The organism is Pseudomonas fluorescens group sp. PF-69, from assembly GCF_054481235.1.
Genome location: NZ_JBTMNC010000001.1, coordinates 5,325,079 through 5,555,764, shown reverse-complemented (window position 1 = coordinate 5,555,764; position 230,686 = coordinate 5,325,079). Strand labels below are relative to the sequence as shown.

The following is a 230,686-nucleotide window of genomic DNA, read 5'->3' as shown; positions in this document are numbered from 1 at the left end:
TTTCAGGGTCAGAACGTCGACCTCACCGACACCCAGTCCTATGGCAGCCTGGTCGCCGCCAGCCTCGGCGCGGAGTGGGACGGGGTCGGCCAGACCCTGTTCGTGCAGCCGCTGGAACAGGCCTGGCAACGGGTCCTGCAACCCTCGGCCGCCGGCCTCAACAGCCAGTGGCAACGGGCGATCGTCGACGAATGGCGCGGCGCCTTCGCCGGCCGCTTCCCCTTCGCCGCGACCCCCAGCGACGCGTCGCTGCCGATGCTGGGGCAAATGATTCGGGCCGACTCCGGGCGCATCGAACAGTTCCTGCAGCAGCAACTGGGCGGGGTGCTGCGCAAGGAAGGCCAGCGTTGGGTGGCCGATACGCGCCATAGCCAGGGCCTGCATTTCAACCCGCAATTCCTCAGCGCGATCAACCAGCTCAGCCACCTGGCCGACGTGCTGTTCACCGACGGCGGCATGGGCCTGAGTTTCGAACTGCGGGCCAAACCGGTGCGCGACCTGGTGCAGACCACCTTCATCCTCAATGGCGACAAACATCACTACTTCAACCAGAAAGAGCGCTGGCAGCGCTTCAGCTGGCCCGGTTTCACCAGCCACCCGGGCACCAGCCTGACCTGGACCAGCGTCGTTGCCGGCGAACGTCTGTTCGGCGACTACCAGGGCACCTGGGGCCTGATCCGCCTGCTGGAACAGGCGCGGATCACGCCCTTGAACGACAGCGACAGCCACTACCAGGTGCAACTCAAGGCCCCGGACGGCATCGACCTGACCTGGCACCTGCGCACCGAGCTGGGCGCGGGGCCGATGGCGCTGCTCAAGCTGAGGGGCTTTGAATTGCCGACGCAGGTGTTTGTGGTTGAGGGCACCAAGGCCCGGCGCAAGTGACAGACAGGTCTGTGGCGAGGGGCTTGTCGGATCGCTACAGGAAGCTCACTGCCACAGGAACTCCGCTGTCACGAGGGTTTCAGCCCCGGTACTGCCCCGGGGTCACCGCCAGATGCTGTTTAAACGCCCGTTGAAAGTGCGCCTGGTCGGCAAATCCCGCTTCCAGTGCAACGTCGGCGATCAGCTTGCCGTGGCGCAATTGATCCCGGGCGAACTGGATGCGCCGGTTGACCAGGAAGGCGTGGGGCGTCATGCCGTAATGCTGTTTGAACGCACGGATCAGGTAGGAAGGTGACAGCTGCGCCGCTTCGCAAATGTCTTCGAGCTTGAGCATCTGCGTGCAGTGATCGCGGATGAAGTCGGCGGCGCGTTCCAGTTTGAAGTTCGGTTCGCGCAGCGGTTGATCGGTCGGGTTGAGGCGCAGTTGCACTTCGCTGAAAAACTCCACGGCCGTGCTCTGCTTGCGCAGCACGTCCTGCTGCGGATCGACCAACACTTCATACAAGGCCTTCAGCCCATCGAACAGGCTGGCGTCGGACGTGTGGGTGACTGCAAACCGTCTGAACGCCAGATCGTTGCTGAACCCGAGTTGGTGCTGCAGGTCGGTGAGCCACGCGGTATCGACGTACAGCATCAGGTACGACCAGGGCTGGTCGTCGATCGGATTGCAGGCGTGGACATCGCCGGGGTTCATCAATACCACGGTGCCGGTGCTGACCTCGAACTGCGATTGCTCGTGGACGTAAGTACTGCGCCCGGCGGTGATTGCGCCGATGGAGAAGTGTTCGTGGGCATGCCGGGTGTAACAGACCTCGCGCCCGTCGGCGATGGAGCGCGCTTCGATGAAGGGCAGGGTGTCATCGCGCCAGAAGCGCGGGGCCTTGTCGGTGGCCTTGGGCGTGGAGAGCTTCATGGTCAGTCCTTGGCAGTTCAGCGTCGGAGTGTATTAGCTCTCGCCGTCAAAGGCTCGTTGCAGCTCGGCAATATCGAGTTTTTTCATGTGCATCATCGCCAGCATGGCACGCTGGGATTTTGCCGTGTCGGGGTCTTTGATCATCTCCATCATCGCCACTGGCACGATTTGCCAGGACACGCCGAACCTGTCCTTGAGCCAGCCGCATTGCTGCGCCTCGACCGGCCCGCCCGCAGACAGGCGGCCCCAGAAATGGTCGACTTCTTCCTGGGTCTGGCAATTGACCTGGAACGAGATCGCTTCGTTGAACGTGAAGTTCGGGCCTCCGTTAAGGCCGGTAAACGTCTGCCCGTCGAGCTCGAAGCTGACGGTCATCACCGACCCGACTTCCCGGCCGTGGAATTCCTGGCCGGCCTTGCCGTAATGGGTGATGGCGGTGATTTTGGCGTGATCGAAGATCGCACAGTAGAACCTGGCGGCCTCTTCGGCCTGGCCGTCGAACCACAGGCACGGGGTGATTTTTGGCACGTGTAGCATGGCGGGTCTCCCTGGCTGGTTTTTGCAGGCTGGACTATCAGCGTAGCCAGACTGCGGTCGGCCGGGCGTGCCGTAGATCGACAAGTGCTCGCTGCTGTTTTGCCGGGTGTAGTCTGTATGACTCCATGTCGAGTCATACGGACTATTCCTTGTGGTAGTCGAAAAGACTCAATGCCTCGCAGGTGGCTGATTTATAGGGGTTAAATATCTGGCGCGGGACTTGATACGACTCTCGTACCACTGAACGCCTTCAGGAGTACGGAAAATGTTCGACTTCTTCAGCCATCCTCAGAATGTTCTGCATCTTTCCAGCCGCGTGCTCGGCACCGGCCTGGCCATGCTGCTTGCCGGGATCTATGGCGCTTATCTCTATGCCGGTCATTTGCCGATCGTCGCGCTGGTAGCGATGCATGCCATGACCATCGTCGGCCCCACCCTGTTGAAAGTCGGCTACGTCATGCGCTTGCTGGCTCAGCATCGGTTGAGCAAGCCCATGGCCGGGGTGCTGGCCTGATGCGCACCTTCGGCGCTGCACCCGTTTTCAGCCTCGGTTTTCGCCCGTTCTTTCTCGCAGGCGCTGCATTTGCCGCGCTGGCGGTGGCCATCTGGGCTTTGTGGCTGTACGGCCGATGGCCCGGTGCTGAACCGGTGGGCGGCATGCTCGCCTGGCATCGACACGAGATGCCGTTCGGGTTTGCCGTGGCGATCATTGCCGGTTTTCTGCTGACAGCGGTGCCGAACTGGACAGGTCGGCGGGGACTCAATGGCTGGCCGCTGATCGGGCTGGTGCTGGTTTGGCTGCTGGCGCGACTGGCGTGGCTGATGCCGATTCCTCCTGCGTTGTTGCTGGTGCTTCAACTGCCTTTTCTACCGCTGCTGGCGTGGGTGCTGGGGCGGGATCTGCTGGCGGCAGGCAAACGCGACAATTACCCGATCTTGCTGATGATCAGCTTGCTGGCCGGGTGTCAGGTGATGACGTTGTGGGGGCTCCAGACCCATGACGATGGCTTGCAACGGCGCGGTGTGTTGGCGGCCTTGTGGCTGGTGGCGGCGTTGATGAGTGTGATCGGTGGGCGAGTGATCCCGTTTTTCATTCAGCGCGGGTTGAATCGTCCGCCAGCGCCTGCGGCCAGTCCGTTGCCGACCAGGGTGCTGCTGGTCAGTGGGTTGCTGGTCGCCGTGAGCTTTGCCTTCGGCTTGAACGACGCGCCGAGGCCCTGGTTGTCGTTGTTGTTTGTGCTGATCGGGGCGTTGCATCTGCTGCGGCTGTGGCGCTGGCATGACCGTGGAATGTGGCGGGTGCCTCTGCTGTGGTCGCTGTACCTGTCCTATGGGTGGCTGCTTGTGGCGGTCGTGGCGATGGCGTTGTGGCACGCCGGCCTGATGCCGCAACAGAGCCTGGCCACCCATGCGCTGGCGGTTGGCGCAATCGGCGGGCTGATTCTGGCGATGATTGCCCGGGTCAGCCTCGGCCATACCGGGCGGCCGTTGTTGCCTTCCAAAGCGATAGTGGCGGGTTTTTCCCTGATGCTGCTGGCCGGTTTGTCGCGGGTGCTGCTGGTGCCGTTTTCCGGGGTGGGGCTGGGGTTGGCGGCATTGCTGTGGTGTTCGGCATTCGGACTGTTCCTGCTGCGTTATACCGGGGTGTTGCTCAAGCCTCGGGTCTAGCGCCGATGTCGCTAGAACTGTGGGGGCGAGCCGGCTCGCTCCCGCAACAGTCCTTGAACTCGCGGGGATCAGTCGATTGAGACGGTTTAATTGACCGACTGTCGATAGGGTTCGGCCTGCCGGCCAAATTGCGCTTAGCTGTAAGGGATAACCCAAGGCGCGCGAAAATTCGCTGTACTCCTGCAACGCATCACCTTTCCCAAGACGCGCGCTCTTCAGAACACCTTGAGTCTGAGGACCTTCGCAATGCTGACCCTGAACATCAATGGCAAGGACCAGGAACTGGATGTCCCCGCGGACATGCCGCTGCTCTGGGTCCTGCGCGACGTTGCGCACCTGACCGGGACCAAATTCGGTTGTGGCATGGCCCAGTGCGGCGCCTGCACCGTGCACATCGACGGCGCGCCGCTGCGCTCGTGCATCACGCCCGCGACGGCCGTCGCCCATGGGCAGAAAATCCTCACCATTGAGGGCCTGTCCACCGACGGTTCGCACCCGGTGCAACAAGCCTGGGCCGAACTCGATGTGGTGCAGTGCGGTTACTGTCAGTCCGGGCAGATCATGTCGGCGGCGGCGCTGCTGGCGAAGATCCCGAAACCGACCGACAGCGACATCGATCAGGCGCTGTCCGGCAACATCTGTCGCTGCGGCACCTATCCACGAATTCGCGCTGCGGTGAAACGCGCCGCCGAGTTGGGTTGAGGTGGCTATGGACAGCATTACTGCGTTATCCCGTCGCGGTTTCCTCAAGGGCGCCACGGCGCTGGGCGGCGGCCTGGTGGTGGCGTTTGTCATCCCCGGCGCCCATCGGTTTGCCCAGGGCGCGGACAACCAGGGCAATGTGTTCGCGCCGAATGCGTTCCTGCGCATCGGCAATGACAACAGCGTCACTGTGTTGCTCGGCCATTCGGAGATGGGCCAGGGCATCTGGACCGGCCTGACCATGCTGATCGCCGAAGAGTTGGATGCCGACTGGTCGAAAATCCGCGTCGAACATTCCCCGGCCTCAGCCAGGGATTATGGGCTGGCCGGGTTTGGCGGGATGCAAATCACCGGCGGTTCGACTTCGACCTGGATGGAGTTCGACCGCTACCGCCAGGCCGGTGCGGCAGCGCGATTGATGTTGATCGAGGCTGCGGCCAAGCGTTTCAACGTGGCGCCGTCGCAGATCAGCACAGAATCGGGGGTGGTCATTGCCGGTGACCAGCGTGTCAGCTACGGCGAACTGGCCGACGATGCGGGCAAGCTGCCGATGCCGGATCCGGCGTCGATCAAGCTCAAGGACGCCAAGGACTGGAAGTTCATCGGCAAGCCCACCAAGCGCCTGGACACCCCGGAAAAAATCACCGGGCGCGCGAAGTTCGGCATGGACGTGCAATTCGACGGCTTGATGACCGCGATGGTCGCCCGGTCGCCGGTGTTCGGCGGCAGCGTCAAATCCTTCGAAGGCGCCGGCGCGCTGGCGATTCCGGGGGTGCACAAAGTGGTGCAGGTGCCGAGTGGCGTGGCGGTGATTGCCGAGCATTATTGGGCGGCCAAGCTGGGGCGTGACGCGCTGACGGTCGAGTGGGACCTGGGGCCGAATACAGGCCTCGACAGTCAAAAACTGCTGGAGAGTTTCCGCAAACTCGCCGCCACGCCGGGCCTTCCGGCCAGTCAGGCCGGCGATACCCAGGCGGCGCTGACCAAGGCGAGCAAGACCCTCGATGTCGAGTACAGCGTGCCGTATCTGGCCCATGCACCCATGGAGCCGCTGAACTGCACGGTGAAGATCACCCGGGACAAGTGCGAAATCTGGACCGGTACCCAGTTCCAGACCCTCGATCAGATGATCGCCGGGAAAATCACCGGGCTCAAACCGGAGCAAGTGGAAATCCATACCGAGTTCCTGGGCGGCGGTTTTGGCCGGCGCGCCAACCCGACGTCGGACTTTGTCGCTGAAGCGGTGCAGGTGGCCAAGGCAGCGGGCGGGCCGGTGAAAACCGTGTGGGCGCGGGAAGATGACATCCGTGGCGGCTATTACCGCTCGGCGTTCCTGCATCAGGCGCGGATTGGCCTGGGTGCCGACGGGCTGCCGCTGGCGTGGAAGCATGTGATGGTCGGGCAGTCGATCATGGCCGGCACCTCCCTCGAAGCGGCGATGGTCAAGAACGGCATCGACAAGACCTCGGTCGAAGGCGTGGCGGACAGTCCCTACCTCGAAGGGCTGGCCAACCATCAAGTCGAGCTGCATTCACCGCAAACCGGCATCAAGGTGCTGTGGTTGCGTTCGGTGGGGCACAGTCACACGGCGTTTGTCATGGAGTCGTTGATCGACGAGTTGGCGACGGCGGCGGGCAAGGACCCGGTGGAGTATCGCCGAACCTTGCTCAAGGACCATCCGCGGCACCTCGGCGTGTTGAACCTGGCGGTGGAGAAAGCCAACTGGAAGGCGCCGTTGCCCCAGGGCCATGCCCTGGGCGTGGCGGTGCACGAGTCTTTCGGCAGTTACGTGGCGCAGGTTGCCGAGGTGTCCCAGGACAACCTGGCGATCCGCGTGCATCGGGTGGTGTGCGCGGTGGACTGCGGGATTGCGGTCAACCCGCAGAGCATCGCGGCGCAGATGGAATCATGCATCACCTTTGGTCTGGGCTTTACCTTGCACAGCAAGCTGACCCTCAAGGACGGGCAAGTGGTGCAGTCCAATTACCACGACTATCAGGTGCTGCGGCTCAACGAGATGCCGGTGGTGGAGGTGCATATCCTGCCCAGCAGCGATAAACCCGGCGGTATCGGCGAGGCGGGCGTGCCGCCCACGGCGCCGGCCGTGGCCAACGCGGTATTCGCCTTGACCGGCCAGCGCCTGCGCGAATTGCCACTGCAACTGTCGGGGGTGTGAGATGAAACGCCATCACTGGTTGCTGGGTTCGCTATTGCTGATTTGCCTGTTTATCTATGCAACCGAGCTGTTCGCCGATGACCGCGAAGCCTTGAAAGCCTTCGAAACCGTGCAGAAGGTTTTCCAGAGTCCGCGTTGCCAGAACTGCCACATTCCCGGCGATTCGCCGCTGCAGTTCGACGCCGGAAAACCCCATGGGATGAATGTGGTGCGTGGCCTGGATGGCAAGGGTGCCGCCGGGTTGCCCTGCGCAACCTGCCACGCCGAGGCCAATCCACCGCCCAGCTACGGCCCCAAGGCACCGCCGGGGGCGCCCCACTGGAGCCTGCCCCCGGCGGCGCAAAAAATGGCCTGGATTGGCCTGCCGCCCGACAAGTTGTGCGCCATGATCAAGGACCGTTCAAGCAACGGCGATCGTGATTTCGCGGCGCTGATCAAGCATGTCAGCGAGGACAAACTGGTGCTGTGGGGGTGGAATCCCGGGGGCAATCGCGAGCCGGTGCCGGTGCCCCACGCTATTTTCGTCGATCAATTCAAGGTTTGGGCGGACGCGGGAGGGCCCTGTCCGCTGGGGAGCTGACCAACGGTGCGTCAACCGGGAGTCAAACCGGTTCTGGGCGACTCTAACGTACAGAGTCGCCACAGGAGCAACTTATGCTGATCCCAGGCAAGACTTACCCGTCAAGCGTCTGCGCAGACCCCATGCGCACGCCATTGCAGGAGCGCGAACTGCTGCGCGACCTGGCCCGACAGGCTGAGCAGGAACTGATCGGCGTGCAGATGGCGAGCATGGATGAGTTGACGCTGCTGTCCAATCGGCACGGTTTCATCGCATTGGCCCAACTGGGGCTGAACGTCTGCCAGCAACTGGGCCGGCCGGCGACGTTGCTGTTTTTCAACCTCGACGACTTCAAGCGCATCAACTACCTGTTCGGTCGCGCCGAGGGCGACGATGCGCTGAAAACCTTTGCCGACGTGCTACGCATAGGTTTCAGGGAAAGCGACGTGATCGGTCGACTGGACGGTGCCACCTTCGTCGCCTTGCTGGCGGGGTCCAGCGCGGTGGACATCAAGGCGATCAAGGCGCGACTCGAAGAAATGCTCGACGAGCGCAATGCCACGGTGCATCGCGGTTATGACATTCGCTTCAGCATCGGGCAGATCGAGTACGACACGGTGCTGCATGGCTCGATTGAAGAGCTTTTGGTTGAGGTGGAAGCGGTGTTGGGCCGCTAGTGCGGTGTTGGGGCGGCAACCCCCATCGCGAGCAGGCTCGCTCCCACATTGATTTTTTGAGCTGCATAAGTCCACTGTGGGAGCGGGCCTGCCCGCGATGGGGCCCTGACAGACGATCTACATCGTCATTTGGCAAACAACTGCCCGATATCCTTGAACGCCTTGAACTCCAGCGCATTGCCGCAGGGATCAAACAGAAACATGGTCGCCTGCTCACCCACCAACCCCTGGAAACGAATCCCCGGTTCTATCACGAAGCGCGTCCCCAGCGACTTCAGCCGTTCGGCCAGCGCCTCCCACTCCGTCATTCCCAGCACCACGCCAAAATGCGGCACCGGCACGTCATGGCCGTCCACGGCGTTGGTGTGGGCGGCTTCCTGGGTTGCGTTTTTCGGTGCCAGGTGAATCACCAACTGGTGGCCGAAAAAGTTGAAATCGACCCAATGTTCGCTGGAGCGACCTTCTTCAAGACCGAACACGCTGCCATAGAAGTGTCGCGCGGCCGGCAGGTCATAGACGGGAATGGCGAGGTGAAAAGGGGAGAGCTGCATCGGGAGGGCCTCAATCTGCTGAATTCAGGCTGAGTGTAGCCCTGTGCTTTTCGATTGAAAGACGATAGTTTTTGCGCCGAGCTCAAATTATTTCGATCAATCGGGGGCCCTATGCTGCGGGAACTGAAAACCTTTATCGCGGTGACCCGCTACGGCACGTTTGCGGCAGCGGGCATGCACATCGGCCTGACACAGTCGGCGGTCAGTGCGCAGATGCGCAACCTGGAACAGGCCCTCGGCATTCGCCTGTTCGATCGCACCGGACGTCAGGCGTTGCTCAATGCGGCGGGGCAGCGTGCGTTGCCCATGGCCCGCGAGATCCTGGACACCTTCAGCCGCATGGCAGTCAGCGACGATGTGAGCGAATACCGTGGCGAGCTGAAAATCGGCGCGGTGGCCACGGCCCAGACCGGATTGCTGCCCCAGGCGTTGCTGCGTTTGCGTCAGCAGGCACCGCTGCTGGAGCCAAAACTGGTGCCGGGGGTGTCGCTCAATCTGTTGAGCCAGGTGGACACCGGCGAAGTCGATCTGGCGATCCTGATCAAGCCGCCGTTCGACCTGCCCAAGGAACTGTCGGCGCAAGTGATTCGGCGCGAGCCGTTTGTATTGATCGTCCCGGCGGAGCTCGAAGGCGACGAGCCGTTGCAACTGCTCGCCGAGCATCCCCATGTACGCTACGACCGCAACTCGTTCGGCGGACGCCTGGTGACCCGGTTTCTGCGTGAACAGCAAATTGATGTGCAAGTGGCGCTGGAGCTGGATGAACTGGAAGCCATCGTCAAGATGGTCGAATGCGGTTTGGGGGTTTCGTTGCTGCCCGAAGCCGGGTTGTGGCTCGAGCATGGGGCGAGGGTGAGGGTGATCCGCCTGGGCGAGTTGACGTTTTATCGCGAGATTGTGCTGTTGCAGCGCTATAGCCAGCGGACTCAGCCGATTCAGCAGTTGTTTGCAGACTGCCTCATGCACACACCCCTGTAGGAGCGAGCCTGCTCGCGATGGACTTCAGACCACCCCGTTTCATCCTGACAAAACGCATCATCGTTAACGACCATCGCGAGCAGGCTCGCTCCTACAAAGGGCGTGCCGTCCTGACATCGCAGGCACAAAAAAACCCGCCTGAAGCGGCGGGTTTTTTATCGGCTAACCGAAGATCACTCTTCGATGTTGCCCATGGCCGTGGTGTTGAAGCCACCGTCCACGTACATGATTTCACCGCTGATGCCGGACGCCAGGTCCGAGCACAGGAAGGCGCCGGCGTTGCCGACTTCTTCGATGGTGACGTTGCGACGCAGCGGGGTTTGCGCTTCGTTGGCGGCCAGCATCTTGCGGAAGTTCTTGATGCCGGAAGCGGCGAGGGTACGGATCGGGCCAGCCGATACGCAGTTGACGCGGGTGCCGTCCGGGCCCAGGGAGCCGGCCAGGTAACGTACGCCGGCTTCCAGGGAAGCCTTGGCCATGCCCATCACGTTGTAGTTAGGCATGGTGCGCTCGGCACCCAGGTACGACAGGGTCAGCAGGCTGCCGTTGCGGCCTTTCATCATTTCGCGACCGGCCTTGGCCAGGGCCACGAAGCTGTAGGCGCTGATGTCGTGAGCGATGCGGAAACCTTCACGGGTGGTGGCTTCGGTGAAGTCGCCGTCCAGTTGGTCGCCCGGGGCGAAGCCGACGGAGTGCACGATGCAGTCCAGGCCGTCCCACTTCTTGCTCAGTTCTTCGAAGACCTTGGCGATCTCCGCATCGCTGGCCACATCGCACGGGAAGCACAGCTCAGGGCTCGAACCCCAGCCTTGTGCGAACTCTTCGACACGACCTTTCAGTTTGTCGTTCTGATAAGTGAAGGCAAGCTCAGCGCCCTCGCGATGCATGGCGGCAGCGATGCCGGATGCGATGGACAGCTTGCTGGCGACACCGACGATCAGTACGCGCTTACCGGCGAGAAAACCCATGTGTTGCTCCTCTCTTTCAGGTTATTGCGCAGTGGCTGGAGCCAGGAAAGCGGCTTCGAGCAACTGCTGTGTATACGGATGTTGGGGGGCGGCAAAAATGCTTTGCGCGTCTCCCTGTTCGACCACTTGGCCATGCTTGACCACCATCAGCTGGTGGCTCAGCGCTTTGACGACAGCCAGGTCATGGCTGATAAACAGATACGTCAGGTTGTACTTGCTTTGCAGTGAACGCAAAAGCTCCACCACTTGGCGTTGCACGGTGCGGTCGAGGGCCGAAGTCGGCTCGTCCAGCAGAATCAACGCCGGTTTTAGCACTAATGCCCGGGCTATGGCGATTCTCTGCCGTTGCCCACCGGAAAATTCGTGGGGGTAGCGGTGCCGGGTTTCCGGGTCCAGTCCTACCTCCTTGAGTGCCGCAATGATCGCTTGTTCCTGTTCCGCCTCGGTGCCCATCTTGTGGATCCGCAGGCCTTCGCCGACGATCTGGCTTACGCACATCCGCGGGCTCAGGCTGCCGAAGGGGTCCTGGAACACCACCTGCATTTCCCGGCGCAACGGTCGAACCTGTTGTTGCGTCAGGCAGTCTAGCTGCTTGCCTTCAAAACGGATGGTGCCTTTGCTGCCGATCAACCGCAGGATCGCCAGACCCAATGTCGACTTGCCGGAACCGCTTTCTCCCACGATCCCCAGGGTCTGACCCTGAGGCAGGCTGAAATTGATGCCGTCCACTGCCTTGACGTAATCCACCGTCTTTTTCAGCAGGCCTTTCTTGATCGGGAACCAGACTTTCAGGTCCTCGACCGTCAGCAACGGCGGGCCAACCACATTGGTTGCCGGCGTGCCGCTGGGCTCTGCGGCCAGCAGGATCCGGGTGTACGGATGCTGCGGCGCGCGGAACAATTCTTCGCACGATGCCTGTTCGACGATGCAACCGCGCTGCATGACACATACGCGATGCGCAATTCTTTTCACCAGGTTCAAATCGTGGCTGATCAGCAGTAACGCCATGCCCAGGCGGGCCTGCAGTTCCTTGAGCAATTCGAGGATTTTCAGCTGAACGGTCACGTCCAGCGCGGTGGTCGGCTCGTCGGCGATCAGCAGTTCCGGCTCGTTGGCCAGGGCCATGGCGATCATCACTCGCTGGCGCTGACCGCCGGACAACTCATGGGGCAGGGCCTTGAGGCGCTTGTGCGGCTCGGGGATGCCGACCATCTCCAGCAACTCCAGGGTGCGCCTGGTCGCGACTTTTCCAACCAGCCCCTTGTGGATGCTCAATACCTCGTTGATCTGCTTCTCGATTGAGTGCAGCGGGTTGAGCGAGGTCATCGGCTCCTGAAAGATCATTGCGATCCGGTTGCCGCGGATGTGGCGGATGGTTTTCTCTTTCAGGCTCAGCAGGTCTTGCCCGGAATAGGCGATGGTGCCCGACGGATGCCGCGCGAGCGGGTAGGGCAGAAGGCGCAGGATCGAGTGGGCGGTCACCGATTTGCCGGAGCCGCTTTCGCCCACCAGGGCCAGGGTTTCACCGCGCTTGATGTCGAAACTGACCCCTTCGACCACACGCTGGCAGTGGTCGCCGACGACAAACTCGACGGCGAGGTCGCGCACTTCGATCAGATTGTCCTGATTCATTTCACTTCCTCGGGTCGAAGGCGTCGCGAGCGGACTCGCCGATAAACACCAGCAAACTCAACATCAACGCCAACACCGCAAACGCGCTCATGCCGAGCCACGGTGCTTGCAGGTTGGATTTGCCCTGGGCCACCAGTTCCCCCAGGGAAGGACTGCCCGCCGGCAGGCCGAAGCCGAGGAAATCCAGGGCGGTGAGGGTGCCGATGGCGCCGGTCAGGATGAACGGCATGAAGGTCATGGTCGAGACCATGGCGTTGGGCAGGATGTGGCGGAACATGATCGCTCCATTCTGCATGCCCAGCGCCCGGGCCGCGCGTACGTATTCCAGGTTGCGCCCACGCAGGAATTCGGCGCGCACCACATCGACCAGGCTCATCCAGGAAAACAACAGCATGATGCCCAGCAGCCACCAGAAGTTCGGCTGGACGAAACTGGCCAGGATGATCAGCAGATAGAGCACCGGCAACCCGGACCAGATTTCGAGGAACCGCTGGCCGGCCAGATCGACCCAGCCACCGTAGAAACCCTGCAGGGCACCGGCGATGACGCCGATCAGCGAACTGAACAAGGTCAGCGTCAGGGCAAACAACACCGAAATGCGGAAGCCGTAGATCACCCGGGCCAACACATCGCGGCCCTGGTCGTCGGTGCCCAGGAGGTTATCGGTCGAGGGGGGCGCCGGTGCCGGGACTTTCAGGTCGTAATTGATGCTCTGGTAGCTGTAGGGAATCGGCGCCCACAGCACCCAGGCGTCCTTGGCCTTGAGCAGTTCGCGGATGTACGGGCTCTTGTAGTTGGCTTCCAGCGGGAATTCGCCGCCGAAGGTGGTTTCCGGGTAGCGCTTGAGCGCCGGGAAGTACCAGTTGTTGTCGTAATGCACCACCAGCGGTTTGTCGTTGGCAATCAGTTCGGCACCGAGGCTGGCGCCGAACAGGATCAGAAACAGCCACAGCGACCACCAGCCACGCTTGTTGGCCTTGAACAGTTCGAAGCGTCGGCGATTGAGAGGGGACAGGTTCATCTCAATGCTCCCGGCTTTCGAAGTCGATGCGCGGATCGACAAAGGTGTAGGTGAGGTCGCCGATCAGTTTCACTACCAGCCCCAGCAGGGTGAAGATGAACAGGGTGCCGAAAACCACCGGGTAATCGCGGTTGATCGCCGCTTCAAAACTCATCAGGCCGAGGCCGTCGAGGGAGAAGATCACTTCGACCAGCAGCGAACCGGTGAAGAAGATGCCGATGAACGCCGACGGGAACCCGGCGATCACCAGCAGCATGGCGTTGCGGAACACATGGCCGTAGAGCACGCGATGGCGGGTCAGGCCCTTGGCCTTGGCGGTGACCACGTACTGCTTGTTGATTTCGTCGAGGAAGCTGTTTTTGGTCAGCAGGGTCATGGTCGCGAAGTTGCCGATCACCAGCGCGGTCACCGGCAGCGCAAGGTGCCAGAAGTAGTCGAGCACCTTGCCGCCCATGCTCAGCTCATCGAAGTTGTTCGACGTCAGCCCGCGTAACGGGAACCAGTCGAGATAGCTGCCACCGGCAAACACCACGATCAGCAGGATGGCGAACAGGAACGCCGGGATCGCGTAGCCGACGATGATCGCCGAACTGGTCCAGACGTCGAAGTGACTGCCGTGCCGCGTGGCTTTGGCGATCCCCAGCGGGATCGACACCAGGTACATGATCAGGGTGCTCCACAGCCCGAGGGAGATCGACACGGGCATCTTTTCCTTGATCAGGTCGATGACCTTGGCGTCGCGGAAGAAACTGTCGCCGAAATCCAGGGACGCATAGTTCTTCACCATGATCCACAGGCGTTCCGGCGCCGACTTGTCGAAGCCGTACATGTGCTCGATTTCCTTGACCAGCGCCGGGTCCAGGCCTTGGGCGCCGCGATAGGCAGAGCCGGCCACCGAGACTTCGGCACCGCCACCGGCGATGCGACTGGTGGCGCCTTCGAAACCTTCGAGCTTGGCGATCATCTGCTCCACCGGCCCGCCGGGGGCGGCCTGGATGATCACGAAGTTGATCAGCAAAATGCCGAACAAGGTCGGAATGATCAGCAGCAGTCGCCGAAAAATATACGCCAGCATCTGATTACTCCGTGCCCGCAGGGTCGGCTTGCAATTTGGTTTCGATCTCTATGGCCGGTTTGGCATCGGGCTTGACCCACCAGGTGGCGGTGCCGATGTCATATTTAGGCGAGACCTTGGGATGGCCGATGTGGTTCCAGTAGGCCACGCGCCAGGTTTTGATGTGCCAGTTGGGAACCACGTAATAGCCCCATTGCAACACCCGGTCCAGTGCGCGGGCATGGGCCACCAGGCTTTTGCGCGAATCGGCGTTGATCAATTGTTCCACCAGTTGGTCCACCACCGGGTCCTTGAGGCCCATGGAGTTGCGGCTGCCCGGTTTGTCGGCGGCAGCGGTCATCCAGAACTCGCGCTGTTCGTTGCCCGGCGAGTTGGACTGCGGGAAGCTGCCGACGATCATGTCGAAGTCTCGCGAGCGCACGCGGTTGATGTACTGCGAGACGTCGACCCGGCGGATCACCAGGTCGATGCCCAGGTCGCTCAGGTTGCGCTTGAACGGCAACAGCACCCGCTCGAATTCGGTCTGGGCCAGCAGGAACTCGATCGTCACCGGTTTACCGCTGGCGTCGACCATTTTGTCGTCGACGATGCGCCAGCCGGCCTCTTGCAGCAGTTGATAGGCCTTGCGCTGCTGGGCGCGGATCATGCCGCTGCCATCGGTGACCGGGTTCTGGAAGGCTTCGCTGAATACCTGTTCGGGAATCTTGCCGCGGAACGGCTCGAGGATCGCCAGTTGATCGGCGTCCGGCAGGCCGGTGGCGGCCATTTCCGAATTTTCGAAGTAGCTGCGGGTTCGCGCGTAGGCGCCGTTGAACAATTGCTTGTTGGTCCATTCGAAATCCAGCAGCAGTGTCAGGGCCTGACGCACGCGTACATCCTGGAACATCGGGCGACGCAGGTTGAACACGAAGCCTTGCATGCCGGTGGGGTTGCCGTTGGGGATCTGCTCCTTGATCAAGCGGCCCTCGGTGACCGCCGGGATGTTGTAGGCGTTGGCCCAGTTCTTGGCGGTCATCTCCAGCCAGTAATCGAACTGCCCGGCCTTGAGCGCCTCCAGCGCGACGGTGTTGTCGCGATAGTAATCGGTGGTCATCACGTCGAAATTGTAGAAACCACGGTTGGCCGGAAGATCCTTGCCCCAGTAGTCCTTGACCCGCTCATAGCGCACCGAACGCCCGGCCTTCACTTCGCTGACCCGATAGGGGCCGCTGCCCAGGGGGATTTCCAGGTTGCCCTTGTTGAAATCGCGGGTGGCCCACCAATGCTTGGGCAGTACCGGCAACTGGCCGAGGATCAGCGGCAGTTCGCGGTTGTTGCCGTGCTTGAACTTGAACAGTACCGTGAGCGGATCCTCGGCGACGACGTCGTCAACATCGCTGTAGTAGCCCCGGTACATCGGGGCGCCATCCTTGATCAGGGTCTGGAAGCTGAACACTACGTCTTCGGCGCGTATCGGATGACCATCGTGGAATCGCGCTTGCGGGCGCAGGTAGAAACGCACCCAGGTATTGTCCGGGGCTTTCTCGATCTTGCCGGCGACCAGGCCATATTCGGTGAACGGTTCATCCAGGCCCTGTTTGGCCAGGGTGTCGTAGATCAGATTGATGTCGTCGGCGGCCACCCCCTTGCTGATGAACGGGTTGAGGCTGTCGAAGCCGCCAAACCCGGCCTGGCGGAATTTTCCGCCCTTGGGGGCATCCGGGTTGACGTAATCGAAGTGTTTGAAATCGGCCGGGTATTTCGGCGGCTCGTTGTACAGGGTCAGGGCATGCTGCGGGGCGGCACAGGCCAGCCCGGCGAACAACAGGGCGCTGGCCTGCAGGAGCAGGGCGCTTACAGGTTTCATTGATCTTTCTCCGAAGATTTCAGCCACCACGCGCTCAGGCCCAGGGTGTAGGGCGGCGTGGTGACGAAAGCCAACCGGTTGCGGTAGGCCAGACGGTGATAATTGAGGTACCAGTTGGGAATGATGTAGTGCTGCCAGAGCAGTACCCGATCCAGGGCCCTGCCGGCGGCCACTTGCTCATCGCGACTCTTCGCTGCGAGCAGTTGTTCGAGCAGGTGGTCGACCACCGGGTTGGCGATGCCGGCGTAATTCTTGCTGCCCTTGACCCCGACCTGGCTGGAATGAAAGTACTGCCATTGCTCCAGGCCCGGGCTTAGGGTCTGGTTGAGCGTCATCAGGATCATGTCGAAATCGAACTGGTCGAGGCGCTGCTTGTACTGCGCACGATCGACCGTGCGCAGCCGGGCGTCGACGCCGATGCTGGCGAGGTTCTCGACGTAAGGCTGGAGGATGCGCTCCAGGTTCGGATTGACCAGCAGGATCTCCAGGCGCAAGGGTTGCCCGGCGGCGTTTTGCAGGCGCTGGCCGTTGAGCTTCCAGCCGGCTTCGGCGAGCAGCCCCAGGGCTTTGCGCAGGGTTTCCCGGGGGATGCCGGCGCCCTGGGTCTGCGGCAGGCTGAAGGGCTCGGTGAAGAGCCTCGCCGGCAACTGCTCGCGCCAGGGCTTGAGCATCAGCCATTCATGTCCGACCGGCAGGCCGGTGGCGGAGAACTCGCTGTTGGGGTAGTAACTCATGGCGCGCATGTAGGCGCCGCTGAACAGCGTGCGGTTGGTCCACTCGAAGTCGAACATCAGCCCCAGCGCTTCACGGACCTTCACGTCGGAGAACGTCGGCCGGCGGCTGTTCATGAACAGGCCCTGGCTCTGGGTCGGGATCTGGTGCGGGATCTGCGCCTTGATCACGTCACCGCGGCGTATCGCCGGGAAGTTGTAGCCGGTGTCCCAGTTCTTCGCCTGGTGCTCGATGTAAATGTCGAACTCGCCGGCCTTGAACGCTTCGAACGCGACATCGCTGTCCCGGTAGAACTCGACCTCCATGCGGTCGAAATTGTATTTGCCGCGATTGACCGCCAGATCCTTGCCCCAGTAGTCCTTGACCCGCTCGAAAACGATCTGTCGTCCCGGTGTCACCGAGGTGATGCGGTACGGTCCGCTGCCCAGTGGTGGTTCGAAGGTGGTGGCCTTGAAGTCGCGACCCTTCCAGTAGTGTTGCGGCAGTACCGGCAACTCGCCCAGGCGCAGGATCAGCAGCGGATTGCCGGCGCGTTTGAAGACGAACCGTATGCGCCGTGGATTGAGAATGTCGACCCTCAACACTTCCTGGAGGCTGGTGCGGTACAGCGGATGGCCTTCCTTGAGCAGCAAACGGTAGGAAAACGCGACGTCATGGGCGGTGATGGGGGTGCCATCGTGGAAACGCGCTTCGGGGCGCAGGTTGAACACCACCCAGCTGCGGTCCTCGTTGTACTCCACCGACTGGGCAATCAGGCCATAACTGGAGGCGGGTTCGTCGCCGGACGGTGCGTACTGACCTGTGCCGACCATCAGCGGCTCATTGAGTTCGTTGATGCCGTATTGCAGGAAATTCGGCGTGGTCACCGGGCTGGTGCCCTTGAAGGTGTAAGGGTTGAGCGTATCGAAGGTGCCAAACGCCATCACCCGCAACGTACCGCCCTTGGGCGCTTGCGGGTTGACCCAGTCGAAGTGGGTAAATCTGGCCGGGTACTTGAGCGTGCCGAACTGCGCATAACCATGGCTTTCGCTGATCGTCGCGCTTGCGGTGGAGCTCAAGGCCAGGCAGATCAGGAGCGAGAGGAGGGGATGCTTCAAATAGGGAATCCGATCCGGGCGGCTTGGGCTTTGTGGCCCGTACAGTAACAGCTTGTATGAACAGGAAAAAGACAGGGGTTTAAAGCCGACCTGATCCGTTGCAGGGGCCGGGCTTGCTGGCGATGGTTTGGGAGATTACGCGTAAAACTGGAAGCGTGACGGCGCCCTCTGGTTTTTCGCGAGCAGGGTCGCTCCTGCAGGGTGAAAAAATCGCGGGCCAAAAAAAGCCCCTGAATTCAGGGGCTCGTTTTTTAATGCGGGTTGGCGACGGTCAGCATCTGACCCGGTTTCAACGCCTGGCCGACGCGCGGGTTCCAGCGCTTGAGGTGTTGCATTTCAACGTTGAAGCGCTTGGCCACGATGTACAGCGAGTCGCCTTGCTGAACCTTGTATTGGGATTGTGGCTTTTTGGTCTCGCCCTTGGTCCTGGCATTGGCCGCGACCACGGTGTTGATGCGTCCGGAACCGCGTTTGCTGGTGTCCTGAAGAACCAGGGTCTGGCCCGGTTTGAGGTTCTTGCCACTCAGCTTGTTCCAGCGCTGCAGGTCCTTGATGTCGACGTTGTTGGCCTTGGCGATGGTGCCCAGGTTATCGCCACGCTTGACCCGGTAGTTGCGTTTGGCACTCGCCACCTGGATGTCGTCGGCGCCTTCGAAGACCGGTTTGCGTGATTTCTTGCTGATCAACTCTTCAGGACGCATGGTCTGCAGGCTGGTGGTCAGCAGCTGCGCCTTGGAGGTCGGCACCAACAGATGCTGGGGGCCGTCGAGGGTGGTGCGCTGCTTGAACGCCGGATTGAGCTGGAACAGTTCGTCTTCGTCGATGTTGGCGACTTCGGCGACCTTGGACAGGTCCATGCGCTGGTTGATTGCGACGACTTTGAAATAGGGTTCGTTGGCGATCGGGTTGAGGTTCACGCCATAGGCCTCTGGCGCCAGAACCACTTGCGAGAGGGCCAGCAGTTTCGGTACATACGCCTGGGTCTCGGCAGGCAGCGGCAGGTTCCAGTAGTCGGTAGGCAGGCCGAGCCTTTCATTGCGCTCGATGGCCCGGCTGACCGTGCCTTCACCCGCGTTGTACGCGGCAAGGGCCAGCAGCCAGTCACCGTTGAACATGTCGTGCAGGCGAGTCAGGTAATCCATCGCCGCGGTGGTCGAGGCAGTGATGTCGCGACGGCCATCATAGAAGCGGGTTTGACGCAGGTTGTAGTAACGCCCGGTGGACGGGATGAATTGCCAAAGGCCCACCGCGTCGGCCCGGGAGTAGGCCATCGGGTTGTAGGCGCTTTCGATCACCGGCAACAGCGCCAGCTCCAGCGGCATGTTGCGCTCTTCAAGACGTTCGATGATGTAGTGAATGTAGAGGCTGCCGCGTTCGCCGGCATTTTCGAGAAAAGACGGGTTGCTGGCGAACCACAGGCGTTGCTGCTCGATGCGCGGGTTGACGCCCAGGCCATCCTGCAACTGGAAGCCCAGGCGCATGCGCTCCCAGACGTCCTGCGGAACCTGCGGGCTCGGCTTTTCGCTGAGCCAGACGGGCTTCTGCTTGGCGCGCGCGGCAATATTCGGAGTGTGTGCCGCATCGGTTTGCGGCGCATGGCTGGAACAGCCCGCCAAGGTCGCGGACACAGCCACCGCTATGGCTTGAGCCAGGCGGGTCAATGCGTCCGAATTGATGGCTTTGCGAATAGATGACGACATTGGCTGGAAGTAAGTTCCGGGCAAAAATGTCGGGGGATTCTAGAAAGCGCACCTCCAACGGTCAACCACTCATGGTTTTTGCACCATCGTACAGGCGGCTCAGAACGTGTCTTTCCAGCTTCTTAGCGCAGCAAAAACCATATCGGGCGCAGAGTTATCGGTGCCGGTCCGTTCGTCCACTTTTTCTTTAACGGATGTTACGGCGGTACGCAAAAACGGGTTTGTACGTTTTTCCAGGGCCACCGTGGAAGGCAGTGTGATGACCCCGGTTTCCCGTTGGCGGGTAACGGTGGCGAGGCGTTCCAGCGTATCGGGATTGCCGGGCTCGACCGCCGCGGCGAAACGCAGGTTGCTCAGCGTATATTCGTGAGTGCAGTACACCAGCGTATTTTCGGGAAGGGCCGCGAGGCGCGACAGCGAGGTGTACATTTGCAGGGGCGTCCCCTCGAACAGGCGTCCGCAACCGGCCGCGAACAGGGTATCTCCGCAAAACAGCAGGCCGCGATGATAATAGGCAATGTGCCCCAGGGTATGGCCGGGCACGGCGATGACGTCGAAGTCATGGCCCAGTACATGGATGCGGTCGTTATCCTTGAGGGCCACGTCCCGCGCCGGAATGTTTTCACTGGCCGGGCCGTAGACGGTGGCATCCGTCGCTTTTTTCAGCTGTTCGACGCCGCCGACATGGTCATGATGGTGATGAGTGATCAGAATATCGCTCAACACCCATTGCGGATTGGCTGCAAGCCAGGCCTGCACGGGGGCGGCATCGCCGGGGTCGACCACCGCGCAACGCCGGGTGTCGGGATCTTGTAACAACCAGATGTAGTTGTCGGTAAAGGCGGGCAGGGCAGTGATCTGTATCATCGTCGGATTCGCCAATTGGAAAGCATTGGCGCATCTTAGAGCTTCCTGGCGCGTTGGAGAATGCAATGACGGATAAAGCGTTCGCTCAGGCTGATCCTGACTGGCTGGCGTTGATCAGCGCGGCCCGTGACTGGCTGTCCGGCCCCCTCGGGCAGTTTTTGCTGGATGAAGAACGGCGCATGCTCGAAGAAGAGCTGGGTCGCTTTTTCGGCGGTTATCTGGTGCATTACGGCCCATCCGCCCAGACACCACCGTCGGCACCGCAGGTGCAGCGCAACGTCCGCCTGGGCGCACCGTTGCCAGGGGTCGAGATTGTCTGCGAAGAGCAGGCGTGGCCGTTGAGCGAGCATGCCGCCGACGTGGTGGTCATGCAGCATGGCCTGGACTTCTGCCTGTCGCCCCACGGACTGCTGCGCGAAGCGGCGAGCAGCGTGCGGCCCGGCGGACACCTGTTGATCATCGGGATCAATCCCTGGAGCAGTTGGGGCCTGCGTCATGTGTTCGCTCATGATGCGTTGCGCAAGGCCCGCTGCATTTCCCCGTCGCGGGTCGCCGACTGGCTGAATCTGCTGGGCTTCGCGCTGGAGAAACGCCGCTTCGGGTGCTATCGTCCGCCGCTCGCGTCACCCGCCTGGCAGACCCGTCTGGCCGGCTGGGAGCGCATGGCCGGTCGCTGGCAGTTGTCTGGCGGCGGCTTCTATTTATTGGTGGCGCGCAAGATAGTGGTCGGCCTGCGACCCTTGCGTCAGGAGCGCCGCGAACCGATGGGCAAGTTGATTCCATTGCCCATGGCCAAGGTCAACCGTCGTCATATTGAACCGTAATTCACCTTGTATTTCCTGGCCGGGGTTGCCCCCGGTCTCGGGCATTGTCGATCAGCGATCGGCGAGCCACCGCATTTTCTGGATAGATTGGCATGAGCGATAGCGTAGAACTCTTCACTGACGGCGCCTGTAAAGGCAACCCTGGCCCTGGCGGCTGGGGCGCATTACTGGTGTGCAAGGGTGTTGAAAAGGAACTCTGGGGCGGCGAAACCAACACCACCAACAACCGCATGGAGCTGATGGGCGCGATCCGTGGCCTCGAAGAACTCAAGCGTCCCTGCGACGTGCTGCTGGTGACCGACTCGCAGTACGTGATGAAGGGCATCAACGAGTGGATGGCCAACTGGAAAAAGCGCGGCTGGAAAACCGCTGCGAAAGAACCGGTCAAGAACGCTGACCTATGGAAGATGCTCGACGAGCAGGTCAACCGTCACAATGTCACCTGGAAATGGGTGCGCGGGCACATCGGCCACCATGGCAACGAGCGGGCCGACCAACTGGCCAACCGTGGCGTGGATGAAGTGCGCGGGTTCAAGCAGGCCTGATTTCCGGGGCGTCGCCATCGCGAGCCGGCTCGCGATGGGGGGCGACACGGTGTACCTGAAAGACCTTGGCGAGCGTGTTAACATCGCCGCTTTTGCACGATTGACCGATTGAGAGCTGAGCATCAGATGGCCACCAGATCCGTTGTACTCGATACCGAAACCACCGGCATGCCGGTGACCGACGGCCACCGGATTATCGAAATCGGTTGTGTCGAGTTGATCGGTCGTCGCCTGACCGGTCGGCATTTCCACGTCTACCTGCAACCGGATCGTGAAAGTGATGAAGGCGCCATCGGCGTCCACGGCATCACCAACGAGTTTCTGGTGGGCAAGCCGCGTTTCGCCGAAGTGGCCGAAGAATTCTTCGAATTCATCAAGGGCGCGCAGCTGATCATCCATAACGCGGCGTTCGACGTTGGCTTCATCAACAACGAATTCGCCCTGATGGGCCAGCACGACCGTGCGGACATCACGCAGCACTGCTCGATCCTCGACACCCTGCTCATGGCCCGGGAGCGTCACCCGGGGCAGCGCAACAGCCTCGATGCCTTGTGCAAACGCTACGGCGTCGACAACTCCGGCCGTGAACTGCACGGCGCCTTGCTCGACTCCGAGATTCTCGCCGACGTTTACCTGACCATGACCGGCGGCCAGACCAGCCTGTCGCTGGCCGGCAATGCGTCCGATGGCAACGGCTCCGGCGAAGGCGCGGACAACTCCGCCACGGAAATCCGCCGTCTGCCCGCCGACCGCCAGCCGACCCGTATCATTCGCGCCAGCGAAGACGATCTGGCCCGGCATGTGGCACGCATGGAAGCCATCGCCAAGTCGGCAGGTGCGCCGGCGCTGTGGGTGCAGTTGGCCGAGGCGGAAGCTCAGGCCTAGGTCGTTTCTTTATGCCGGTGACCCGTTTTGGGGCGTCGTGCTCGCTACATCCGCTGCAACCCTCTACCCTGAGGTTATTGGCAGGCTCTGGCCTGCCGCCTCAGGACACTGAGTCCCATGTATAAAGATTTGAAATTCCCGGTATTGATTGTCCACCGCGACATCAAGGCCGACACCGTTGCCGGTGACCGTGTGCGGGGCATTGCCCGGGAGCTGGAGCAGGAAGGCTTCAGCATTGTCTCGGCCGTGGACTACACCGAAGGGCGTTTGGTGGCTTCGACTCATCACGGTCTCTCGTGCATGTTGATCGCCGCCGAAGACGCCAGCGCTCGCTCGCATTTGTTACAGAATATGGCCGAGTTGATCGGGCTGGCGCGGGTGCGCGCGCCGGACCTGCCGATCTTCGCCCTGGGCGAGCAAGTCACCCTGGAGAACGCCCCCGCCGACGCCATGGCCGAGCTCAATCAATTGCGCGGGATTCTTTATCTGTTCGAAGACACCGTGCCCTTTCTCGCTCGCCAGGTGGCGCGGGCGGCGCGCAAATACCTCGATGGCTTGCTGCCGCCATTTTTCAAGGCGCTGGTGCAGCACACGGCAGACTCCAACTATTCCTGGCACACGCCTGGGCATGGTGGTGGCGTGGCCTACCACAAGAGTCCCGTGGGGCAGGCGTTTCACCAGTTTTTCGGGGAAAACACCCTGCGTTCGGATTTGTCGGTGTCGGTGCCGGAGCTGGGGTCGCTGCTGGATCACACCGGGCCGCTGGCAGAAGCAGAAGCCCGGGCGGCGCGCAACTTCGGCGCCGATCACACTTTTTTCGTCATCAACGGGACGTCGACCGCGAACAAGATCGTCTGGCACTCGATGGTCGCGCGCGATGACCTGGTGCTGGTCGATCGCAACTGTCACAAGTCGGTACTGCATTCGATCATCATGACGGGCGCGATCCCGCTGTACCTGTGCCCGGAGCGCAATGAGCTGGGGATCATCGGGCCGATTCCGTTGAGTGAATTCAGTCGCGAATCGATCCAGGCGAAGATCGATGCCAGCCCATTGACCAAGGGGCGGGCGCCCAAGGTCAAACTCGCGGTGGTCACCAATTCGACCTATGACGGCCTGTGCTACAACGCCGAGCTGATCAAGCAGCAATTGGGCACCAGCGTCGAGGTGCTGCATTTCGATGAGGCCTGGTACGCCTATGCGGCGTTCCACGAGTTTTTCGCCGGACGTTACGGCATGGGCACTTCACGCAGTGAAAACGGCCCGCTGGTGTTCACCACCCATTCCACCCACAAGCTGCTGGCAGCGTTCAGCCAGGCATCGATGATTCATGTGCAGGACGGTGGCGCGCGGCAGCTCGATCGCGATCGCTTCAACGAAGCGTTCATGATGCACATCTCGACGTCGCCGCAATACGGCATCATCGCTTCGCTGGACGTCGCTTCGGCCATGATGGAAGGGCCTGCCGGGCGTTCGCTGTTGCAGGAAATGTTCGACGAGGCCCTGAGTTTTCGCCGGGCGCTGGCCAATCTGCGCCAGCACATCGCCGCCGATGACTGGTGGTTTTCCATCTGGCAACCGCCTTCGGTGGAAGGCATCGAGCGCGTTGTCACGCAAGACTGGCTGCTGCAACCGGAGGACGACTGGCACGGCTTTGGCGGCGTGACCGACGATTACGTGCTGCTCGATCCGATCAAGGTCACCCTGGTGATGCCGGGTTTGACCGCAGGCGGCGCCCTCAGCGAGCGCGGGATTCCGGCGGCGGTGGTCAGCAAGTTCCTTTGGGAGCGCGGGCTGGTGGTGGAAAAGACCGGGCTCTATTCGTTCCTGGTGCTGTTTTCCATGGGCATCACCAAGGGCAAGTGGAGCACGCTGCTCACCGAGTTGCTGGAATTCAAGCGCAGCTACGACGCCAACGTCAGTCTGGCCCATTGCCTGCCGTGCGTGGCACAGGAGAATGTTGCGCGTTATCAGGGCATGGGCCTGCGCGATCTGTGCGACCAATTGCACGCCTGTTATCGCAGCAATGCCACGGCCCGGCATCTCAAGCGCATGTACACCGTACTGCCGGAAATCGCCATGAAGCCGGCTGACGCCTATGATCAATTGGTGCGTGGCGAAGTTGAAGCGGTGTCGATCGATGCTCTGGAGGGGCGTATCGCTGCCGTGATGTTGGTGCCATACCCGCCGGGGATTCCGTTGATCATGCCCGGCGAGCGTTTTACCGAGTCGACCCGCTCGATCATCGACTACCTGAAGTTTGCTCGCACGTTCGACAGCAGCTTTCCCGGGTTTGTCGCCGATGTGCACGGCTTGCAACACGAAGATGAGGGCAATGGACGGCACTACACCGTCGATTGCATCAAGGAATGAGGACCTTTCCCAGTATGCAACCGGTCATAAATCCGATTTACCCGGGGCTGTCGGTGCGCGTTGCCGACGAAGCTTTTGCCGCCTATATCTGGGGCAGTGATTTCAGTTTTGAAGTCGCCGCCTATGGCACCCCCGAAATAGGTCAGCCAGTGGAGCAATGGGCGATCACGCCGATCACGCCCTATCGCAAGTGCTATGGCATTGACCCCGAGGAGTTCAGCAGTTATCGCGACGCCGTCGACAGTGCGATTTTCATGGCGTATCTGGATGACGAGCCGGTCGGCCATATAGTGGTCAGCACTAACTGGAATGGCTTTGCCCATATCGACGAACTGGCGGTGCATGCGCCCGCCCGACGCCATGGTGTGGCCAAGGCACTGCTGGATGTGGCGCAGTTCTGGAGTCGCAAGAAGAAGCTGCCAGGCATCATGCTGGAAACCCAGAACAACAATCTGGGGGCCTGTCGTCTCTATGAGCGCTGCGGTTATGTGATCGGCGGCATCGATCACCTGCGCTATCGGGGCATCGATCCCAACACCGCCGAGGTGGCGCTGTTCTGGTATCGATTGTTCGATAATCCGCTGGAAAATCCGGTCAGTTCGCGAGCATCGCCGCGGCTTGTTCCGTGATGATCGCCAACAGGGTCTGAATGGCGGGCGAGGGCTCGCCGTTTTTAAGGCTCAAGGCGTAGAGACTGACCGGGACCGCGGGCGCCAGGGGGCAGACATCGAGTCCGGCCGATTTGGCGCCGAGGGCAGTGAAGGGGTCGACGATGGCCAGGCCTTCACCAGCCTCGACCATGCTGCGCATCATCTGGTGAGTCTGTACCCGTGTGTGGATCACCGGAGCCGGACGCAGTGCATGCAGTTTGTTTTCCAGCGCCGGGCTGAGCGGGTCATGCCCTTCCAGCCCGACCATTGCCTGGCCCGCCAGATCCTGCAGGGAAATGTACTTCTGCCTGGGTTGCAGCCAGCCGTGGGGGGCGAGCAGTTGCAGCTTGCCCTGGGCAATCACCTGGCATTCAATCTCGGCGCGATCGGGATCATGCAGGCTCAAGCCCAGATCGCTTTCGCGCAGCAGCAGGCTTCGGACGATGTCGCGGGTCGGTTGGCTGAGCAGAGTGCAGGGCGCGTCAGGCAGGCGTCGGCGCAAAGCCGCAATGCTTTGGGGCAGCAATTGCTGGGCCAGGGGAGGCGTACAAATGATACGTAAGGGCGGAGCCTGGTATTGCCTGAGGCTGTTGGCCAGGCGTTGGACCGGTTCAAGCGCATCGTAGACGCGGGCCATTTCGACTTGAAGCTCGCGGGCCTCCCGCGTGGCCTGCAAGCGCCCGCGTACGCTGGAGAACAGCATGAAGCCCAGCTGATCCTCGGCGTCGCGCAATATGCGCTCGACTTCGGTCACCGGCAACTGCAGCCATTCGGCGGCGGTGCCCAGGTGACCGGTCTGCAAGAGCGCCTGGATCACTTCGATATGGCGTAAGCGCATGCGTGAAGTCCATGTTCAGCAGGGTGAGGAAGTCAGTGACTGAATCCTAACCCAAGTCTGCGCCTATGACTTCTGCTCATAACGTCGAGTTATGAAGCGGTGCTGGTTACCGGTTCGCGGGTAATGGTGACGCCCGACTGCACCAATAGAAATTCATTTTCATCCAGCTTGTTCACGCGATCGCCAATAGCCAGTTTGTACGTGGTGACAGGCGCCGCGCTTGCCAGGCCGTCTGCCGGCGGGGTGGATTCCTGGAACTCATGTACGGAATAAATGCGGCCTTCCGCGTCTCTTGCATGGAACTGACCGACGAGTACTGCTGCCATCTGCTTAGAACCTCTGGAGATAAATCACTCAATGTGCGGTGGAGTAGACCGTCACTGAGCACGGTAAGTTTTCCTGCGTGTAAAAAATAATCAGAGCGCAGATATACCTGTGTTCACTGGTTGAATCGTCATCTGATCAACTATAACTTCAGGTTCCTCCCACGGATAAGCGAGAGTCTTCCATGAGCAATGTCCATACCGTCGCCGTAGTCGTCGGCAGCCTGCGAAAAGAATCGATCAACCGCAAGGTCGCCCTCGCACTGGTGGACCTGGCGCCGGCCAATCTCAAGCTGAACATTGTCGAAATCGGTGACTTGCCGCTCTACAACGAAGACATCGATGGTGCTACACCGCCGGCAGCCTACAGTAGTTTCCGACAACAAGTGAGTTCATCCGACGCAGTGCTGTTCGTCACGCCGGAATACAACCGTTCGGTGCCGGCACCGATGAAGAATGCAATCGATGTCGGTTCGCGTCCCTATGGCAAGAGTGCCTGGAGCGGCAAACCGGGGGCGGTGATCAGTGTTTCGCCGGGCGCGATCGGCGGATTCGGCGCCAACCATCACTTGCGTCAGTCCATGGTGTTTCTCAACGTGCCGTTGATGCAGCAGCCGGAAGCCTACCTGGGCGGTGCCGGTTCGGCGTTCGACGAGGCGGGCAAATTGTCGGAGTCGGTCAAGCCTTTCCTGCAGAGCTTCATCAATGCCTATGGTCAATGGGTGGAGCAGCACAAGAAAGTCTGAGGTCGTTCGCGTCCCGAGGGAGTTTGCCTGTGACAGAGGGGGCAGGCTTCCCTCAACAGGCATGTTCCCTGTCACCCAGGCACAACAGCATTGAGTCTATCGTCGCCGTTGCCACGCACGGCGGCTCTACTTCAGAATCCCTGCCGGTCCGCCCCCTCGCTCAAGGCTGTTTCGCATGCTCGCCGCTTCATTGATTTTTCTCCTGACCATTACCCTCGTGATCTGGCAGCCCAAAGGCCTTGGTGTCGGCTGGAGCGCGGTGCTGGGTGCCGTGCTGGCGCTGATTTTCGGCGTGGTGCACCTGAGTGACATTCCGCTGGTGTGGCAGATCATCTGGAACGCCACTGGTACCTTTGTCGCGCTGATCATCATCAGCCTGTTGCTGGACGAAGCCGGGCTGTTTGCCTGGGCGGCGTTGCATGTGGCCCGCTGGGGACGGGGCAATGGACGAAAGTTGTTTGCCTATATGGTGCTGCTCGGCGCACTGGTTTCGGCGCTGTTCGCCAATGACGGCGCGGCGCTGATACTGACGCCTATCGTGATTTCCATGTTGCTGGCGTTGCGCTTCTCGCCCACGGCGACCCTGGCGTTTGTCATGGGCGCTGGTTTCATTGCCGACACCGCCAGCCTGCCATTGGTGGTGTCGAACCTGGTGAACATCGTTTCCGCGGACTTCTTCAAGATTGGTTTCAACCGCTATGCGGCGGTGATGATTCCGGTCAACCTGGTCAGCGTCGCCGCGACCCTGGCGGTGCTGATGTGGTTTTTCCGGCGCGACATTCCCCGGGCTTACGACCCCGAACAACTGGAGCACCCGGCGTCCGCCATCCACGACAAGGCAACGTTCTACGCCGGTTGGGCGGTGCTGGTGATTCTGTTGCTCGGTTGTTTTGCGCTGGAACCGCTGGGCATTCCGATCAGTGCGATCTCGGCGGTGTGCGCGGCCTTGCTGCTGGCCATCGCTGCCCGTGGGCACAAGATCTCCACGCGCAAGGTCATGAAGGAAGCCCCGTGGCACATCGTGATTTTTTCGCTGGGCATGTATTTGGTGGTCTATGGCCTGCGTAACGCCGGGCTGACCGGGTATCTGGCGGGCTGGCTGGACATTTTCGCCGGATACGGCGTCTGGGGCGCGGCGCTGGGCACGGGTGTGCTGACGGCGTTGTTGTCATCGATCATGAATAACCTGCCGACGGTGTTGATTGGCCTGCTGTCCATTGATGCGAGCCAGGCGACGGGGGTGGTGAAGGAGGCAATGATCTACGCCAACGTCATTGGCAGCGACCTGGGCCCGAAAATCACCCCGATTGGCAGTCTGGCGACACTTTTGTGGTTGCATGTGCTGGAGCGCAAGAACATCCGGATTGGCTGGGGGTATTACTTCAAGGTCGGGATCGTGTTGACAGTGCCGGTATTGCTGGTGACCTTGGCAGCGCTGGCGGTGCGGTTGTCCGTTTAAATCGCGTCGCCGACATCGCCAGCAGGCTCGCTCCCACGGCGGAATGCGTTTCAAGGTGGGAGCAAGCTTGCTCGCGAAAGGGTCACTGCATTCGCCATAAAATCCGGATCAACCCTGTCCCGGCACATTCGGCCAAAGATCCGCCACCAGAAACAATCGTTCGGCTTCCTCCCAGTCGCCCTGGGCGTTTTCCACCAGTCGTACCAGCAACTGCGCCGGGGCCAGCGGCTCCAGATCGCTCAGCCACGCGTCCAGCTGCTCGACGCTCCATGTCTGCTCGGCCGGGTAGTGCGCCGGTGCCAGCCACGCATGGCGGGGCAGGGGTTGCCAGCGGCCAGGCGGACTCTGGGCCGCGAACTCGGCCCAATCCTTTTGGTGCAGCCAGCGACCACGCAAGTGCTGCGGATGCGCCCCTCGGGGTGGCGCCGCTTGCCCCGGCCAGGGATAGAGCAAGTAACCACCCAGCCATAAATGCGCGCTGAACTCGCGGATATCCAGCGCCGCCAGCACTTCGCGGCTTTCCGGGCGCGCGGAAATCGGCAGTTGATGCTGGCACAGGTGCGCCAGTTTGCGGTCCAGCCGATCATGGCAGCCAGGTCCGAGCCATTGCGCGGCATCGTGGCCGTCGCCGTTTTGCGGCCCCAGGTACAGCTTGATCGCCAGCTCCAGGTGATGCACGCCGTCGCGATCACGCAGCAGCATGTCCAGCTCGCCGAGGGTGTGGCCTTCGCGACGGATCGGCATGTTGGCGGCAATCAACTCGATGCCGGGCGCGTGCTGCACGGCAAATTGCCAGAGCCGCTCGTAGTACAGGCCCAGGCGCCGGGTGCGGGCCTGGGCCAGCCAATGCAGCAAGCCATAACTGTCCCGATCCAGTTGTTGCAGCCAGTGTTGCAGGCGTTCCGGCGCCTGTACCCAGTCACTGCCGGCCAGCGGATGGCGCTGCGGCCACGGGGTGTCGCTGAGCATCGGCGGCGCCAGGATGACCCAAGCCAGGTCGCGCACTTCGGGATGGCGCAACTGATGGGGCAACTGCAATAAATCTGGAAATAGGATCATCTTGCGAGCATAGCCCGAAACCGGAAGCCACCTTGAGGCTGAAAGGATTTTGTCTATCCGCGGCTTTCGCCCATAATCGTGCTTTTCGCCGTCGCTGCCCTTCCTTAGGAGCCCCATGGAGCAATTTCGCAATATCGGCATCATCGGTCGCCTGGGCAGTTCTCAGGTGCTGGATACCGTCCGCCGACTGAAACGGTTTCTGCTCGATCGTCACCTGCACGTGATTCTCGAAGACACCATCGCCGAAGTCCTGCCGGGCCATGGCCTGCAGACCTCGTCGCGCAAGATGCTCGGCGAAGTCTGTGACATGGTGATTGTGGTGGGTGGGGATGGCAGCCTGCTGGGCGCGGCCCGTGCGCTGGCCAGGCACAATATTCCGGTACTGGGCATCAACCGGGGCAGCCTGGGTTTCCTGACGGACATTCGCCCCGACGAGCTGGAAATCAAGGTTGCCGAAGTGCTCGACGGCCACTATCTGGTGGAAAACCGCTTTTTGTTACAAGCCGAAGTCCGGCGCCACGCCGAGGCCATCGGTCAGGGCGACGCGCTCAATGACGTGGTGCTGCACCCCGGCAAATCCACACGGATGATCGAATTCGAGCTGTACATCGATGGCCAGTTCGTCTGCAGCCAGAAGGCCGACGGCCTGATCGTCGCCACGCCGACGGGGTCGACGGCCTATGCGCTTTCCGCGGGTGGCCCGATCATGCATCCCAAGCTCGACGCTATTGTGATTGTGCCGATGTACCCCCATACCCTGTCAGGCAGGCCAATCGTGGTCGATGGCAACAGTGAGCTGAAAATCGTCGTGTCCAAGGATATGCAGATTTACCCGCAAGTCTCGTGCGACGGGCAGAACCACTTTACCTGTGCGCCCGGCGACACCATCACCGTCAGCAAGAAAGCCCAGAAGCTGCGGCTGATTCACCCGCTCGACCACAACTATTATGAAGTCTGCCGAACCAAACTCGGCTGGGGCAGCAAGTTGGGGGGTGGAGGCGACTGATGCTCGATCCCGCGCGTAGCTACGACCTGATCGGTGACGTGCATGGTTGCACTCTGACCCTGGAGCACTTGCTCGACCGACTGGGTTACCACAAACAAGCCGGCGTCTGGCGCCACGCTTCGCGCATGGCGGTGTTCGTCGGTGACATCATCGACCGCGGCCCGCGGATTCGCGAGGCGCTGCACATCGTTCACGACATGGTCGAGGCCGGCCAGGCGCTGTGCATCATGGGCAACCACGAGTTCAACGCGTTGGGCTGGTGCACGCCGGCACTCCCTGGCAGCGGCAAGCAGTTCGTGCGCGAACACACCCCGCGCCATGCCCGGTTGCTCCAGGAAACCCTGACCCAGTTCGAGCATCATCCGGTGGACTGGCATGACTTTCAGCAATGGTTCTATGAACTGCCGTTGTTCGTCGATGCCGGGCGTTTCCGGGTGGTGCATGCCTGTTGGGACGCGAGCTTGATCGAACCGTTGCGGGCGCTGTTCCCCAATGGTTGCGTCGATGAACACTTCCTTCAGGCGTCGGCCATGCCGGGCAGCTTCGCCTGCACCGTGTTCGACCGCTTGCTGCGCGGCACCGACATGCGCTTGCCCCATGGTCTGACCATGACCAGCGGCGATGGCCTGACACGCTCGTTCTTCCGTACCAAGTTCTGGGAAGACGATCCGCAAACCTACGGAGACATCGTGTTCCAGCCTGACGCCTTGCCCGACCCGGTGGCTCGCACGCCACTGACGTCAACCGAGAAAAACAACTTGCTGCGCTATGGCATCGACGAACCGTTGCTGTTCGTCGGTCATTACTGGCGCAGCGGCAAACCGGCACCGATTCGTCCGAACCTCGCGTGCCTGGATTACAGCGCCGTGCTCTACGGCAAACTCGTCGCCTATCGCCTGGACCAGGAAACTCGCCTCGATCCGCATAAATTCGTCTGGGTCGACGTCGAGCGCCCGGAGGTACTGCAATGACGAATGTCGCTGTATTGCGACTGCCGCTGGCGGTGGATTTGAGCGGGTTCGTCAAGTTGCTGCAACGCATGCAGGTACCGCATCGGGTCAGTGAGGAGGCGGGCGAGCAGGTGTTGTGGGTGCCGGCGAACATCAGTGAAGACGTCCGGGTGTTGTACGAACGCTATCCGGCGGGTGACCCCGATGAGCAGCTGGCCATCCCGGTGGCCCGAACGGTTCGCCGGCCGAGCTTCGCCTCGCAGCTTCGGCATGCCAAAGGCACGGCGCTGATACTGCTGCTCAGCCTGCTCGTCGGTGCCGTGACCTTGCTGGGCGATAACCTCGTCACCATGCGCTGGCTGACCTTCCTCGATTATCACGTCGTCGGTGAGTACATCCACTTCGTGCCGTTGGCCGACAGCCTGGCGGCGGGGCAGTGGTGGCGATTGGTGACGCCGATGCTGATCCATTTCGGCATCCTGCACCTGGCCATGAATGGCATGTGGTACTGGGAGCTGGGGCGGCGCATCGAATCGCGCCAGGGCACTGTCAACTTGATCGGTCTGACCTTGCTGTTCAGCCTCGTGTCCAATTTTTCCCAGTTCGTATTCGGCGGCCCGACCCTGTTTGGCGGGTTGTCCGGGGTGCTGTACGGCCTGCTCGGGCATTGCTGGATTTTCCAGATATTGTCGCCGAACGCCGCCTATCGCCTGCCCCGCGGGGTACTGGTGATGATGCTGGTGTGGCTGCTGCTGTGCCTGTCCGGGCTGGTCTCGATGATCGGCTTCGGTGAAATCGCCAACGCGGCCCACGTCGGCGGGTTGCTCGTCGGATGCCTGACCGGTTTGTTGGGTGGTTTGTACAACCGCCGTAAACTGGCCGCCTGAAACAGTTATGTATATAGAGAGCGCGGAGACCCAATGTCCTCTTTTAACGAAATGATCAAAAACATCACCCCGGACATCTACCAGAGCCTGAAACTGGCGGTGGAAATCGGTAAATGGTCTGACGGTGGCAAGCTCACCGCCGAGCAGCGCGAGCTGTCGCTGCAAGCGATGATCGCCTGGGAAATCAAGAACCTGCCTGAAGAAGAACGTACCGGCTACATGGGGCCGCAGGAGTGCAGCTCCAAATCGATTCAAGTGCCCAATATCCTGTTCAAGTCGGATGCCATCCATTGATCGAGATTGGCCGCGGTGCAATCAGTAAAATGTCGGCGCGCCTGGACGGGCCGAACGTGCAGTACGCATTTCGTCTGGGCGACGTCGAGGTACCGGTCAACCCCTTGATCGGCACCACGGTTCGCCTGGAATACCTGGGGGCGATCCACTGCACCCATTGCGGACGCAAGACCAAAACCAGTTTCAGCCAGGGCTACTGCTACCCCTGCATGACCAAACTGGCCCAGTGCGACGTGTGCATCATGAGCCCGGAACGCTGCCATTACGACGCCGGCACTTGCCGCGAGCCGCAGTGGGGCGAGCAGTTCTGCATGACCGATCACATCGTGTACCTGTCGAACTCTTCCGGAGTGAAAGTCGGGATCACCCGTGCCACCCAACTGCCGACCCGCTGGATCGACCAGGGCGCCAGCCAGGCCTTGCCGATCATGCGCGTGTCGACCCGCCAGCAATCGGGCTTTGTCGAGGACCTGTTCCGCAGTCAGGTGGCGGACAAGACCAACTGGCGCGCGCTGCTCAAGGGTGATGCGGTGCCGGTGAACCTGGCAGAAGTTCGCGACCAGTTGTTCGACAGCTGCGCCGAAGGCCTGCAAGGCTTGCAGCAACGGTTCGGCCTGCAGGCGATTCAGACTGTCGCCGATGTCGAACCGCTCGAAATCCGCTACCCGGTCGAGCAGTACCCGGCCAAGATCGTCAGCTTCAACCTGGACAAGCAGCCCATTGCCGAAGGCACGCTGATGGGGATCAAGGGCCAGTACCTGATCTTCGACACCGGCGTGATCAACATTCGTAAATACACGGCTTATCAGCTCGCCGTGCATCAGTAAGGACTCCAGCATGCGCACCGAACAACCGAAGATGATCTACCTCAAGGACTATCAGGCTCCCGAGTACCTGATCGACGAAACGCACCTGACCTTCGAGTTGTTCGAGGACCACAGCCTGGTCCATGCGCAACTGGTGATGCGCCGTAACCCCGAGCGTGGTCCGGGCCTGCCGCCGCTGGTGCTGGACGGTCAACAACTGGAACTGCTGTCGGTGACGCTGGCCGATCGCGAGCTGGGCATCGCCGATTACCAGTTGACCGAGAATCACCTGACCCTGCACCCGACCAGCACCACCTTCACGGTCGATACCAGCGTCAGGATCCACCCGGAAACCAACACCGCGCTGGAAGGCCTGTACAAGTCCGGCACGATGTTCTGCACCCAGTGCGAGGCCGAAGGCTTCCGCAAGATCACCTATTACCTCGACCGTCCGGACGTGATGAGCACGTTCACCACCACCGTGGTCGCCGAGCAGCACAGCTATCCGGTGCTGCTGTCCAACGGCAACCCGATTGCCTCGGGGCCCGGCGAAGATGGCCGGCACTGGGCGACCTGGGAGGACCCGTTCAAGAAACCGGCATACCTGTTCGCGCTGGTGGCCGGTGATCTGTGGTGTGTCGAAGACACCTTCACCACCATGACCGAGCGCAACGTCGCGCTGCGCATTTACGTCGAGCCGGAAAACATCGACAAATGCCAGCACGCCATGAACAGCCTGAAGAAATCCATGCGTTGGGATGAAGAGGTCTACGGTCGCGAATACGATCTGGACATCTTCATGATCGTCGCCGTGAACGACTTCAACATGGGCGCCATGGAGAACAAGGGCCTCAACATCTTCAACTCCAGCGCCGTGCTGGCCCGGGCCGAAACCGCCACCGACGCCGCGCACCAGCGGGTCGAGGCGATCGTTGCCCACGAATACTTCCACAACTGGTCGGGCAACCGCGTGACCTGCCGCGACTGGTTCCAGTTGTCGCTCAAGGAAGGGTTCACGGTTTTCCGCGATTCGCATTTCTCCGCCGACATGAACTCGGCCACGGTCAAGCGCATCCAGGACGTGGCGTACCTGCGCACGCACCAGTTCGCCGAAGACGCCGGCCCCATGGCCCACGCGGTGCGCCCGGACAGCTTCATCGAGATTTCCAACTTCTACACCCTGACCGTGTACGAAAAGGGTTCGGAAGTGGTCGGGATGATCCACACCTTGCTCGGCGCCGAAGGTTTCCGTAAAGGCAGCGACCTGTACTTCGAACGCCACGACGGTCAGGCCGTGACTTGCGACGACTTCATCAAGGCCATGGAAGATGCCAACGGCGTCGACCTGACCCAGTTCAAACGCTGGTACAGCCAAGCGGGCACCCCACGTCTGGCGGTGAGCGAGTCCTTCGACGCAACGGCCAGGACCTACAGCCTGACCTTCCGCCAGAGCTGCCCGGAAACCCCGGACAAGGTCGAGAAACTGCCGTTTGTGATCCCGGTCGAGCTGGGCCTGCTGGACAGCCAGGGCAACGAAATAGCCTTGCGCCTTCAGGGCGAAGCCAGCGCCCAGGGTACTACCCGGGTTCTTTCCGTGACAGAAGCCGAGCAGACCTTCACCTTCGTCGACATCGCGGAACAACCGCTGCCGTCGCTGCTGCGTGGCTTCTCGGCGCCGGTGAAACTGAGCTTCCCGTACAACCGCGACCAGTTGATGTTCCTGATGCAGCACGACAGCGACGGGTTCAATCGTTGGGATGCCGGCCAGCAACTGTCGGTGCAAGTGCTGCAGGAACTGATTGCCCAGCAGCAGAAGGGTGAAGCGCTGGTACTGGATCAGCGTCTGGTTTCGGCCTTGCGCACCGTGCTGTCCGACGAGTCGCTGGATCAAGCGATGGTCGCGGAAATGCTCTCGCTGCCAAGCGAAGCCTATCTGACCGAAATCAGCGAAGTGGCCGACGTCGAGGCCATTCACATCGCCCGCGAGTTTGCCCGCAAGCAACTGGCCGAAGCGTTGTTCGAAGGCCTGTGGACGCGCTATCAGGCTAACCGCGAGCTGTCGAAGCAAACCCCGTATGTGGCCGAGGCCGAGCATTTCGCCCGCCGTGCGCTGCAGAACATTGCGCTGTCGTACCTGATGCTCAGCGGCAAGCCTGAAGTCCTGGCGGCGACACTGGAGCAGTTCGACACCTGCGATAACATGACCGAGCGTCTGACCGCACTCGCGGTGCTGGTCAACTCGCCGTTCGAAGAGCAGAAGGCCAAGGCACTGGCCAGTTTCGCCGAGCACTTCAAGGACAACCCGCTGGTCATGGATCAGTGGTTCAGTGTCCAGGCCGGCAGTGTGTTGCCGGGCGGCCTGGCGCGGGTCAAGGCGTTGATGCAGCATCCGGCGTTCAACATCAAGAACCCGAACAAGGTGCGGGCACTGGTGGGCGCATTCGCCGGGCAAAACCTGATCAACTTCCATGCGGCCGACGGTTCCGGGTATCGCTTCCTGGCAGACCTGGTGATCGAGTTGAACGGCTTCAACCCGCAGATCGCGTCTCGCCAACTGGCACCGTTGACCCGCTGGCGCAAATACGACAGCGCCCGCCAGGCCTTGATGAAAGGCGAACTGGAGCGCATTCGTGCTTCGGGTCAGCTGTCCAGCGACGTGTTCGAAGTGGTCAGCAAAAGCCTGGCGTGATGCCTTGATTGCCGGCAAGTTCGCTTCCACAGGGTTCAGTCTGATCCTTGTGGGAGCCAGCCTGCTGGCGATGGTCGTCAACGATAACGCGTGTAACCTGGATAAACGCGGCGCACTTGAGTCCATCGTCGGAACGCCGCCCGGAGCCGGCTCGCGATGATGTCAGCCCAGACATCATCATCCTTCCTGATACCCCCTCATTCACCCGTACCCGTTAGCCCGGCAGTTAACAAAACATAACGTGCCGTCGATTGTCAGCCCTTCAAAAACACCGATAGGATAAGCCAGCTTCCGAAGGGGCTCTGGATTGCGGGTTTCGGGACTATGCTCCGAAATAGCCAATCACAACGAGCACCCTGTCGGCGCCCTGAAAGGTTGAATGACCAAACAATAATAATGGGGGATGGTCTATGAGTGAGCCTGTCATGGGTGTGGGTATTTGCCGCCCGCCGGCATTACGCAAATTCGCGTTGCTGGCCACAGCGCTCTCGCTGTTTGGCTGTGCCGTGGCGTCGGCACCCGTGCTGGCCGCAGACGCGCCGGCATCCGACGTTGTTTATTCCGTTGAATCGGCCAAGGCCAGCAAAAGCCTGATACTCGATGTCGTGCACGCCGGCCCGCGCCTGGTGGCGGTCGGGGATCGCGGGCACATCCTGTATTCCGACGACAAAGGCACGACCTGGGTTCAGGCCAAGGTGCCCACCCGGCAACTGCTGACGTCGGTGTTTTTTGTCGATGACAAGCACGGTTGGGCCGTCGGTCATGACGCGCAGATCCTCGCCAGCGAGGACGGTGGCGTCACCTGGACCAAGCAATTCGAAGATCTCAAACGCGAATCGCCGCTGCTCGATGTCTGGTTCAAGGACGTCAACAGTGGCTTTGCCGTGGGCGCCTACGGGGCGTTGATGGAAACCACCGACGGCGGCAAGCACTGGGAAGACGCCAGCGATCGCCTGGACAACGAAGATCAGTACCACCTCAACGCCATCACGGCGGTCAAGGATGCCGGGCTGTTCATCGTCGGCGAGCAGGGCAGCATGTTCCGCTCCGCCGATTGGGGCCAGACCTGGGAAAAACTCGAAGGCCCGTACCAAGGCTCGCTGTTCGGAGTGCTCGGCACCGCACAGGCCAATACGCTGCTGGCTTACGGGCTGCGCGGCAATCTCTATCGCTCCACCGATTTCGGCAGCACCTGGCAGCAAATCGAACTCAAGGCTGAACGCGGTGACCTGGAGTTCGGTCTGTCCGGCGGGACACTGCTCGATGACGGATCGATCGTGATCGTCGGCAACGGTGGTTCGGTGATCAGCAGCAGCGACAACGGCGAGACTTTCAGCGTATTCAATCGTCGGGATCGCATTTCCCTCTCGTCGGTCACTGCCGCCGGGAATGGCAATCTGATTCTGACCGGACAGGGCGGCGTTCACGCCACTTCGCCAAACGGCGCCGAGCTGGGCAAATGAGCCGGGTTAATAATAAGAAGGCGGGGCTATGACTTCCTTGAGCACTCATCATCAGGACAAGGCGACGTTTCTTGAGCGCCTGATTTTCAACAACCGCCCGGCAGTGATCACGATCTGCCTGCTGGTCAGCATCTTCCTGTTCTGGCAGGCGACGCTGATCCGCCCATCCACCAGCTTCGAGAAAATGATCCCGCTCGAGCATCCGTTCATTCAAAAGATGATGGAGCACCGCAACGATCTGGCGAACCTGGGCAACACCGTGCGGATTTCCGTGGAAGCCACCGACGGTGACATCTTCTCCAAGGAATACATGGAGACCCTGCGTCAGATCAACGACGAGGTGTTCTACATCTCCGGCGTCGACCGTTCCGGCCTCAAGTCGCTGTGGAGCCCGAGCGTACGCTGGACCGAAGTGACCGAGGAGGGCTTCGCCGGTGGTGAAGTGATTCCGCAGAGTTACAACGGCTCCCAAGCCAGTCTCGACTTGCTGCGCAACAACGTGCTCAAGTCCGGACAGGTCGGGCGCCTGGTGTCCAACGACTTCAAGTCGAGCATCGTCGACATCCCGCTGCTGGAGGCCTACCCGGACCCGCAGGACCAGGGCAAGTTGCTGGCGCTGGACTACCGCAAGTTTTCCCACGAACTCGAAGACAAGATCCGTAACAAGTTCGAGGCGCAGAACCCCCACATCAAGATCCACATCGTCGGCTTCGCCAAGAAAGTGGGTGACCTGATCGATGGCCTGGTGATGGTGGTGATGTTCTTCGGCATCGCCTTCGTCATCACGCTGATCCTGCTGTACTGGTTCACCAACTGCATGCGCAGTACGGTGGCCGTGTTGAGTACGACGCTGGTGGCGGTGGTCTGGCAGCTCGGGTTGATGCACTTCTTCGGCTTCGGGCTTGATCCCTACTCGATGCTGGTGCCGTTCCTGATCTTCGCCATTGGTATTTCCCATGGCGTACAGAAGATCAACGGCATTGCCCTGCAATCCAGCGATGCGGACAACGCCCTGACTGCTGCGCGCCGCACCTTCCGCCAACTGTTCCTGCCGGGGATGATCGCGATCCTCGCGGATGCGGTGGGGTTCATCACGTTGCTGATCATCGACATTGGCGTGATCCGCGAGCTGGCCATTGGCGCGTCGATCGGCGTGGCGGTGATCGTGTTCACCAACCTGATCCTGCTGCCGGTGGCGATCTCCTACGTCGGCATCAGCAAGCGCGCTGTGGAACGCAGCAAGAAGGATGCTCACCGCGAACACCCGTTCTGGCGTCTGCTGGCCAATTTTGCCAGCGCCAAAGTCGCGCCGGTGTCCGTCCTGCTGGCACTGGTCGCCTTCGGTGGCGGCCTCTGGTACAGCCAGAACCTGAAAATCGGTGACCTCGACCAGGGTGCGCCGGAGCTGCGTCCGGACTCGCGTTACAACAAGGATAACAACTTCATCATCAGCAACTACTCCACCAGCTCCGATGTGTTGGTGGTGATGGTCAAGACCAAGGCGGAAGGCTGCTCGCGCTACGAAGCCATGGCACCGATCGACGAACTGATGTGGAAGATGCAGAACACCGAGGGCGTGCAGTCGGCGATTTCCCTGGTGACTGTGTCCAAGCAGATGATCAAGGGCATGAACGAGGGCAACCTGAAGTGGGAAACCCTGTCGCGCAACCCTGACGTGCTGAACAACTCCATTGCCCGGGCCGATGGTCTGTACAACAACAGTTGCTCCCTGGCGCCGGTGCTGGTGTTCCTCAACGATCACAAGGCCGAGACCCTGAATCGCGCCGTGCATGCAGTGCAGGAATTTGCCAAGGCAAACAACAAGGATGGCCTGGAATTCATTCTCGCCGCCGGTAACGCCGGTATCGAGGCGGCCACCAACGAGGTGATCAAGGAATCCGAGCTGACCATCCTGATCCTGGTCTACATCTGCGTGGCGACCATGTGCATGATCACCTTCCGTTCCTGGGCGGCGACCTTGTGCATCGTGCTGCCGCTGGTGCTGACATCGGTGCTCGGTAACGCCCTGATGGCCTTCATGGGCATCGGCGTGAAAGTCGCGACCCTGCCGGTCGTGGCGCTCGGGGTGGGGATTGGCGTGGACTACGGCATCTACATCTACAGCCGCCTGGAAAGCTTCCTGCGTGCCGGCCTGCCGCTGCAAGAGGCGTACTACCAGACACTGAAGTCCACCGGTAAGGCCGTACTGTTCACCGGCCTGTGCCTGGCCATTGGCGTGTGCACCTGGATCTTCTCGGCCATCAAGTTCCAGGCCGACATGGGTCTGATGCTGACCTTCATGCTGCTCTGGAACATGTTCGGCGCACTCTGGCTGCTGCCAGCGCTGGCACGCTTCCTGATCAAGCCGGAAAAACTGGCGGGGCAGAAGGGCAATTCGTTGTTCGCTCACTGACCCACGTTGAAATGAAAAAGCCGCAACCCTGGTTGCGGCTTTTTCATTTCTCAAATTCCACCTCAAATCCTGTGGGAGCCGGCTTGCCGGCGAAGCGGTTCAACTGTCGGCATGGATGCAGCTGATCCACCGCCATCGCCGCGATGCGGCGACCCGACAAGCCAGCTCCCACGGGGTCGGTGGATGCATGCGAAATCCATGAGCGGCCAAAAAACTGTGGGAGCGAGCCTGCTCGCGATGGCGGTGAGCCAGGCATCATTGATATTGAAAGTGACGACGCCTTCGCTGCGATGCGGCGACCCGACAAGCCAGCGCCTACAGAGGGCTGTGGTCGTCAGTGCCAAGCACCACATTCAACGCGTTACGCGCATCGTCGAGTTGTACCAGGGTCGCATGTCGTGCACCCAGCGCATCGCGATTTTCGATAGCGGTCAAAATCGCCTTGTGCCGTGGCAGCGCCAGTTCATGCAGGTTGGGCCGCTGGTTCGAGTGCTTCAGCGCTTCGGCAATGGCCACGGAGAGCATGTTGCACAGGTTGGCCAGCAAGTCGTTGTGGGTTGCGTCGGCGATGCGGCTGTGGAAGTCCAGGTCCGGTTGCAACAGCGCTTCCGGCGTCGGCGCGGCTTCCATGCGTTGGTAGGCCTCACCGATGGACGCGATGTCGGCCTCCGTGGCGAATTGCGCGGCCAGTGCGGCGGCGGCCGGTTCGATGATGCTGCGCACGCTGGTCAGCAGATCGAAGAACTGGTTCTGCGGACTGCTTTGCATTAGCCAGTGCAGCACATCCGGATCAAGCATGTGCCAGTCTTTGCGCGGTTTGACCACGGTGCCGACCCGTGGACGGGAATACACCAGGCCTTTGGCGACCAGCACCCGAGTGGCTTCGCGCAAGACCGGCCGGCTGACGGCATATTCCTCGCACAACAGGGCTTCGGCGGGCAGTTTGTCATCGGGCTTGAAGCGTCCGGAGACGATCTGCATGCCCAGTTCCTGGACGATGCGCGAATGCATGCTTTTGCGGTCGGAGGGTTTGCGGTAGTCCATGGGGAACGGCGCGGTCCTGTGCGATGGAGGTGCCGGGCATGATAACAGGCGCGGCGGGTGACGGTCGCTAGAGTGGCGTATAGCGACTGTAGGAGCGAGCCTGCTCGCGATGGACGTGAACGATCACGCGTGCTGTCTGAAAGCACGCGTCGCTTTCAAGTCCATCGCGAGCCTGCTCGCTCCTACAGGGATGGCGGGGTTAGTGGGAGTGACGTGGCACTTCAGCCCCACGGCAGCCGACCAGGAAATCGAAGTCGCAACCCTGATCCGCCTGCAAGACATGGTCGATGTACAGCTGGCGATAACCACCCACCAACAATTGCTGAGGCGGTTGCAGGTCCGCCATGCGTGCGGCCAGTTCAGCGTCCGGGATGTCCAGGTGCAGGCGGCCGCTGGCGCAATCGAGTTCGATCCAGTCGCCTTCCTTCACTGCTGCCAAGGGGCCGCCCGCAGCCGCTTCCGGCGCTACGTGCAGGACAACGGTGCCATACGCGGTGCCGCTCATGCGTGCATCGGAAATACGCACCATATCGGTCACGCCCTGGGCCAGCAGCTTGGCCGGCAGGCCCATGTTGCCGACCTCGGCCATGCCCGGATAACCCTTGGGTCCGCAGTTTTTCATGACCAGGATCGAATTGGCGTCGACGTCCAGCTCCGGGTCGTTGATCCGCGCCTTGTACATGTCGAAGTTCTCGAACACCACCGCACGTCCGCGATGTTGCATCAATTGCGGTGTGGCCGCAGAAGGCTTGAGGACCGCGCCGAGGGGCGCCAGGTTGCCGCGCAACACGCAGATGCCGCCATCGGCGCGAATCGGGTTGTCGAGGGTGCGGATCACTTCATCTTCACCGTAGATCGGCGCGTCCTTGGTGTTCTCGCCGATGGACTTGCCGTTGACGGTCAAGGCGTTTGGGTTCGGGATCAGATTGGCCTCGCCGAGACGGCGCAGCACCGCCGGCAAACCACCGGCGTAGTAGAACTCTTCCATCAGGAAGCGCCCGGAGGGCTGCAGGTCGACGATGGTCGGCATGCCGCGCCCGATGCGGGTCCAGTCGTCGAGATCCAGTTCCACGCCGATGCGGCCGGCAATGGCTTTGAGGTGAATCACGGCGTTGGTCGAACCGCCAATGGCGGCGTTGACGCGAATGGCGTTTTCGAAGGCTTCCCTGGTCAGGATCTTCGACAGCTTCAGGTCTTCGCGGACCATTTCCACAGCGCGCATGCCGGACATGTGCGCCAGGACATAACGCCGCGCATCGACCGCTGGAATCGCCGCGTTGTGGGGCAGGGAAGTGCCGAGGGCTTCCGCCATGCAGGCCATGGTCGAGGCGGTGCCCATGGTGTTGCAGGTGCCGGCCGAGCGGGACATGCCGCCCTCGGCCGCCAGGAAGTCGTCGATGGTGATGGTACCGGCCTTGACCTGTTCGCTGAGCTGCCAGACCACGGTGCCCGAGCCAATGTCCTTGCCCTTGTGCTTGCCGTTGAGCATCGGCCCGCCGGTGACGACGATGGCCGGCACGTCGCAACTGGCCGCGCCCATCAACAGCGCCGGGGTGGTTTTGTCGCAGCCGGTCAGCAGCACCACGCCGTCAATCGGGTTGCCGCGTATGGCTTCTTCCACGTCCATGCTCGCCAGGTTGCGGGTGAGCATGGCGGTGGGGCGCAGGTTCGATTCGCCGTTGGAGAACACCGGGAATTCCACGGGAAAGCCACCGGCCTCGATCACTCCGCGTTTGACGTGCTCGGCAATCTGGCGGAAATGCGCGTTACACGGAGTCAGTTCCGACCAGGTGTTGCAGATGCCGATGATCGGCTTGCCATGGAACTGGTGGTCGGCGATGCCCTGATTCTTCATCCAGCTGCGGTACATGAAGCCGTTCTTGTCGGCCGTGCCAAACCATTGGGCGGAGCGCAGGGTGGGTTTCTTATCAGACATGATCGATTCTCTTATCGTATGACTATATTGTTCAAGCTTGCGGCTAACATAAGCTCAAATTGGCCTGTTTGGAAGTGTTGTTGAGTAAATAGTATTACTATATAGTCGATTTCAACGGAGGGATGACCCTGACGGTTTTCCGTGAGAGGCGTCTCCCGAGGTTCTATAAAAACAACAATCGGAGACCGATCTCATGAGCCAGGAACTGCGGCTTATTCGCCGCATCACGCTGAAACTGATTCCCTTCCTGATCCTGCTGTACCTGATCGCCTATGTGGATCGCTCCGCTGTGGGCTTCGCCAAATTGCACATGGGCGCCGACATCGGCCTGGGCGATGCGGCTTACGGAATGGGCGCCGGGCTGTTCTTCATTGGTTACTTCCTGCTGGAAATCCCCAGCAACCTGATGCTCGACCGCTTCGGTGCGCGGCGCTGGTTCGCGCGGATCATGATCACCTGGGGCGCCATCACCATTGGCATGGCCTTCGTCCAGGGGCCGAACAGCTTCTATGTGATGCGTTTCCTGCTCGGTGCGGCCGAAGCCGGGTTCTTCCCGGGCGTTCTCTACTACATCACCCAGTGGTTCCCGGTTCGCCATCGCGGTAAGATCCTCGGGCTGTTCATCCTGTCCCAACCCATCGCGATGATGATCACCGGCCCGGTGTCCGGCGGTTTGCTCGGCATGGACGGCGTGCTCGGACTGCATGGCTGGCAATGGCTGTTCATCGTCATTGGCACCCCGGCGATCCTGCTGACCTGGCCGGTGTTGCGTTACCTGCCCGATGGCCCGCAACAGGTGAAATGGATGGACCCGTCTGAAAAGGACTGGCTGGCCGGCGAGCTGAAAAAAGACCTGGAACAGTACGGCCAGACCCGCCATGGCAACCCGTTGCACGCCCTCAAGGACAAGCGCGTGTTGCTGCTGGCGCTGTTCTACCTGCCGGTGACGCTGAGCATTTATGGCCTGGGCCTGTGGCTGCCGACGCTGATCAAGCAGTTTGGCGGCAGTGACCTGGTGACCGGTTTCGTGTCCTCGGTGCCCTACATTTTCGGGATCATCGGCTTGCTGATCATCCCGCGCAGTTCCGACCGTCTGAACGATCGCTACGGCCACCTCGCGGTGCTTTACGTATTGGGTGCCATCGGCTTGTTCTTCAGCGCCTGGCTGTCGGTGCCGGTGCTGCAACTGGCGGCGCTTTGCCTGGTGGCATTTGCGCTGTTTTCCTGCACGGCGATTTTCTGGACCTTGCCCGGCCGCTTCTTCGCAGGCGCCAGTGCAGCAGCGGGAATTGCCCTGATCAACTCGGTGGGCAACCTCGGCGGCTACATCGGCCCGTTCGTGATCGGGGCGCTCAAGGAATACACCGGCAACCTGGCCTCGGGTTTGTACTTCCTGTCCGGCGTCATGCTGTTCGGCCTGGTGCTGACCGGCGTGGTCTACCGCCTGCTGGAACGCAAGCATGTACTGCCGGCCGACGAATTTGCCGCCAGTGCGCGTGGGGCAACCCGCACCTGACCCATAACTGCAAATCACCACTATCCCTGTGGGAGCGGGCTTGCCCGCGATAGCAATCTATCTGGCACATGAATGTTGAATGTGCTGCCGTCATCGCGGGCAAGCCCGCTCCCACAGGGAGTCAGGTGTGCCCACGTTCTGTGTTTACAGGAGAAATGTCATGCGTTTGGTTCAATTCGAATTGGGAAACGGCGAGCGCCGGGTAGGCGTCGTCGAGCAAGGTCTGGTGCGCGAGGTACAGGATGCGCGCACGGTTCGTGACCTGGCACTGGCGGCGATCGAAGCCGGGGTCAACCTTGAGCAGCAAGTTCAAAGCCTCGGGCTGGGGATCAGCCATGACTACGCTGAACTGCTGGCACAATTGCGTATCCTGCCGCCGCTGGATCATCCGGACCCCGCGCACATGCTGGTCAGCGGCACCGGTCTGACGCACCTGGGCAGCGCTTCGGCCCGGGACAAAATGCACCAGCAGGCCGGTGACGAAACGGCGATGACCGACACCATGCGCATCTTCAAGTGGGGCGTGGAGGGCGGCAAGCCCGCAGCGGGTCAGGCCGGCGTGCAACCCGAGTGGTTCTACAAGGGCGACGGCAGCATTGTCGTGCGTCCGGGCCAGCCGTTCCCGTTGCCGCCGTTCGCCGAAGACGCCGGGGAAGAGCCTGAAATCAGCGGCCTGTACGTCATCGGTCACGATGGCAAACCCTATCGCCTCGGTTTTGCTGTGGGCAACGAGTTCTCCGACCACGTGATGGAACGCAAGAACTACCTGTACCTGGCCCACTCGAAATTGCGCAGTTGCAGCTACGGGCCGGAACTGCGAGTCGGCGAACTGCCGCAGCATCTGGCCGGTACCAGCCGCATCCTGCGGGACGGTGAAGTGCTGTGGCAGAACGAGTTCCTCAGTGGCGAGGCGAACATGTGCCACAGCCTGGCCAACCTGGAATTTCACCATTTCAAGTACAGCCAGTTTCTGCGGCCGGGGGATGTGCACATTCATTTCTTCGGCACCGCGACCCTGTCATTCGCCGATGGCGTGCGCACCCGTCCCGGTGATGTGTTCGAAATCAGTCAGGCCGAGTTCGGCGCGCCATTGATCAATGGCATCTCGCCGGTCGAAGCGGCATTCGAACCCGGCTCCGTCGGCACCTTGTGAGGAGTTACCCATGACCCGGATTCTTGGCCACAACTTCATCGGCGGCCAGCGCAGCGCGTTGGGCACCGTCAAACTGCAGAGTGTCGACGCCGAAACGGGCGAGGCACTGCCCCACGATTTCTTCCAGGCCACACCGGCAGAAGTCGAGGCTGCCGCCAAGGCGGCGGCAGCGGCATACCCGGCTTATCGCCGCTTGAGCGCCGAGCGCCGCGCGCAGTTTCTTGAGGCCATCGCTGATGAACTCGATGCCCTGGGTGACGCGTTCGTGACGCTGGTTTGCCGTGAAACCGCGCTGCCAGCGGCACGGATTATCGGCGAGCGTGGCCGCACCAGTGGCCAGATGCGTTTGTTCGCCAAGGTGCTGCGGCGCGGCGACTTCTACGGTGCGCGCATCGACCAGGCGCTGCCTGAACGCCAGCCGTTGCCGCGCCCCGATCTGCGCCAGTACCGCATCGGCCTGGGGCCGGTGGCGGTGTTCGGTGCCAGCAATTTTCCCCTGGCGTTTTCCACGGCGGGCGGCGATACCGCCTCGGCACTGGCCGCCGGTTGCCCGGTGGTGTTCAAGGCGCACAGTGGACACATGGCCACGGCCGAGCAGGTGGCCGATGCAATCATCCGCGCGGCGCAAAAAACCGCGATGCCGGCCGGTGTGTTCAACATGATCTATGGCGGTGGCGTCGGCGAGGCACTGGTCAAGCATCCGGCGATTCAAGCGGTGGGCTTCACCGGTTCGCTCAAGGGGGGCAGGGCGCTGTGCGACATGGCGGCGGCGCGTGCGCAACCGATACCAGTGTTCGCCGAGATGTCGAGCATCAACCCGGTGATCGTGCTGCCACAGGCGTTGCAAGTTCGCACGGAATCCATCGCCCGTGGCCTGACGTCTTCGGTGGTGCAGGGTTGCGGCCAGTTCTGCACCAACCCGGGCCTGGTGATTGGCATTCGTTCGCCGCAGTTCACGGCGTTCCTGCAATTGCTGACGGACTTGATGGCCGATCAACCGGCGCAAACCATGCTCAACGTCGGAACCCTGGGCAGTTATGGCAAGGGCCTGCAAAAGCTTTTCGATCATCCGGGCATCGAGCACCTGGCGGGCAATCCGCAACAAGGTCATCAGGCGCAGCCGCAACTGTTCAAGGCTGATGTCAGCTTGCTGATCAATGGCGACGAGGTGCTGCAAGAGGAAGTGTTTGGCCCGACCACTGTGGTGGTGGAAGTGGCTGATCAGGCACAACTGCACGCGGCCTTGAATGGGCTGCACGGTCAGTTGACCGCGACCATCATGGGCGATCAGGCGGACTTTGAGCAGTTCGGCGAGCTCACGGACTTGCTGGAGCAGAAGGTCGGACGAATCCTGCTCAACGGCTATCCGACCGGTGTCGAGGTGTGCGAATCGATGGTGCATGGCGGGCCGTATCCGGCGACTTCGGACGCTCGTGGTACGTCGGTCGGGACCCTGGCCATTGACCGATTTTTGCGTCCGGTGTGCTTCCAGAACTACCCGGACAGCCTGCTGCCGGACGCGCTGAAAAACGCCAATCCGCTGGGCATTCAGCGCCTGGTGGATGGCAAGCCGTCACGCGACGCGATCTAACCGCTGGTTGCAGTCCCCATGGGAGCGGGCAAATCCGCTCCCATGGTTTGTGTGGAACAGTCAGCAAACGCATGAGCTATCATTGCGTCTTTCCCCTTCAAGATTGATTGCCATGACTGCTGCCACTGACACCCTGCTCAACGTCCTCGAACACTGCGGTATGGTGGAAATCGACGGGCTGCATGCCTTCGAATTCTCCCTCGATGAAGAGGACAACCTGCATATCGAATGCATGGACGGTCGAGCGGCCAGGCACTGGGCGTTCACCCCGGCGCAAATCCAGGCCGCGACCTTCGACAGCACATTGCAAAGCTGGTTGATCACCGGTGATTCTGGCGAGCATCGCTTGGTATGCCTCGGCGACGTGATCGGCGGTGACAACGATGACGATGATGAAGACGATGAAAATGAGGATGCGTAACTTCTGGCCCTTGTTAATGGCTGGCAGCATCGGCGCGATGAGCGTTCAGGCGGCCATTGCCGACGACTATCAACTGCTCGTGGGTTCGTACACCGCTGGCCAGAGCCAGGGCATCTATCGGCTGAATTTCAACAGCGCCACCGGACAGATCGACGCCAAACCCCTGCAAGTGATCAAGAGCGAAAATCCCTCCTGGCTGACCCTGTCAAAGGATCAGCGCTATCTGTTCGTGGTCAACGAAAACGGTCCCGGCCAGCGCGATCCGGTGGGGCGTGTCAGCAGCTACGCGATCGCCCCCAAGACGCATGAGCTGAGCCTGATCAATCAGGTGCAGAGCCTGGGCAACGAGCCGACTCATTCGAGTCTCAGCGCTGACGCCAGTCATCTGTTTGTCAGCAATTACTCGGTGGCCGAAGATCCGGGTGGCACCCTGGCGGTATTGCCAGTCAATGCCGACGGTGCGCTCAAACCGGTGGTGCAGATGAGCGGTCATCCGGCCAGTCGGGTCAATCCCGAGCGGCAGATGTCGTCGCATGTGCATTCGACGGTCTCGTCGCCGGACGGCCGTTACGTGTTCTCCAATGACCTGGGCGCGGACAGGGTCTTTGCCTATCGCTTCGATCCCAAGGCCAACCCCGACCTGCCGTTGACCCCGGCCAACCCTGCGTTCGTCCAGTTGCCTGCCGGCAGCGGGCCACGGCATCTGCTGTTCAGCGCCGATGGCAAACACGCCTGGCTGACCATGGAGATGAGTGCACAGGTGGCGGTGTTCGATTACCGGGACGGCTCGCTTGAGCAGACGCAGATGGTCGATCTGGCGGCCGGCCAACCGGTGTCGGACAAGGCTGCCGCCGCGTTACATGCCTCGGCGGACGGCAAGTTCCTTTACGTCAGCAACCGTGGCACGGCCAATCAGTTGCTGGTGTTCGCCATCGACCCTGCTACCGGCCACCTCAAGGAATTGCAGCGTCGCTCCGTAGAGGGTGACCACCCGCGTGAGTTCAGCCTCGATCCCAGTGGCAAATTTGTGTTGATCGCCAACCAGAAAAGCAACGGGATTGTCGTCGTCGAGCGCGATGCCAAGACCGGTTTGCTGGGCAAAACCGTGCAGAAATTGCCGATGGACGCCCCGAGCGATCTCAAGTTTTTGCTGCGACAATAGGCCGCAGGCCCCGGTCCATGGGGCCTGCGTTGTTCTATCAATGAGGCTGATATCTGGTACTGCTGCAAAGCATTTCAAGGCATCGACCCTTGAAGGTTAAGTTTGCTTCACGGCCCCACCGGGCAAGCAAGCCAACTGACTTCGAGGAATACCGTCATGAACTTCAATCTCTTCTCCGTAATCGCCGCTTCCGCCATCTCTGCTTCCGTTGCCCTGCCAGCCAGTGCCAACGTTGAAATCAGCGAGAAAAAAACCCACACCCAGAGCTACACCCAGAAATACCTGCAACAGAGCGCCAACTTCTACGCCGCGCTGGACCACAAAGCCCAACACTGAAAGCGCCTTCCTGCACCCTTTATGCAGGAGCGAAGTCACTGGCCAATCGACCGTTCACCGATCGAAAGGCGCTGAAGTGATGTCGCTCCTGCATAACGCATTTACGACAGCATCAAATAGCCATTAATCTTCTGCTTGATATCATTCGGCCATGCGTTTAAATTTGACGCTGATTTTTTGACTCCTTCCCAGGAAAAGGATCGACAAGATGGCGATGCGTCTGGCTGTGGTGCTGCTATTCCTCTATTCCACTCCGATTTTATCCGCCGTAGAGCCTGTTTCTGGCGAGCCTGACGCTGCCCGCGAACGCTTGATGAGTTTTATTGAAGACTGAAATAGTCTGCTTCAATGATCAACGAAGCTGATAGTTGCTATAGACCGGACTCGTTGGTTATCCGCGCTTTTTTGATCGATCCTGTGGACATTGAAACATGCCCACGGAGAACATCATGGCCCGCGCAATTATCACTTCTGCCAAACATGGCGCCTATGTGGCTATCGGTCTTTACCTGGTCATGGTGCTGGTTGTCAGCCTTTCGCCGCAGTCGCAACGATCCTTCGAAACGCCGATTCAAGTCGCACATCCTGGCATCCAGTTTGAGCACCGCGCGCACAACGCGATGGTCGACCAGGCTGATCTCGCGGGAGTCGGCGGAGCATGAAAGGTCACAGACTCTGGGTCATTGCCTTCCTGGCGTTCATGACCAACGGCGCGTCGTTGTTGGGGATCGGCCAGGGCTCGGCGGGCTCGGTGGCCCGGTCCATAGAGGCCAACCACAACATTGCCCGTAACATCGAAACCGCCAAGGCGTTGGGCTTGCTGGCCGGCAACCCGCCGATCAAGCCTGAAGGCGGTTTTTTCGGGCCGTTCCAGGTTGATTGCTCGGCCATAGGGATGTGTGAGGTTTTGGCCTGAGTCACCACGATCCCTGTGGGAGCGAGCCTGCTCGCGATGGTCGTGAACGATGACGCTGAGAACCTGACACCGCGCAGCACTCTCAGGTTTTTCGCGAGCAGGCTCGCTCCTACAGGGAATCGCGTTTACTTCGCCATGATCGACGTAAACAGTTGCGACTCGATAAACCCCTGCAACCAGGCCTGTAACCGCCGATAAGGCGTCTGCGCAAACCACTCGCGATCGACATGGGCGAACTGCCGTACGAACGGCATCAGCGCCACGTCGGCGAGGCTGGGATGATCGGCCAGCAAGCAGGCGTGCCCCTCGAGCATCTCGTCGAGCTTGCGCAAGAACACCTCGCCCTCGGCGCGGTAAAACGCCATGGGTTGCTCGGGGTAGCGTTCGGCGTATTTGTAGCGATTGAGCTGCACCTTGAACGCCTGGTCGTTTTCCTCGATCAGCGCGGCAATGGTCAGCTGTCCCTGCGGGTCATCCTTGAGCAACCAGTCCTGTGGATCGTTCTGCGCCAACGCCCAGCGCATGATTTCCAGGCTTTCATCGATGACCCGGCCGTCCACGTCCAGCACCGGCACCGTGCCTTTGCTCGACAGAGCGAGCATTTCGGCGGGTTTGGCCTTCAGGCTGACTTCGACAATGCTGACCTCAACCCCTGAGTAGTGCAGGGCCATGCGTGCCCGCATGGCGTACGGGCAGCGGCGAAAGGAATAGAGCGTGGTCATTTCACCTCCAGGGTGCTGAGGCCGTTGCCTTGGCGGCGGACCTGGATCTGCACCGGAATCCGTTCATGCATTTCCTGCACGTGGGAAATGACCGCGACCTTGCGGCCCTGGGCCTGCAGGCCGTCGAGGGCGTCCATGGCCAGTTGCAGGGATTCCGGATCGAGGCTACCGAAGCCTTCGTCGATGAACAGCGATTCGATTTTCAGCGTGCTCGACGCCATCGATGCCAGGCCCAATGCCAGCGCCAGCGACACCAGGAAGGTCTCGCCACCCGACAACGAATGCACCGAACGCAGTTCGTCGCCCATCTCGGTGTCCATCACCAGCAGCCCCAGCATGCTGCCGCCGCGCTTGAGGCGATAGCGGCGCACCAGTTGGCGCAATTGCACGTTGGCGTGATGGACCAGCAAGTCGAGGTTGTAGGCCTGGGCGATCTTGCGGAAGGTGTCGCCGGTGGCCGAACCGATCAACGCATTCAAACGTGCCCAGCGCTGGAATTCGGCGTAGGCATCGGCGATCTGTTGCGCCAGGGCCTGATTGGCGTTTTGCCGGCGCTGGTCCTCAGCCTGCTCGGCACGCAATTCGGCGCAGCGTTGTTCGCTGACGCTGAACTGGTTTTGCAGTTCTGCCAGCGCCGTGGCGAGTTGCTCGGCGTCGAGGTTGCCGTTGTGCTGCGCCTGATGAGCGAGCAGGCGCTGGTCGCGCTCTTGCAGCAGCACCTTGGCCTGTTCGATGGCCTTTTCGTTGTGCTGCAAGCGCTGGCGAAGCTCGCTGACCTGCGTGTCATCGACGCGCAGCAGGTCTTCGAGACCGCCGTCATCCAGCTCAGGATGACGCGCGCGCCAGTCGGCAATCTTCTGCGTCAGCTCGTTGTCTTCGCTTTGCAGCGCTTGCAAGCGTTCCTGCTGCGCCTTGAGTTCGGCGCCAATCTGCACGTATTGCGTGCGCAGGTTCTGCAGTTCCGAAGCCATGGTGGTTTCGGCGTTGCGCGCCTGCTCCACGGCCTGCTCCAGTTGCTGCTGCCAGTGCTCGGCGCTGCTGTGTTCGCCCAGCAGTTGCGCGAGTTTCGCCTGACAGGCCTGTTGCTGTTCGGCCAGAGCACTGAACTGTTGCTTGGCGCTTTGCAACTGCTGTATGCGGCTGAGCTGGCGATCCTGTTCCTTCTCCAGCGTCTGCTGACGTTGCTGCTGTTCGGCCAGTTCTTCCTTTTGCTGATCGACTTGCGCCAGGCGCTCGGCGATCTGCCGATCCAGCTGCATGAAAGTTGCCGCCGGCTCGACGCGCAAGGCCTCGAGGGTATCGGCCGGCAGCAGGCTGGCGAACGCGGTGAGTTCCTCGTCGAGGCGCTGACGGTCGCTGCTCAGTTCGCGTTGTTGATTGCTCAAGTGCTGCGCTGCTTGCTGATGCGCGGTCTCGGTATTGCGCAGTTGCTGGGTCAGGCGCGCGGCATCCTGTTGCAGGGTGAGCAGGGCGCTTTGGCGTTGTTCGTCTTGGGTGATGCTCTGGTTCAACTGATCGTTTTGCCGGGTCAGCCAGGCGTCGCGCTTGTCGGCGTCCTGATTGAACAACGAAGTGGCCAGCGGATGCGCCTCCAGGCTCGGCGCCAGTGCCTGGAGTTGGGCGGTCAATTGTTCTTGCTGTTGCAGCAGCTCTTTCTGCCGGGCGATCACACCACCGACTTCGGCGCGCAGCTCGGTGAGTTTTTCCTTGAGCTGATCCACCGACTGCTGGGCCGAGGCCTGCTCATTTTCATCGTGGCGACCCAGGCTTTGCAGCAGCGCTTCAGGCTGATGATACGGGTGCTCGTTGCTGCCGCAGACCGGGCAGGGCTGGTCGTCCTGCAACTGCGCGCGCAACTCTTCGACACTGGCGCTGCGGGCCAGACGCTGGCGTTCGAGCAGTTCACGGGTGACGTTGAGGGTTTGTTCGGCGACGCTGAGTTCGGCTTTGGTTTTGACCCCGTCCTGGGTCAGGCGCTCGCGCTCCTGTTGCGCATCGAGCAGTCGCTGTTGCAGCTCGGCGCCGCGTTTTTCCAGCTCCTGCTGACTGGCCCAGAGCCGCGTCATATCTTCAATGGCGCGCAGTTGTTTGCGGTTGTCCTGCAACAGGTTGCCGAGGATGCCAATCTGCTCGGCAACCGCATCCGGCTCGGCGCCGGCCTCTTTGAACAGCACTTCCAGTTGCTGTTTTTGCGTGTTCAGTGCTTCGGCGCTTTGCGCCGCGTTCTGTTCGAGGCTGGCCAGTTCGGCCTGGCCCTTGTTCAGGCGATTGCCAATCAGCATCAGCTGTTGCAGGCGATTGCGGTAGGCATTCCACGCATCGCTCAACGGCGCCAGATGGGTGCTCTGTTCCAGCTCGGCGGCCATTTTTTGCAGGCGTTCAGCGACCTGGGCCTGTTTGTCCTGCAAGGTTTCAATGCCGCTCTGGCCTTGCGTGCAGGCCTGCTCGGCGGACTGTCGGGCGTCGGCGCTGAGGGCGGTGTCCTTGGCGAGGCGGGCGAGGGTGCTTTGCTCCTCGAAAGCCTGACGCAGCAGCGGGGCGCTTTCGCTGTGCCGCTGCTGCGCTTCGCCCAAGGCGTTTTTCGCCGACTCGAGGGTTTGCTCCAGTTGCGTCTGGCGTTCGCTGAGTTCGCCGTGTTGGCGGGTGTGTATAGCAATCTGTGCAGCCAGTGGCGTCAGTTGCGCATCGAGTTCCGTCTTGCGCGCGAACTGGTGACGTTGCGGGGCGAGTTGTTCAAGGCGCGTAAGCTTGAGGCGTTCACCGGCCAGACCTTGCCACTGTTGTTGCGAACTTTGCAGTTGCTCGGCGGCCGCTTGGTGCGCGTCCTGCAACTGGCGCAAATCCTTGAGCCAGCTGTGTTGTTGCTCAAGCTGCTTGAGCTGCGCCTGCTGCAACTTCAGCTGTTGTTGCGCTTGGTTGAAGCGTTCATCCAGCTCTGCACGGGCTTCAGGCGACAACGGGGTGACACCGCTGGCCTGGTCCTGCAGCAGCTTGTGCGCTTCGCGGGCTTCTTTGGTCTTGTCGAAGGCGCGACGGCCGAGGCGGGTGTAGAGCGCGGTGTCGGTGAGTTTTTCCAGCAGTTCGCTGCGGTCGTTGTCATCGGCCTTGAGGAAGGCGCTGAACTCGCTTTGGGCCAGCAGCACGGCGCGGGTGAACTGTTCGAAATTCAGGCCCAGGGCGGCTTCGAGTTGGGTCTTGTATTCGCCTTTCTGGCTGGCCAGCAGTTGATCCTGATCGATGTCGCGCAGGCTCTGGCGACTGGCTTGCAACTTGCCACCGGCCTTTTCCCGGGCGCGGTTGGCTTCCCAGCGTGCGCGATAGCGGCGGCCGTCGACACCGACGAAATCGACTTCGGCATAGCCCTCACCGGTGCCGCGACGCAGCAGGGTGCGCGGATCGCCGGTGCCGATTTCGCCATCGGCGTCCGGCACTTTGGCGTCGCGGCCGGTGTTGTTCAGGCGTGGAACCGCACCGAACAACGCCAGGCACAGGGCATCGAGCAACGTGCTTTTACCGGCGCCGGTCGGGCCGGTGATGGCGAACAGGCCGGCACTGGCCAAGGGTTCGGCGGTGAAGTCGATTTCAAACGGCCCGGCCAGGGAGGCGAGGTTTTTCAGGCGGATCGCGAGGATCTTCATGGCTGTTCGCCCTCCATCTGCACGTCTTGCAGCAGCTCGGCAAAGTCCTTGAGGGTTTGCTCGTCGACTTCGCTGCCGTAGTTGTCTTGCCAGGCACGGCTGAACAGTTCTTGAGGGGTGAGCTGGTCCAGTTCGATCAACGCCGCACCGTCCTCGGCGCCTTCGCGACTGCCGTTGCCGGCGTACTCGGCGGCGATGCGCACCAGTCGCACAGCCTTGCCTTGCAGGGCGCTTTCCACTTGATGGCGCAAGTCAGGTTGCGGTTCGTCGAGGCGCACCCGGACTTCCAGCCAGGGTTGACGATGCAGGTCGGCGAGCAGGTCGATGTTCGGCAGGTCCGCCAATTGCAACAGGATCTCCGCCAGTGGCGCCGGGCCAAGGCGTTGCAGGTTCACCGCACGGGGAATGAGTCTGGGTTCGACGCTGACCAGGGTTTCGCCGTCGAGGGTGATGTCGAGAATCTGGTGCTGGTAGCCGATCTCGGAGAACGACAACGGAATCGGCGAGCCGCTGTAGCGAATGCGCTCTTCACCGTTGACCTTTTGCGGCTTGTGCAGGTGACCGAGGGCCACGTAGCTGATGCTCGGTCCGAACAGACTGGCGGGCAGGGCTTCGGCGTTGCCGATGATCAGGCTGCGTTCGGAGTCTTCCGACACCGAACCACCGGCCATGTGCGCATGGCTGATGGCGATCAGCGCCTGGCCCGGCTGGCGTTTGGCATTGGCCGCTTCGATCAGCCATTCATGGACCTGGCCAATGCCGCGCAGGTAGTTGTCGCCCAAATGCGCGCCAGTCACTTCCGCCGGGCGCAGGAACGGCAGCGCCAGGCACCAGCCGGCGATGTCGCCTTTGGCATCGGGCAATGGCAGCAGCAGGCGTTCGGCGTCCAGTTGCCCGTCATCCAGCCACAGCACGCGCCCCAGGGCATGGGTGCGCAAGCGACGCATCAACGGCGCCGGCAGTTCGATCCGCGACCCGGAATCGTGGTTGCCGGCAATCATCACGATGGTCAGCAACGGCTGCTGCTCGTGGGCGCTGACGATGAAGTCGTAGAGACGCTCCTGGGCTTTGACCGGCGGATTGACCGTGTCGAAGATGTCGCCGGCGATCAGCAGCACATCAGGCTGATCCAGTTTGAGCTGACGCAGCAGCCAGTCGAGAAAACAACCGTGCTCGAAATCGCGATCCTGGCCGTGCAGGTTCTGCCCGAGGTGCCAGTCGGAGGTGTGGAACAGACGCAAGGGCAACTCCGCTAGATAAAGGTGATGGCCGCGGGGACACATGGCTGCGGCGAAAGGGGGAGAGTTTACTGGTAAAAAAGCACGAGCTCCCTCGCCACAAAAGCTTCCTGTCATAAAGACAGGTGTTTACTTGGGATAAAGCGGTGGCAAACCACTGTCGCCCACCGGGTCCTGGACCCGCTCGGCAATCGGAATGGTGCGGATCACCCGCCACAGCTCTTCGCCTTGCCAGTGTTGGCCGGTTTCGCTGTAGAGCGCGCCATTGAGGCCGTCGAGGGCGTCGGACAGTGGCACGAAGCGGGCGGCCATGTCGGCCAGGGTTTCCGGTTGCTGCCGGGCCCAGGCGTCGAGGGCCTGGCGTGTGGCGTGGGGGTCGTTGGCCTGGCAGGCACGCTTGAGGTCGTCGAGCACGGTGCGCGGGCTCGGACCGGTTTGTGCGGCTCGCGCGATCGCCGGTTGCCAGCGCGCGCGCCACCACAGGCCGAAGCCCAGCAGAGTGGTGCAAGCGAGGATCAGTGTGCTGAGTTTCCAGCGCCACAGGGTCTCGCTGTCGACCGTGGCGCTGGCCGGAGAATTGCCGGCCGGCGTGTCGACCATCAGGCTCGGATTGACCGCGACCTGCAGGGTTCTGGCAGGCAGGCTGCTGTGTTCCAGATGGTCTTCAAAGGTGTTCCACCAGACCACTTCGACCGATGGCAACTCGATCGGGCCGCTACGGGATGGCACCAGCGCCTCGCGGTCTTCGCGACTGCCGACCAGGCCGCGGTCGCTGTTCTGGTTGCCCAGCACCGGTTGATCCGGATAGCGACGCAGACCACTGGCTTCGGTGCCGGGCAGCGGTGGAAGCTGCGAACTGCCCAGGCCTTCGGCTTTCACGATCAGGCTGCGGGTCAACGAGTCACCGACCTGGACATGATCGGGCTCCGGGTTCCAGTTCTCGCTCAGGGTCAGGCTGCGTGCCGGCAGCCAAGGCAAGTCGGCAGGGTAGGTAATGGGCTTGGCCTTGACCGTGAGCAGCAGTTCACTGGAGCTGACGCGCATCAGCTTGCCGGATTTCGGCGACTGCGGCGTGGCGTCCGGAGCGGGTTGTGCATCTACCAGGGCGGCATTGAAGATCTGCGCCGGGATGATCAATTCGCCACTGTGCTGCGGGTAGATCGCATAGCGCATTTCGATCACGCCGTGGCGCACGCCGTTGATGTCTTTCTCGTAGGTGCGCGACTCGCCGAGTTGTTCGATGCGCGCATCGGGAATCTGCAGCGGCGGCAGGCTGCTGTCGTCGTACAGCGACACCGAGTGGTAAATGCGCAAGGTCAGGATCGCCTGAGCCTGCACGTACACGCTGCTCTGATCGAGGCTGGCGTCGATGAAGACCGGGGCCTGTTTGTTCGGGTTGTCCTGGGTTTCGCTTTCCACCACTTGTACGGTGATCGGCTGGCTCTCGACCTCGCCCAGTTTCAGCGGCGGAATCACCACGCTGCCCGTTTGTTTCGGCAGCAGCGTGACGATCCAGCGGGTCGTGGCGCGGTTGTCGCCACTGAGGGTGTTCAACTGGTTGACCTGGCGTGTGCCGCGCACGTCGAACAGCGGCTCCAGCGGCGCCAGGTCCGGCTTGCCGAACTGCGTGACGTCGGAGGACTCCAGGGTCAGTTCGACCGTCTCTCCTGAACTCAGGCGCGTGCGATCGACGCTGGCGACCAGCTCGGCTGCCTGGGCCTGAACGGTGCAGATCAGCAGGGCCGGCATCGAGGCGAGCATGTAGGCGGTGAAGCGGGTCATCGAGTTTTTCCCTGATCCTGATGTTGTTGCTGTTCGTACCAGAATTTGCGTCTGAGCAATTCGCCGGGGTCATCCGGGATCTGCCGCAGCCATTGCTCCAGCGCCTGCTGTTGTTCGCCTTCGATGCTGTCGTTGGCCGGACGCATGGGCGGCGTGGTGTGCTGTTCATCCCCCAGTTCGCTGCCCGGTACTTCATTGCTGCCGGGGCGCGGGGGGGTGGAGGGCGGTTGTTCGGCGGTGGTTTTTTCGTCTTCGCCCTCGGTTTTCGCTTCGCCAGTGCTCGTCGGTTGCGTCGTGGCGCCGGACGGGGATTCTTGTGGAGGCGTCTGCGGCTCTTCACTGGAGGCCTTGTCCGGCTCGGCGGCAGGCGGGGTCTGCTTCTGCTTGAGCAAGGCTTCCACCAGTGCCTTGTTGGTCAGGGCCGGGCGCAAGTCCGGCTGGCGTTCCAGTGCCTGATCGTAGGCATCCAGCGCTGCTTCCAGCTCACCACTCTTGGCCAGGGCATTGCCACGATTGTAGTGGGCGTGGGCGTCATTGCCTTCGGCGAACCGCTGGGCGGCGCCTGTGTAGTCTCCGGCCTCGTAAAGGGCCACGCCTTGCCATTGGTGATCTTCGAAATGCTGTGCCGCTTCTGCCGGGCGTTTCTGCTTGAGCAAGTGTTGACCCTGTTGGTCGGGGCGCAGCCAGAGGTCCTGGAAGTCGAAGGCATAGCTCGGTTGCGGCAGCGCCAGCAACAGCGGCAGGCAGAACAGCCAGCCGCGACGGCCGGCGCAGGCCGCCAGCAACAACAAGGGCAGCAGCAACCAGTAACCCTGATCGGCCCAGGTGTCCAGGCGCAGGGTCTGGCCGTCGTTGCGCAGGTTGCGCGGGCCGTCGAGCAAGCCGAGGGCGCGCAGATCGGCATCGTCGAGGAGCGCGTGGCGATAGTGTCCATCCATCTCGCTGGCAAAGGCTTTGAGGCCGGGTTCGTCCAGACGCGGCACCAGAATCGCGCCCTGTTCGTCCTTGAGAAAACTGCCGTCGTCCTGGGTGATCGGCGCCCCTTCGGCGGTGCCGATGCCGAGCATCAGAAATTGCGTTGACTTGCCGCTCAGCGCACGGCGAATCTCCAGGCGTTCCTGTTCCGTAAGGGATGAACCAATCAACAGGATCCGGCCATCGCCGAGGGCGGCCTGTTGCAGCAGCGTCAGGGCCTTGACCACCGCGAGGTCGGCGCGATGGCCGGCTTCGGGCATCAGCGACGGCTTGAGGGCGTCGAGCAGATTACGGCTGGTGGCCAAGTCATCCGACAGCGGCACGAGGGTGTGCGCACTGCCGGCGTATACGACGATGGCCGTCTGCGCGTCACTGCGATTTTGCAAGAGATCGAAGAGCTTGCGCCGGGCCTGTTCCAGCCGGTTGGGCTGAACGTCGGTGGCGAGCATCTCCGGGGTCAACTCCAGGAGCACCACCAATGGGTCGGCGGGTTTCTGGCTCAGTTGCTCGACACGTTCCCAGCTCGGGCCCAGCAGTGCGAACACGGTCAGTAGCCAGGCCACGCCGAGGGCAATCCATGGCAGTTTGCTGTCGCGTCCGTTACCACCACTGAGCAATGCCGCATGGAAGGCGGGGGGCAGAATCATCTGCCAGCGCCCGGCACGCTTCTGCCGATGCCAGAGTTGCCAGAGCAGCCAGCCAAGCAGTGGCAGCAATAACAGCCACCAGGGGCGGAACCAGTAGGGCCAGAGTGCGCTCATCGACGCCTCCGCAGGCGCAGGCGCTTGAGCCGCTCGCGCCAGTCGGGCAGTTGCGTTTGCAAAAACAGATCCTTGGTAAGCAGACGGTGCAGCGGGTTATCCGGCCAGAGCTCGCGGGCCACCAACAGCATGCTCAACAACAGTGCCAGCGCCAGGGGCCACTGATACAGGGTCTCGGCCGGGCGGGCCTGGGTCGGCTGCTGTGCCACCGGCTCCAGTCGGTCGAGGGTGTCCTTGATCGCTTGCAGTTCCTTGCCGTCACGGGCCCGGAAGTACTGGCCGCCGGTGGCTTCGGCGATGGCTTTGAGGGAGGGTTCGTCCAGGTCCAGGCTCGGGTTGATCCCGAGGAATCCCAGGGTGCCACTTTGCTCCGGGTCGGCGCCGATGCCGATCGGGTAGATTTTCACCCCTTCCTTGGCCGCCAGACGCGCAGCGGTCAGCGGGTCGATCTGGCCGCCGTTGTTGGCGCCGTCGGTCACCAGAATCAATACGCGGCTTTGTGCCGGACGCTGGCGCAAGCGCTTGATGGCCAGGCCAATGGCGTCGCCGATGGCGGTGTTCTTGCCGGCGATGCCGATGCGCGCTTCGTCGAGCCAGACGCGCACGGTATGGCGGTCGAACGTCAGTGGTGCTTGCACGTACGCCTGGCTGCCGAACAGGATCAAACCGACCCGATCGCCTTCGCGGCTTTCGAGGAAGTCGCCGAGCAGATGCTGGACCAGCGCAAGGCGGCTGACGTCGTCGTCCTGCCATTGCATGTCGGGGAAGTCCATGGAGCCGGACACGTCCACCGCCACCAGCAGATCGCGGCCGCTGGCGGCAATCGGCAGCGGCTCGCCCAGCCATTGCGGACGCGCGGCAGCGATCAGCAGCATCAACCACAGCAGCATGAACGGTGCCTGTTGGCGCCAGGCCGGCAGGTTGGCGCGTGCACGGCGGCGGGCCAGCCCTTCGAGGTCACTGAGGAAGCTGACCTTGAGCGCCGGCTCGCCGCTGTCGGCCACCGGCAACAGGATGCGCATCAGCCACGGCAGCGGCAGCAGGACGAAGATCCATGGCCAGGCGAACTCAAACATGTTTGCGAATCCAGATTTCGACCGCTTGGGTCAGGCCGGCGATGGCCTTGTCGTCGAGTTTGCATTCGGGCTTGTAGGCCCCTTCGACCAGCACCATCCAGCGGGTCAGGCCGGCCGCCGGGCAGCGGTTGTCCAGAAAAGCCAGCCATTTGCGTCCGTTGAGGGTGTGGCTCTGGCTGTAGGGATAGTGGTTGCGGCACAGGCGCTTGAGCAGGCCGTTGAGTTGTTGCAGCCAGGCGCCTGCCGGCGCGCCATCGTAGGGCTTGGGCATCAGCGCCAGTTCCGCCAGTGCGGCGAGGCGCACCGGGTCCAGCGGTTGTTCGGCGCGCACGATCGGGCGTTTGTCGGGAATCAAGCGTCGCAGCTTCCACAGGCCGAAACCGATCAAAGGCAGCAGCAACAGCAGTGACCACCAGCCCGGTGCCGGTGGCCAGAACCCGATGGCCGGTGGGGTAATCAGCGGTTGAAGTTGATCGAGACCGTTCATCGACCTTTCCCCGGTTTCTGTGGGTTCAGGTATTCGCGCAATTGTTCGACCATCTCGCTTTGGGTGCTCAACGGCATCAACAACACGCGCAGCTTTTGCGCGAGCAACTCCCAGCGGGCAATGCGCGCTTCGGCCTGGGCACGGTAGGTCTGGCGCAGATCGAAGTTCAGCGTGTCGAGTTCGAGTTGTGCGCCACGTTCGGCAAAGCGCAAGAGCCCGGCGGCGGGCAGGGCGTGATCCAGCGGGTCGGACAGGGGCAGCAGCAACAGGTCGCAATGGCGCGACAACAAACTCAACTGCTGTTCGGCACTGTCGGACAGCGCACGTTCGTCGCAGATCACGATCACCAGGCTGCCTGGGCGCAACACCTCCCGGGCGCGACGCAAGGCAATGCCGAAGGCATCACGGGCCGGCTCGCTTTCGGAGTTCAGGGACTGGTTGACGCGCACCAGTCGGTTGAGCAATTGCAGCAGGCTCTGCTTGCTGCGCCGGGGTTTGATTTCGTAATGCTCGTTGTCGCCGAACACCAGCCCGCCGACCCGATCGTTATGACCCAGCGCCGCCCAGCCGATCAGGCTCGCGGCCTGGGCGGCGAGCACCGACTTGAACATCAACCCGGAGCCGAAAAACAGCCGGCGGCTTTGCTCGACCATGATGAAAATCGGCCGCTCGCGCTCTTCATGGAACAGCTTGGTGTGCGGTTCCTGCGTCCGCGCGGTGACGCGCCAGTCGATGGTGCGCACGTCGTCACCGGCCTGATAGACCCGCACCTGATCGAAGTCCACGCCCCGTCCGCGCAGCTTGGAGTGGTGCAGGCCGATCAGCGGGCTGCGCTGACTGGGCGTCGAGAACAACTGCACTTCACGTACGCGATGGCGCATCTCGATCAGCTCGGCGAGCGTGATGCGGATACCCGGTTGGGACGGCAGGGGGACGTTCATCGGGGTCAAGCGACGGCTACGACGTCGAGAATCCGCTGGACCACCCGATCCTGGTCGATCCCTGCGGCTTCGGCTTCAAAGGAGAGAATGATGCGGTGGCGCAGCACATCGAACAGCACGGCCTGGATGTCCTCCGGGCTGACGAAGTCGCGTCCGGCGAGCCAGGCATGGGCGCGGGCGCAACGGTCGAGGGCAATCGAACCGCGAGGACTGGCGCCGTACGCAATCCATTCGGCCATTTCCGGGTCGAACTTGGCCGGTGTCCGCGTGGCCATGACCAGCTGCACCAGGTATTCCTCCACGGCGTCGGCCATGTACAAGCCGAGGATTTCCTTGCGCGCGGCAAAGATGGCCTGCTGGCTGACCCGTCGTTCAGGCTTGGTCTCGCCGTTCAGCGCTTCGCCGCGAGCCTGCTGCAGGATCCGCCGCTCGACGGCGGCATCGGGGAAGCCGATTTTCACGTGCATCAGGAAACGGTCGAGCTGGGCTTCGGGCAGCGGGTAGGTGCCTTCCTGCTCGATGGGGTTTTGCGTGGCCATCACCAAAAACAGCGGCGACAGCTCATAAGTGCTGCGCCCGACACTGACCTGGCGCTCGGCCATGGCTTCGAGCAAGGCCGACTGAACCTTGGCCGGCGCCCGGTTGATTTCGTCCGCCAGCACCAGGTTGTGGAAGATCGGGCCTTGCTGGAACACGAAGCTGCCGGTTTCCGGGCGATAGATCTCCGTGCCGGTAATGTCGGCAGGCAACAGGTCGGGTGTGAACTGAATGCGATGGAACTGCGCTTCGATACCCTCGGCCAGTTCTTTGATGGCCTTGGTCTTGGCCAGGCCAGGGGCGCCCTCGACCAGCATGTGGCCGTCGGCAAGCAGGGCGATGAGCAAGCGCTCGATGAGTTTTTCCTGGCCGAGAATCTGCGTTGAAAGAAAGGTTCGCAGCGCTAGCAGCGCTTCACGATGTTCCATCGATGACTGTTCCTGGAAAGGGTGACCGACGACGTTCGAATAACGCCAGGGCTGGGGGCGTTACTTTAATCCATCGCGGGGGGCGGCGACTAACGGCATTTTGCGTAAAGTGCAGGGATTTGAGTTCGGTCTCGCCACCGTACATGAAATGGTGACGACTCTACTGGTATTACTCCATCGATTGGAGGTCACTCATCAGCAGTTTGATGGCTGTCCTGTCGACCAGTTCGCACCACGGACCGTCGTCAACGATCGTACCGTTTTGCATGACGATGACGCGGTCGAAGCGGTGCAGGTGGCTGACATCATGAGTCACACAAATTAGTCCACGACCGGCGAAGGTGTCGAATAGCAATTCCCAGACTGGGGTGGCGAGCTTTGGCTCGATTGATGCGCTGGGTTCGTCGAACAGATTGAATCGTCCCGGTCTGTTGATCAGCCGCAGCAGTGATAGACGTTTGGCTTCGCCGCCTGAAATGTTGGATGCATTCTCAGTGAGATGGCGATGGCCAACAACTTCTTCGAGGTTTAGTCGCTGTATTGCCTGGTTTAGACATGGCGATTCAGCAACTCCGAACAGGACTGAATTTTTAAAGGTGCCTTCCAGAAACTGCGGGGACTGAGGACAATATCTGAGGACGTTCAAATGAGCCTGCGCGCTCAGTCTGGAAACCGGTAGGCAGTCGATGTTCAAGTGACTTCTCAGCTGAACATGCAATCCGGCCAGCGCTTCCAGTAACGTCGATTTACCCGCACCACTGGGGCCGGTGATAGCGACCGATTGACCTTGGGTGAAAGTGATGGCGTTCTCGATACGCAGGCGAATCATTCCGTTGTCGCTCACAACGCAGGGCTCGAGAGTCAGCGTCGATTCGTCTCGAGGCTTGATTTGGGCTGTTCGGTTGTCGTCAAAGTTTGGCAATGACAATAGCTGTTGGAGCCGACGCTGGTCAGCGAGGAACTGATCCAGTACCCGATAGCCCTCGGTCAGCGCGGTGATGTTAAGCAAAAAACTTCCCGCAATGGAAAAAATGGCAACCATTTGTCCAACGCTGATGCTTGGCTCGTTCGTCAGTTGATCGAGAACTCCCCAACTGAGTAATCCGCCCGTGGAAAGGCTTACAAACAGCACTTTCGTCCCACTCAAAACACCACCGGAGCTTGCCACGGTGATTGCCGCGTCGGCGTAATGCTTGAATGCACTGTTCAAGGGTTGCGTTGCCGTGTACTCGGCAGCCTCGAGCTTTATCGATTTGCCAGTGCTCAAGGTGCTGAATAGGAGCGCGCTGAGTTCATCCTCTTGCTCGTTGACTGCATCAAGGTGTTTTCTGCGCCACCTGATGATTCGGCAGGCAACGAATAAATAGACGACACCTAAGCTGCTCATCGCAAAGAAAATGCCGATACCGCCCATGTAGGCAAAAGCGCATCCGACAATCAGAAATTCCAGGCACAGTGGGAGTCCAACGGTGACGAAGAACGTTAATAGTTGCTCGTGTGCTGTAATTCCCCGCTCCACTGATTTTATGAAGTGACCGATACGCCAAGAGCTGAACGGGATGAACTCTTTTCGCATCAGTTGCGCAACCCAGTGGGTGGATGCGTCCATTACTACTTTCTGCACTAGCTTGGATAAAAAAAATACTTGCAGCGGATTAATGATTGCTTGTACACACCCTGCCAGAATGAACCCCCCCCCCGTTAGAAGTAGTAGTGTATTGAGTGTCGCGCGGTCGTCGCTATTCAGTGTGTCAATTACGTTTCCTAGTAGTAATGGAGGGGCGAGAGCAATAAGTTTTAATATTATTATCGTCGTGATCGTTGATATCAATAAGGCGGCGTGTGCTTTACAGGCTGTTCTAATGAATGTCTGCATTGGGAATGCCTATAGCTGTTCGCAATAATTAAGCTGTTTTCGCCGTTTGGCGCAGGAATCGCTGGGGAACAACATGACAACCATTTCTGATCAGGTTAAAACGTTCAAGTCCAGGAATATAAGATTGGCAGACGATACCATCGTCGGAGTATCGGGAAGCTACTCTGTGGTAAGGCACTTTGCCGGTACGTAAAAGGTTATTTTCTAATGAGTTGAGTTGAGCTGGAACGTCTTTTACGAAATCCACTATTGGGGAGTCGAGAGTTGGAAGTTTCAACGTGCTTACAGCTTCGAAATCTATAAGAGGTTTTAGTTTTTCCGAGCTTGCTAGAAATGAAAGTGTTGCTCGATCAGTCGCTTCTTGCACATCGTCATACAGTTCACTGACTTGAAATTGTTCCGTCGCTGCTCTTTGGATTGCGGTGCATAAGTCCAATGAACAACCTGAGCCGATGGGTGACAAATGGTGATGGCCGGGGCCGGATTTCGGTAGTGCAACGGAGAAATAAACATCCATCACATCTTTTATGACTATGATCTGTAGTTTATCTGCTAGCGCAAGGGCGTAGTCGTTGTTCTGCAGCGCTTTGACGAGTAAAGGCTTAGAGGGGTTATATAATTTCATGCTCGGACCAATCGAACAAACCGCCATGAAGAAGCAGGACAGGATGTGCCTTTCGATGATTTCATTGATTCCGTGAAGTAATGCTTCAGCTTTGGTGCAGCCAAAAGCAGTCCCTGAGTTAGAGGAGTAACGAGACAGGAAGCGCATGCCTGTATTTTCACCACTAAAATTGGCACTCTCCATCCTCGGGCATAGAAGAATTTTCGGAACGAAGAGCTCTTTACTTTGATCGAGTGTTGTGAGTTTAAAAGATTTTATGAGCTCCGATGCATTTGGCAGGCTAGTGAAAAGACCATCGTTTTCTGCTGCTTTTTGAGAAGCGATAAATCCACAGGACTGAACACTCGAATCATCAGCGTTGAACTGGAAAATGCTGAGGTGTTCGATGCTTTCAGCAAGAGCTCCAATCAGCGAATCTGGACCTTTTCCTGCGCCGGACTCTATTAGATTTCGGCTTTTATCAAAAAGTTTTGCTGTGGCTACAAGTGCGTTGCAATCAATATGTTGAGTGACGGCATTTAGATTTAAGGATTCAATTATTCTTTGGATTTTTTTTAAAGCCGTGACGGGGTCGGTTTCACGCTCTGACATAAGTGCCTCATCGGGGGTCTGAATGCCGAAAGGGCCCTTTCGGCATTTGCTGCAGATGTGATTTGTGCGAATCAGTTAGTCAGCGAGGCAAAGAAGTTTACTTCATTTGCCAAGAGGCCACTTGATGTGATCAATGCCTGGGGAAGTTCATCCCAAGGGGTTATCTCAGTGCGTTTTTTACCCATGATGTTAACTCCTTTTTTATGGAGCAGCACTAGGAGGTAGGTGCTGCGCTTGCGAGATTTATTCGCAAGTGACTTATTAATAGCAGTCAGGCTTTTGAGGTTCAATTGTTCGGTGTCGCGAAACTTCCCATGTGAATGTGGGCTTGTTCCTACATTGAAGTGGGATGGATCTCGGCGAATTTTAGAGTCTGTTAAAATTTGCGTATTTTTCCCGTTATTCCAGTAGTTTGCGATGTTTAAAGATTTGGAGAGGTGATGGTTTTTTTTGCTTCAGAATTGGGTGTTGCTAGCGCAGTCGGACAAAAAACGGCTGGAGTCGTTTACAAGAGGGAAGTCGAAAGGGAAAGGCTTATTTCCGGATGATGTGTATCGCAGGCGATCCGTCGGGGAAATCGTTGGAGATTTGTGGGGCTTGAATTGACGATGTTCTTTTGGACGCCTTCGCGGGCAGCCTCGCTCCTACAGGGACGCAATGTTTGCGCACGCCATCGGTATTGAAGGAGCGGGGCTTGCCTGCGATGGCGGTCGCTCAGACACTGAAATTTCAGAGTTGGCTGATGTAAGTCCCGGTCCCCTTGAGAATGTTCTGCAAGGTTTCCTCAACTTCCGCCAGCTCGCTCGCATCGGTGCCATGAGTGATCTCCAGCACATCATCGCCATTGAGCGCATCAGCATCCGCCGCCGCGATTTCGATCTTCAGCAGGGTAGGGCTCAGAGTGACTTTCACCCCGTCCAGGGTCGAAGGCTCGCCATCGAGCGTGATCTCCAGCTCGTCCTCGTCCGGGTAGCGACTCATCAGGAACATTTCGCCCTTGTCGCTGTGGCAGCAGAGCATGGCCATGTTGTCTTCTTCTTCATCGCACGGGTTGACGATCAAGAGGGGGGTGGTCATTTGCATGGGGGATTCCTGGCTCGGCGAGCGTTTGAGGGCTACAAAAGCTCATTTTGCCAGCCGTCGAGTCTTTGTGCTGCCCTCGCGTGGGCTGGGTCGCAAAATAGTGCGCTTTGTATTATTGGATAGATGAATTTCAGGCTGCCTTCAAGGATGGTTCTATGAATGATGAAAGACCTGTCTTTCGGATGTGTCGCATCTTGCTACATGAAAAATCCGATGGGGCTGTAGGGTATTTATACAAGGGAAAAATAACCCGCATACACGGCATTTTTGCTTGTCCTGTCTGATTTATTTGCCTTAGTTTTTGCAGCTCGAACGCGTTGGATTGCGTAGTCAGCCATGAAAAAAAGGACCTTTGAATGAGTCGTTATTTTGAGTGGGCAGATGAGATCAAACATTTGTCCGAAGAGCAGGTCGAGGAGCTCTACCAGCGTTATCTGAACGGCGAAAAAACTGCGGAACTGGCAGTCGAATACAACATTTCGGCGAATGTCCGCAGTCTGTTGAAGGTATTGCCACCCATCATCAGCAAGGACCTGGCATGCCCTTACTGCGACCTTCCCATGTGGGTGCGTCGGCATGCCAGGGGTACTCCTGTCTCAATCCGTAAGCCCTTCAAATGCGTGCGTTGCGAGCACTATCACTTCGCGCCGGGCAACTATGGTCGGCAAAGGCTCTGTAATTGCATCGAGTGTTACAAAGTGCGCCAGCAAGAAGTCGCGGCCCAAGCGTTGCGCGACCGGGGTGAGCTGGAGAAGCGTTATGGAGTAACGAGTCCGCCAGTGCCGTATGCGTCGCTGAGCTTCGTTCAGAAACTGGTCCTGCTTGCCTTGCTGGACGATGGCGGCGCCGCTGGTTCGGAACGCATCGCCCCACTCGATTCCAGTACAAGAAGCGAATATTTGGCGCCCAGCGAAGAATCCAGCGAAGAGTGGGTGAAAAAGCTCTACGAATGCGGCGCATTATTGGTCGATCTGGGTTCGGATATTAAGGCGTTCGACCGGGCATCCGGATGCCTGATCAACGATTTTTCCGCAGTACGCTGGCTGCCAAACGTTGCCCTGGAGCCCGACGTACAGTGCACTCGCGACGCGCTGTACCTGGCGCTTTATCAGGAGCTGTCCGGGGCCGTGCAGCCCGCCTGGAAAAGCGAGCTTTATGCGTTGATGTTCAGTCTGGCGCGGGATGAGTCGATCCAGTACATCCAGGTGCTGACCAATGAGGTGAATTTTGTGTTCAGTGCCCAAGGGCGTGCCGAAACCGTCGTTGGCCAGCTTTTGCAGGACTTCTCGGTAAGTCATCTCTACTACTTTGCGCGCCTGGCCGTGAAAAATGCCGCGCATTTTTATGCGACCGGCAACTCCAAGGGCAGAAACCATGCAGCAAACACCATTCCGGGCAACATGCTGGGTACGGCGCAGGATGCGCTGGCGAGGAATTGGCGCAAGACAGCCTATCGCGATTCGCGGGTGCCGCAGTCGGCCTTGCATCGCTTGCTATATGACGTGGTACTCAAGGACAGCGGTGCTGGCTTTTCGAAGTCACCCGGAATCTATTGGCGCGATGAATTGGTGCCGCAGTTTTTTTCCGGGGCCCTCTTCGGCAGTGATCTGGCAGGGCATCTGCAGCTGTTTTGTCGTGAGTGCGACTCGGCCAATATCGACGCGAGCATGGACAAGATGACGCTGCAAATGATGTGTTACGACTGCGCTACCGTGAGTAAATTTCGAGCCATTGAAGACTTGATTGACTGATCTGGTCGTAGTTACTACGGCGATCCTGTCGGCGTCCATGATTTGCCCCGTAATCATGGGTGTCGTCTTTTTCTGATCCGCTCGAAAACGCAACGGTCTCCAGCACGTGTTTTCGGGTGAATGGCCGGCCGATCCGGCAGGAATTTCCCCGATTTCCCGCTCGGCTGCTAGTGTTGATCGTTGCACATGGCGCAAGCAGCGTACCGTTGACCGAATATGTCGCAGCACCGCAAGCACGGGCCTTGCCGCACTCGTTAAGCTGCGCAACGGATGAGCACCTGTAAAGGCATTGCGCTGCACGCAGTCCAGTCGTTTTTGCAGATGCCCATTCATGGAAGGTGAATGTGACCTGAGTGTCTCGTCCAGCTTCACCCACCTGTCGTCCTGTTTCCTCTGCCCGAGAATCAGGAACAGGGTGACGGGTTGCCCCGAACAGGGGTTTTGCACGCGACGCTTCCATCAATAACAAGCCCAAGCGGAGTACCACAGATGGCGTTCTTCACCGCAGCCAGCAAAGCCGACTTCCAGCACCAACTGCAAGCGGCACTGGCGCAGCACATCAGTGAACAGGCACTGCCACAAGTGGCGCTGTTTGCTGAACAATTCTTCGGCATCATTTCCCTGGATGAACTGACCCAGCGTCGGTTGTCCGACCTCGCTGGCTGTACCCTTTCTGCGTGGCGCCTGCTTGAGCGCTTCGATCACGCGCAACCGCAAGTGCGCGTCTACAACCCCGATTACGAGCGTCATGGCTGGCAGTCGACCCACACCGCGGTCGAAGTGCTGCACCATGACCTGCCGTTCCTGGTGGACTCGGTGCGTACCGAGCTGAACCGTCGCGGCTACAGCATCCATACCCTGCAAACCACCGTGCTGAGCGTGCGTCGCGGCAGCAAGGGCGAGTTGCTGGAAATCCTGCCGAAAGGCACCCAGGGCGACGGCATCCTGCAAGAGTCGTTGATGTACCTGGAAATCGACCGTTGCGCCAACACCGCCGAATTGAACGTACTGGCCAAAGAGCTGGAGCAAGTGCTCGATGAAGTGCGCGTCGCGGTGGCCGACTTCGAACCGATGAAAGCCAAGGTCCAGGAAATCCTCACTGGCCTGGACAACAGCCAGTTCGCGGTCGACGCCGGTGAAAAGGCCGAGATCAAGAGCTTTCTGGAATGGCTGGTGGGCAACCACTTCACGTTCCTGGGCTATGAAGAGTTCGTGGTGCGCGATGAGGCCGATGGCGGTCACATCGTCTATGACCAGAATTCCTTCCTCGGCCTGACCAAATTGCTGCGTACCGGCCTGACCTACGATGACCTGCGCATCGAGGACTACGCGGTGAACTACCTGCGCGAACCGACCCTGTTGTCGTTCGCCAAGGCCGCGCACCCGAGCCGTGTACACCGTCCGGCTTACCCGGATTACGTGTCGATCCGTGAAATCGACGCCAACGGCAACGTCATCAAGGAATGCCGCTTCATGGGCCTGTACACCTCGTCGGTGTATGGCGAGAGCGTGCGGGTCATCCCGTACATCCGTCGCAAGGTCGAGGAAATCGAACGCCGCTCCGGCTTCCAGGCCAAGGCTCACCTGGGCAAGGAACTGGCGCAGGTGGTTGAAGTGCTGCCGCGCGACGATCTGTTCCAGACCCCGGTGGACGAGCTGTTCAGCACCGTGATGTCGATCGTGCAGATCCAGGAACGCAACAAGATTCGCGTGTTCCTGCGCAAAGACCCGTACGGCCGCTTCTGCTACTGCCTGGCCTACGTGCCGCGTGATATCTACTCCACCGAAGTGCGCCAGAAGATCCAGCAAGTGCTGATGGATCGCCTGAAAGCCTCCGATTGCGAGTTCTGGACCTTCTTCTCCGAGTCCGTGCTGGCCCGCGTGCAACTGATCCTGCGCGTCGACCCGAAAAACCGCATCGACATCGACCCGCTGTTGCTGGAAAAAGAAGTGGTGCAGGCCTGCCGCAGCTGGCAGGACGACTACGCCAGCCTGGTGGTCGAAAGCTTCGGCGAAGCCCATGGCACCAATGTGCTGGCCGACTTCCCGAAAGGTTTCCCGGCCGGTTACCGCGAGCGTTTCGCAGCCCATTCGGCTGTGGTCGACATGCAACACCTGCTGAGCCTGAGCGAAAAAAATCCGCTGGTGATGAGCTTCTATCAGCCGCTGGGCCAGGTCTCCGGCCAGCGTGAGCTGCATTGCAAGCTGTACCACGCCGATACTCCGCTGGCGCTGTCCGACGTGCTGCCGATCCTGGAAAACCTCGGTCTGCGCGTGCTGGGTGAGTTCCCGTATCGCCTGCGTCACACCAATGGCCGCGAGTTCTGGATTCACGACTTCGCGTTCACCGCCGCTGAAGGCCTGGAACTGGACATCCAGCAACTCAATGACACCTTGCAGGACGCGTTCGTCCACATCGTGCGCGGCGATGCCGAGAACGATGCGTTCAACCGTCTGGTGCTGACCGCCGGCCTGCCATGGCGTGACGTAGCGCTGCTGCGTGCCTACGCCCGTTACCTGAAGCAGATCCGCCTGGGCTTCGATCTGGGCTACATCGCCAGCACCCTGAACAACCACACTGACATCGCTCGCGAGCTGACCCGGTTGTTCAAGACCCGTTTCTACCTGGCGCGCAAGCTCACCAGCGATGATCTGGAAGACAAGCAGCAACGTCTGGAACAAGCGATCCTGAGCGCACTGGACGACGTCCAGGTGTTGAACGAAGACCGCATCCTGCGTCGCTACCTGGACCTGATCAAGGCGACCCTGCGCACCAACTTCTACCAGACCGACGCCAACGGTCATAACAAGTCCTACTTCAGCTTCAAGTTCAACCCGCACCTGATTCCAGAGCTGCCAAAGCCGGTACCGAAGTTCGAAATCTTCGTTTACTCGCCGCGCGTCGAAGGCGTGCACCTGCGCTTCGGCAACGTCGCTCGCGGTGGCCTGCGCTGGTCCGACCGTGAAGAAGACTTCCGCACCGAAGTCCTGGGCCTGGTAAAAGCCCAGCAAGTGAAGAACTCGGTGATCGTGCCGGTGGGTGCGAAGGGTGGCTTCCTGCCGCGTCGCCTGCCACTGGGCGGCAGCCGTGACGAGATCGCGGCCGAGGGTATCGCCTGCTACCGCATCTTCATTTCGGGCCTGTTGGACATCACCGACAACCTGAAAGACGGCGCTCTGGTGCCGCCGGCCAACGTCGTGCGTCATGACGACGATGACCCGTACCTGGTCGTGGCAGCAGACAAGGGCACTGCAACCTTCTCCGACATCGCCAACGGCATCGCCATCGACTACGGCTTCTGGCTGGGCGACGCGTTTGCGTCCGGTGGTTCGGCCGGTTACGACCACAAGAAAATGGGCATCACCGCCAAGGGCGCGTGGGTTGGCGTACAACGCCACTTCCGCGAGCGCGGCATCAACGTCCAGAAAGACAGCATCACCGTGGTCGGTGTCGGCGACATGGCCGGTGACGTATTCGGTAACGGCTTGTTGATGTCCGACAAGCTGCAACTGGTCGCTGCGTTCAACCACCTGCACATCTTCATCGACCCGAATCCGAATCCGGCCACCAGCTTCGTCGAGCGTCAGCGCCTGTTCGACCTGCCGCGTTCGGCCTGGTCGGATTACGACACCAGCATCATGTCCGAAGGCGGCGGGATCTTCTCGCGCAGCGCGAAAAGCATCGCGATTTCCCCGCAGATGCAGGAACGCTTCGACATCCAGGCTGACAAGCTGACCCCGACCGAACTGCTCAATGCCTTGCTCAAGGCACCGGTGGACCTGTTGTGGAACGGCGGTATCGGTACGTACGTCAAAGCCAGCAGCGAAAGCCACGCCGATGTCGGCGACAAGGCCAACGATGCGCTGCGCGTGAACGGCAACGAACTGCGCTGCAAAGTGGTGGGCGAGGGCGGTAACCTCGGCATGACCCAACTGGGTCGTGTGGAATTCGGCCTCAATGGCGGCGGCTCCAACACCGACTTCATCGACAACGCCGGTGGCGTGGACTGCTCCGACCACGAAGTGAACATCAAGATCCTGCTGAACGAAGTGGTTCAGGCCGGCGACATGACCGACAAGCAACGTAATCAGTTGCTGGCGAGCATGACCGACGAAGTCGGTGGTCTGGTGCTGGGCAACAACTACAAGCAGACCCAGGCCTTGTCCCTGGCGGCCCGTCGCGCCTTGCCGCGGATTGCCGAGTACAAGCGTCTGATGAACGATCTGGAAGGTCGCGGCAAACTCGATCGCGCCATCGAGTTCCTGCCGTCGGAAGACCAGCTCAACGAACGCATCGCGGCAGGCCATGGCCTGACCCGTGCCGAGCTGTCGGTACTGATTTCCTACAGCAAGATCGACCTCAAGGAGCAGTTGCTGGGCTCCCTGGTGCCGGACGACGACTACCTGACCCGCGACATGGAAACCGCTTTCCCGCCGACTCTGGTGAGCAAGTTCTCCGAAGCCATGCGCCGTCACCGCCTCAAGCGCGAAATCGTCAGCACCCAGATCGCCAACGACCTGGTCAACCACATGGGCATCACCTTCGTTCAGCGACTCAAAGAGTCGACCGGCATGAGCCCGGCGAACGTGGCGGGCGCTTATGTGATCGTGCGCGATATTTTCCACCTCCCGCACTGGTTCCGTCAGATCGAAGCCCTGGACTACCAGGTCTCCGCCGACGTGCAACTGGAGCTGATGGACGAGCTGATGCGCCTGGGCCGTCGCGCCACACGCTGGTTCCTGCGCGCCCGACGCAACGAACAGAACGCTGCCCGTGACGTCGCACACTTCGGTCCGCACCTGAAGGAGTTGGGTCTCAAGCTGGACGAGTTGCTCAGTGGCGAGATCCGCGAAACCTGGCAAACCCGTTATCAGGCGTATGTCGAAGCCGGTGTGCCGGAGTTGCTGGCGCGTATGGTGGCTGGTACTTCGCACCTGTACACCCTGCTGCCGATCATCGAGGCTTCCGACGTGACTGGCCAGGATCCGGCCGAGGTGGCCAAGGCCTACTTCGCCGTGGGCAGTGCGCTGGACATCACCTGGTACCTGCAACAGATCAGCGCTCTGCCGGTTGAAAACAACTGGCAGGCCCTGGCCCGTGAAGCGTTCCGCGATGACGTCGACTGGCAGCAACGTGCGATCACCATCTCGGTCCTGCAGCTGGGTGACGGCACCCTGGACGTGGAAACACGTCTGGAGCTGTGGATGCAGCAGAACGAGGGCATGATCGAGCGCTGGCGCGCCATGCTGGTGGAAATCCGTGCCGCCAGCGGCACTGACTACGCCATGTACGCGGTGGCTAACCGCGAACTGCTGGACCTGGCATTGAGCGGTCAATCGGCAGTTCCTGCCGCTGCGGTCGCCGAGCTGGAACCGGCGGCCTGATCAGGCGTTGAATGAAAAAGCCCCGCATCGAGAGATGCGGGGCTTTTTTATTTCAGGGCGGACAACACGTCGGCCCAGGGATCGATCACTCAGGTGTAGGGGCTAGAGCGTTCGGGTGTAGAGACGTGCCTTTCCAGAATATCCAGCTTGAACGTGGCGATGTCTCCGGATTTATCGGTGAAACAAGTGCTGTACGCCGGGTCGCGCCAGATTTCTTTTTTGATGATTCCGGCGTTACGCGCTTTCAGGTGAAGGGTCGCTTGGGAGCTGCTCAAATCATCCAGAGTGATGATTTGATGATTGCTGTTCAGTAAATTGAAGGAGGTGGTAGCACTGCCGGCGGCCGGATAGGCACCCAGCACGCCTTGTCCGCCCTTGCTGAAATATTTCTGATAGTAGTCCTCGCTGAGAATCTGCAGGTTGTAGTAGTCGTCATAACACTTGAAGTGGACGACCATGGCTGTAGATTTCCTGCCGCCTACGCGGCGCATTGTTCGACTGGCAGGGTCATAGGCTTCGACGGTAGTCACTACATTTGGAGGTATTGGAGATCTGCCTCTGCTGGATTCGAAATGACCCGCGCTCAATATCTTGTCAAAAAATGTCATGTTGATTCCATCGCAAGTGATGCGGGCGATGAAGGATCTTTCCTGGTCTTTAGTCATGAAGACGTCCTTGTCTGTAAAAGATGGTTGTTGGCGCTGTTGCGCGGAACTGAAGGTATCGCTATTTAAAAGTCATGACATTGATTAATTGTGAGCAAACCCTTCCTGTCCAGGTCGGGGTTTGCTCGCATTGATTGTCGCAGTCTCAATACAGTTGTTGCTCTTTGGCTTTGTCGATCATCGAAACGTTACTTGTCGGCTTGGTCAATAAATGGCTGAGCGACTGGTCAAACTTCTGCAGCGCTCTTACTTGCACGTTCTGCTGTTCGTTAATATCCGCGACGATTTCTTCACTGCGCTTGAAGTCCGCCCACACTGGACTCATCGCCTTGGCGTCATGCCCTTGCGCCGTACCGATGTAGCCCAGGTTCTTGTCGTAGAAGTCCACACTGACCTTCGCCTCGATGTCCGAGCTGCGCGATGTCATCAACTGGCTGCGGCTGTCGACGATGCCGACCACGTCCGGTTTGGCCGCCTTCAGGCTTTGCATGTCCGGGTACACCGTGACCGAGCCGAACTGGCGTTGCAACGAGGCCTTGACCCAGTCCACGGCCAGGTCGGGTTGGGAGGTGGCGACGTAGGCATCGTGAATCGGCTGCACCAGCAGGCTCTGGCCGAAACCGGTACCGGCGTTGGCCTGGTAATCCTGCAGGTAGGCGCGGTTGGCCTGGGTGTTGCGGCTGTAGACGATGCCCAGCGAAACATTGTGGGCGTTGGGAATACTCGTGGCATTGCTGCGTCCGACCGGCTGCGTGAAGATGCCGTCCAGAGAAGAAACCGCCGAAGGAGCGGTGGGTATGGAGCAGCCGGCTATTAGCACGGTCATTGTCAAGGTACTGACAAGTGCGAGTTTCATGGTGTTTCTCCAGTGAAACAACATCAGTCGGAAAGTTGAATAGCCGGTTTTAAGCGGCAGTCGTTCCAGACTAAACCGCTTGGCTGCCCTGAAGTAGCCAATATCCGTCGTTATCCGCCGGGCAATAGTTTTGTTTGATTTAAAGCTTTTCGGTTAATTGCCGGCAGATATAAAAAAGCCCAAATCAATGATTCGGGCCTTTTTGTTTATGGCTGTACCTTCAGCCATCAGTTTTCCAACGGGATCAGCACTTTCTCGTCCGGTGAGAGCACCATGAACACCAACAGCTTTGCAGGCTTCGTTTTGCTGGCGTTTTTCGACACCAAGTGCTCGGAACCGGCCGGTTCGTACCAATACTCACCGGCCTTATAGGTCCGCTCTTTTTCGCCCTTCACCTGAGAAGTGACGGCCCCGGATAACACGTAGGCCATGGCAGTGCCCTCATGTCTGTGTGCAATGGAGGATTGCCCTGGCTTGTAGTCGACTTCGATCATCATGGCTTTTTTGCCAGGCGCGTTTTGCAGCATTTGATCTTGCAACACCGTGACCTTTTCCGAAGGACCACCGGCTTCATGGGCGAACGCCGAGGCGGAAACGACCAGGGCCAGGACAACAAAAGGGGCAGGACAGAAGCGCAAAACGTTCATGGTTCATTACCTGTAATGGGTGAGTTGTCCGGGACCAATCTAGTTCGCCACCCATAACAAACAAACAGCCAATATTCGGGAAGTCCAGGGGACCAATGTCAGGTTTGCAGGCAAAAAAAGATCGCAGCCTCCGGCCTCTTCTACAGAGGTACCCATGCCCTGTAGAAACTGCCGAAAGCTGCGATCTTTAATCGCGTTCTTAACGAATCGGAAAGCTGTTGAAGTCGACGGCGTTGGCCAGTTGGCAATCGATCAGGTCGATGAATCCCTGCACTTGAGGGCTGTTGAAATGCGATTGCATGGCCGCTTCGGATTGCCAATGGGAGCTGACGGTCCAGCGATTACTGTCGTCGGGGCAACGGTCGACCATATAGGACTCGCAGCCCGGTAGATCGCGCAGCGTCTCGACAATCTTTTGCAGTTGCTTACCCAGCTCGTCCGAGCGGCCGGAGACGGCTTTCACCTTGACGGTATTGATCATTTGGTTGGGCATTGCTCACACTCCTGAATCAGGCCGGACGAATCCTGCTCATTGAGAGATAACGCCTATGCAGGATAGGCCTGCACCCCCGGACCACCAATAGCCAATCGCCTGATAAAGTCGCAGACCAATCCTTCAGGCGACTTGCTGCAAGATGTCGCGCAGGCGATCCAGAGCGGTGTCGATGTCCAGGGTATCAATGGCGCCAAAGCCGAGGAAAAGCCCGTCCAGCGGCGCTTGCTGGTAGAAAAAACTGTTGATGGGGTAGAGCCCGACTTCGACTTTTTTCGCCAGTTCGATCACCAGGGGCACATCGATAGGCACTTTGCACAACACCACCATGTGGAAACCGGCCGTGGTCGGCACCGCTTCGAGCCATGGCGAGAGGTCTGCGGCGATGCGCGCCAGTATCCGTTCCCGTCGACCGGCGTAGATGCTGTGACAACGGCGAATGTGCTTGAGCAGGCAGCCTTCGGCGATGAACTTGGCCAGCGCCCATTGCGGCAGGGTAGAGGTGTGAAGGTCAGTGAGTTGCTTGGCGCGTACCACCGCATCGAGAATCGCCGGTGGCAGAATCGCATAACCCAGCCGCAACTCCGGCAGCAGCGTTTTCGAGAAGGTCCCGACGTAGGCGACGATTCCGCGTTCATCCATGCTTTGCAGCGAGTCCGTGGGCCGGCCCTCGTAGCGGAATTCGCTGTCGTAGTCGTCCTCGATGATGATTGCGCCCAGCTCGTGGGCCTTGGCCAGCAACGTCACGCGCCGCTCCTGGCTCATGGGCATGCCCAGCGGGAACTGGTGCGACGGGGTCACATATATCAGCCGGGTGCCGAGGGGGATCTTGTCCACCTGAATGCCTTCGCCATCCACCGGCACGCCGATCACCGTGGCGCCGTGGGTGCCGAACAACAGACGCGCCGGCGGGTATCCGGGGTCCTCCATGGCGACGATGCTGCCCGGGCGGGTCAGCACCCGGGAAATCAGGTCCAGGGCCTGTTGGGCGCCGTTGCACACCACCACGTCTTCATCCTGGCAATTGACCCCCCGAGAAAACGCGATGTGCCGGGCGATGGCATTGCGCAGCGCTGGCAGGCCTTCCGGCAGGCTGTAGAACCCTTTGGACGCGGAGATCTGCCGCAAGGCGTGGGACGTGCAGCGCCGCCAGTCGTCCTGGGGAAACTGGCCCTTGCTGGTGGCGCCACCAATGAAGTCGTAGCGCAGCGAGCCTTCGAGTGTCGGGTGGCGCAGAAACACCGGCAGGTTGCGCCAGGATTCGATGACCTCGCATCCGGCCAGTTCCGAGTGGCTCTGTTTACGCTCGACTTTCGAAGCCCGGGCGTTGACGTAGGTGCCTTTGCCGATCACCCCGGTGAGGAAGTTTTCGTAGGTCAGTTGAGCGTAGGTGTCGGAAATGGTCTTGCGCGAAATGCCCAGTTGCTCGGCCAGCAGGCGACTGGGTGGCAGCTGCGTCCCCGCCGCCAGGCGCCCGGACTCGATGGCGCTGCGCAGTTGGTTGTACAGCTGACCTGCCAGGTCCTTGCGGCCATTGATGACAACATGCAGTTCCATACCGGCGAAGCTCCGGGGCAATTGAGGCGCGTGTGCGTCGCGCAAGATTACCCCCATCCGCCGGTGATGCAGAAGTTGCGTGGCGTAAAAACCGTCCATTGGTCTGGAGGCGGGTGGTCCACGGTTTTTTCGCCAAATTGGACCTGTAACGCAGGGGTAACAACGGATACCGTGAATTACACATTCTCGCTGCACGAGGCCTGTCATGAACCCCCGCCTGGATTACTACAGCGCGTCACCCAAGGCGATGAAAGCCATGATCGCGATGGAGGCCTTGACCAGCAGCTTGAGCATCGAACCGGCGCTGCTGCACCTGGTCAAAATCCGCGCTTCACAGCTCAATGGCTGTGCGTTCTGCACCGACATGCATTCGGTGGATGCCCGGCGCCTTGGCGAGACCGACCGGCGTCTTTACTCGATTGTGGTCTGGCGCGACAGCAACTTCTTCAACCCGCGCGAGCGTGCAGCCCTGGCCTGGACCGAGGCCGTGACCCTGCTTGCCGAAAGCCACGTGCCGGACGACGTCTACGAGCAGGCGCGGACGCAATTCAGTGAAGCTGAGCTGGTCGACCTGACCATCGCCGTCACGACCATCAATAGCTGGAATCGCCTGGCAGTGAGTTTCCGGCAAAGCCCCAGTGCCTGATCGGGTTGTCATACGGCTTTCATGAAAGGTGCGCAGGATGGATCGCACGGATAGAAGGACAGGGAGTCATCAATGCCAATCATGGAAACCGGCAGCCGTCGGCGCATTGCCGAGTATGGCGCGCCCCTCGATAAAAGCGTGTCCTGGCGGACACTGGCGGCAGATGTCGATCCGGTGCTGGCCCAGTGTTTCAGCGTCACCGCGCGTTCTGGCTGTTTCATGCAGGCGGCGCGCAGCCTCAATATCAAGGCGACCCGGTTACGCAAGCAATTGGCGGAACTGGAAACACAGCTGCAGTGCTCATTGTTCAGCCTCTCGGACAATGGCGTCGCCCTCAGTCGTGACGGGCTGCAACTGCATTCACAATTGATCGCACTGGCCCACGAGCGCGACTGGCCGGTGATCGAACAGCCGCTGGTGCGCCTGGCCGTCGCCGAATCGATCCTGCATGACATTCTCGGGCGCGACCTGGTGGCCTTGCTGCGGCGCAATGCCAGCGTGCGCCTGGACATCATCAGCCTCGACAGCGAGCTGTCCCTGCGGGCCGTCAGTGCCGATGTGGTGCTGTGGTTGTCCGGCACCGATTCAGCGCTACCCGGGCCGAGTTTTGCCATCAGCGAACCCCGGTGCCTGGCGCGTCTCGACTACCTGCCGCACATCGCCAAACGTTACTCCAGGGTCGCTTCGCGCCCGGACAGCCTCGATGACCTGGCCGATTTCCTGCTCGTGCAATGGCAGCATGATCGGCAGGTCGACAGTTTTCGCCCGTGGAACAATCTGGTGGACCAGCGCCTGGCCGGGGTGGTGCAGTTGCATTCCTATGAACTGATGCTGGAAATGATCCGTTGCAGCGCCTGCATCGGCCTGTTGCCCGGCTACATGAGCCATTTCGACCGTGGCTTGATCGGTTTGCCGGAGCTGTTCGACCTGCCGATGCAGCGTCAGGTCTGGTTGGCGGTGAATCGCCACTCCGAGGCGGATGCACAGGTGCGGATGATCGTCGAGTTGATCAACGGCACGTTCAACGAGCGCCGGGAGTGGTTCGAAGGTTGAGCCCAATCAAGTGTGGGAGCGAGCCAGCTCGCTCCCACAGGGGGCTCGCCAGCCGGGAAGTTTGCGATATAGAGTGAGCAGCCATGTCTGTATCAAGGATGAGTCACCCATGCCCGACATCGACCCTGCCATCACCCTCGAACGCCTCAACGAATCCCACATCGAGGGCATCACCGCGCTTTACCATGACCCCATGGTCGCCCGGCAGACGCTGCAAATGCCGTTTCCGTCCTGCGAGACCTGGCGCAAGCGCCTGGCGTCGGACAACGAACGAATCGTTCAATTAGTGGCGCTGCACCAGGGAGCCGTTGTCGGCAGTATCACCCTCGAGCAGTTTTCACGTGTCCGTCGCGGCCATGCGGGGACTTTCGGCATGGGGGTCGCGCAGGCGTGGCAAGGCAAGGGCGTCGGTACCAAGCTGTTGGCGGCGGCGCTGGATATTGCCGATGACTGGATGAATCTGCGGCGGGTCGAACTGTCCGTCTATGCCGATAACGAGGCTGCCATCGGCCTGTATCGCAAATTCGGCTTTGAAACCGAAGGGATCTTTCGCGATTACGCGGTGCGTGACGGGGTATTCGTCGATACCTTGAGCATGGCGCGCCTGCGTCGCCCATCTAAGGCCGGTTGAATCAACGGTTCAGGGCAAACGCCAGCGCCGCTCGTGCTTTTAGTCGCACGCCAGCGGCGCGCTTCTGCCATGCTCAGGGTCCGCAGCACCGCTTCAACCAAAGGAACATCGCGATGGACGACGTACAGCAACTGGGCGAGATGCTTCGTCATTACGCAGACAGCGAAGCGCACAAGAAGCAACTGTTCGAGACGCAATCGGCCGAGTGGGCCAAACGCATTGGCGAGCTGTTCGATCAGATCCAGCAGTGGCTGGAGCCGGTCAAGGCACCGAATCTGCTGGAGGTGAGTCGCGAAGCCTATGTCGCCTCGGGGCCGAGTGTTCCGGTGGAAGCCTCCACCTTCAATACCGAAAAGCTGAGCATCCTGATTGCCGGTAAGCCGGTGGAGTTCGTTCCGGATGTGATGGGTGTCGGTGGGCAGATTTCAGTGGCGGTGATGGGCTTTACCGCCGCACGCTACGGCAGTGTTTCCCTGGTTTGCCTGCCGCCGTCGGACGGCTGGCAGTGGCGCAAGACCAATGGCCTGAAGGACCCGGATACCTTCGCCTTCGATGCGAACTTTCTGGCGCAACAGTTGCAGAGCCTGATCCCCCGCGAGCGCAACTGAATTCACTCATCGATGCATAACCCCCTGTGGGAGCAAGCTCGCTCCCACAGGGGTTGGCTGTTGTCTCAGAGTTCGAGGTTGCCCCATCCTGGCTTCGGTTCTTGCGGGGCGACAGCCTTCACCGTCTTCCCTGTCGCCTGTTCCACCCGCCGCGCCACTTCCGGGTCATCGGCGAAGGGCATCAGGCTGGCGTCATTGAGGCTTTGCGTCGAGTGACTTCTCAGGCAGTACTCGACGCCCAGCCACAGGCTCGCCACCCCCAGAATATTCAGTGCGATTTCGATCATCAGGCGATCTGCGCCTCCCGTTCGGCCATGGCCACGTCGCCCACCCGTACCGTGCGCCACACGTTGTACGCCATCAGCAACATGCCGCTGAGGAAGAACACGCCACCGGCAAAGCGCACCACAAAACCGGGATGACTGGCCTGCAAGGCTTCGACGAAGGAGTAGGTGAGGGTGCCGTCGTCGTTGATTGCCCGCCACATCAGGCCCTGGGTGATGCCGTTGACCCACATCGAGGCGATGTACAGCACCGTGCCAATGGTCGCCAGCCAGAAATGCAGGTTGATCAGCGGCGTGCTGTGCATCTGCTCGCGACCGAAGACTTTCGGCACCATGTGATAAGTCGCGCCAAAGGTGATCATCGCCACCCAGCCGAGGGCGCCGGCGTGCACGTGGCCGATGGTCCAGTCGGTGTAGTGGGACAGGGCATTGACGGTCTTGATCGCCATCATCGGCCCCTCGAAGGTCGACATGCCGTAAAACGCCAGGGACAGCACCAGAAAGCGCAGGATCGGATCGGTGCGCAACTTATGCCAGGCGCCCGACAGCGTCATCATGCCGTTGATCATGCCGCCCCAGCTCGGCGCCAACAGGATCAGCGACATCGCCATGCCCAGTGACTGCGCCCAGTCCGGCAGTGCGGTGTAGTGCAAGTGGTGCGGGCCGGCCCAGATGTACAGGGTGATCAGCGCCCAGAAATGCACGATGGACAGGCGATAGGAATACACCGGACGCCCCACCTGTTTGGGCACGAAGTAATACATCATCCCGAGGAAACCGGTGGTCAGGAAGAAACCCACGGCGTTGTGCCCGTACCACCACTGAACCATGGCATCGGTGGCCCCGGAATACACCGGATAGGACTTGAACCAGCCCACCGGGATCGACAGGTGATTGACCACGTGCAGCATTGCGATCACTACGATGAACGCACCGAAGAACCAGTTGCCGACGTAGATGTGTCTGGTCTTGCGCTGCACCACCGTGGTGAAGAACACGATGGCGTAAGCGACCCAGACCACGGTCATCCACACCGCGCCGGAGAACTCGATTTCGGCGTATTCCTTGGTGGTGGTGTAACCCAGCGGCAGGCTGATCAACATGATCACAATCACCGATTGCCAGCCCCAGAAGGTGAACGCGGCGAGTGTGTCCGAGAACAGCCGTACCTGGCAGGTCCGCTGTACGGCGTAGTAACTGGCCGCGAATTGCGCGCTGCCGGCAAAGCCGAATATCACCAGGCTGGTGTGCAGCGGGCGTAAACGGCCGAAGGTGGTCCACGGCAGATCCAGGTTCATCTGCGGCCACACCAGTTGCGAGGCGATCCATACGCCCATCGCCATCCCCACGACGCCCCAGATCACCGTCGCCACGACGAATTGGCGCACGACCTTGTAGTTATAGGCTTGCCCGACAGTTGTTGTGCTCATGCTCAATGCTTCCACGGTTGCAATGCCGTGCACTCTAGGAACCGTGGCGCAAACAAAACAGGCTCAGGAAAAGTTCATTAATGCGGATCAGATTGGAAATGACCTTGTCCCGATTGATCCACCTCTGATACGGCTTTTTAACAAATAACTGAATCTGTGATGAAAATCAGCGCCGGCCCATAGTGCTACCTCCTGTAGGAGCGAGCCTGCTCGCGATGGGCGTCAACGATGACGCGGGCTGTCTGGATGCCCCCGTTGCCTGTGCGTTTTTCGCGAGCAGGCTCGCTCCTGCAGGTTTTTGTGCCAAATCCTGATGAGGTAGCCACATGTATCAGTACGACGACTATGACCGGGCGCTGGTGTTCGAACGGGTTGCGCAGTTTCGCGATCAGGTCGAACGCTTCATCGCGGGGGAACTGAGTGAGGAAGAGTTCCTGCCGCTGCGCCTGCAGAACGGCCTGTACATGCAGAAACACGCCTACATGCTGCGGGTGGCCATCCCTTACGGCACGCTGAGCGCCCGGCAGATGCGCACGCTGGCGAGCATCGCCCGCGACTACGATCGTGGTTACGGCCACTTCACCACCCGGCAGAACATGCAGTTCAACTGGATCGAACTGGCCGAAGTGCCGGACATCCTCGAACGCCTGGCACAGGTGGAAATGCACGCGATCCAGACGTCCGGCAACTGCGTGCGCAACATCACCACCGAAGCCTTTGCCGGGGTCGCGGCCGACGAAATGATCGACCCGCGCCCGCTGGCGGAAATCCTGCGGCAGTGGTCGACCATCAACCCGGAATTCCTGTTCCTGCCGCGCAAGTTCAAGATCGCCATCTGCTCGGCCGAGCAGGATCGGGCGGCGATCATGATGCACGACATCGGCCTCTATCTTTACCCCGGCAGCGATGGGCAAATGCTCCTGCGGGTCATCGTCGGCGGGGGCTTGGGACGTACGCCGATCCTCGGCTTGCAGATCCGCGAAGGCTTGCCATGGCAGCATTTGCTGTCCTACGTCGAGGCGGTGTTGCGGGTGTATAACCGCCATGGCCGGCGGGACAACAAGTACAAGGCGCGGATCAAGATTCTGGTCAAGGCCCTGGGCATCGAGGCGTTCGCCCGGGAAGTCGAGGAAGAATGGCAGTACCTCAGGGACGGTCCGGCACAGCTGACCGAAGATGAATATGAACGCGTGGCCAGTGCCTTCGTCGCACCGCCGTACCGCGAACTGGCGGACACCCGCCTGGATTTCGGCACTCAGTTGAGCGAGCACCCGGCGTTCGCCCGTTGGGTGCAGCGCAATGTGCAGGCGCACAAGGTGCCGGGGTATGCCAGCGTGGTGCTGTCGACCAAACCCGGCAATGCCGCGCCGCCGGGCGATGTCACCAGCGAACAGATGGAGGCAGTGGCCGAATGGGCCGAGCGCTTCGGCTTTGCCGAGATCCGCATTGCCCACGAACAGAACATCGTCCTGCCGGACGTGCCCAAGGCCGATCTGTTCGCGCTCTGGCGGCTGGCCTGCGAGCACAATCTGGGCAGCGCCAACGTCGGCTTGCTGACTGACATCATCGCCTGTCCCGGTGGCGATTTCTGTGCACTGGCCAACGCCAAGTCGATCCCCATCGCCCAGGCCATCCAGGCGCGTTTCGACGACCTCGACTACCTGCACGATCTCGGTGACATCAGCCTCAATATCTCGGGCTGCATGAACGCCTGTGGCCACCATCACATCGGCAATATCGGCATCCTGGGGGTCGATAAGAACGGCAGCGAGTGGTACCAGATCACCCTCGGTGGCGCCCAGGGCAAGAGCAGTGCGCTGGGCAAGGTCATCGGCCCATCCTTCAGCGCTGCCGAAGTGCCCGGGGTGATCGAGCAGATCATCGACACCTTCGTGCGTTATCGCGAGAGCGAGGAAGTGTTCGTCGATACCTTTCAGCGCATCGGCCTGGAACCGTTCAAAGAGGCGGTTTATCCGAAAGTGCTGGAGGTCTCGGCATGAACAATCTGTTGCGTCTGCAAGAAGGCGTGGCGCGGCTGATCGAGGACGATCCATGGACGCTGGTCCGGGACCTGGAGGCGCCATTGCCGGCGGGCAAGCTGATCCTGCCATTGGCCCGTTGGCTGGAAAACCCGCGACAACACGCGCTGTGGCTGGGGCCGGACGATGACGTGGAGGGCCTCAAGCCGTGGTTGCCCGAGTTGCCGCTGATCGCCGTGGACTTTCCGAGTTTTCGCGATGGTCGCGGCTACAGCCAGGCGTACTTGCTGCGCACTCGATTGGGCTGGACGGGCGAGTTGCGAGCCATCGGTGACGTGCTGCGCGACCAGCTCAGCCACATGCGCCAATGCGGCTTCGACAGCTTTGCGGTGCGGGCGGATAAATCCGCCGAGGATGCGTTGAAAGGACTGGCCGGCATGAGCGTGCTGTACGGGCGCTCGGTGATAGAGCCGCGGCCGTTGTTTCGGCGGCGTTGATGCCAAACCGGTGGGAGCGGTCTGACATTCAACATCAGTGTTGTCTGAACTGGCCTCATCGCGAGCAAGCTCGCTCCCACAGGTTGATCATTGGCCGTGATTACTTGACCCGTTCAGCTTGCCCGCGAAGGGTCTCTGGATCAGCCCCCAATCACTTCAACGCCGGATCGCCCATGTTCATTTTCTTCCAGCCCTGCAACAGCACCTGCGCCTTGGGTTCATGGCCGTTATCCAGGTAGTACTGGATCAATGCCAGGCGCGCATTGCGGTTGGCCGGCTGCACTTTCAGCAGCCGTTCGAGTTCATCGCACGCCTCATCGATTTTGCCGCTGTCGTGCAGCGCCACGGCCAGCACATAGCCAAACTGCGCACTCTGCGGTTCCAGTTGCGCGGCTTTGCGCAGGAACGGCATGGCCTGGGCGGACTGGCCGGCGCGCACCAGTGACAAGCCCTGGGTATGTTGCAGCAGGGCGGCGTCCGGGTGCTCTTTCAGGCTTTGCGCCAAGAGCGCCTGTGCTTCCTGACGGCGGCCATTGGCCTCCAGCCATTGCACCAGTGTCACCAGGGCCGGATAGAAGCCCGGATCACGCTTGAGCGCAGTTCGCAGCAGACCTTCGACCTCGTCACTGCGCCCACTGGCCTGATACAGCATGGCCAGGTTGAGGTTGGATTCGGCACGCTCGGCGAGGCTCTTCTGCACGTTTTCGTACTCGGCGATGGCCGCCTCCCAATTGGCCCGCGCACTGCCCAGACCCGTGTTAGCCACGCTGAGCAGGTCCCGGGCCGCGGCAATGCGCACGGCTTTCACCGGATCGCCGAGCAACGGCGACAGCAGCGCGGCGCGTTCCTCAGGCGGCAGGAACGCACTGATGGTGTGGACCGCACTTTCACGCACTTGCGGCGCTGGATGGCTCAGGTCCCTGGTCGCGAGTTTCAGTGCCTGTTCGCTTGGATACAGCGGCAACTCGGCGAGCAGGGTCGCCCGTTGAATCGCCGGCAGGTTGCTGCGTTGCAGCTGCTCGTAGAGCGCCTGCGCCGCGCCCGGCTGGCCGTTGCGAATCAGCCACAGGCTTTCGTCGTAGCGCGGGGCCTGGACGGGGCTGGCATTGGCGGTGTTCCACAATTTGAACTGCTCGGTGACCTTGTCGCCTGCCTTGCTTTGGTGACAGCTCAGGCAGGCGTCCGGTGTGCCGAGTCTTGCCGCACGCTCGGGGTTGGGAATGCTGAAGCTGTGGTCATGGCGGAAGTCGTTGCCCATGTAGAACTTGCCGGGCATGTGGCAATCCACGCACTGCGATCCGGGCTGGCCCATGGCGTGACGGGTGTGTTCGATGGAATCGTAGTTCTTCGCTTGCAGGCCCTTGCCATCGACGGTTTCCACGGCCGTCTTGCCGGCGCTGTTGTGACATTGCAGGCAGACGCCGTTCCCCGGCGCCTTGAGCTCGGCGCTGTGCGGGTTGTGGCAATTGCTGCAGCGCACACCCTTGTCGAACATCTTGCTCTGGGCAAAGGAGCCGTGTTCGAACACTTCGTCCTTGATCTTGCCGTCCAGGGCATACAGTTCGCGGGTCAGCGGGCTCGGCAAAAAATCATCCATCAGGCGCTTGCCAACGGTGTAGCCGTCGTCCAAGGGGGCGCGGCGCGAGTGGCAGCGGGCGCAGGTTTCGATTTCAACGGTGGCGTTCTTGTCCTTGAGATCGACGGCGAAACCGGCGTGGATCAGGTCGGTCTTCTTCGCGGCCCATTCCAGGTGGTTCGAGGCCGGGCCGTGGCAAGCCTGGCAGCCGATCCCGAGGCTGTTCCACTGACTGTCGAAGGTGTTTTTCGCCGCATCGAAATTACGCTTGAAACCGGTGGTGTGGCACTCGATGCACATGAAGTTGGCGTTCTGGCTCGGTTTGCTCCAGTGCAGCGGGTCCTTGAAGGACACGCCCTGGCCCGGATAAAGGTGAAACCAGCGGTGCTTCTCGGTATCCCAGGCCACGCCCAGGGCTTGCAGTCGACCTTCGCCGACCTCGATCAAGTACTGCTGCAAGGGCGCAATGCCGAAGGTGTAGGCCACCTTGAAGTCGGCGTTCTTGCCATCGCTGCCGGGGGTGTTGACCCAAAAGCCGTCGTCCTTGCGCGAAAAACGTGTGGTTTCGTTTTCCGCCTTGAAGGTGACGTTGTTGAAGTCGCCGAGCAGGGTGTCGGCATTGGCCGGTTGCATCGCCAATTGGTGATGGGAGCCTTGCCAGTCCTTGACCTGCGCGCTGTGGCAGCCTTGGCATTGTTGCTCATCGACCATTTTGGCCGGCGCCATGGCAACGGGTTGCGGTTGTGGTTTGGCCGGTTCAACGGCGGCCTTGCTGACCGGTGCGTAGGTCACGGGTGCCGGATGGCTGCCGAACAGAAACCAGCCGATGCCCGCGACCGCCAGCAGCAAAACGCCGATGGTGACGGGAAACAGGTAGCGATTGATCAAGGTCGGTTGCGAATCAGGGGTTGCGTTTGCTGCATTATTTTTATGTTTCGGCATTGCGACTTCCCTGGTCCAGGTGCGTTTGCCGTCAGGCGCACGTTCAGCGAATTGCAGCTTTGCCGGATGGCCGGCGACTGTCAAATGACGCTTGTGATCGGTTATGCGTCGTTCCGACAATGGCGGTCGGATAGTTGCCGGATCACTCCCCGCCAAACCAGCGGAAATACGGGTTACCGCCATCCCCGCGCATCACTTCGCGGGCGTCCCGGGCCCAGGCATCGCGGTCACCCTCGTACGCATGCAGGCTCGCCCGATAGAACTGCATCAGGCGTTGCTGGTGGGTGTTCATCCGTTCGATGAAACCTGCATCGGCGTTGACCAGGGGCGGGGCGCTGCGCAGATTCAGCAGCGCCGGAAGCACGCGGGTGATTTCCCTGTCCCGTACCCAGGGGGCGTATTCGATTCGCGGTTGATCGTCGGTCACCGCTGGCGCGGCAGCAGCGAAGCGTTCGAGGCCGGCGCGATCGGTGACCCAGGTGGCGAGCAACGCGGCCGCCGAGCCGATACCGACATCCTGCAAGGTGCTGCGCACGCTGTCCTGCTGGAAGCGCGCGCTGATCTTCGCTGCATCCAGTTCCATCGGCTCCAGCGAGCCCACCAGCAGCATCTCGTGGAACTCACTGGTCCACAGGGTGGCGTAGGGGAAGACGTCAAGGAAACTGCGCACCAGCGAGCGTGAGTCGTCGATGTTTTGCGTCGGCAACGGCAGCCATTGGGCGACCAGGCCCTGGTTCTGCAAACGGCTGGCCGCCAGTTGGTAAAAGTCCCGGGAATACAGATTGACCACGCCGGCAGCGGACGGCGGTGGTGGTTCAAGGGTGATCAGGTCGTACTGCTGCGGGTTGCGCAGCAGTTCCTGGCGACCGTCGCGCAAACGTACATCGACACCGGGATCGGTGGCGGCATTGAAGTTGCCCTTGAACAAGGGCGCAGCCTTGACCACCGACGGCAGCAGTTCGGCGACGACGCGATGCTCCAGGCCCGGATAGCGGGTCAGGGCGCCAGCGGTGATGCCGGTGCCGAAGCCGATCACCAGCGCCGAGCGCGGTTCTCCGTTGTGGATCAGCAGCGGCAACAGTGCCTGAATGCGCATGTAGCGCAGGGATGGCATGGCGTCGCCAGTGTTGGACACGCCCTGGATGTACAAGCGCTGAAACGCCTTCTGCCCCTTGCCCTGGGTGACTACGGCGACAGTGCCGCCGCGACCTTCCTCATAAAACGCCAAGGTGCCGTTGCGCGCACCGGGCAGCAGGCCGGCCAGTTTTTCGACCGGGGTCAGCAACGCCAGTGCCACCGATAACAGGCCGACCGCGACCACGCCCTGGCGCCGGCCTTTCTTGACCCCATGGCCCTTGCGCACGGCGAAGTAGCCGATCGCGGCGGCGAGGATCGCCAGCAGGCCAAGAGTCCGCACCAGCCCCAGCAACGGGATCAGCACAAAACCGCAGAGCATCACTCCGATAATCCCGCCCAGGGTATTGAACGCCACGACCTCACCAACATTGCGCCCCACATGGTCGCGCCCGACGCTCAAGCGCAGTGCCACGGGAAACGCCGCGCCGAGCAGCACGGTCGGCACGAACACGATGCTCAGGGCAGCGACCGCGAAGCGTGCGCTCATGCCCAGTAACTCACTGGCACCCAACGACAGCACCCTGGCTTCGACCAGGCTCTGGGCGAGTACCAGCCAGCGCCCGAGCAAGGCGATTTCCAGCAGCGCGATCAGCCCGGCGCCAGCGATCAGCAGGCCGAATACCCCCCAGGGATCGCGCAGGCGATCGACCCGACGGGCGAGCAGGGCACTGCCCAGGAACAGCCCGGTGAGGTACGTCGCCAGCACCACGGCAAAGGCATAGGTGCGCGTACTCATGAACTGCACGATGGACTGCGACCACACCACTTCGTAACCAAGGGCCACGCCACCGGCGATCGAATACAGCCACAGGGCCAGGCGATCCGGTGCCTTGTCCGTGTGGTGTTTGATGGGGGTTTCAACCGGCAGTGAGCGATGACGCTGGAACCACAGGGCCCCGGCAGCGGCCAGCAGGTTCAACATCGCCGCGGCCAGGGCACTGCCGCGCACGCCCAGGGTGGCAATCAGCACGAACGCCGCGAGCAGGGTGCCGGCGATGGCGCCTGCGGTGTTCGCCGCATACAAGTGGCCGCCAGCCTTGCCCAGTTGTTGCGGGTGGCTGGCCAACGAACGAACCAGCACCGGCAACGTGCCCCCCATCAGCAAGGCGGGAATGCCCACCAGGGCAAACGGCAACACCCAGGCCAGCAGGCCGATGTGTTGTTCCAGCCAGGCGAAAGGGCTGGCCGCCAGGCTCATGGCGAACGTCGCGCCGACACCGAGTACCGCCACCAGCACCTCCAGCCCGGCATACAGCAGCACCGGTTGCTGCAAGCGGTCCGCCCAGCGGCCGAACAGCAAGCCCCCCAGGGCCAGGCCTGCAAAAAACGCGCTGATGCCGGTGGTGATGGCGTACACCTCGACGCCCACCACCAGCGACAGCTGTTTGATCCACAGCACCTGATACACCAGCGCCGCGGCACCGGAGACGAAGAGCAACAGGGCGGGGATCAACAGCGCCGGGGAGGCGACGTGAGGGGCAGGTATGGCCGACGACTTGCTGGCGACACGTGAGGACATTGCGGATGGCCTTATACAAAACTCGAATTCCATGAATAAGTCCGCTCGCCGGTGAAGGCGAGCGGCGGTCGAGCGGTCTTACTGTGCGGCTTTCATTTTTTCGGCGATTTTGGCGTCTACCGCAGCCCGGATCTGGTCAACACTGAAGCTGGCCGGTTTCTGGCTCGGTGGATACTCGATGAAGGTCTGCAGGAACTGCGCAGATTTGGTCACTGCCTGGGCAACCAGATAAACGTTTTTGGTGGTCCAGTCGTAGTACTGGTCAGACACGATGTCCGCCCGTTCGAATGGGTCCATGCGCAGGTTGAATATTTTCGGTACCCGCAGGCACGCGAACGGTTCGCTCCAGACTTTGAAGCCGCCCGGTGCACGCTGCTCGCAGAACACAGCTTTCCAGTTGCCGAAGCGCATCGACACCAGCATGCCGTCATCGTTGAAGTAGTAGAATTCCTTGCGCTCGCCTTTGGGCTGCTGACCGGTCAGGTAAGGCAGTTGGTTGTAGCCGTCCAGGTGCACCTTGAAGCTGGTGGCGCCAGACGTCGGGGCCCAGCCCTTGAGCAGCTTGTCTTTCACCTCGGCATCGCCTGCTGCAGCGAGCAACGTCGGGAACCAGTCCATACCCGAGAACAGCTCGTTGGACACTTCCCCCGGTTTGATCTTGCCTGGCCAGCGCACCATGGCCGGTACGCGGTAGGCGCCTTCCCAGTTGGAGTTCTTCTCGTTGCGGAACGGCGTGGTCGCCGCGTCCGGCCAGGAGAACTGGTTCGGGCCGTTGTCGGTGGTGTAGACGACGATGGTGTTGTCGGTGATCTTCAGGTCGTCGAGGGTTTTCAGCAGTTTGCCGACGTCGCCGTCGTGTTCGAGCATGCCATCGGCATAATCGTTGCCGGGCATGCCGCTCTGGCCCTTCATCGAATCGCGTACGTGGGTGAACAAGTGCATGCGCGTGGTGTTCATCCAGACGAAGAACGGTTTATCCGCCTTGGCCTGCTTCTCGATAAACGCCTGAGCGGCGGCGGTGGTTTCGTCGTCGATGGTTTCCATGCGCTTGGCGGTCAGCGCACCAGTGTCTTCGATCTTGCCGTCGGCGAAACTGTGGATCACGCCGCGAGGTGAGGCAGCCTTGACGAACTCGGGATCATCCTTGGGCCAGTACGGGCGTTCAGGCTCTTCCTCGGCATTGAGGTGATAAAGGTTGCCGAAGAACTCGTCGAACCCGTGGTTGGTCGGCAGGTACTCGTCCTTGTCGCCCAAGTGGTTCTTGCCGAACTGGCCGGTGGCGTAGCCCTGGGATTTGAGCGCCTGGGCGATGGTGATGTCACGTTTTTGAAGACCCACCGGGGCGCCCGGCATGCCGACTTTCGACAGGCCCGTACGCAAAGGCGTCTGCCCGGTAATGAACGACGATCGTCCAGCCGTGCAGCTGTTCTCCGCGTAATAGTCGGTGAACATCATGCCTTCCTTGGCGATGCGGTCGATGTTCGGCGTCTTGTAGCCGACCACCCCCATGGAATAGGCGCTGATGTTGGTCTGGCCGATGTCGTCGCCGAAGATCACCAAAATGTTGGGTTTTTCCGCAGCCCCGGCGATTGCCGGGATCGCCATGACCGAGGCCACCATCAGGGCAAACTTGGGTAACCATTTGCGTATGCGAGTCATCTGACTTGCTCCTTTGCTTACGTCGCTCGGTGCGACAAACGTTTATCGCGGTCCTGCATCACGCTTTTTATTGCACTTGCTCGGGTGTGGCGGCATCGAACGGGTAGATTCGGCGCCATTCGGCCGCCATGTCGACGACGGTCCAGCCGCGTTTATTCGCTTCGTCCAGGGCCTTGTCCAGACGGCCGATCTGCGACTCACGGTCATAGGCCCATTCGCGCTTGGCGTCGGTGTGATGCACCAGTCCCATGAAACGTTTGCCCGGCCCGGCAGCGGTCCACTGCAGCATTTGCAGGTCGCCGTCGGAGTTGCCGAAGGCCAGGATCGGCCGCTTGCCGATGACGGCGTCGATGCTTTCCGGTTTGCCCGGACCGTCGTCGTTATGCGCCAGTTTTGGCGTGCGCAGGATCGACGCCTGGCCATCCTTGTACTGAAACACTGTGACGAAGGTGGTGCCGATCACCTGCTCGGGCGGGATGCCATAGACCTTCTCGGCGAAGGCGCGCATGAAACCGGTGTCGCCACCGGAGACGATGTAGGTCTTGAAGTCTTCGCTGCGCAGGTAGTCGAGCATTTCCAGCATCGGCTGGAAGATCATTTCTGTGTAAGGCCTGCCGGTTTTCGGATGGCGAGCCTGGCTGAGCCAGGTCTTGGCGTAGTCGTCGAAGGCCTCGGTGGTCATGCCGGTGTGGGTCGCACCGAAGATCTTCATCATGCCGTCCAGGCCAGTGGCGGCCAGCGCCTTGTGATCGTTTTCCAGCACCGCCTTGAACGGCTGAGTGGTTTTCCACTCCGGGTGTTGTGGCGCGGTGCGCTTGACCTCTTCCAGGGCAAACAGCAGTTCGAAGTACATCGGCTGCTCGCTCCACAAGGTGCCGTCGTTATCGAACACGGCAATGCGGTCCTCGGGTTTGACGAAGTCCTTGCTGCCTTGATCGGTCACCGCCTGCACGAACTCGATGATGTGCTTTTTCGCCGGGCCGTCGTTCCAGGAGGGCAGCGGTTCGGCGGCTTGTGCCAGCAGTGGCAGGCTCAACGCCAGGGCCAGCAGCCACTTCAGCCCGTGGAAATGGCGGTGCGCTATCGGGTTCGTCATGGGAATTCCTTCTCGTGCCCGGGGTTGAGTGGACGCAATGCGGGAGCAACTGATTCGCTGTTGTGTTCAGCCTGACTGTGCAGCGTAGTCAAGGATTCCTTGAGTTGGTGCAATGCCTGATCTTTGGCGGGATCGCGGCCGTAGCACGCACGCAGAAAGGCTTGCAGGCGCGGGCCGAAACCCGTCAGCTTCAGGCCCGTTCGGCTGCGCCGGGTCCACAGGTACAGGGCGCTCAACTGTGGCGGTTTGCCATCAAGCTGCGCCGGGATTTGCCGCCAGGCGTAGTCGGCGCAGGCCAGCCAGGCGCTGTGCCGCGCCTGACGCCGGGCCTTGGCCTTGAGGTACGCGCGATGGACAAAGGGGCGGGCAATCCAGGCAAGTAGCGCCACACTCGACAGCAGCGCCAACAGGCCCAAGGCACCGCCCGAAAGGTGCAGGCGATGGGGCTGACCGAGTTGCTTCAGGTCTTCGCTGATCGAAAACACCGGCCGATAGGCACTGTTGGCGGCGGCGTCGAAGCTCACGGCGGGCACTTGCGCGGTGCGGGTTTGCTGGCTGCTGGCGTCCCACCATTTCAGCTCGATGGCCGGCAATGTGTGAGGGCCTTCGGTGTCGATGCGGTAGGTCACGCTGTCGATGCGCTGGCCGCCGGTGAAGTGGCCGCGACCGTCGTCCAGGGTGCTGATCTGCGGGTTCTTGGCGTACCGGCTGAGGCCGCTGACATCCCCCAGCGATGGCGTCGGCAGTGACATGGCCAGGGCGCCGTCGGCTTGCAGCGTCAGTTGCCGGGTGAGGCTGTCACCGACTTTCAGCGGCGTCGCGGAATTGACGATTTGCTGGGTGAGCCGCAGGCCTTGCGCGACCAGCACCGGTTCGCCGGGCGCGAAACCCGGCGGTTGCGCCGCCGTGAAGTGCAGCGGCTGGCTCCGGGCGCTCAACTCGACGCTGGCCTGGCCCGGGGTGACGCGCACGCTCAGGGCCGGAATGTCGAACCCTTGCGCCACATTCGGCGTGATCAGGTAGCGGTAGCGCATGCCATTGAAGGACTTGCCGTCGAGCGTCCGGTTCAGGTGCTCGGCGTGGCCGTCCGGCGGCATCACCAGCGCGCCGGGCAGCTTGAGGTCGGGCAGGGTGGGGGCATTGGTGAACCAGGTGTCGGTGAGGACATCGAGGTGCAATTCGACCAGGCTGCCGACCATGGCGGTGTCGGCCGGTTGCAGGCTGGTCTGGACGCGCAGTTCGGGTTCGGCGGCGAGGGCGGTTGCGCTGATCAGGCACAGGAGCAAGGTGCCGAGTATTGTGTTGCCTGGGCAGGCGCCTTCGCGGGCAAGCCCGCTCCCACACGATGCACGCCGTTCATGACGTTTGGGTACGCCACCTATCCCTGTGGGAGCTGGCTGGCCGGCGATGGGCGCGACCGGGTTTTGCAGACAGATCATGGCTTGCCTCCCGCCTGATCCTGCAAACTGAATTTCTGCTTCAAGAACTTCGCGGGTGATGTCGTGAGGTTCTGCAACCACTGTTCATCCGAGGCCGCCTGTTGGGTTGGCACCGGTCTGCTCTGGCCTTTGCCGGGGGCCTTGTCCATTTTGATTTCGTCGGGTTTGACCTCGGGGGCGTTTTGCTCAGCGCTTTCGGTGTCTTTCTGCAAGGCGATGGCCAGGGCCAGGTTGGCCGTGGCTTCAGGGAACTGCGGCTGCAATTTCAGCGCTTGGGTGTAGGCGGCGATGGCCTCGTCGAACTTGAAGCGACGCACGTAAATGTTGCCGAGGTAGAAATACGCCTGGGGCGTTTCCAGGCGGGCGAAGCTGGCCAGGGCCAGGTCGAAATCGGCGGCGTTGTAGGCGGCGATGCCTTTCCAGTAAGGGTCAACGAAATGCGCTGCGGCTTGTGGCAAGTGCCCGTGTTCGAATGCCCGGCGGCCTTGCTGGTCCGGGGTGAAAAACGCGTCAATGAGTGCGTTGGCCTGTGCCGGTGCCGGTTGTAAGCCAATGCCGATGGCCAGTAAAAATCCGGCCATCCAGTTCAGGCTCCAGCCCTTGCGCACGCTGAAGAACGCGATCAACAGCAGCGGCCAGCACAGCCAGTATCCGGCGTCCTTCCAGTGCAGTTCGCGCTGTTCGTCGCTGGCACTCTGGAAATGCTGCTGGGCGTGTAGTTCGATCCAGTCCAGATCGTCGTTATTGAGGGTCAGGCTGCCCAGTGGTGCATCCAGCGTAGAGGCGAGCTGCTTGAGGGCGGCCTGATCGAAGCTACCCAGCGCCGGGCGACCGTTGCTGTCGGTGCGCGCCTGGCCATCGGCAGTGTGGATGATGCCCCCGTCCTCGCTGCCCACAGCGAGGATCAGCACTTGCAACGCGCTGTCGTCCAGTTGCTTGTTCAGGCCGGCCAGCGCCGACGTGTCGGCACCGTCGGTGATCAACAAGAGCGTCCCCGGCGTTTTTTCAGCACTCAGCAAACGCTTGGCCTGATCGATCACCGCCCCGACATTTTTTCCCGGTTTGCCGATCAGGTCGGTGCCCAATGCCTGGATAAAGGTGTCGAGCAGGGCCGGGTCGTCGGTGGGCGGCAACACCAGGTGCGCGCTGCCGGCGTAGGCGATCAGTGCGTTGCGGGCGCCGGCGCGACGCTGGATCAGGTCATGCAATTTGTGTTTGGCCGCTTCCAGGCGCGTCGGTTGCACATCGTTGGCGTCCATGGACGGCGAGAGGTCAATGGCGATGATCAACGGCGCCCGGTTTTGCAGAAAGTCAGGGCGATCCTGTTCCCAGGTCGGCCCGGCGGCGGCCAGCGCGCCGAGCGCCAACAGCGCGCAAACCAGGTGCACCGGGCGCAGCCAGTGTTGATCCTGCGGGGTAATCAAGAGATGCGGCAGCAAGTGCTCGGCGATGTTGCTGCGCAAACGCCGCTGCAAGTCGCGGCTGCGGCGCCAGAGCCACGGCAGCACGGCGGCGAAGGGCAGCAGCAACAGCCACAGAGGACGCAGGAAATGGAAGTCGCTGAGGTTGATGTCCATCTCAAACCGCCTGCCGTTGACGGGCAATCGACAAGCGTGGCCACAGCAGGGCACCCAGGTGATAGAGCGCAAGCAGGGCGATCGCCGTCCCGAGCGGCCACCAGAACAGGTCGCGTTTGGGTTGATGGCTAAGGGTTTTCACCTGATGCGGCGTGAGGGTATCGAGGTTGCTGTAGACCTGGTCCAGCGCGTTGCGGTCCTCGGCGCGGAAGAACTTGCCACCGGTGGCGGCGGCGACCTGCTGCAAGCCCTGCAGGTTGACCTTGGCTTCACCGGAGGCGTCAGGATCGCCGATACCGATGGTGTGAATCACCACGCCTTTGGCTGCGGCCATGGCCGCCGCGTGGTCCGGGGTGATGGCGCTGCTGGTGTCGTTGCCGTCGGTGAGCAGGATCAGCACTTTCTCTTGTTCACGGGTCTGGTCGAGCAGTTTCAGGCTCAGGCCGATGGCGTCGCCAATCGCTGTGTTGGGGCCGGCCATGCCGATGCCGGTGTCGCCCAGCAGCAACGACAGGCTGGCGTGATCGAGGGTCAAGGGGGCCTGCGGGTAAGCGCCACTGCCGAACACGATCAGGCCGAGACGATCCTCTTTGCGCTTGTCGATGAAGCCATGCACCACCGCTTTGACGGCGTCCAGGCGATTGATTTTCTGGCCATTGGCGTCGGTGAAATCGGTGGTTTCCATGGACTGGGAAATGTCGATGGCCAGCATCAGGTCGCGCACCGGCTGCTGACGCTCGATGGGTTTTTCCACGTACACCGGCCGGGCCGCCGCCAACAGCAACAGCGCCCACACCAGCAGGTTCAACAGCAATTGCCAGCGATTGCTGCGGGTGCCGGCCTGACTGGGCGCCTGGCCGACGGCACGGCTCATGGCGGTGAAAAACGGCACGCGCACGGCGCTGCGCGACTCACGGTAATCGGGCAGGTAGCGATAACCGAACCACGGCAATGGCAACAGCAGTAACAGCCAGGGGTAATCAAGCTGCCACATGATGATGCTCCACCCAGTGTTTGCAGGTGTCGAACAACTGCTGGCGTTGCTCGTTGGGCAGTGCGCGCAAAGCCGCATCCGGGGCATAAGCGAGCAGCGACAGTTGTTGGCTGAAATCGGCTGGCAACGGCTGCTTGCAGTGGCGCTGCAAAAAGGCCTGCCAATCATCTTTTCCAAGCGCTGCCGGCGACTGTGGGAGCGAGCTTGCTCGCGATAGCGGACGGACAATCACCTTCGTTGTTGAATGTTGAGTCGCCATCGCGAGCAGGCTCGCTCCCACAGGTTGTGTGGCTGGCATGGAGAGGGCGGTGCGTTTTAGAAGTTCTGGTAGCTCACGCAACGCGTTCAGGTCATCACTGCGCTTTTGCAATTGCGCCAATCGCAGCAGCGCCTCGCGCCGATAACGATCACGCCGCCATTGCCAATAACGCCGCACGGCGATGATCGATGCGGTCATCACCAGCAAACCGAGCAACATCCACCAACCCCAGGTTTGCGGTGCGTAGCTGACCGGTGCCGGCAGTGGGATCTCCTTGAGTTGGTCAATGCTCGGGATGTTCGGATTCATCGCCGCGCTCCAGCCAGTTTGCCCAGCTCGGCGCGCAATTGTTGCTGTGCCTCGGTGGCGGTGGTGAACATCATCAAAGGCACCCGACTGCGCCGTAGCAGCGTTGCAACGTCCTTGAGCCGGCCACTGAGAAAGTCCCCCAAAGGCTGGTGCACCTGACGGCGCTCCACCGCCAGCTCCACCTGCAACTGGCCTTGGGTGATCAGTAAACGGCCGTTTTTCGGCAGGTTCAGGGCCAACGGGTCGTAGACCTGCATGGCGATCACATCGTTGTGCGTCGCCAATTGGCGCATCAACTGCAAGGTCCGTTCTCCGGCGCCGGCAAAGTCGCTGACGATGCAGATCAAATGATCGTGGCCGGCCAGTGCCAGGCACTGCTGCAAGACTTTGTCGAGCTGGTCTTCGCCCTCGGCATCCGGATTGGCCGCATTCAGTGCCCGGTTCTGCTGGACGATGCGGCTGCACAGCGCTTCGATCCGCTTGCGGCTGCGCAACGGCGCGATGCTGTCGATGCGCTGATCGTTGAACACCAGCCCGCCGACCCGATCCCCGGCGTTGAACACCATCCACGCCGCCAGCGCACCGAGTTCGGCGGCGACGGCGGATTTGAAGCTGCGTTGCGAGCCGAAAAACATCGACATGCGCTGGTCGACAAGTATCAGCGCGGGGCGGTCGCGCTCTTCGGTGAAGGTGCGCACCACCGGTTTGCCGGTGCGCAGCGACGCACGCCAGTCGAGGTGGCGCAAATCGTCCCCTGGCTGGTACCGGCGCAATTCATCGAAGTTCAAGCCACGGCCACGCAGGCGCGACGCATGGTTGCCGGCCAGGATGCTGCCCTGGGGCTGACGCGCAAGAAAACTCAGGTCACGGGCCTTGAACTCCAGCGCCATCAATTGCGCCAGAGAGACGTAGACCAGACCGTCCGCGTTCATGCGGGAATCGCCACTTTATCGAGCAACCGGTCGAGCACCTGATCGGCCGTGACGCCGTCGGCCACCGCGTCGTAGCTCAGTTGCAGGCGATGGCGCAGCACCGGATGCACCACGGCGCGCACGTTGTCCGGCGAGACGAAGTCCTGGCCCTGCAACCAGGCATCGGCGCGGGCGCAGCGGTCCAGGCCAATACCGCCGCGAGGACTGGCGCCGATGTTGATCCAGCGCCCGAGGTCGGCGTCGTAATCGGCCGGATGGCGGGTGGCATTGATGATGTCGATCAGGTAGCGGTCGATGGCCGGGGAGACGTGCACCGCGCTGACTTCCTGACGTGCAGCGAAGATCACGTCCTGGGCCAGGGCGAAGCCCTGCACCGGGGCGGTCTTGGCGCCGAGGGCCTGTTCTTCTTCGCGCAACAGGCGCAGCACCTGGCTCTCGTTTTCCGCACTGGGGTAATCCAGCAGGACTTTCATCAGAAAGCGGTCCATCTGCGCTTCTGGCAGCGGGTAGGTGCCTTCCTGTTCGATGGGGTTCTGTGTCGCGACAACGATGAACAGTTCCGGCAGCGTATGGCTGTTGCCGGCCACGGTGATCTGCCGTTCTTCCATGGCTTCGAGCAACGCCGCCTGGACCTTGGCCGGGGCGCGGTTGATTTCGTCGGCCAGGATCAGGTTGCCGAACAGCGGGCCCGGTTGGAAGCGGATCTCGTTTTTGCCCTCGACCTGGTGCAGCACCTCGGCGCCGGTGATGTCTGACGGCAGCAAATCCGGGGTGAACTGGATGCGACTCATCTTCGCGTCCAGGTGTTTGGCCAGCGCCTTGACCGTGCGGGTCTTGGCCAGCCCCGGCAGGCTCTCCAGCAGCAAGTGCCCATTGGCCAGCAGGCCCAGGAGGATCTGCCGAATCACCTGGTCCTGGCCCAGCACCGCTTCGGCGATGCTGGCTTGCAGGGCGTTGAGATCATTGAGTGCGGTCACGGGTTGCTCCTCGCTCACAACATAAAGGTCGGAATGACCGGGATGAAGGGTGGGCGGAAATTCCAGCGGCTGTTGATCGCGCTGCCTCTTAGAAAAACGCGAGGGTCAGGTTGATGTTGAAACCATTGCCTTCCGGCCGGTTCTTGGTGTCGAACTCGGGCACCCAGCGAGCGCTGACGCTGGCCTGGGCATCGGCAAACTTGCCGTTCCAGCCCACTGACGGGCCTGCGCCCACCGAACGTCCGCGAAAGCCCGTGGTAGAGCCACTGCCTGAGTCATCGGTGATCTGCTGGATATAACCGGCCACCAGCCCCGCGTTCCAGCCGTTGCCGAAACCATGGGTCCATAAGGCGTCGAGGGTGAAGATGTCGCCGTTTTTGTAATCGGTGGCGTTGTTTTCGGTATAGAACTCCAGTCCGCCCGACAGGGTGAACTCGCCGCCCTTGCCGTCCAGGTGAGTGAACGCCACGGTGGGCATGAAGGTGTAGTTGTTCTGCCCGGGGTTGGCCAGGCGATTGTCGTTGTAGGCACCGGTCGGCACGTAGATCGGCAGGGACAAGGAGAGGTGGTTGACCTCGTCGAAGTGGTAGCCGGCGGCAATCGGTGTCACCAGCATGTCGGCGAACTGGGTGCCGGTGTCTTCCCTGCCCAGCATACGTCCACGCGGGCCGGTGATGCTCGCGGTGACGTCGGTGTACTGCACCGGCACGCCAATGGCCGAGGCGTAGTTCCAGCTTCCCTTGCCGGTGTCCCAGACACGGGTGAAGTTGGCCATGGTGTAGGACACCTTCATGTCCAGCCCGGTACTCAAGGCACCGACAATCGGCACTTGGGCGTTGCCCCTGAGATCGCCGTCGTACCAGATGCTGGTCAGGGACATTACCCAACCCGGTGCTGGCGGTATGACCCCCGCATTGGAAATCACCTGCTGACCGGTGATCGGCCGGCCAACGCCGCCCTCGGTTGCCAGCACCAGCGAGCTTCCCCCAACCATGCACAGCGCCAACAAAGGGCGCACTACCAAAGGCCTCATCATCACTGACTCCGCTTATTTGTCTTTTTGGTCTACAGGGGTCAGCAACGGCATATTCCATTGGCCGTTGGTGACTTCCGGTTTGGGCAGGTACAGGCGCAGTACGCCGTAGAACGGACCCTTCGGTGCCGGCAGCCAGTTGCTTTGCAGGGCCTTGGCCGGTGCCTTGTTTTGTACGTAAAGGGTCAGTCCGCCGTCGTTGTCGAACTTGAGACCGGGCAACATGCGCGAGTTGATCAGGTAGCGATTGAGCGGGTTGGCCACCAGCAATTTGGTCTTGCCGTCGTACATCGTCAGCGACCAGAACGCGTCGGCCGGGGGCAGGGCGTCTTTGTCGAAGTGCAGGGTGTAATCGTGTTTCGAGGCATCGACCGGTTGCCCATCCTTGTCGACGAAATAGCCGATGTAATTCGCTTCTTCGGCGGAGTTGCCGAAAATCCCCATGTTGGCGCCGGCATAGCGGTACAGGTAATTGCCCTTGAGGTGATCACGGGTGCCGAACACGTCGCCACTGGTAAGTTCGTGGGTATCCACTTTGGTTTTCTTGAACTCGGCGAATTCTGCCTTGGCGTCGCTGATGCCGTCCTCCAGGGCCTTGCGCTGGTCCGCGGTGAGTGTGCTGACGTTGAACGGCTTGCCGGCTTCGATGCCGATTTTTGCGAATCGCCCCAGCAGGTCCTTTTCCACGTCCTGGGACGGAGCGAACGACAGCATGAAATTCAGGTAGCGAAACAGGTCCGGGGTGTCGCTCATGGTCGGTGTGGGTTTCGGCCAGTCGATCTTCGGCGCGGCCGGTGGCGCCTTTTGCTTGTCGTAGTGGCTGAGGGTTTCGACCTTGTAACCTTTCTGGATCTGCTTGACCTTGGCCAGGTCCTTGTCATCGAACAACTGCGTACGATACAGCGCATAGGCAATGTTGCTTTCGCTGCGCAGCAGGCGGTCGATGTTCAGAGGTTGCTGTCCCTGCCAGTTGGGCCCGGCGATCATGTAGTGGCCGCCATTGTTGCCGGTGCTGCGGGTGCCCAGGTAGGCGAAGTTCTGCGTGTAGGCGTCGATCAATTGCACCGAGTAGTAACGTTGCTCTTCGATGGGCGGCAAGGTCAGCACCAGGGGCTCGGCGCGCAGGTCCATCCAGACGAAAGAGTAAGGGGTGTCTGCATTCGGCGTGACGAACGCGGTGTCCCTGGCGGTAAACGCCTTGGCGGTGTTGCCGATCTGGTTGAACGGCGCCTTGAAGTTCGGGCTCTTCTTGTCCACGGCCTGGGTGTACAAGGTCTTGTACATTTCCACCACGGGGAACCCGTATAAATAGGCTTCTTTGGCAATGCTCCGGGCTTCTTCCGGGGTGGCGGTGAAGTCGGCCGAGGCGTTCGCGCTCAGGGCAAGCGCAAGCGCGGTGAGTGACAGGCGATTACTCATAAAACTTCCTTATTCAGTCTCTTGGCGTCATCGCTTGGTCGTGACGTCGTCGGTCTTACCGGGCTTGTAGATACGGCCTTGACTGGCGGGGTCCAGGCGCAAGTCGCATCGGGGGGCAGACACATGAGTGGGTGTGTCAGCGTCCAGGGTCACTTGGCCGGCCCGTGCGTCCAGGTCCTGAGCACCCACGCCGCAGCTGACAAACATCGTCATCACGCTGAAGCCGGCTGCGCGAATGGCACCGTGCATAAGAACTCCTTGCTGGCCGTAACTGACGGTCCATGCGGTTCGAAGAAGACGTTGGTGATATCAGGCCCGGGTTTGCAGATTTTGCCGCCACCCAAACCGAGTGGGGCGTGCCGGTGGTTTTCAGGTAGCGCAAATCGCCGCCATGCGGATCTGAACGGGCGCTGGCGGGGAGGGAGGCAGCAGCATGCAGCTTGAGGGCGCAGACGTCTTGCAGGTTGATATCTGGCGCCGGGTTCAGCGGGTTGTTGAGGGTATAAAAGCCAGGCGCATGCAAGTTCGCCAAAAGACAGACGCACATCCCCATGGTGTTCGACATGATTCCCCGGTTCCTTGGTGGCTCATTTGGACTGCTCGGCACTAGGCGGCCGTTGCGACGTAGTCTCTTTGCTCTCTAGCCTGTAGGACACGTCCTTTTGACGCTAGCAGCTCACCACGGTTTAGCCAGTCGAAGGGATTGATTCTCTGGATTTTGCAGGCGGAATTTCGGTGCCTATGTGTACTAAAAAGTCAATAAAAATCAGCAGGTAAGGCGTGAGCGCACGGATTGAAACGACGAAACCCGCCGTCTGTGTGAGCACAAAAGGCGGGTTTCAAGGATCTGTGCTTAGGCGTGATCAGCGCGGGTCAAGATTATCCAGCACCCGGTTGACTGCCAGTTCGCCCAGCATGATCGACTGTTGAATACCCAACAGCGTATTGCTCTGGGACCCCTTCAGATACCTGGCGAAGTCACTGGCCATGACATTCGCCGAGGCCAGCGATTCACAGGCGTATTCGAGCAGGGTCTGGTTGTCGATGTCGGGGGCGATGAAGAAGATGTTGCTGGGTAGGCGGGGCGTTTGGTTGAGGGTGTCCGGATCGGTGTCCGGGGGATTTTGCGTCTGTTTGATCATGGCAACGTACCTCTAAAAGTAGTGCCGCAACCCACTCGCTACTAAACGAAAGGGTGGCAGCTATGCGCAAGTTAGTAGACCGGTACGTTGCCAACCCGGCGCACCTGAAGGTGCCATGCGCACAGCCGCCATCAAATGCAGGTGAACACCTGACCGGATGGCACTTATGCAACCGTTAGCAACAAGCCGGGCTACTAAACCCGATCACTGACCATCAGTGACGCGAAGCAAGTTACCGAGGGCCTCCAGGGCGCACAAGCCGGCGGATTCTGGCGTAGTTGTAGGCAATGCCGCAAGGCGCTGCAGGGTCGTGGAAGCGGGCATTTTGATGCAAGACATCACGGTTTGGCGTCACCGAAAAATCCGGACATTCGATACAAATCCAATCCTATAAATATGTACCGCACCTGACCCACATCCCCTCGACAAGCTGCGCCTTACAGACAAGGAGAGACTGTATGGCACAAAACACATTAAACGATGGATCGTCGGGAGACGTAGTGATCAGGTCCGGGCCGCCGGCTTCGAGCGGTGGCGGTGGCGGAGGTAGTTTCGGCGGTAACCGAGTCGGTGCGTCAGGGGTATTTGGTGGGGTCAGTCAAAAAACTAAAAACGCGAGAAAACGTGTCAAGCAGGAGTACCTGGCCGCTGAGGCTCGAAAACGAGCACAGGCCGCGGCCGATGCGGCACAAGCGCAGGAGCATGCTCGTGTACTGGCGCGACAGCAACTTCTCGCGAGTTGGACGCCTCGCTATAACAGTTTTAGAGCAGTTATAGATCAACACTTCGCGGGCCGATCTGCGCAGTTGGCGTTATCGCTTGAGCAGGAAATTTTGGCGGCCCGTCGACCTCCTGTCCATGATTCGAGCGAACGCTGGCAACTGTACGTCATTACCAAAGAAAAAAGCGAAATCGACGGACTGATCGCCCGCAAGACATCGGAACTCGACGCAAAAAAAGGGGCAGCCCATTCATTCGATGGCCACGATGCGCTTACTCGTTCCGCGAGTGATTATCTTGCACGGCTGGACCAGTATGGCGAAGCGCTCAATAACGGGCATGAGGTTTGGGAAAGCGCCTACAACGCTGCCCATGAAGCAAGATTATTAACGGCCCAGATCAATGCGTTAGCGGAAAAATCCAGTGCGCTATCCAGGTTGCATGCTGAACAAACCATTGTCTGGCGGGAGCGGGAGGCGGTCTGGGAGCGACATCGCCAGATCGCCGAGCAACGTGATGCACGCATCAAGTTCAAGCAACAAGCCGATGGGGATGTGCGATTAGAGCGACTCCGGCAGGCCAATACCTTGAGTTTGCCTGCCGCGCCGCTAGTCAGTGCGTCGTCGATGCTGTTCAGTCCGAACGGGCTTTGGGTTGCGGGAGCAGCCGATGCAATGGCAGTCGCCATAGCGCGGGCGGTAATTAAATCAGGATTGGTAGCCGTTGGAAGGACCCTTTCCATTCGCCAAGTTGCGATATTTGTCACAGGGATGACCTATCCATCCGAACTGGGTAATGGAGAATTGTCACCCGAGCAAAGAACGCACTTGTTCCATGCTGTCGGAGTTCCAGCTCAAGTTTTGGACCTCTATGACAATCAAGAGCTGCAAGCGATCGCTGACTCTGGTGGCTCGGTGGAGGTCGAATACCGGCTCAAACCTTTAGCCGTACCAGAGGGCACTGCAATCATCGTCGCCAGTACCGGGGGCGAGATCGATTCACAAGTTCCGGTGGTGAATGGAGTATTGGATCCACTGACCGGTCTCTATACCGCCGAGATCCCGGGGGCAGCCACCCGGTACGTGCAATTCACCGCTGACGCCGCGTCCCAATCCAGCGTACCCGCTCAAACGAAATTGACAGTGACCGAACCGCAGGTTCAGGACGTCCCGCAAGGTGTCGATCTGCGTATTCAGGATTGCATTGTTTGTGTGCCCGGCCTTTCGCCGACATACCTGTCCTTCGATGTGCCTCCCATGGGCTCGGGCGTCGCCACCGGGACCGGGCAAATGGCCACGACGGATTGGTGGAAAGCAGCCAGCCAGGCAAAGGGTGCCGCCATCCCGGCGCAGATCGGTGATCAGATTCGAGGCAGGCAGTTCAAGACGTTCGATGCCTTTGATAAAGCGCTGTGGCGAGCGCTTGGTGAGCAAAGAGAGCTCACCGCTGCATTCGATGAAGTGAACAAAAAACGCATTGCACAGGGCTTTGCCCCTTATGCTCCAAAAAGTACCTGGGTAGGTGAAAACCGCGAGTTCGAACTGCGTTATCAGGAACGACCGCAATTCTGGTCTGACCCTTTCAATCTCGATCAAATCAGCATCAAGGTGCCGAACAGTGCCGAGGGTTGGATTGGAGTCGTACCTGCCGTTGTACCCTGGCCGATTCCGTCGACCAACAGCTGGAAACCCTTGGTGCCGCCGGGCAGCGAACACCTCGGATCGACGACATCGCCGATCACACCGACCGACCCGTTGGTTTATCCCGGCAGCCCGGCCATCCCCGTCCTACCGCCAATCGAGACGTTTCCGGCTGTCGATGAGGGGGAGATTGGTGCGAGTATTCCGGGGTTTCCGGGGGATATGGAATTGCCTTCGCCGGATGCCCTGTTTCGTGATCGACGGGATGATCCGGGGGTTGCGACCGGAGTGGGGAAAGCGGTTTCGGGGGTATGGTTGGGGGAGGCTGCGCGAGCGCAGGGAGCGCCTATACCTTCGCAGATTGCTGATCAGTTAAGAGGGCGTGAGTTTGCTAATTTTCATCGGTTCAGGGAGGCGTTTTGGAAGGCTGTTGCGGCGGACACGATTTTAAGTGCTCAATTCAGTGCTACCAATCTGAGATTTATGGGCAAGGGTATTGCGCCCTTCCCGAGCACGAATGATCAGTATGGTGGTCGAGTAAAATTCGAGCTTCATCATCAAGTGGAGATTGCGCAAGGAGGAGCGGTCTACGACATGGAAAATATTGTCGTAATGACACCGAGACGACATGTTCTAGAGCATAAAGGAGGAACACAACCATGAAAGAAAACTCACGTCTCGAAGACTACACGGAGTCTGAATTTTTGGAGTTTCTTAGAGAGCTTTTTGAAGGTGGAGGAGATTTGACTGCGGATGAATTTGATAAATACATGCTAAAACGCATCAAACACTTTGAGCTGGTCACCGAGCATCCAAACCGTTCAGACGTCATCTTCTACCCAAAGGAGGGCCAGGAAGACAGTCCCGAAGGCATCCTGAAAGAAGTCAAAGAATGGCGTGCCGCCAATAATAAACCTGGGTTCAAGCCTGAATAACTCACACCTCGACGAAGGCAACATCGAGATTGGGTGCGAGAGGTTACATGCTCTTCATAAACAACAGGGGTGGTACTAATGGACGCGGCAAAAGTCATGGAACTGATAGCAGGAGTTGGTCGCACATATAAGTCGTTGATGGCAAGCGGAATCATTCCTGCCCAATCTCTTGTTGAACTCTATCCTGGGTCTAATCGGCTGGATCTTGAGGTCGAAGATGGAGTAGAACTGACGTTTTGGTATGAAACTAAAGTGTTGGATAGTTTATTTTTCACTTTGAAGGAAACAATGCCTACTACGGTGAGATATAAAGGCGACCTTCCTGCTCCCTACAGAATGGCCATGACCCAGTCCGATGTGCATGCGCTCTTCGGTCAACCAATGGAATCAAGAGGTCCAATCAAAATGCCAGAACCTATGGGCCAAACAGGTGGATGGGAATCCTATCTGCTGGATCCTGTTGTTTTTCCAGGCAAGAAGGTCGTATTTCAATATACAGCGGCAATGGAAGTTAAAACCTTGGTCTTTACATTGGTCGATAAAGATCATGATTAAAACCTTGCTGTAACGGCTGAGTTTTGTGAGCAGTTGTTCAGGGGTGTAAAATGCGGGCTTGATGAATATTAGCTCGTCTAAATATAACGTTGTTTTCCGTTTTCGGATATTCGATCCTGCCGCTAATCGAGATGATTGCGGCTATTGATGAGGAGGAGACGGGGGCTGGTATTTCAGGTTTGTGGTTTTTTGGGCGCGCTTCATTATCGGAAATGAATTGAGTGCGAATTAAAGTCGAAGCTTGCCATTTCGTAGAGGTTGCCCAGCGAAGCGGAGTTTTCGAAGCGGACAATTTTGTTGTAATGACACCAAGACGGTGCATTGATTTTCATGGGCGAGGAAATTAATCATGATTTTCAAAGAGGAACTTGAAGACTACACAGAAGCTGAGTTTTTGGAGTTTTTACGCGGCCTTTATGAGGAGCGAGACGACTTGTCTGCAGAAGCGTTTGATAATTTCATCGCCAAGGGGGTGCAGCATTTCGAATGGGTAACCGAGCATCCAGACCGCTCGGATGTGATCTTTTACCCAAGAGAAGGTCAGGAAGACAGTCCCGAAGGCATCCTGAAAGAAGTCAAAGCATGGCGTGCCGCCAATAATAAACCCGGCTTCAAGCCAGAATAATTCACATCTCTACGATGGCAGCTGCTTGGAAGGCTGTTGCGGCGGACGCATTACTAAGTACGCAATTTAATAAAGGTAACCTCGAAAGAATGCGAGATGGTTCAGCTCCATATCCCACGTTGATTGATCAAGCAGGAGAGCGGAAGGCATTCGAGCTCCATCATCAAATTGAAATTTCAAAAGATGGCGCTGTTTATGATCTGGATAATTTATTGGTAATGACCCCTATACGTCATATTCGACTGCATAAAGGTAACCATAATGATCTCTTTTAAAGCGAAGCTCGAGGATTACACTGAGGCGGAGTTTCTGGCTTTTTTGGGCGAGTTTTTTCATCAGGCAAGCAATTTAAAAGGACGAGCGCTTGAGGAGTATCGAGACAGACTCTTAAGCCATTTTGAGTCAGTCACAGAGCACCCAGGCCGTTCAGACGTCATCTTCTATCCAAGAGAAGGTCAGGAAGACAGCCCCGAAGGCATCCTTAAAGAAGTCAAAGCATGGCGTGCCGCCAATAACAAACCCGGCTTCAAGCCAGAATAATTCACAACCCTACGATGGCATCTGCTCTTGATCGAGCAGATGTCTTCGTCTTCGGCAACTCGCCCGAGAAAAACAAGGAAGAACCAAGGATGGAACTTAAAGCAACACTCAAGGAATACACAGCTTTGGAGTTTGAGGCATTGGTCGAAAAAATCTGGGCCGTGGATCTACCCAAGCGAGAACATGACGACCTGATCAATTATTTCGACCGCATAGTCGGCCATCCCCAAGGTGCGGATTTATTGTTTTATCCCGATGAAAGATTCGGCTCCAATAGCGCGGTTTGGGTTGTGTACGCCGTTAGCGACTGGTACCAGAAACAAGGCATGGTTGCATTCAAGGGCGTATCGTCATCCGTATCACCTCCACCGTTAGCGATGAGCCCAATTGCCCGTGCCTTCGCTGAAGTGCAAAAAATTGCTTCAGATTTGGCCTTGTTGGATCAGGCAGTCAAGCAAGCCTTTGAAAAATTTGAACAGGCTGTCCTGTACTTTAGAGGCCTTCAAGGTACCCAACTGGAAATATCCGTACAGGAAGCGAACATTCGCAATCTCGAACGAGCCCATCGTGAAACCAGGAGCGCGGCCAGAACGTTCGAGTTTCGGAAAACATGGATTGAATTAGCCAAAAGCAGAGCACAGGATGACCTGACTTATGCCCGATCCGAACACGCGCAGTGGCAAAACATCGCTCAACAGATCAACACAACACATATTCAGTACCTTGCGCGATTGGCGGACATTAACCAGCGCCACCCTGTTGTTCATGTTGAAGCAGAAGCGATGCTGAACACCGCGCAGCAACATTTGATCCGTTCACGAAGCCTCGCCAAACTTGGTCCGGCCCATGCTGCTTGTGTAATTAATGGGTCATTGAACTTTATCGGCAAACGCCCTGCCTTGCTGCTTCAAGGCAAGTCATCAGCGTTGGAGTTGTCGCAACAGGTTGATCTGCAAAAATCCATCCGCTCGGCGGTGGCTGAATTTTCATGGCAGAACACTACTGGTGCTCCACTCGCCACCCAGTGCGCTCCTGTGCTGCATTTCGGATTTTCCAGTCGTGCAGATGCCCAGATTTACGGCCTTGGCACGCCGTTGTCAGAACTGGTACCTATCGAAGGTATGGATTGGCAAGCACTGGCACGGAACAGGGCGGAGATAGAGATCCCATTCAGGATGAGTTCCGCCGTCATTACCGCCACACCTGGCGCCTCGCTCCTGGGCATACAGGGTATTAGTTCCATGTCGCAGGTTTTCGTCACTGCGTCTTTATCTGGACACTCAACTCCCAAAGTGCGGGTCAGGTCGGCATATCCAGGCCAAGGGGTGAACACCTACAGTTTTACTGCTGATGGCGCAGCGCCGGTTACGATTTCCTGGGCCGGCGAGATTTCTCTTGAAAACAACGAACCTGGGAACTGGCAACAATCACGTTCGTTGCTTTTTGTTGTATCTCCTCCCGTCCCGGTTCTGACGCCCTTGGGCAATAACGAAGGTGTCCATTTTGACGACTACATTGTGGTTTTCCCTGCCGCGTCAGAGCTGGATCCTGTTTATGTCATGTTTAGAAACCGACATGAGTATCCCGTCTAGCAGGTGATCGTCGAGCATTCGATCACGTCCATTGAGGCGGGTAATGCCCGGGACGTGATCGCACGAATCGTCGTTACCTGCTCAGGCACAAATATTCAGCACTTCTTCTGCCCAAACGCCCGCTCTTCCTGCTCTCGCAGTTCCGGCGTGAACTCCTCGCCGAAATCCTCCATCTCGAACACCTGCCGAATCTCGATCTCGGCCTCAGTACCCGGCATCGGATTAGGGCAGCGCTTGACCCACTCGATGGCCTCTTCTTTGGATTTCACCTGCCACAGCCAGTAGCCGGCGATCAGTTCCTTGGTTTCGGCGAACGGGCCGTCGATCACCGTGCGCTTGTCGCCCGAGAAGCGCACGCGGGCGCCTTTGCTGCTGGGGTGCAGGCCTTCGCCCGCGACGAGGATGCCGGCCTTGGCCAGCTCTTCGTTGTAATTGCCCATGGCGGTCAGCAATTCGTTGCTGGGCATGACGCCGGCTTCGGAGTCCTGACTGGCTTTGATGATGATCATGAATCGCATGGTTTCGATCTCCGCTGAATTTGAGTGATTCAATTTATAGTCGTATGGCGGAGCACCCAATCGACACTGTTGCGAAAAAATTCGCCAACGGGGTCGATGCGTGTCTTTCGTGATGAACGCCGGGTGGCGGCTGGGGAGGGCGATTGCTTATCGGGGCGGGCAAGCCCCGCTCCCACAGGGTTTTGTGGTGATTGTGCAAGCGCGGGATTTCAGATTGCTCGACGACTGTTCACAATTTGTATCCAGAGTAGGTCGTCCGACCATTTCGTGGTTAACTTCGACCTCTTCAAATTTCTCTACCACAACGTTCAGAAGGACTCCGTTCATGGCTCAAGTCACTCTTAAAGGCAACCCGGTTCAAGTCAACGGCCAACTGCCTCAAGCCGGTTCCAAGGCGCCAGCCTTTTCCCTGGTTGCCGGCAATCTGTCCGACGTCTCCCTGAAGGACTTCGCCGGCAAGCGCAAAGTGCTGAACATCTTCCCAAGCGTCGACACTCCGACCTGCGCCACCTCCGTGCGCAAGTTCAACGCCCAGGCCAATGACGTCGCCAACACCGTGGTGCTGTGCATCTCCGCTGACCTGCCGTTCGCCCAGGCCCGTTTCTGCGGCGCCGAAGGCCTGGAAAACGTACAGAACCTGTCGACCCTGCGCGGTGCCGAGTTCATCGAGAACTACGGCGTGGCCATCGCTGACGGCCCGCTCAAAGGCCTGACTGCCCGCGCCGTGGTGGTGCTGGACGAGAACGACAACGTCCTGCACAGCGAACTGGTCAAGGAAATCGCTGAAGAACCGAACTACGAAGCGGCACTTGCTGTACTGAAATAAGCCTGCGTTTACATTTGTTAACGGCCTGGCCCTCCCCAGGCCGTTTTCATTTGTGTTTCAGTGTCTTGGATAAATCTCCTGATACGTAAGCCGAAAGTAAATTGCCGGTAAAGGCGCTTTGCTTAAGACCCGCCAGTGCTTATCGTTCAGCCTCATGTAAAAGAAGCCCACGCGCCTAATGGTTGATCACTCAATGCAATCCTCCGCCCCCCGTAGTCCCCGTCGCTGGCTGTTTGGCCTGCTTGTCCTGTTGGTCATCGCTGGTCTGTGCTGGAAATTCTGGCCCGGCGGCGCTGTGCCGAAAGACGCTGCGGGGCAAAAAGCCGTTGCCGGACACACGGGCAAGTCAGGCGCGATGCGGCCAGGGTTCGGCGGTGCGACCGGGCCGGTTCCGGTGCGAGTGGCACCCGCAGTCAAGGGCGACTTCCCGCTGTACTACAAGGCGCTGGGCACTGTCACGGCGCTGAATACCATCAACGTGCGCAGCCGCGTTGGCGGTGAGCTGGTCAAGATCTATTTCGAAGAAGGGCAGATGGTCAAAGCGGGCGACCTGCTGGCCGAGATCGACCCGCGCCCCTACCAGAACGCCTTGCTCCAGGCCGAAGGGACCTTGCTGCAGAACCAGGCACAGCTGAAAAACGCCCAGGTGGACGTCGAGCGTTATCGCGGCCTGTACCGCGAAGACAGCATCGCCAAGCAAACCCTGGACACCGCCGAAGCGCTGGTAGGTCAGTTCCAGGGCACGGTCAAGACCAATCAGGCGGCGGTCAACGACGCCAAGCTCAATCTCGAATTCACCCGGATCCGCGCACCGATCGCCGGGCGCGTCGGTCTGCGGCAACTGGACGTCGGCAACCTGGTGGCAGCCAACGACACGACGGCATTGGCGGTCATCACCCAGACCCAACCGATCAGCGTGGCCTTCACCCTGCCGGAAAACAGCCTCGAGGTCGTGCTGGCCCGCTATCGCAGCGGCGCCAAGCTGCCGGCCGAGGCCTGGGATCGCGGTGACACCAAATTGCAGGCCACCGGTGTGTTGCAGAGCCTGGACAACCAGATCGACGTCACCACCGGCACCCTGAAATTCAAGGCGCGGTACGAAAACCGTGACCAGTCGCTGTTCCCCAACCAGTTCGTCAATGTGCGCCTGCTGGCCGACACCCTCAAAGACGTGGTACTCGCGCCTTCCGCGGCGATCCAGTTCGGCACCAATGGCACCTTCGTCTATGCCCTGGACGGCGACAAGAAGGTCAAGATTCGCCAGTTGAAAATCGGCGCCAGCGACGGCGAGAACACTGTGGTCACCGAAGGCCTTTCCGCAGGTGATCGCGTGGTGCTGGAGGGCACCGATCGCCTGAAGGACGGCAGCGACGTGGAAGTGGTCAACACCCCCGAGGACGTGCCGACCAGCCCGGCCGGCCACCTGCAAGGCAAATCGGCGGCAAACGGCGCTGAGCCGGCGACCACCGACAAGGCGAAAAAGGGCGGCGCATGAATCTCTCGCGGCTGTTCATCCTTCGCCCGGTAGCGACCACCCTGAGCATGCTGGCCATTATTCTGGCCGGTGTAATCGCTTATCGACTGTTGCCGGTCTCGGCATTGCCCCAGGTCGATTACCCGACCATCCGCGTGATGACGCTCTATCCCGGCGCCAGCCCGGACGTCATGACCAGTGCCGTGACTGCGCCGCTTGAACGTCAGTTCGGGCAGATGCCCGGCCTGACACAAATGGCGTCCACCAGCTCTGGCGGCGCCTCGGTACTGACCCTGCGTTTCAGCCTCGACATCAACATGGACGTCGCCGAGCAGCAGGTGCAAGCCGCGATCAATGCCGCGACCAACCTGTTGCCCAAGGACCTGCCGGCACCTCCGGTGTACAACAAGGTCAACCCGGCCGATACGCCGGTGCTGACCCTGGCCATCACGTCCAAGACCATGCTGCTGCCCAAGCTCAACGACCTGGTCGACACGCGCATGGCGCAGAAGATCGCCCAGATCAGCGGCGTCGGCATGGTCAGCATCGCCGGCGGCCAGCGTCAGGCAGTGCGGATCAAGGTCAACCCCGAGGCCCTGGCGGCCAACGGCCTGAACCTGTCGGACGTGCGCACGCTGATCGGCGCCTCCAACGTCAACCAGCCCAAGGGTAACTTCGATGGCCCGACCCGGGTTTCGATGCTCGATGCAAACGATCAACTGACCTCGCCCAAGGACTACGCCAACCTGATCCTGGCTTACGCCAACGGCGCGCCATTGCGTCTCAAGGATGTGGCCGAGATCGTCGACGGTGCCGAGAACGAACGCCTGGCGGCGTGGGCCAACGAAAACCAGGCGGTGCTGCTGAACATCCAGCGCCAGCCCGGGGCCAACGTCATCGAGGTGGTTGACCGGATCAAGGCCTTGTTGCCGAGCATTACCGACAACCTGCCGGCCGGCCTCGACGTGACCGTGTTGACTGACCGTACCCAGACCATCCGCGCCTCGGTCAAGGACGTGCAGCATGAGCTGCTGATCGCCATCGCGCTGGTGGTGATGGTGACGTTCCTGTTCCTGCGTCGGGCAAGCGCCACGATCATTCCGTCGGTGGCCGTGCCGCTGTCGCTGATCGGCACCTTTGGCGTGATGTACCTCGCGGGCTTCTCGGTCAACAACCTGACCCTGATGGCCCTGACCATCGCCACCGGTTTCGTGGTGGACGATGCAATCGTCATGCTGGAGAACATTTCCCGATTTATCGAAGAGGGCGACAGTCCGCTGAATGCGGCGCTCAAGGGCGCCAGGCAGATCGGCTTCACCCTGATTTCCCTGACGCTGTCGCTGATCGCGGTGTTGATCCCGCTGCTGTTCATGGCGGACGTGGTGGGGCGGTTGTTCCGCGAGTTCGCCATCACCCTGTCGGTGGCGATCCTGATTTCCCTGGTGGTGTCCCTGACCCTGACGCCGATGATGTGCGCGCGGCTGCTCAAGCGTGAACCCAGGGAAGAAGAACAAGGCCGTTTCTATCGCGCCAGTGGCGCGTTCATCGACTGGATGATCGCGGCCTATGGGCGCAAATTGCAGTGGGTGCTCAAGCACCAGCCACTGACCCTGTTGGTGGCCATCGCCACCCTGGCGCTGACGGTATTGCTATACATGGTCGTGCCCAAGGGCTTCTTTCCGGTACAGGACACCGGGGTGATCCAGGGGATTTCCGAGGCGCCGCAGTCGATTTCCTTCGCCGCGATGAGCGAACGTCAACAGGAACTGGCCAAGGTGATCCTGGCTGATCCCGCTGTCGAAAGCCTGTCGTCGTATATCGGCGTCGATGGCGACAACTCGACGCTCAACAGCGGTCGGTTGCTGATCAATCTCAAGTCCCACAGCGAGCGCGACCTGAGCGCAACGGCGGTGATCGCCCGATTGCAACCGGAGCTGGACAAACTGGTCGGCATTCGCCTGTTCATGCAGCCGGTGCAGGATTTGACCATCGAGGACCGTGTCAGCCGTACGCAATATCAGTTCAGCATGTCGTCGCCGGACTCCGAACTGCTCAGCCTGTGGAGCGGGCGTCTGGTCGAGGCCCTGGCGCAACGGCCGGAGCTGACAGACGTCGCCAGTGATTTGCAGGACAAGGGCTTGCAGGTCTATATGGTGATCGACCGGGATGCCGCGTCGCGGGTCGGGGTCTCGGTGTCGAACATCACCGATGCGCTGTATGACGCCTTCGGCCAGCGGCAGATTTCCACCATCTATACCCAGGCCAGCCAATACCGCGTGGTGCTGCAATCGCAGTCCGGGGAGAAGATCGGCCCGCAGGCGCTGGAGCAGATCCACGTCAAGACCACCGATGGCGGTCAGGTGCGTTTGTCCAGCCTGGCGCACATCGAAGAGCGCCAGGCGCAACTGGCGATCACCCATATCGGCCAGTTCCCGGCGGTGATGATGTCGTTCAACCTCGCGCCCGGCGTGGCGCTGGGGCATGCGGTGCAGATCATCGAGCAGGTGCAGAAGGACATCGGCATGCCGATTGGCGTGCAGACCCAGTTCCAGGGTGCGGCCCAGGCTTTCCAGGCGTCGCTGTCGAGTACCTTGCTGCTGATTCTGGCGGCGGTGGTGACCATGTACATCGTGTTGGGCGTGCTGTACGAAAGCTACATCCATCCGATCACCATTCTTTCGACCCTGCCCTCGGCGGCGGTCGGCGCGTTGCTGGCGTTGATCCTCAGCGGCAATGACCTGGGCATGATCGCGATCATCGGCATCATCCTGCTGATCGGCATCGTGAAGAAGAACGCGATCATGATGATCGACTTCGCCCTGGACGCCGAGCGCAATCAGGGCATGGACCCGGAAACGGCGATCTATCAAGCCGCCTTGCTGCGCTTTCGGCCTATCCTGATGACCACCCTGGCGGCCCTGTTCGGTGCGGTGCCCCTGATGTTGGCCACCGGTTCCGGGGCGGAATTGCGCCAGCCGCTGGGCCTGGTGATGGTGGGCGGCTTGTTGGTCAGTCAGGTGCTGACGCTGTTCACCACGCCCGTGATCTATCTGTATTTCGACCGCCTCGGTCGGCGCTGGGGCCGCAAGCCTGAGTCCGTGGAAGCGGTAGAGCAGCCATGAACCTTTCCGGTCCTTTCATCAAGCGCCCGGTCGCGACCATGTTGCTGAGCCTGGCGATCATGCTGCTGGGCGGTGTCAGCTTCGGCCTGTTGCCGGTGTCGCCGCTGCCACAAATGGACTTTCCGGTGATCGTGGTGCAGGCCAGCCTGCCTGGCGCCAGCCCGGAGGTCATGGCGTCCACCGTGGCCACGCCGCTGGAGCGTTCCTTCGGCGCCATCGCCGGTGTCAACACCATGAGCAGCCGCTCCAGCCAGGGCTCGACCCGGGTGATCCTGCAATTCGACCTCGACCGCGACATCAACGGCGCGGCGCGGGAGGTGCAAGCGGCGATCAACGCCTCGCGTAACCTGTTGCCCAGCGGTATGCGCAGCATGCCGACCTACAAGAAGGTCAACCCGTCCCAGGCGCCGATCATGGTGTTGTCGCTGACCTCGGATGTGCTGGAAAAGGGCCAGCTCTACGACCTGGCTTCGACCATCCTGTCCCAGAGCCTGTCCCAGGTGCAGGGGGTCGGTGAGGTCCAGATTGGCGGCAGTTCGCTGCCGGCGGTGCGCATCGAACTCGAACCCCAGGCGCTCAATCAGTACGGCGTGGCGCTGGACGATGTGCGCAACACCATCGCCAATGCCAACGTGCGCCGGCCCAAGGGCTCGGTGGAGGACAGCCAGCGCTTGTGGCAGGTCCAGGCCAACGATCAACTGGAAAAAGCCAAGGACTACGAATCGCTGATCATTCACTACGCCGACGGTGCAGCCTTGCGCCTGAAGGATGTGGCCAAGGTCAGCGACGGCGTCGAGGACCGCTACAACAGCGGTTTCTTCAACAACGATTCGGCGGTGTTGCTGGTGATCAACCGGCAGGCCGGCGCCAACATCATCGAGACGGTCAACGAGATCAAGGCCCAGTTGCCGGCGTTGCAGGCGGTGCTGCCGGCCAGCGTCAAACTGAACCTGGCCATGGACCGCTCGCCGGTGATCAAGGCCACGCTGCACGAAGCGGAGATGACCCTGCTGATCGCCGTGGCCCTGGTGATTCTGGTGGTGTTCCTGTTTCTCGGTAACTTCCGAGCGTCGCTGATTCCGACCCTGGCAGTGCCGGTGTCGCTGGTCGGCACCTTCGCGGTGATGTACCTCTATGGCTTCTCGCTGAACAACCTGTCGTTGATGGCGCTGATTCTGGCCACCGGGTTGGTGGTGGACGATGCCATCGTGGTGCTGGAGAACATTTCCCGGCACATCGACGAAGGTGTACGGCCAATGAAGGCCGCGTACCTCGGTGCCCAGGAAGTCGGTTTCACCCTGCTGTCGATGAACGTGTCGCTGGTGGCGGTGTTCCTGTCGATCCTGTTCATGGGCGGGATCATCGAAAGTCTGTTTCGCGAGTTCTCGATCACCCTGGCGGCGTCGATCGTGGTGTCGCTGGTGGTCTCGCTGACGCTCACGCCGATGCTTTGCGCGCGTTGGCTCAAGCCCCATGTGCCGGGCCAGGAAAACCGCTTGCAGCGCTGGAGCCGGCAGGCCAACGAATGGCTGGTCGGAAAATACGCGACGAGCCTCGACTGGGTGCTGCGTCATCGGCGGTTGACCTTGTTGAGTCTGTTGGTGACCGTTGGCGTCAACGTTGCGCTGTACGTGGTCGTGCCGAAAACCTTCATGCCGCAACAGGACACCGGCCAGTTGATCGGTTTTGTGCGCGGCGATGACGGCCTGTCGTTCAGCGTGATGCAGCCGAAAATGGAGATATTCCGCCGCGCCGTGCTCAAGGACGAAGCCGTGGAAAGCGTCGCCGGTTTCATCGGTGGCACCAACGGCACCAATAACGCTTTCATGCTGGTGCGTTTGAAACCGATCAAGGAACGCAATATTTCGGCGCAGAAAGTCATCGAACGTCTACGCAAGGAAATGCCCAAGGTCGCTGGCGCGCAATTGATGCTGATGGCCGACCAGGACCTGCAATTCGGTGGTGGTCGCGAGCAGACCACGTCGCAGTACTCCTACATTTTGCAAAGCGCCGATCTTGGCGAGTTGCGCGAGTGGTACCCGAAAGTCGTCACGGCGCTGAGGGCGTTGCCGGAGCTGACCGCGATTGACGCCCGTGAAGGCCGTGGCGCCCAACAAGTGACCTTGATTGTCGACCGCGACCAGGCCAAGCGCCTGGGGGTCGACATGAATATGGTCACGGCGGTGCTGAACAACGCCTACAGTCAGCGGCAGATTTCCACCATCTATGACAGCCTCAACCAGTACCAGGTGGTGATGGAGGTCAACCCGAAATATGCCCAGGACCCGATCACCCTCAAGCAGGTTCAGGTGATTACCGCTGCCGGTGCGCGGATTCCGCTGTCGACCATCGCTCACTACGAAAACAGCCTGGAAGATGACCGGGTCAGCCACGAAGGGCAGTTCGCCTCGGAAAGCATCTCCTTCGACATGGCCGAAGGGGTCACGGTGGAGCAGGGCACGGCGGCCATCGAGCGAGCGATTGCCAGGCTGGGGATGCCGGAAGACGTGATCGTGAAAATGGCCGGCACCGCCGATGCCTTTGCCGCCACCCAGAAGAGCCAGCCGTTCATGATCCTTGGCGCGCTGGTGGCGGTGTATCTGGTATTGGGTGTGCTGTATGAAAGCTACATCCATCCGCTGACCATTCTGTCGACCTTGCCCTCGGCCGGGGTCGGTGCGTTGCTGTCGATCTATGCCCTGGGCGGGGAGTTCAGCCTGATCTCGTTGCTGGGTCTGTTCCTGCTGATCGGCGTGGTCAAGAAAAACGCCATCCTGATGATCGACCTGGCCCTGCAGCTCGAACGCCAGCAAGGCATGGCGCCGCTGGAGTCGATCCGCAATGCCTGTCTGCAACGTTTACGACCGATTCTGATGACCACCCTGGCGGCGATCCTCGGCGCCTTGCCGTTGTTGCTCAGTCGTGCCGAAGGGGCGGAAATGCGCCAGCCACTGGGCCTGACGATTATCGGCGGGCTGATCTTCAGCCAGGTGCTGACCCTTTACACCACCCCGGTGGTTTACCTCTATCTCGACAAGCTGCGCCATCGCTTCAACCATTGGCGTGGGGTGCGTACCGATGCTGCTCTGGAAACTCCGCTATGACTGACCGTTCGCTTTACAACCTCACTGCACCGATGATCGCGGCTCGAGGCTCGCGTTTGTTGAGCCTGTCGCTGTGTGTGGCGATGCTCAGTGCCTGCGCCGTCGGCCCCGATTACCAGCGCCCGCCAACCGCCGCGCCGGCGCAGTACAAGGAAGCCGCCGGCTGGCGTCAGGCCAATCCCAGCGATTCCCTGGCGCGCGGCGCGTGGTGGGAGTTGTACGGTGATCAGCAACTCAATGGGCTGGTCGAGAAACTCAATGCGTCCAACCAGACCGTGGCCCAGTCCGAAGCCCAGTATCGCCAGGCCCAGGCCCTGGTGCGCAGCGCCCGAGGTGCGTTTTTTCCGACGGTGGACCTGACCGTCGGCAAGAACCGCTCCAGCCAGGGCACCGGCAGCAGCAACTCCAGCCTGTCCAGTTCTTCCAGCGGCATTCGCGACACCTACACCGCCCAGGCGGGGGTGAGTTGGGAAGCGGATGTCTGGGGCAAACTGCGCCGTGGCCTGGAAGCCGACACTGCCAACGCCGAGGCCAGTTTTGCCGATCTGGCGGCGATGCGCCTGAGCCAGCAGTCGGAACTGGTGCAGAACTACCTGCAATTGCGCGTGATCGATGAGCAGAAACGCCTGCTGGAGGCGACCGTCGAGGCCTATCAGCGTTCGCTGAAAATGACCGAGAACCAGTACCGCGCCGGGGTTTCCGGCAAGGACGCGGTGGCTCAGGCGCAGACGCAACTCAAGGGTACCGAGGCAGACATGGTCGATCTGATCTGGCAGCGCGCCCAGTTCGAAAACGCCATTGCCGTACTCGTCGGTCTGCCGCCCGCTGAGTTCAGCCTGGTGGAAATCAACAGCATCCCGGCATTGCCGCAAGTGCCACTGAGCCTGCCTTCGCAATTGCTGGAACGACGCCCGGACATTGCCTCCGCCGAGCGTTCGGTCATGGCCGCCAACGCCAACATCGGCGTGGCCAAGGCGGCCTATTACCCGGACCTGACGCTGAGCCTGAATGGCGGGTACAGCAGCAGCACGTACTCCAACTGGATCAGCCTGCCTAACCGCTTCTGGTCGGTCGGCCCGCAACTGGCCATGACCTTGTTCGACGGTGGCCAGCGTTCGGCGGAAGTGGACCGCAGCGAAGCGGCCTACGATGAAACCGTGGCCAAGTACCGCCAGACGGTGCTCGACGGTTTCCGTGAAGTGGAAAATTACCTGGTTCAGCTCAAGGTGCTGCAAGACGAAGCGGTCGTACGTCAGCAGGCACTGGATGCGGCCCGTGAGTCGTTGCGTTTGACCCAGAACCAGTACAAGGCCGGGTTGATCGCGTACATCGATGTGGTGGTGACCCAGGCGGCGGCCCTGAACAATGAGCGCAGCAGCCTGAACCTGCTGCAAAGTCGCTTGATTGCCAGCGTGCAGTTGATTGCGGCGTTGGGTGGCGGCTGGGATGGCCAACTGCAGGTCAGCGACAATATGTAGGCGCTGGCTTGCCAGCAACGGCATTGTGTCAGGCGCCATCCATTTTGAATCGGCTGCCCGCATCGTCGGAACGCCGCCCGGACCAGGCTCGCCCCCACAAGTCGCTGCGCCTCACCCAATCACTTCAGGAGTTGAGCCCAGTTAAGGTGAAACCTTAAAACAAGCGTTTCATCGGACTGCTGGCCTTTTGCTAATTTTGTGAGTGCGTTCTGAATTGGAATCAGTACAATCGCCGGATTTGCCCTGCCGAGAATGAATTCCATTACGGAGGGTGTTGGCGAGAAGTCTCATGCTCATCGGCAGTTATTCCCCCACGCTGGTTATCATCTCCCTTTGTGTCGCGATTCTTGCTTCGTACACGGCCCTCGACTTGACCGGACGCATTGCCACGGCCAAGGGACGGGCCGTGCATTTATGGACGGCGGGTGGCGCTTTTGCCATGGGCATTGGCGTGTGGTCGATGCATTTCATCGGCATGCTCGCGTTCAAGCTGCCCATCGACCTGGGCTACGACCTCACCTTGACGGTGTTGTCGCTGTTGATCGGCATCCTGTCTTGCGGCTTTGCCCTGTGGCTGGTCAGTCAGCCGCAGCTGCCGGCCTGGCAACTGGCTTTCGGCGCCCTGGCGATGGGGACCGGGATCAGTGCCATGCATTACACCGGCATGGCGGCCATGCGCATGCAGCCCGGTATCGATTACGACCCGACGCTGTTCAGCGCATCACTGCTGATCGCAGCGGGCGCCTCCGGTGCGGCGCTATGGATCGCATTCCGCCTGCGCCAGCACGCGCCGTATGTGCGCCTGATTCGCGGCGGTGCGGCAGTCATCATGGGGATTGCCATCGTTGGCATGCATTACACCGGCATGGCCGCTGCGCGTTTTGCGGATGGCAGCTTTTGCGGCGCTGCCGTCAATGGCTTGAATGGCAAAGGCCTGGACAACCTCGTCCTGATCACCACCCTGGCGGTGTTGAGCATTGCCTTGCTGACGTCGATCCTCGATGCGCGCCTGGAGGCCCGCACCGCCGGCCTTGCCCAGTCGCTGACCGAAGCCAACCGCGAACTCACCCAATTGGCCCTGCACGACACCCTGACCGGGTTGCCGAATCGGGTCCTGCTGGCCGATCGCATCGAGCAGGCGATGTCCAGGGTGAACGCCGAGGGTGGTTGTTTTGCGTTGATGTTCATCGATCTGGACGGCTTCAAACCGGTCAATGATGCCTTTGGTCATCATATGGGTGACCTGTTGTTGTGCGAGGTCAGCCTGCGTTTGCGTGAAGACCTGCGTAGTCAGGACACCCTGGCGCGAATCGGCGGCGATGAGTTCGTGCTGCTGGTGCAACTGGGCGAGCAGATCGACGCCATGGGCCTGGCGGCGCGCCAGGTCGGATTGATCGCCCGTCCGTTCCGGGTCGCCGAACATGACGTGCAGATCTCTGCCAGCATCGGCATTGCGCTCTATCCGGGCAATGGCCAGACCGTCCATGAGTTGCTGATGAATGCCGATGCGGCGATGTATCACGCCAAGGGTGCAGGCAAAAACGGCTACAGCTTTTTCGATGCCTCGATGAACAGCAACGCGCGCAAGCAGCTGCAATTGCTGCAGGACCTGCGCAACGCGCTGGACCGGAACGAATTCAGCCTTCACTACCAGCCCAAGTTCGATGCCGGCAACGGTCGGCCGGTCGGTGCCGAGGCGTTGTTGCGCTGGCAGCACCCGACGCAAGGCATGTTGCTGCCGGACAAGTTCATCGAACTCGCCGAAAAGACCGGGCTGATCATTCCGATTGGCGACTGGGTGCTCAATGAAGCCTGCCGCCAGATGCGTGAGTGGTACGTGCTCGGCTACACCGACTGGCGCATCGCAGTGAACCTTTCCGCCATGCAGTTCTGCCATGTCGGCCTGGTACAAAGTGTCGCCAAGGCGCTGAGCACGCACCGTCTGCCGGCCAACAGCCTGACCCTGGAAATTACTGAAACCACGGCCATGAGCGATGCCGATGCGAGCATGACGGTGCTTCAGGCGCTGTCGGACATGGGCGTTGACCTGTCCATCGATGATTTCGGTACCGGCTATTCCAGCTTGATGTATCTCAAGCGTCTGCCGGCCAACGAACTGAAGATCGACCGTGGTTTTGTGCGGGATCTGGAGCGAGACAGCGACGACGCCGCCATCGTTTCCGCCATTGTCGCCCTGGGCCAGGCGCTGGGCTTGCGGATCGTCGCCGAAGGCGTGGAAACCGGGATGCAACAGGACTTCCTGACCCAACTCGGTTGCGACTCATTGCAGGGTTACCTGCTCGGGCATCCATTGCCGGCCGAGCGTTTCATCGTGGAAATTCACCGTTCGGAGCAATCGGCCGTCGTCTGATCGGTGGCGAGGGAACTAGCTCCCTCGCCATATCGACTGGCAACAGACCGATGCAAAAACCGAAGAGGACGGTTATCCTTCCCCCCGGATCGCTTACGCTTGAAACGGGGAAAGCTTGTATGGACAAAGTCATCGTTATCACCGGCGGCAGTCGCGGCATCGGTGCCGCCACAGCCCTGTTGGCCGCCGAACAAGGTTACCGGATCTGCATCAACTATCAGGCAGATGAACAAGCGGCCCAGAGTGTGCTGGATAAAGTCCGCGCACTGGGCGCTGAAGCCATCGCCGTGCGTGCCGATGTCAGCATCGAAGATGAAGTGATCGCGCTGTTTCACCGGGTCGATACGGAGCTCGGCCGGGTCACCGCACTGGTGAACAACGCCGGCACCGTGGGCCACAAGTCCCGTGTCGACGAAATGTCCGAATTCCGTATCCTCAGAACCCTCAAGACCAATGTGCTGGCACCCGTCCTGTGCGCCAAGCACGCGATTCTGCGCATGTCGCCCAAGCACGGCGGGCAGGGCGGCAGCATCGTCAATGTGTCTTCGGTCGCCGCCCGCCTGGGCGCGCCCAACGAATACGTCGACTACGCCGCTTCCAAGGGTGCGCTCGACACCTTCACCATTGGCCTGTCCAAGGAAGTGGCCGGCGAAGGCATCCGCGTCAACGCCGTACGCCCCGGCTACATCTACACCGATTTCCATGCACTGAGCGGCGATCCTGATCGGGTCAGCAAACTGGAGTCGGCGATACCCATGGCCCGGGGAGGGCGTCCGGACGAAGTGGCGGAGGCGATTGTCTGGTTGCTGTCGGACAAGGCTTCCTATGCGACCGGGACTTTCGTTGATTTGGGCGGTGGACGTTAGACCTCTGGATTGTCGCTCCCACAATTGACCGTGTCGTCCTGTGGGAGCGAGCCTGCTCGCGATAGCGTCCTTTCAAGCGACATCTGAACGTCAGAAGGACCTGACAATCCGCCCCAACGTCTCCATTGCCTTTTCCGCAGCCTCGTTCCACGGGCTCCCGTAATTCAAGCGAATGCAATTCCTGAACCTTTGGGTCGGCGAGAATATAGGGCCCGGCGCGATGCTGATGCCCTGGGCCAACGCCATCTGAAACAACTTCAGCGAGTCCATCTGCTCCGGCAGTTCCAGCCATAAAAAGTACCCGCCCGCTGGCTGACTGACGCGAGTCTGTGCCGGGAAATAGCGGGCAATGGCTGCGAGCATCGCGCTTTGCTGTTCTTCCAGCGCGTACCGCAGTTTGCGCAGGTGCCGGTCGTAGCCGCCGTGCTGCAGGTAGTCGGCGATGGCGGCCTGCGCCGGCATCGAGGCGCAAAGCGAGGTCATGAGCTTCAGCCGTTCGATTTTTTGCGCGTAGCGGCCGGCGGCCACCCAGCCGATGCGATAACCGGGTGCAAGGCTTTTGGCGAAGGAGCCGCAATGCATCACCAGGCCTTCGGTATCAAACGCCTTGGCCGGTTTCGGTGCCTGTTGACCGTAATACAACTCGGCGTAGACATCGTCTTCGATCAGCGGTACCTGGTGGCGGCGCAGCAGCTCCACCAGCTCCTGTTTTTTCGCCTCGGGCATGGTGGCGCCCATGGGGTTCTGGAAACTGGTCATGCACCAGCACACCTTGATCGGGTGACGTTCCAGGGTTTGTGCAAGGACGCCGAGGTCGATGCCGTCGCGCGGATGCACCGGGATTTCCACGGCTTTGAGTTTCAGTCGCTCGAGGATTTGCAGGCAGGCATAGAACGCCGGGGCTTCGATGGCCACCAGGTCGCCGGGTTGGGTCACGGCTTGCAGGCACAGATTCAGCGCTTCCAGTGCGCCGTTGGTGATCAGCAGTTCTTCCATGGGCAGCATCAGCCCGCCGACCATGTAGCGCAGGGCGATTTGCCGACGCAGTTGCGGGTTGCCCGGCGACATGTCGGTCACGACCATGCGCGGGTCCATCGCGCGGCTGGCACTGGCCAGCGACCGCGACAACCGTTGCAATGGAAACAGGGTCGGGCTGGGGAACGCCGAGCCGAATGGCACGGTGTTTGGGTCCTTGATCGAGTCGAGGACCGAGAACACCAGTTCGCTGACATCGACTTCGGTCGATTCGTTGACCTGGCTGCTGATCTCCGGCTCGGAAAACGGCCGCGGTGCATGGGCATTGACGAAATAGCCGGAGCGCGGCCGGGCGCGGATCAAGCCGCGGCGCTCAAGCAGGTAGTAGGCCTGGAACACCGTGGAGGGGCTGACGCCGTAGGTCTGGCTGGCGTAGCGTACCGATGGCACGCGCTGCCCGGGGCCGAGAACGCCGGAGCGGATCAGTTCAGCGATGTCATCGGCGAATTTTTCGTAGCGTTTCATCGGTATCCCGCGATGGAATCGAATCGAATGACTGTGGCCAGGGCGCTTGTTCCCTGACCACAAAGGTTTGCATCTTAAAGACTCAACGGTTCATTGGCGCTACAAAGCGACTTTTGGCCACGCTGTAGATGCCGGGCTCGTCGCTGTCGACGATTTTGAAGCTGATGCTTTTCGAGCTGCTTTCCGGCCGTTGCGTCGTCATTGCCACCGACACCGGCACATCGACGATCTCGCCGGGCGCCAGGCTCAGTTCGGTTTTGCCCTGTAATTGGAAACCGTCGCCGTCGACCAGCGTCAGGTGGTAGTCCTGGCGCTGCTGGGTCTTGTTGATCACTTTCAGGCTGTAGATGTTTTCGATCTGCCCCTGACTGTTCTCACGGAACAGGCCGCGGTCCTTGCTCACGTCCAGCGACACCATTGGTCGTTCGACCAAGGCCAGCACCAAAGCGCCGATCATCACCAACAGCACGGCGGTGTAGCCGATCAGCCGTGGCCGCAACAGGTGAGTCTTGCCACCTTGCAACTGATGCTCCGAGGTGTAGCTGATCAGCCCGCGAGCGTAGCCCATTTTGTCCATGATCGAATCACAGGCGTCGATGCACGCGGCGCAGCCGATGCACTCCATCTGCAAGCCGTCGCGGATGTCGATGCCGGTTGGGCACACTTGCACGCAGAGTTGGCAATCAATGCAATCTCCCAGCCCGACTTGCGCCGGTTTGACCTCACGCTTGCGCGGGCCACGGTTCTCGCCACGGGCGACGTCGTAGGAAATGGTCAGGGTGTCTTTGTCGAACATCACGCTCTGGAACCGCGCATAGGGGCACATGTGCATGCACACCGCTTCACGCAGCCAACCGGCATTGATATAGGTGGCGCCGGTGAAGAACAACACCCAGAACAGGCTGACGCCACTCAGCTGCAAGGTCAGCAGTTCTTCGGCCAGCGGCCGGATCGGCGTGAAGTAGCCGACGAACGTCAGACCGGTCAGCAGGCTGATGGCCAGCCACAGCGAGTGCTTGGCCGAACGGCGCATCAGTTTGTTCAAGCCCCAGGGCGCGGCTTGCAGTTTGATGCGCTGGTTACGTTCGCCCTCGGTGATTTTCTCGCACCACATGAAGATCCAGGTCCAGGAGCTTTGCGGGCAGGTATAGCCACACCAGACCCGGCCGGCGAACACGGTGATCGCGAACAGCCCGAACGCGGCAATGATCAGCAGGGCCGAGAGCAGGATGAAATCCTGTGGCCAGAACGTCGCGCCGAAGATGTGGAATTTGCTTTCGGACAGGTCCCAGAGCACCGCCTGGCGGCCACCCCAGTTCAGCCACACGGTGCCGAAGAACAGCAGAAACAGAAAGCCGGCACCGCTCATGCGCAGGGTGCGGAACAAACCGGTGAAGCTACGGGTATGGATCAGGTTGTCACTGGTCTTGACCTTCATCTTTGGGCGTGAAGGTTCATGGATTCTTACGGTCGGGGCACTTTCTATGGTTCGGACGGGGATTCTCTCGCTCATGGTCTTTCGCTCATCAGCCTCCATCAGGCATGAGCACTATGAGCGGCCATCTGTTTGCATAACAGACTCAGGTATTGCAATAAAAACCGGATCAGATGGGCGCCCCGCGCACCCCTGCGACAAGTTGAAGCACCTTTCGCAACGGGACGCAGGCGGCTATATCAGGTGTTTGCAGCCGATGTTGATCCGGGTCAGTCAAATCACCGAATCACTGTCCGTCGTCTTCAGGTGTCGGCGACCGTCGACCGCACCTGCTACGGTCAATGCGTCGGCTTCTGCTTCGGTGATGTAAATGTGCTGGCCGTTGATGTCCACCGCGGACATGGCTTTTTCCCCGTCGGTAACGATGGTGACGTCGGTGCACAGACGAATTTCTTCGCCGTCTTCGGTGGTAAAGAAGCAAGTCTGGTTTTCGATGCGCACGGTCATGGAGATGTCCTTCTTTCAGCGGGATCTACAGTGTTAGGGCACGCCCGGCGGTCATCGTTCTGTGCAACCGATTAATGGTCGTTGCTGTCCACCTTCCAAGACCTTCTCAAGGACAACGCCATGAACGCCTGGTGGCACGAAGTCTGGGTGACCCTGCAAGCCGAATTCGCTGACATCGCAGATGCCTCGCAATTGACACGCATCACCGTGCGCCTGCTGATCGCCGCGACCCTGGGCGGCATTCTCGGTTTCGAGCGCGAGAGCAAGGGCAAGGCCGCCGGAGTGCGCACCCACATGCTGGTGGCACTCGGCGCGGCGCTATTCGTATTGGTGCCACAGATGTCCGGCTCCCAGGCCGATGCCATGAGCCGGGTCGTGCAGGGCGTCATCGCCGGCATCGGCTTCCTCGGCGCCGGCACCATCCTGAAAAACCACGAAGGCGACGAAGGCCACGTCAAAGGCCTGACCACCGCCGCCGGCTTATGGATGACCGCCGCCATCGGCGTGTCCGCCGGGTTGGGCAGGGAGGCGACGGCGGTGTTCAGTACGGTGTTGGCGTTGGTGATTTTCAGTGTGATGCCGAGGATCGTGAAGGTGCTCGAAAGGAAGAACGACCACCTGTAGGAGCGAGCCTGCTCGCGATGGTCGTTAACGATGACGCGGAAAACCAGACACTCAGCGGCGCTCGTTTTTCCATTTCAATCGGGCTCGGTCCTACAGGTGCAACGGTGAAAGATCGTCAGCCTATGGTCATTCCGGCGTAACTATCACCGGCGGCATGGTGTCAGGCGGTTCTTCCCGTGGTGGCGTGGTGCCGGGCGGATCCTGCTCGGGCACAGGTTGCGGGTCGGTCGGCGGGATCACCGGATTGTCGATATTCGGATCGGGTGTTTCGCCCGGGAATGGATTGGTCATGGTCTAGCCTCCAGTGGCACATGGCGTGAGTCGTGCTTAAGTTGATTGACCGCCACACCACGGATTTGATTCCGGCCAATTGCCGATGAACTTTTCCGGGCGCCCGGCGCTCGGAACCTAAGTGAGTTCATTGGGATGACAACCAGACACAAGAGCGTCCATGGGGCGTAACGGAGAGATGCTCGATGACGACTGAAAAACCGACAGAACTGAGCTACAACCCGCACATGCCACTGTCGCAGGCTCTGTTGCTGCCACGGATCGTGATTGAAGACACCATGCCGACCCTCGACGGTGGGCAGTTCGCTGTCAAGGCGGTGGTGGGGCAGGACGTGGTGGTGAGCAGCAAAGTGTTTGCCGACGGTCATGACAGGCTCGCGGTACGGGTACGTTGGCGCACCGAGGGCGATGAGGTCTGGCAGAGCGAAGTCATGACCGACCTGGGCAACAATGGCTGGCAGGGCCGCTTCCGCGTCGAAGACCAGGGGCGTTATGTGTTCTGCATCGAAGCCTGGATCGATCAATTCGCCAGTTTCCGCCATGAGCTGGAAAAGAAGCACATGGCCTCGGTCCCCGTCAGCCTGGAATTGCAGGAAGGCCGCCATCACGTTCAGCAAGCGGCAGAACGCACTGAGGGGCAACTGAGCGAACAACTGGCGGCGTTGCACCATGAATTGTCCGGGTTGCTCGAAACCGAGCAGGTCGCGTTGTTTCTGCACCACCGTAGCGCCGAGTTAATGGCCCAGGCCGATCACCGTGCTTACCTGAGTTTGAGCCCCGAGTATCCGGTTGATGTCGAGCGCGAACTGGCGCAGTTCGCCAGTTGGTATGAGTTGTTTCCACGCTCGATCACCGACGATCCGGCGCGCCACGGCACCTTCAATGACGTGCATTCGCGTTTGCCGATGATTCAGGACATGGGCTTCGACGTGCTTTATTTCCCGCCGATTCATCCGATTGGTCGCAGCTATCGCAAAGGCCCGAACAATTCTCTGAGCGCCGGGCCGGACGACCCCGGCAGCCCTTACGCCATCGGTAGCGAAGAGGGCGGCCATGAGGCGATTCATTCGCAACTGGGCAGCCGCGAAGACTTCCGTCGGCTGGTGGTGGCCGCGTCCGAATACGGGTTGGAAATCGCCCTCGACTTCGCCATTCAGTGCTCCCAGGACCATCCGTGGCTCAAACAGCATCCCGGCTGGTTCAACTGGCGGCCGGACGGCACGATCAAATACGCCGAGAACCCGCCGAAGAAATACCAGGACATCGTCAACGTCGACTTCTACGCCGCCGAGGCGATTCCCAGCTTGTGGATCGAGTTGCGCGACATTGTGGTGGGCTGGGTCGAGGAGGGCGTGAAGCTCTTTCGCGTCGACAACCCGCACACCAAGCCGTTGCCGTTCTGGCAGTGGCTGATCGCCGATGTGCGTGCGTTGTATCCCGAGGTGATTTTTCTCGCCGAGGCCTTTACCACGCCGGCCATGATGGCCCGATTGGGCAAGGTCGGTTACTCCCAGAGCTACACCTATTTCACCTGGCGCAATACCAAACAGGAACTGGCGACCTATTTCACCGAGCTGAACGAATCGCCATGGCGCGAATGCTACCGGCCGAACTTCTTCGTCAACACGCCGGACATCAATCCGGCGTACCTGCACGATTCCGGGCGCCCCGGGTTTCTGATTCGCGCGGCACTGGCGACCATGGGCTCAGGTTTGTGGGGCATGTATTCCGGGTTTGAGCTGTGTGAGTCGGCAGCGATTCCGGGCAAGGAGGAATACCTGGACTCCGAGAAGTACGAGATCCGTCCGCGGGACTTCACCGCGCCGGGCAATATCATTGCCGAGATCGCCCAGCTCAACCGCATCCGTCGGCAAAATCCGGCGCTGCACACGCATTTGGGCCTGAAGGTCTACAACGCCTGGAACGACAACATTCTGTATTTCGGCAAGCGCAGCGTCGACGGCAGCAATTTCATCCTGGTGGCCGTCAACCTCGACCCGCATCACCCGCAGGAGGCGAATTTCGAATTGCCGCTCTGGGAAATGGGCTTGCCCGACGATGCCACGACCCACGGCGAAGATTTGATGAACGGCCATCGCTGGACCTGGTACGGCAAGTACCAGTTCATGCGGATTGACCCGGCGCACCAGCCGTTCGGGATCTGGCGGATTACCGCGTCCTGAGTCCACCACAGGTAATAACCACACTTGAATGGGTGATCGGCTCAGCGGTTATTTCGAATTCGACAGGAGTTTCCAATGGCGAAGAAACCCAAGGCAGCGACCTTCATCAAGGACCCGCTCTGGTACAAGGACGCAGTGATCTATCAGGTTCACGTCAAATCGTTTTTCGACTCCAACAACGACGGGATCGGCGATTTTCCCGGCCTGATCGCCAAGCTCGATTACATTGCCGACCTCGGCGTCAACACCATCTGGCTCTTGCCTTTCTACCCCTCGCCACGGCGCGACGATGGCTACGACATCGCCGAGTATCGCGGCGTCCACAGCGACTACGGCACCATGGCGGACGCCAAGCGCTTTATCGCCGAGGCGCATAAACGCGGCTTGCGGGTGATCACCGAACTGGTCATCAACCATACCTCCGACCAGCACGCCTGGTTCCAGCGTGCCCGCAAGGCCAAGAAAGGCTCGGCGGCGCGGGATTTCTACGTGTGGTCCGATGACGATCAAAAGTACGACGGCACGCGCATCATCTTTCTCGACACGGAAAAGTCCAATTGGACCTGGGACCCGGTCGCCGGCCAGTACTTCTGGCACCGTTTCTATTCCCACCAGCCGGACCTGAACTTCGATAATCCGCAAGTCATGAAGGCGGTGTTGTCGGTGATGCGTTACTGGCTCGACATGGGCATCGACGGTCTGCGCCTCGACGCGATCCCGTACCTGATCGAGCGCGACGGCACCCACAACGAAAACCTGCCCGAGACCCACGACGTCCTCAAGCAGATCCGTGCGGAAATCGACGCCAATTACCCGGACCGCATGCTGCTGGCCGAGGCCAATCAATGGCCCGAAGACACTCAGTTGTATTTCGGCGCCACCGACAAGCAGGGCCTCAACGGCGACGAATGCCACATGGCCTTCCACTTTCCGCTGATGCCGCGCATGTACATGGCGCTGGCCCAGGAAGATCGCTTCCCTATCACCGACATTTTGCGCCAGACCCCGGAGATCCCGGCTAATTGCCAATGGGCGATTTTCCTGCGCAATCACGATGAACTGACCCTGGAGATGGTCACCGACAAGGAGCGCGATTACCTGTGGAACTACTACGCGGCCGACCGTCGGGCGCGGATCAACCTGGGGATTCGCCGGCGCCTGGCGCCCTTGATGGAGCGTGACCGACGCCGGGTGGAACTGCTCAACAGCCTGCTGCTGTCGATGCCCGGCACGCCGACAATGTATTACGGTGATGAAATCGGCATGGGCGATAACATTTACCTCGGTGACCGCGACGGTGTGCGTACGCCGATGCAATGGTCGATCGACCGCAACGGCGGCTTCTCCCGCGCCGACCCGGCCAGCCTGGTGCTGCCACCGATCATGGACCCGCAATACGGCTACCTCTCGGTCAACGTCGAAACCCAGGCCGGCGACCCGCATTCGCTGTTGAACTGGACCCGGCGCATGCTCGCGGTGCGCAAGCAATCCAAGGCGTTCGGGCGCGGCACGTTGAAAATGCTTTCGCCGACCAACCGCAGGATCCTGGCCTATACCCGGGAATTCACCGGGGCGGATGGCAAGCACGAAATCATCCTGTGCGTGGCCAACGTGTCGCGCAGTGCGCAGGCGGCGGAGTTGGACTTGTCGGCCTACGTCGGCATGGTGCCGGTGGAGATGCTTGGCGGTAATGCGTTCCCGCCGATCGGGCAGCTGAATTTCCTCCTGACCCTGGCGCCTTACGGCTTCTATTGGTTCGTCCTGGCGACCGAAAACCAGATGCCGAGCTGGCACGTGGAACCGGCCCAAAGCCTGCCGGACTTCACCACGCTGGTGCTGAAAAAACGCATGGAAGAACTGCTCGAAGCCCCGGCGCGACGCACGCTGGAGCAGGACATCTTGCCCAACTGGCTGCAAAACCGCCGCTGGTTCGCCGGCAAGGACGCGGCCATCGAGCAGGTTCATCTGGCCTATGGTGTGCGTTTTGGTGATGCCATGCACCCGGTGCTGTTGAGTGAAATCGAAGTCACCAGCGGTGGCCAGACCAGTCGTTACCAGCTGCCGTTCGGCTTCATTGCCGAAGACCAGGTCGGGACGGCATTGCCGCAGCTACTGGCACTGTCACGGGTTCGTCGTGGGCCGCAGGTCGGCTTGATCACCGATGCCTTCAGTCTCGAGAATTTCATCCGCACCGTGTTGCAGGGCATGCAGGAACATCTGATGTTGCCATCGGACGGTGGCGAGATCCGCTTCGAGCCGACCGCCGAACTGGCCAAACTGGGGCTGACGGCTGAATCGGAAGTGCGTTATCTGTCTGCCGAGCAATCGAACAGTTCAGTGGTGATCGGCAACAGCCTGGTGTTGAAGCTGATCCGCAAAGTCGCCTCCGGTGTGCACCCTGAACTGGAGATGAGCGCCTATCTGACAGGCGCCGGTTTCCGCAACATTTCACCCTTGCTGGGCTCGGTGGTGCGCCGGGATGCCAGGGGCGAGGACAACTTGCTGATGATTGCCCAAGGCTACTTGAGCAATCAGGGCGACGCCTGGGAGTGGACGCAGAACAACCTGGAGCGGGCGCTGCGCGACGAACTGGCGGACGCCATGTCCGAGCAGGAACAACACTACAACGCCCTCGGTGAATTGAAAGATTTCGCTGCCATGCTGGGGCAGCGCCTGGGGGAAATGCATCAGGTGCTGGCCGCGCCGAGCGACAACCCGGATTTCGCTCCGCACCTCACCACGCAAAAAGAGGCGCTGGCGTCGAGCAGGGATGTGGTAGCACAAATCGAGCATGCGCTGAAGTTGCTTAAAGACCATCAAACCGAACTGAACCCGGCGGACAAAACCCTGGTCAGCCGTTTACTGGACAACAAAAAAGCCATCCTCAGTCATGTGCAGGTGCTGGGCAAAAAATCCGCGGGAGGCCTGAAGATCCGCGTGCATGGCGACTTGCATCTGGGGCAGGTACTGGTGATCAAGGGCGATGCTTACCTGATCGACTTCGAGGGCGAACCGGCGCGGCCGTTGCATGAACGACGAGGCAAACACAGTCCCTATAAAGATGTAAGCGGCGTTTTGCGATCTTTCGACTACGCTGCGGCCATGGCCATCAATGTGCATAACGTTGATAACACTGCCGAAGCCCGCGCGGCTCGCCAACGGGTTTCCGATCGCTACTTGAGCGAAGCACGGCAAGCATTTGTCGACGCTTATCGGCAGGCGGCAGCTAGTCTTGGCCATGCATGGCAAGATCCTGAAGGCGAGGACGCCGCGCTGGCGTTGTTCGGTCTGGAGAAGGCAGCGTACGAAGTGGCCTACGAGGCAGAGAATCGCCCCACATGGCTGTCCGTGCCACTGCACGGTTTGTACGGGTTATTGAACGGGCTTAAACCCTTTTCCGATCTTGGTGGAGAGTAGTCATGAGTTTCTCGAACAAGGAACAGGGTCAGCACAAAGAAGCCCTGCTACCCAGGGCGCGGGACATCGATGCGCTGGTGCGCGCCGAACATCACGACCCCTTTGCAATTCTCGGTCCCCACGGCGATGGCGCCGGTGGACAGTTCATTCGGGCTTATCTGCCGGACGCCTTGAGCGTACAGGTGGTGGCCAGGGACTCTGGAGAAGAGCTCGGCAATCTGGAACCGACACAGACACCGGGGTTATTCGTCGGGCACTTCGACCGGGCGCAGCCCTATCTGCTGCGCACCCGTTGGGCCGGTGGCGAGCAGATCGCCGAAGACCCGTACAGCTTCGGTCCGCTGCTCGGCGATATGGATCTATACCTGTTCGCCGAAGGCAACCACCGCGACCTCAGCAGCTGCCTGGGTGCGCAACTGATGACGGTCGACGGTGTCGACGGCGTGCGTTTCGCCGTGTGGGCGCCGAATGCCCGGCGGGTGTCGGTGGTCGGTGATTTCAACGTCTGGGATGGTCGCCGCCATCCGATGCGTCTGCGTCATCCCACCGGCGTCTGGGAGCTGTTCATTCCGCGCCTGCAGGCGGGGGAGGCGTACAAGTACGAGATTCTTGGCAAGGACGGGATCCTGCCGCTGAAGGCCGACCCCATGGCTCTCGCCACGTCCCTGCCGCCGGACACGGCCTCGAAAGTGGCGTCGCCGCTGAAGATCGACTGGCAGGACCAGGAATGGATGCAGTCCCGTGGCGAGCGTCAGCGCCCGACAGCACCTCTGTCCATTTACGAACTGCACGCCGGCTCGTGGCAATGCGAGCTGGATGATCTGGGCGAAGTGGCTCGCCAGTACACCTGGCCGGAACTGGCCGAGCGGCTGATTCCCTATGTGAAGGAGCTGGGCTTCACCCACATCGAGCTGATGCCGATCATGGAGCACCCTTTTGGCGGCTCGTGGGGCTATCAGTTGCTCTCGCAATTCGCCACCAGCGCCCGCTACGGCACCGGGGATGAGTTCGCGGCCTTCGTCAATGCCTGCCACCAGGCCGACATCGGTGTGATCCTCGACTGGGTGCCCGCGCATTTCCCGACCGATACCCATGGCCTGGCGCAATTCGACGGCACGGCGCTGTACGAGTACGGCAATCCCCAGGAAGGCTTTCATCAGGATTGGGACACGCTGATCTATAACCTTGGCCGTACCGAAGTGCATGGCTACATGCTGGCGTCGGCGCTGCACTGGCTCAAGCATTTCCACGTCGACGGCCTGCGGGTCGATGCCGTGGCGTCGATGCTGTATCGCGATTACTCGCGCAAGGCCGGCGAATGGGTGCCGAATCGCCATGGTGGTCGAGAAAACCTCGAAGCCATCGACTTCCTGCGCCACCTCAACGACGTCGTGGCCCTGGAAGCGCCGGGTGCCCTGGTGATCGCCGAGGAGTCCACCGCATGGCCGGGCGTCAGCCAGAGCACGCAACAGGGCGGCCTGGGCTTCGCCTACAAATGGAACATGGGCTGGATGCACGATTCGTTGCATTACATCCAGCAGGACCCGGTGTACCGCGCCCATCATCACAACGAGCTGAGTTTCGGCCTGGTCTACGCCTGGTCCGAGCGCTTCATCCTGCCGATCTCCCACGACGAAGTGGTGCACGGCAAGCATTCGCTCATCGACAAAATGCCCGGCGACCGCTGGCAGAAATTTGCCAACCTGCGGGCTTATCTGAGCTTCATGTGGGCGCATCCGGGCAAGAAACTGTTGTTCATGGGCTGTGAGTTCGGTCAGTGGCGCGAGTGGAATCACGACCAGCAACTCGATTGGTACTTGCTGCAGTACTCCGAACACAAAGGTGTTCAGAAGCTGGTGAGCGACCTCAATCAGCTGTATCGCCAAGAGCCGGCGCTTTACGAACAGGACGATGTACCCCAAGGGTTCCAGTGGCTGATCGGCGATGACGCCATCAACAGCGTGTATGCCTGGTTGCGCTGGAGCAAGGACGGCAGGCCGGTGCTGGTGGTGGCGAACTTCACCCCGGTGCCGCGTGAGGCTTATCGCATCGGTGTGCCATTTGCCGGACGCTGGGCCGAGTTGATCAACAGTGATTCGGCGACCTATGCCGGCTCCAATTACGGCAACAGCGGCGGGGCGTTCACCGAGGAAGCGCCGAGTCATGGTCAGGCGCTGTCATTGGTGCTGAATCTGCCGCCGTTAGCGGTGCTGATGTTGCGCCCCGAGGGCTGATCCGAAAACGCCTTGCCATATCGCGAGTCAACTCGCTCCGACAGGTTCCGTGTGATCCTTGTGGGAGCAAGCTTGCTCGCGATGGCGTCAGCCCGGTCAACAGTCTTTTCGAGGTCTGCCCCTCACCACCGCATCCGCACGCCCAGACTGCCGATCAACCCGTTCAAATCATTGTCGTCGACGTCACTGCTGTAATCGGCGCTGACGTACAGGCTCACGGTCGGGGTCATTCTGGCCACCAGGCCCAATCCCAGCTCTACCGTCGACGAGTTCCGGCTGCTGCTGATCTTGTCGACCTGATCCAGTGTCACGGTATTGCCGGTGTTCACCGTGTGCCACAAGTTGGTCCGCACATAGGGTTCCACGGGCAGGCCGTTGATGTCGTAACTCCCTTTCAATTTGGCGCCGACCCGGCCGCTCCACGACGACAAGTCGGTGGAGGAGGCATTGCCCGAGCCTGCGTAAGGGGTGTCCAGGGTGATCCGTTGGTTGATCAATTGCGCCTGGGGTTCAACCACCCAGTGTTCGCCCAGGCCGATGGGGAATCCACCTTCCATCGACACCGTCATCGCGCTGCCCTCGGCGGCTTGCCGCACACCCTGTTCGTTGCGGGTATAGCCATTGACCCGGCCGCCGCTGGCCGTCAAGTCCACGTGCCAGCCTTGTGGTCCGATCAGGCTCCAGTAGGCGCCGAGGCTTTGGCCTTGCAGGCTGTAGGTGTCGCTGTTGGCGTCGGATTGGGCGCGATTGGTGAACAAGCCCGTGCTGTTGCCCTGGATCATGCTGGTGCCACCGATCAGGCCAACCCGCTGAGTACGGCCACTGCCGCTTTCCAGGGTCATGAGTGCCGGGCCTTTGAGTTGACCGGCACCGGAAGTGGAAATGCCTTCGGCGAGAACATCGTTTTGTGCCTGGCGCGAGGCCTGTCCGTACACCTGATCCCAGGCGGCAGGCGAGGCATATTCGGTCGTCAGGTGCGAACTTCGAAGATCGGGCATGGCGCTGAAATGGCCGGGATATGTGGAAACTTGTGCGGGCAAGGAGAGCACCGGGACGTCCTGGCGATACCAGGGCGAAGTATCTTCCTCGACAGGCGAGGCCTGCACTTCCATGGAAGAGCACAGCAGGAGTGAGCTCGAGACTGTGCAAAAAGTGATTTTGATCTCTTGTTGGGTGAATGAAGTTTTCATGGGGGTCTACCTTGCAATCGCATGCCGTGATCGCTTTGCCGTCTCTCCTACCCCGAATGAGGGGCGACCGATGGATGGGGGCAAGCCGGGGCCCGCCCGTGTTCGCGGGTGACTTGGGGGCTTGCCCCTGATTGTGGTTCCGGGGGTAGTAAGGTGAATTCAAGGAGACCCCTGCCACTGCGTCAAGAAAATGGCCGATAAGTGGTATGGGTATTTTATGGATTATAAGTGACTGATTTTTGGCGTCTCTCTAAGTTCTTGTTAAATGGAAAAAACGCGGAAAAAGCCTTGAAATAGAGCCATTGCTCGGTATTTACCAGCTCACCCGGATACCGGCATTACCGATCATTCCCCGCAGTTGCTGGCTGTCAATGTTGCTGGAGTAATCGGCACTGGCGTACACACTGACGGAGGGAGCCAGTGTCAGCACGGCACCGATACCAAGATCGGCGTAGGAAGATTTTTGCTCGGTGTCGATATCGGTGTTTCCGGCAAATGTGACCGTATCGGTGCCGGAAAACGTATGCCACAGGTTGGCTCGCAGATAAGGTTCCAACGGCAGGCCACTGACCTCGTAGCGGGCCTTGAGCCGGGCACCGAGACGGCCGGTCCAGGCCGGATCGGAATCGAACGACACCCGCGAGATTCCATCGTCCTGGCTGTCGAGGGTAACGTTCTGATGGATCACCTGCGCCTGGGGTTCGATCACCCAGTCGCCTGCCAGGGGGAAGGGGTAACCGGCCTCCACCGAGAGCGTCACCACGTGCCCCTTGTTGTCGAGCTTGAGGCCGCGTTCGGAATGGCTGTCGCCATCGAGCCAGGTGTACATCGCCACTGTGTCGATGTACCAGCCCCTGGCGTCCGTCAGGGTCCAGGACGCACCGAGGCTGTCACCGCGCAGCTCGACCTTGCCCGCGCGTTTGCCTTCGAAGCCCTGGTTGAAGCCGTTGACGTCACCCTTCAAGCGGCTATGGCCGACAAAGAACCCGCTGCGTTGGGTTTGGCCCTCGGACGTCTGCGAGGCGTACAGATCGTTGCCAACCTGGAAACCGTCAAGCGAACCATCGAGCCGTGGCGTGACGGTGCCGGCCCATGTCTGGTCGACATGCTTGCCATAGACGCGACCCCAACCCGCGCCGAAGGTCCCGGTTTCGCTCAGCAGGCGCTGATCGCCCTGGCGATCGTGGAAAGTGCCCAGGGCGGTCAGGGTCAGTTGCGCAGATGCTGGCGGCAAGACGGACCAGATCGGCACTTCCTGGCGGTACAGGGGGATGGGAGCGGCACCGGGTTGAGCAGTGGGCAGTGGCGGGCTACCGGCAGCGGCGACCGGCGTTGCCACCAGAGGCACCAGAATCGGCGGCAGGGTCGGGTCGGGGTTCGGGACGGCAACCAGCGGCACGGCGACGACGGAGGAGCGCAGGTACCAACTGTTTTCGCTGCCGGCGGTGATACCGCCCTTGTACAAGACGTAATCGAAGGCGCCCGCCGACACTGGCGTTTTCAGGGTAAAGGCACCGTTGTCGCTGATGGCCGTCCCCTGGGCCTGAACCACCTGGATGCCGTTCTGTTGGGTCAACGCACCAGCGCCACCGAGGTTGCTGACGCTGATCGAGGTGGTGCCGGTCAAGGTGCCGTCGATGACCACCAGCTTGTCACTGGGCGAGTTGTCGTCGCCCACGGCGCTTTGCAAAAACAGTTGCCCGTTGTTGCCCGAATAATTGCCCTGTACGGTCAGTGCATCATGGGTGCGTGTATTGCCACTGCTCAGGTCGATCACCCCGGCGTTGTTCAGGGTCGCGCGCTGGCCAGTGGTGAAGGGTACGATGCTGCCCTGGCTGGACGTCAGTACGCTGCTGCCATCGATGTTGAATACACCCGTGCCGCTGCTGCTGTCACCGAGCACGAAATTGCCGGCGAGGTCGAATTGCGAACCGTTGTTCAGGTTGACGGTTTCCCAATTGATGTAACGGGCGGCGCTGGCGGAGGTGGTGTGGTCGAAGGTCAATTGATCGGTGCCGGCGCCACCGTCGATGCTCGGGGTCAGGGCAAGGGTGGTTTCACTCAGATTGCGCACAGTGGCTCTGTCGTTGCCATCGCCCATCAGGATCGCCGAGCGGATGATGCCGCCACCGTCCCACACAAGTGTGTCATTGCCGGCGCTGGCGCGGATTTCACCGGCGATCTCGCCGCCTGTCACCGTAATGTTGTCATTGCCACCGCTGACACTGATATTGCCGCCAATTCGTCCGCCCGCCACGATGATGGTGTCGTTGCCAAATCCGGTGACCAGATTTCCCAGGATCTGCCCGCCGGACATATCGAACGTATTGTCGTCGAGCTTCATGTCTACCCGGCCGATGGTGCCTCCGGTCATCTTCGCGAAGTCACCGTCTTCGAAGGCGCCGACGATCGTCCCGCCGGTCATCAGGAAATTGTCGAAGCCGTCGCCTTGCGCCAGAGACTGGATGCGTCCGCCGTTCATGATGAAGGTGTCGATGCCGTTGTGTTGATGGACTTCGCCGGTGACCACTCCGTTATCGATCTGCAGGACATTGGCGCCGTCGCCCTGATCAAGTACGCCATCGAGGGTGCCGGAGTTCATTTTGACGGTATCGTTGCCGCTGCCAAACGTCACATTGCCATTGATGGTGCCGGTGCCATTGGCGGGGAACGTCAGGGTGTTGTTGCCCGCCAGATCGGTCAGCGGTCCACTGCTGGCGCTGTCACACACGAAGTTATCGTTGCCGGCGGTGGGGGTGAGGGTGCAGGCGGCGAGGGTGGGAGGAGACCAGCCTGCACACAACCAGAGGGAAAAGGCGCAGGCGGTGTAACGGTACTTGGGTAGATCAGGCCATGGATTCATGCTCGTCTCCGCACAGGGATCGGCGACTGAGCGGCCACGACGTCAGCATTGGCCAGGCATCAGTCACCCTCGGCAGCACGAGTTGCGAGACAGCATCGAGAGGTCTTCTCCCGTCATCCAGAACCTTCGGCAACGCCGGCTACGGTGGTTGCATGTCCGTAGGGCTGGTCGTACGGACATGGGCAACGTAGCAGCAGCGGATAGTGGTTTCTACTGTCAGAAATACCAGAAATGACGTGAAATTACGGTGGATTCGACTGTTTTATCAACGCGGCCAGGGCTCAGAGATGGACTTCCACCGCCAACGGCAAGTGATCCGACAGGTGCGACCAGGGCTTGTTTGCGAGGATTTTCGGATCATGGCTGTTGGCATTGCGCAGGTAAATGCGGTCCAGGCGCAGCAGGGGAAACCGCGCCGGATAGGTTTTTGCGGGGCGTCCGTGGTGGCGCTCGAAGGCTTCGTGCAGGTCTTCACGTCGGGCGAGGGCGGCGTTGCCCTGCAATTGCCAGTCGTTGAAGTCGCCGGCAATGATCACCGGCGCGTCGTCCGGCAGGGACTCAAGCAACTGACAGAGCAGCTGCAATTGCAGTTGGCGATGGCTTTCCAGCAAGCTCAGATGAACGCAGATCGCATGGACCTCGGCGTGGCCCGGCACATCGAGTACGCAGTGCAACAGTCCACGCCGTTCCGGGCCGGTGATGGAAACGTCGAGGTTGCGGTGCTCGCGAATCGGGTATTTCGACAGCAGGGCATTGCCGTGATGGCCATCCGGGTAGACCGCATTGCGCCCGTAGGCAAAATCGCTCCACATGCTGTCGGCGAGGAATTCGTATTGCGAGGTGGCCGGCCATTGGTTGTAGCGCGAGGAGTGACGCTCGTGTTCGCCCACCACTTCTTGCAGAAACACCAGATCCGCCGACGTGCTGCGTACCGCTTCACGCAGTTCCGGGAGGATGAAACGCCGGTTGAGGGCGGTAAATCCCTTGTGGGTATTGACCGTCAGCACGCGCAGTCGATGGATGGCCGGTGGCGTGTTCGATGGCACTGATTCAATCGTGTCGCGTTTGGAATTGCGGACCACTTTCACGCCTCTGAATCCGGGTTGCTTATGTATGCGACTGATACACAAGCGGGCAGTTCAGTTTGAGTCAGGCAAGGATCGTCCTCACGCGCGCATTGGCTGTTGGCCGCGTCAGACAAATACGATTTCGTAAGGCAAACGCATCCGCTCCAGCAACACCCGTGGCAGCATCGGTGCAAGGCCGATCGCCGGCTCGCCATCGAGTTGGCTGGCATAGGCGTGGGTGGCGTGGCTCTTGCGCGCGACCGTCCAGCTGTCCAGGCGTACCTTGCGCGCGCGGTGCCAGGGGATAGAGCCGTAATCACGCGCCGGCCAGTGCCAGGCCCAGACCGGAACCTCATGGAACGTTGCACCGGCAATGTTCGCGGCATTGGCGCTGGCGCGGCCCACGGCGTCGTGGTCGCTGACGCCATCCTCGCTCCAGGTGCTGAATACCACGTCGCCGGGGCGCAGGTAGCGCGCAATGAATTGCGTCAGTTTCAGCTCATGGTCGGCCAAGGCGTTGTCGGTAAAGCCGCCACGAATCCATTTCAGGCTATGCATGGGCAACCCGAGGCGACGCAAGGCTTCGACACTTTCCTGGGAGCGAAACACACTGAGGCGTTTTTCCGACCACTGCCGGGATCCCTGATGGCTCGCGCTGCCGTCAGTGACCGAGATCAATTGCAGTGGATGAGCGCCGGCGCTGAGCAACTGCAGCAGGCCGCCGCAGGTCACCACTTCATCGCCGGGATGCGGGGCGATCACCACGGCGCGAGCGCCAGGGGGGACCAATGACTGAGTACCGATTACCGGAATGTTGTCCAGTTGCGGGGCGCTGTTCCAGATTTGTCCCGACTGGCTGCTTTCACACAGGGATACAGGTTTCATGGGCTACGTCCTTGTTCCGTATTGCCTTCAGTCGTGCGCAAGGCTTGCACATGACAAGCCGGCAGACCCGTGAGGGCGGGTTGATAGCAATGCGCGGTGCCCCGAACCCTGGAGCGCCGCGCATCGAGTATTGCTCACGGACACGTATTCGTCGATCTGAAACAAATTTTTATCCGCCGGGAGTCCGGCTCATTTCAATCCTCTTCTTCATGCTGCAGTTCGAACAGCAGCAGTGAACGGCCAGTCACCGAATACTCGTGGCCGAACTCGAAGCGCTCCTGGCCGCGAATCGACGGTTGATTGGTATCGACCATGCAGGTCCAGAAGCCGCCATCGGGCACTTCCGGCAAGGTGAAATTGACGATGTCGTGATGGGCATTGACCACCAGCAACAGGGTGGCGTCGGCCCCCTGGCGGCGAATACCGGTTTCCTGCGCACGTCCGTCCAGCAGCATGCCCAGGCAACGATTGTGCGCATCGTGCCAATGTTTGGTGGTCATCTCGCTGCCATCCGCGGCCAGCCAGGTGACATCCTTGACGCCGATGTCCTCATTGTAATTGCCGACCAGGAAGCGCCCGCGGCGCAGGATCGGATAGGCCAGGCGCAACTTGATCAGGCGTTTGACGAACTTGAGCAGGGCCTTGCCGTCTTCGCTCAGGTCCCAATTGACCCAGCCGATTTCGCTGTCCTGGCAATAGGCATTGTTGTTGCCGTCCTGGGTGCGGGCGAATTCGTCACCGGCCACCAGCATGGGCGTGCCTTGGGACAGCAGCAGCGTGGCGAAGAAATTGCGCATCTGCCGCTGGCGCAGCTCATTGATTTCCGGATCGTCCGTAGGGCCCTCGACCCCATGGTTCCAGGACAGGTTGTTGTTGCTGCCGTCCTGATTGTTTTCGTCGTTGGCTTCGTTGTGCTTGTCGTTGTACGACACCAGGTCGTTGAGGGTGAAGCCATCGTGGGCGGTGACGAAATTCACCGAGGCATAGGGCCGTCGACCGCGCTGGTTGAACATCTCGCCGGACGCGGTCATGCGACTGGCGAAATCTGCCAGTTGCCCATCGTCGCCTTTCCAGAACGCACGCACGGTGTCGCGAAACTTGTCGTTCCATTCCACCCAGCCCGGCGGGAAGTTGCCGACCTGATAGCCGCCGGGGCCGCAATCCCAGGGCTCGGCAATCATCTTCACCTGACGCAGCACCGGGTCCTGGCGACAGGCCACGAGGAAGCTGTGACGCTCGTCGAAGCCATCGTGGTAGCGCCCCAGAATGGTCGCCAGGTCAAAGCGGAAGCCATCCACGTGCATCTCCTTCGCCCAGTAGCGCAGGGAGTCGGTGACCATTTGCAGGACGCAGGGATGGCTCAGGTCCAGGGTGTTGCCGGTGCCGGAATCGTTGATGTAGAAGCGCTTGTCGTCAGGCATCAAGCGGTAATAGGAGGCGTTGTCGATGCCACGCATCGACAGGGTCGGGCCCTGTTCGTTGCCCTCGGCGGTGTGGTTATAGACCACGTCCAGGATCACTTCGAGGTTGGCTTCGTGCAGGTGCGCGACCATTTCCTTGAATTCGGCGATCTTGCCGCTGGCCAGGTAACGCGGGTCGGGGGCGAAAAACGCGATGCTGTTGTAGCCCCAGTAATTGGTCATGCCCTTGTGCAGCAGATGCTGGTCATTGACGAAGGCATGAATCGGCAGCAGCTCCACGGTGGACACGCCGAGCTTGCGGATATGTTCCAGGACGTCGTCGACCATCAACCCGGCGAAGGTGCCGCGCACGTTCTCGGGGACGGAAGGGTGACGCATGCTGATGCCGCGCACATGGGTCTCATAAATGATCGTTTTGTCCCACGGTACGCTGACCCGGTGATCGTGGCCCCAGGTGTGCGCCGGGTCGATGACTTTGCATTTGGGGACGAAGGGCGCGCTGTCCCGTTCATCGAAACTGAGGTCGGCGTCGGGATGGCCGATGGTGTAGCCAAACAATGCCTCGGACCATTTCAACTTGCCGACCAGCTGCTTGGCGTAGGGGTCGATCAACAGCTTGTTGTGGTTGAAGCGGTGACCGTTGGCGGGATCGTAAGGACCGTAGACGCGATAGCCATAGATCAGCCCTGGATGGGCGTCAGGCAAGTAGCCGTGGAAGGTCTCGTCGGTGTATTCCGGCAGTTCGATGCGTTCGAGTTCGACTTCGCCGGCATCGTCGAAAATGCACAGTTCGACCTTGGTGGCGTGGGCGGAGAACAAGGCAAAATTAACCCCCAGACCATCCCAGGTCGCACCCAGTGGAAAGGGCAGGCCTTCACGAATTCGCGAGGCCTCGACTTGAGGGGCTGGCGCGGTTTTCTTCGGACTGGGCATAGGTGCTCCTGCAAAGTGAGGTACAAAAACGCCGCAATCTGTGGGAGCGAGCCTGCTCGCGATTGCGGAGTGTCAGGTAACGCATGTATCGAGGGTAAACCGTCCTCGCGAGCAGGCTCGCTCCCACAGGGTTTTGTTGAGGGTGAGCGTCCTCTCGGTGGCGAGCGGACTCGCCACGCGTTCGATCAGGAAAAGGTCCGAGCCAATCAGACCGCTGGTGGTTTTCGTGGTGCGCGAGGCTTTTTCCCGACGGCTTTTTCTCCGGGTGGAATCACGGTTGAGGCTGCCGCCGGCTTGGTCTTGGCTTTTGGCGCGGCCGCCTTGACCTCGCCAGCCTTGCCATTGGCGGTTTTGCTGACGGCCGGTTTGCTCACAGGCGCTTTTGCCGGTTTTTTCGGCGCCAGCGCTTCAGCTTCGGCGAGTTTGCGGGCCATCTCCCAGTGACGGCTTTCCTGGCCTTCGGGTTTCCCTTCGGACTCCCAGATCTGATAGGCAAATTCGCGGATGCGTTTATCGTCGGTACTCATCGCAATGCTCCTGAACTGAACTCAAGTGTCGGTAGTTTGGATAAAGAGATTGACCGGGAAATCCCCCAGCGCGGCGCTGATCATCAGCTCCCTGTTTTTTGTGACTGTGATGCTTGAAAAAAGTCCCTTTAGATTCTCGTCAGCGGTCGCGAACGGCACATGGATTCGCGTATCGCCCCACAGCGGCGCGTTCACCTGCGGTTCGGCACTGTTTTCCAGCAGCGCTGCGCAACGGATTGGCACGATGACGATGGCGCGTTTGCCCTCCCATTCACGAACAAATCCCAGCACTCGATGGGCCTGGCTGCCGACGACTTCGAGGGCCTGGTAAGTCCCCCGTCGAAACAGTTCGGCGTGCTCGGTGCGTACGTTCAAGGTCTGCGCAATCAAGGTTTGCTTGATGCGCCCGTCGCGCCAGTTCGCCAGTAGATCAGGCAGATTCACGACTTGCTGCAAGGCCTGTTGGCGGCTGGCGTAGTCCACTGGCCGGCGGTTGTCCGGATCGACCAGGCTGAAGTCCCAGAACTCGGCGCCCTGATAGAGATCCGGGACCCCCGGCACGGTCATGCGCAGCAAGGTTTGCGCCAATCCGTTGAGTGCGCCGGGCGCCGCAATCGCATGCACGGCCTTGCCGAGCGCCGTGCGCAGAAAGTTGCCCTGCGGGCTCAAGAGCAGGCGCTGGATGAAGGTTTCAACCGCTTGCTCGCAGGCTTCGTTGGGCGCGCTCCAGCTGCTTTGCAGCTTGGCTTCACGCAGGGCTTTGCGTTGCCACTGCCAGAGGCGTTCGGCGTAGGCCTGCAGCGCCGGTTGATCGTCAGCGTTCAGGTCCAGCGGCCAACTGCCGAGGATCGCTTGATACAGAATCAATTCATCACCCGCAGACGGCTGCTGATCATCGTCACGCAACGGGCGGGCGAGGGCGCGCCAGAGGCCGATCTGCTCGACGTACCACTGACCGTGTTCGCTTAACACCGCCAGGCGCGCGCGAGTGTCTTCGCCGCGCTTGTGATCGTGGGTCGCGGTGGCCAGCAGATTGTCCGGGAACTCGGCGAGACGCTGTTCGCATGCCGCGTGAAACCCCTCGACCGGCGCGCTGAACTGTTCGGTGCTGAAGCCGACGTCGTTACGCGACAGCAGCACCGCCGAACGATAGAACGCGGTGTCTTCCACGGCCTTCGCCGCTGCCGGCGAGGTCAACTGCTGAAACCGCACGCAGGCATGTTTGAGGCGCTTGCGCGCGCGTCCGGCCGGGTATTTTCGCCACGGCTCGCCGCCCAGCCAGCGGGCCAGGCAATCGAGTACCGGCCAGTCCGCTTCGCCCAGGGTTTGCCGGGCACCGTCCATGGCCCGCTGGAAAAAAACGTTGTCCTGGGCCGATCGCCCGAGGGGGCTGATGTAGGTGCGGTACACCGGAAAATGCACGATCAGTTCCTGCAGTGCCCGGCGGATCGCGCCCAGGGTCAGGTCGCGGGTCATCAGGTCTTCCCGGGCCACTTGCAGCAGCGCCTGGGCGACGCTTTCGAAATCCCCGGCCAGGGAGCCGTTGAGGATCTGTTGCCGGGCCAGTTGCGCCTCCTGCCGGAAATCGGCGGGACGTTCGCTGTGCCGCTGCCAGATTCTGCCCAAGGCCTGCTCGCCTTGGGGATCGTGTTGCAGCAGCGACACCTGGTTCATGAATTCATAGCCGGTGGTGCCGTCCACTGACCAGTCGCGATGCAGGGTTTCGCCTTCGCCGAGGATCTTCTCCACGTAGATCGGCAGGTGCCGGCCGGGGACCAGGCTGTCGACCCGCCGCCGCAGCTTGCGGCAGTAACCCCGAGGGTCGGCGAGGCCGTCGATATGGTCGATGCGCAGGCCATCGACCAGTCCTTGCGCCACCAGTTGGAAAATCTTTGCATGGGTCGCTTCGAACACCGCCGGACGTTCGACCCGCAGGCCGCCCAGTTCGTTGACATCGAAAAAACGCCGCCAGTTGATGTCATCCGCAGCCGTGCGCCAACTGGCGAGGCGATAACTCTGGCGTTCCAACAGGTTATGCAGGCGCTGGAAACCTTCACGGGTGAGCGAATCATAGGCTTTGACGTTGTGCTCAATGGCCTGGAACATGGCCGGATCGGTGGCCAGCTCACGCAACTCGTCCTGCAAGGGGATCGCCAGGCTGTGGGCATCGGTCTGGTAGCTCAATGTAGTGAATCGATCGGCCAGGGATTTCAGCGGCTCGATGTCGGATTTGAGCAGCTCGCCGTAGGTCATCGGGCAAATCGGAAAGTGGTGTTCGTAATGCTCGACAAAAAACGCGCCGTGTTGCGCATCGAAGCGCAGGGGCAGGGTGCCGTCCTGCAGGGCGACCCCATAGTCGCTGCCCAGGAACGGCAGCAGCAGTTGCCCCTCCATCAACGGGTCGGCGGAGTGCCACTGGATATCGAAGAACTCGCCATAAGGGCTCAGGCGACCCCACTCAAGCAAGTCCAGCCACCAGGGATTGTCACTCCCGCCGACCGCCATGTGATTGGAGACGATATCGAGGATCAGCCCCATGCTTTGCTCGCGCAACGCGCTGACCAGGCGGCGCAACGCCGCTTCCCCGCCCAGCTCCGGGTTGACCGTGGTCGGGTCCACCACGTCGTAGCCATGCATTGACCCGGCGCGGGCGCTCAGCAGCGGCGAGGCATAGACGTGGCTGATGCCGAGGCGGGCGAAGTACGGCACCAGCGGCACCGCATCGTCCAGGGTGAAACCCTTATGAAACTGCAGCCGCAGGGTGGCCCGCAGCGGCTGCATTGGCAGCGTGCTCATTGGTCACGCTCAGCCGCCTGAAGCCGCGCGCAGGCGAGCAATTCCAGGCGTCGCGAGGCGTCCGGGTCGTCCAGCAGGGCCTCGCTATAGCCCGACAGGCGTCGTGACCAGTTGGGATGGGTATCGATGGTGCCGGGCAAGTTGGCCTGCTGTTCGATGCCCAGTGCATCTTCCAGTGGCAGCAACACCAGCGGCGCACGGGTATGACCAAGGAAACGCACACTGGCGTCGAGCACCTGATCGGTTTCGTGGGACTCTTCGCGAAAGTTCTGCGGGTCCTGGCTCAAGGCCCTTCGCAGGCCTTCACGTTCGCGTTCGCGGTGATGGCGCCACTCGATTTCAGCGTTGGCATCGATGAGGTTGAGCCGCGCGTTCCAGTCGATGTCGCGGCCATGCCACCAACCGTTGAGGGTTGGCAAATCATGGGTGCTGGTGGTCGCCAGTGCGTTGTCCGGCCAGTCGAGGATCGGCTTGAAGTGAGTGTTGTCCTGTTCGAACAGCAGCACTCGCATGCCCAGCATCGAACGGGCGATGAGTTTTTCCCGCAGACCGTCCGGCACCGTGCCGAGGTCTTCGCCAAGGACGATGGCCTGGTGGCGATGGGATTCCAGGGTCAGCAGCCGCAGCAGGTCGTCCACCGGGTAATACAGGTACGCACCGTCGGCGGGCGGCGCGCCGTTGGGGATGACCCATAAACGTTGCAGGCCCATGACGTGGTCGATACGCAGGCCGCCGGCGTGGGCAAAGTTGGCCCTGAGCATTTCGATGAAAGCGCGAAAGCCGTTGCGTACGAGGCCTTCGGGAGAAAACGCGGAAATCCCCCAGCCCTGGCCGGTGCGGTTGAGAATGTCCGGCGGTGCGCCGACGGTGAGGGAGGCGAGCAATTCGTCCTGGCGACTCCAGGCCTGGCTGCCACCACCGTCAGCGCCGACGGCCAGGTCGGTGATCAGGCCAATGCGCATGCCGCTGCTGCGGGCGGTTGCCTGCGCACGCTCCAGGCAACGGGTGATCAGCCACTGGCAAAAAGCGAAGAAACCGATGCGGCCAGCGTTTTCTTCGGCGAACTCGGCCAGGGCGGCGCTGCGCGGGTCGCGCCATTGCTCGGGCCACTGACGCCAGTCGAGGTTTTCGCCCCGTGCTTCGCGAACCTCTTGAATGGCTTCGAACCGGCAGTGATTTTCCAGGGCTTCGCCCCCGGCGTGACGAAAGCTGCTGAAGTCGGCATGCAACGGGTGTTCGCCCTGTACGAAGCCTTCGTACAACGCTTGCAACAGCCGGTGCTTGGCTTCGGCGGCGGCGGGCCAGTCGATCAAGGCGCGCTCTTCCAGATCCTTGAGCTGTACGCTCAGGCCGGTGGCCTCGATGGCGGCGCGCATCGCATGCTCACCGAGGACCGTCCCCGGCGCGCAATAGAGGCTGTTGAGAAACAACCGGCTGGACGGAGAGTAAGGACTGTAGCGCCGGGTATCGCTGGCAAACATGGCATGCAGCGGACTGATCGCCAGTGCTTCGGCGCCGCGTTCGCCCGCGACCCTGGCCAGGTCTTCCAGGGCCTGGGTATCGCCGAAGCCACCGTCACCTTTGCGTCGCAGGGCATACAACTGCACGCTCAGGCCCCAGGTGCGCGGGATCGGACTGTCCACGGCATCGCCTACGCTAAAGCAACGTTCGGGGGCCACGGCCAGGGTAAAGGTCTGGCCATCGATCCTGACGTGCTGGTAACCCACGGGAATCAACCCCGGCAGAATCGCCTCGGCGTCCAGCTTGAGGGTGAGCCGCGAACCATCTTCGAGGTGGATCTCGCACGGCGCGTGCGGTTCGAAATGATGGGACAGATCGAGACCGACACCGAAGTCGGCGGTAATCAGTGGCGGCAGTTGCCGGGTTTCTTGAACCTGCTGCAATTGCTGAAGGCTGGCGTCGATTTCCTGAGCGCTGCCGGCCGGGTGGCCGAGTCCGGTCAGAACGCTGCGCAAGACCGAAGGTGCAACTTTTTGCGGGCGACCATTGGCATCAATCCAGTCGACCGCGAGGCCAGCCCTGCTGGCCAGGATTTCCAGTTGCGCATCACTCATTGGCGCTCTCCATCGGGGGTTGCAAAGGGGTTGCGGCCGTTAGGCTGACAAGCGCGCAATAGGGGGCCAGAGTGCCTTTGTCCAGGTGCTCGGCCGAATGTGGCGGATGTTCGAACAACAAAGAGCTGCTGACCGACGCTGTGTGGAGTACCGGCGTGGCACTAAGGTTCAGATCAATACGCAGCAGACGGCCATCGCCCAGTCGCCATGACGCACTCACCGCACCGACTGCCAACACCTCGGCGCCCAGTGCCTGGGTGCCGGGCAGGTACGGGATGATCTGCTGATGGCGGATATGCAGCAGGCGGCGATACAGCTCGTGCATGGGCGACGATCCATTGGCTGTCAGCACAGGGCGGGATGATTCGAAGGTCTGCGGCGCGTTAGGGTCGGGAATCCGCTCGCGTTTATGCGGATCAGTAAACGCGGCGAAGGCTGCAAACTCGTTACGCCGTCCTTCACGCACCCATTGCGCCAGTTCGCCGTGGTGGCTGGTGAAGAACAGAAAGGGTTGTTCGGCGGCGAACTCGTCGCCCATGAACATCAACGGAATCATCGGCGACAGCAGCAACAGGACGGTGGCGGCCTGCAGTGCCTGAGCAGGGGCCAATTGATGCAGGCGCTCGCCGAAGGCGCGGTTGCCGATCTGGTCATGGTTCTGCAAAAACAGCACGAACGCGCTGGGCGGAAGGTGCCCGCTGGGCTCGCCTCGGGGCTCGCCGCGACGGTTGATGTGTCCCTGGAACACGAAACCCTGGCTCAGGCAGCGCGCCAGTTGCCCGGTAGGGTTTTGCGCATAGTCGGCGTAATAGGCGTCGGTTTCTCCAGTCAGCAATACGTGCAAGGCGTTGTGGCCGTCGTCGTTCCACTGCGCGTCGTAACCCTGTTCCAGCAGGCGGGCCTGGTTGTACTCGTTTTCCACCATCAGCCAGACATGGCGTGACGGATCGCTCTGCCGGCGTACCCGCCGGGCCAGTTCCTGGAGAAAATCCGGGTCGTCGATGGCGTGCACCGCGTCCAGGCGCAAGCCGTCGAAACGGTACTCCAGCACCCACATCAGGGCATTCTCGATGAAAAAATCCCGCACTTCGCGCCGACGGAAGTCGATGGCCGCGCCCCAGGGAGTGTGCACGTCTTCGCGGAAGAAGCCGCTGGCATAGCGATGCAGGTAATTGCCGTCGGGACCGAAGTGGTTGTAGACCACGTCGAGAATCACCGCCAGACCATGACCGTGGGCGGTGTCGATCAGGTGTTTGAGTTGGTCGGGCGAACCATAGGAGGCCTGGGGAGCATAGGGCAGCACCCCGTCGTAGCCCCAGTTACGCTCACCGGGGAATTGCCCCAGGGGCATCAGTTCGATGGCGGTGATGCCCAATTCCACCAGGCGCGCCAGTTGTCGCTCGACGCCCTGGAAGCCGCCGAGCGCCCCGACGTGCAATTCGTAGATCACCGCCTCATTCCAGGGGCGGCCAGCCCAGGCATTGTGCTGCCAGTGATAGGCGAGCGGATCGACCACCACGCTGGGTTGGTGGATATCGCCGGCCTGGGCGCGGGAGGCCGGGTCGGGCACCTCCATTTCGCCATCGATGCTGTATCGATAACGCGTGCCCGCCGGGCAACGGGTTTTGACTACGAACCAGCCGTCGTCCTGTGGCAACAACGGCAAGGATTGTCCATTTTCCAGTTCGACACTGACGTAGAACGCATCTGGCGCCCACAACGCAAATTGCGTGTGCTCCGCGTCCAGCATGATTGCGCCGTGGGGCCAGGTCTTCAGGGTCCGTAACGGCATTTCAAAGCCTCTTTATTGTTTGTGCGATTTCCCCAGCGCCTTGGCCACCAGTTGTTCGTAGAGTTCGGCGTAGGGTTCGACGGCCTTGCACCAGTTGAACGGGGCCGCCATGGCCCGGCAACGCATGGCATGCAGCAGATCGGGGAATGCGAACACCTTGAAGGCACGGCTCAGGGCTTGCTGATAACTCTCCACCGTCGATTCATCGAACAGGAAACCGGTCACACCGTTTTCTATGGTGTCGGCCAGGCCGCCGGTGTTGCGCGCCACCGGCAACGAACCGAAACGCTGGGCGTACATCTGGCTCAAGCCGCAAGGCTCGTAACGCGAAGGCATCAACAGGAAGTCGCTGCCGGCGAACATGCGTCGGGCGTCGGTCTCGTTGAAGCCGATGCGTACGCCGATTTGCCCGGGGAAGCGCAACGCCAGTTCGCGCATGGCTTGTTCTTCTTCCGGTTCGCCCCGGCCGATGATCGCGATCTGGCCACCGGATTTGACAATGTATTCGGAGACCGCTTCGGTCAGGTCCAGGCCTTTCTGGTAGACCAGTCGCGAGACCACGGCGAACAGCGGGCCTTCGGAGTCTTCCAGGCCAAACAGTTCGCGTACGTGGGCGGCGTTGACCGCTTTGCCTTCCCAGTCGCCAATGCTGAAAGGGCGGAACAGGTGAGTGTCGGTGGCCGCATCCCAGCTTTCATCGATGCCGTTGGGAATGCCGCTGAGCAGGCCTTGCTGGGTTTTGGCGGCGAGGAAACCGTCGAGACCGCAGCCGAAGGCCGGCGTGGTGATTTCCTGGGCGTAGGTCGCGCTGACGGTGGTGATGTGGCTCGAATAGGCCATGCCGGCCTTGAGGAACGACATCTTGCCGTAGAACTCCATGCCTTCCTGTTGCAGCGCGTGGTGGGGGATGCCCAGTTCCGGGCAGGAGCCGAGGCTGGTCACGCCCTGATACGCCAGGTTGTGGATGGTGAACAGGGTCGGCGTGCGTTGCCCGCGCCAGTGCATATAGGCGGGCGCCAGGCCGGCCGGCCAGTCGTGGGCATGCACCAGGTCCGGGCACCAGTGAATTTGTGCCAGGTTGGCGGCGATATCGGCGGCCGCCAGGCCCAGGCGGGCGAAGCGAATGTGGTTGTCCGGCCAGTCGCGACCGTTGTTGGCGCCATAAGGCGAACCTTCGCGTTCGTACAGCTCGGGGCAGATCAACACATAAATGACCAGGCCGTCGGGCATGTCCATGCGCCCGATCTTGCAGGGTGGCAGGGCGGCATGGCCACCAAGCTCGCCGATGATATGAATCGGGTTTTCGCTGTGCAGCACCTGCGGGTAGCCGGGAATCAGCACGCGCACGTCGTGCAGATGCGACATCGCGCGGGGCAATGCCGCGGAAACGTCGCCCAGGCCCCCGGTTTTCACCAGATCGGCGATCTCGGAGGTCACAAACAGTACTTTTTTCTTGTTCGGGTTCTGACTGGCAACCGGTGTCAGCACCTTGGTGACGGGCACGCTGATCGATTGGGCGCTGTGGGCGCTCACGGCGCTCGATTCACCGACCTGTTGATGAGCACGCTCTCCCTGAATATCCAAAGCCGCACTGATCATATGCATCTCCCGTGTTGTTGATCTAATTCTTAGGTCTGGCAAACGGCATTTCATGGCCAATTCCTGTGGCCGGGCGCAAAAGCGCTACACATCGATGAGCAAGAGCTGCCCAAATGCGCTGAAGCAGAATGGGTGAAGTAGCTGTTGCAAAGATTGCACCAGTCGTAACGCACCTGCCTTTCAGTCGACCGATCACCGAAGGCAAAAGTTTCGACTTTTTTCCCACTTTGTGACCGACCGGTTTTTTCCCGCGAACGTGAGTCTAGGCCAGAACTTAGAGCGGTGAAGCTCAGATGGCAAAATTGTTCGACAATCGGTTTAACGAGGTACGGACGTGCCGGATTGCGGGGCAAGCGCACCGACGAAGTGCAGTTTTTTTTGTGAAGACGGCTGAAAAAGAAGCAGAACTGTCACATCGGTGTGCGTAGGCAAACAGTTGGGGTGCACCATTGCGGTGCGGGGGCGGTGTGGTGTTTGATCTGGCCTCTTCGCGAGCAGGCTCGCGCCCACAGAGATTCACGGTGCGAACACAACCTGTGGGAGCGGGCTTGTACTCAGGCCAGTAACCGAATGGGCGTACCGGCGGACCAGGCCTGAATGTCTTCGATCATCTGCGAAAAGAACAGCTGGTAATTCTGTTGGCTGACATACCCGACATGGGGCGTGGCCAATACATTGTCCAGGGTCCTGAAGGGGTGTAGAGGTGGCAACGGCTCGATGTCGAACACATCCAGCGCCGCGCCTGCCAGCTGACGTTTCTGCAAGGCCTTGATCAAGGCGGCCTCATCGACAATCGGTCCCCGCGCCGTATTGACCAGCAGCGCCGTGGGTTTCATCCAGCCCAAGGCCTCGGCGTCCACCAGGCCTCTGGAGCGCTCGCTGAGCACCAGATGCACCGACAACACATCGGCCTGTTCGAACAGCTCCTGTTTGCTGACATGGCTCACACCCACTTGCGCGGCCCGTTCGGCGGTAAGGTTCTCACTCCAGGCGATGACGCGCATGCCAAACACCTGCCCGAACTGCGCGACACGCTGGCCGATGCTGCCCAGACCGAGAATCGCCAGGGTCTTGCCGTGCAGGTCGCCGCCCAGCCCTTGCTGCCATACACCGGCACGCAGGGCGTTGGCTTCCGCCACGAGGTTGCGGGTGGCGGCCATGATCAGCGCCCAGGTCAGTTCCGGGGCAGCATGCTTGTAGCTGTCGGTACCGCACACCTGGATGCCCAGGGTGGCGGCGGCTTTGAGATCGAGGGCGAAATTGCGCATGCCACCGGTGACCAGCAACTTGAGTTTGGGTAACTGGCGAAGCAGCGCCTCATCAAAGCGCGTGCGCTCGCGCATCACGCAGATCACGTCAAACTCACTCAAGCGAGCCGCCATCGTGGCGTCGTCCGCCGGGTATTGATGAATGAAACTCACTGGGCCGATGCCTTCGAGCACTGACCAGTCGACCACGTTGCGGGCCACGTCCTGCCAATCGTCAATTACTGCAATCTGCACCGCCATTTGCCTTACCTCATCAACGCACGGGGTTGGTTTTGTTTAGCCAGGCGAGCAGCGCCTGATGGAATTTTGCCGGTTCTTCCATCTGTGGTGCGTGGCCCAGGCCCGGGAACTCAATCAATGTCGATTGCGCAATCCGTTGTGCCACTTGCTTGCCGAGCACGTCGTAGTGGCCGATTTTTGCCTTGACCTCGGGAGCCGCGATGTCGCTGCCGATGGCGGTGGTGTCGGACGTGCCGATCAGCAGCAGGGTCGGCATCTTCAGGTTCTGGAACTCGTAGTACACCGGTTGGCTGAAGATCATGTCGTAGATCAGCGCTGAATTCCACGCGACCTGTGCATGGCCCGGGCCTTTGTTCAGGCCGGCCAGCATGTCCACCCAGCGGTCGAACTCGGGCTTCCAGCGCCCGGCGTAATAGGTGTTGCGTTCATAGGTGCGGATACCGTCGGCGCTGAGCTTGAGTTCGCGCTCGTACCACTGGTCAACGGAGCGCCAGGGAACGCCCAGGGCTTTCCAGTCTTCCAGGCCGATGGGGTTGACCAGCGCCAGTTGCTCGACTTGTTCGGGGTATTGCAGCGCGTAGCGAGTGGCGAGCATACCGCCGGTGGAGTGGCCGAGCAGGCTGGCCTTCTGGATACCAAGGGCTTTGAGCAGTTGCCGGGTGTTACTCGCCAGTTGTTGGAAGCTGTACTGATAGCGCTCGGGTTTGCTGGAGGTGCAGAAACCGATCTGGTCCGGGGCAATGACCCGATAACCGGCGTCACTCAGGGCTTTGATCGAGGTGTCCCAGGTCGCACCGCAGAAATTCTTGCCATGCATCAGCACGACGCTGCGGCCATTGGCCTTGCCATGGGCGGCGACATCCATGTAGCCCATTTGCAGGGATTGGCCCTGGGACTCAAACTCGAAATGCTTGACCGTGTAGGGGTAGTCGAACCCTTGCAGCTCAGGACCGTAGGCCGGGCCCTCGGCGTAAGCGCTGACCGGCAGCGCGGCGCTCAGCAGCAGACCGGGCAACCAGCGGGAGAGGGTGGGTGACATGGGAGAACTCGATGGGAAATCCGCCGATGCTGGATCGGCTGGATTAGGGCGACATTAAACAGGCAATCGCCGAGGCGGTTGGTTCAACCCATCCAGCCCAGGGTGATCAGCGCCAGCACCCCATAACGGGCGCCCTTGGCCAGCGTCACGATCAGCAGGAAACGCCCCAACGGTTCACGCATGACGCCGGCCACCAGGGTCAGCGGGTCGCCGATCACCGGCAGCCAGCTCAGCAGTAGCGACCAATGACCGTAACGCTGGTAATGGTGACGGGCCCGTTCCAGATGCCGAGGACTGACCGGAAACCAGCGCCGCTCGCGAAAACGTTCGATGGCGCGGCCCAGCCACCAGTTCAGCAGGGAGCCGAGGACATTGCCCAGCGTCGCCACCGCCAGCAGCACCCACAGCCAGTACCGATCGCTGAGCAGCAGCCCCACCAGGACCGCTTCGGACTGCAAGGGCAGCAACGTCGCGGCACCGAAGGCTGCCAGGAACAGCCCCATGTAAGCGCCGAAAATCAATGGGCCGGGTAGTCCGCCACCACCACATCGGTGCCGTCCTTTTTCAGGCCGATGACTTGATACGCATCGCTCATGCCATCCATCTCCATGCCCGGCGAGCCCATGGGCATGCCAGGCGCGGCAACACCCAGGAGATCGTCACGCTTGCTCAGGGCCAATACCTGATCGGCCGGTACGTGACCTTCGACGAATTTGCCGTTGATCAAGCCGGTATGGCACGACGCCAGACGCGGTGGCACGCCGTGCTGTTGCTTGAATTCGCTCATGTTGCTTTCGACATGGTCCTCGACCTTGAAGCCGTTGGCCTCCAGGTGACTGATCCATTTTTTGCAGCAACCGCAATTGGCGTCGCGATGGACTTCGATAGGGACCAGGTCGGCGGCCTGGGCCAGGGAGGAGATCAACAGGGCGCTCAAGGCAGCCAGACGCAGATGGATTCGCATGGGAAATGGGTCTCGTCTTGCGGGCAAAGGAAGGCATTCTGACCAAAATATCCTTTCGGGCATTCAAGGATTGTTTCTAATTGATACAGAGTTGCTCAGCCCTAGCCTCGCAGATCCCATCTGACAAGCCGATGAGGCGGACATTACAAAACGGTCAGGTACGTCGTAGAGGGGGGAATGCAGAGCCTGAAACTGACGGCGAGAGCGGCGACCCGGTGCTTAGCCTGGCAAGAACGTCGAAACGCCAGCCTGAATTCGAACAGTGCTGGCCCGCTCAGGCAATCGAACGGGCCAGGCCATTATTTTTCCGGATCAAGACTCCACTAAGAAACCTGGTTGTCAGCACGCTGATTGAATGAAGCGCCGTCTGATGAATGAGGGGTGTTATCGGCGCTGGTAGTAACCCGGTCCGCCGTGATCGTAGTGACGGTCATGGTCGTGCCAGCCACCGTGGGGGAACACGATGCAGCCACTCAGGGACAATAGAGCCAGCAGGGGAATCAGCAGGGTGATTCGACGCAACATTTGAAAATCCTCATGGTTATCGCCGAGATAAAGCTAAAACTCTTCATCGGCTGTAACATGAGACCCCGTTTGCAGCCACTCATCCCCGAAAGACGGTAGGGGCTTGGCATGCATTCGGATACAACGCGGATACATTTTTCAGGTTCAGGCTTACATTCAGGAAATGGCAATGACCCAGTCGCAACGTTTGAAATACTCGATTCTGATTTCCCTGGTGGTGCTGGGAATCATGTTTGGCCTTTCGTATTTGCAGAGCACAGGGGTCATCGGCGAAAAGCTGTTTCAATACATCGCCATTGGCGTGGCGGTGATTGTGGTGGTCATCAATGGTGTGATGCGCCGCAAGGTCAAGCCCTGAGCACTAAGCCCAGGGTTTGATCATGCCTGTTGCAGGACAGCGGCGGCCTTCGGGTGCAGGCTGTAGCTTTTGTCCGGATTGAGGACAATCACGCCTTCACTGCACAGGCGTTTGAGCACTTCGCGCACACTCAGGAAGGACAGCGGAATATCCAGCTCCAGCAATTGAGTGTGCACGCCACGCACGCCCAGGCTGCGCTCTTGTTCGGCGGCCGTCAGCAAGGCGTCGATGACTTTCAGGCGTATCAGACTGGTTCGCAGGCCGAAGCTCTTGAGCAGTAACCTGATCCGCTCATTGCCGTGGCGTTCGGCAGGCGGGTCAAAGGTTTCGCTTTCTATGGCGGTGCTGACTGGCGCATGGCTAGCGTCCGTCGGCAGTTGCGAGTTGTACATGGCAAAACTCCTGTTGCGAGGCTCATCAGGAAAAAACGTGTGCGCTCGTACCTGACTGGACGTATGAGCCACGCAAATGATGAAGACTCAAATGTAGAAATTTTGTCGTCATTGCGTCAGCGACCCGTGAGCCCCGCAGCATTACCCGCCAATGGCCTGAATTTTTGTCGTTTGTTTCGTTCCGGAGTGGATGCGCTGTGCGTGTCGGTACGCAGAACTGAAGGCCGCACCCGGCAAGGGTGGCGGCCTTCAGCTCTTCGGCGTTTGTTGCGCAATGGAGTTGAGGACCGGGTTGCCGTCCTTGTTGCGGGTCAGGTAGACCGGCAGCACCTTGGGCAGTGTCGCCACCAGGGTGTCGAGCTCCTTGATGTTGTAGACCCCGCCGATACGGATCGCACCGGTGCCGTGATCAGCGATCATCAGCGGTTTTTTCAGGTAGCGGTTGATCAATGGCAGCGCATCGCTCAGCGCCAGGTCATCGAGGACCAGTTTGCCGCTACGCCAGGCCAGCGAATTGTCGCGGTCGTCAGTCTGACGGATGCGGGGAACGCGATCACCCTGCTGATAGCTCGCCTGCATGGCAGGGCCGAGTCTCAAACCATCGCCGGACGGGTCATCATGGCTACTGACCAGCACCGAACCTTCGATCAGGTTCACTTTTACCTGGTCTTCGTACATCCAGACGTTGAATCGGGTACCGGTAACGCGGATCTTGCCTTCGCCGGCCTTGACCACGAACGGGTGGGCGGTGTCATGGGTGACGCTGAAGAAGGCTTCGCCTTTTTTCAAGGTGACCCGACGCTGATCCTTGTAGTGGCTGTACGTCAGCTCGCTGCCCAGGTTCAGCTCGACCTGACTGCCATCGGTCAGGGTGACCTGACGAACAGAATCGGTGGCCTCGAAGTGCTGGTACGAATTCGGCAACCAGCCGAGGTTCCAACCGCTGTAGGCCGCCAGCGGGAGGGCCAGGGCACAAACCGCCGCGGCGATGCCGAAGGTACGCCAGGGTGTCCGGGGTCTTGCTTGAACCATCGGTGCGACGACAGGTTCGGGACGGGGCAAATCCCCGGCGACATCCCAGATTTCCAGCATCGCCTGGTACTCGAACGCATGGAGCGGGTGGGCATCCCGCCACCGCTCGAACGCCAGACGTTCCTGCGCGGTGCAGTCATCGGCGTGCAAACGCATGCACCAGTGCGCTGCCGCATCGGTAATGGCATCGTATTCGGCTGGCGAGAGAGCGTTGTCGGTCATTGACTCATCCTGATTTCCCGCATTCTAACCTTGAGGCCAGTCGGCGAGAACATCGGTCATGGCAATTACCCATCAAAGGGCGCTTGTTTTTCGGCAAGACGCGGAAAACCCGGGGTTTCCATCATCGCAGCGAAAAATCATGCGCAGCCCCGCGCGGCTGCGCATGTTCGTGTCGGTCAAGCCTGTGAGGCGGACGTGCCGGGCAACGGGTCCAGTTGTCGGCCCATCTCGCAGATCAGGAATGCAATTGAATCGGCATTGCGCAAGATGATGTCAATCCGCTTGTCCGGGCTGTGCCGGTCGAGAAAGGCTTCCCGTGCCCCTTCCATTGTTCGGGTGCCGACGATGTTCAGGATCGCCTTGCCCACGTGATTCAAGCCTGGAATGTCGTCCAGGTCGATCCATGCCTGCTCATTGTCACTCCAGCGGGCGAACAGTTCTTCCCGAGGTGTCCCGAGCGATAGCGCTGCTCGCTGAAAATCGACCTGGCTTTGCTTCATCGCACGCCCATATTGGGTAATGGGTGTCACCAGATCACTGAATGGCCGTCTGGCCTCCAGCGATGCGATATCCACGGCCTTTGAAAACAGGTGCGCGAACTCATGGATCAGCGTGGCGGCCTGACTGTGTCCGTCGACATTGAAGGGCTCGGTCAAACAGAACTTGTACCAGTCCAGTTGCTGATCGAAGAACCTTTCGGTGAAATGCACGTTTTTGCGTGCATCCTGCTGCACGACGAAAGCGATCAGGTTGGCGTGTTGGTATTTGTTCGAACCGACGATAAATCGTTCGCTGTTCAGCAAGTCTTCATCGGGGTCTACCAGTGCCGTGCAGACGGGAACGATGGTCTGTTTGATTTTGTCGAGCAGGCTGTTATCGACGCTGTGTACATCAAAGAAATGTTTGAGGAAGGCATCCAGTCGCGTACCGGGGAGCAGTTGCCTGAGTTGCGCCAGGTTATGCAGGCTGTTGAAGGCGTAGTAGCGCGCCATATCAATCGCCTGCGCGATCATCCGGGCCTTTTCGGGATGGTGGGTGCGTATGTCTTCCATGCCCCGCGCTTCGATGTTCAATACTTGCCTGACCTCATGGCCAATCGCGTATTGATTGTGCATTTTCGACAGGGCTTTGCCGTAGTGCACGGTATGCAGGTCCGGGTCGACCACCATTTGCCGTGTCGGCGATTGCCGCAGCGACGGGCCGCTCTCGTTGTCCCGCAGGAGCTGCCAGACCGCACCCGGTTTGTTCACGGGGTACACCTTGCCGGCGATGGCGGCATAGCTTTTCTTGCTGACCGGGTCGGAGTAGGTGCCATCAGTCTGGTGCTTGGTCAAGTCCTTCAAGGCCACGGTGGGTGCTTCGAAGGGCTGCAGTGCCGTACGCGACGTCGCCGTCGGGCGGATTCTCGCCCATTGCGGATCGTTCACCGGGGCGATGACCGGCTCGTCTTCGGCGGTCGCTTGATCGGCAATGGCGGAGGTTTCCAGGGACAACCGGCCCAGGGAGACCATTTGTAGGGCACCGGCAATGAAGGCCTGCAAGGCTCTTTGCCAGTGATGATCCTGCAGTGCTTCGGCGGACGCCTCGAAGTCTTTGAAGCTTTGCCACAAAAACGATATGCAGGCGAGTTTGCCCGGCAACAGGCCAATCACCCGATTGATGCCAGCGCTGAACAGGTTTTTCAGCGCCTCCCAGTCCGACTGACCGCGGGTATCGGACTGGCTGCCGAACATCTGCGACAACAGGTTGACGTTGTCGCTGAACATCTGGCTCAGGAAATTGCCCGTCAGGGGGGACGAGGCGAGGGTGATTTCGCTTGGTTGTCCGACGGAGGACTTGAACAGGTTGGCGAACACCGTGCGCTGATTTTCCGGTAAACGGCGAATCAACAGGTCCTGCAGCGGTCCCGGTTCAGTCAGCGCTGCGACAGCGCTGGCCTCGTTCTCGAACTCACTGAAAACCGCGGTGGGATGGTAGGGCGCTAACAGCACTTGCGGCCCGAACTTTCCCGCGCCAGGACCGATCAGGTAAAGGCCCAGGGCTTTCACGGCGGCGGCCCCCGGCGTCTTGATCAGTTCCAGCGGCCGGACGACGGCATGCGCCCCTTGCACGGCCGCCCGGGCGATCGCGTCCGGCATGTCCACGACTTGCCCGATCAAGTCGAAGGCGGCGGCAGACAAGTGTTGCTGCAGTTTCAAGGCATGGGCGTGTTGCAACAATTGCCACGGCAGTTGCCGGACAAAACGCAGTTTTCGGCTTTCTGCATCGGCACCGGTCAACGCGTCGTTCACCAAGGTGGCGTAGTCGCGCTGGATCTCCAGCGACTGAAGAAGTTGCTGGATCGCTGTCCGGTCGAGACGGGCTGGCAAGGTCTGGCCGGTCGCCGAAGCGATCTTGAATCCGCTCCCTTGATCGACGTTGATGTGGTTCAGGGCAAACTCGGTCAGGGTCCGGGACGGTCCGGCCAGTGCCAGGCTGGGGGTGATTTCGATCTCGTCAGGGTCCAGCGTCGTTTCGGGGAATCGGCTGGCGAGCAAGGCTTTCAGGCGGGCATGCACGTAGGACGACAGGGTCTGTATCCCGTGCAGATAGTCTTTATCGTCTGTCACGCTGTGGCGATATTGCTCCAGCAATTCCATGTGCAATTGCTGCTCTTGCACCGGTGCCATGCCAAGCCAGCCCGGCAAGGTCTGCTGTCGCGAGATGCTCTGGGCGATCAGCGTGGCCCGGCGCAAATTGGTGTCGATAACGGTATTGGCAAGCGACTTGAGGGCTTTGTGCTTTTTCTCATCGCCAAGGTCCTGTGTGCGTAGGTGCTCGCAGGCCGACAGAAAGTGATCGATGGCCGTTTGCGAGAGGTGCTGCAGGACGTTGCCCTCGATCAATCTCAGGGAGTTGAGTGAATAACGGCCATGGGTTTTGCGCTGGGCGGTCGTGAGGTTTTCCAGCAGTGCCAGGCGCTTGCGAGGGGCGAGCAGGCGCAGGTTCAGCGCCTGTTTCACGCTATCGACTGAATCGAAGACCTCCAGCCCTGCCGCCGGCGTCCACAGAATGGCCCGGCCTGAGTGCTGATTGTCGAGCCCGCCACGCTCGGTCAGCACCAGGCAGTTGGACAGCGGCAGTACGTCTTGCTGCCCGGAGCACTCAAGGACCAGTGAGTAAGCGTCTGGCCGGAAGCCGTTGAGCGCGCGGCGATTCTTGCGATCCGGTTGGTCCGGGTTGAGCACGGTATCGACGATCGCTTGTTCGAGGTCTCGCAGCGTGGCTTGCAGTACGCGCAGGCTGGCTTCCCCGCGTATCCCGACGGAAAGGGCGTGGGCCAGTCGAGGTTTCATGTCCTCCAGATAGAGCCGTTGCAGTGCCAACGAGGCAAGCGGCTGAGCGGTGAAGTCGGCGCGGATCAGCGCCTCCACGTCAGTGAAGGTTTTGATGTGCTGGGTGGCGGTGTCTGCCCGCACGATCGAGGGCTGTTGCTTGCCCGCCAATACCGGTCGGGTACTCCAGCGGCCATGGGTGTCGAGCGTCAGCAAGCGTTCACTGAGCATCGAACGTATGTCCAGCGCTTTGTCGAACAGGGCGTGGATGTCCATGTTGCCGTCGCTGTAACGGAACACCTGCAAGGCGTACTCCATGTTTTGCAGTTGTTTGCCGATGATCGCCTCGAACAGGGTGTTGAATATCGAGCCGGAAATCACCTCGCCGGAAACATGAGGTTTATCGAAGCCGAGGAAGCGATTGCGCTCCTCCAGTGTCAGCAGACCATAGAGTTCGTCTTCGTGGCCGGCGGCGCTGAACTTGCTCAGCAACGTGGCCTTGAGGTCCGGATAGTCCTTCAAGACCTGCAGCCCCTGAGTCGGGGTATAGAGGTAGGCCTTGGCATGGCTGATCATCAACGAGCCCGCCAGTTCGACGTAATGCCCCTGGTATTCCCACAGGTGCACGGTTTCCAGGGGCGGGCGCCTGATCGTCGTGGCCGTCTGCTCAATCATGCCGTGCAAGGCCTGGAATTGTTCCGGACTGATGATCCCGGCTTCGCGTTTGAGCAGTAACTCTGCCCGTGCCTGCTCACCGATCGCACGACTGAAAAACCTGCGGCGCGATCCGCCATCCAGCGCGACCGCTCCCCAGTACCGCTGCAGAAGCCCGCAAAGCAGGTGGTTGAGTTTGCGCGAAGCGGCCTCTACAGCGGTTTCCCAGTGCTGCTGGTCGGTGCTGGTCGATGTCCTGTCCGGATGGGCAAACTCATGAAGTTCGCCGCTGGGCCAGCGTTGATGGCGGTAGTAAAGCAATAGCGCGTCACTCAGCGACAGTGAGCTGCGCCAGCGCCGAACCGGTTCCTGGCCATGGTTCTCCAGCGCGGGCAGTGTGTAGAAATTAACTCGCGTCCGGCTTTGATCCAGGCCCGGAAATGCCGACTGCAGCCACTCATCAAGCATCGTATCGAGCAACGAGGCGAGGGTCGGGAGCATGAGCAATTCATCGAGCATCGCCTGATCGTTGAGTCGTTGCAGGTGCGCGATGGCCGCGCGCTGGTCCTCGAACACGTCACCCTCGATGACCTGGAATGTCACCTGGATCTTGTCGCTGGCGGCCAAGGCTTTACGCTGCGCGAGCGACATCAGTGCCAGTAGCCGATCGTCCTCGGTGGCACTGTTGAGGCGCTGTTCAAGTTGGCTTTTCAGCGAGACGAGACGGTCGAACTTCTTGATGCCGTCGTACGGGGTGTAAAGGATCAAGCCGTTGTCATCTGGCGTCAGGCTCAAGACAAAACTGCCGGCCAGGGGCGTGTAATCGAACCCTGTGGCGTTTACCAGGACCTTGTGCGCCAGCATGGGCGGCGTTTGTTGACTGCGCAGCGCCTGGCTGGCCAGTTCCACGTGGCCCAGCCATTCGAAGTCCTTGCGGGACAACCCGTGGATTTTGCCAAGGTCGTTCCAGAGCCCGGGCGATTGCAGGGCCTCGGGGAAAAAAAGTGGAGCGGGGGAAACGGGCATCGTCGAGTCTCTTTCGGGGCACCGGTGAGTGCGCCTGTGGGTAGAGTCTCGAGCCTAAAAAACCTCGAATGGCTAAAGGTGGTAGATAGTTATTACCCGGTTGTCAGGTGTTTGTGACACCGCAATACTCCTCCCGGATGCCACGGCCTCATCTAAAAGTTGACAGGTCGCTCGCCCCGCGTTGTTAATCGGCGGTCTTTATACGCTGTTGCCCCCTCCAAAAATTAGTCTGGAGCTTCAGATGTCTGCGCCACACGATCAAGTGTCTACTGTTGTCTCGCAAAACCTGTCCCTCGACGAGTTGACAGCGTTGCTTGAGAAGATATTCCAGCGTCATGGCACCTCGGCCGAGGTCGCTCGGGTACTGGCTGAAAACTGCGCGGGCGCCGAACGCGACGGCGCGCACAGCCATGGGGTGTTCCGGATGCCGGGATACGTCTCGACGCTGCAGAGCGGTTGGGTAAACGGCAAGGCCGTACCGGTGGTCGAGGATGTGGCTTCGGGGTTTGTCCGGGTCGACGCCGACAACGGCTTCGCGCAACCGGCTCTCGCCGCCGCCCGGGCCTTGCTGGTGGAAAAAGCCCGCAGTGCCGGCATCGCGGTACTGGCGATCCGCAATTCCCACCATTTCGCCGCATTGTGGCCGGACGTCGAGCCGTTCGCTTATGAGGGGCTGGTGGCGCTCAGCGTGGTCAACAGCATGACCTGCGTCGTCCCGCATGGCGCCGACCGACCGTTGTTCGGCACCAACCCGATTGCCTTTGCGGCGCCGCGGGCCGACGGTGATCCGATTGTCTTTGACCTGGCCACCAGTGCCATTGCCCATGGTGATGTGCAGATTGCCGCGCGCAAGGGCGAGCGGTTGCCACCCGGCATGGGCGTGGACAGCCTCGGTCAGCCGACCCAGGATCCGAAGGCGATCCTCGAAGGTGGCGCGTTGCTGCCGTTCGGCGGGCACAAGGGCTCGGCGCTGTCGATGATGGTGGAGTTGTTGGCGGCGGCCCTGACCGGAGGCAATTTCTCTTTCGAGTTCGACTGGAACAACCATCCCGGCGCCAAGACCCCATGGACCGGTCAATTGCTGATCGTGATCGATCCGTCCAAGGCGGCGGGGCAGAGCTTCGCCGAGCGCAGCCAGGAGTTGGTGCGGCAGATGCACGGGGTGGGTTTGAAGCGCTTGCCGGGTGACCGGCGTCATCAGCAACGGGCGAAATCGGCGACGGCGGGTATTGCCCTGGATGAGCAGACACTGGCCAATCTGCGGGAACTGGCGGGGCTTTGATCCTGGAATAACACCCCCCGATCAATTCAGGAGCGAGCTTGCTCCGGGCGGCGTTCCGGCGATGGCGGCGGCACATTGATGTTGATTGTGCCGCCGCCATCGCGGGAAAGCCCGCGCCTACAGGTTTTCAGAGCGACTGCAATTCAGCGGCGCGCCAGCAACAACCCGACCACCAGGCCAAACCCGGCAGAAACCGCAACGGTTTGCCATGGATGGCCGCCAATGTAGGTTTCGGTGGCGTCGACTGCAGGTTTGGCCCGATCACGCACACTGGTGAGCGAGTCCCGGGCCAGCTGGAGTTTCTGGGCAATCTGCCCACGGAGTGTCTCGGCTTCCTCTCCCACCAGTGAGGCACTGCTTTTCAGCAGCTTCTCCGACTCTTCGATCAGCGCCGATAACTCACTGAATGCCTGATCCTTGATTTGATCTTCGGCGACTTGTGCGGCGGTTTTCCGGGCCATTTAAGGACTCCTTGCAGGTAAGTGGACAGTGAACAATGGAGTGCGCCGCGATTGAAAAAGTTGCAGCGACTTTTCCCACGGACTTGATCCCGCAAAAATCCGGCGCAGGACGATTCATCCTACAGTGTAAGATGTCGCCTATTTTACGCAGCAGGAAATTCCCATGAGCTTCAATCTGGCCGACAAACCCCTTGCCGAGCGCGCTGCGCTTGAAGATGAGAAATCACGTCTGTTCGAACTCTGGCAAACCAACCTGGGCAAAGCCAAGGGCGAAGCCGCGCGGTTGTTTGGCGAGCGCGGCAAACGCAAAGGCAAATGGTCCGAGTGGGTCCGTGCCGAACTGGATGGCATGTCGCCGCCGGAGTTCTCGAACATGGTGCGCAGTGAAGTCAATCGCCTGATGGCGGCCAATAAGTAACGCCTAGGCAAAACTCGCGACGATCGCTTCACGCACTTTCAACACCACCGGATCGAGCTGGGTGCTGGTACGCCAGCCCAGTTCGATCGGGTAGCGGGGCAGCGCCAAAGGGCAGGGCAGCAGCGCCAGCCCTGTGAGCGCCGCGATGCTTCGGGCTGCGTGGGCCGGGATGGTCGCCACTGCCTGACTGCCCTTGAGCAGGTGCGGCAATGCCGCGAAATGCGTGGTCGAGGCACAGACCCGCCGGCTCAAGCCGACCGCCGCCAGGCCTTCGTCGGTGATCCCGATGAATCCACCCGACGACACCAGAATGTGTTCGCGGGCCACAAACTCCTCAAGACTGATGTGCTGCTGCCCCTCGGCCAGACTGAGCGGATCGACCAGGCACAGGTAGTTTCCTTCACCCAGCACCTGACGACTGAGCAAACGTTCGGCAAACCCGCCGGCGGTAATCGCCAGGTCGATGCTGCGGTCCATCAACGCCTGCGCGACGATCTGGCTGTGAGTCTGGCGAAAGATCAGGCGCAGTTTTGCTGCGCTGCGGGCAATTTCCTCGATCAACCGTCGGCCGTAGGCAATCTCGAAATCATCGGACATGCCCACCGTCACGGCGCGCCCGTCGTAATGATTGGCCGTCGGATCGACCATGGCCAGGCTCTGCCGGCATTTGTTCAGCGCATCGCTGACCACCGGTTTCAATTGATTGGCTTTGAGCGTTGGCGCGAGGCCGCGACCGGTGCGTACGAAAAGCGGATCGCCATACACCTCGCGCAGCCGGCGCAACGCCGCACTGACTGCCGATTGCGTGACGCCCAGGCGCAGGGCGGCGCGACTGGCGCTGGACTCCTCATGCAGGGCTTCGAAGACTTTGAGCAAGTTGAGGTCGACGTCGGTGATATTCATTTGATTCATATCATTCAGCAGTGAATGGGGCTTTATTCATGATTGCGTGAGGCCGGAGAATCAGCAACACCTGATGTGAATGGAGTGACCGCGATGCCCAAATCAATTGTTGCCGCCCTGCAAATTGGCGCCTTGCCCGGTGGCAAGGGCGAAACCCTGGAACAGATCCTGTCGTATGAAAACGCAATCATCGAATCCGCCGCTGCGCTGGTGGTGATGCCTGAAGCCTTGCTGGGCGGTTATCCGAAAGGTGAGGGCTTTGGCACGCAATTGGGCTACAGATTGCCCGAGGGCCGCGAAGCCTTCGCCCGCTATTTCGCCAACGCCATTGATGTACCCGGCGCGGAAACGGATGCGCTGGCCGGATTGTCGGCGCGCACGGGCGCCAACCTGGTCATTGGCGTGATCGAGCGTGCCGGCAGCACCTTGTACTGCACCGCGCTGTATTTCGACCCGCAGGCCGGGCTGGTCGCCAAGCACCGCAAGCTGATGCCCACCGGCACCGAGCGCCTGATCTGGGGCAAGGGCGATGGTTCGACCCTGCCGGTGATCGACAGTCAGGTCGGGCGGATTGGGGCGGTGGTGTGCTGGGAAAACATGATGCCGCTACTGCGCACCGCGATGTACGCCAAAGGCATTGAAGTATGGTGCGCGCCGACCGTGGACGAGCGGGAGATGTGGCAGGTCAGCATGCGCCATATCGCCCATGAGGGCCGCTGCTTTGTGGTCAGCGCCTGTCAGGTCCAGGATTCGCCGCAAGCCCTGGGCTTGGACATTGCCAACTGGCCGGCGCAGCGACCGCTGATTGCCGGTGGCAGCGTGATCGTCGGTCCCATGGGCGACATTCTGGCAGGGCCGTTACGTGACGGGCCAGGTTTGCTCACGGCTGAAATCGACACCGATGATCTGGTCCGCGCCCGTTACGACTACGACGTGGTGGGCCATTATGCGCGCCCGGATGTGTTCGAGTTGACAGTGGATGAGCGGGCCAGACCCGGCGTGAAGTTCAGCGCATGACACCGGCAGGAGCGAGCAAGCTCGCTCCTGCCGAAAACGGGCCTAGCGGCTGCCGGTCATCGGCCCTGGCAGGCTGAGTTTGCCGCTGTCCATGAAGCGCGTGGTGCCGAACAGGCCACCGGCCAACTTGCCGCGCAGGACGTAGGGCAGGTTGTTCAGGGTTTGTACCTGGCTCAACCCAATGGTCTGCCGCAGCACCGAGAAGGCCGACACGCTGACCGGCACGGTCAACACGGTCTCGGAATAGCGCGAAATTGAACCGGCCTGATCGCTGACCCCGGAGGCGAAGGGTTGACCGTTGATTTCCAGGTCCAGTGCCACACCGTTGTAGTTGACGTTGGTGCCATTGGGGTTCTGCACGCGGATCTTCACGGCGAAACGAACTTCCATATCCTGGCCTTGCAGCGGCTGGATGCCGACGACGTTGACGTTCAGCGGATCGCTGTTGGGGAGCGAGCTACAGGCGCTCAGGCAGAGCAACAGGAGGGAAAGAAGGACCGCTTGGACACTGCGCATTGACGTGCTCTCGTGGAGAAAAGGGCTGAACCACCAGCGACTCGGCCCTTGAGCGCGATTTAGCGGTTCAACTGTGCGACACCCGCAGGCGTTTGGGGTTCACCCCGGGGCGGGACATCGGGATTCTGCATCACTTGCAGCACCGAGGCCTCGGGGTCGAACTCGTCCTCTTCCAGCTCGATGAACTCTTCAGGCAGGAAGATATTCAGAACGATAGCGCACAGCGCGCCGACGGTGATGGGCGACTCGAAAATGTTGTGCAGGGCCTGGGGCAGTTCACGCAGGACTTCTGGTACTGCCGCCACGCCCAGGCCCATGCCCAGGGAAATCGCCACGATCAGCATGTTGCGCCGATGCAGTCCGGCTTCGGCGAGAATCTTGATCCCGGCCACTGCCACGGTGCCGAACATCACCAGCTCAGCACCGCCGAGCACCGGTTTTGGCATCAGTTGCAGCACCGCGCCGATCATCGGGAACAACCCCAGCAGCACCAACAGGCCGGCAATGAAAAACGCCACGTAACGGCTGGCCACGCCAGTCAGTTGAATCACACCGTTATTCTGGGCGAACGTCACCATCGGCATGCTGTTGAACACCGCGGCCATGGCCGAGTTGAGGCCGTCGGCCAGCAGCCCGGACTTGATGCGGCGGATGTACACCGGGCCTTTGACCGGCTGCCGGGAAATCATCGAGTTGGCCGTCAAGTCACCGGCCGCTTCCAGTGGCGAGACCAGGAAAATCACCGCCACCGGCACGAACGCCACCCAATCGAAGGAGAACCCGTACTTGAACGGCATCGGAACGCTCATCAGCGGCACGGTGGGCAGGCTGGCGAAGTCGACGTGGCCCAACAGCCAGGCGACCCCGTAGCCCAGGGTCAGGCCAATGACAATGGCGCCGAGACGCAGGAACGGCACATCGACCCGGTTCAGCACCACGATCGTCCCGAGCACCAGCGCGGCCAGGACCAGGTGGCTGGCTGCACCCAGGTCGCTGGCGCCGAAACCGCCGGCGATGTCGGTCATGGCGACCTTGATCAGCGACAGCCCCATGAGGGTGATGATCGTGCCGGTCACCACCGGGGTGATCAGCATGCGCAGTTTGCCGATGAACTGGCTCAACACCACTTCGATGAACGCGGCGAAAAAGCACACGCCGAAAATCGTCGAGAGAATTTCATCGGTGCCGCCCCCTCGGGCCTTGACCATGAAACCGGCGCTGAGGATGACGCTGATGAACGAAAAGCTGGTGCCTTGCAGGCACAACAGGCCGGAACCTACCGGCCCGAAACGCCGCGCCTGAACGAAGGTGCCCAGCCCCGAGACGAACAGGGCCATGCTGATCAGGTAAGGGATTTCGCTGTGCAGGCCCAGGGCGCTGCCCATGATCAGCGTCGGGGTGATGATGCCAACGAAACTGGCGAGCACATGTTGCAGGGCGGCGAAGACGGTGGCGGTCAGATGCGGGCGATCGTTGAGGCCATAGATCAGGTCGTTGTGGCGCGGGGCAGGCGGTTTTTCAGAAGCAGTCATGGGGGTGTGCAAGCCAGAGGGCGGGCCGGGTCAGAAAATGGAGGCGCAGGATGCCAGAAAGCCCCTTTTGTGGCGAGCAAAGCCCCGAAACCTCGGCCAACCTGTAGGAGCGAGCCTTGCTCGCGATGGACGTCAACGAAAACGCGGGGAGTCAGACACCCCGGAGTGTTCTCAAATCCATCGCGAGCAAGTTCGCTCCTACAGAGGCATTCGCTGTTCAGGCAAACGCCGCGAGCAAATCCTCTTCAAGCGCCTTCTGGGCATCCCCCGGGACCCGGGCGCGATGACGGGCCAGGTGAAACGCTACCTCGAAGCTCATGCCTTCACGGCGTACGACTCGCAGCAAGCCTTTGTCTTCCCAGCTTCGGGCGAAGTGGCTGGGCAGATACCCGACGTGCTTGCCGGACAGGATAAAGGCGAGGGTGCCTTCGACCTGCTCCGAGCGCGCCGAACACAATTTGCCCTGGAACGGCTCGTCGCTGCGCAGGAAGCGGTAGGGGTGATCGACCCGGTCGCAGGCCTGCAATGCCTGATCATCCGGCGCGTCATTGTCGAACAGCGGATGACCGGGGGCGCAATACAGGTGCTGGGTTTCGCTGAACAACTGGCGGTAGTCGAAAGCGCTTTGTACCTGGGAGAAATAGCCGATGGCCAGGTCCAGCCGCTGTTGCAACAACAAGCGCTCCATTTCGCCGGGCATCGCGCTGATCAACTCGATGCGCACCGATTCGTCTCGCTCACGGAAACGCCGGATCGCACCGGCCACCTGTTGCAGCACCGATTGATCCAGCGCTTCGGACAGGCCCAGGCGCACCTCGCCGATCAATCTTCCGGCCACGCCGTTGGATTGATGGCGGAACGCTTCGATGGATTCGAACAAAGCCTTGGTGGCCGAGAGCAACTGTTCGCCCTTGGGGGTGATCTTGAATCCGCCCTTGCCACGACTGCACAGGCGATAGCCGAGCCGGGTTTCCAGCTTGGCCATTTGCTGGCTGATGCTTGACTGGCTCAAGCCCAGTTCGCCCTGGGCCGCGCTGAAGCCGCCGCAATCCACCACGCTGACGAACAGGCGCAGCAGTTGCAGGTCCAGATCGTGGAGTTGACCGAGCATCAAACATTACTCCTGGGTAATGTCAGGTTAATAAACTTGATATTTCACCAATGTATCCGACGACGCATCCTGCAGTCACTTCCTCTTGTCAGGTGTTCGTCATGGCTCCCAAGCTCAAGCTGTGTTTACCCGCGTTGCTCCTGGCCGTGGCCGCCTCGGCCCAGGCTGAAGACAAAGTCGTCAATCTCTACAGCTGGGCCGATTACGTTGCCCCCGAAACCCTGCAACGTTTCGAGCGGGAAACGGGCATTCATGTGCGCTACGACACTTTCGATGCGCCTGAAGTGCTTGAAACCAAGCTGCTCACCGGTGGCAGCGGCTATGACGTGGTCGTGCCGTCGTCCAGCGTACTGGCGCGTGGCCTGGCGGCGGGCGCGCTAAAAGCGATACCCCATGAAGGCCTCAAGGGCTACGCGAATCTTGATCCGGACCTGTTGGAGAAACTCGCTGCGGTCGATCCCGGCAATCAATATGGCGTGCCCTACACCTGGGGCACCCTGGGGCTGGGAATGAATGTCGAAGCCGTGCGCAAGCGCCTGCCGAACGTGCCGCTCAACAGCCTGGATCTGCTCTTCAAACCGGAATACGCCAGCCAGCTCAAGGACTGTGGCGTTGCAATCATTGATTCGCCGCAGGAAGTGATCGGCCTGGCCTTGCACTACCTGGGCAAAGACCCTTACAGCACCGACAAGAATGATCTGGATGCGGCGCAGGCGTTGTTGCATCAATTGCAACCGTCGGTGCTGTACGTCGCCAGCGGGCGGCAGATCAACGACCTGGCCAACGGCAGCATCTGCCTGGCACTGGCTTATAACGGCGATGCCAGCATGGCCGCGGATCAGGCGCGCAAGGCCAGCAAGCCGTACGAAATCGCTTACCGGATTCCCAAGGAAGGCACCCTCGTCTGGCAAGACAACCTGGCGATCCCGAAGGATGCGCCACACCCTGAAGCCGCGCGCCAGTTCATCGAGTTCATGTTGCGCCCCGAGTCCGTCGCCTCGTTGACCAACACACTGTTCTTCGCCACGGCCAACCAGGCGGCCACGCCGCTGGTGGATGAGGCGGTGCGCACCGATCCGGATATCTATCCGCCCGCCGACATTCGTGACCGCCTGTACGCCGACCGCAGCATGAGCCTCAAGGACATGCGTCAGCGCACTCGTATGTGGACCGCTTTCCGTAGCCGCCAATAACAAGGAACCTTCAATGGACGTCCCAGCACAGAACGACCAAGCCATCACCCGCGACAGCCTTTACGGCACTGCCGCCGAAAGTACCTACGCCGGTATCACCAGCTTCATGCGTCGTCGCTACAGTCGCGATTTACGCGGTGTCGACGTCGCGGTCAGCGGTGTGCCGTTCGACACCGCCACCAGTAACCGTCCCGGGGCTCGCTTCGGACCACGGGGCATCCGCGCCGCGTCCACCGGCATCGCCTGGGAACGCCACTGGCCGTGGACGTTCGACCCGTTCGATCATCTGGCGGTGGTTGACTTTGGCGATTGCGACTTCGATTTCGGTTCGCCGCAGTCGACGCCGGAATGCATCGAAGCCCATGCCGAACAAATCCTCAATGCCGGCAGCGCGATGCTGACCTTCGGCGGTGATCATTTCATCACCTACCCGCTGCTCAAGGCCCACGCCCGCAAGCACGGTGCGCTGTCGCTGATTCACTTCGACGCCCATAGCGACACCTGGCCGGACGAAGAGGGCAAGCGTATCGACCATGGCACCATGTTCTGGCACGCCGCCAAGGAGGGGCTGGTCGATCCTTCGCGGTCGGTGCAGATCGGTTTGCGCACCACCAACGACGATCACCAGGGCTTTGAAGTGCTGGATGCACGGCAAGTGCATCGGCGTGGTGTGGACGCGATCGTCGAAGCCATCCGCGCACGGGTCGGCGACCACCCGGTGTACCTGACGTTCGACATCGACTGCCTCGACCCGGCCTTCGCTCCGGGCACTGGAACACCGGTGTGTGGCGGATTGAGCACGGTGCAGGCGCTGGAGATTCTTGGCGGCTTGCGCGGGATCAACCTGGTGGGCATGGACGTGGTGGAAGTGGCGCCGGCCTATGACAGCGCCGACATCACCTCCCTGGCGGCTGCGACCCTGGCGATGGAAATGCTGTGCTTGTACGCGGCCAGGCACAAGGTCGACCGCTGAACGCGATCCGGGACTTGGCTGGCGGTGTAGCCGGAATGGGTGAACGCCCGAAAAACCTGTGGGAGCGAGCTTGCTCGCGATGGCGGTGTCTCAGGCGACGGGGATTGTGGGCTGGTCCAGGGTCTTGCCCCCGCTGAACCGCGGCGCCTAACCCGCCAGGGTTTCATCGCTGACTTCATCGAGACGCGCCAGCTGCTCGTCACTTGGCTGCACGATGCAGAATCCTCTGAGACATTTCAGTGAAGACAACGCTGACGAGTGGCATACTGCCGCGCATGAATGTCGACTCCCCTCTCAGCGCCTGGCAACACGCCATCGAACAAAAGGGTTTCGTCCAGGACGAAGCCCAGGAACATGCCGTCTGGGCGTTGCAAAAGTGCCACGAAGCCTTGCATGAAGGTCGGGCGCCGATCATGGGCGTGTACCTCTGGGGCCCGGTCGGGCGCGGTAAAACCTGGTTGATGGACCAGTTTTACCAACACCTGCGGGTGCCGGCCCGGCGCCAGCACTTCCACCACTTCATGGGCTGGGTGCATCAGCGTTCGTTTCAATTGACCGGCACTGCCGATCCCTTGAAGGCACTGGCTCGGGAACTGGCCGACGAAGTGCGGGTGCTGTGCTTCGACGAACTGTTCGTCAACGACATCGGTGACGCCATCATTCTCGGGCGCTTGTTCCAGGTCATGTTCGAGCAGGGCGTGGTGGTGGTCTGCACCTCCAACCTGCCGCCCGACCAGTTGTACGCCGATGGCTTCAATCGTGACCGTTTCCTGCCCGCCATTGCGGCGATCAAGCAGCACATGCAGGTGATTGCGGTGGATGGCGGGGAAGACCATCGCCTGCATCCGGGGCAGGGCTTGCAGCGTTATTGGGTGGCCACGCCCGGACAATCGAGTGCCCTTGGCGATGTGTTCAAGGCGTTGACCGTCGGTCAGGCGGTTTCCAGCGCTCCGATCCAGGTTGGCTACCGCTCGCTCAATGTGGTGCAGGCCAGCCGGGGCGTCGTCTGGTGTCGTTACGCCGACCTCTGTGAGCAGCCGTTCTCCGCCATGGATTTCATGGCCCTGTGTGACACCTTCAGCGCTATCCTGTTGAGCGACGTCCCCAATCTCAGTGCTCGAAAACGCGAAGGGCGCATAGCCCGTGGCACTGAGGATGGGGTCGAGCGAGTGGTGGCCGGCGATCGCGAGTTGCCGCAGTTGTCGGTGCATGATGACGGCGTGCGCCGGTTCATCGCCCTGGTGGATGAGTGCTACGACCGCAAGGTGCCGCTGTACCTTGAAGCGCAGGTGCCCATGGACTCGCTCTACACCCAGGGCTATCTGGAGTTCCCGTTCCGCCGCACCCTCAGTCGCCTGCAGGAGATGCAGCTGCAACGCTTCGCCGAGGCGTGAGAACCAGGAGGCGTGAAGATGAATCAACCGCTGTCACACCATTTGCTGACCATGGCCTACCAGAACGCCTGGGCCAACCATCGACTGGCCAAGGCCTGGTGCCAGTTGAGCCAGGATGAGCTGGCGGCGCCGCGCACCAGTTTCTTTCCCAGTCTGCGCGCGACCCTCAACCATATCCTGACCTGTGACTGGTTTTATGTGGATGCCCTTGAGCGCGAGTTGCGCGGCGATGAGCCGCACCCCGATTGCTACGTTTTTTTCAAGGACGACGAGCCGCACACCCTGGCCGCCGACCTCATGCGCGAGCAATCCCATGTCGATCGACGCTTGATCGCCTACTGCGAGCAAATGCGCGATGCGGACCTGAGCAGGACCGTGACCATCGCCCGGGACACGCCACAGCACGAGAGCCGTCTGCGCCTGTTGTCGCACCTGTTCGAGCACCAGATTCACCATCGCGGTCAGGTCCACGGGATGCTCAGCGCGACTTCAGTCGAGCCGCCACAGCTGGATGAGTTTTTCTGTGTCGGCGAATCTCATCTGCGGGCCGTGGATTTTGCCGAGTTGGGCTGGACCGAGGCTTTGATTTGGGGGCATTGAGCCTGCGATCCTTTGATTTGCAGCGGCGCCCACGATATCTTCACCCGGCCTTCCAGCGCGAACAACGCGATGGGGCTATTGCAAACGAGGATGGAAATGGATTCCGCGGAAATACTAGTACTGCAAGCCAGCTATACCAATCCGGTGCATGCCGAAGCCATCTGTCTGGTGTTGAACAGTTACGCCGAAGATCCGATGGGGGGCGGTCACTCCTTGCCTGCCAGTGTGCTGGAACACCTGCCGGGCGAGCTGGCCAAGCGTCCCCATGCCTTCAGCGTGTTGGCCTTTGTCGGCGGCGAGCCGGCCGGGCTGGTCAACTGTTTCGAAGGTTTTTCGACCTTCGCCTGCCGGCCGTTGGTCAATGTTCACGATGTGGCGGTGGTGCCGAAGTTTCGCGGATTGGGACTGAGCCAGCGGATGTTGCAGAAGGTCGAGGAGATCGCCCGCCAGCGCGGCTGCTGCAAAATCACGCTGGAGGTGCTGGAGGGCAATGCGGTGGCCCAGGCGTCGTATGGCAAGTTCGGCTTTGCCCCGGGCGAGTTCGATCCGGCGCACGGGCGCATGATGTTCTGGATCAAGGCGCTTTGATCAAGGTGCTCTGATCATGGCAAAAAAGGGGCGCCCATCAGGACGCCCAATGATCGACTCTGACTGCAGAGCAGGACAGTCAGAGGTGTAACAATCATTTCGGTCTGTAGGACTCGGTCACCTGCGCGGTTTGATCGTCCGGGACCCGCATTGGCGTCGTCTGACTTTGCGTGGCGCTGCCCAACGCCAGTTGCTGGTTGTATCGCAGGGTTTCGTAGTAGTACCGCATGCGTTCGGCTCCGCCTTCGGCAAAGGCGCAGGTGGAGCCAAGTGTCATCAGGACGGCGAGGGCCAACGTAATACGTTTCATGGTGTGCCTCCCACTAACAGCTGTCGGATGCCATTCGTCCATGAATCAATGAATCGAAGTCGAATCCCGATTATCCGCCGATTCCATTAAAAGGGAATTGGCGAGGTCTGGCGTTTCAAGTCCAGTTTCCTGTCCAGGCTGAATGTCGCCGGTTTATCGGGGGCGGCTCGTCAGTGCACGCGAATTGCCGGGCAGGAGGCACGCCGTGGCCCGCTCGGCCTCGCGCACGCGCGCAAGAAAAAGGGGCCGGAACCGGCCCCCTGAAAAGGTTTACTGCTGAACGACGGTAGACGCTGTCTTGGGTTTCATCAGGCTGAAGTCGATCAATGGTCGCTGTTGGCGCTCGTACGGATTGCCGATCAGCAAGGGCCGTTGCTTGAAGCTGTCGCTGACCAGGCTCTTGCTGCGATCCAGTTCATCGAAACTCAGGCCGGCCAGGTCGGCCCAGGTGTGGATCAGTTGCGAGCTGCTGTAAGGGCGCCCCAGATCGCCGGCAAAACTCCAGTCATGGGTTTCGCGCCATTTCGGCGAGGCCCAGGCCATGAACGGAATGGTGTACATCGGTGCTGTCGGCTTGTTTTCGTTGCGCCCCAGCGTGCCATGGCCAGCGGAATCGAAAACGTCTTCACCATGATCGGAGAGGTACAGCAGGAAGCCGTTCGGATCAGACTTGGCGTAGTCCTTGATCAGGCTCGACACCACGAAGTCGTTGTACAGCACCGCGTTGTCATAGCTGTTGTAGGTGGGCACCTGATCATCGCGCACGCCCGCCGGTACGCCGTTACGGTCCTTGAACTTGTCGAAGGACGCAGGATAGCGGTACTGGTAGCTCATGTGCGTGCCCAGCAAGTGCACCACAATCAACTTGCGCGGTGCCGCGTCGGCCAGGGCCTTGTTGAATGGCTCGATCACGTCGCCGTCGTATTGGGCGGCATTCTGGTTGCGGTTGTTGTTCAGGTACACCTGCTCGTCGGCCTGCTCGGAGAAGGTCGTGAGCATGGTGTTGCGCTTGGTCATGGTCTGCTGGTTGGTGATCCAGAAGGTTTTGTAGCCCGCCTGTTTCATCATGCTGACCAGCGATGGTGTCGACAGGTACAAGTCCGGGTTTTCTTCGTCGGCAAAGGTCAGCACCTGTTGCAGCGCCTCGATCGTGTACGGGCGCGGCGTGATGACGTTGTCGAAAACCGCCAGTTGATCCTTGAGCTTGTCCAGTTCCGGCGTGGTTTCCCGCGGATAGCCGTACAGGCTCATGCGCTGACGGTTGGTGGACTCGCCGATGACCAGTACCAGGGTCGCGGGCTGGTTGGCCATCGCGTCCTTCAGATTGTGCAGCGGCGGGATCGTGCTGGCGCTTTTGAGCATGTCCTGCATGCCGGCCAGGGTTTCCCGGTAACGGTGATAGGCCACGACCATCTGCCACGGCACAGCAGGTTCGATGCGACTTTCGAATTTATCGAATCCTTGCGCGAAACTGCCTGCCCGCACCGTCTGTTTCATCAGGGGATAACCGACCACTGCCACCAGAATGGCGGTCGCGGCCACCAATGCCTTGCCACGGGGCAGGTACACGGGGCGCAGGCGCGTCCAGAGGAAATAGGCAAACGCGGTATGCGCGAGGAACGCGAGCACCATCCACCAGGCGAAGTACTGGGTCATGTACTCGCCGGCTTCAGACACGTTCGACTCGAACATGATGAAGATGACGCTTTGGGAAAATTCCTGCTGATAGATGAAGAAGTAACCCAGGCTCGCCATGGAGCAGGCCCACAACACCACGCCGATCACCGCTGCCATGACGCGTGTTTTTTTCGGGAACAGCAGCATTGGCGCAAGCCAAAGGGCACTCATGAAGAACGCTTGGCGGAACCCGGAGAAACCCGAAGTGCCCGTCAACTGGATCAGCAGTTGGGTGATGCCGGAGAAATACCAGAAGAACAGAAACATCCAGAGAAGGGCGGTCCAATCGAAACCTTTCACAGCCACATCGCTGCGCTTAAACCAAAACATTCAACGCTCCAGCCAGAGTTCATCACCGTCAGTCAGAGGGGGGGGGCGACAGACGGGAGGCGCACGCAAGAGGTGGCCACGACAATTAAAGGGGGCCAGAGTATTACCAAGCAAATGTGAAAAATTCGTGAGTTGGCAGGGTAGACGAAAGGCTACCCTGCATCGGAAGCAGGGCTGAGCTGCTTCCGATTTGAGCGAGGGAGGTCAGGCGTGGGGGGCGCCCTGAGTCAAGGGAAAGGGCTGTTGACCCTGGAGCAGCAAGCGCAATTGCGCCAATTCGTGTTTCAACTGATCGCGTTCGTCTTTCAACTGGCGCAATTCATCGCGACGGACAGTGACATAAAGGGTTTGTGCTGGCAGTGCGGTGTGTACTGTGCCCATTGCTCACCTCGCAAATGGCGTGTCTCAACTGTAGATCCGCCCATATCAGCGGCTGATCTACTATCGGCGCCGATTTTGATTTCTTTCGCTCCCGAAGGGAACTTTTTTATTTTTTGCGGTCGTTGTGTCTTCGGCACGATTCCCGACGTTATCAGTCTGGATCGGGCACAATGCCCGGAAACTTCATTCCGACGCTCTGGACTAAGCTTCATTAGTCGCGTTGGGCTATAACCTTTGACACACTTTTATTTGTAGTAGGGAGCATCAGCACATGCAACTCGGGATTATTGGACTGGGCCGCATGGGCGGTAATATTGCGCGGCGCCTGATGCTCAACGGGCACACCACCGTTGTGTACGACCGCAATACCGCCTTCGTCGACGCGTTGAGCGAAGAGGGCGCCACCGGGGTTGCCGATTTGCCAGCCCTGGTCGCTGGCCTGGCCAAACCACGAGCGGTCTGGGTCATGCTGCCGGCGGGCGCGCCGACCGAAGACACCATCGACACCCTGAGCAACCTGCTCGAAGCCGGCGATACCATCATCGACGGCGGCAACACCTTCTATAAGGACGATATCCGTCGCGCGAAAACCCTCTCGGAAAAAGGCCTGCACTACATCGATGTCGGCACTTCCGGCGGCGTGTGGGGCCTGGAACGCGGTTACTGCATGATGATCGGTGGCGATGCCGAGACCGTAGAGCGCCTCGACCCGCTGTTCCGAAGCCTGGCACCGGGCATGGGCGACATTCCGCGCACCAGGGACCGCCAATCCGATGATAACCGTGCCGAGCACGGCTACATCCATGCCGGTCCGGCGGGTGCCGGGCATTTCGTGAAGATGATTCACAACGGTATCGAGTACGGAATGATGCAGGCCTTCGCCGAAGGTTTCGACATTCTCAAGACCAAGGCCAGCACCAACCTGCCGGAAGACCAGCGTTTCGACTTGAACGTCGCCGACATTGCCGAAGTCTGGCGTCGTGGCAGCGTGGTGTCGTCCTGGCTGCTCGATTTGACCGCCGATGCCCTGGCCAGCGACCCGAAACTCGACGGCTATTCCGGTTCTGTGGCGGACAGCGGTGAAGGCCGCTGGACCATCGAAGCGGCCATGGAGCAAGCGGTACCGGTTCCGGTACTGTCGAACTCGCTGTTCTCCCGCTACCGTTCCCGTGGGCAAGGCACCTTTGGCGACAAAATTCTCTCGGCCCAGCGCTTCGGCTTTGGCGGTCATGTGGAGACACCGAAAAAATGACCCATGTGATCCGCAGAAAATCCAAGGCAGAACCCACGCCACCGACCACGCTGTTTCTGTTTGGCGCCCATGGCGACCTGGTCAAGCGCCTGCTGATGCCGGCGCTGTATAACCTCAAGCGCGACGGGTTACTCGGGGATGGACTGCGGATCATCGGCGTTGACCACAACGCCATCAGCGATGAAGGCTTCGCGCAAAAACTCGAAGACTTCATTCGCAACGAGGCGGCCGCGAAAGTCGGCAAGGGCGATCAGGCCCTTGACCCGCACGTGTGGGCCAAACTCGCCAAAGGCATCAGCTACGTCCAGGGCGATTTCCTGGACGACAGCACTTATCAAGCGCTGGGGGCAAAAATCGCCGCCAGTGGCACTGACAATGCGGTGTTCTACCTGGCCACCGCGCCGCGCTTTTTCACTGAGGTGGTCCGCCGGCTCGGTGCGTCCGGTTTGCTGGAAGAGAGCCCGGAATCCTTCAGGCGGGTGGTGATCGAAAAGCCTTTCGGGTCCGATCTGCAAACCGCCGAAGCCTTGAACGCATGCCTGCTCAATGTCATGACGGAAAAGCAGATCTACCGGATCGATCACTATCTGGGCAAGGAAACCGTGCAGAACATTCTGGTCAGCCGGTTTTCCAACAGCCTGTTCGAAGCATTCTGGAACAACCATTACATCGACCACGTGCAGATCACTGCCGCCGAAACCGTCGGCGTGGAAACCCGTGGCAGTTTTTATGAGCACACCGGCGCCCTGCGGGACATGGTGCCCAATCACCTGTTCCAGTTGCTGGCGATGGTGGCCATGGAGCCTCCGGCGGCCTTTGGCGCCGATGCGGTTCGTGGCGAGAAAGCCAAGGTGGTCGGCGCGATCCGTCCCTGGTCGGTCGAAGACGCCCGGATCAATTCGGTACGCGGTCAATACACCGTCGGCGAAGTCGACGGCAAGCCACTGCCGGGGTATCGCCAGGAAGACAAGGTCGCGCCGGACAGCAACACCGAAACCTACGTGGCCCTGAAGGTCATGATCGACAATTGGCGCTGGGTCGGCGTGCCGTTTTACCTGCGCACCGGCAAGCGCATGAGCGTACGCGACACCGAAATCGTCATCTGCTTCAAGCCTGCGCCCTATGCGCAGTTCCGTGATACCGAGGTCGAAGAGCTTGCACCGACCTATCTGCGAATCCAGATTCAGCCCAATGAAGGCATGTGGTTCGATCTGCTGGCCAAACGGCCTGGCCAGGCACTGAAGATGGAAAACATAGAACTGGGCTTCGCCTACAAGGATTTCTTTGAAATGCAGCCGTCCACCGGCTACGAAACCTTGATCTATGACTGCCTGACCGGCGATCAGACGCTGTTCCAGCGCGCCGACAATATCGAGAACGGCTGGCGGGCCGTACAACCGTTCCTTGACGCCTGGCAGCAGGATTCAACGGTGCAGAGCTATACCGCGGGTGAAAACGGGCCGCAGGCCGCCGAAGAGTTGCTGGCTCGCGACGGTCGCGTCTGGCATGGCCTCGGATGAGTGAGGTGGCGCAACAACCCATCCGTTTTTTGCTCAGTGACATGGACGGCACGTTGCTGCTGCCCGATCACAGCCTCAGTCAGCGCACCATCGACGCGGTACGCGCGTTGCGTGAGGCCGGGGTGCTGTTCAGTCTCGCCACCGGCCGGCCCCCCAAAGCCATGTTGCAGGCGATCGAGGCCCTGGGCGTCGACTTGCCGACGGCGGCCTTCAATGGCGGCACGATCGTCAATCCGGATGGCAGTTTGCTGGTCGCGCATTACTTGCCTGCCACGGCGGCGTTGATTGCCCTGGCATTGTTCGCCGATCAGCCGGATATCGAGGTGTGGGTGTTCAGTGGTGGCGACTGGCTGGTGAAAGATCCGAGCGGCCCCATGGTGCCGCGAGAGCAGCACGGGCTGGGATACCCACCGGTGAGCGTCGACAGTTTCGAGCCGTTTCTTGCTCGCATCGACAAGATCGTCGCCGCCAGCAGCAACGCCGAGTTGCTGGTTGAGCTGGAGGCGCGGTTGTTACCGCTGGTGGAAGGGCAGGCCCAGGTTTCGCGTTCGCAGCCGGTGTATCTGGACGTGACCGCGATGCGTGCCAACAAGGGTGACGCCCTCGCGACATTGGCCGGGTTTCTCGGTGTACCGCTGCAACAGACGGCGGCCATGGGCGATGGCGGTAATGATCCGGCCATGTTCCATCGCGCCGGTCTGTCGATCGCCATGGGGCAGGCCGAGGAAGAAGTCAGACGCCAGGCCGATGTGGTGACGGGCGCCAATACCGAGGACGGTGCGGCTCGGGCGATTGAGCGGTATATCCTCCCTCGATAACCCTATAGACCCAATCGTGGGAGCAGGCTCGCTCCCACGTTTTTTGGGGCAGTGTTAGAGCCAGAAGCTCACGGCATACCAACCAAGACCACCCATCACTACCGTATAGGGCAGCGCCATCCACACCATCCGTCCATACGACAGGCGAACCAGCGGTGCAATCGCCGACGTCAGCAGAAACAGAAACGCAGCCTGACCATTGGGTGTCGCCACGCTCGGCAAGTTGGTGCCGGTGTTGATCGCGATGGCCAGCGTCTCGAAATGCTCACGGCTCATGTGCCCGGAAAGGAACGCCTGTTTCACTTCGGTGATGTAGATGGTCGCCACGAACACGTTGTCACTGATGGCCGAGAGCAACCCGTTAGCGATGAACAGCATGCCCGGTTGTTGATCGGCAGGCAGCGCCAGCACCCATTGGATCAATGGCGTGAACAGTTGTTGATCGTGAATCACTGCCACCACGGCGAAAAACACCACCAGTAGCGCGGTGAATGGCATCGCATCCTTAAACGCGTTACCGAGACGGTGTTCATCGGTGATGCCGGTGAGCGCTGTGATCAGCACGATCACCATCAAACCGATCAAGCCCACTTCCGCCACATGAAAGGCCAGGCCGGCAATCAGGATCAGTGCGGCCGCGCCCTGTACGATGAGGGCTGCACGCTGTTGCGAGGTGCGTTCGGCGTTGTCCTCGGCGGCGTAATTGGCCAGCACGGCGCGGACGTTGTCCGGCAGCAAGGTGCCGTAGCCGAACCCGCGCAATTTTTCCAGCAGGACGCAGGTGACCAGACCCGCGACCAAAACAGGGAGTGAAACCGGAGCGACTTTCAGGAAGAACTCGGAAAAATGCCAGCCCATTTCATGGCCGATCAGCAGGTTCTGCGGTTCACCCACCAGCGTGCACACGCCACCCAGCGCCGTACCGACGGCACCGTGCATCAGCAGGCTGCGCAGAAACGCACGAAACTGGTCGAGATCGCCATGATGCAGGGAAGGCAGGTGTCGATCATCGCCGTACTCGCCGTCCTGGCGCGGATCGGTGCCCGAGGCCACCCGGTGGTACACCGAGTAAAAACCGACGGCGGCACTGATGATGACGGCTGTCACGGTCAGGGCGTCGAGAAAGGCCGACAGGAACGCTGACAAAAAGCAAAACATCAACGACAGCAGCGCCTTGGAGCGGACCCCAAGCAGCAACCGCGAGAACAGGAACAACAGCAGGTCTTTCATGAAGTAGATGCCGGCCACCATGAACATCAGCAGCAGGATCACCGGAAAGTTGTGCACCAGCTCGTCATAGAGCGCCTGTGGCGTGGTCATTTTCAGCAACAACGCTTCGACGAGCAGCAAGCCGCCAGGCATCAGTGGATAACACTTGAGCGCCATGGCCAGGGTGAATATGAATTCCAGCACCAGCAACCAGCCGGCTGCCACCGGACCTGCTGTCCACAGCACCAGGGCATTGAGAATCAGGAAACCGACAATACAAACCTTGTACCAGCGGGGTGAGTTGCCCAGAAAATTACGCGCGAACGCCTGGGCCATCGAGCCGGACATTGGCTGCTCCTTGTATTAAGAAGCGCGCAACTTGCCGTAAGCGGAAGGGAAGATCAAGTGTAGGAAAAATACAGTGGGCTAAGCCAGGTAACGGGCGACGATCGCCCGATAGTGGCCGTCCAGGGAATAACCCCCCACGACAATGTTTCCATCACGCTGCACGGCCACCGAGGTGGCGGTGTCCAGGCTGCGACCGAGACGGGTGCGAACCCAACCGTTGCCATCGCCAAAGTCCCGATCGAGCTGGCCGTCAGGCGCGTATCGACCCAGCAGAAAGTCGGCCTCGACGCCACCAATGGTTGCGCCGGCTACCACCACACTGCCGTCCGGTTGCGCCTGTGCGGCGGTCCATTGGCAACCGTTATGGGCGATTTCCAGCAATTGCGGTTGCCCGCCGTTGCAGTGACTGTCCGGGCGGCCATTGACGTGGACTTTCAAGGCCAGGCAGTGCATCGGCTCACGACTGCTGCCAAAACACTGCACGTCGCCATTGTCTTGCTGGACGATCTGGTTGACCTGAGCGCTATGCCCCCGCGCCTCGAAACTCATGAAGCCGTCGACGGCAAAATGGGTGTCGAGACTGCCGTCCGCGCGATAACGGGCCAGCAATCCTTCTCCGGGAAGGTTGATCGACCCGCCCACAAGGATTCGCCCGTCACGCTGAATCTTCAGGCTGCTGAGCCAAGTGTTCATCAGCAAGTGCCTGACGATCACGAACCCGCGGCCATTGAATGTGCTGTCCAGCGATCCGTCGGGGTTCAGCCGAATGAGCAGGCCGGCATGATCGGCCCGTTCGAAGTGATGGTTGGCCATCAACAGGATCCGACCGTCTGCTTGAACGTCGACATCGCAGGCTTCGGCGCCCGGAACACCGGGTGGAAGCCAGGCATCACGCATACCATGGGAGAGATTGCCTGGCAGACGCACGATGCAGCGACCATTGTCACCGAAGTCCTGAACGGGACGACCCTGAGGGTCAAACAATGCCAGTGCGGGGAGGGTGCGGTGCGTATTGTCGTAGTGCAGGCCGACGACCAGAATGCGCTCATCGGGGAGCACGCGAACCCTGGCAGCCATGGCTTCGAAACCTTGTTGGAACTGTCCGATGACACTGCCTTGATTGCCAAAGGCGAGATCCGCCGAGCCGTCCTCCAGCAGGCGAGCCAGACCGAAGCGACTGCCGCCCTGGGTACCTACCTTGGCCGCCACCAACAGGCGGTCCCGGGAATCTATTGCGATGTCATTGGCGATGCTTGAAAGACTGCCGGCGAAATAGACCTGGGATTTGCCTTGGGTAGCGAATGCAGGATCCAGTTTCCCTGCATGACTGAGTGTGGAAGGCGAAGCCACAATGGACTGGATTGACATGCACGCATCTCCTTGCGAGTCGTCCTGATCCGGGAATTGGGTGGCGACTGTATAAGGAGAATATTCAAAACCTGAATGGTTGAATGCACAACTGTCATAACTAACAGGTGGAGGGTCGCTGTGTGCCACAACAGTGTCTTTTCGAACCAGTGGCAAGCCTGCAATGTATAAAGGCACACGGAAGTTCGAATTAAAGGCATGTCATAAGTGCAGCTGGCAATGATCAGCCAACCTATTAACGACGGGAAAGGGCGCGGATTACCCCGGAGTAATCCGCAAAAAAATTAATGCGGCATTGACCACGACTGGAGCGTGTAACCTTCCTGGCTCAATTCGGCACGCGCCTGTTCGAGCAGGCGTTCAAGTTGTGCCGGGTCGGTGTAGGCGCTGCTCGGGATCAGCTTGCGGCCTATACTGTTTTTGGTGCGGTCGATAACGGTCAGGCTGAGTTCGCCGTTGCCGTCCTGTGGCGCCCAGGCCACGCACTGGAAAGGCTGGAATGCGCGGTCGGCAATCAGAAGAGCTTCGTTGATACGGAGCGGGGCGTTCATTGGATGTTCCCTCGGTTTGCCCAATCAAGTGATAGGCCGACGGTTGGGCTGACCCTCGGCAGGTTACTTGTACTGATGCCCGCAAGGGTGGTTCGGGTCACATGCAATCAAAAGAAATTTCAACTTTCTTTCATATACCCGGTTGGCCCGAGTCATTTTGAATGCCGAATGAAAGCCTGGGCTTGTCAGGTAATTATCAAAGGCTCTTCTTATAACTAATACCAGGGCCGCTCTATAGTCAAACGATACAAGGCCCTGTCAAATTCTTGCTAATGTTACAGTCAGGTTTGCCAAATGACTGTTTTTAATAATTTTTCCTGAATTTGGCGCCAAGGAACAGTCATGAGCGATGCGCCTGCCTTAAGACGTTTACTTGTGGTGGATCCGTGCGACGACTGCCATCGGCTGTTGCCCGGATTACGCTCCGTGGGTTGGGATGTTGACAGCTGCACGCTGGAAAACGCCACCGACCGAACGTGTGACGTAGGCTTGTTGCGTTTGCAGCCTTGGCATCTCGAGCACCCGGACGCCGTCAAAGAGGTGATCAGCCGCAGCGGTACCGAGTGGATCGCCGTGCTCAACCAGGAAGTGCTTCGACTGCAGAATGTCGGGGACTTCGTCTGCGAGTGGTTTTTCGATTTCCATACCTTGCCTTTCGATGTCTCCAGAGTCCAGGTGACGCTGGGCAGGGCTTTCGGCATGGCCCGTCTTCGCGGGCAGGGCACGGTGCATATCGATCAGCCCGAGCACGAGTTGCTCGGTGACAGCAAGCCAATACGCGAGTTGCGCAAGCTCCTGAGCAAACTGGCGCCTACGGAGTCTCCAGTGTTGATTCGCGGCGAAAGCGGGACAGGTAAAGAGTTGGTCGCCCGCACGCTGCATCGGCAGTCGTTGCGTCACAACAAACCCTTTGTCGCGATCAATTGTGGCGCGATTCCCGAGCACCTGATTCAGTCCGAACTGTTCGGCCACGAGAAGGGTGCCTTTACTGGCGCCCATCAACGCAAGGTCGGGCGAATAGAAGCGGCTAATGGCGGTACGCTGTTCCTCGACGAAATCGGTGACCTGCCTCTTGAACTGCAGGCGAACCTGTTGCGCTTCCTCCAGGAGAAGCATATCGAGCGGGTGGGTGGCAGTCAGCCGATCCCCGTGGATGTGCGAGTGTTGGCCGCGACCCACGTCGATCTCGAGGCCGCGATCGAGAAGAAGCGCTTTCGCGAAGATCTGTATTATCGCCTGAACGTCTTGCAGGTCTCGACCGCGCCCCTGCGTGAGCGCAATGGCGATCTGTCGATGCTGGCCAACCACTTTTCCCATTTCTACAGTCATGAAACCGGCCGCCGTCCGCGCAGCTTCAGTGAGGATGCCTTGATAGCCATGGGCAAGCATGACTGGCCGGGCAATGTTCGCGAACTGGCCAACCGGGTACGACGCGGGTTGGTTCTGGCCGAAGGCCGGCAGATCGAAGCGCGAGACCTGGGGCTGATCAGCCATCAAACTGTTTCCGCGCCAATGGGCACGCTGGAAGACTACAAACACCGGGCAGAACGTCAGGCGTTGTGCGATGTGCTTAACCGTCATAGCGACAACTTGAGCATCGCCGCCAAGGTGTTAGGGATATCCAGGCCGACCTTCTACCGTTTGCTGCACAAGCATCAGATACGTTGATCAATGGATGTTTAGCTGCAACTGAATGCTCCGAAAGCTCGCAGGATCCCACAAAAAACCCGCTGAAACAGCGGGGCTTTTTGTTGGAGCAGGATTAGAAGTAGTACGGGAATTTCAGGCTGAAGGAAAAATCGGGCGCGTCATCGGTCATCCCGATGGACAGTTGCGGGACGATCGTCAGGTTATCGCTTGCTGCCAGGGTCATGCCGATGTTGAAGTTGGCCGAGTTGTAATCGCTGTTGGTGATGGATTGCCAATCACCCCCGTCCGGCTTGATCTTGCTCTTGCGGGCGAACTGATCGGTGAACGAGAACGACATACTCATCTTCTCGTTCAAGGCGAATGCGATGCCGGCACCGATCTGCCAGGAATCGCCCAGTTTCACATCCCCCTTCACCTTGGAGTCGACCTGGGGGCTGATGTCGCTGAAAGATTCCTGCATGTTGTAGGTATAGGCCAGGCTGCCGAACAGCACGGCCGGGTCGAACGTCTTGACCAGCGAGATGCCCGGGGTGATTGACCAGACACCATTACCGGTCGGCAAGCTTTCGGGGACCGCCAGGTTATTGTTGCCCGGGACCTCAACCAATTTGATGCCGTAAGGGTCTTCACCGGTGGGGGCCTTGATGCGCAATGTGGCGACCGCGTCGGGATAGTTGGCCGACTCATCCAGAAACTTGTAGGCAACCCCTACGTTGACATCGCCGATGGTCGGGTCGCGGGTAACGGTTGCGTCCGACGTCACCGGTGCTGCGCCACCGGCACCACCGGAGGAATACGTCGATTCGCGATAAACCACGGGAACGTTGATGTCGAACTGCCAGCGTTGAGCCACGTTGTAGCGGGCGGTCAGGTCCAGGGTCCAGTTATCCGCCTTGATACGGTCGATGTTGATGTTGCCGAGAAAAATGGAATCCAGCGCGAGGAAGCCGTTGAGCGTTAACGCGCGGGTATCGTAGTGCGTGTAGGTCAGGCCCGTTTCGACGCTGAACTTGCCGCCTCCGAAGAAGCCGCTGGCTTCGTCATACAGGTTGGAAACGCTTTGCGCAGGCTCCGAGTCATCCTTGAGCGACTGACCGTATGAACTGCCCGTGGCTCCCGACCCAGAGGTGGCCACTGTCTGGCCACCCTTGGTCTTTTCCGCGGGGGATTTGGTCAGGCGCTTGGGTGCCGGTGTCGCCGGTGTTTCTTCGACCTGGCGAACGCGCTGCTCGAGTACCATCAGCGCGTTCTGTTGTGCTTCGTAACGTTGTTTCAGCTCCATGAGTTCTTGTTTTAGTGCTTCGACCTGGGGATCCGGTGCTGCATACAGCAATGAAGCCGGGGCCAGGCTACTCAAACAAACGATAGCCCTGAACGTTAAAGATCGATGCATGGGTGAGCCGTCCCTTCTGACACGTCTGGTGACACTGAGCGTAGATCAGAATCCGCTGGTGCGTAGCCCTCTGAGCTGGTCTAGATTGCCGCTCAGCGAGCCGGCTGTCGGAACGGTGTCACGCAGCACGACATTGAGCGATGTGATGTTGCGTACCTGGTTGCCGGTGCCGAGCAGCGTCGTGTTCTGCAGCAGCCCGCCCTGGGCCAGGCGTTGTACCGTACTGCCCTGGTTGTTGTTGGCCAGAATGTTGAGTTGTATGCCACTACCGGTCAAGGAAACGCTCATCGAACCCGCATCGTTGGCGTTGGTTAATGTCGAGCCAGCGGCCAATGCCTGGCCCTGCTGTTGTGTGGCTGGTGCCTGATTGGCCTTGGTCACGTTGATATAAACGTTGTTGTAGGCCGTGTTGTAGTCACCGGCAGCACGCGCGACTTGTGTGACACCTTCGGTGCTATTGAGGCCGCTGCCACCAATGACGATGCCGGTGCCTTGTGATCGCGACGTTCCAGTGCCTTTTTCATCGATCTTCGACACGTAGAACTGTGGCTGGATGGTGGATTGTTGAATCTGCATCGAGGACGTTGCCCCGATCACTTCACCGTTGGCATTTTGCCAGGTGCTGGTCATGGCGATGCCGAAGCTGATGATGCGTCCGGGCATGACAAAGCGGCCGCGCAGGGTCGCCAATTGCTGGTCAGTCAGTTCGATGGGTTTGAAAGTCTCTGCATGGGTTGGCAGGCTGGCGGCGAGGCAAGCCACCGCCAGCCAGATTGGAGTCTTCATTGGATACTCCCGGAGCGTCGTGCTCCCTTGTTATTAGAAGAAGTCGCTTTGGATGAATCCGAAATCCATCAACTCGGCGTCTTGCACCGGGTTGAAGGTATTGATGCGATTCTTGGCGCTCAGTGGCAACGGCGGATCGAGCAACGCATTGGTTTTGTCGTAGCCCTGACCGATGACGGCAAAGATGATGCCGTTCCAGCCTTTGACAAAGTCGTCGACTTTGTAGCGTTTATGACCGAGTACCGGATCCCCGATATAGACCCAGCCGTCATGAACCCTTTGCATGACTACAAAATGTTTGTAGCCACGGATATCCATGAGTACCACCACCGGGATTTTGATATCACCCAGGGTTTCCGGCGCCACCCGGTAGCCACGGGCGCGCATGCCGATGCTTTCCACGTAGTGCTTCATGTCGAGCATGGAGAAGCCCTGAACGCGGACAAGATCCTGGTCGGAGTGTGCCAGCATGCCTTCGATGATCTGGTCTTCCGTGACGTCCAGCCAATAGGCTTGGCGCAAAATGGTCGCCAGCGCTGCTGCGCCACAACTGAAGTCGGTTTTCTGTTGCACCAGGTCGGCAAATTTACGCTCGCGGATGCTCTGGATCGGCTTGAATACCACCGCACCGCCCGGCAGGACGGACAGCGGCATTTGTGCAGCCTCGATCACACTGGTCACGCAAAGCAAAAATGCCAAGGCGATAATGCGCATGGGGGGATGCCCTCTGGCCATGTTGAAAAAAGGCCCCCGTAAGGGGGCCTCCAGAGACAGCATTAGAACGACTGGTTGGAGATGGCCAGCGAGTTGCTTTGTTGGTTGCCCACACCAGCAGCCACGTTGACACCCAGGTTGCCGCTGCCGCCATTCACCGAACCACTCAGGGTTGCGGTGTTGGTCACAGGGTTTGCCCAGCCGGTTGGAGTCAGCACTTGATAGGAGTAGGTATTACTCAAATCAAATGAACTGCTTTCGCTGTAGCTCTTCGTTACGTCTTTCGACGAAGCGGACGATTTCTCGCCAGATTTGTCGTACGAGGAGTCAAACGATTTTGTGAACGAGGAATCGTGCGATTTTGTGTAGGACGAATCGGACGAATTGCTGTTCGACGTATTGAGAGAACCACTGGCCGATGCATCAAGCGATGCGCTCAGCGATGCATCAGCACTCCGGCTGCGAGTGTGATCGGCGCCGCCGTTATTCCAGGTGAACGATCTGGAAGCACTCGCCGATGCGTCCAGGTTAGCGTTCAGAGAAGCATCGAAAGAAGCACTGCTGGTAGCACTGGAATCCGCGCTTCTGGATCCGCTGGCATCGAAGCTTTTTGATCCGCTTGCATCGAAGCTATTGGAACCGCTCGCGGCCCAGCTGCTGCTAGCGCTCTTATCAACGCTAAAACTGGAGTCCTTGTTAAAGGAGGCACTGCCACTGGCTGTTTTGGTAACAGTCACCGTATCCACGCGATAAGTCCGGTCGGCGACGTTGTTCACGGTCAGGCCAGGGCTGCTTTGATTAGCCGAGGCAGTGGCTGTAGCGCTGCCCAGCGGCGAGTTGGAGTTGGCAATTGCCATGGTGTTTTTCTGTTGGTTAAGGTCACCACCAGCAATGTTGATACCCATATTGCCGCTGCCGCCGTTACCCGAGCCACTCATCGTTGCAGTGTTTGTGACGCCGTAGTTATCGACCCGGTTGTTGTTGCCGTATTGAGTGACTTTGGCGGTGGCAGTGGCATTGCCGAACACGAAGCTGTTATCCAGGCTTGAGTCGGAGGAGGCGTTGGCGATGGCCGCCGCGTTGTCTTGTTGGTTGCCATTGCCGCCTGCCACGTTGACGCCCACGTTGCCGCTGGCACCGGAGGCAGAACTGCTCATCTCGGCAGAGTTTTGAGTGCCTTCGTTATAGATGCGGTTGCCGGTACTGGTCTGCTTGTCGGTGGCACTTGCCGTTGCACTGACAAGGATTTTGGTTGGAGGAGGAGGCGTATGGCCGTGGTGATGGTCACGCCGATCGTTTTGCCCAGCTTGTACAGCAACAGCCATGACCGCAGCAATTGCGAAAACCAGAGGCTTTAGTGCCATCGAAGGTTTCATGGTGATTCTCCGTACTTATTTTAGGTTAAGTGTTGAAACTACCTGTTTGGGTCAATCCGCGACCCGTATGCTGAGGGTGTTAGCCATGCGGTTTCCCACCCCTGCACTCTGATTCAACTGAATTACCCCGCGGCTACCGGTGAAGGCCTGGTCGCTGGTAGCGACCTGGCGAAAGCCTGGTGCAGAGTCAGTTGGATCGGAGTTGTTGAGCAGCGTCACGTTCTGTTGCATGAGGACGCTGTCGTCGATGCTTTGCGGCTGAGCACTGATGCTGATACGCAGTGCGTTGGCTTGCTGGGTATTGGCGCCCGAGCTCTGGTTCACGCCCAGTACGCCGTTGCCGTTACTGAAGGAGTTACCCTGGATGCTCGAGCGCGCATCCATGGCGGGGTCGACCTGGCCGCGCAACCGTTGGCGAATCTGTACCGTCGCGCTGGCTCCATGGCCAATGGCGATGGCCCGGGCGTTGGCCTGTTGCTGTAGATCGCCAGCCGCCTGGTTGACGGAGAAGTTGCCTTGGTATTGCGCGCCTGAATTATCGATTTCGGCATTATTGATGACGGGAGGTTGGGCAAAGGCCGATGTACTACTGCAAAGCATGGCGATAATCAGCAGCGTGCGATTCATCTCAACGGTCTCCCGTTATGATTCTCAAAGCGCCCAGGCCTTGCTGGACGTTTGAATTGACCATGTTGGCAATGCCGTTGTTGCCCGAATTTCCCGAACGCCCGGCGGGGACGTTGGAAAGTTGTGTCTGGTTGGTGATGTTGCCGCCCAGGTTATTGGTGCCTTGGGCGACCAGGCGTGAAATGCCTGCACCACTGGCAACGCTGGCAAAGTCACCGTCGCTCAACTCGCTCGTCTGATTGAGGATTTGTTTCGACGGGTTGGCATTGGCGGTCGTGGGGTTAGGATCGGGAGCCACTGGCGCGCGTGTCGCCATGCGCACCTGGACATCACGTTTGATAATGATGATGCCGTTGTCGGCCTGTACTGGCAGGCAAACACTTGAGCCCAATGCACATCCGATCAGCAGGAGGCTAAAAATGTGGTTATCAAGTTTCCCCACGGCGGCAATTCCTTCTGTAAGTGGAACGCTGGCCCTTATCAGCGTTGCGAGGAAGACAGCAGAAGGTGTGCCGGTTTTTGTTTTTCTTTAAAAAACAGTGAGTTGTAAACATTTGTCGTGGCGGTCAAAAAAATTTGTATCACCGCTGAGACAAAACCACGCAAAAACGCCGTCCAGATGGGCGCCATTGCTCGTCAAGGTGGCTTGAGGCAGGTTGTATCAGTGGCTTAACATTTTCTTGTTGCAGCGCTCGGGCCGCTTTAGTTCGAGGGTTTGCGCGGAGGAGGGTGTTTCAGGAATGGACATATGTGACAGGGCAGGGTAGCCCTGTCAGGCCTTGAGCAAGCGTGTCACGGCCTCGAATGCGGTGTCCTTGCGCTGTTGCCAGTCACCTTCAAGTACCTGATAACGCTGGTGGTTCAGCTCAAGCCATTGGCGGCTGGCCTGGAAAAACGCCTGGCGTTCTGCCAGTTGTGGCTGGCAACGTTGTCCATCGTCATGCCAGGCCACGTTTTCCGGGCTAAGCAACAAATGCATGTCGTAGTGCCGTGCCAGCAGTGCCTGCTCGATCCAGGTCGGGCAAGCGCGAAACAACGTACGACTCCAAAGAATGTTGCTTAAAAGATGCGTATCGAGGATCAGCAGCGACGGCTGTGAGGCACGTGCGACATCCTCCCAGGTCAGCTGGCCATGTGCTATTGATTCAATATCATCGTAGCAGGTTTCCCGGGCCTCGCTTTCGATGAAGTGCCTGACGTACTCATCGACCAATATGCCGCCAAAGTTGGCGTGAATCTCACTCGAAAGCCAGCTTTTGCCACTCGATTCCGGCCCTGCCAGCACCAGCACCTTCATGGGCATGGCACTGGATCGCTGCGCCATGAGCGCCAGCCCTGAATGGCCAGCAGGGCGAACAGGCCATACAGGGCCGCCGTCACGTACATCCCCTTGTACAGGAACAGGCCGACGAAAATACAATCCAGGACGATCCACAGCGGCCAGCATTGCAAGCGTTTTTGCGCCATCCACCACTGCGCCACGAGGCTGAAGGCGGTGAGGAAAGCGTCGAGCCAAGGCTGGGCGGCATCGGTCCAGTGCGCCATGGCGGCGCCCAGCAACAGACTGCCCGCCGCACCGATGGCCAGTCCCGACGCCACCGCATGTGTGCCCAGCCGGCTGACCTCGCGTCCATGATGCGCATCGCCGGCGCGCGTCCACTGCCACCAGCCATAGAGCTGCAATGCGGCGTAAATCACTTGCAGCAGCATGTCCGAATACAGCTTCACCTCGAAAAAAATCCAGCTATAGACAAGCACCATGACCAGGCCGATCGGCCAGCACCAGGGGTTCTGTTTGACCGTCAACCAGACGGCAATGACACCGAGGGCGGCGGCAAACAGTTCAAGCCCGGACATGGAGTTTCCTTGGGGGAAGTCGAAGAAGGGGCGGATTGTAACTGAAGATCAAACGATCGCAGCCTTTGGCGGCGCCAGCAGGCGCTGTCAGAGGCTCGGGTCGCGTTCGGACGACCTTTTTTCGAATTAAACCCGGAACTGCCTGAGCAAGCCGTTCAATTGCTCGCTCAATTCCTTCAGCCTCATGCTCGCCTTGCTGGATTGTTCAGCCGCCAGCGCGGTGCTGTGGGACAACCCGGCGGCTTGGGTGACGTTCTGGTTGATGTCTTCGACCACATGGGCCTGTTGCAGGGTGGCGCTGGCGATGGACGCATTCAGGCCGTTGAGGTTGCGCAATGCCTGGCCGATGGCATTCAGACTTGTACCGGCCAGACCCGCCTGCTCGATGGTCAGCTGCGAAGCCCGGCTACTGTCGCCAATCACCTTGACCGCCGCCTCGGAATGACTTTGCAGTTGCTCGATCATCGACTGGATTTCCGCCGTGGACTTCTGGGTCCGCTGGGCCAGCAGTCGAACCTCGTCGGCTACCACCGCGAAACCCCGACCTTGCTCGCCGGCCCTTGCTGCCTCGATGGCAGCGTTGAGCGCCAGCAGGTTGGTCTGATCGGCAATCGAGCGGATCACTTCCAGAACGCCGCCGATCTGCGTGCTTTCGGTGGCCAGGGTGCGGATCACGTCCACGGCCTGATTGATGGTGCACGACAACGTGTCGATCTGCTGCAGGCTGCCATCAATGTTGACCTGGCCTTGTTGGGCCTGGGCTTCGGCATCGCGCATTTCGCTGGCGGCATGTTCGGCATTCTTTGCCACATCCTGCACGCCGGAAGTCACTTCATTGATCGCCGTGGCCACCCGTTCCATCTGCTGCGACTGTTGCTGGCTGCGTTGCTGGGCCTGGGTCGCGTCGTTGCCCAATTCGCTGGACGATTGGCCTAGCGCGCTGGCGCAGACCTGCAGTTCACCGATGACCTGGCGCAGTTTGGCGGTAAAGGCATTGAAGTGCCGGGCCAATTGTGTGACTTCATCCTGACCGTGGGTGTCGAGGCTGCGGGTCAAATCGCTTTCACCGCTGGCGATGTTGGCCATCGCGTGGACGGTTTCCTGAAGCGGGCGAACGATGCTGCGGGCGATGAGGATCACCAGTGCCGCCATGATCAACGCGATTGCAAAGCCAATGACCGAGGCTTTCCAGAACTGACCATAGAATTCGGCTTGCATGTCATCGATGTACACGCCCGAGCCGATCATCCAGCCCCAGGGCTCGAAGAGTTTGACGTAAGAGGTTTTTTCCACGGGCTCGCTGGCGCCGGGTTTTGGCCAGCGGTAATTGATGATCCCGGCGCCCTTGCTCCTGGCCACCGTGACCATCTCATTGAATATCGCAACACCGTCGGGGTCGCGGATCGCCGAGAGATTCTGGCCGTCCAGCTTGGGGTTGGCCGGGTGCATGATCATCACCGGCGTCAGATCGTTGATCCAGAAGTAATCGTTCTGGTCGTAACGCAGTCCGCGAACGGCGGTCAGCGCCTGTTTCTGCGCGGCCTCGCGGGTGAGCGTGCCGGCGGTTTCGAGGTCGTGATAGTAAGTGAGGATGCCACTGGCGGTTTGCACCACATGCTGGGTTTTCTGTGCCTTGGCGACATACAGGTCATCGTGAATCTGCTTGAGCATCAAGACGCCCAAGGCCAGCAGCATCATGACGGCCACGACCAGGATGAGCCACAAGCGCCGGCTGATCGACATATTGCGCAAGCTGTTCATAACGCGGTGCTCCGTTTTCTTGTTCTTGTAATGAATGATCGCCTGCATTCGGCCTGGCCCGATATCGCGAAAGCACTTATCGGACTTGTCTGATAGGATTTCGGCCCCGCACGGGAAAACCTGAATCCAAATGTTTCACGGATTTTTCATGGCCAGGTGTGGATCCTGAAAGCGTGCGAATTCAACTACGCTGGTCGCGATAAATGTTTTTAAAAATACTAACGGGGCATGCACGGGTGCATAGCCTTTTGGGGGATTGATGGATCTTTGGACTGCCTTTCAGGCTTTGATTCTTGGCGTTGTAGAAGGGCTGACAGAGTTTTTGCCCATTTCCAGTACCGGGCACCAGATTATCGTGGCCGACTTGCTCGACTTCGGTGGCGAGCGGGCCATGGCATTCAACATCATCATCCAGCTCGGGGCGATCCTGGCGGTGGTGTGGGAGTTCCGCCGCAAGATTTTCGATGTGGTCATCGGTTTGCCGACCCAACCCAGTGCGCGACGCTTTACCGCGAACCTGTTGATCGCCTTCCTGCCTGCCGTGGTTCTGGGAGTGATTTTTGCTGACCTGATCCACCATTACCTGTTCAACCCGATCACCGTGGCGACGGCCCTGGTGGTGGGTGGCATCATCATGCTATGGGCTGAACAGCGTCAGCATGAAGTGCATGCCGATACCGTGGACGAGATCACTTGGAAAGACGCACTGAAAGTCGGGTTCGCCCAGTGCCTGGCGATGATTCCGGGTACTTCGCGTTCCGGCTCGACGATCATCGGCGGCCTGTTGTTTGGTCTGTCGCGTAAAACCGCCACCGAGTTCTCGTTCTTCCTGGCCATGCCGACCATGGTGGGTGCGGCCGTGTACTCGGGCTACAAGTACCACAAGCTGTTCGTGGCGGCTGATTTTCCGGTGTTCGCCCTTGGCTTCGTGACCGCATTCATTTTCGCGATGATTGCCGTGCGCGGGTTGCTCAAGTTCATCGCCAGCCACAGCTACGCGGCGTTCGCCTGGTATCGCATCGCCTTCGGCCTGCTGATTCTGGCCACGTGGCAGTTTGGCTGGATAGACTGGACCGCGGCCAAGCCATGAGTGATTCCAGCGCGCGCTATCATTGCGGAGGCAAGTCCGGTGGACATATCCAGCATCTACGCCTGAAGCTGCTGGTGTTCGCGATCCTGTGCGCGCTGCCGTTGTTCGGGTCGATGTCGTTGTGGTTGCGTGGGGTGTCTTTGATTCCCCTCGCGGCCTACGGCATCGTCAGCCTGCTGACGTTTTTGCTGTACTGGAGCGATAAGCGCAAGGCCCGTGTCGATCAATGGCGAACGCCGGAAAACGTGCTGCATGCACTGGAGTTCGCGGGTGGCTGGCCGGGGGCGTTGCTGGCGCAACAAGTGTTTCGGCACAAGACGCGCAAGGTCTCGTTTCAACTGGTGTTCTGGCTCATCGTGATGCTGCACCAAGTGTTCTGGATCGACTTGCTGTTTCTCGGTGCAAACCTGTTGGCACTGTTCTAAAGCAATAACCCGACCTGCGTTCGTTTGGGCAGTTTGCTCACCACCAGTTGATGAGAGCGTTGCAACAAGCCTTGCAGCTCTTCGGCACCCAGCGGGTAGGGCGCGTTCATGATGATCCATTGGGCCCGCGCCAGATAAGGCGCTGGATGAATGCCCGGACGGTCGCAATGACCGAGGAACAAATCCTTGTCGACCTTGAACGCCAGGGATTCGCCGCGCAGGTTCTGCAGCGCGAACATCTTGTTTCCGGCAACCGAAAACACCCGTACGCCTCCCCATTTATAGTCTTCCCGCGCACCGGGCAGTGCCAGGCAGAATGTCGCGACGTCCACTTCGCTCATGCGTCCAGCCTTCATATCAAACGGTCCCCGCAGGCATTGAATGTTTCGATCAAATGGTCGAGCCAGGCACGCACGGCCGGCATCACCCCGCGTCGATGAGGGTAGACCGCTTGCAGCCAGCCACCCGGCAGCGACCATTCAGGCAACAGCTGCACCAGCGAACCATTGGCCAGTTCTTGTTCGCAATACATCATCGGTAGCGTGGTAAACCCCTGCCCGGCGAGGGCGCAGGTCTTGCGTACGATGAAGTCGTCGACGCCCAGGCGCGCTTCCATTGCCAGATCGTGGCTTTTGCCCTGGTGATCGAGCAGGCGGATGTGTACCAGCCGATCCGGTTCGAGGGCGCCGAGCACTGGCAGGTCTTTCAAATCATCGGGGCGGTTGATTTCATGTCCCAGCAGGAATGTGGGGCTGGCCACCAGGAGCATCTGTGCCTGGCGCAAGCGGCGGGTCACCAACAGCGGATCTTCATCGCCCGGTTCACGCACGCGCAGCGCGACATCCACGCCTTCGGTGACCAGATCGACGCGGCGATTGACCAGCACCACCTCGAGTTGCACCTGGGGGAATTTCTCCAGAAAGCTGCTGATGACTTCCGGCAGAATCTCGTGGGCCAGGCCGACCGGGGAGGACACCCGCAAACGTCCTCGGGGTTCACTGGACATGCTGGCGACGGCTTCATCGGCCATTTCGGCTTCCAGCAGCATGGCCTGACAGTGTCGCAGGTAGCGTTCGCCCACGGCGGTCAGTTTCAGCTGGCGAGTGGTTCGTTGCAGCAGGCGCGCGCCCAGGCGTTCTTCCAGTTCGGCGATACGTCGCGACAACCGCGACTTGGGAATGCCCAGCAAACGCCCGGCCGCCGCGAAGCCGCCGGCTTCCACCACCTTGGCGAAATAATAAAGGTCATTGAGGTCTTGCATGGCTGATGGCTCTATCGTTCTATCAGTGAGACAAACTATCGCATTGTTGCGGCCTAATCACCTATTGGTTTCATCTGTAGGATTGTTTCCATCAGATCGCCCTTGTAGCGATCCTCACCTGGAGATCCCACATGAAACTGCTGCATATCGATTCGAGCATTCTTGGTGACAACTCGGCCTCCCGTCAGCTGAGCAGTGAAGTTGTGAAAGCCTGGCAAGTCGCCGAACCATCCGCCGTGGTGACTTACCGCGACCTGGCAGCCGATGCCATCAGCCATTTTTCGTCGACCACCCTGGTGGCTGCCGGCACCGCCGCTGAATTGCGCAACGCCGCACAGCAGCACGAAGCCGAACTCAGCGCTTCCACACTGGCCGAATTCCTCGCCGCCGATGCCGTGGTGATTGCAGCCCCGATGTACAACTTCACTGTTCCGACCCAACTGAAGGCCTGGATCGATCGCATCGCCGTTGCCGGTCAGACCTTCCGCTACACCGAAGCCGGTCCCGAGGGGCTGTGCGGTGGCAAGAAAGTGGTGATCGTTTCGACTTCCGGCGGGCTGCATGCCGGCCAGGCAACCGGCGTTGCCCACGAAGACTACTTGAAAGTGTTGTTCGGTTTCATCGGCATCACTGACATCGAATTCGTGCGTGCCCATGGCCTGGCCTATGGTGACGATGTCCGTAACAAAGCCATGAGCGACGCTCACGAGCAGATCAGCGAGCAGTTGTTCGCCGCCGCGTAAGGCTTGCGTAAAGACTTCAAGCCGGTTGGGCAAACCCTCAAAAAACTCTGTATTCTGAATGCGCAAGTATCAGATACGGAGTTTTTTGTTTCTGTCTATTTCGTTTTGTGGCCCAAGTTATGCAGTCGAGGGTTTATGTCTTTAATCCGGTAACAAGGTGGGGCATCCCATGGTGCGTCTTTGTGCAACTTTACTGATTTGCCTGCTCAGCAGCCTGAATACAGTGCACGCCGCCCCTGCGCCGCATCCTCACTGGAGCGTCGGCTACCACGAGATGAAGTTTCTCGACCCGCTGGACTTGCAACCGATGCGTGCCATCGCCTTCTACCCATCGAGCGAAAAGGAACATTCCAGCCGACTCGAGGGTTACACCGTCGAGGCGGGTGAAGACACTAAAGTCGCCATCGGCCGATTCCCCATGCTGATGCTGTCCCACGGCAACACCGGGACCCCGCTGGCCCTGCATGACCTCGCCACCTCGCTGGCGCGCAAGGGTTTTGTGGTGGTGGCGGTGATTCACCCCGGCGACAACTCCAAGGATCACAGTCGTCTCGGCACCTTGAGTAATCTGTACGGGCGGCCGATCCAGATTTCCGAAGCCATCACTGCGACCCTGGGCGACCGCATGCTGTCGCCGTTCGTCAATGCTGATCAGGTGGGCGTCATCGGTTACTCGGCCGGAGGCGAGACAGCATTGATTCTGTCCGGTGCGACTCCGGACCTGGACCGCCTGCGCCGTTATTGCCAGGAGCGTCCGGATGACCGTGATGCCTGCAACACCCGGGGGGAATTGATCGTCGACCGCGATGACCTGCAACCGGTGGCCGATCCACGCGTCCACGCGCTAATGCTGATGGCGCCGCTGAGCTTGAAGTTCGGTCGCCACACGCTGGCCGATGTGCACGTGCCCGTGCTGCTTTACAGCGGTGACGGCGACAAACTGGTGCCCATCGACAAAAACGCGGTGGCTTTGGCGCGCAAGCTGCCTGTCGCGCCGGACTTCAAGTTGCTGGCCGGGGCAGGGCACTTTGTATTCATGGCACCGTGCAACGACGAGCAGATCGTCATCATGCCGGCGCTGTGTACTGATGCCGATGGCGTTGACCGCGAAGACATTCACCGCAACATGATCTCTGAAGCCGGGAGCTTCTTCTCCCGCACGCTGGGCAAGGCGACGCGGGCCGGGATGCAGACTGCCGATCAGTAGGCGTCACGCCATGGCCCGGTGCTTGAGCAACAGGGTCAACCCCAATCCGCTGACCGACAACACCGCTGCGCTGAAGAAAATCCATGCGTACCCCAGGTTCAGGGCGATCGCGCCCATCAAGGGGCCGGCAATCGCCAGCGCCAGGTCGAAAAACACGGCATAAGCGCTCAATCCGGCACCACGGCTGGCGTTGGGCACCTGCTTGATCGCCTCGACACCCAGCGCCGGGTACACCAACGACAGGCCGAAGCCGGTCAGGCCGGCACCGATCAAGGCGTAGGCGGTCGAAGGCGCGAACCACAGCAGCATCAGGCCGACGGTTTCAATGGTCATGCAGGCGATGGCCGAGGCGAATCCACCGAAACGGCTGATGCTGGAGATGAACAGCAGGCGCGCCAGAATGAAGCACACGCCGAAGACGGTGAGGCAATAAGCCGCGCCGGTCCAGCCACGATTGAGGTAATACAAGGTGATGAAAGTGGTCAGGGTGCCGTAGCCAATGGAGGCCAGGCACAGGCTCGCACCGAACGGCGCAATGCGCCCGAAAACTGCCCAGAAGGGCAAGCGCTCGCCCCGGATCACTGGTACCGACGGCTTGTTACGAATCAGCAGCAGTGCTGCCAGGGCCAGCACCGACAGGGCGATGCCCAGGCTGACGAAGCCCAGTTGATCGACCATCACCACGCCCAGTGGCGCGCCGATGGCAATCGCGCCATACGAAGCGATGCCGTTCCAGGAAATTGAACGCGCGGTGTGTTCGGCCCCTACCTGGCCCATGCACCAACTGATGGTGCCGACTCCGATCAAGCCTTGGGCAATCCCAAGCAGCAAGCGGCCGGCGATCAGGATCAACAAGCTTAATAAAGGAACGCTTTGCAGCAAGGTCGACAGCCACGTCAACACGCCGCTCAACACAATCCCGGACAACCCGTAAATGATCGCCCGCTTGGTGCCGACATTGTCGGACATGCGTCCCGCCATGGGCCGACTGAGCAGGGTAGCGAGATATTGCGAACCGATGGTCAGCCCTGCGACAACGGCACTGAACCCCAGTTGTTCATGGACATAGCCGGGCAGCACCGCAATCGGCAGGCCGATGCAGAGAAAGGCAATAAAGGTATAGAAGACGATGGAGACGATCTGCAGGGTGATCGCCATGGAGCTTTGCGGTGGCTGTTGCTGCGCAGACATGAGAGCTCGTTCGCGGGCGGCGGTGGGAGAACGGCATGATGGCTTGGCGTTGATATAAAAGAAAACAGGCTAACTACTTTTGCCATGACATTTTCGCTGTTGCTCGCGATGATTGATGCACCGACAAGAAACCTTGGTCTGAAATGCAAAAAAGCCCCGTCACAAGGACAGGGCTTTTTGTTGAAGCTGGCAGCTTGAAACCGATGGCTGCCCTTAGAACACCACACCCTGGCTGCGCAGGTAGTCGTCATAGGTGCCGCTGAAGTCGGTCACGCCATTCGGGCTCAGCTCGATGATGCGGGTGGCCAGGGAGGACACGAACTCACGGTCGTGGCTGACGAAGATCAGCGTGCCCGGGTAGTTCTCCAGCGCCAGGTTCAGCGCTTCGATGGATTCCATGTCCAGGTGGTTTGTCGGTTCGTCCATCACCAGCACGTTCGGCTTTTGCAGGATCAGCTTGCCGAACAGCATGCGACCTTGCTCACCACCGGAAATGACCTTGACCGACTTGAGGATTTCGTCGTTGGAGAACAGCATGCGGCCCAGGGTGCCGCGAATGATCTGCTCGCCTTGAGTCCACTGGCCCATCCAGTCGAACAGGCTGACGTCGTCTTCGAAATCGTGGGCGTGGTCTTGGGCGTAGTAGCCCAGTTCCGCGCTTTCGGTCCACTTCACGGAACCGGCGTCCGGGGTCAGCTCGCCCATCAAGGTGCGCAGCAGGGTGGTCTTGCCGATACCGTTCGGGCCGATGATCGCAACGCGCTCGCCGGCTTCAACGGTGAAGCTGAAGTTCTTGAACAGGGTCTTGCCGTCGAAGCCCTTGGACATCTGCTCGATGGTCACGGCCTGACGGTGCAGCTTCTTGGTCTGTTCGAAGCGGATGAACGGGCTCACGCGGCTCGACGGCTTGACCTCGGCCAGCTGGATCTTGTCGATCTGCTTGGCGCGGGAAGTGGCCTGTTTGGCTTTCGAGGCGTTGGCCGAGAAGCGGCTGACGAACGTTTGCAGTTCGGCGATCTGGGCTTTCTTCTTGGCGTTGTCCGAGAGCAATTGTTCGCGCGATTGAGTCGCGGCAGTCATGTACTCGTCGTAGTTGCCCGGGAACAGGCGCAGCTCACCGTAGTCCAGGTCGGCCATGTGGGTGCAGACGCTGTTGAGGAAGTGACGGTCGTGGGAAATGATGATCATGGTGCTGTTACGCGCCGTGAGAATGGTTTCCAGCCAGCGAATGGTGTTGATGTCCAGGTGGTTGGTCGGTTCGTCGAGCAACAGCACTTCCGGATCGGAGAACAGGGCCTGGGCGAGCAATACCCGCAGTTTCCAGCCTGGAGCGACTTCGGTCATCGGGCCGAAATGCTGTTCCAGGGGAATCCCCAGGCCCAGTAGCAGCTCACCGGCGCGGGATTCGGCGGTGTAGCCGTCCATTTCAGCGAATTCGGTTTCCAGCTCGGCCACGGCCATGCCGTCTTCTTCGCTCATTTCCGGCAGCGAGTAGATGCGATCGCGCTCGGCCTTGACCTTCCACAGTTCTTCGTGACCCATGATCACGGTGTCGATCACGGTGAATTCTTCGTAGGCGAACTGGTCCTGGCGCAATTTACCCAGGCGTACGTTCGGCTCCAGCATGACCTGGCCGCCGGATGGCTCGAGGTCACCGCCGAGAATCTTCATGAAGGTCGACTTGCCGCAACCGTTGGCGCCGATCAAGCCATAACGATTGCCGCCGTTGAATTTGACCGAAACGTTTTCGAACAACGGCTTGGCGCCGAACTGCATGGTGATGTTAGCTGTGGAGATCAATTACCTTACCTATCAATGGGTTAGAGCTGGTCTTTTTTGCCTGATACCGATTTGATACCAATCTGGAGCTTTTCCAGCTCCGCCCAGTCTGAGCTTGAGTTGAGCCAACGCGCATACGTCGTCAGCAACATTTGGACGCTGTGGCCAAGCTGCTGAGCGATGAATGCGGGGTTCATGTTGGACATTAAGCATATTGTCGCATAAGTATGACGGCAGTTGTACGGTGGTCGATAGGCATCGTCAGTGCCTGGAGTGCCGGCCTCCACTGGTTGTGCAGATCTGAGGTCTGTTTGCTGTACTCGCTGTTCTTCGACGGCGGGAACACCCGGGACGTGGTCTTGACTTTGCCGACGCCTTTTGCACGGCGCACGGCGTACTGGCGGGCGAACTCCAGCGCGTGCGATGCACGTTCGTTGAGTCGAACGAAACGATTTTTTCCGTTTTTGGTGCGTTAGCCGGGTTCTTCTTGATCAGCGCTTCGGCAACTGCGGCTTCCAGCGTCGTCGAGAGCCTGACCAGAGCCTTGCGGCGAACCCCCGGAAAGTCCTCTCCGTGGCCGCAATGATGCGGCGCAGGAGGGTGGTGGTAATCAAGTCTATGCGTACCAGGGCTGAATTCAGTAGAGGTTCAGCGCACCCCTGTAGTTATTTCGAGTGCCCTCAGCGATAACCTGGCCATCGAACCAAAGCTGGGCGTACTCATGGGCGCTTGGAATGCCACCGAGTCGCGTCATTGATCCAGGGAACAGATCGGCGTAGTTGGGATGCAGTTCTAACCTAACCGCCAATCCATAGGCATTTTTACGCTTCGGGCTGTGGATTCAACTAATCGACGCAACAGGCTGGCTAAATTGTTTAGCGCGAGCTTCGTACTCTAGTGTTTTCGGTAAACACACGATTCGCATCAGACTTCAAAGTCAGAAAACGCCCTATGCCGGGCTGTTGCTGCCAATACTCGTAAAACAAGGAAAAAACATTTGGATGGATGGCCAAGTGCTATCTTTTAATCTCGAGTGGTTGTAGTGTTGGGAGGTTTGCCTTTTAGCTGCGGACTGTTCCAACGGGAATACGTTGTCAACCTACAAGGATGTGATCGCAATAAATCATGTATTTGAATTGACTTTCTCCATCCGCTTCAAGGGCCATCGCTTTAAATGGGAAACGATAACAAACAGCCTCAGATCGAACGGATTGCAATTTGGCGGGTGCACTCCTCACATCGTGCTTCCATGCACCGTATGGCGGTATTGCTGTCGGCACTTGCCATATGCCAGTTCATCGCTTGGGCAATTTCGGCCGGTTCAAATGGCATAGGCATTCCGCATTACCTCCCAGGGCATATGCTGATGGAAACAGTTTCCATCGTAATTGCCATGATGGTGTTTGCGGTAGGCTGGAATTCCAATCTGGGGAAAACCTCGGGCAACTTGGTGTTTCTGGCCTGCGGTTTCTTTGTCGTGGGTTGGATGGATTTTTTGCATGCCGCCTCCTATGCAGGCATGCCCGATTTTCTATCGCATAACGACTCAGAGAAACACCTCTATTTTTGGCTTTCAGCACGGTTTGCGGCCGCCATCACGTTGCTCTTGGTGACATTGCGTTCCTGGCAACGTTTGATGACGGTCTTCACCAAATACCTGATTTTCTCTGCTCTGTTGTTACTCACCGCAATTGTTAATTGGATGGTCATTCACTACCAGGATTGGCTGCCTCACCTGTTCATTCCCGGCCAAGGTCTGACGTCATTAAAAATAAACCTGGAGTACCTGTTAATCGCCATCAACCTGACCACGATGGCGACGCTCTGGATCAAGATGAGAAAGCCGCAACCCTTCAACGCGGCACTTCTGTTCAGTGCGGTGAGTGTGACGGCGATGAGCGAACTCTTCTTCACGCTCTACACCAGCATGAATGGAATATACAACGTGCTGGGACACATTTATAAAGTCATCAGCTATTTGGTCATTTACCGCGCCGTGGTGGTGGAGTCAGTAGATCGTCCGTTTCTCCAACTGATGCGGGCTCGCAAAAACCTGGCGTTGGCGGTCGAGGCTTCGGCCACAGGCATGATCATGGTGGATGAACGGGGGCATATCACCTTGACCAACGCACAGGCCGACATCATGTTCGGCTATGAAGCCGATGCATTGATAGGTCAGTCGATTCAGGTGCTGGTTCCCGACGCATATCGCAAAAACCACGAGAAGCTGGTGCAAGGGTATCTGCAAAACCCTGTGAAGCGGCAACATAGCGAGGGCAGGGAGCTGATTGGAAAACACAAGTCGGGGCATCAATTTCGGGTTGAAATCGGATTGACACCGATTTCCGATGACGAAGGGCACTACGTCATTGCATCCGTTCTTGACGTTACGATGCGCGTCGAACACGAACGACGGATCAACCAGCTTATCAACTTCGATCCGCTAACCGGGTTACCCAATCGCAACCTGCTGCATGATCGTGTAACCCGTGCCATCCAGGCAGCCGCACGTAGCCAAACGCATGTGGCGGTGCTGTTTATGGACCTTGATAATTTCAAGAATGTAAACGACAGCCTGGGCCACAGCCTGGGTGACAACTTGCTGATTGAAGTTGGCAAGCGCCTCACAGCTGTAGTGCGTGAAAGCGATACTGTGGCACGCATTGGCGGAGATGAGTTTGTGATCGTGCTGGCCGATGCCGATACCCGCGGCACTGCCACGGTGGCGACCAAACTATTGGAATCGGTATCGCAGCCCTATCAGATTGGCATTCATACCTTGACCGCAACGTCTTCCATTGGCATAGCCATGTACCCGGAAAACGGCGCCGAATACAGTGTTCTGTACCAGCACGCCGACACCGCCATGTACCGGGCCAAGCACGAAGGACGCAATGGTTACCGCTTCTTCACCGAAGAAATGCGCACTCACATAAAGCGTATGTTGGCACTTGAAAGTGCCATGTGCCAGGCACTGGAACAGGCGCAGTTCTATTTACATTACCAACCACAGCTGTCTATTGATGGGCACCGTGTTGTTGGCGTGGAGGCATTGTTGCGCTGGCACCATCCGGTGTTGGGTCACATTTCGCCCGCTGAATTCATCCCATTAGCGGAAAGTAATGGGCAGATCAATCCCATCGGTGCCTGGGTGTTGCGCACGGCAGTACGACAACTGCGTTCCTGGATGGACGCCGGTATGCCTCCCGTGGTCATGGCGGTCAATCTATCGGTAGTGCAGTTCCAGAATCCGGATCTGCCGACATTGATTTCCGAAATACTGAGTGAGGAACAACTTCCTCCAGAGTATCTCGAACTGGAGTTGACCGAGAGTGTGGCCATGGGCGAGCCGCAGCGTGCCATCGAGATCATGGACAACTTGCACTCGCGCGGGGTACGTATGTCCATCGATGACTTTGGGACCGGGTATTCCTCGTTGAGCTATCTCAAGAAGTTCAAGATTTATAAACTCAAAATCGATCAGTCGTTCGTGCGTGATATCGCAATCGATGCCGATGATCGAGCCATAGTCAAGACCATCGTACAAATGGCTCATAGCGTGGGTTTAATCACTATTGCCGAGGGGGTTGAGACATCGGCGCAGTGGGAGTTTCTGAATCAGAATGGTTGCGACGAAGTTCAGGGATATTTGTTTAGCCGGCCATTGCCCACCGATCAGATTCCAGAATTCGTCAGGAAGATCGAGGCCCAACGCGAGATTGAGGTTACGAATGCTCTAGAACTTTCGGAGCAGAGAGAAATTTGACGATCCGAATTATTCTAGTGAAGCGGGGCGATTCATAGCCAGGGTTGAGGCAGTACCGAATCAGTCCCCGTTCCGCCATTCGGATCACGGGAAACGCACCCCGGTCAGAAGCGGAAGATCGATCTGGCAACAAGTGGACAGGAGCATGTGAAGCGCTTGGCCCGAGTCGAAGTGCGCTGAGGCCGGTCAATCAGGGGGCGCGAAAAGTTTGGGCTGGTCTGGTGCTCAAAACGATAAGGCCAAAAGGCAGTGGTGCTGTTTTGGCGGCCTGATCAGACAGATTTTCACGGCTTCGGTTCACTTTTGGTTACAAATTGTGGCTAAAATGCCGCCGATCATCGGGTGCCGAAAATCAGCGCCGGCTCAAGGATGCGCCATCGGGACAGCTTTCGTATTCAGACTCTGCACAAGCCCCTGGGCCAAGGGCTGCCAAGGGGCGCAGTTTGTTCACTTCTGACGTGTGACGATTTCCGTGAAACTCATTATTGCCGCTATCTATGTTGTCTCCATCGCATACGTTCACCTGCGAGGGCAGGTTCGACACAAGCTGGGCCGCCAGTTGAGCGATCACTCGACGTTTCTGGCCCCGATCAATTGCTTCCTTTATCTCTTCTCGAAGATTCCCAACAAACCTTTCCTCAATCCTGCCGACTTTCCCGACCTGAGCCCCTTGCAGGCTCACTGGGAAGAAATCCGCGCCGAAGGCCAAAACCTGTTGCGGGCAGGGGAGATCAAACGCTCGAGCCAGTACGACGACGTCGGTTTCAACTCGTTCTTCAAATCAGGCTGGAAACGCTTCTACCTCAAGTGGTACGGCGACAGCCACCCATCGGCGATGAAGCTCTGTCCGCGCACCACCGAGCTGGTGCAGGGCATCGGTTCGATCAAGGCTGCGATGTTCGCCGAATTGCCTCCGGGCTCGAAACTGGTGCGTCACCGCGACCCGTATGCGGGTTCCTATCGTTATCACCTGGGCCTTGAAACCCCCAACAATGCCGGTTGCTACATCAATGTCGATGGCGAGAACTACCATTGGCGCGACGGTGAAGCGGTGATGTTCGATGAGACCTACATCCATTACGCTGAAAACGCCACCGAGCAGAACCGCATCATTCTGTTTTGCGACGTTGAGCGCCCGATGAAGTATCGCTGGGCGGCTGCGTTCAACACCTGGTTCAGCCGCAATGTGATGGCGGCGGCCGGCGCGCCGAATGAGGCGGGTGACAAGACCGGCGGCATCAATCGACTGTTCGGCAGAATCTACAAAATTCGTCTGCGCGGCAAAGAACTGAAAAAGCGCAACCGCACACGTTATTACGTGGAAAAGTGGGCAATCTTTGGCGGGTTGCTGGCCATCTTCATCCTCGTCTGACTCTTTCGCCGGGTCGACCGAAGGCGTCGCAGGCTCGCCTGCGATGATCCTGGTCGGCCCCGCTCATTACGTGCTGGCTTTTTTTCTCGCCGCCGGTTTGTTGGACGGCTTGGGTTTTGCGGTCGCCTTGCCTGGTGCCTTGCTGCCCAGACTGCGTTTGAGCAGTTCGGTCAAGTCAATGACATCCGCTGTTTTGCGTTGCTCTTCGCCGGTGGCTGTTTCAACGTCCTCAATCTTGCCTTCGTGGGCTTTCTTGTCCACAAGGGCCATGATCTTGTCTTCAAACTCATCCCGGTAGTCATCCGGCGACCATTCGGCGCTCATGTCCTCCACCAGTCGCCTGGCCATATCCAGTTCGCCCTTGGTCAGCTCGGCCTTGGTCACGTCAGGGCCTAACGCCAACTCGTCCAGGCTGCGTACTTCTGCCGGCCAGCGCAGTTTCATCAGCACGATGGCCGATTCCAGCGGCATGAGCGCGGCCAGATATTGGCGGGTGTGCAGCACCACGCGGGCCAGGGCGACTTTTTGGGTTCGGGTGAGCGTTTCGCGCAACAGCGCATAAACCTTGCCCCCGCGTTTATCCGGCGCCAGGTAGTAGGGCGTGTCGATGTTCTGCAAGGGAATCTGGTCGCTATCGACAAAGGCAAAAATGTCGATGGTCTGGGTCGACAGAGGATGCGCCGAGCGAATGTCCTCTTCGCTGAGCACCACGTATCGACCTTTCTCGAACTGGATACCCTTGACGATGTGTTCCTTGGTGACTTCTTTACCGGTGACCTTGTTGACGCGCTTGTAGCCAACCGGGTCCATGCTGCGGCTGTCGAGCCAGTCGAAATCCACCCCTTGGGAAGACGTTGCCGAGACCAGCGCCACGGGGATGTGCACCAGGCCGAAACTGATTGCGCCCTTCCAGATTGCCCGCGCCATGGTCGTCTACTCGTGAGTGATGATCAGGTGACCCGTGGCCTCTTGAAAAAGTTTCAGCCGCATTGAGCCCTGCCGCGATGGGGCGTCAACGTCGTGTTACATCTTGTCGGAGGTTTTTGTTAACAAATACGAACCCCGAGCGTAGCGTGCTATCGAAGACTCTATTCTGGCTCACGTCGAGAGGCTCCCCATGAACCGATGCATGCTTGGCCTCATCACGCTCGCCCTGAGCGGCGTCATCAGCCAAACGGTGCAGGCTGAAGTTGCCAGGGCAGGTGCGCCGTTGCAGATCGCCCAAAACCTGCCGGGCAACAACAACCCCTACAACAGCCCGATTCGCCGCGCGAATCCAAACAGCATGCAGGGCACGCAGCCCAATACGCCGGCCATCCGCGGGCCGAACACTGTGCCGGTACCGCGGCCACCGACCCTCGATAATGGCGGTATTGGCAATCGCTATCCCCAGGATCGCCCGGCGCCTGCCAGCCCACCCAAATTCATTCCCAACCCGCCTCAGCGAGACTCGGACACCCGCAACCCATGATGGCCGGGCAGCCAGGCTGTCGGTCATTTCTCCTCTGACAAAAGGAATCGTGCATGTTGCGTAAAACGCTTCTGGCCACTGTCTGCGCCAGCGCCTTGATGACCACCACTGTGTCCGCCATGGCAGCGCCGGCTCAGGAAATGCAGAGCGAGCAGGGCACGCTTCAGGTCACGCCGATCGTCACAGGGCTGGAACATCCCTGGGCCCTGGCGTTTCTCCCTGACCGCCAGGGCATGCTGGTGACCGAACGGCCCGGCAATCTGCGGCTGGTGACGGCTGAGGGCAAACTGTCAGCACCAATCAGTGGCGTGCCCAGGGTCTGGGCCAGGGGGCAGGGTGGATTGCTGGATGTGGCGCTGTCGCCCGACTTCAAGCAGGACCGTACGGTCTACCTGTCCTATGCCGAAGGTGGAGGTCAAGGGGATAAGGCAGGGACCGCTGTCGGTCGTGGGTGGTTGTCTGAAGATCTGGCCTCACTCAAGGATTTTCGGGTGATTTTCCGTCAGGAACTGAAGCTGTCGGTCGGCAATCACTTCGGCTCGCGGCTGGTGTTCGACCGGGACGGTTATCTGTTCATTACCCTGGGCGAAAACAACGACCGCCCGACCGCCCAGGACCTCGACAAACTGCAAGGCAAGGTGGTGCGGATCTACCCCGACGGCAAGGTGCCGGACGATAACCCCTTTGTCGGTCAGGCCGGTGTGCGTCCGGAAATCTGGTCCTACGGCCATCGCAACCCGCAAGGCGCTGCGCTTAACCCCTGGACCGGCATCCTCTGGGAAAACGAACACGGTCCCAAGGGCGGTGACGAGGTCAATATCATCGAGCGTGGCAAGAATTACGGCTGGCCGCTGGCCACCCATGGCATCAACTACTCCGGCCAGCCGATCCCGGAAGCTCAAGGCACAACCGCCGTAGGCACCGTCGCACCGCACCATGTCTGGGAGAAATCCCCCGGCCTCAGCGGCCTGGCGTTCTACGACGGCGACCGATTCAAGGCCTGGCAGCACAATGCGTTTATCGGTGCATTGGTGACTCAGGAGTTGATCCGCTTGCAGTTCGACGGCGATCGGGTGGTCCACGAAGAGCGCTTGTTGGATGAACTCAACAAACGCATTCGCGATGTGCGTCAGGGGCCGGATGGCTACCTGTACGTGCTGACCGATGAAGAAAACGGCGGGTTGTACAGGGTGGGTTTGAAATAACGCGGATACCTGTGGCGAGGGGCAAGCCGCTTCGCCACAGAAAATGGGCCGTTCACTCACTACGATACAAAATTACCGCCGCCCGCAGCTTGTCCCGACCGAAAGTGCACATCTTGTCGAATTCCCCATGGCTGACCGGCAGATGCTGGCAGTCCATGGGTTGGCGATGCTGGCTATGATCCACATCGGGATCATGCAGGTAGACGAATTCGTCGTCGCAATCGGTGACGATCACCCAATGCGGGGATTTCGAACGGGTCAGTCGATAGCTGCTGATCAGTACCAGCGGCTGTCCACCGTGCTCCAGCAGTCGTGGCAGGTTCAGCGCCGCGCCCATCACACACTCGACATCGGTAGTCTGCAATTGCAGTGTGAATTCATCGTGCACCAGGCGCATGACGTCTTTTTTATGCGCGTCGCGCACGCCGTCGAGGAACAAAGGTCCGGCCATGCTGAGTTGCAGACGCACCCGAAATCCCCGTCGCCAGGCCGCCAATGCCAAACCCTGGGGGCTGCAACCACCGTGTCCGGAGGTCATGAACACGGTGGTCGCCTCGCGCCAGATCTGCAGTTCTTCGCGGCGTTCCAGCACACGACCCTGTTGCAAGGCACCCATGGCCATCAGCAGGCAGGCCGGGCCGCAGGTGAAATCGGTGGTTTGCGGGTAATAGGGCACCTGGATGTTTCGTGAGGCGCGGTGCTCAAGGATGCGCTTTTCCAGGCGCAACGCGTCGGCGTGATCCTGGTAATAGTCGTGAATCAAGGCGAAGCGCCGATAGCCATTGCGCTCATACAGGGCAATGGCCGCCGGGTTATCGATGCGCACTTCCAGGCGCAAATAGGCGCAATCGTGCTCCAGTGCACAGGCTTCGACGCGCTCGAGCAATTGTTTGCCCAAACCGCTGCCCCGCGCCTGAACCGCGATCGCAATCGAATACAGGCGCGCCAGCGACGTACCGCGATGGAATAGCACAACGGCATACCCCACCAGGTCCTCGCCACGCTGGGCCACCAGCAGTTGGCCGTGTGCCCGATTGATCATCCATTGAAAGCTGCGACTGTTGAGCCGATCCGTGGTGAAACACTGTTCTTCAAGTTGCAGTAGTGCCGGTAGATCCTCAGTGACCGCCAACCGAAAAATCAGATTCATATGACCACCGTAAAAGTTGCGTAACGAAACGGGACTTTCGAAAAAGTTCGTGCTTAATAGGAAAGGTCTTGTTCTCCAACGGATCAATCACTATGTCAGCGGTACAGGGTCATTGGCGCGAAGTATCCGAACAAACTTTGCCAACAGCAATCACTTCTGCAACTTATTTAAGCGATGCGAATAGAACTTCCAGCCAATTGATTATCATCGTCGAGCGCAAGGAAGACTGGGCCTCTTACTTCCCCAGTGAAGACATCGTTACGGCCCAGGAGTACCTCGAGCAAACCCGTGACAATGACCAGGGCAAACGCGTCCAGGTGATCAACCTGTGCCGCAGCTACAAATACCTGGGGCATGGTTATTACTGCTCGCTACTGGCCGAGGCCCGGGGGCACAAGGTCATTCCATCGGTGCGTACCATCAGCGAGCTGACCCGCAAGTCCCTGTATGGCCTGGCGCTGGATGACCTGGACAAAACCCTGGAAAAGGCCCTCAGCCATCATCTCTACAGTGACACCGAAGGCTTCACCCTGACCTTGTATTTCGGCAAAACCAACATAGAACCTTTACAGGATCTGGCGCGCCAACTATTTGAAGTGTTTGCCTGTCCGATTCTGTTAGTTGAGTTTCGCCGAACTAACGGCTGGCACATCGAGGGAATAAAGTCTGGTGCCTTGCACAAGTTGCGTGAAGATCAGGAGGATCAGTTTGCGAATGCGCTGGACACGTTCAGTCGAAAGATCTGGCGATTACCGCGATCAAGGCGCCTGGCTCGTTATGATCTGGCGATATTGCACGATCCCCAGGAAGCCTTGCCGCCGTCCAACGCCAAGGCGCTGGACAACTTTGTCAGGGTCGGCAAGACCCTGGGTATCGACGTCGAGTTGATTGAGCGCAAGGATTACGCGCGAATTGCCGAGTACGACGCGTTGCTGATCCGCGAGACCACCAGCGTCGACAACCACACCTATCGTTTCGCCAAGAAAGCCGAGAGCGAAGGGCTGGTGGTGATGGACGATCCGACGTCCATCCTGCGCTGCACCAACAAGGTGTACCTGACAGACCTGCTCAAAAGCCATCAACTGGGCATGCCTGCCACTGAAATCCTCTACAAGGAACGACCGGAGGACTTCGAACGGGTTGGCGAGCGCCTGGGTTTTCCGTTGGTGCTGAAGATACCCGACGGCTGTTTCTCCCGAGGCGTGATCAAGGTTGAAAGCCAGCAGGCATTGCTCGAAGCCACGGCCGAGCTGTTCGAACACTCGGTGCTGTTGCTGGCTCAGGAGTTTTTCTACACCGAGTACGACTGGCGCATCGGCGTACTCAACCGCAAACCGATCTTTGCCTGCCAATACTTCATGTCCAAGGGGCACTGGCAGATCTACAACCACAAGGCCAAGGGCCAGGACATCAATGGCGAATGCCGGACCCTGGCGGTTCACGAAGCCCCCCGCGCGGTAGTGGAACTGGCGGTGAAGACCGCGAATCTGATCGGCGATGGCTTGTACGGCGTCGACCTCAAGCAGTCCGGCGACAAAGTGGTGGTGATCGAGGTCAACGACAACCCGAACATGGACGCGGGTATCGAAGACGCCTATTTGCAGGACGATCTGTATTCACTGGTGCTGGAAGAGTTCGTCAGGCGCCTGGAGCTTAAGCGTCGCGGCCAGGCCTGGTGAGCGGCCCATGATCAAAAGTTATCAATTGACCCACGGCACGCTGCACGCGGTCGAAAGGCTGGACGCCGAGGTGATGCTGTTCAGTAATCCCGACGCCGCCGAACGGGACCTGCTGCACAGTCATTTCAAGCTGGATGATCATGCCCTGGCCTCGGCGCTCGACCCGGACGAGGTGTCGCGCATCGAGTTTCACCCGGACAACCTGTTCCTGATCTGGAAGCGACCGGACAATTACTCCGGCGCCGACAGCCTGGCCTTCGAAGTGTCGTCCTGCGGCCTGCTGTTTTGCCCGGATCGCTTGCTGGTGATCGCCACCGACGATGCGCCCCTGAGCGGGCTCGGCAAGCGCCAGTCGCTGAATACGCCACTGGATGTGCTGCTCGAATTGCTGTTCAACAACATCCATCACTATCTGGGGCACCTCAAGGTGATCAAGATGGTTGCCCGCGAGTTGCAGCAGAAATTCAACGCGTCGATGCAGAACCAGCACTTGATCCAGATGTTCAATCTCAGCGAAAGCCTGATTTATTACATCAACGCCATTCACAGTAACGGCGCGGTGCTGACCCGGTTGCGCAATCATGCGGAAAAGGAACACTTCGGTGCCCATGCCATTGGCCTGATCGACGATCTGATCATCGAAAACAACCAGTGTTACAAACAGGCGGAAATCTACTCGACGGTGTTCTCCGGGCTCATCGACGCCCGGGGCAATTTGATGAACAACAGCATGAACAACCTGCTGCGCAAACTGACATTGATCAACGTGGTGTTTTTGCCGCTGAACCTGATTGCGAGTATCGGCGGCATGTCCGAGTTCAGCATGATGACGGCAGGGACCCCATGGTGGGTTTCTTATCCGCTGTTTTTGCTGGCAATGATGTTCGGGGCCGGGGTGATGTTGCTGTGGTTGAAGCGGCTGGCGAAGTGAGTATTGCAACGTTCAGATCGCCTTCGCGGGCTTGCCCGCGATAGCTATCTCGACAACGACGCTAATTCCGAATTGAGCCTTTAGCGAAACAACTACCGCGCCGGGTGAAAATTGGCCATTGACTTGCCATCAGCGCCCGGCTATTTTCCGGGCATGACTTCCACCGTATTGCGCTGCCAGCCAAGCATTATTACCGCCATTCCTCATTTGGCGGGCTAGCTCACGACTGCAGCACCCAACCCGCCCTAGAGGCGGGTTTTCATTTTCTGTCTCGGGGCTCTGATCAATGTCAGGAGACGATCATGACCCGCGTGCCCGCCCAACAATCCCTGCTTGAGCATTACGTCAAAAAGATCCTTGCTGCGCCGGTCCATGAACTGGCGGTACGCACCCCATTGCAACCCGCGCCGGCGCTGTCCGCCGCCTTGGGCAATCAAGTCCTGCTCAAGCGCGAAGACTTGCAACCGACCTTTTCTTTCAAGATCCGTGGTGCCTACAACAAACTGGTACAGCTGAGTCCTGAGCAAAAGGCGCGGGGCGTGGTGACGGCTTCGGCGGGTAATCACGCCCAGGGCGTGGCACTGGCGGCGCGTGAACTGGGGATCGATGCAACGATCGTGATGCCCGCCACCACACCGGAACTGAAGGTGCTTGGGGTGCGCAGCCGTGGCGCGCAAGCGTTGTTGCACGGCGAAAGCTTTCCGTTTGCCCTGGCCTATGCGCTGGAGCTGGCGCAAACATCCGGGAAGACCTTTGTTTCACCCTTCGACGACCCGGATGTGATTGCGGGGCAGGGCACCGTGGCCATGGAGATCCTGCGTCAGCATCAAGGTCCGCTGGACGCGATTTTCGTACCGGTGGGCGGTGGCGGCTTGATCGCCGGAATCGCGGCCTACGTCAAATACCTTCGCCCTGAAATACGCATCATCGGCGTCGAGTCGGAACATTCTGCTTGCTTGCAGGCCGCATTACAGGCGGATCAGCGCGTCGTGCTGCCGCGCGTCGGCACGTTCGCCGATGGCGTGGCCGTCGCACAAGTCGGCGCCCATGGTTTCGAGGTGTGCCGGTTTTGCGTCGATGAGGTGCTGACCGTCAGCAATGACGAACTCTGCGCCGCCATCAAGAATATCTATGACGATACCCGCTCGATCACCGAACCCTCCGGCGCATTGGCGGTGGCTGGCATCAAGAAGTACGTGGCAAAAAGCGCAGCCCGTGGCCAGACCTTCGTGGCCATCGACTCGGGTGCGAACATCAATTTCGACAGTTTGCGGCATGTGGCCGAGCGCGCCGCATTATGCGACGCCCCGGCGTGAAGCGAGTCAGCCGGCAAGCGGACGCTGTCCGTCCGCTTCACGGTTACTCTTCGACGGCTTTATCGACCTTGCTGGAGGCGGACCAGATTCGATAACGCACCTCAACGTCCCTGGGCACGTACAGTACGATCGGCAGCTTGCTGTTATAGCGCAGCATGAATCCGTCCCCGACCACCGGCACGAAATCCTGGTGGCTCTTGCCATCCGGGCAAGCCATGAGGGTGCTCATCGGGCCGATGACTTTTTCCAGGCGGTAGAACGGATAGCCCCAACCCTCGAGGTTTTTCTCTTCGAGAATGCCGCCCAGGCGTTGCCGATTGCAGTCGACGTTCAAGGTCTTTCCGGCAAGGATCTCGACCTGATAATCGTCTTCACGGGCTTGCGGGGTGAGGTGGATAACCTGGCGGGCGAAGCCGCTCTCAGGTTTGGGAAAGGGCGCGACTTCTTCAAGTTTTGCTGCGTGCACGGCGCTGGACAGCGCGGCAACTATCAGCCCAACGGTGGTGTTAATGGTCCAACAACCCATGTTGCCTCCTTGCGTCTATACGGTGTCAGCGGATACTGAATAAACATCTCTCTATTTTTGACGGCATCGATGGCTAATGCAAACCCGCCGCCGAAGTGTGCAAATTGCAGGGCTTCTGAAGGTGTTTTTTGCAAATTGCATGGTCAAAAATCAGTGCGTTTGAATAACTGATTGATTTACCGATGAACTGCACGGCGAAATTCAAGGCATGTTTTATGCTGGAGTAGTTCTCAAGCTGGCCAGGATTCATCTCACGAAGGAGAGGGTCACCATGTTTTTATCTGCCTTGGAACTACGCAACATCATTGAAAGCAGTTTTCTACCGAAGCGGTGTGAATGCTCGCTGTCGCCGGAGTTGTCGATGACGGTGAAAGTCTATTCGGACGGTGCAACCGATCAGCTGGATCTATTGAGGACGGGTATAAACGCACAACGTCTCAATGGTTGCCGGGAAATCAATGATCTGATCGCCGAGCTGCGTTCCGACCTGCAGCTTCACCATACACAAAGCGAGCCCCACCACGTGGTTGGCAAGGTCGGTTAGCTCGCTGTTTCAAGCTCTGCCGACACGCGCCGGGTCTGGAAAAACGCCAGGCCCAGCGCCAGTTCGAGTCCGACCGCCAGCAATATGCCCGGACCGGCATGGCCATTGAGCCATTCGCCGAAACCCAGTGCTGCCAGTCCCCAGCAGCCGACCATGAAGCCATAGCTCAGCGCTAGACGTATGGGGGAAGGCGCTTCATTGCGGACCCGATAAAAAATCACGCACAGCGCCGCAAACAGTACGGCGATGCGCCGTGCCATCAATCCCGCCGTCAGTGAATATTCGATATCCCAGGTCGCCAGCAGCCACTTGGGCATCACACCCCAGACCAGCGCCAGGAGCAGACACAATGTGGCGGTGAATATCGACAATGTACGAAACGATAACTGCATGGCGAATCCTTGCGGCAGTGGGGGAAGGCGCTAGATCATAGCGCCTGAACCCTTTCACGAATACCGCAAGGTGTTATTTCAGACTTTTCAGTCAGTTCTGATAACTGCAGGCATCAGACAGTTTTCTGTAGGCGATTTCTGCGGGTTTGCCGGTCTGCTCATCGATGTATTTCATGTGCGCGTTGATCACCTTGCAATCCAGGGTGTCAGGTTCAGTCAGCGCGATGACTTTGCCTACGTGCAGCGGCATGCCGTAATGATAGGAAGGCACGGCCTGAGTAGTGGAGGTGTCATTGGCCTGCGCCATACCTGTCAATGAGACACAGGCCAGGGCGGCGGAAACGAGCAGGGTGCGCGAGTTCATGGGGCGATCTCCAGTGCAGACGGAAGTCAGTTCGACGATTCGTCGAACCTGCCGCACTGGGCGTCAGAGGGCTCTGAGGGCGTGCGGTCCAGTAGAGTGTTGGACTGCGTGATTAAGCATTGGTTAACTCGCCTGAACGCCACCTGTCGCCTGGTCGCTACCGTTTGGCGGAGTCTTTAAGACTAAGGTCGTATGCTTGTAAAGAAAGCCCTCTGCCATCATTGCCGATCACCCCTGCGTTTTCACTTCTACGGGCCAACCATTGGCCTGGATGAAGGCTATTTTTGGCCGCTTGCGCTTTGGCGCAAGCGGCACTGTTGGAGTTTTAGATGCGTTCCCCCTTTATCTCTATCACCGTGCGCCAGTCATTCGGCTTCGGCGCTCTGGTCCTGTGCGCCGGTTTTACCGGGTCGAGCCGAGCGAGCGGTTTTATCGACGACACCACGGCGAGCATCGAATCGCGCACGATATATTTCAACCGTGATTTTCGTGATGGTCACACCTCCAACGAACAAGGCGCCTCCAAGCGTGACGAGTCGGCCCAGGGCTTTATTCTCAACCTGCAATCGGGGTACACCGAGGGCACAGTCGGTTTTGGTATCGACGCCTTGGGCATGGCCGGCTTCAAGCTTGACTCCAGTCCCGACAGCAGTAACAGCGGCCTGCTGCCATCCCGTGGGGAAAACCCGCGCGGTTCGGCAGACCAATACGCCAAGCTCGGCCTGACGGGCAAAATGCGGGTTTCGAAAAGCGTGCTGAAATACGGCGCATTGCGGCCCGATTTGCCACTGCTCAAATACAACGACGGGCGTTTGCTGCCGACGATGTTCAACGGCGCCATGCTGACGTCCAAAGAGGTCAACGATCTGACCTTCATGGCGGCGCGACTGGACAAGTACACCGCCCGGGACTCCACCGATGCCCAGGACATCCGGGTGCACTGCAAGAACAAGCGCTACGCCTGCAACACCACCGCTGATCACTTCGATATGTACGGCATCGATTACACGATCAACGAGCGCCTGACAGCCCAGTATCACTACTCGGAGCTCGAAGACATTTACCGCCAGCAGTTCGTGGGCTTGCTGGGCAATCAGCCGTTGGGCAGCGGTGTGCTCAAGGCCGATATGCGCGTGATCGACAGTGCCGACAGCGGTGCTGCCCGCGCCGGTTCCATCGACAACCGCGCCCTGAGCGCAATGCTTGCCTACGCCATCAACAACCATACGTTCAGCGCAGGGTGGCAGCGCATGAACGGCGACAATTCGATGCCGTATCTGGATGGCACTAACCCGTACCTGGTCAACTATGTGCAGGTCAACGACTTCGCGGCCGCGCAGGAGCGTTCATGGCAGTTGCGCTACGACTATGACTTCAAGGGTGTCGGCCTGGATGGCCTGACGTTCCTGACCCGCTATGTGAACGGCGATCACATCAAGGTGCCCGGCAGCGACGTGGAAGGCAAGGAATGGGAGCGCGACACCGAGCTCAAGTACGTAGTGCAGAGCGGCACGTTCAAGGATTTCAGCTTGCGCTTGCGTAACGCGACGTACCGATCCAACTACGAAAAATTCGCCCGGGATATGGATGAGACACGGTTGATTGTCAGCTACAACTTCTCGGTGTTGTAAGCACGGCTGTTTCAGCGCCTGAAGGATCGTCATCGCGAACCAGCTCGCTCCCGCACCGGTCGCTGTGCATGACCAGGAATCGTAGGAGCGAGCTTGCTCGCGATAGGGCCTCCCGGTTCAGCGAAGGTCCAACTGATGGCGATACGGCAAGTCCGGTCCGGTCTTGCTGCACGTCAGCGCGGCGGCCTGAACCGCAAACCTGAGCATTGCGCCGATCTGCTCGCGACTCAGTTGTCCCACGCCTTCGACCGAATCCAGCTGCTGCTCGGTCAACCAGGTAATCAATGCCGCCTGGAAGGTATCGCCGGCTCCGACGGTGTCGGCGATTTTCACCGAACAGGCGGGAACCGACCACGACCCATGAACGCGACTGAATACGGTTGCGCCTTCGCCACCCCGGGTCAAGAACACCAACTGGCAACGGTGTTGCAACCAGCCATCGATCACCTGCTCCGGGTCTTGTCCGGGATACAGCAGGCTCAAATCCTCATCGCTGACTTTGATCAGGTCGGCGTGCTCGACCAGCGTGGCAATCCGTGAGCGCCACCGCTCGATATCCGGCTCGGGATTAAGCCGCACGTTCGGGTCGAGGCTGATCAGGCGCCGGCCACTTTCGCGACGCACCAGTTCCAGCAATGTGTCGGCCACTGGCTGCACCACCAGCGAAAATGAACCGATGTGCAACCCGCGCACCTGCGGCCCCAGCTCTGGCAGATGTTGCGGTTTGAGTTGGCGGTCGGCGCAGCCTTCACCACGGAAGCTGTAGTGCGGCGAGCCATTGGCCCCGACCGCGACCATGGCCAGGGTGGTGGGCGCCGCGAAATCCACCAGATAGTCGGTGCCTACGCCTTCATCCTGCAACACTTGCAACAAGCGCCGCCCCAGGTAGTCGGTCGACAACCCGGCAAACAGCGCCGCGTCCACGCCCAAGCGGCGCAATCCCACTGCAACGTTGAACGGCGAGCCGCCGGCAATCGCCTTGAAATTCACTTTTGAAGCCAGGCCGCTGGCGTCGTTTTCACTGAAGAAATCGAACAGCGCTTCGCCACACACCAGATACATAGTTGTTCGCTCTTTAAAGGGTTGCGACATGCTGTCGATAGCGTTCGTAGGCCTGCTGGGAGGCCGCCACGTTGTCTGCGATCGGCAAGGTTTCACTGGCCAGGTCGAGTTTCACGCAACGTTCGCACAGGTCCTCCAGGCTGTCCTCGTGCCCGTTGGCCCAGGATGTACACCACGCCGCCTGGATCGCCGCGCCCAGGGCGGCGGCTTCGCTTTGTTCGGTGCAGATCACGGGCGTGTTCATGGTGTCGGCGACTATCTGTCGCCACACCTGACTGTTCGAGCCGCCGCCGATCAGGCAGATGCTGCGGCTTTGTAAGCCATTGTGGCGCAGCAGGTCCAGTCCATATCGCAAACCGAAGGTGGTGCCTTCGACCACGGCACGGCACAGATTGGCCTGGGTCAGGTTGGTCATGTTCAGGCCCAGCACGCTGCCGGTGGCATGGGGCAGGGCGGGCACGCGTTCGCCGTTGAGGAACGGCAGCATGCACACGCCGTCGGCACCGATGGGGGCCTGGGCCACGAGCGCGTTGAAACACTCGATATCCAGATCGAACAAGTCGCGAATCACCCCGGTGGCGTTGGTCAGGTTCATGGTGCAGATCAGCGGCAGCCAGCCGCCGCTGGAGGAGCAAAAGGTCGCCACCGCAGCGTCCGGGCTGACCTTCGGCTGATCGGCATAGGCGTACACCGTCCCCGACGAACCGAGGCTCATGGTGATCGCGCCGGGTTTGATGTTGCCCGTGCCGATGGCGCCCATCATGTTGTCGCCGCCACCGCTGGAGACCCGCGCGCGCGGGTTGATGCCCAGGTGCTCGGCGATGCCCGGCAACACGGTGCCGACGGCGGCGTGAGCATCGATCAGTTCCGGCAACGCCGCTTGCAAGCGCCCACTGGGGTCGATGTCACGCAACAACTGCAAATCCCATTGGCGCGTGCGCACATTGAAGTAGCCGGTGCCGGAGGCGTCGCCGTACTCGCTGCAGCTGCGCCCGGTGAGCCAGTAGTTGAGGTAATCGTGGGGCAGCAGCACGTGAGCGATACGGGAGAAAATCTCGGGATGCTGCTCTCGGGTCCATAACAGTTTGGACACGGTGTAGCCTGGGGCAATGACCACGCCCAGGCGTTCCAGCGAGCCTTTTTCGCCGCCCAGATGCCGGAGCAGTCGGTCGTTTTCTTCGGCGGTTTCGGTGTCGCACCAGAGTTTGGCCGGGCGCAGTACCCGGCCCTGATCGTCGAGGAGTACCAAGCCATGCTGCTGGCCGGAAACACCCATGCCGAGGATGGCCTGGCCATCGACATCGGCTGCCAGCAACGCGCGTCGGGTGGCGAGGGTCAACGCGTCCAGCCACTGTGCCGGGTCCTGTTCACGGCGGCCATTGGCGCCACTGATCAGCTTGTGCGCAGCGGCGCCCTGGCCAAGCACCTGACCACTGACGGCGTCCAGGACAATGGCTTTGGTGCCCTGGGTGCCGCAGTCGATGCCGAGGAAGAGTTGTGGGTTTGTCATGGCAGTTCCTGTGTGTCAGGTCGATCTTGGTGAAGTCATTCGCGAGCAAGCTCGCTCCTACACTGGATAGGCATGGAACACAAAATCTGTGTTCTCTGAAGATTTCCTGTGGGAGCGAGCCTGCTCGCGATGACTGCAGTCATTTCACTGCCGCGCTCAAGCCAGAACCCTCTCCAGCGTCCGCGTCACCCCAACATCGCGCAAACTGTTGCAGCACCACTCGAATGCCGCGACAAACTCCGCCGAGCGCGGTATCGCCGTGCCAAAGATCTCCTCGACCCCCAGCATCCGCTGGGTGATCAATGCATCATCGGCCACCAGCGCCTGGCAGAACACCGCCCGAGGGTCCGGGATGGCGTAGGTGTCACCGTTCTCGTCCACACCCTTCAAGTACAAGGCCCAGGCGGCCATGACCAGCGCTGCCCGTTTGGTATCCCGGCCGTCGGCGATCAGGCGGTTGATGGTCGGTACGGTGAATTTCGGAAACTTCGACGAACCGTCCGAGCAAACGCGCTCCAGTTGGTCGGCGATCGCCTGGTTGGAAAAACGTGCCACCAGCGTGTTTTTGTACTCGGTCAGGTCAATGCCCGGCACCGGTGACAGCTGCGGGGTCACGTCCAGGTCCATGTAGGCACGCATGTAGCGCACGAACAACGGATCGTTCATGGTTTCGTGGACAAAGCGGTAACCCTTCAAAAAACCCAGATAAGTCAGGGCCAGGTGACTGCCATTGAGCAGTTTGATTTTCATTTCTTCATAGGGTGTGACGTCGTCGGTGAACTGCACACCGACCTTTTCCCAGGCCGGGCGACCATTGACGAATTTGTCTTCCAGCACCCACTGCACAAAGGGTTCGCAGACCACCGGCCAGGCGTCGTCCACCCCATGCTTGTCGGCCAGTTGCAGGCGATGCGCGGTGCTGGTCATCGGCGTGATGCGGTCGACCATGGCATTGGGGAAACTCACGTTGCGCTCGATCCAGTCGCACAAATCGGCGTCGCGCAACGCGGCGAAGGCCAGCAACGCCTTGCGGGTGACGGCCCCGTTGTGCGGCAGGTTATCGCAGGACATCAAGGTGAACGCCGGCGTGCCCGCCGCCCGGCGTCTGGCCAGTGCGGCACAGAGGAAACCGAACACGGTTTTCGGCGCGTCAGGGTTCGCCAGGTCATGCTGGATCTGCGGCAGCCCGGCCATGAACTCGCCATTGCTGTCGTCGATGCAGTAGCCGCCTTCGGTGATGGTCAACGAGACGATGCGGATCTCGGGGCTGGCCAGTTTATCAATCAGCGCCTGGGCACTGTCTTCGGCCAGCAACATGTCGCGAATGGCGCCGATGACCCGCACCTCGGTGTCGTCGCGATCGCCCAGTTCGAACAGGGTGAACAGGTAATCCTGTTCTTTCAGATCGTCCCGGGCACGACGGTCTTCGGCGCGCAGGCCGACGCCGCAGATCGCCCAGTCCAGGCCTTCGCCGGTATTCATCAGGGCGTCGGTGTAATACGCCTGATGGGCGCGGTGGAAACCACCGACGCCGATGTGGGCGATGCCTTGGCGAGTGTCACTCAAGGCGTAGGCGGGCAGGACCACCTCGGGGGCGAGGCGGTTGAGGTTCTGTCTATTGAGTTTCATCACAGGATCTCTGAAGTCAGGCGGCAACGCGCAGTGGTCGGGTCAGCGCCACGCCGTTGGCATCGAATAAATGGCAGTGCCCGGCGTCCAGGTGCAGGCTCAAGGACTCACCGTAACGGCTGGCCAGATCACCGCGTACACGCATCGTCAGGGCCTCGCCGGAAGCGGTCACGACATGGCAGAAAGTGTCGCTGCCCAGGCGTTCGCTGACGTCGGCAGTGACTTGCAGTGTGCAGTCGCCAGGCTTGGCCAGCTCCAGGTGTTCCGGACGAATGCCCAGGGTCACCGCGCCACCCACGCTCAGGTTGGCACCGCTGAGCGGCAGGGTGATGCGGGTGCCGGCGTCCAGCTGTACTTCGCAACCCTGGCTGTCGATACGGCTGACGTTGCCCTTGAGAAAACCCATTTTTGGCGTGCCGAGAAAACCGGCGACAAACAGGTTGGCCGGTTGGTGATAGAGGTCCAGGGGCGAGCCGACTTGCTCGATCTTGCCGCCGTTGAGCACCACCACCTTGTCGGCCATGGTCATGGCTTCGACCTGGTCGTGGGTTACGTAAATCATCGTGGCTTGCAGGTCTTTGTGCAGGCGCAACAGTTCCAGACGCATCTGCACCCGCAGTGCCGCGTCGAGGTTGGACAGTGGTTCGTCGAACAGGAAAATCTTCGGGTTACGCACGATGGCCCGGCCGATGGCTACACGCTGACGCTGACCACCGGACAACTGCTTCGGCTTGCGCTCCAGCATCGGCCCCAGCTCGAGGATGCGCGCCGCTTCGCCGACTTTCTTCTCCACTTCCGCCTTGGGCACGCCCGCCAGATCGAGGGCGAACGACATGTTCTTGCGCACGCTCATGTGCGGATAAAGGGCGTAGGTCTGGAACACCATCGCCAGGTCGCGCTTGGCCGGGCTGACTTCAGTGATGTCGCGGCCATCGAGCTCGATGGTGCCGCCGCTGACTTCTTCCAGCCCGGCGATCAGGCGCAACAGGGTGGATTTGCCGCAACCCGACGGGCCGACGAACACCACGAATTCCTTGTCGTTCACTTCCAGGTCGATGCCTTTGATGATGGAAAAGCCTTCGAAGCCTTTGTGCAGATTCTTGATTTTCAGGTTGGCCATGGTGGTGGGCCTCCACTGTTGGTTATTTGGTTGAACCCGTAGGAGCGAGCCTGCTCGCGATGGGCTCACAGGCGACGCGTTCCTCCTGGAAGAACGCGTTATCGTTTACGTTCATCGCGAGCAGGCTCGCCCCCACAATGGGGCATTCATTTCACGGCGCCGAACGACAGGCCGCGCACCAGTTGTTTCTGACTGATCCAGCCGAAAATCAGGATCGGCGCGCAGGCCAGGGTCGACACCGCCGACAACTTGGCCCAGAACAACCCTTCGGGGCTGGAGTACGAGGCGATCAATGCGGTCAGTGGCGCGGCTTTCGATGAGGTGAGGTTCAGCGACCAGAACGCTTCGTTCCAGCACAGAATCAGCGACAGCAGCACGGTAGAGGCCAGCCCGCCCTTGGCGATCGGCAGCAGCACGCGGACCATCTCCTGCCACAGGGTCGCGCCGTCCAGTCGCGCGGCTTCGAGGATGTCTTTCGGGATGTCCTTGAAGTAGGTGTAAATCATCCAGACCACGATCGGCAGGTTGATCAGGGTGTAGATCACGATCAGCGCGATGCGCGTATCCAGCAGGCCGAAGCTCTTGGCCAGCAGGTAGATCGGCATCAAGACCCCCACCGGCGGCAGCATCTTGGTCGAGAGCATCCACAGCAGCGTGCCTTTGGTGCGTTGGGTTTCGTAGAACGCCATCGAGTAGGCCGCCGGCACCGCGATCAGCAGGCACAGTGCGGTAGCACTGAACGAAATCACCACCGAGTTCCAGGCGAAGCTGAAGTAATCACTGCGCTCGTTGATGTGCAGGTAGTTCTCCAGGGTCGGGGTGAAGATGAACTGCGGCGGCGTGGCGAAGGCGTCGATTTCGGTTTTGAAACTGGTCAGCACCATCCAGAAAATCGGGAAGAAGATCAGGATCGCGATGGCCCAGGCCAGGGTGCCGAGCAGCAGGCTTTGCAGGCGGCGGGATTGTTGAAGGGTCATGGCGCGGGCCTCAGGCTTTGTCTGTCAGGTTTTTGCCGATCATCCGCACCAGCACGATGGCCGCGATGTTGGCGATCACCACCGCGATCAGGCCGCCAGCGGAGGCCATGCCGACGTCGAACTGCACCAGCGCCTGGTTGTAGATCAGGTAGGCGAGGTTGGTCGAGGCGTAGCCGGGGCCGCCGTTGGTGGTGGTGAAGATTTCGGCGAACACCGAGAGCAGGAAGATGGTTTCGATCATCACCACCACGGCAATCGGGCGGGCCAGGTGCGGCAAGGTCAGGTGCCAGAAAATCGCGACGGGGCCGGCACCGTCCAGGCGCGCAGCTTCCTTCTGTTCCTGATCGAGGGACTGCATGGCGGTCATCAGGATCAGGATCGCGAAGGGCAGCCATTGCCACGAGACAATGATGATGATCGACAGCAGCGGGTAATGCGCCAGCCAGTCCACCGGTTGCGCGCCGAACAGTTTCCAGACGTAGGCAAGCATCCCGGACACCGGATGGAAGATCAGGTTTTTCCAGATCAGCGCGCCGACCGTGGGCATGATGAAGAACGGCGAGATCAACATGACTCGCACGATACCGCGACCGAGAAATTCGCTGGCCTCCAGCAAGGCACTGATCAGCACACCGAACACCACGCTGATCAGCAGCACGCTGCCCACCAATAACAGGGTGTTGGTCGCACCGGGCAGGAAACCCGAGTCCGTCAGGAAGTAGGTGAAGTTTTCCAGCCCGACGAACTCGTTTTCACCCGGGTTGAGCAGGTTGTAGCGAATCATCGAGAAGTACAGCGTCATGCCCAGCGGCACGATCATCCACAGCAGCAACAACGCCACCGAGGGGCTGACCAGAAACCAGCCGGGGTTGCTCAACCGGCTTTTACGCAGCGGTTGAGGGACTTCCATGTGAGCTTTGGCAGTTGAGGTATTCATGGCGGTAACCGATTGACTACAGACAAATGAGATCAACGGTGGGAGCGAGCCTGCTCGCGAAGAGGCCGGGCACCCGACACATCTTCTGCGGCTGGAATACCGCTTTCGCGAGCAGGCTCGCTCCCACAGATGGAATTTGCAGGGGTTACTTGGGATAACCGGCGCGCTTCATCTCTCGCTCTGTGGTTTGCTGCGCCGCCGCCAGCGCCTGGTCGACCGTCATCTGACCGATCAGCGCCGCCGAGAACGACTTGCCGACCTGGGTGCCGATGCCCTGGAACTCAGGGATGGTCACCAACTGAATGCCGATATAGGGCACCGGTTTCAGCGTCGGCTTGCTCGGGTCCGCAGCCTTCAGTGACTCGAGCGTCACTTTGGCAAACGGCGCGGCACTCATGTACGCCTCGCTGTAGGTCGAGGACCGGGTGCCTGGCGGCACGTTGGCGATGCCGTCTTTTTCTGCAACCAGCGCACTGTATTCCCTGGAGGTCGCCCAGGCGCTGAAGGTTTTCGCTGCGTCCTTGGCCTTGGAACTGGTCGGGATCGCCAGTGCCCAGGAGTAGAGCCATGCCGAACCTTTGTCAGTGACCTGATGCGGCGCGTAGGTGAAGCCGACGTGATCGGCCACTTTGCTTTGGGTCTTGTCGGTGACGAACGAGCCGGCGACGCTGGCATCGACCCAGATCGCGCATTTGCCGCTGTTGAACAGTGCCAGGTTTTCGTTGAAGCCATTGCTCGAAGCGCCCGGCGGGCCGGACTTCTTCATGGTGTCGACGTAGAAGTTCAGGGCGTTTTTCCATTCGGGGCCGGTAAATTCCGGCTGCCATTTCTCATCGAACCAGCGCGCGCCATAGGCGTTGGCGACGGTGGTGATCAACGCCATGTTCTCGCCCCAACCGGCCTTGCCGCGCAGGCAGATGCCGTACTGCTCTTTATCCTTGTTGGTGAGTTTGCCGGCGAACTCGGCGATCTGTTCCCAGGTCGGGCGCTCGGGCATGGTCAGGCCGGCGTCCTTGAACAGGTCGGTGCGGTAATAGGTGATCGAGCTTTCGGCATAGAACGGCAGCGCATACAACGAACCCTTCACCGACAAGCCTTCACGCACCGACGGGAACACATCGTCCAGGGCGTAGCTTGCAGGCAGGTCCTTCATCGGCTCCAGCCAACCCTTGGCGCCCCACAGTGCCGCTTCGTACATGCCGATGGTCAACACGTCGAATTGCCCGCCCTGGGTGGCGATGTCGGTGGTCAGGCGCTGACGCAGGACGTTTTCTTCCAGCACCACCCAATTGAGCTTGATCTCCGGATGCTCGGCCTCGAAGGTTTTCGAGAGCTTCTGCATACGAATCATGTCGCTGTTGTTGACGGTGGCGATGGTCAGGGTCTGGGCGCCAAGGCTGACGCCGCTGAGGGTCATGCAGGTGAGGGCAAGCAGAGCTTTTACAGACGGTTGCATCGTGCACTCCTTTTCTGCACCCGAGGGGGACAGAAGGACGGTTATTGTTTTTGTGTCTTCCGCTTGTAGGAAGAATCTGCACTGATTACAGCCTTCAATTCACGGCGAAACAAATCATCCGTCGCACTTGAATCGATACTTTTTTGCACTCGGGTTTAGAGCGGTAGACGCAGGGAAGGGCTTTTTGGCGGAGAGGTGATGTCGAATCCGTACAGGTTTTCGACACCCGGCAGGTCAAACCCTGTGGGAGCTGGCTTGCCAGCGATGGCGGTGGATCAGTCGATAGAGATGTTGGTTGCGCGGGCCTCATCGCTGGCAAGCCAGCTCCCACAGGGACGGGTGATGTCAGCCGTGGTTTTGCTCGGTCAGACGCTGCACCACCAACCGCCGGTAATGGGACGGCGTCATGCCCTTGAGCTGTTGGAAGCGCCGATTGAAATTGGAAATATTGTTGAAACCCGATTCGAAACAGACGTCGGTCACCGGTTTGTCGCCGTCGGCCAGCAGTTCACAGGATTTACTGATGCGCAGGCGATTGACGAACTCGATGAAATTGCGCCCGGTGGCCTGTTTGAACACTCGACTGAAATAGGTCGGTTTCATGCCCAGGTGCTCGGCGACTTCTTCCAGAGGCAACTCCCGCGCATAGTGGGCGAAGATATAGTCCACCGCCCGGTTGGTGCGATCGATGTTGTGTTCGTCAGCCAGTTGCGGTGTCGTGGCGCCGGACAACAACTGATAGTCGTCAGTGGCTGCGAGCAATTCCAGCAGAATGAAAAAGTGCCCCAGCCGCGTCACGCCCTGGGTATCGGCAATGCGCTGCATCAGGTCCATCGCCTGGCGGATGGTGTGCTTGCAGCGAAATTCGATGCCGTACTGTGCCCGCTCCAGCAGCGGGGCGAGGGTCTTGAGTTCGGCGAACACCTGATAGCCGCTGTCGAACAACTCATCCGTGAAGTTGACCAGCATGTCGCGCTTGGGCACCACTTCGTCTTCGGTCACCTGGCTGATCCAGTTGTGCGGCAGGTTGGGGCCGGTGAGGAACAGGCTTTCGGGGTAGAAATTGCCGATGTAGTCGCCGATGAATACCTTGCCGGAGCTGGCGACGATCAGGTGCAACTCGTATTCCTTGTGGAAATGCCAACGTACCAGCGGGCAGGGAAAACCGTGCTGGCG

General features: G+C 60.0%; 191 protein-coding genes and 3 pseudogenes (2 of these 194 running past the window's edge). 84 read left to right on the top strand and 110 right to left on the bottom strand.

From position 1 onward, the window contains the following. Nucleotides 1–885, top strand: a pseudogene (locus ACX3YF_RS25975) (ImcF-related family protein); it begins 2,468 nt to the left of the window's first position. A 79-nt stretch (nt 886–964) separates the two neighbouring features. Here the strand turns inward: ACX3YF_RS25975 and ACX3YF_RS25970 are convergent. Further along, complete coding sequence (locus ACX3YF_RS25970) at nt 965–1,798, bottom strand: AraC family transcriptional regulator (protein WP_458974550.1); 834 nt, start codon at nt 1,796–1,798, stop codon at nt 965–967. A 33-nt stretch (nt 1,799–1,831) separates the two neighbouring features. Then, entirely contained in the window at nt 1,832–2,335 is a 504-nt protein-coding gene (locus tag ACX3YF_RS25965) for a VOC family protein (protein WP_130210715.1), read from the bottom strand. A 265-nt stretch (nt 2,336–2,600) separates the two neighbouring features. Here ACX3YF_RS25965 and ACX3YF_RS25960 point away from each other — a divergent pair, with 265 nt between their 5' ends. The 6 genes from ACX3YF_RS25960 (at nt 2,601) to ACX3YF_RS25935 (ending at nt 8,117) form a co-directional block, all read left to right on the top strand. Next, on the top strand, nt 2,601–2,849 hold the full coding sequence (locus ACX3YF_RS25960) for a transmembrane sensor/regulator PpyR (protein ID WP_130210713.1): 249 nt from the start codon (nt 2,601–2,603) through the stop codon (nt 2,847–2,849). Continuing rightward, nucleotides 2,849–4,003 carry an NnrS family protein gene (locus ACX3YF_RS25955; protein ID WP_196587045.1) on the top strand — a complete coding sequence of 385 codons (1,155 nt, stop codon included), beginning with the start codon at nt 2,849–2,851 and terminating at the stop codon, nt 4,001–4,003. Before ACX3YF_RS25960 ends, ACX3YF_RS25955 begins: the two co-directional genes overlap by 1 nt. A gap of 246 nt (nt 4,004–4,249) precedes the next feature. Further along, complete coding sequence (locus tag ACX3YF_RS25950; protein WP_130210709.1) at nt 4,250–4,705, top strand: (2Fe-2S)-binding protein; 456 nt, start codon at nt 4,250–4,252, stop codon at nt 4,703–4,705. Between the two features lie 7 nt (nt 4,706–4,712). Further along, nucleotides 4,713–6,881, top strand: coding sequence for a xanthine dehydrogenase family protein molybdopterin-binding subunit (locus ACX3YF_RS25945; protein WP_458974549.1), 2,169 nt, complete (start codon nt 4,713–4,715; stop codon nt 6,879–6,881). A 1-nt stretch (nt 6,882) separates the two neighbouring features. Next, nucleotides 6,883–7,461 (top strand): hypothetical protein, encoded by a 579-nt coding sequence (locus ACX3YF_RS25940; protein WP_458945410.1) that lies wholly within the window; start codon nt 6,883–6,885, stop codon nt 7,459–7,461. A gap of 74 nt (nt 7,462–7,535) precedes the next feature. Continuing rightward, nucleotides 7,536–8,117, top strand: coding sequence for a GGDEF domain-containing protein (locus tag ACX3YF_RS25935; protein ID WP_288098212.1), 582 nt, complete (start codon nt 7,536–7,538; stop codon nt 8,115–8,117). Nucleotides 8,118–8,242: 125 nt separating this feature from the next. Here the strand turns inward: ACX3YF_RS25935 and ACX3YF_RS25930 are convergent, their stop codons facing one another. Continuing rightward, entirely contained in the window at nt 8,243–8,668 is a 426-nt protein-coding gene (locus ACX3YF_RS25930; RefSeq protein WP_130210701.1) for a VOC family protein, read from the bottom strand. Between the two features lie 111 nt (nt 8,669–8,779). Here ACX3YF_RS25930 and ACX3YF_RS25925 point away from each other — a divergent pair, with 111 nt between their 5' ends. Further along, nucleotides 8,780–9,646: a LysR family transcriptional regulator gene (locus ACX3YF_RS25925; protein ID WP_130210699.1), complete on the top strand. Its 867-nt coding sequence runs from the start codon at nt 8,780–8,782 to the stop codon at nt 9,644–9,646. Nucleotides 9,647–9,819: 173 nt separating this feature from the next. Here the strand turns inward: ACX3YF_RS25925 and fabI are convergent, their stop codons facing one another. The 8 genes from fabI to gloB form a co-directional block, all read right to left on the bottom strand. Beyond that, a complete protein-coding gene (fabI, locus tag ACX3YF_RS25920) occupies nt 9,820–10,614 on the bottom strand; it encodes an enoyl-ACP reductase FabI (RefSeq protein WP_007937760.1) in 795 nt (264 codons plus the stop codon). Nucleotides 10,615–10,635: 21 nt separating this feature from the next. Beyond that, a complete protein-coding gene (locus tag ACX3YF_RS25915) occupies nt 10,636–12,246 on the bottom strand; it encodes an ABC transporter ATP-binding protein (RefSeq protein ID WP_458974548.1) in 1,611 nt (536 codons plus the stop codon). A gap of 1 nt (nt 12,247) precedes the next feature. Then, the gene (locus ACX3YF_RS25910) at nt 12,248–13,267 is read right to left on the bottom strand and encodes an ABC transporter permease (protein ID WP_130210695.1); all 1,020 of its coding nucleotides are present in this window, start codon (nt 13,265–13,267) and stop codon (nt 12,248–12,250) included. A 1-nt stretch (nt 13,268) separates the two neighbouring features. Continuing rightward, nucleotides 13,269–14,342 carry a microcin C ABC transporter permease YejB gene (locus ACX3YF_RS25905; protein ID WP_448646517.1) on the bottom strand — a complete coding sequence of 358 codons (1,074 nt, stop codon included), beginning with the start codon at nt 14,340–14,342 and terminating at the stop codon, nt 13,269–13,271. A gap of 4 nt (nt 14,343–14,346) precedes the next feature. Beyond that, on the bottom strand, nt 14,347–16,188 hold the full coding sequence (locus ACX3YF_RS25900) for an extracellular solute-binding protein (protein ID WP_448646518.1): 1,842 nt from the start codon (nt 16,186–16,188) through the stop codon (nt 14,347–14,349). Next, entirely contained in the window at nt 16,185–18,017 is a 1,833-nt protein-coding gene (locus ACX3YF_RS25895) for an extracellular solute-binding protein (RefSeq protein WP_458974547.1), read from the bottom strand. The genes ACX3YF_RS25900 and ACX3YF_RS25895 overlap by 4 nt, the downstream gene beginning before the upstream one ends. A gap of 251 nt (nt 18,018–18,268) precedes the next feature. Then, on the bottom strand, nt 18,269–19,717 hold the full coding sequence (locus tag ACX3YF_RS25890; protein WP_130211362.1) for a transglycosylase SLT domain-containing protein: 1,449 nt from the start codon (nt 19,715–19,717) through the stop codon (nt 18,269–18,271). Nucleotides 19,718–19,816: 99 nt separating this feature from the next. Further along, entirely contained in the window at nt 19,817–20,584 is a 768-nt protein-coding gene (gloB, locus tag ACX3YF_RS25885; protein ID WP_130211363.1) for a hydroxyacylglutathione hydrolase, read from the bottom strand. Between the two features lie 65 nt (nt 20,585–20,649). Here gloB and ACX3YF_RS25880 point away from each other — a divergent pair, with 65 nt between their 5' ends. From ACX3YF_RS25880 to ACX3YF_RS25860, 5 genes are all read left to right on the top strand, one after another. After that, nucleotides 20,650–21,408, top strand: coding sequence for a class I SAM-dependent methyltransferase (locus tag ACX3YF_RS25880; protein WP_130211364.1), 759 nt, complete (start codon nt 20,650–20,652; stop codon nt 21,406–21,408). A gap of 92 nt (nt 21,409–21,500) precedes the next feature. Then, complete coding sequence (rnhA, locus tag ACX3YF_RS25875; RefSeq protein WP_047528325.1) at nt 21,501–21,953, top strand: ribonuclease HI; 453 nt, start codon at nt 21,501–21,503, stop codon at nt 21,951–21,953. 126 nt (nt 21,954–22,079) lie between these two features. After that, complete coding sequence (dnaQ, locus tag ACX3YF_RS25870) at nt 22,080–22,838, top strand: DNA polymerase III subunit epsilon (RefSeq protein ID WP_090320833.1); 759 nt, start codon at nt 22,080–22,082, stop codon at nt 22,836–22,838. Between the two features lie 117 nt (nt 22,839–22,955). After that, nucleotides 22,956–25,211 carry an Orn/Lys/Arg family decarboxylase gene (locus tag ACX3YF_RS25865; RefSeq protein ID WP_130211365.1) on the top strand — a complete coding sequence of 752 codons (2,256 nt, stop codon included), beginning with the start codon at nt 22,956–22,958 and terminating at the stop codon, nt 25,209–25,211. A gap of 14 nt (nt 25,212–25,225) precedes the next feature. Next, nucleotides 25,226–25,840, top strand: a complete 615-nt coding sequence (locus ACX3YF_RS25860) for a GNAT family N-acetyltransferase (RefSeq protein WP_130211366.1) — start codon at nt 25,226–25,228, stop codon at nt 25,838–25,840. Here ACX3YF_RS25860 and ACX3YF_RS25855 read toward each other — a convergent pair. Together ACX3YF_RS25855 and ACX3YF_RS25850 are read right to left on the bottom strand one after the other, a co-directional pair. Further along, nucleotides 25,806–26,699, bottom strand: a complete 894-nt coding sequence (locus ACX3YF_RS25855) for a LysR substrate-binding domain-containing protein (RefSeq protein WP_458974546.1) — start codon at nt 26,697–26,699, stop codon at nt 25,806–25,808. The two genes, ACX3YF_RS25860 and ACX3YF_RS25855, sit on opposite strands and share 35 nt — an antisense overlap. An 89-nt stretch (nt 26,700–26,788) precedes the next feature. Next, nucleotides 26,789–27,025 (bottom strand): hypothetical protein, encoded by a 237-nt coding sequence (locus tag ACX3YF_RS25850; protein WP_103405638.1) that lies wholly within the window; start codon nt 27,023–27,025, stop codon nt 26,789–26,791. A 182-nt stretch (nt 27,026–27,207) separates the two neighbouring features. Here ACX3YF_RS25850 and ACX3YF_RS25845 point away from each other — a divergent pair, with 182 nt between their 5' ends. Together ACX3YF_RS25845 and ACX3YF_RS25840 are read left to right on the top strand one after the other, a co-directional pair. Then, complete coding sequence (locus ACX3YF_RS25845) at nt 27,208–27,768, top strand: NADPH-dependent FMN reductase (protein WP_130211368.1); 561 nt, start codon at nt 27,208–27,210, stop codon at nt 27,766–27,768. Nucleotides 27,769–27,943: 175 nt separating this feature from the next. Continuing rightward, on the top strand, nt 27,944–29,227 hold the full coding sequence (locus ACX3YF_RS25840) for an arsenic transporter (protein ID WP_130211369.1): 1,284 nt from the start codon (nt 27,944–27,946) through the stop codon (nt 29,225–29,227). A 108-nt stretch (nt 29,228–29,335) separates the two neighbouring features. Here the strand turns inward: ACX3YF_RS25840 and ACX3YF_RS25835 are convergent, their stop codons facing one another. Then, on the bottom strand, nt 29,336–30,286 hold the full coding sequence (locus ACX3YF_RS25835) for a DUF1853 family protein (RefSeq protein ID WP_130211370.1): 951 nt from the start codon (nt 30,284–30,286) through the stop codon (nt 29,336–29,338). A 115-nt stretch (nt 30,287–30,401) separates the two neighbouring features. Between ACX3YF_RS25835 and ACX3YF_RS25830 the strand changes: the two genes are divergently transcribed. The 8 genes from ACX3YF_RS25830 to ACX3YF_RS25795 all read left to right on the top strand — a co-directional run bounded on the left by ACX3YF_RS25830 (nt 30,402) and on the right by ACX3YF_RS25795 (nt 40,794). Then, a complete protein-coding gene (locus tag ACX3YF_RS25830) occupies nt 30,402–31,292 on the top strand; it encodes an NAD(+) kinase (RefSeq protein WP_047528343.1) in 891 nt (296 codons plus the stop codon). Continuing rightward, nucleotides 31,292–32,263 carry a metallophosphoesterase gene (locus ACX3YF_RS25825; protein WP_448646523.1) on the top strand — a complete coding sequence of 324 codons (972 nt, stop codon included), beginning with the start codon at nt 31,292–31,294 and terminating at the stop codon, nt 32,261–32,263. The genes ACX3YF_RS25830 and ACX3YF_RS25825 overlap by 1 nt, the downstream gene beginning before the upstream one ends. Next, a complete protein-coding gene (locus ACX3YF_RS25820; RefSeq protein ID WP_458945406.1) occupies nt 32,260–33,129 on the top strand; it encodes a rhomboid family intramembrane serine protease in 870 nt (289 codons plus the stop codon). Before ACX3YF_RS25825 ends, ACX3YF_RS25820 begins: the two co-directional genes overlap by 4 nt. Nucleotides 33,130–33,162: 33 nt before the next feature. Further along, complete coding sequence (locus tag ACX3YF_RS25815; RefSeq protein ID WP_020799300.1) at nt 33,163–33,423, top strand: YeaC family protein; 261 nt, start codon at nt 33,163–33,165, stop codon at nt 33,421–33,423. Next, the gene (locus ACX3YF_RS25810; RefSeq protein WP_090469259.1) at nt 33,420–34,250 is read left to right on the top strand and encodes a DUF2797 domain-containing protein; all 831 of its coding nucleotides are present in this window, start codon (nt 33,420–33,422) and stop codon (nt 34,248–34,250) included. The genes ACX3YF_RS25815 and ACX3YF_RS25810 overlap by 4 nt, the downstream gene beginning before the upstream one ends. A 10-nt stretch (nt 34,251–34,260) precedes the next feature. Further along, entirely contained in the window at nt 34,261–36,918 is a 2,658-nt protein-coding gene (pepN, locus tag ACX3YF_RS25805; RefSeq protein WP_130211373.1) for an aminopeptidase N, read from the top strand. A 410-nt stretch (nt 36,919–37,328) separates the two neighbouring features. Continuing rightward, nucleotides 37,329–38,381: a WD40/YVTN/BNR-like repeat-containing protein gene (locus tag ACX3YF_RS25800; protein WP_448646526.1), complete on the top strand. Its 1,053-nt coding sequence runs from the start codon at nt 37,329–37,331 to the stop codon at nt 38,379–38,381. Nucleotides 38,382–38,409: 28 nt separating this feature from the next. Then, nucleotides 38,410–40,794 carry an efflux RND transporter permease subunit gene (locus tag ACX3YF_RS25795; RefSeq protein WP_196586644.1) on the top strand — a complete coding sequence of 795 codons (2,385 nt, stop codon included), beginning with the start codon at nt 38,410–38,412 and terminating at the stop codon, nt 40,792–40,794. 315 nt (nt 40,795–41,109) lie between these two features. Here ACX3YF_RS25795 and ACX3YF_RS25790 read toward each other — a convergent pair whose 3' ends face one another. Both ACX3YF_RS25790 and ACX3YF_RS25785 read right to left on the bottom strand, forming a co-directional pair. Further along, nucleotides 41,110–41,838, bottom strand: coding sequence for a FadR/GntR family transcriptional regulator (locus tag ACX3YF_RS25790; protein ID WP_288098233.1), 729 nt, complete (start codon nt 41,836–41,838; stop codon nt 41,110–41,112). A gap of 199 nt (nt 41,839–42,037) precedes the next feature. After that, nucleotides 42,038–43,774 (bottom strand): IlvD/Edd family dehydratase, encoded by a 1,737-nt coding sequence (locus tag ACX3YF_RS25785; protein ID WP_130206294.1) that lies wholly within the window; start codon nt 43,772–43,774, stop codon nt 42,038–42,040. 193 nt (nt 43,775–43,967) lie between these two features. Here ACX3YF_RS25785 and ACX3YF_RS25780 point away from each other — a divergent pair, with 193 nt between their 5' ends. The 9 genes from ACX3YF_RS25780 to ACX3YF_RS25740 all read left to right on the top strand — a co-directional run bounded on the left by ACX3YF_RS25780 (nt 43,968) and on the right by ACX3YF_RS25740 (nt 50,869). After that, nucleotides 43,968–45,290, top strand: a complete 1,323-nt coding sequence (locus ACX3YF_RS25780; protein WP_448646527.1) for an MFS transporter — start codon at nt 43,968–43,970, stop codon at nt 45,288–45,290. 160 nt (nt 45,291–45,450) lie between these two features. Beyond that, the gene (gene araD1 / locus ACX3YF_RS25775; protein ID WP_458974545.1) at nt 45,451–46,443 is read left to right on the top strand and encodes an AraD1 family protein; all 993 of its coding nucleotides are present in this window, start codon (nt 45,451–45,453) and stop codon (nt 46,441–46,443) included. Nucleotides 46,444–46,453: 10 nt separating this feature from the next. Next, nucleotides 46,454–48,034, top strand: coding sequence for an aldehyde dehydrogenase (NADP(+)) (locus ACX3YF_RS25770; protein ID WP_458974544.1), 1,581 nt, complete (start codon nt 46,454–46,456; stop codon nt 48,032–48,034). 112 nt (nt 48,035–48,146) lie between these two features. Continuing rightward, nucleotides 48,147–48,455, top strand: a complete 309-nt coding sequence (locus tag ACX3YF_RS25765; RefSeq protein ID WP_196586304.1) for a DUF5629 family protein — start codon at nt 48,147–48,149, stop codon at nt 48,453–48,455. Then, entirely contained in the window at nt 48,448–49,617 is a 1,170-nt protein-coding gene (locus ACX3YF_RS25760; RefSeq protein ID WP_458974543.1) for a lactonase family protein, read from the top strand. Before ACX3YF_RS25765 ends, ACX3YF_RS25760 begins: the two co-directional genes overlap by 8 nt. Nucleotides 49,618–49,773: 156 nt before the next feature. Further along, a complete protein-coding gene (locus tag ACX3YF_RS25755; RefSeq protein ID WP_130206281.1) occupies nt 49,774–49,953 on the top strand; it encodes a hypothetical protein in 180 nt (59 codons plus the stop codon). 208 nt (nt 49,954–50,161) lie between these two features. Further along, nucleotides 50,162–50,287, top strand: coding sequence for a hypothetical protein (locus ACX3YF_RS25750; RefSeq protein WP_262984240.1), 126 nt, complete (start codon nt 50,162–50,164; stop codon nt 50,285–50,287). Nucleotides 50,288–50,402: 115 nt separating this feature from the next. Then, nucleotides 50,403–50,615, top strand: a complete 213-nt coding sequence (locus ACX3YF_RS25745) for a hypothetical protein (RefSeq protein ID WP_103405652.1) — start codon at nt 50,403–50,405, stop codon at nt 50,613–50,615. After that, nucleotides 50,612–50,869, top strand: coding sequence for a hypothetical protein (locus ACX3YF_RS25740; protein WP_130206277.1), 258 nt, complete (start codon nt 50,612–50,614; stop codon nt 50,867–50,869). Before ACX3YF_RS25745 ends, ACX3YF_RS25740 begins: the two co-directional genes overlap by 4 nt. Before the next feature lie 125 nt (nt 50,870–50,994). Here ACX3YF_RS25740 and ACX3YF_RS25735 read toward each other — a convergent pair whose 3' ends face one another. The 12 genes from ACX3YF_RS25735 to ACX3YF_RS25680 form a co-directional block, all read right to left on the bottom strand. Then, entirely contained in the window at nt 50,995–51,591 is a 597-nt protein-coding gene (locus tag ACX3YF_RS25735; protein WP_458974542.1) for a glutathione S-transferase, read from the bottom strand. Continuing rightward, a complete protein-coding gene (locus ACX3YF_RS25730; RefSeq protein WP_458974541.1) occupies nt 51,588–55,229 on the bottom strand; it encodes an AAA family ATPase in 3,642 nt (1,213 codons plus the stop codon). The genes ACX3YF_RS25735 and ACX3YF_RS25730 overlap by 4 nt, the downstream gene beginning before the upstream one ends. After that, nucleotides 55,226–56,470 (bottom strand): exonuclease SbcCD subunit D C-terminal domain-containing protein, encoded by a 1,245-nt coding sequence (locus ACX3YF_RS25725; protein WP_458974540.1) that lies wholly within the window; start codon nt 56,468–56,470, stop codon nt 55,226–55,228. The genes ACX3YF_RS25730 and ACX3YF_RS25725 overlap by 4 nt, the downstream gene beginning before the upstream one ends. A gap of 126 nt (nt 56,471–56,596) precedes the next feature. Beyond that, the gene (locus ACX3YF_RS25720) at nt 56,597–58,249 is read right to left on the bottom strand and encodes a BatD family protein (RefSeq protein WP_288098246.1); all 1,653 of its coding nucleotides are present in this window, start codon (nt 58,247–58,249) and stop codon (nt 56,597–56,599) included. After that, nucleotides 58,246–59,985 (bottom strand): tetratricopeptide repeat protein, encoded by a 1,740-nt coding sequence (locus ACX3YF_RS25715; RefSeq protein WP_448646534.1) that lies wholly within the window; start codon nt 59,983–59,985, stop codon nt 58,246–58,248. Before ACX3YF_RS25715 ends, ACX3YF_RS25720 begins: the two co-directional genes overlap by 4 nt. Continuing rightward, on the bottom strand, nt 59,982–61,061 hold the full coding sequence (locus ACX3YF_RS25710; protein WP_448646535.1) for a vWA domain-containing protein: 1,080 nt from the start codon (nt 61,059–61,061) through the stop codon (nt 59,982–59,984). The genes ACX3YF_RS25715 and ACX3YF_RS25710 overlap by 4 nt, the downstream gene beginning before the upstream one ends. Then, on the bottom strand, nt 61,054–61,548 hold the full coding sequence (locus tag ACX3YF_RS25705) for a DUF4381 domain-containing protein (RefSeq protein WP_047528405.1): 495 nt from the start codon (nt 61,546–61,548) through the stop codon (nt 61,054–61,056). Before ACX3YF_RS25705 ends, ACX3YF_RS25710 begins: the two co-directional genes overlap by 8 nt. Next, a complete protein-coding gene (locus ACX3YF_RS25700; protein WP_130206261.1) occupies nt 61,545–62,489 on the bottom strand; it encodes a DUF58 domain-containing protein in 945 nt (314 codons plus the stop codon). The genes ACX3YF_RS25705 and ACX3YF_RS25700 overlap by 4 nt, the downstream gene beginning before the upstream one ends. A 5-nt stretch (nt 62,490–62,494) precedes the next feature. Next, nucleotides 62,495–63,454 (bottom strand): AAA family ATPase, encoded by a 960-nt coding sequence (locus ACX3YF_RS25695; protein WP_003218556.1) that lies wholly within the window; start codon nt 63,452–63,454, stop codon nt 62,495–62,497. 169 nt (nt 63,455–63,623) lie between these two features. After that, a complete protein-coding gene (locus ACX3YF_RS25690) occupies nt 63,624–65,330 on the bottom strand; it encodes an ATP-binding cassette domain-containing protein (protein ID WP_458974539.1) in 1,707 nt (568 codons plus the stop codon). 28 nt (nt 65,331–65,358) lie between these two features. Beyond that, nucleotides 65,359–66,546: a YcaO-like family protein gene (locus ACX3YF_RS25685; RefSeq protein WP_458974538.1), complete on the bottom strand. Its 1,188-nt coding sequence runs from the start codon at nt 66,544–66,546 to the stop codon at nt 65,359–65,361. Nucleotides 66,547–67,275: 729 nt separating this feature from the next. Continuing rightward, nucleotides 67,276–67,629: a hypothetical protein gene (locus tag ACX3YF_RS25680; RefSeq protein WP_458945394.1), complete on the bottom strand. Its 354-nt coding sequence runs from the start codon at nt 67,627–67,629 to the stop codon at nt 67,276–67,278. Between the two features lie 356 nt (nt 67,630–67,985). Between ACX3YF_RS25680 and ACX3YF_RS25675 the strand changes: the two genes are divergently transcribed. Beyond that, entirely contained in the window at nt 67,986–69,380 is a 1,395-nt protein-coding gene (locus ACX3YF_RS25675; protein WP_458945393.1) for a hypothetical protein, read from the top strand. Between the two features lie 489 nt (nt 69,381–69,869). Further along, nucleotides 69,870–74,765: an NAD-glutamate dehydrogenase gene (locus ACX3YF_RS25670; RefSeq protein ID WP_448647780.1), complete on the top strand. Its 4,896-nt coding sequence runs from the start codon at nt 69,870–69,872 to the stop codon at nt 74,763–74,765. 89 nt (nt 74,766–74,854) lie between these two features. Here the strand turns inward: ACX3YF_RS25670 and ACX3YF_RS25665 are convergent, their stop codons facing one another. The 5 genes from ACX3YF_RS25665 to pdxR form a co-directional block, all read right to left on the bottom strand. Next, nucleotides 74,855–75,430 (bottom strand): hypothetical protein, encoded by a 576-nt coding sequence (locus ACX3YF_RS25665; protein WP_448647781.1) that lies wholly within the window; start codon nt 75,428–75,430, stop codon nt 74,855–74,857. A 145-nt stretch (nt 75,431–75,575) separates the two neighbouring features. Next, nucleotides 75,576–76,286 carry an ATPase gene (locus ACX3YF_RS25660; RefSeq protein WP_458974537.1) on the bottom strand — a complete coding sequence of 237 codons (711 nt, stop codon included), beginning with the start codon at nt 76,284–76,286 and terminating at the stop codon, nt 75,576–75,578. Between the two features lie 227 nt (nt 76,287–76,513). Then, the gene (locus ACX3YF_RS25655) at nt 76,514–76,933 is read right to left on the bottom strand and encodes a cupin domain-containing protein (RefSeq protein ID WP_458974536.1); all 420 of its coding nucleotides are present in this window, start codon (nt 76,931–76,933) and stop codon (nt 76,514–76,516) included. A 199-nt stretch (nt 76,934–77,132) separates the two neighbouring features. Continuing rightward, nucleotides 77,133–77,426, bottom strand: a complete 294-nt coding sequence (locus tag ACX3YF_RS25650; RefSeq protein WP_103406660.1) for an antibiotic biosynthesis monooxygenase family protein — start codon at nt 77,424–77,426, stop codon at nt 77,133–77,135. Between the two features lie 123 nt (nt 77,427–77,549). After that, entirely contained in the window at nt 77,550–78,983 is a 1,434-nt protein-coding gene (gene pdxR / locus ACX3YF_RS25645; protein WP_458974535.1) for a MocR-like pyridoxine biosynthesis transcription factor PdxR, read from the bottom strand. 205 nt (nt 78,984–79,188) lie between these two features. Between pdxR and ACX3YF_RS25640 the strand changes: the two genes are divergently transcribed. From ACX3YF_RS25640 to ACX3YF_RS25625, 4 genes are all read left to right on the top strand, one after another. After that, a complete protein-coding gene (locus ACX3YF_RS25640) occupies nt 79,189–79,629 on the top strand; it encodes a carboxymuconolactone decarboxylase family protein (protein WP_103406658.1) in 441 nt (146 codons plus the stop codon). Nucleotides 79,630–79,701: 72 nt separating this feature from the next. Further along, nucleotides 79,702–80,682 (top strand): LysR substrate-binding domain-containing protein, encoded by a 981-nt coding sequence (locus tag ACX3YF_RS25635; protein WP_458974534.1) that lies wholly within the window; start codon nt 79,702–79,704, stop codon nt 80,680–80,682. A 109-nt stretch (nt 80,683–80,791) separates the two neighbouring features. Beyond that, the gene (locus ACX3YF_RS25630; protein WP_458974533.1) at nt 80,792–81,313 is read left to right on the top strand and encodes a GNAT family N-acetyltransferase; all 522 of its coding nucleotides are present in this window, start codon (nt 80,792–80,794) and stop codon (nt 81,311–81,313) included. A gap of 113 nt (nt 81,314–81,426) precedes the next feature. Then, entirely contained in the window at nt 81,427–81,921 is a 495-nt protein-coding gene (locus ACX3YF_RS25625) for a hypothetical protein (RefSeq protein ID WP_130206241.1), read from the top strand. Between the two features lie 65 nt (nt 81,922–81,986). Here ACX3YF_RS25625 and ACX3YF_RS25620 read toward each other — a convergent pair whose 3' ends face one another. Both ACX3YF_RS25620 and ccoN read right to left on the bottom strand, forming a co-directional pair. Then, complete coding sequence (locus tag ACX3YF_RS25620; RefSeq protein ID WP_458945390.1) at nt 81,987–82,208, bottom strand: cbb3-type cytochrome c oxidase subunit 3; 222 nt, start codon at nt 82,206–82,208, stop codon at nt 81,987–81,989. Next, on the bottom strand, nt 82,208–83,635 hold the full coding sequence (gene ccoN / locus ACX3YF_RS25615) for a cytochrome-c oxidase, cbb3-type subunit I (protein WP_130206237.1): 1,428 nt from the start codon (nt 83,633–83,635) through the stop codon (nt 82,208–82,210). The genes ACX3YF_RS25620 and ccoN overlap by 1 nt, the downstream gene beginning before the upstream one ends. Nucleotides 83,636–83,961: 326 nt before the next feature. Here ccoN and ACX3YF_RS25610 point away from each other — a divergent pair, with 326 nt between their 5' ends. Continuing rightward, nucleotides 83,962–85,635, top strand: coding sequence for a nitrite/sulfite reductase (locus ACX3YF_RS25610; protein WP_130206235.1), 1,674 nt, complete (start codon nt 83,962–83,964; stop codon nt 85,633–85,635). Next, complete coding sequence (locus ACX3YF_RS25605; protein ID WP_196585830.1) at nt 85,632–86,111, top strand: DUF934 domain-containing protein; 480 nt, start codon at nt 85,632–85,634, stop codon at nt 86,109–86,111. The genes ACX3YF_RS25610 and ACX3YF_RS25605 overlap by 4 nt, the downstream gene beginning before the upstream one ends. Nucleotides 86,112–86,262: 151 nt before the next feature. On the opposite strand, the gene ACX3YF_RS25600 is transcribed toward ACX3YF_RS25605, so the two are convergent. From ACX3YF_RS25600 to ACX3YF_RS25535, 14 genes are all read right to left on the bottom strand, one after another. Then, complete coding sequence (locus ACX3YF_RS25600; protein WP_458974532.1) at nt 86,263–88,629, bottom strand: tetratricopeptide repeat protein; 2,367 nt, start codon at nt 88,627–88,629, stop codon at nt 86,263–86,265. 142 nt (nt 88,630–88,771) lie between these two features. Next, nucleotides 88,772–91,285, bottom strand: a complete 2,514-nt coding sequence (locus ACX3YF_RS25595; protein WP_458974531.1) for a fused MFS/spermidine synthase — start codon at nt 91,283–91,285, stop codon at nt 88,772–88,774. A gap of 78 nt (nt 91,286–91,363) precedes the next feature. After that, nucleotides 91,364–92,944 (bottom strand): arylsulfatase, encoded by a 1,581-nt coding sequence (locus tag ACX3YF_RS25590; RefSeq protein WP_458974530.1) that lies wholly within the window; start codon nt 92,942–92,944, stop codon nt 91,364–91,366. A 67-nt stretch (nt 92,945–93,011) separates the two neighbouring features. Continuing rightward, nucleotides 93,012–94,040, bottom strand: a complete 1,029-nt coding sequence (locus ACX3YF_RS25585) for an HAD family hydrolase (RefSeq protein ID WP_458974529.1) — start codon at nt 94,038–94,040, stop codon at nt 93,012–93,014. Then, nucleotides 94,037–95,479, bottom strand: a complete 1,443-nt coding sequence (locus ACX3YF_RS25580; protein WP_196585966.1) for a BatD family protein — start codon at nt 95,477–95,479, stop codon at nt 94,037–94,039. The genes ACX3YF_RS25585 and ACX3YF_RS25580 overlap by 4 nt, the downstream gene beginning before the upstream one ends. Next, nucleotides 95,476–97,056 carry a vWA domain-containing protein gene (locus ACX3YF_RS25575; protein ID WP_458974528.1) on the bottom strand — a complete coding sequence of 527 codons (1,581 nt, stop codon included), beginning with the start codon at nt 97,054–97,056 and terminating at the stop codon, nt 95,476–95,478. Before ACX3YF_RS25575 ends, ACX3YF_RS25580 begins: the two co-directional genes overlap by 4 nt. Nucleotide 97,057: 1 nt before the next feature. Then, complete coding sequence (locus tag ACX3YF_RS25570; RefSeq protein ID WP_458974527.1) at nt 97,058–98,050, bottom strand: vWA domain-containing protein; 993 nt, start codon at nt 98,048–98,050, stop codon at nt 97,058–97,060. Beyond that, a complete protein-coding gene (locus ACX3YF_RS25565) occupies nt 98,037–98,618 on the bottom strand; it encodes a DUF4381 domain-containing protein (RefSeq protein WP_458974526.1) in 582 nt (193 codons plus the stop codon). Before ACX3YF_RS25565 ends, ACX3YF_RS25570 begins: the two co-directional genes overlap by 14 nt. Continuing rightward, nucleotides 98,615–99,550, bottom strand: coding sequence for a DUF58 domain-containing protein (locus ACX3YF_RS25560; protein WP_458974525.1), 936 nt, complete (start codon nt 99,548–99,550; stop codon nt 98,615–98,617). Before ACX3YF_RS25560 ends, ACX3YF_RS25565 begins: the two co-directional genes overlap by 4 nt. Next, on the bottom strand, nt 99,547–100,527 hold the full coding sequence (locus tag ACX3YF_RS25555) for an AAA family ATPase (protein WP_458974524.1): 981 nt from the start codon (nt 100,525–100,527) through the stop codon (nt 99,547–99,549). Before ACX3YF_RS25555 ends, ACX3YF_RS25560 begins: the two co-directional genes overlap by 4 nt. 88 nt (nt 100,528–100,615) lie before the next feature. After that, nucleotides 100,616–101,563, bottom strand: coding sequence for a SphA family protein (locus tag ACX3YF_RS25550; RefSeq protein ID WP_458974523.1), 948 nt, complete (start codon nt 101,561–101,563; stop codon nt 100,616–100,618). Nucleotides 101,564–101,575: 12 nt separating this feature from the next. Continuing rightward, complete coding sequence (locus ACX3YF_RS25545) at nt 101,576–102,979, bottom strand: DUF1254 domain-containing protein (RefSeq protein ID WP_458945381.1); 1,404 nt, start codon at nt 102,977–102,979, stop codon at nt 101,576–101,578. A gap of 27 nt (nt 102,980–103,006) precedes the next feature. After that, the gene (locus tag ACX3YF_RS25540; protein ID WP_448647796.1) at nt 103,007–103,228 is read right to left on the bottom strand and encodes a hypothetical protein; all 222 of its coding nucleotides are present in this window, start codon (nt 103,226–103,228) and stop codon (nt 103,007–103,009) included. Between the two features lie 614 nt (nt 103,229–103,842). Further along, complete coding sequence (locus ACX3YF_RS25535; RefSeq protein ID WP_196585961.1) at nt 103,843–104,121, bottom strand: DUF6124 family protein; 279 nt, start codon at nt 104,119–104,121, stop codon at nt 103,843–103,845. Nucleotides 104,122–104,579: 458 nt separating this feature from the next. Between ACX3YF_RS25535 and ACX3YF_RS25530 the strand changes: the two genes are divergently transcribed. The 7 genes from ACX3YF_RS25530 to ACX3YF_RS25500 all read left to right on the top strand — a co-directional run bounded on the left by ACX3YF_RS25530 (nt 104,580) and on the right by ACX3YF_RS25500 (nt 110,728). After that, nucleotides 104,580–107,144, top strand: a complete 2,565-nt coding sequence (locus ACX3YF_RS25530; protein ID WP_458974522.1) for an S-type pyocin domain-containing protein — start codon at nt 104,580–104,582, stop codon at nt 107,142–107,144. Next, entirely contained in the window at nt 107,141–107,416 is a 276-nt protein-coding gene (locus ACX3YF_RS25525; protein WP_130206202.1) for a bacteriocin immunity protein, read from the top strand. The genes ACX3YF_RS25530 and ACX3YF_RS25525 overlap by 4 nt, the downstream gene beginning before the upstream one ends. 78 nt (nt 107,417–107,494) lie before the next feature. Further along, nucleotides 107,495–107,971, top strand: coding sequence for a DUF6392 family protein (locus ACX3YF_RS25520; RefSeq protein WP_458974521.1), 477 nt, complete (start codon nt 107,495–107,497; stop codon nt 107,969–107,971). 349 nt (nt 107,972–108,320) lie between these two features. Then, nucleotides 108,321–108,596 carry a bacteriocin immunity protein gene (locus ACX3YF_RS25515; RefSeq protein WP_130206198.1) on the top strand — a complete coding sequence of 92 codons (276 nt, stop codon included), beginning with the start codon at nt 108,321–108,323 and terminating at the stop codon, nt 108,594–108,596. A 14-nt stretch (nt 108,597–108,610) separates the two neighbouring features. Continuing rightward, nucleotides 108,611–108,871: a hypothetical protein gene (locus tag ACX3YF_RS25510; RefSeq protein ID WP_343227679.1), complete on the top strand. Its 261-nt coding sequence runs from the start codon at nt 108,611–108,613 to the stop codon at nt 108,869–108,871. Then, nucleotides 108,858–109,136 carry a bacteriocin immunity protein gene (locus tag ACX3YF_RS25505; protein WP_458974520.1) on the top strand — a complete coding sequence of 93 codons (279 nt, stop codon included), beginning with the start codon at nt 108,858–108,860 and terminating at the stop codon, nt 109,134–109,136. Before ACX3YF_RS25510 ends, ACX3YF_RS25505 begins: the two co-directional genes overlap by 14 nt. A gap of 89 nt (nt 109,137–109,225) precedes the next feature. Continuing rightward, nucleotides 109,226–110,728 carry an S-type pyocin domain-containing protein gene (locus ACX3YF_RS25500; RefSeq protein WP_458974519.1) on the top strand — a complete coding sequence of 501 codons (1,503 nt, stop codon included), beginning with the start codon at nt 109,226–109,228 and terminating at the stop codon, nt 110,726–110,728. A 95-nt stretch (nt 110,729–110,823) separates the two neighbouring features. On the opposite strand, the gene ACX3YF_RS25495 is transcribed toward ACX3YF_RS25500, so the two are convergent. Then, nucleotides 110,824–111,246 carry a YciI family protein gene (locus ACX3YF_RS25495; protein ID WP_130206192.1) on the bottom strand — a complete coding sequence of 141 codons (423 nt, stop codon included), beginning with the start codon at nt 111,244–111,246 and terminating at the stop codon, nt 110,824–110,826. Nucleotides 111,247–111,571: 325 nt separating this feature from the next. On the opposite strand from ACX3YF_RS25495, the gene tpx reads away from it, so the two are divergent. The 7 genes from tpx (at nt 111,572) to ACX3YF_RS25460 (ending at nt 124,487) form a co-directional block, all read left to right on the top strand. After that, nucleotides 111,572–112,072: a thiol peroxidase gene (gene tpx, locus ACX3YF_RS25490; RefSeq protein WP_047528457.1), complete on the top strand. Its 501-nt coding sequence runs from the start codon at nt 111,572–111,574 to the stop codon at nt 112,070–112,072. A 178-nt stretch (nt 112,073–112,250) separates the two neighbouring features. Further along, a complete protein-coding gene (locus tag ACX3YF_RS25485) occupies nt 112,251–113,567 on the top strand; it encodes an MdtA/MuxA family multidrug efflux RND transporter periplasmic adaptor subunit (protein ID WP_458974518.1) in 1,317 nt (438 codons plus the stop codon). Beyond that, on the top strand, nt 113,564–116,668 hold the full coding sequence (locus tag ACX3YF_RS25480) for an MdtB/MuxB family multidrug efflux RND transporter permease subunit (RefSeq protein WP_458974517.1): 3,105 nt from the start codon (nt 113,564–113,566) through the stop codon (nt 116,666–116,668). Before ACX3YF_RS25485 ends, ACX3YF_RS25480 begins: the two co-directional genes overlap by 4 nt. Further along, entirely contained in the window at nt 116,665–119,772 is a 3,108-nt protein-coding gene (locus ACX3YF_RS25475) for an efflux RND transporter permease subunit (RefSeq protein ID WP_448647804.1), read from the top strand. Before ACX3YF_RS25480 ends, ACX3YF_RS25475 begins: the two co-directional genes overlap by 4 nt. After that, on the top strand, nt 119,769–121,250 hold the full coding sequence (locus tag ACX3YF_RS25470; protein WP_204149676.1) for an efflux transporter outer membrane subunit: 1,482 nt from the start codon (nt 119,769–119,771) through the stop codon (nt 121,248–121,250). The genes ACX3YF_RS25475 and ACX3YF_RS25470 overlap by 4 nt, the downstream gene beginning before the upstream one ends. A 289-nt stretch (nt 121,251–121,539) precedes the next feature. Continuing rightward, entirely contained in the window at nt 121,540–123,621 is a 2,082-nt protein-coding gene (locus ACX3YF_RS25465) for a putative bifunctional diguanylate cyclase/phosphodiesterase (protein WP_448647805.1), read from the top strand. Between the two features lie 119 nt (nt 123,622–123,740). Next, complete coding sequence (locus ACX3YF_RS25460; RefSeq protein ID WP_130206180.1) at nt 123,741–124,487, top strand: SDR family oxidoreductase; 747 nt, start codon at nt 123,741–123,743, stop codon at nt 124,485–124,487. 90 nt (nt 124,488–124,577) lie between these two features. Here the strand turns inward: ACX3YF_RS25460 and mapR are convergent, their stop codons facing one another. The 3 genes from mapR to ACX3YF_RS25445 form a co-directional block, all read right to left on the bottom strand. After that, a complete protein-coding gene (gene mapR / locus ACX3YF_RS25455) occupies nt 124,578–125,987 on the bottom strand; it encodes a GntR family transcriptional regulator MpaR (RefSeq protein ID WP_090469375.1) in 1,410 nt (469 codons plus the stop codon). Nucleotides 125,988–126,069: 82 nt separating this feature from the next. Further along, nucleotides 126,070–127,500 (bottom strand): cytochrome c oxidase accessory protein CcoG, encoded by a 1,431-nt coding sequence (ccoG, locus tag ACX3YF_RS25450; protein WP_458974516.1) that lies wholly within the window; start codon nt 127,498–127,500, stop codon nt 126,070–126,072. Nucleotides 127,501–127,695: 195 nt separating this feature from the next. Further along, complete coding sequence (locus ACX3YF_RS25445) at nt 127,696–127,929, bottom strand: DUF3203 family protein (RefSeq protein ID WP_130206176.1); 234 nt, start codon at nt 127,927–127,929, stop codon at nt 127,696–127,698. Between the two features lie 120 nt (nt 127,930–128,049). Here ACX3YF_RS25445 and ACX3YF_RS25440 point away from each other — a divergent pair, with 120 nt between their 5' ends. Beyond that, nucleotides 128,050–128,553 carry an MgtC/SapB family protein gene (locus ACX3YF_RS25440; RefSeq protein WP_196586157.1) on the top strand — a complete coding sequence of 168 codons (504 nt, stop codon included), beginning with the start codon at nt 128,050–128,052 and terminating at the stop codon, nt 128,551–128,553. 126 nt (nt 128,554–128,679) lie between these two features. Here the strand turns inward: ACX3YF_RS25440 and ACX3YF_RS25435 are convergent, their stop codons facing one another. Beyond that, on the bottom strand, nt 128,680–128,844 hold the full coding sequence (locus ACX3YF_RS25435) for a hypothetical protein (RefSeq protein WP_247255803.1): 165 nt from the start codon (nt 128,842–128,844) through the stop codon (nt 128,680–128,682). 185 nt (nt 128,845–129,029) lie between these two features. Here ACX3YF_RS25435 and ACX3YF_RS25430 point away from each other — a divergent pair, with 185 nt between their 5' ends. From ACX3YF_RS25430 to glgB, 3 genes are all read left to right on the top strand, one after another. Then, nucleotides 129,030–131,027, top strand: a complete 1,998-nt coding sequence (locus tag ACX3YF_RS25430; RefSeq protein WP_458974515.1) for an alpha-1,4-glucan--maltose-1-phosphate maltosyltransferase — start codon at nt 129,030–129,032, stop codon at nt 131,025–131,027. Between the two features lie 75 nt (nt 131,028–131,102). Further along, nucleotides 131,103–134,444, top strand: a complete 3,342-nt coding sequence (gene treS, locus ACX3YF_RS25425) for a maltose alpha-D-glucosyltransferase (RefSeq protein WP_458974514.1) — start codon at nt 131,103–131,105, stop codon at nt 134,442–134,444. A gap of 2 nt (nt 134,445–134,446) precedes the next feature. After that, a complete protein-coding gene (glgB, locus tag ACX3YF_RS25420; protein WP_130206168.1) occupies nt 134,447–136,678 on the top strand; it encodes a 1,4-alpha-glucan branching protein GlgB in 2,232 nt (743 codons plus the stop codon). 122 nt (nt 136,679–136,800) lie between these two features. On the opposite strand, the gene ACX3YF_RS25415 is transcribed toward glgB, so the two are convergent. From ACX3YF_RS25415 to ACX3YF_RS25345, 15 genes are all read right to left on the bottom strand, one after another. Then, the gene (locus tag ACX3YF_RS25415) at nt 136,801–137,868 is read right to left on the bottom strand and encodes an autotransporter domain-containing protein (RefSeq protein ID WP_458974513.1); all 1,068 of its coding nucleotides are present in this window, start codon (nt 137,866–137,868) and stop codon (nt 136,801–136,803) included. 313 nt (nt 137,869–138,181) lie between these two features. Then, nucleotides 138,182–140,731 (bottom strand): autotransporter family protein, encoded by a 2,550-nt coding sequence (locus ACX3YF_RS25410; RefSeq protein ID WP_458974512.1) that lies wholly within the window; start codon nt 140,729–140,731, stop codon nt 138,182–138,184. A 281-nt stretch (nt 140,732–141,012) separates the two neighbouring features. Beyond that, on the bottom strand, nt 141,013–141,813 hold the full coding sequence (locus ACX3YF_RS25405) for an endonuclease/exonuclease/phosphatase family protein (RefSeq protein WP_458946316.1): 801 nt from the start codon (nt 141,811–141,813) through the stop codon (nt 141,013–141,015). A 111-nt stretch (nt 141,814–141,924) separates the two neighbouring features. Continuing rightward, nucleotides 141,925–142,683: a PIG-L deacetylase family protein gene (locus ACX3YF_RS25400; RefSeq protein WP_130206162.1), complete on the bottom strand. Its 759-nt coding sequence runs from the start codon at nt 142,681–142,683 to the stop codon at nt 141,925–141,927. 194 nt (nt 142,684–142,877) lie between these two features. Then, on the bottom strand, nt 142,878–145,037 hold the full coding sequence (gene glgX, locus ACX3YF_RS25395; protein WP_130206160.1) for a glycogen debranching protein GlgX: 2,160 nt from the start codon (nt 145,035–145,037) through the stop codon (nt 142,878–142,880). Nucleotides 145,038–145,243: 206 nt separating this feature from the next. Beyond that, entirely contained in the window at nt 145,244–145,564 is a 321-nt protein-coding gene (locus tag ACX3YF_RS25390) for a DUF2934 domain-containing protein (protein ID WP_448647812.1), read from the bottom strand. 21 nt (nt 145,565–145,585) lie between these two features. After that, on the bottom strand, nt 145,586–148,360 hold the full coding sequence (locus ACX3YF_RS25385) for a malto-oligosyltrehalose synthase (protein WP_458974511.1): 2,775 nt from the start codon (nt 148,358–148,360) through the stop codon (nt 145,586–145,588). After that, nucleotides 148,357–150,435 carry a 4-alpha-glucanotransferase gene (gene malQ / locus ACX3YF_RS25380; RefSeq protein WP_130206154.1) on the bottom strand — a complete coding sequence of 693 codons (2,079 nt, stop codon included), beginning with the start codon at nt 150,433–150,435 and terminating at the stop codon, nt 148,357–148,359. The genes ACX3YF_RS25385 and malQ overlap by 4 nt, the downstream gene beginning before the upstream one ends. Further along, a complete protein-coding gene (treZ, locus tag ACX3YF_RS25375; RefSeq protein ID WP_458974510.1) occupies nt 150,428–152,227 on the bottom strand; it encodes a malto-oligosyltrehalose trehalohydrolase in 1,800 nt (599 codons plus the stop codon). Before treZ ends, malQ begins: the two co-directional genes overlap by 8 nt. A gap of 12 nt (nt 152,228–152,239) precedes the next feature. Further along, entirely contained in the window at nt 152,240–153,826 is a 1,587-nt protein-coding gene (gene glgA, locus ACX3YF_RS25370) for a glycogen synthase GlgA (RefSeq protein WP_103406084.1), read from the bottom strand. Between the two features lie 554 nt (nt 153,827–154,380). Further along, nucleotides 154,381–155,334 (bottom strand): D-2-hydroxyacid dehydrogenase family protein, encoded by a 954-nt coding sequence (locus ACX3YF_RS25365; protein WP_130206150.1) that lies wholly within the window; start codon nt 155,332–155,334, stop codon nt 154,381–154,383. A 13-nt stretch (nt 155,335–155,347) separates the two neighbouring features. After that, nucleotides 155,348–156,373 carry an alpha/beta fold hydrolase gene (locus ACX3YF_RS25360; RefSeq protein WP_130206148.1) on the bottom strand — a complete coding sequence of 342 codons (1,026 nt, stop codon included), beginning with the start codon at nt 156,371–156,373 and terminating at the stop codon, nt 155,348–155,350. A gap of 83 nt (nt 156,374–156,456) precedes the next feature. Beyond that, nucleotides 156,457–156,891 carry a YqaA family protein gene (locus tag ACX3YF_RS25355; RefSeq protein WP_130206298.1) on the bottom strand — a complete coding sequence of 145 codons (435 nt, stop codon included), beginning with the start codon at nt 156,889–156,891 and terminating at the stop codon, nt 156,457–156,459. Next, nucleotides 156,891–157,337: a DUF411 domain-containing protein gene (locus ACX3YF_RS25350; protein WP_448647815.1), complete on the bottom strand. Its 447-nt coding sequence runs from the start codon at nt 157,335–157,337 to the stop codon at nt 156,891–156,893. The genes ACX3YF_RS25355 and ACX3YF_RS25350 overlap by 1 nt, the downstream gene beginning before the upstream one ends. Before the next feature lie 384 nt (nt 157,338–157,721). Then, the gene (locus ACX3YF_RS25345) at nt 157,722–157,862 is read right to left on the bottom strand and encodes a hypothetical protein (protein WP_167361821.1); all 141 of its coding nucleotides are present in this window, start codon (nt 157,860–157,862) and stop codon (nt 157,722–157,724) included. Between the two features lie 169 nt (nt 157,863–158,031). Between ACX3YF_RS25345 and ACX3YF_RS25340 the strand changes: the two genes are divergently transcribed. Next, the gene (locus ACX3YF_RS25340) at nt 158,032–158,220 is read left to right on the top strand and encodes a hypothetical protein (RefSeq protein WP_130206144.1); all 189 of its coding nucleotides are present in this window, start codon (nt 158,032–158,034) and stop codon (nt 158,218–158,220) included. Nucleotides 158,221–158,240: 20 nt separating this feature from the next. Here ACX3YF_RS25340 and ACX3YF_RS25335 read toward each other — a convergent pair whose 3' ends face one another. The 3 genes from ACX3YF_RS25335 to ACX3YF_RS25325 all read right to left on the bottom strand — a co-directional run bounded on the left by ACX3YF_RS25335 (nt 158,241) and on the right by ACX3YF_RS25325 (nt 164,860). Beyond that, nucleotides 158,241–158,612, bottom strand: a complete 372-nt coding sequence (locus tag ACX3YF_RS25335) for a fe2+ zn2+ uptake regulation protein (RefSeq protein WP_196586859.1) — start codon at nt 158,610–158,612, stop codon at nt 158,241–158,243. A gap of 249 nt (nt 158,613–158,861) precedes the next feature. Continuing rightward, complete coding sequence (locus ACX3YF_RS25330) at nt 158,862–159,866, bottom strand: FecR family protein (RefSeq protein ID WP_196586858.1); 1,005 nt, start codon at nt 159,864–159,866, stop codon at nt 158,862–158,864. A 176-nt stretch (nt 159,867–160,042) separates the two neighbouring features. Next, nucleotides 160,043–164,860, bottom strand: coding sequence for a dermonecrotic toxin domain-containing protein (locus ACX3YF_RS25325; RefSeq protein WP_458974509.1), 4,818 nt, complete (start codon nt 164,858–164,860; stop codon nt 160,043–160,045). Between the two features lie 241 nt (nt 164,861–165,101). On the opposite strand from ACX3YF_RS25325, the gene ACX3YF_RS25320 reads away from it, so the two are divergent. After that, nucleotides 165,102–166,142: an Ldh family oxidoreductase gene (locus ACX3YF_RS25320; protein WP_458974508.1), complete on the top strand. Its 1,041-nt coding sequence runs from the start codon at nt 165,102–165,104 to the stop codon at nt 166,140–166,142. A gap of 143 nt (nt 166,143–166,285) precedes the next feature. On the opposite strand, the gene ACX3YF_RS25315 is transcribed toward ACX3YF_RS25320, so the two are convergent. Then, nucleotides 166,286–166,603 carry an ElaB/YgaM/YqjD family protein gene (locus ACX3YF_RS25315; RefSeq protein WP_130206134.1) on the bottom strand — a complete coding sequence of 106 codons (318 nt, stop codon included), beginning with the start codon at nt 166,601–166,603 and terminating at the stop codon, nt 166,286–166,288. Between the two features lie 163 nt (nt 166,604–166,766). Between ACX3YF_RS25315 and ACX3YF_RS25310 the strand changes: the two genes are divergently transcribed. Next, nucleotides 166,767–167,021 (top strand): hypothetical protein, encoded by a 255-nt coding sequence (locus ACX3YF_RS25310; protein ID WP_458974507.1) that lies wholly within the window; start codon nt 166,767–166,769, stop codon nt 167,019–167,021. A gap of 3 nt (nt 167,022–167,024) precedes the next feature. Here ACX3YF_RS25310 and ACX3YF_RS25305 read toward each other — a convergent pair whose 3' ends face one another. Continuing rightward, a complete protein-coding gene (locus ACX3YF_RS25305) occupies nt 167,025–167,933 on the bottom strand; it encodes a LysR family transcriptional regulator (RefSeq protein ID WP_196585381.1) in 909 nt (302 codons plus the stop codon). Between the two features lie 84 nt (nt 167,934–168,017). Between ACX3YF_RS25305 and ACX3YF_RS25300 the strand changes: the two genes are divergently transcribed. Beyond that, nucleotides 168,018–168,941 (top strand): carbon-nitrogen hydrolase family protein, encoded by a 924-nt coding sequence (locus ACX3YF_RS25300; protein WP_196585382.1) that lies wholly within the window; start codon nt 168,018–168,020, stop codon nt 168,939–168,941. Nucleotides 168,942–168,983: 42 nt separating this feature from the next. On the opposite strand, the gene ACX3YF_RS25295 is transcribed toward ACX3YF_RS25300, so the two are convergent. The 3 genes from ACX3YF_RS25295 to ACX3YF_RS25285 all read right to left on the bottom strand — a co-directional run bounded on the left by ACX3YF_RS25295 (nt 168,984) and on the right by ACX3YF_RS25285 (nt 172,100). Beyond that, nucleotides 168,984–169,457, bottom strand: coding sequence for an LEA/WHy family protein (locus tag ACX3YF_RS25295; protein WP_130206126.1), 474 nt, complete (start codon nt 169,455–169,457; stop codon nt 168,984–168,986). A gap of 59 nt (nt 169,458–169,516) precedes the next feature. Next, complete coding sequence (locus ACX3YF_RS25290; protein WP_458974506.1) at nt 169,517–170,989, bottom strand: nucleobase:cation symporter-2 family protein; 1,473 nt, start codon at nt 170,987–170,989, stop codon at nt 169,517–169,519. A 217-nt stretch (nt 170,990–171,206) separates the two neighbouring features. Then, complete coding sequence (locus ACX3YF_RS25285; RefSeq protein WP_458974505.1) at nt 171,207–172,100, bottom strand: LysR family transcriptional regulator; 894 nt, start codon at nt 172,098–172,100, stop codon at nt 171,207–171,209. A 101-nt stretch (nt 172,101–172,201) separates the two neighbouring features. Between ACX3YF_RS25285 and ACX3YF_RS25280 the strand changes: the two genes are divergently transcribed. The 5 genes from ACX3YF_RS25280 (at nt 172,202) to ACX3YF_RS25260 (ending at nt 176,848) form a co-directional block, all read left to right on the top strand. Continuing rightward, on the top strand, nt 172,202–173,293 hold the full coding sequence (locus ACX3YF_RS25280) for a polyamine ABC transporter substrate-binding protein (protein ID WP_130206118.1): 1,092 nt from the start codon (nt 172,202–172,204) through the stop codon (nt 173,291–173,293). 13 nt (nt 173,294–173,306) lie between these two features. Next, the gene (gene speB, locus ACX3YF_RS25275) at nt 173,307–174,266 is read left to right on the top strand and encodes an agmatinase (RefSeq protein WP_458974504.1); all 960 of its coding nucleotides are present in this window, start codon (nt 173,307–173,309) and stop codon (nt 174,264–174,266) included. Between the two features lie 275 nt (nt 174,267–174,541). Next, entirely contained in the window at nt 174,542–175,660 is a 1,119-nt protein-coding gene (gene zapE / locus ACX3YF_RS25270) for a cell division protein ZapE (protein ID WP_448647818.1), read from the top strand. A gap of 18 nt (nt 175,661–175,678) precedes the next feature. Continuing rightward, nucleotides 175,679–176,260: a DinB family protein gene (locus ACX3YF_RS25265; RefSeq protein WP_458974503.1), complete on the top strand. Its 582-nt coding sequence runs from the start codon at nt 175,679–175,681 to the stop codon at nt 176,258–176,260. Between the two features lie 96 nt (nt 176,261–176,356). Next, nucleotides 176,357–176,848, top strand: coding sequence for a GNAT family N-acetyltransferase (locus ACX3YF_RS25260; RefSeq protein ID WP_130206110.1), 492 nt, complete (start codon nt 176,357–176,359; stop codon nt 176,846–176,848). Nucleotides 176,849–176,942: 94 nt separating this feature from the next. On the opposite strand, the gene ACX3YF_RS25255 is transcribed toward ACX3YF_RS25260, so the two are convergent. The 3 genes from ACX3YF_RS25255 to ACX3YF_RS25245 all read right to left on the bottom strand — a co-directional run bounded on the left by ACX3YF_RS25255 (nt 176,943) and on the right by ACX3YF_RS25245 (nt 179,546). Beyond that, the gene (locus tag ACX3YF_RS25255) at nt 176,943–177,158 is read right to left on the bottom strand and encodes a hypothetical protein (RefSeq protein ID WP_130206108.1); all 216 of its coding nucleotides are present in this window, start codon (nt 177,156–177,158) and stop codon (nt 176,943–176,945) included. Between the two features lie 270 nt (nt 177,159–177,428). Continuing rightward, nucleotides 177,429–179,165, bottom strand: coding sequence for a phosphoethanolamine transferase CptA (locus ACX3YF_RS25250; RefSeq protein ID WP_458974502.1), 1,737 nt, complete (start codon nt 179,163–179,165; stop codon nt 177,429–177,431). A 204-nt stretch (nt 179,166–179,369) separates the two neighbouring features. After that, nucleotides 179,370–179,546: a DUF6026 family protein gene (locus ACX3YF_RS25245; RefSeq protein WP_189340362.1), complete on the bottom strand. Its 177-nt coding sequence runs from the start codon at nt 179,544–179,546 to the stop codon at nt 179,370–179,372. A gap of 271 nt (nt 179,547–179,817) precedes the next feature. Here ACX3YF_RS25245 and gnd point away from each other — a divergent pair, with 271 nt between their 5' ends. Genes gnd through ACX3YF_RS25230 form a run of 3 tightly spaced genes read left to right on the top strand, consistent with a single transcriptional unit; the run spans nt 179,818 to nt 183,136 of the window. Beyond that, nucleotides 179,818–180,798: a phosphogluconate dehydrogenase (NAD(+)-dependent, decarboxylating) gene (gene gnd / locus ACX3YF_RS25240; protein WP_458974501.1), complete on the top strand. Its 981-nt coding sequence runs from the start codon at nt 179,818–179,820 to the stop codon at nt 180,796–180,798. Then, nucleotides 180,795–182,318 (top strand): glucose-6-phosphate dehydrogenase, encoded by a 1,524-nt coding sequence (gene zwf / locus ACX3YF_RS25235; protein WP_448647822.1) that lies wholly within the window; start codon nt 180,795–180,797, stop codon nt 182,316–182,318. Before gnd ends, zwf begins: the two co-directional genes overlap by 4 nt. Continuing rightward, on the top strand, nt 182,315–183,136 hold the full coding sequence (locus ACX3YF_RS25230; protein WP_448647823.1) for an HAD family hydrolase: 822 nt from the start codon (nt 182,315–182,317) through the stop codon (nt 183,134–183,136). Before zwf ends, ACX3YF_RS25230 begins: the two co-directional genes overlap by 4 nt. 54 nt (nt 183,137–183,190) lie before the next feature. Here ACX3YF_RS25230 and nhaB read toward each other — a convergent pair whose 3' ends face one another. The 3 genes from nhaB to ACX3YF_RS25215 all read right to left on the bottom strand — a co-directional run bounded on the left by nhaB (nt 183,191) and on the right by ACX3YF_RS25215 (nt 186,612). Then, nucleotides 183,191–184,693: a sodium/proton antiporter NhaB gene (nhaB, locus tag ACX3YF_RS25225; protein WP_448647824.1), complete on the bottom strand. Its 1,503-nt coding sequence runs from the start codon at nt 184,691–184,693 to the stop codon at nt 183,191–183,193. A gap of 78 nt (nt 184,694–184,771) precedes the next feature. Next, nucleotides 184,772–186,061 carry an NHL repeat-containing protein gene (locus ACX3YF_RS25220; protein WP_448647825.1) on the bottom strand — a complete coding sequence of 430 codons (1,290 nt, stop codon included), beginning with the start codon at nt 186,059–186,061 and terminating at the stop codon, nt 184,772–184,774. A 284-nt stretch (nt 186,062–186,345) separates the two neighbouring features. After that, nucleotides 186,346–186,612, bottom strand: coding sequence for a hypothetical protein (locus ACX3YF_RS25215; RefSeq protein WP_130206095.1), 267 nt, complete (start codon nt 186,610–186,612; stop codon nt 186,346–186,348). A 342-nt stretch (nt 186,613–186,954) separates the two neighbouring features. On the opposite strand from ACX3YF_RS25215, the gene ACX3YF_RS25210 reads away from it, so the two are divergent. Beyond that, on the top strand, nt 186,955–188,280 hold the full coding sequence (locus tag ACX3YF_RS25210; protein WP_448647826.1) for a sigma-54 dependent transcriptional regulator: 1,326 nt from the start codon (nt 186,955–186,957) through the stop codon (nt 188,278–188,280). A 94-nt stretch (nt 188,281–188,374) separates the two neighbouring features. On the opposite strand, the gene ACX3YF_RS25205 is transcribed toward ACX3YF_RS25210, so the two are convergent. From ACX3YF_RS25205 to ACX3YF_RS25165, 9 genes are all read right to left on the bottom strand, one after another. Further along, on the bottom strand, nt 188,375–189,655 hold the full coding sequence (locus ACX3YF_RS25205) for a coiled-coil domain-containing protein (protein WP_130206091.1): 1,281 nt from the start codon (nt 189,653–189,655) through the stop codon (nt 188,375–188,377). A 45-nt stretch (nt 189,656–189,700) separates the two neighbouring features. Beyond that, on the bottom strand, nt 189,701–190,441 hold the full coding sequence (locus ACX3YF_RS25200; protein ID WP_458974500.1) for a hypothetical protein: 741 nt from the start codon (nt 190,439–190,441) through the stop codon (nt 189,701–189,703). A gap of 33 nt (nt 190,442–190,474) precedes the next feature. Beyond that, entirely contained in the window at nt 190,475–191,155 is a 681-nt protein-coding gene (locus tag ACX3YF_RS25195) for a C39 family peptidase (RefSeq protein WP_130206087.1), read from the bottom strand. A gap of 62 nt (nt 191,156–191,217) precedes the next feature. Beyond that, nucleotides 191,218–192,531, bottom strand: a complete 1,314-nt coding sequence (locus ACX3YF_RS25190; protein ID WP_448647831.1) for a heme utilization protein — start codon at nt 192,529–192,531, stop codon at nt 191,218–191,220. A gap of 51 nt (nt 192,532–192,582) precedes the next feature. Further along, on the bottom strand, nt 192,583–193,158 hold the full coding sequence (locus ACX3YF_RS25185; protein ID WP_130206083.1) for an adhesin: 576 nt from the start codon (nt 193,156–193,158) through the stop codon (nt 192,583–192,585). 1 nt (nt 193,159) lies between these two features. After that, complete coding sequence (locus ACX3YF_RS25180; protein ID WP_130206081.1) at nt 193,160–193,600, bottom strand: hypothetical protein; 441 nt, start codon at nt 193,598–193,600, stop codon at nt 193,160–193,162. A 330-nt stretch (nt 193,601–193,930) separates the two neighbouring features. Beyond that, nucleotides 193,931–194,455 (bottom strand): AAA family ATPase, encoded by a 525-nt coding sequence (locus ACX3YF_RS25175; RefSeq protein WP_196585400.1) that lies wholly within the window; start codon nt 194,453–194,455, stop codon nt 193,931–193,933. After that, nucleotides 194,452–195,015: a nicotinamide riboside transporter PnuC gene (pnuC, locus tag ACX3YF_RS25170; RefSeq protein ID WP_288095509.1), complete on the bottom strand. Its 564-nt coding sequence runs from the start codon at nt 195,013–195,015 to the stop codon at nt 194,452–194,454. The genes ACX3YF_RS25175 and pnuC overlap by 4 nt, the downstream gene beginning before the upstream one ends. Nucleotides 195,016–195,141: 126 nt before the next feature. After that, nucleotides 195,142–196,776, bottom strand: coding sequence for a methyl-accepting chemotaxis protein (locus tag ACX3YF_RS25165; protein WP_458945355.1), 1,635 nt, complete (start codon nt 196,774–196,776; stop codon nt 195,142–195,144). Between the two features lie 259 nt (nt 196,777–197,035). Between ACX3YF_RS25165 and ACX3YF_RS25160 the strand changes: the two genes are divergently transcribed. Both ACX3YF_RS25160 and ACX3YF_RS25155 read left to right on the top strand, forming a co-directional pair. Further along, nucleotides 197,036–197,866: an undecaprenyl-diphosphate phosphatase gene (locus tag ACX3YF_RS25160; RefSeq protein ID WP_090469468.1), complete on the top strand. Its 831-nt coding sequence runs from the start codon at nt 197,036–197,038 to the stop codon at nt 197,864–197,866. Then, a complete protein-coding gene (locus ACX3YF_RS25155; RefSeq protein ID WP_288095503.1) occupies nt 197,863–198,291 on the top strand; it encodes a DUF1294 domain-containing protein in 429 nt (142 codons plus the stop codon). Before ACX3YF_RS25160 ends, ACX3YF_RS25155 begins: the two co-directional genes overlap by 4 nt. On the opposite strand, the gene ACX3YF_RS25150 is transcribed toward ACX3YF_RS25155, so the two are convergent. Both ACX3YF_RS25150 and ACX3YF_RS25145 read right to left on the bottom strand, forming a co-directional pair. Next, nucleotides 198,288–198,647: an MmcQ/YjbR family DNA-binding protein gene (locus tag ACX3YF_RS25150; RefSeq protein ID WP_130206073.1), complete on the bottom strand. Its 360-nt coding sequence runs from the start codon at nt 198,645–198,647 to the stop codon at nt 198,288–198,290. The two genes, ACX3YF_RS25155 and ACX3YF_RS25150, sit on opposite strands and share 4 nt — an antisense overlap. Continuing rightward, nucleotides 198,644–199,552, bottom strand: coding sequence for a LysR substrate-binding domain-containing protein (locus ACX3YF_RS25145; RefSeq protein ID WP_130206071.1), 909 nt, complete (start codon nt 199,550–199,552; stop codon nt 198,644–198,646). Before ACX3YF_RS25145 ends, ACX3YF_RS25150 begins: the two co-directional genes overlap by 4 nt. A 131-nt stretch (nt 199,553–199,683) precedes the next feature. On the opposite strand from ACX3YF_RS25145, the gene ACX3YF_RS25140 reads away from it, so the two are divergent. Together ACX3YF_RS25140 and ACX3YF_RS25135 are read left to right on the top strand one after the other, a co-directional pair. Continuing rightward, a complete protein-coding gene (locus tag ACX3YF_RS25140; RefSeq protein ID WP_047528566.1) occupies nt 199,684–200,295 on the top strand; it encodes an FMN-dependent NADH-azoreductase in 612 nt (203 codons plus the stop codon). Between the two features lie 169 nt (nt 200,296–200,464). Further along, nucleotides 200,465–201,502, top strand: coding sequence for an alpha/beta hydrolase family protein (locus tag ACX3YF_RS25135; RefSeq protein ID WP_130206069.1), 1,038 nt, complete (start codon nt 200,465–200,467; stop codon nt 201,500–201,502). A gap of 3 nt (nt 201,503–201,505) precedes the next feature. Here ACX3YF_RS25135 and ACX3YF_RS25130 read toward each other — a convergent pair whose 3' ends face one another. The 3 genes and pseudogenes from ACX3YF_RS25130 to ACX3YF_RS25120 form a co-directional block, all read right to left on the bottom strand. Continuing rightward, nucleotides 201,506–202,693: an MFS transporter gene (locus ACX3YF_RS25130; protein ID WP_130206067.1), complete on the bottom strand. Its 1,188-nt coding sequence runs from the start codon at nt 202,691–202,693 to the stop codon at nt 201,506–201,508. Nucleotides 202,694–202,906: 213 nt separating this feature from the next. Then, nucleotides 202,907–204,493, bottom strand: coding sequence for an ABC-F family ATPase (locus ACX3YF_RS25125; RefSeq protein WP_090321229.1), 1,587 nt, complete (start codon nt 204,491–204,493; stop codon nt 202,907–202,909). A gap of 20 nt (nt 204,494–204,513) precedes the next feature. Then, nucleotides 204,514–205,250: pseudogene (locus ACX3YF_RS25120) on the bottom strand (hypothetical protein); the annotation flags it as partial. A 471-nt stretch (nt 205,251–205,721) separates the two neighbouring features. On the opposite strand from ACX3YF_RS25120, the gene ACX3YF_RS25115 reads away from it, so the two are divergent. Both ACX3YF_RS25115 and lpxO read left to right on the top strand, forming a co-directional pair. Next, complete coding sequence (locus ACX3YF_RS25115; protein WP_458974499.1) at nt 205,722–208,238, top strand: bifunctional diguanylate cyclase/phosphodiesterase; 2,517 nt, start codon at nt 205,722–205,724, stop codon at nt 208,236–208,238. Nucleotides 208,239–208,710: 472 nt separating this feature from the next. Further along, nucleotides 208,711–209,610: a lipid A hydroxylase LpxO gene (gene lpxO / locus ACX3YF_RS25110; RefSeq protein ID WP_458974498.1), complete on the top strand. Its 900-nt coding sequence runs from the start codon at nt 208,711–208,713 to the stop codon at nt 209,608–209,610. Nucleotides 209,611–209,676: 66 nt separating this feature from the next. Here the strand turns inward: lpxO and ku are convergent, their stop codons facing one another. Further along, complete coding sequence (gene ku, locus ACX3YF_RS25105) at nt 209,677–210,537, bottom strand: non-homologous end joining protein Ku (RefSeq protein WP_448647834.1); 861 nt, start codon at nt 210,535–210,537, stop codon at nt 209,677–209,679. 190 nt (nt 210,538–210,727) lie between these two features. Between ku and ACX3YF_RS25100 the strand changes: the two genes are divergently transcribed. Beyond that, entirely contained in the window at nt 210,728–211,081 is a 354-nt protein-coding gene (locus tag ACX3YF_RS25100) for a hypothetical protein (protein ID WP_448647835.1), read from the top strand. A gap of 53 nt (nt 211,082–211,134) precedes the next feature. Further along, nucleotides 211,135–212,286 (top strand): PQQ-dependent sugar dehydrogenase, encoded by a 1,152-nt coding sequence (locus ACX3YF_RS25095; RefSeq protein WP_448647836.1) that lies wholly within the window; start codon nt 211,135–211,137, stop codon nt 212,284–212,286. 52 nt (nt 212,287–212,338) lie between these two features. Here the strand turns inward: ACX3YF_RS25095 and rimI are convergent, their stop codons facing one another. After that, on the bottom strand, nt 212,339–213,436 hold the full coding sequence (gene rimI / locus ACX3YF_RS25090) for a ribosomal protein S18-alanine N-acetyltransferase (RefSeq protein ID WP_130209413.1): 1,098 nt from the start codon (nt 213,434–213,436) through the stop codon (nt 212,339–212,341). Between the two features lie 92 nt (nt 213,437–213,528). Between rimI and ACX3YF_RS25085 the strand changes: the two genes are divergently transcribed. The 3 genes and pseudogenes from ACX3YF_RS25085 to ilvA form a co-directional block, all read left to right on the top strand. Next, nucleotides 213,529–215,115 (top strand): RimK family protein, encoded by a 1,587-nt coding sequence (locus tag ACX3YF_RS25085; RefSeq protein WP_130209411.1) that lies wholly within the window; start codon nt 213,529–213,531, stop codon nt 215,113–215,115. A gap of 7 nt (nt 215,116–215,122) precedes the next feature. Further along, on the top strand, nt 215,123–216,046 hold the full coding sequence (locus tag ACX3YF_RS25080; RefSeq protein ID WP_130209409.1) for a magnesium transporter CorA family protein: 924 nt from the start codon (nt 215,123–215,125) through the stop codon (nt 216,044–216,046). Between the two features lie 302 nt (nt 216,047–216,348). Then, a pseudogene (gene ilvA / locus ACX3YF_RS25075) lies at nt 216,349–217,344 on the top strand (threonine ammonia-lyase, biosynthetic); the annotation flags it as partial. A gap of 61 nt (nt 217,345–217,405) precedes the next feature. Here the strand turns inward: ilvA and eco are convergent. After that, entirely contained in the window at nt 217,406–217,888 is a 483-nt protein-coding gene (eco, locus tag ACX3YF_RS25070) for a serine protease inhibitor ecotin (protein WP_458945349.1), read from the bottom strand. A gap of 271 nt (nt 217,889–218,159) precedes the next feature. On the opposite strand from eco, the gene ACX3YF_RS25065 reads away from it, so the two are divergent. Further along, the gene (locus ACX3YF_RS25065; RefSeq protein ID WP_130209403.1) at nt 218,160–218,432 is read left to right on the top strand and encodes a DUF1652 domain-containing protein; all 273 of its coding nucleotides are present in this window, start codon (nt 218,160–218,162) and stop codon (nt 218,430–218,432) included. Here ACX3YF_RS25065 and ACX3YF_RS25060 read toward each other — a convergent pair. Then, complete coding sequence (locus ACX3YF_RS25060) at nt 218,429–218,824, bottom strand: hypothetical protein (protein WP_448647837.1); 396 nt, start codon at nt 218,822–218,824, stop codon at nt 218,429–218,431. The two genes, ACX3YF_RS25065 and ACX3YF_RS25060, sit on opposite strands and share 4 nt — an antisense overlap. Before the next feature lie 91 nt (nt 218,825–218,915). Beyond that, the gene (locus ACX3YF_RS25055) at nt 218,916–219,188 is read right to left on the bottom strand and encodes a DUF2790 domain-containing protein (RefSeq protein WP_047528651.1); all 273 of its coding nucleotides are present in this window, start codon (nt 219,186–219,188) and stop codon (nt 218,916–218,918) included. A gap of 329 nt (nt 219,189–219,517) precedes the next feature. Here ACX3YF_RS25055 and ACX3YF_RS25050 point away from each other — a divergent pair, with 329 nt between their 5' ends. Beyond that, nucleotides 219,518–220,819, top strand: coding sequence for an OprD family porin (locus tag ACX3YF_RS25050; protein WP_458974497.1), 1,302 nt, complete (start codon nt 219,518–219,520; stop codon nt 220,817–220,819). 117 nt (nt 220,820–220,936) lie between these two features. On the opposite strand, the gene ACX3YF_RS25045 is transcribed toward ACX3YF_RS25050, so the two are convergent. The 8 genes from ACX3YF_RS25045 to ACX3YF_RS25010 all read right to left on the bottom strand — a co-directional run. Further along, nucleotides 220,937–221,881, bottom strand: coding sequence for a carbohydrate kinase family protein (locus ACX3YF_RS25045; protein WP_458974496.1), 945 nt, complete (start codon nt 221,879–221,881; stop codon nt 220,937–220,939). 13 nt (nt 221,882–221,894) lie between these two features. Beyond that, on the bottom strand, nt 221,895–223,391 hold the full coding sequence (gene xylB, locus ACX3YF_RS25040; protein WP_458974495.1) for a xylulokinase: 1,497 nt from the start codon (nt 223,389–223,391) through the stop codon (nt 221,895–221,897). A gap of 156 nt (nt 223,392–223,547) precedes the next feature. Beyond that, nucleotides 223,548–225,020 (bottom strand): mannitol dehydrogenase family protein, encoded by a 1,473-nt coding sequence (locus ACX3YF_RS25035; protein WP_458974494.1) that lies wholly within the window; start codon nt 225,018–225,020, stop codon nt 223,548–223,550. Between the two features lie 16 nt (nt 225,021–225,036). Next, nucleotides 225,037–226,140, bottom strand: a complete 1,104-nt coding sequence (locus ACX3YF_RS25030) for an ABC transporter ATP-binding protein (protein WP_448647842.1) — start codon at nt 226,138–226,140, stop codon at nt 225,037–225,039. Between the two features lie 146 nt (nt 226,141–226,286). Next, nucleotides 226,287–227,117: a carbohydrate ABC transporter permease gene (locus tag ACX3YF_RS25025; RefSeq protein WP_007936731.1), complete on the bottom strand. Its 831-nt coding sequence runs from the start codon at nt 227,115–227,117 to the stop codon at nt 226,287–226,289. Between the two features lie 10 nt (nt 227,118–227,127). After that, entirely contained in the window at nt 227,128–228,027 is a 900-nt protein-coding gene (locus ACX3YF_RS25020) for a carbohydrate ABC transporter permease (protein ID WP_223272711.1), read from the bottom strand. Between the two features lie 172 nt (nt 228,028–228,199). After that, the gene (locus tag ACX3YF_RS25015; RefSeq protein ID WP_458974493.1) at nt 228,200–229,510 is read right to left on the bottom strand and encodes an ABC transporter substrate-binding protein; all 1,311 of its coding nucleotides are present in this window, start codon (nt 229,508–229,510) and stop codon (nt 228,200–228,202) included. Nucleotides 229,511–229,855: 345 nt separating this feature from the next. Beyond that, nucleotides 229,856–230,686, bottom strand: the 3' portion of a protein-coding gene (locus ACX3YF_RS25010) for an AraC family transcriptional regulator (protein ID WP_448647843.1). The gene runs 75 nt beyond the window's last position; only the last 831 of its 906 coding nucleotides appear in the window; the start codon falls outside the window, past its right edge; it ends in the stop codon at nt 229,856–229,858.

Bases quoted from the DNA above. Each gene is read 5' to 3' on its own strand.
- ACX3YF_RS25970 (WP_458974550.1), bottom strand. From the start codon at position 1,798: ATGAAGCTCTCCACGCCCAAGGCCACCGACAAGGCCCCGCGCTTCTGG.
- ACX3YF_RS25965 (WP_130210715.1), bottom strand. From the start codon at position 2,335: ATGCTACACGTGCCAAAAATCACCCCGTGCCTGTGGTTCGACGGCCAG.
- ACX3YF_RS25960 (WP_130210713.1), top strand. From the start codon at position 2,601: ATGTTCGACTTCTTCAGCCATCCTCAGAATGTTCTGCATCTTTCCAGC.
- ACX3YF_RS25955 (WP_196587045.1), top strand. From the start codon at position 2,849: ATGCGCACCTTCGGCGCTGCACCCGTTTTCAGCCTCGGTTTTCGCCCG.
- ACX3YF_RS25950 (WP_130210709.1), top strand. From the start codon at position 4,250: ATGCTGACCCTGAACATCAATGGCAAGGACCAGGAACTGGATGTCCCC.
- ACX3YF_RS25945 (WP_458974549.1), top strand. From the start codon at position 4,713: ATGGACAGCATTACTGCGTTATCCCGTCGCGGTTTCCTCAAGGGCGCC.
- ACX3YF_RS25940 (WP_458945410.1), top strand. From the start codon at position 6,883: ATGAAACGCCATCACTGGTTGCTGGGTTCGCTATTGCTGATTTGCCTG.
- ACX3YF_RS25935 (WP_288098212.1), top strand. From the start codon at position 7,536: ATGCTGATCCCAGGCAAGACTTACCCGTCAAGCGTCTGCGCAGACCCC.
- ACX3YF_RS25930 (WP_130210701.1), bottom strand. From the start codon at position 8,668: ATGCAGCTCTCCCCTTTTCACCTCGCCATTCCCGTCTATGACCTGCCG.
- ACX3YF_RS25925 (WP_130210699.1), top strand. From the start codon at position 8,780: ATGCTGCGGGAACTGAAAACCTTTATCGCGGTGACCCGCTACGGCACG.
- fabI (WP_007937760.1), bottom strand. From the start codon at position 10,614: ATGGGTTTTCTCGCCGGTAAGCGCGTACTGATCGTCGGTGTCGCCAGC.
- ACX3YF_RS25915 (WP_458974548.1), bottom strand. From the start codon at position 12,246: ATGAATCAGGACAATCTGATCGAAGTGCGCGACCTCGCCGTCGAGTTT.
- ACX3YF_RS25910 (WP_130210695.1), bottom strand. From the start codon at position 13,267: ATGAACCTGTCCCCTCTCAATCGCCGACGCTTCGAACTGTTCAAGGCC.
- ACX3YF_RS25905 (WP_448646517.1), bottom strand. From the start codon at position 14,342: ATGCTGGCGTATATTTTTCGGCGACTGCTGCTGATCATTCCGACCTTG.
- ACX3YF_RS25900 (WP_448646518.1), bottom strand. From the start codon at position 16,188: ATGAAACCTGTAAGCGCCCTGCTCCTGCAGGCCAGCGCCCTGTTGTTC.
- ACX3YF_RS25890 (WP_130211362.1), bottom strand. From the start codon at position 19,717: ATGTCGTCATCTATTCGCAAAGCCATCAATTCGGACGCATTGACCCGC.
- gloB (WP_130211363.1), bottom strand. From the start codon at position 20,584: ATGATACAGATCACTGCCCTGCCCGCCTTTACCGACAACTACATCTGG.
- ACX3YF_RS25880 (WP_130211364.1), top strand. From the start codon at position 20,650: ATGACGGATAAAGCGTTCGCTCAGGCTGATCCTGACTGGCTGGCGTTG.
- rnhA (WP_047528325.1), top strand. From the start codon at position 21,501: ATGAGCGATAGCGTAGAACTCTTCACTGACGGCGCCTGTAAAGGCAAC.
- dnaQ (WP_090320833.1), top strand. From the start codon at position 22,080: ATGGCCACCAGATCCGTTGTACTCGATACCGAAACCACCGGCATGCCG.
- ACX3YF_RS25865 (WP_130211365.1), top strand. From the start codon at position 22,956: ATGTATAAAGATTTGAAATTCCCGGTATTGATTGTCCACCGCGACATC.
- ACX3YF_RS25860 (WP_130211366.1), top strand. From the start codon at position 25,226: ATGCAACCGGTCATAAATCCGATTTACCCGGGGCTGTCGGTGCGCGTT.
- ACX3YF_RS25855 (WP_458974546.1), bottom strand. From the start codon at position 26,699: ATGCGCTTACGCCATATCGAAGTGATCCAGGCGCTCTTGCAGACCGGT.
- ACX3YF_RS25850 (WP_103405638.1), bottom strand. From the start codon at position 27,025: ATGGCAGCAGTACTCGTCGGTCAGTTCCATGCAAGAGACGCGGAAGGC.
- ACX3YF_RS25845 (WP_130211368.1), top strand. From the start codon at position 27,208: ATGAGCAATGTCCATACCGTCGCCGTAGTCGTCGGCAGCCTGCGAAAA.
- ACX3YF_RS25840 (WP_130211369.1), top strand. From the start codon at position 27,944: ATGCTCGCCGCTTCATTGATTTTTCTCCTGACCATTACCCTCGTGATC.
- ACX3YF_RS25835 (WP_130211370.1), bottom strand. From the start codon at position 30,286: ATGATCCTATTTCCAGATTTATTGCAGTTGCCCCATCAGTTGCGCCAT.
- ACX3YF_RS25830 (WP_047528343.1), top strand. From the start codon at position 30,402: ATGGAGCAATTTCGCAATATCGGCATCATCGGTCGCCTGGGCAGTTCT.
- ACX3YF_RS25825 (WP_448646523.1), top strand. From the start codon at position 31,292: ATGCTCGATCCCGCGCGTAGCTACGACCTGATCGGTGACGTGCATGGT.
- ACX3YF_RS25820 (WP_458945406.1), top strand. From the start codon at position 32,260: ATGACGAATGTCGCTGTATTGCGACTGCCGCTGGCGGTGGATTTGAGC.
- ACX3YF_RS25815 (WP_020799300.1), top strand. From the start codon at position 33,163: ATGTCCTCTTTTAACGAAATGATCAAAAACATCACCCCGGACATCTAC.
- pepN (WP_130211373.1), top strand. From the start codon at position 34,261: ATGCGCACCGAACAACCGAAGATGATCTACCTCAAGGACTATCAGGCT.
- ACX3YF_RS25800 (WP_448646526.1), top strand. From the start codon at position 37,329: ATGAGTGAGCCTGTCATGGGTGTGGGTATTTGCCGCCCGCCGGCATTA.
- ACX3YF_RS25795 (WP_196586644.1), top strand. From the start codon at position 38,410: ATGACTTCCTTGAGCACTCATCATCAGGACAAGGCGACGTTTCTTGAG.
- ACX3YF_RS25790 (WP_288098233.1), bottom strand. From the start codon at position 41,838: ATGGACTACCGCAAACCCTCCGACCGCAAAAGCATGCATTCGCGCATC.
- ACX3YF_RS25785 (WP_130206294.1), bottom strand. From the start codon at position 43,774: ATGTCTGATAAGAAACCCACCCTGCGCTCCGCCCAATGGTTTGGCACG.
- ACX3YF_RS25780 (WP_448646527.1), top strand. From the start codon at position 43,968: ATGAGCCAGGAACTGCGGCTTATTCGCCGCATCACGCTGAAACTGATT.
- araD1 (WP_458974545.1), top strand. From the start codon at position 45,451: ATGCGTTTGGTTCAATTCGAATTGGGAAACGGCGAGCGCCGGGTAGGC.
- ACX3YF_RS25770 (WP_458974544.1), top strand. From the start codon at position 46,454: ATGACCCGGATTCTTGGCCACAACTTCATCGGCGGCCAGCGCAGCGCG.
- ACX3YF_RS25765 (WP_196586304.1), top strand. From the start codon at position 48,147: ATGACTGCTGCCACTGACACCCTGCTCAACGTCCTCGAACACTGCGGT.
- ACX3YF_RS25760 (WP_458974543.1), top strand. From the start codon at position 48,448: ATGCGTAACTTCTGGCCCTTGTTAATGGCTGGCAGCATCGGCGCGATG.
- ACX3YF_RS25755 (WP_130206281.1), top strand. From the start codon at position 49,774: ATGAACTTCAATCTCTTCTCCGTAATCGCCGCTTCCGCCATCTCTGCT.
- ACX3YF_RS25750 (WP_262984240.1), top strand. From the start codon at position 50,162: ATGGCGATGCGTCTGGCTGTGGTGCTGCTATTCCTCTATTCCACTCCG.
- ACX3YF_RS25745 (WP_103405652.1), top strand. From the start codon at position 50,403: ATGGCCCGCGCAATTATCACTTCTGCCAAACATGGCGCCTATGTGGCT.
- ACX3YF_RS25740 (WP_130206277.1), top strand. From the start codon at position 50,612: ATGAAAGGTCACAGACTCTGGGTCATTGCCTTCCTGGCGTTCATGACC.
- ACX3YF_RS25735 (WP_458974542.1), bottom strand. From the start codon at position 51,591: ATGACCACGCTCTATTCCTTTCGCCGCTGCCCGTACGCCATGCGGGCA.
- ACX3YF_RS25730 (WP_458974541.1), bottom strand. From the start codon at position 55,229: ATGAAGATCCTCGCGATCCGCCTGAAAAACCTCGCCTCCCTGGCCGGG.
- ACX3YF_RS25720 (WP_288098246.1), bottom strand. From the start codon at position 58,249: ATGACCCGCTTCACCGCCTACATGCTCGCCTCGATGCCGGCCCTGCTG.
- ACX3YF_RS25715 (WP_448646534.1), bottom strand. From the start codon at position 59,985: ATGAGCGCACTCTGGCCCTACTGGTTCCGCCCCTGGTGGCTGTTATTG.
- ACX3YF_RS25710 (WP_448646535.1), bottom strand. From the start codon at position 61,061: ATGTTTGAGTTCGCCTGGCCATGGATCTTCGTCCTGCTGCCGCTGCCG.
- ACX3YF_RS25705 (WP_047528405.1), bottom strand. From the start codon at position 61,548: ATGAACGGTCTCGATCAACTTCAACCGCTGATTACCCCACCGGCCATC.
- ACX3YF_RS25700 (WP_130206261.1), bottom strand. From the start codon at position 62,489: ATGAACGTCCCCCTGCCGTCCCAACCGGGTATCCGCATCACGCTCGCC.
- ACX3YF_RS25695 (WP_003218556.1), bottom strand. From the start codon at position 63,454: ATGGAACATCGTGAAGCGCTGCTAGCGCTGCGAACCTTTCTTTCAACG.
- ACX3YF_RS25690 (WP_458974539.1), bottom strand. From the start codon at position 65,330: ATGCAGACATTCATTAGAACAGCCTGTAAAGCACACGCCGCCTTATTG.
- ACX3YF_RS25685 (WP_458974538.1), bottom strand. From the start codon at position 66,546: ATGTCAGAGCGTGAAACCGACCCCGTCACGGCTTTAAAAAAAATCCAA.
- ACX3YF_RS25680 (WP_458945394.1), bottom strand. From the start codon at position 67,629: ATGCAAATGACCACCCCCCTCTTGATCGTCAACCCGTGCGATGAAGAA.
- ACX3YF_RS25675 (WP_458945393.1), top strand. From the start codon at position 67,986: ATGAGTCGTTATTTTGAGTGGGCAGATGAGATCAAACATTTGTCCGAA.
- ACX3YF_RS25670 (WP_448647780.1), top strand. From the start codon at position 69,870: ATGGCGTTCTTCACCGCAGCCAGCAAAGCCGACTTCCAGCACCAACTG.
- ACX3YF_RS25665 (WP_448647781.1), bottom strand. From the start codon at position 75,430: ATGACTAAAGACCAGGAAAGATCCTTCATCGCCCGCATCACTTGCGAT.
- ACX3YF_RS25660 (WP_458974537.1), bottom strand. From the start codon at position 76,286: ATGAAACTCGCACTTGTCAGTACCTTGACAATGACCGTGCTAATAGCC.
- ACX3YF_RS25655 (WP_458974536.1), bottom strand. From the start codon at position 76,933: ATGAACGTTTTGCGCTTCTGTCCTGCCCCTTTTGTTGTCCTGGCCCTG.
- ACX3YF_RS25650 (WP_103406660.1), bottom strand. From the start codon at position 77,426: ATGCCCAACCAAATGATCAATACCGTCAAGGTGAAAGCCGTCTCCGGC.
- pdxR (WP_458974535.1), bottom strand. From the start codon at position 78,983: ATGGAACTGCATGTTGTCATCAATGGCCGCAAGGACCTGGCAGGTCAG.
- ACX3YF_RS25640 (WP_103406658.1), top strand. From the start codon at position 79,189: ATGAACCCCCGCCTGGATTACTACAGCGCGTCACCCAAGGCGATGAAA.
- ACX3YF_RS25635 (WP_458974534.1), top strand. From the start codon at position 79,702: ATGCCAATCATGGAAACCGGCAGCCGTCGGCGCATTGCCGAGTATGGC.
- ACX3YF_RS25630 (WP_458974533.1), top strand. From the start codon at position 80,792: ATGCCCGACATCGACCCTGCCATCACCCTCGAACGCCTCAACGAATCC.
- ACX3YF_RS25625 (WP_130206241.1), top strand. From the start codon at position 81,427: ATGGACGACGTACAGCAACTGGGCGAGATGCTTCGTCATTACGCAGAC.
- ACX3YF_RS25620 (WP_458945390.1), bottom strand. From the start codon at position 82,208: ATGATCGAAATCGCACTGAATATTCTGGGGGTGGCGAGCCTGTGGCTG.
- ccoN (WP_130206237.1), bottom strand. From the start codon at position 83,635: ATGAGCACAACAACTGTCGGGCAAGCCTATAACTACAAGGTCGTGCGC.
- ACX3YF_RS25610 (WP_130206235.1), top strand. From the start codon at position 83,962: ATGTATCAGTACGACGACTATGACCGGGCGCTGGTGTTCGAACGGGTT.
- ACX3YF_RS25605 (WP_196585830.1), top strand. From the start codon at position 85,632: ATGAACAATCTGTTGCGTCTGCAAGAAGGCGTGGCGCGGCTGATCGAG.
- ACX3YF_RS25600 (WP_458974532.1), bottom strand. From the start codon at position 88,629: ATGCCGAAACATAAAAATAATGCAGCAAACGCAACCCCTGATTCGCAA.
- ACX3YF_RS25595 (WP_458974531.1), bottom strand. From the start codon at position 91,285: ATGTCCTCACGTGTCGCCAGCAAGTCGTCGGCCATACCTGCCCCTCAC.
- ACX3YF_RS25590 (WP_458974530.1), bottom strand. From the start codon at position 92,944: ATGACTCGCATACGCAAATGGTTACCCAAGTTTGCCCTGATGGTGGCC.
- ACX3YF_RS25585 (WP_458974529.1), bottom strand. From the start codon at position 94,040: ATGACGAACCCGATAGCGCACCGCCATTTCCACGGGCTGAAGTGGCTG.
- ACX3YF_RS25580 (WP_196585966.1), bottom strand. From the start codon at position 95,479: ATGATCTGTCTGCAAAACCCGGTCGCGCCCATCGCCGGCCAGCCAGCT.
- ACX3YF_RS25575 (WP_458974528.1), bottom strand. From the start codon at position 97,056: ATGGACATCAACCTCAGCGACTTCCATTTCCTGCGTCCTCTGTGGCTG.
- ACX3YF_RS25570 (WP_458974527.1), bottom strand. From the start codon at position 98,050: ATGTGGCAGCTTGATTACCCCTGGCTGTTACTGCTGTTGCCATTGCCG.
- ACX3YF_RS25565 (WP_458974526.1), bottom strand. From the start codon at position 98,618: ATGAATCCGAACATCCCGAGCATTGACCAACTCAAGGAGATCCCACTG.
- ACX3YF_RS25560 (WP_458974525.1), bottom strand. From the start codon at position 99,550: ATGAACGCGGACGGTCTGGTCTACGTCTCTCTGGCGCAATTGATGGCG.
- ACX3YF_RS25550 (WP_458974523.1), bottom strand. From the start codon at position 101,563: ATGATGAGGCCTTTGGTAGTGCGCCCTTTGTTGGCGCTGTGCATGGTT.
- ACX3YF_RS25545 (WP_458945381.1), bottom strand. From the start codon at position 102,979: ATGAGTAATCGCCTGTCACTCACCGCGCTTGCGCTTGCCCTGAGCGCG.
- ACX3YF_RS25540 (WP_448647796.1), bottom strand. From the start codon at position 103,228: ATGCACGGTGCCATTCGCGCAGCCGGCTTCAGCGTGATGACGATGTTT.
- ACX3YF_RS25535 (WP_196585961.1), bottom strand. From the start codon at position 104,121: ATGATCAAACAGACGCAAAATCCCCCGGACACCGATCCGGACACCCTC.
- ACX3YF_RS25530 (WP_458974522.1), top strand. From the start codon at position 104,580: ATGGCACAAAACACATTAAACGATGGATCGTCGGGAGACGTAGTGATC.
- ACX3YF_RS25525 (WP_130206202.1), top strand. From the start codon at position 107,141: ATGAAAGAAAACTCACGTCTCGAAGACTACACGGAGTCTGAATTTTTG.
- ACX3YF_RS25520 (WP_458974521.1), top strand. From the start codon at position 107,495: ATGGACGCGGCAAAAGTCATGGAACTGATAGCAGGAGTTGGTCGCACA.
- ACX3YF_RS25515 (WP_130206198.1), top strand. From the start codon at position 108,321: ATGATTTTCAAAGAGGAACTTGAAGACTACACAGAAGCTGAGTTTTTG.
- ACX3YF_RS25510 (WP_343227679.1), top strand. From the start codon at position 108,611: ATGGCAGCTGCTTGGAAGGCTGTTGCGGCGGACGCATTACTAAGTACG.
- ACX3YF_RS25505 (WP_458974520.1), top strand. From the start codon at position 108,858: ATGATCTCTTTTAAAGCGAAGCTCGAGGATTACACTGAGGCGGAGTTT.
- ACX3YF_RS25500 (WP_458974519.1), top strand. From the start codon at position 109,226: ATGGAACTTAAAGCAACACTCAAGGAATACACAGCTTTGGAGTTTGAG.
- ACX3YF_RS25495 (WP_130206192.1), bottom strand. From the start codon at position 111,246: ATGCGATTCATGATCATCATCAAAGCCAGTCAGGACTCCGAAGCCGGC.
- tpx (WP_047528457.1), top strand. From the start codon at position 111,572: ATGGCTCAAGTCACTCTTAAAGGCAACCCGGTTCAAGTCAACGGCCAA.
- ACX3YF_RS25485 (WP_458974518.1), top strand. From the start codon at position 112,251: ATGGTTGATCACTCAATGCAATCCTCCGCCCCCCGTAGTCCCCGTCGC.
- ACX3YF_RS25480 (WP_458974517.1), top strand. From the start codon at position 113,564: ATGAATCTCTCGCGGCTGTTCATCCTTCGCCCGGTAGCGACCACCCTG.
- ACX3YF_RS25475 (WP_448647804.1), top strand. From the start codon at position 116,665: ATGAACCTTTCCGGTCCTTTCATCAAGCGCCCGGTCGCGACCATGTTG.
- ACX3YF_RS25470 (WP_204149676.1), top strand. From the start codon at position 119,769: ATGACTGACCGTTCGCTTTACAACCTCACTGCACCGATGATCGCGGCT.
- ACX3YF_RS25465 (WP_448647805.1), top strand. From the start codon at position 121,540: ATGCTCATCGGCAGTTATTCCCCCACGCTGGTTATCATCTCCCTTTGT.
- ACX3YF_RS25460 (WP_130206180.1), top strand. From the start codon at position 123,741: ATGGACAAAGTCATCGTTATCACCGGCGGCAGTCGCGGCATCGGTGCC.
- mapR (WP_090469375.1), bottom strand. From the start codon at position 125,987: ATGAAACGCTACGAAAAATTCGCCGATGACATCGCTGAACTGATCCGC.
- ccoG (WP_458974516.1), bottom strand. From the start codon at position 127,500: ATGAGCGAGAGAATCCCCGTCCGAACCATAGAAAGTGCCCCGACCGTA.
- ACX3YF_RS25445 (WP_130206176.1), bottom strand. From the start codon at position 127,929: ATGACCGTGCGCATCGAAAACCAGACTTGCTTCTTTACCACCGAAGAC.
- ACX3YF_RS25440 (WP_196586157.1), top strand. From the start codon at position 128,050: ATGAACGCCTGGTGGCACGAAGTCTGGGTGACCCTGCAAGCCGAATTC.
- ACX3YF_RS25435 (WP_247255803.1), bottom strand. From the start codon at position 128,844: ATGACCAATCCATTCCCGGGCGAAACACCCGATCCGAATATCGACAAT.
- ACX3YF_RS25430 (WP_458974515.1), top strand. From the start codon at position 129,030: ATGACGACTGAAAAACCGACAGAACTGAGCTACAACCCGCACATGCCA.
- treS (WP_458974514.1), top strand. From the start codon at position 131,103: ATGGCGAAGAAACCCAAGGCAGCGACCTTCATCAAGGACCCGCTCTGG.
- glgB (WP_130206168.1), top strand. From the start codon at position 134,447: ATGAGTTTCTCGAACAAGGAACAGGGTCAGCACAAAGAAGCCCTGCTA.
- ACX3YF_RS25415 (WP_458974513.1), bottom strand. From the start codon at position 137,868: ATGAAAACTTCATTCACCCAACAAGAGATCAAAATCACTTTTTGCACA.
- ACX3YF_RS25410 (WP_458974512.1), bottom strand. From the start codon at position 140,731: ATGAATCCATGGCCTGATCTACCCAAGTACCGTTACACCGCCTGCGCC.
- ACX3YF_RS25400 (WP_130206162.1), bottom strand. From the start codon at position 142,683: ATGAAACCTGTATCCCTGTGTGAAAGCAGCCAGTCGGGACAAATCTGG.
- glgX (WP_130206160.1), bottom strand. From the start codon at position 145,037: ATGCCCAGTCCGAAGAAAACCGCGCCAGCCCCTCAAGTCGAGGCCTCG.
- ACX3YF_RS25390 (WP_448647812.1), bottom strand. From the start codon at position 145,564: ATGAGTACCGACGATAAACGCATCCGCGAATTTGCCTATCAGATCTGG.
- ACX3YF_RS25385 (WP_458974511.1), bottom strand. From the start codon at position 148,360: ATGAGCACGCTGCCAATGCAGCCGCTGCGGGCCACCCTGCGGCTGCAG.
- malQ (WP_130206154.1), bottom strand. From the start codon at position 150,435: ATGAGTGATGCGCAACTGGAAATCCTGGCCAGCAGGGCTGGCCTCGCG.
- treZ (WP_458974510.1), bottom strand. From the start codon at position 152,227: ATGCCGTTACGGACCCTGAAGACCTGGCCCCACGGCGCAATCATGCTG.
- glgA (WP_103406084.1), bottom strand. From the start codon at position 153,826: ATGATCAGTGCGGCTTTGGATATTCAGGGAGAGCGTGCTCATCAACAG.
- ACX3YF_RS25365 (WP_130206150.1), bottom strand. From the start codon at position 155,334: ATGGCGGTGCAGATTGCAGTAATTGACGATTGGCAGGACGTGGCCCGC.
- ACX3YF_RS25360 (WP_130206148.1), bottom strand. From the start codon at position 156,373: ATGTCACCCACCCTCTCCCGCTGGTTGCCCGGTCTGCTGCTGAGCGCC.
- ACX3YF_RS25350 (WP_448647815.1), bottom strand. From the start codon at position 157,337: ATGCGAATCCATCTGCGTCTGGCTGCCTTGAGCGCCCTGTTGATCTCC.
- ACX3YF_RS25345 (WP_167361821.1), bottom strand. From the start codon at position 157,862: ATGTTGCGTCGAATCACCCTGCTGATTCCCCTGCTGGCTCTATTGTCC.
- ACX3YF_RS25340 (WP_130206144.1), top strand. From the start codon at position 158,032: ATGACCCAGTCGCAACGTTTGAAATACTCGATTCTGATTTCCCTGGTG.
- ACX3YF_RS25335 (WP_196586859.1), bottom strand. From the start codon at position 158,612: ATGTACAACTCGCAACTGCCGACGGACGCTAGCCATGCGCCAGTCAGC.
- ACX3YF_RS25330 (WP_196586858.1), bottom strand. From the start codon at position 159,866: ATGACCGACAACGCTCTCTCGCCAGCCGAATACGATGCCATTACCGAT.
- ACX3YF_RS25325 (WP_458974509.1), bottom strand. From the start codon at position 164,860: ATGCCCGTTTCCCCCGCTCCACTTTTTTTCCCCGAGGCCCTGCAATCG.
- ACX3YF_RS25320 (WP_458974508.1), top strand. From the start codon at position 165,102: ATGTCTGCGCCACACGATCAAGTGTCTACTGTTGTCTCGCAAAACCTG.
- ACX3YF_RS25315 (WP_130206134.1), bottom strand. From the start codon at position 166,603: ATGGCCCGGAAAACCGCCGCACAAGTCGCCGAAGATCAAATCAAGGAT.
- ACX3YF_RS25310 (WP_458974507.1), top strand. From the start codon at position 166,767: ATGAGCTTCAATCTGGCCGACAAACCCCTTGCCGAGCGCGCTGCGCTT.
- ACX3YF_RS25305 (WP_196585381.1), bottom strand. From the start codon at position 167,933: ATGAATCAAATGAATATCACCGACGTCGACCTCAACTTGCTCAAAGTC.
- ACX3YF_RS25300 (WP_196585382.1), top strand. From the start codon at position 168,018: ATGCCCAAATCAATTGTTGCCGCCCTGCAAATTGGCGCCTTGCCCGGT.
- ACX3YF_RS25295 (WP_130206126.1), bottom strand. From the start codon at position 169,457: ATGCGCAGTGTCCAAGCGGTCCTTCTTTCCCTCCTGTTGCTCTGCCTG.
- ACX3YF_RS25290 (WP_458974506.1), bottom strand. From the start codon at position 170,989: ATGACTGCTTCTGAAAAACCGCCTGCCCCGCGCCACAACGACCTGATC.
- ACX3YF_RS25285 (WP_458974505.1), bottom strand. From the start codon at position 172,100: ATGCTCGGTCAACTCCACGATCTGGACCTGCAACTGCTGCGCCTGTTC.
- ACX3YF_RS25280 (WP_130206118.1), top strand. From the start codon at position 172,202: ATGGCTCCCAAGCTCAAGCTGTGTTTACCCGCGTTGCTCCTGGCCGTG.
- speB (WP_458974504.1), top strand. From the start codon at position 173,307: ATGGACGTCCCAGCACAGAACGACCAAGCCATCACCCGCGACAGCCTT.
- zapE (WP_448647818.1), top strand. From the start codon at position 174,542: ATGAATGTCGACTCCCCTCTCAGCGCCTGGCAACACGCCATCGAACAA.
- ACX3YF_RS25265 (WP_458974503.1), top strand. From the start codon at position 175,679: ATGAATCAACCGCTGTCACACCATTTGCTGACCATGGCCTACCAGAAC.
- ACX3YF_RS25260 (WP_130206110.1), top strand. From the start codon at position 176,357: ATGGATTCCGCGGAAATACTAGTACTGCAAGCCAGCTATACCAATCCG.
- ACX3YF_RS25255 (WP_130206108.1), bottom strand. From the start codon at position 177,158: ATGAAACGTATTACGTTGGCCCTCGCCGTCCTGATGACACTTGGCTCC.
- ACX3YF_RS25250 (WP_458974502.1), bottom strand. From the start codon at position 179,165: ATGTTTTGGTTTAAGCGCAGCGATGTGGCTGTGAAAGGTTTCGATTGG.
- ACX3YF_RS25245 (WP_189340362.1), bottom strand. From the start codon at position 179,546: ATGGGCACAGTACACACCGCACTGCCAGCACAAACCCTTTATGTCACT.
- gnd (WP_458974501.1), top strand. From the start codon at position 179,818: ATGCAACTCGGGATTATTGGACTGGGCCGCATGGGCGGTAATATTGCG.
- zwf (WP_448647822.1), top strand. From the start codon at position 180,795: ATGACCCATGTGATCCGCAGAAAATCCAAGGCAGAACCCACGCCACCG.
- ACX3YF_RS25230 (WP_448647823.1), top strand. From the start codon at position 182,315: ATGAGTGAGGTGGCGCAACAACCCATCCGTTTTTTGCTCAGTGACATG.
- nhaB (WP_448647824.1), bottom strand. From the start codon at position 184,693: ATGTCCGGCTCGATGGCCCAGGCGTTCGCGCGTAATTTTCTGGGCAAC.
- ACX3YF_RS25220 (WP_448647825.1), bottom strand. From the start codon at position 186,061: ATGTCAATCCAGTCCATTGTGGCTTCGCCTTCCACACTCAGTCATGCA.
- ACX3YF_RS25215 (WP_130206095.1), bottom strand. From the start codon at position 186,612: ATGAACGCCCCGCTCCGTATCAACGAAGCTCTTCTGATTGCCGACCGC.
- ACX3YF_RS25210 (WP_448647826.1), top strand. From the start codon at position 186,955: ATGAGCGATGCGCCTGCCTTAAGACGTTTACTTGTGGTGGATCCGTGC.
- ACX3YF_RS25205 (WP_130206091.1), bottom strand. From the start codon at position 189,655: ATGCATCGATCTTTAACGTTCAGGGCTATCGTTTGTTTGAGTAGCCTG.
- ACX3YF_RS25200 (WP_458974500.1), bottom strand. From the start codon at position 190,441: ATGAAGACTCCAATCTGGCTGGCGGTGGCTTGCCTCGCCGCCAGCCTG.
- ACX3YF_RS25195 (WP_130206087.1), bottom strand. From the start codon at position 191,155: ATGCGCATTATCGCCTTGGCATTTTTGCTTTGCGTGACCAGTGTGATC.
- ACX3YF_RS25190 (WP_448647831.1), bottom strand. From the start codon at position 192,531: ATGAAACCTTCGATGGCACTAAAGCCTCTGGTTTTCGCAATTGCTGCG.
- ACX3YF_RS25185 (WP_130206083.1), bottom strand. From the start codon at position 193,158: ATGAATCGCACGCTGCTGATTATCGCCATGCTTTGCAGTAGTACATCG.
- ACX3YF_RS25175 (WP_196585400.1), bottom strand. From the start codon at position 194,455: ATGAAGGTGCTGGTGCTGGCAGGGCCGGAATCGAGTGGCAAAAGCTGG.
- pnuC (WP_288095509.1), bottom strand. From the start codon at position 195,015: ATGTCCGGGCTTGAACTGTTTGCCGCCGCCCTCGGTGTCATTGCCGTC.
- ACX3YF_RS25165 (WP_458945355.1), bottom strand. From the start codon at position 196,776: ATGAACAGCTTGCGCAATATGTCGATCAGCCGGCGCTTGTGGCTCATC.
- ACX3YF_RS25160 (WP_090469468.1), top strand. From the start codon at position 197,036: ATGGATCTTTGGACTGCCTTTCAGGCTTTGATTCTTGGCGTTGTAGAA.
- ACX3YF_RS25155 (WP_288095503.1), top strand. From the start codon at position 197,863: ATGAGTGATTCCAGCGCGCGCTATCATTGCGGAGGCAAGTCCGGTGGA.
- ACX3YF_RS25150 (WP_130206073.1), bottom strand. From the start codon at position 198,647: ATGAAGGCTGGACGCATGAGCGAAGTGGACGTCGCGACATTCTGCCTG.
- ACX3YF_RS25145 (WP_130206071.1), bottom strand. From the start codon at position 199,552: ATGCAAGACCTCAATGACCTTTATTATTTCGCCAAGGTGGTGGAAGCC.
- ACX3YF_RS25140 (WP_047528566.1), top strand. From the start codon at position 199,684: ATGAAACTGCTGCATATCGATTCGAGCATTCTTGGTGACAACTCGGCC.
- ACX3YF_RS25135 (WP_130206069.1), top strand. From the start codon at position 200,465: ATGGTGCGTCTTTGTGCAACTTTACTGATTTGCCTGCTCAGCAGCCTG.
- ACX3YF_RS25130 (WP_130206067.1), bottom strand. From the start codon at position 202,693: ATGTCTGCGCAGCAACAGCCACCGCAAAGCTCCATGGCGATCACCCTG.
- ACX3YF_RS25115 (WP_458974499.1), top strand. From the start codon at position 205,722: ATGCACCGTATGGCGGTATTGCTGTCGGCACTTGCCATATGCCAGTTC.
- ku (WP_448647834.1), bottom strand. From the start codon at position 210,537: ATGGCGCGGGCAATCTGGAAGGGCGCAATCAGTTTCGGCCTGGTGCAC.
- ACX3YF_RS25100 (WP_448647835.1), top strand. From the start codon at position 210,728: ATGAACCGATGCATGCTTGGCCTCATCACGCTCGCCCTGAGCGGCGTC.
- ACX3YF_RS25095 (WP_448647836.1), top strand. From the start codon at position 211,135: ATGTTGCGTAAAACGCTTCTGGCCACTGTCTGCGCCAGCGCCTTGATG.
- rimI (WP_130209413.1), bottom strand. From the start codon at position 213,436: ATGAATCTGATTTTTCGGTTGGCGGTCACTGAGGATCTACCGGCACTA.
- ACX3YF_RS25085 (WP_130209411.1), top strand. From the start codon at position 213,529: ATGTCAGCGGTACAGGGTCATTGGCGCGAAGTATCCGAACAAACTTTG.
- ACX3YF_RS25080 (WP_130209409.1), top strand. From the start codon at position 215,123: ATGATCAAAAGTTATCAATTGACCCACGGCACGCTGCACGCGGTCGAA.
- eco (WP_458945349.1), bottom strand. From the start codon at position 217,888: ATGGGTTGTTGGACCATTAACACCACCGTTGGGCTGATAGTTGCCGCG.
- ACX3YF_RS25065 (WP_130209403.1), top strand. From the start codon at position 218,160: ATGTTTTTATCTGCCTTGGAACTACGCAACATCATTGAAAGCAGTTTT.
- ACX3YF_RS25060 (WP_448647837.1), bottom strand. From the start codon at position 218,824: ATGCAGTTATCGTTTCGTACATTGTCGATATTCACCGCCACATTGTGT.
- ACX3YF_RS25055 (WP_047528651.1), bottom strand. From the start codon at position 219,188: ATGAACTCGCGCACCCTGCTCGTTTCCGCCGCCCTGGCCTGTGTCTCA.
- ACX3YF_RS25050 (WP_458974497.1), top strand. From the start codon at position 219,518: ATGCGTTCCCCCTTTATCTCTATCACCGTGCGCCAGTCATTCGGCTTC.
- ACX3YF_RS25045 (WP_458974496.1), bottom strand. From the start codon at position 221,881: ATGTATCTGGTGTGTGGCGAAGCGCTGTTCGATTTCTTCAGTGAAAAC.
- xylB (WP_458974495.1), bottom strand. From the start codon at position 223,391: ATGACAAACCCACAACTCTTCCTCGGCATCGACTGCGGCACCCAGGGC.
- ACX3YF_RS25035 (WP_458974494.1), bottom strand. From the start codon at position 225,020: ATGAAACTCAATAGACAGAACCTCAACCGCCTCGCCCCCGAGGTGGTC.
- ACX3YF_RS25030 (WP_448647842.1), bottom strand. From the start codon at position 226,140: ATGGCCAACCTGAAAATCAAGAATCTGCACAAAGGCTTCGAAGGCTTT.
- ACX3YF_RS25025 (WP_007936731.1), bottom strand. From the start codon at position 227,117: ATGACCCTTCAACAATCCCGCCGCCTGCAAAGCCTGCTGCTCGGCACC.
- ACX3YF_RS25020 (WP_223272711.1), bottom strand. From the start codon at position 228,027: ATGGAAGTCCCTCAACCGCTGCGTAAAAGCCGGTTGAGCAACCCCGGC.
- ACX3YF_RS25015 (WP_458974493.1), bottom strand. From the start codon at position 229,510: ATGCAACCGTCTGTAAAAGCTCTGCTTGCCCTCACCTGCATGACCCTC.